Source organism: Corticimicrobacter populi (assembly GCF_003123725.1).
Classification (GTDB): Bacteria; Pseudomonadota; Gammaproteobacteria; order Burkholderiales; family Burkholderiaceae_B; genus Corticimicrobacter; species Corticimicrobacter populi.
This window is the reverse complement of sequence record NZ_QETA01000001.1, coordinates 570,422-801,107: the sequence shown is the minus strand read 5'-3', so window position 1 is coordinate 801,107 and position 230,686 is coordinate 570,422. Positions and strand designations below refer to the sequence as shown.

201 protein-coding genes, 1 tRNA gene, 6 pseudogenes and 1 riboswitch (2 of these 209 cut by a window edge) are annotated in these 230,686 nt (G+C 61.1%); of the genes and pseudogenes, 89 read left to right on the top strand and 119 right to left on the bottom strand.

Annotated features, from left to right (window positions below; all coding sequences use genetic code 11):
- On the top strand, window positions 1-1,015 hold the 3' portion of the coding sequence (locus tag DD235_RS03810) for an ATP-binding cassette domain-containing protein (RefSeq protein WP_109060682.1). Its footprint begins 932 nt before the window's first position; 1,015 of the gene's 1,947 nt are visible here — the last part of the coding sequence; its start codon lies off the left edge, out of view; its stop codon occupies window positions 1,013-1,015.
- Between the two features lie 510 nt (window positions 1,016-1,525).
- Here DD235_RS03810 and DD235_RS03805 read toward each other — a convergent pair.
- On the bottom strand, window positions 1,526-3,829 hold the full coding sequence (locus DD235_RS03805) for a UvrD-helicase domain-containing protein (protein WP_109060681.1): 2,304 nt from the start codon (window positions 3,827-3,829) through the stop codon (window positions 1,526-1,528).
- Window positions 3,826-5,028: a DesA family fatty acid desaturase gene (locus DD235_RS03800; protein WP_109060680.1), complete on the bottom strand. Its 1,203-nt coding sequence runs from the start codon at window positions 5,026-5,028 to the stop codon at window positions 3,826-3,828. The genes DD235_RS03805 and DD235_RS03800 overlap by 4 nt, the downstream gene beginning before the upstream one ends.
- A gap of 194 nt (window positions 5,029-5,222) precedes the next feature.
- Here DD235_RS03800 and serA point away from each other — a divergent pair, with 194 nt between their 5' ends.
- The gene (gene serA, locus DD235_RS03795) at window positions 5,223-6,452 is read left to right on the top strand and encodes a phosphoglycerate dehydrogenase (RefSeq protein WP_109060679.1); all 1,230 of its coding nucleotides are present in this window, start codon (window positions 5,223-5,225) and stop codon (window positions 6,450-6,452) included.
- 125 nt (window positions 6,453-6,577) lie between these two features.
- Here the strand turns inward: serA and DD235_RS03790 are convergent, their stop codons facing one another.
- Window positions 6,578-7,747 carry an MFS transporter gene (locus DD235_RS03790; RefSeq protein WP_109060678.1) on the bottom strand — a complete coding sequence of 390 codons (1,170 nt, stop codon included), beginning with the start codon at window positions 7,745-7,747 and terminating at the stop codon, window positions 6,578-6,580.
- Window positions 7,744-8,937, bottom strand: coding sequence for a serine hydrolase domain-containing protein (locus DD235_RS03785; protein ID WP_193519540.1), 1,194 nt, complete (start codon window positions 8,935-8,937; stop codon window positions 7,744-7,746). The genes DD235_RS03790 and DD235_RS03785 overlap by 4 nt, the downstream gene beginning before the upstream one ends.
- A 128-nt stretch (window positions 8,938-9,065) precedes the next feature.
- On the opposite strand from DD235_RS03785, the gene DD235_RS03780 reads away from it, so the two are divergent.
- Window positions 9,066-10,031, top strand: a complete 966-nt coding sequence (locus DD235_RS03780) for a LysR family transcriptional regulator (RefSeq protein ID WP_109060677.1) — start codon at window positions 9,066-9,068, stop codon at window positions 10,029-10,031.
- Here DD235_RS03780 and DD235_RS03775 read toward each other — a convergent pair.
- The gene (locus DD235_RS03775; RefSeq protein WP_193519555.1) at window positions 9,958-11,190 is read right to left on the bottom strand and encodes an RsmB/NOP family class I SAM-dependent RNA methyltransferase; all 1,233 of its coding nucleotides are present in this window, start codon (window positions 11,188-11,190) and stop codon (window positions 9,958-9,960) included. The two genes, DD235_RS03780 and DD235_RS03775, sit on opposite strands and share 74 nt — an antisense overlap.
- Before the next feature lie 509 nt (window positions 11,191-11,699).
- Window positions 11,700-12,428, bottom strand: a complete 729-nt coding sequence (purN, locus tag DD235_RS03770; protein WP_109061010.1) for a phosphoribosylglycinamide formyltransferase — start codon at window positions 12,426-12,428, stop codon at window positions 11,700-11,702.
- A gap of 85 nt (window positions 12,429-12,513) precedes the next feature.
- Here purN and DD235_RS03765 point away from each other — a divergent pair, with 85 nt between their 5' ends.
- From DD235_RS03765 to coaBC, 4 genes are read left to right on the top strand one after another with little or no spacing between them, the layout of a single operon-like run.
- Window positions 12,514-13,491, top strand: coding sequence for a bifunctional riboflavin kinase/FAD synthetase (locus tag DD235_RS03765; protein WP_109060675.1), 978 nt, complete (start codon window positions 12,514-12,516; stop codon window positions 13,489-13,491).
- Complete coding sequence (gene ileS / locus DD235_RS03760) at window positions 13,481-16,348, top strand: isoleucine--tRNA ligase (protein ID WP_109060674.1); 2,868 nt, start codon at window positions 13,481-13,483, stop codon at window positions 16,346-16,348. Before DD235_RS03765 ends, ileS begins: the two co-directional genes overlap by 11 nt.
- Before the next feature lie 18 nt (window positions 16,349-16,366).
- Window positions 16,367-16,942 carry a signal peptidase II gene (gene lspA / locus DD235_RS03755; RefSeq protein WP_109060673.1) on the top strand — a complete coding sequence of 192 codons (576 nt, stop codon included), beginning with the start codon at window positions 16,367-16,369 and terminating at the stop codon, window positions 16,940-16,942.
- 12 nt (window positions 16,943-16,954) lie between these two features.
- Window positions 16,955-18,187 (top strand): bifunctional phosphopantothenoylcysteine decarboxylase/phosphopantothenate--cysteine ligase CoaBC, encoded by a 1,233-nt coding sequence (gene coaBC / locus DD235_RS03750; protein ID WP_109060672.1) that lies wholly within the window; start codon window positions 16,955-16,957, stop codon window positions 18,185-18,187.
- A 49-nt stretch (window positions 18,188-18,236) separates the two neighbouring features.
- On the opposite strand, the gene DD235_RS03745 is transcribed toward coaBC, so the two are convergent.
- A complete protein-coding gene (locus DD235_RS03745) occupies window positions 18,237-19,301 on the bottom strand; it encodes a metal-dependent hydrolase (RefSeq protein WP_109060671.1) in 1,065 nt (354 codons plus the stop codon).
- A 189-nt stretch (window positions 19,302-19,490) separates the two neighbouring features.
- Between DD235_RS03745 and DD235_RS03740 the strand changes: the two genes are divergently transcribed.
- The 4 genes from DD235_RS03740 (at window position 19,491) to DD235_RS03725 (ending at window position 23,412) form a co-directional block, all read left to right on the top strand.
- Window positions 19,491-20,126, top strand: a complete 636-nt coding sequence (locus tag DD235_RS03740; protein WP_109061009.1) for a DedA family protein — start codon at window positions 19,491-19,493, stop codon at window positions 20,124-20,126.
- Window positions 20,127-20,194: 68 nt separating this feature from the next.
- A complete protein-coding gene (gene gmk, locus DD235_RS03735; RefSeq protein WP_109060670.1) occupies window positions 20,195-20,827 on the top strand; it encodes a guanylate kinase in 633 nt (210 codons plus the stop codon).
- Between the two features lie 52 nt (window positions 20,828-20,879).
- Window positions 20,880-21,083 (top strand): DNA-directed RNA polymerase subunit omega, encoded by a 204-nt coding sequence (rpoZ, locus tag DD235_RS03730; RefSeq protein ID WP_109060669.1) that lies wholly within the window; start codon window positions 20,880-20,882, stop codon window positions 21,081-21,083.
- Window positions 21,084-21,102: 19 nt separating this feature from the next.
- Window positions 21,103-23,412 carry a RelA/SpoT family protein gene (locus DD235_RS03725; protein ID WP_109060668.1) on the top strand — a complete coding sequence of 770 codons (2,310 nt, stop codon included), beginning with the start codon at window positions 21,103-21,105 and terminating at the stop codon, window positions 23,410-23,412.
- Window positions 23,413-23,543: 131 nt separating this feature from the next.
- Here DD235_RS03725 and DD235_RS03720 read toward each other — a convergent pair whose 3' ends face one another.
- From DD235_RS03720 to surE, 4 genes are read right to left on the bottom strand one after another with little or no spacing between them, the layout of a single operon-like run.
- Window positions 23,544-24,326: a 3'-5' exonuclease gene (locus DD235_RS03720; RefSeq protein ID WP_109060667.1), complete on the bottom strand. Its 783-nt coding sequence runs from the start codon at window positions 24,324-24,326 to the stop codon at window positions 23,544-23,546.
- Window positions 24,323-25,216, bottom strand: a complete 894-nt coding sequence (locus tag DD235_RS03715; RefSeq protein WP_239990016.1) for a peptidoglycan DD-metalloendopeptidase family protein — start codon at window positions 25,214-25,216, stop codon at window positions 24,323-24,325. Before DD235_RS03715 ends, DD235_RS03720 begins: the two co-directional genes overlap by 4 nt.
- A gap of 41 nt (window positions 25,217-25,257) precedes the next feature.
- On the bottom strand, window positions 25,258-26,055 hold the full coding sequence (locus DD235_RS03710; RefSeq protein WP_109061008.1) for a protein-L-isoaspartate(D-aspartate) O-methyltransferase: 798 nt from the start codon (window positions 26,053-26,055) through the stop codon (window positions 25,258-25,260).
- 17 nt (window positions 26,056-26,072) lie between these two features.
- Window positions 26,073-26,837 (bottom strand): 5'/3'-nucleotidase SurE, encoded by a 765-nt coding sequence (surE, locus tag DD235_RS03705; protein WP_109060665.1) that lies wholly within the window; start codon window positions 26,835-26,837, stop codon window positions 26,073-26,075.
- Window positions 26,838-26,958: 121 nt separating this feature from the next.
- On the opposite strand from surE, the gene plsY reads away from it, so the two are divergent.
- On the top strand, window positions 26,959-27,651 hold the full coding sequence (gene plsY, locus DD235_RS03700) for a glycerol-3-phosphate 1-O-acyltransferase PlsY (protein WP_109060664.1): 693 nt from the start codon (window positions 26,959-26,961) through the stop codon (window positions 27,649-27,651).
- A gap of 309 nt (window positions 27,652-27,960) precedes the next feature.
- Here the strand turns inward: plsY and tsaD are convergent, their stop codons facing one another.
- The 10 genes and pseudogenes from tsaD to scpB all read right to left on the bottom strand — a co-directional run.
- Entirely contained in the window at window positions 27,961-29,091 is a 1,131-nt protein-coding gene (gene tsaD / locus DD235_RS03695; RefSeq protein WP_109060663.1) for a tRNA (adenosine(37)-N6)-threonylcarbamoyltransferase complex transferase subunit TsaD, read from the bottom strand.
- On the bottom strand, window positions 29,088-29,696 hold the full coding sequence (locus DD235_RS03690; RefSeq protein WP_109060662.1) for an IMPACT family protein: 609 nt from the start codon (window positions 29,694-29,696) through the stop codon (window positions 29,088-29,090). Before DD235_RS03690 ends, tsaD begins: the two co-directional genes overlap by 4 nt.
- A gap of 55 nt (window positions 29,697-29,751) precedes the next feature.
- A complete protein-coding gene (gene typA / locus DD235_RS03685; RefSeq protein ID WP_109060661.1) occupies window positions 29,752-31,572 on the bottom strand; it encodes a translational GTPase TypA in 1,821 nt (606 codons plus the stop codon).
- 19 nt (window positions 31,573-31,591) lie between these two features.
- Window positions 31,592-32,326, bottom strand: a complete 735-nt coding sequence (gene truB, locus DD235_RS03680; RefSeq protein ID WP_109060660.1) for a tRNA pseudouridine(55) synthase TruB — start codon at window positions 32,324-32,326, stop codon at window positions 31,592-31,594.
- Window positions 32,327-32,359: 33 nt separating this feature from the next.
- On the bottom strand, window positions 32,360-32,761 hold the full coding sequence (gene rbfA, locus DD235_RS03675) for a 30S ribosome-binding factor RbfA (protein WP_109060659.1): 402 nt from the start codon (window positions 32,759-32,761) through the stop codon (window positions 32,360-32,362).
- Between the two features lie 6 nt (window positions 32,762-32,767).
- Entirely contained in the window at window positions 32,768-35,785 is a 3,018-nt protein-coding gene (gene infB / locus DD235_RS03670) for a translation initiation factor IF-2 (RefSeq protein WP_109060658.1), read from the bottom strand.
- A 91-nt stretch (window positions 35,786-35,876) separates the two neighbouring features.
- Window positions 35,877-37,358 carry a transcription termination factor NusA gene (gene nusA / locus DD235_RS03665; protein ID WP_109060657.1) on the bottom strand — a complete coding sequence of 494 codons (1,482 nt, stop codon included), beginning with the start codon at window positions 37,356-37,358 and terminating at the stop codon, window positions 35,877-35,879.
- Window positions 37,355-37,849, bottom strand: coding sequence for a ribosome maturation factor RimP (gene rimP, locus DD235_RS03660; RefSeq protein ID WP_109061007.1), 495 nt, complete (start codon window positions 37,847-37,849; stop codon window positions 37,355-37,357). The genes nusA and rimP overlap by 4 nt, the downstream gene beginning before the upstream one ends.
- A gap of 209 nt (window positions 37,850-38,058) precedes the next feature.
- On the bottom strand, window positions 38,059-39,786 hold the full coding sequence (locus DD235_RS03655; RefSeq protein WP_239990015.1) for a pseudouridine synthase: 1,728 nt from the start codon (window positions 39,784-39,786) through the stop codon (window positions 38,059-38,061).
- Window positions 39,787-39,838: 52 nt separating this feature from the next.
- Window positions 39,839-40,507 (bottom strand): annotated as a pseudogene (gene scpB / locus DD235_RS03650) (SMC-Scp complex subunit ScpB); the annotation flags it as partial.
- Between the two features lie 119 nt (window positions 40,508-40,626).
- On the opposite strand from scpB, the gene DD235_RS03645 reads away from it, so the two are divergent.
- A tRNA-Met gene (locus DD235_RS03645) sits at window positions 40,627-40,703 on the top strand.
- Window positions 40,704-40,782: 79 nt separating this feature from the next.
- Here the strand turns inward: DD235_RS03645 and DD235_RS03640 are convergent.
- The 4 genes from DD235_RS03640 to DD235_RS03625 form a co-directional block, all read right to left on the bottom strand.
- Window positions 40,783-41,085 carry a hypothetical protein gene (locus DD235_RS03640; protein WP_109060655.1) on the bottom strand — a complete coding sequence of 101 codons (303 nt, stop codon included), beginning with the start codon at window positions 41,083-41,085 and terminating at the stop codon, window positions 40,783-40,785.
- Between the two features lie 77 nt (window positions 41,086-41,162).
- Window positions 41,163-41,909, bottom strand: coding sequence for a ribonuclease PH (rph, locus tag DD235_RS03635; protein WP_109060654.1), 747 nt, complete (start codon window positions 41,907-41,909; stop codon window positions 41,163-41,165).
- A 33-nt stretch (window positions 41,910-41,942) separates the two neighbouring features.
- Entirely contained in the window at window positions 41,943-42,878 is a 936-nt protein-coding gene (locus tag DD235_RS03630) for a YicC/YloC family endoribonuclease (protein ID WP_109060653.1), read from the bottom strand.
- Between the two features lie 23 nt (window positions 42,879-42,901).
- The gene (locus DD235_RS03625) at window positions 42,902-43,213 is read right to left on the bottom strand and encodes an ArsR/SmtB family transcription factor (RefSeq protein ID WP_109060652.1); all 312 of its coding nucleotides are present in this window, start codon (window positions 43,211-43,213) and stop codon (window positions 42,902-42,904) included.
- Between the two features lie 199 nt (window positions 43,214-43,412).
- Here DD235_RS03625 and acnB point away from each other — a divergent pair, with 199 nt between their 5' ends.
- From acnB to DD235_RS03610, 3 genes are all read left to right on the top strand, one after another.
- The gene (acnB, locus tag DD235_RS03620; protein ID WP_109060651.1) at window positions 43,413-46,004 is read left to right on the top strand and encodes a bifunctional aconitate hydratase 2/2-methylisocitrate dehydratase; all 2,592 of its coding nucleotides are present in this window, start codon (window positions 43,413-43,415) and stop codon (window positions 46,002-46,004) included.
- Window positions 46,005-46,158: 154 nt separating this feature from the next.
- Window positions 46,159-46,506: a GlpM family protein gene (locus DD235_RS03615; RefSeq protein WP_109060650.1), complete on the top strand. Its 348-nt coding sequence runs from the start codon at window positions 46,159-46,161 to the stop codon at window positions 46,504-46,506.
- 56 nt (window positions 46,507-46,562) lie between these two features.
- On the top strand, window positions 46,563-47,150 hold the full coding sequence (locus DD235_RS03610; protein ID WP_109060649.1) for an NADAR family protein: 588 nt from the start codon (window positions 46,563-46,565) through the stop codon (window positions 47,148-47,150).
- 655 nt (window positions 47,151-47,805) lie between these two features.
- Here DD235_RS03610 and DD235_RS03600 read toward each other — a convergent pair.
- The gene (locus DD235_RS03600; protein WP_109060647.1) at window positions 47,806-48,348 is read right to left on the bottom strand and encodes a hypothetical protein; all 543 of its coding nucleotides are present in this window, start codon (window positions 48,346-48,348) and stop codon (window positions 47,806-47,808) included.
- A complete protein-coding gene (locus DD235_RS03595; RefSeq protein ID WP_143858071.1) occupies window positions 48,345-48,749 on the bottom strand; it encodes a DUF6678 family protein in 405 nt (134 codons plus the stop codon). Before DD235_RS03595 ends, DD235_RS03600 begins: the two co-directional genes overlap by 4 nt.
- Before the next feature lie 251 nt (window positions 48,750-49,000).
- Between DD235_RS03595 and acnA the strand changes: the two genes are divergently transcribed.
- From acnA to DD235_RS03555, 8 genes are all read left to right on the top strand, one after another.
- Window positions 49,001-51,703 carry an aconitate hydratase AcnA gene (gene acnA / locus DD235_RS03590; RefSeq protein WP_109060645.1) on the top strand — a complete coding sequence of 901 codons (2,703 nt, stop codon included), beginning with the start codon at window positions 49,001-49,003 and terminating at the stop codon, window positions 51,701-51,703.
- 112 nt (window positions 51,704-51,815) lie between these two features.
- A complete protein-coding gene (locus tag DD235_RS03585) occupies window positions 51,816-52,979 on the top strand; it encodes a YjgN family protein (RefSeq protein ID WP_109060644.1) in 1,164 nt (387 codons plus the stop codon).
- Window positions 52,963-54,024 carry a M48 family metallopeptidase gene (locus tag DD235_RS03580; protein ID WP_146193412.1) on the top strand — a complete coding sequence of 354 codons (1,062 nt, stop codon included), beginning with the start codon at window positions 52,963-52,965 and terminating at the stop codon, window positions 54,022-54,024. The genes DD235_RS03585 and DD235_RS03580 overlap by 17 nt, the downstream gene beginning before the upstream one ends.
- Window positions 54,025-54,086: 62 nt before the next feature.
- Window positions 54,087-55,301: a DUF2863 family protein gene (locus DD235_RS03575; RefSeq protein ID WP_109060642.1), complete on the top strand. Its 1,215-nt coding sequence runs from the start codon at window positions 54,087-54,089 to the stop codon at window positions 55,299-55,301.
- Window position 55,302: 1 nt separating this feature from the next.
- A complete protein-coding gene (gene pdxY, locus DD235_RS03570; RefSeq protein WP_109060641.1) occupies window positions 55,303-56,184 on the top strand; it encodes a pyridoxal kinase PdxY in 882 nt (293 codons plus the stop codon).
- Complete coding sequence (gene earP, locus DD235_RS03565) at window positions 56,181-57,344, top strand: elongation factor P maturation arginine rhamnosyltransferase EarP (RefSeq protein ID WP_109060640.1); 1,164 nt, start codon at window positions 56,181-56,183, stop codon at window positions 57,342-57,344. The genes pdxY and earP overlap by 4 nt, the downstream gene beginning before the upstream one ends.
- A gap of 89 nt (window positions 57,345-57,433) precedes the next feature.
- On the top strand, window positions 57,434-57,991 hold the full coding sequence (gene efp / locus DD235_RS03560) for an elongation factor P (RefSeq protein WP_109060639.1): 558 nt from the start codon (window positions 57,434-57,436) through the stop codon (window positions 57,989-57,991).
- Between the two features lie 155 nt (window positions 57,992-58,146).
- Window positions 58,147-58,764, top strand: a complete 618-nt coding sequence (locus DD235_RS03555) for a hypothetical protein (RefSeq protein WP_146193410.1) — start codon at window positions 58,147-58,149, stop codon at window positions 58,762-58,764.
- Window positions 58,765-58,819: 55 nt separating this feature from the next.
- On the opposite strand, the gene DD235_RS03550 is transcribed toward DD235_RS03555, so the two are convergent.
- The 7 genes from DD235_RS03550 to DD235_RS03520 all read right to left on the bottom strand — a co-directional run bounded on the left by DD235_RS03550 (window position 58,820) and on the right by DD235_RS03520 (window position 67,727).
- Window positions 58,820-59,305, bottom strand: a complete 486-nt coding sequence (locus tag DD235_RS03550; RefSeq protein ID WP_109060637.1) for a DUF1178 family protein — start codon at window positions 59,303-59,305, stop codon at window positions 58,820-58,822.
- Window positions 59,306-59,337: 32 nt separating this feature from the next.
- Window positions 59,338-61,125 carry an ABC transporter ATP-binding protein gene (locus DD235_RS03545; RefSeq protein ID WP_109060636.1) on the bottom strand — a complete coding sequence of 596 codons (1,788 nt, stop codon included), beginning with the start codon at window positions 61,123-61,125 and terminating at the stop codon, window positions 59,338-59,340.
- A gap of 11 nt (window positions 61,126-61,136) precedes the next feature.
- The gene (locus tag DD235_RS03540) at window positions 61,137-62,621 is read right to left on the bottom strand and encodes an ABC transporter permease (protein WP_109060635.1); all 1,485 of its coding nucleotides are present in this window, start codon (window positions 62,619-62,621) and stop codon (window positions 61,137-61,139) included.
- Between the two features lie 19 nt (window positions 62,622-62,640).
- The gene (locus tag DD235_RS03535) at window positions 62,641-63,618 is read right to left on the bottom strand and encodes an ABC transporter permease (protein WP_109060634.1); all 978 of its coding nucleotides are present in this window, start codon (window positions 63,616-63,618) and stop codon (window positions 62,641-62,643) included.
- Window positions 63,615-65,810: an ABC transporter substrate-binding protein gene (locus DD235_RS03530; protein ID WP_109061005.1), complete on the bottom strand. Its 2,196-nt coding sequence runs from the start codon at window positions 65,808-65,810 to the stop codon at window positions 63,615-63,617. The genes DD235_RS03535 and DD235_RS03530 overlap by 4 nt, the downstream gene beginning before the upstream one ends.
- 130 nt (window positions 65,811-65,940) lie before the next feature.
- Entirely contained in the window at window positions 65,941-66,552 is a 612-nt protein-coding gene (locus DD235_RS03525) for a thermonuclease family protein (RefSeq protein ID WP_109060633.1), read from the bottom strand.
- The gene (locus DD235_RS03520) at window positions 66,549-67,727 is read right to left on the bottom strand and encodes a benzoate/H(+) symporter BenE family transporter (RefSeq protein WP_109060632.1); all 1,179 of its coding nucleotides are present in this window, start codon (window positions 67,725-67,727) and stop codon (window positions 66,549-66,551) included. Before DD235_RS03520 ends, DD235_RS03525 begins: the two co-directional genes overlap by 4 nt.
- A gap of 177 nt (window positions 67,728-67,904) precedes the next feature.
- On the opposite strand from DD235_RS03520, the gene DD235_RS03515 reads away from it, so the two are divergent.
- Window positions 67,905-68,207 (top strand): hypothetical protein, encoded by a 303-nt coding sequence (locus DD235_RS03515; protein WP_109060631.1) that lies wholly within the window; start codon window positions 67,905-67,907, stop codon window positions 68,205-68,207.
- 20 nt (window positions 68,208-68,227) lie between these two features.
- Here DD235_RS03515 and DD235_RS16695 read toward each other — a convergent pair whose 3' ends face one another.
- A complete protein-coding gene (locus DD235_RS16695) occupies window positions 68,228-68,968 on the bottom strand; it encodes a hypothetical protein (protein WP_146193408.1) in 741 nt (246 codons plus the stop codon).
- A 354-nt stretch (window positions 68,969-69,322) separates the two neighbouring features.
- Between DD235_RS16695 and DD235_RS03510 the strand changes: the two genes are divergently transcribed.
- The 4 genes from DD235_RS03510 to DD235_RS03495 all read left to right on the top strand — a co-directional run bounded on the left by DD235_RS03510 (window position 69,323) and on the right by DD235_RS03495 (window position 73,157).
- Entirely contained in the window at window positions 69,323-69,964 is a 642-nt protein-coding gene (locus tag DD235_RS03510; protein WP_109060630.1) for a Maf family nucleotide pyrophosphatase, read from the top strand.
- The gene (locus DD235_RS03505; RefSeq protein ID WP_109060629.1) at window positions 69,961-70,710 is read left to right on the top strand and encodes an SAM-dependent methyltransferase; all 750 of its coding nucleotides are present in this window, start codon (window positions 69,961-69,963) and stop codon (window positions 70,708-70,710) included. The genes DD235_RS03510 and DD235_RS03505 overlap by 4 nt, the downstream gene beginning before the upstream one ends.
- Window positions 70,711-70,732: 22 nt before the next feature.
- Window positions 70,733-71,335, top strand: coding sequence for a hypothetical protein (locus DD235_RS03500; RefSeq protein WP_109060628.1), 603 nt, complete (start codon window positions 70,733-70,735; stop codon window positions 71,333-71,335).
- A gap of 205 nt (window positions 71,336-71,540) precedes the next feature.
- Window positions 71,541-73,157, top strand: a complete 1,617-nt coding sequence (locus tag DD235_RS03495; RefSeq protein WP_109060627.1) for a methyl-accepting chemotaxis protein — start codon at window positions 71,541-71,543, stop codon at window positions 73,155-73,157.
- Window positions 73,158-73,159: 2 nt separating this feature from the next.
- On the opposite strand, the gene DD235_RS03490 is transcribed toward DD235_RS03495, so the two are convergent.
- Genes DD235_RS03490 through DD235_RS03475 form a run of 4 tightly spaced genes read right to left on the bottom strand, consistent with a single transcriptional unit; the run spans window position 73,160 to window position 75,322 of the window.
- Window positions 73,160-73,417 carry a cytoplasmic protein gene (locus DD235_RS03490; RefSeq protein ID WP_109060626.1) on the bottom strand — a complete coding sequence of 86 codons (258 nt, stop codon included), beginning with the start codon at window positions 73,415-73,417 and terminating at the stop codon, window positions 73,160-73,162.
- Between the two features lie 18 nt (window positions 73,418-73,435).
- The gene (locus DD235_RS03485; RefSeq protein WP_162300399.1) at window positions 73,436-73,729 is read right to left on the bottom strand and encodes a barstar family protein; all 294 of its coding nucleotides are present in this window, start codon (window positions 73,727-73,729) and stop codon (window positions 73,436-73,438) included.
- Window positions 73,710-74,405 carry an HAD-IA family hydrolase gene (locus DD235_RS03480; protein ID WP_109060624.1) on the bottom strand — a complete coding sequence of 232 codons (696 nt, stop codon included), beginning with the start codon at window positions 74,403-74,405 and terminating at the stop codon, window positions 73,710-73,712. Before DD235_RS03480 ends, DD235_RS03485 begins: the two co-directional genes overlap by 20 nt.
- A complete protein-coding gene (locus DD235_RS03475; RefSeq protein WP_109060623.1) occupies window positions 74,402-75,322 on the bottom strand; it encodes an RluA family pseudouridine synthase in 921 nt (306 codons plus the stop codon). Before DD235_RS03475 ends, DD235_RS03480 begins: the two co-directional genes overlap by 4 nt.
- 566 nt (window positions 75,323-75,888) lie before the next feature.
- Between DD235_RS03475 and DD235_RS03470 the strand changes: the two genes are divergently transcribed.
- Together DD235_RS03470 and DD235_RS03465 are read left to right on the top strand one after the other, a co-directional pair.
- Window positions 75,889-78,945 carry an Rne/Rng family ribonuclease gene (locus DD235_RS03470; protein WP_109060622.1) on the top strand — a complete coding sequence of 1,019 codons (3,057 nt, stop codon included), beginning with the start codon at window positions 75,889-75,891 and terminating at the stop codon, window positions 78,943-78,945.
- A gap of 149 nt (window positions 78,946-79,094) precedes the next feature.
- The gene (locus tag DD235_RS03465) at window positions 79,095-79,931 is read left to right on the top strand and encodes a methylenetetrahydrofolate reductase (RefSeq protein WP_109061004.1); all 837 of its coding nucleotides are present in this window, start codon (window positions 79,095-79,097) and stop codon (window positions 79,929-79,931) included.
- Window positions 79,932-80,003: 72 nt separating this feature from the next.
- Here DD235_RS03465 and accD read toward each other — a convergent pair whose 3' ends face one another.
- The 5 genes from accD to pncB all read right to left on the bottom strand — a co-directional run bounded on the left by accD (window position 80,004) and on the right by pncB (window position 86,647).
- On the bottom strand, window positions 80,004-80,876 hold the full coding sequence (gene accD, locus DD235_RS03460) for an acetyl-CoA carboxylase, carboxyltransferase subunit beta (protein ID WP_109060621.1): 873 nt from the start codon (window positions 80,874-80,876) through the stop codon (window positions 80,004-80,006).
- A 25-nt stretch (window positions 80,877-80,901) separates the two neighbouring features.
- Window positions 80,902-81,738, bottom strand: a complete 837-nt coding sequence (gene trpA, locus DD235_RS03455; RefSeq protein WP_109060620.1) for a tryptophan synthase subunit alpha — start codon at window positions 81,736-81,738, stop codon at window positions 80,902-80,904.
- Window positions 81,739-81,783: 45 nt separating this feature from the next.
- The gene (gene trpB / locus DD235_RS03450) at window positions 81,784-82,983 is read right to left on the bottom strand and encodes a tryptophan synthase subunit beta (protein ID WP_109060619.1); all 1,200 of its coding nucleotides are present in this window, start codon (window positions 82,981-82,983) and stop codon (window positions 81,784-81,786) included.
- A 138-nt stretch (window positions 82,984-83,121) separates the two neighbouring features.
- The gene (locus DD235_RS03445) at window positions 83,122-85,392 is read right to left on the bottom strand and encodes a RelA/SpoT family protein (RefSeq protein ID WP_109060618.1); all 2,271 of its coding nucleotides are present in this window, start codon (window positions 85,390-85,392) and stop codon (window positions 83,122-83,124) included.
- A gap of 73 nt (window positions 85,393-85,465) precedes the next feature.
- A complete protein-coding gene (gene pncB, locus DD235_RS03440; RefSeq protein ID WP_109060617.1) occupies window positions 85,466-86,647 on the bottom strand; it encodes a nicotinate phosphoribosyltransferase in 1,182 nt (393 codons plus the stop codon).
- A gap of 153 nt (window positions 86,648-86,800) precedes the next feature.
- Between pncB and fdxA the strand changes: the two genes are divergently transcribed.
- The 7 genes from fdxA (at window position 86,801) to DD235_RS03405 (ending at window position 92,931) form a co-directional block, all read left to right on the top strand.
- On the top strand, window positions 86,801-87,124 hold the full coding sequence (fdxA, locus tag DD235_RS03435) for a ferredoxin FdxA (protein ID WP_109060616.1): 324 nt from the start codon (window positions 86,801-86,803) through the stop codon (window positions 87,122-87,124).
- 42 nt (window positions 87,125-87,166) lie between these two features.
- A complete protein-coding gene (locus DD235_RS03430; protein WP_109060615.1) occupies window positions 87,167-87,973 on the top strand; it encodes a ferredoxin--NADP reductase in 807 nt (268 codons plus the stop codon).
- Window positions 87,974-88,012: 39 nt separating this feature from the next.
- Entirely contained in the window at window positions 88,013-88,621 is a 609-nt protein-coding gene (gene rsxB / locus DD235_RS03425; protein ID WP_109060614.1) for an electron transport complex subunit RsxB, read from the top strand.
- Window positions 88,618-89,253, top strand: a complete 636-nt coding sequence (nth, locus tag DD235_RS03420; protein ID WP_109060613.1) for an endonuclease III — start codon at window positions 88,618-88,620, stop codon at window positions 89,251-89,253. The genes rsxB and nth overlap by 4 nt, the downstream gene beginning before the upstream one ends.
- Window positions 89,254-89,438: 185 nt before the next feature.
- Window positions 89,439-90,653, top strand: a complete 1,215-nt coding sequence (gene zigA, locus DD235_RS03415; RefSeq protein WP_109060612.1) for a zinc metallochaperone GTPase ZigA — start codon at window positions 89,439-89,441, stop codon at window positions 90,651-90,653.
- A 78-nt stretch (window positions 90,654-90,731) separates the two neighbouring features.
- On the top strand, window positions 90,732-91,745 hold the full coding sequence (locus DD235_RS03410; RefSeq protein ID WP_146193406.1) for a CobW family GTP-binding protein: 1,014 nt from the start codon (window positions 90,732-90,734) through the stop codon (window positions 91,743-91,745).
- A gap of 118 nt (window positions 91,746-91,863) precedes the next feature.
- Complete coding sequence (locus DD235_RS03405) at window positions 91,864-92,931, top strand: linear amide C-N hydrolase (protein WP_109060610.1); 1,068 nt, start codon at window positions 91,864-91,866, stop codon at window positions 92,929-92,931.
- A 2-nt stretch (window positions 92,932-92,933) separates the two neighbouring features.
- On the opposite strand, the gene DD235_RS03400 is transcribed toward DD235_RS03405, so the two are convergent.
- The 7 genes from DD235_RS03400 to DD235_RS03370 form a co-directional block, all read right to left on the bottom strand.
- On the bottom strand, window positions 92,934-93,716 hold the full coding sequence (locus DD235_RS03400; protein ID WP_109060609.1) for an ABC transporter ATP-binding protein: 783 nt from the start codon (window positions 93,714-93,716) through the stop codon (window positions 92,934-92,936).
- Window positions 93,713-95,536, bottom strand: a complete 1,824-nt coding sequence (locus tag DD235_RS03395; RefSeq protein WP_109060608.1) for a branched-chain amino acid ABC transporter ATP-binding protein/permease — start codon at window positions 95,534-95,536, stop codon at window positions 93,713-93,715. The genes DD235_RS03400 and DD235_RS03395 overlap by 4 nt, the downstream gene beginning before the upstream one ends.
- 6 nt (window positions 95,537-95,542) lie before the next feature.
- Window positions 95,543-96,583 carry a branched-chain amino acid ABC transporter permease gene (locus DD235_RS03390; protein ID WP_109060607.1) on the bottom strand — a complete coding sequence of 347 codons (1,041 nt, stop codon included), beginning with the start codon at window positions 96,581-96,583 and terminating at the stop codon, window positions 95,543-95,545.
- Window positions 96,584-96,715: 132 nt separating this feature from the next.
- Window positions 96,716-97,855 carry an ABC transporter substrate-binding protein gene (locus DD235_RS03385; RefSeq protein WP_239990013.1) on the bottom strand — a complete coding sequence of 380 codons (1,140 nt, stop codon included), beginning with the start codon at window positions 97,853-97,855 and terminating at the stop codon, window positions 96,716-96,718.
- Between the two features lie 88 nt (window positions 97,856-97,943).
- Entirely contained in the window at window positions 97,944-98,507 is a 564-nt protein-coding gene (locus DD235_RS03380; protein WP_109060605.1) for a biotin transporter BioY, read from the bottom strand.
- Window positions 98,508-98,579: 72 nt separating this feature from the next.
- On the bottom strand, window positions 98,580-99,170 hold the full coding sequence (locus tag DD235_RS03375) for an energy-coupling factor transporter transmembrane component T family protein (RefSeq protein ID WP_109060604.1): 591 nt from the start codon (window positions 99,168-99,170) through the stop codon (window positions 98,580-98,582).
- Window positions 99,164-99,862 carry an energy-coupling factor ABC transporter ATP-binding protein gene (locus DD235_RS03370; protein ID WP_109060603.1) on the bottom strand — a complete coding sequence of 233 codons (699 nt, stop codon included), beginning with the start codon at window positions 99,860-99,862 and terminating at the stop codon, window positions 99,164-99,166. Before DD235_RS03370 ends, DD235_RS03375 begins: the two co-directional genes overlap by 7 nt.
- 60 nt (window positions 99,863-99,922) lie before the next feature.
- Here DD235_RS03370 and msrB point away from each other — a divergent pair, with 60 nt between their 5' ends.
- From msrB to DD235_RS03335, 7 genes are all read left to right on the top strand, one after another.
- Entirely contained in the window at window positions 99,923-100,318 is a 396-nt protein-coding gene (gene msrB / locus DD235_RS03365; protein WP_109061003.1) for a peptide-methionine (R)-S-oxide reductase MsrB, read from the top strand.
- Window positions 100,315-100,914, top strand: a complete 600-nt coding sequence (locus tag DD235_RS03360) for a septation protein A (protein WP_109060602.1) — start codon at window positions 100,315-100,317, stop codon at window positions 100,912-100,914. Before msrB ends, DD235_RS03360 begins: the two co-directional genes overlap by 4 nt.
- Before the next feature lies 1 nt (window position 100,915).
- Entirely contained in the window at window positions 100,916-101,206 is a 291-nt protein-coding gene (locus DD235_RS03355) for a BolA family protein (protein WP_109060601.1), read from the top strand.
- A 19-nt stretch (window positions 101,207-101,225) separates the two neighbouring features.
- Complete coding sequence (locus tag DD235_RS03350) at window positions 101,226-102,002, top strand: peptidylprolyl isomerase (protein WP_109060600.1); 777 nt, start codon at window positions 101,226-101,228, stop codon at window positions 102,000-102,002.
- A gap of 212 nt (window positions 102,003-102,214) precedes the next feature.
- Entirely contained in the window at window positions 102,215-102,925 is a 711-nt protein-coding gene (locus DD235_RS03345) for an ABC transporter ATP-binding protein (protein ID WP_109060599.1), read from the top strand.
- A 198-nt stretch (window positions 102,926-103,123) separates the two neighbouring features.
- Window positions 103,124-103,441, top strand: coding sequence for a helix-turn-helix domain-containing protein (locus DD235_RS03340; protein WP_109060598.1), 318 nt, complete (start codon window positions 103,124-103,126; stop codon window positions 103,439-103,441).
- A 2-nt stretch (window positions 103,442-103,443) separates the two neighbouring features.
- Window positions 103,444-104,673 (top strand): type II toxin-antitoxin system HipA family toxin, encoded by a 1,230-nt coding sequence (locus DD235_RS03335; RefSeq protein WP_109060597.1) that lies wholly within the window; start codon window positions 103,444-103,446, stop codon window positions 104,671-104,673.
- Between the two features lie 16 nt (window positions 104,674-104,689).
- On the opposite strand, the gene ligA is transcribed toward DD235_RS03335, so the two are convergent.
- From ligA to smc, 3 genes are all read right to left on the bottom strand, one after another.
- Window positions 104,690-106,783 carry an NAD-dependent DNA ligase LigA gene (ligA, locus tag DD235_RS03330; protein ID WP_109061002.1) on the bottom strand — a complete coding sequence of 698 codons (2,094 nt, stop codon included), beginning with the start codon at window positions 106,781-106,783 and terminating at the stop codon, window positions 104,690-104,692.
- A gap of 60 nt (window positions 106,784-106,843) precedes the next feature.
- Window positions 106,844-107,902, bottom strand: coding sequence for a cell division protein ZipA C-terminal FtsZ-binding domain-containing protein (locus DD235_RS03325; RefSeq protein WP_162300398.1), 1,059 nt, complete (start codon window positions 107,900-107,902; stop codon window positions 106,844-106,846).
- Between the two features lie 101 nt (window positions 107,903-108,003).
- Window positions 108,004-111,528, bottom strand: coding sequence for a chromosome segregation protein SMC (gene smc / locus DD235_RS03320; protein ID WP_109060595.1), 3,525 nt, complete (start codon window positions 111,526-111,528; stop codon window positions 108,004-108,006).
- Between the two features lie 190 nt (window positions 111,529-111,718).
- Between smc and lplT the strand changes: the two genes are divergently transcribed.
- On the top strand, window positions 111,719-113,023 hold the full coding sequence (lplT, locus tag DD235_RS03315; RefSeq protein ID WP_109060594.1) for a lysophospholipid transporter LplT: 1,305 nt from the start codon (window positions 111,719-111,721) through the stop codon (window positions 113,021-113,023).
- Window positions 113,024-113,053: 30 nt separating this feature from the next.
- Here lplT and DD235_RS03310 read toward each other — a convergent pair whose 3' ends face one another.
- Window positions 113,054-113,848 (bottom strand): AraC family transcriptional regulator, encoded by a 795-nt coding sequence (locus DD235_RS03310; protein WP_109060593.1) that lies wholly within the window; start codon window positions 113,846-113,848, stop codon window positions 113,054-113,056.
- Between the two features lie 96 nt (window positions 113,849-113,944).
- On the opposite strand from DD235_RS03310, the gene DD235_RS03305 reads away from it, so the two are divergent.
- Entirely contained in the window at window positions 113,945-115,126 is a 1,182-nt protein-coding gene (locus DD235_RS03305; RefSeq protein WP_109060592.1) for an MFS transporter, read from the top strand.
- Between the two features lie 11 nt (window positions 115,127-115,137).
- On the opposite strand, the gene DD235_RS03300 is transcribed toward DD235_RS03305, so the two are convergent.
- Complete coding sequence (locus tag DD235_RS03300) at window positions 115,138-116,124, bottom strand: uracil-DNA glycosylase (RefSeq protein WP_420810438.1); 987 nt, start codon at window positions 116,122-116,124, stop codon at window positions 115,138-115,140.
- Window positions 116,121-117,404: pseudogene (gene tsaB / locus DD235_RS03295) on the bottom strand (tRNA (adenosine(37)-N6)-threonylcarbamoyltransferase complex dimerization subunit type 1 TsaB). Before tsaB ends, DD235_RS03300 begins: the two are co-directional and overlap by 4 nt.
- Before the next feature lie 101 nt (window positions 117,405-117,505).
- Between tsaB and ompR the strand changes: the two are divergent.
- A complete protein-coding gene (gene ompR / locus DD235_RS03290) occupies window positions 117,506-118,240 on the top strand; it encodes an osmolarity response regulator transcription factor OmpR (protein ID WP_109060590.1) in 735 nt (244 codons plus the stop codon).
- 58 nt (window positions 118,241-118,298) lie between these two features.
- Window positions 118,299-119,648, top strand: a complete 1,350-nt coding sequence (locus tag DD235_RS03285; RefSeq protein ID WP_109060589.1) for an ATP-binding protein — start codon at window positions 118,299-118,301, stop codon at window positions 119,646-119,648.
- A 98-nt stretch (window positions 119,649-119,746) separates the two neighbouring features.
- On the opposite strand, the gene DD235_RS03280 is transcribed toward DD235_RS03285, so the two are convergent.
- The 5 genes from DD235_RS03280 to DD235_RS03260 form a co-directional block, all read right to left on the bottom strand.
- Window positions 119,747-121,171 carry a cytochrome c gene (locus tag DD235_RS03280; protein WP_109060588.1) on the bottom strand — a complete coding sequence of 475 codons (1,425 nt, stop codon included), beginning with the start codon at window positions 121,169-121,171 and terminating at the stop codon, window positions 119,747-119,749.
- A gap of 11 nt (window positions 121,172-121,182) precedes the next feature.
- The gene (locus DD235_RS03275) at window positions 121,183-122,808 is read right to left on the bottom strand and encodes a GMC family oxidoreductase (RefSeq protein WP_109060587.1); all 1,626 of its coding nucleotides are present in this window, start codon (window positions 122,806-122,808) and stop codon (window positions 121,183-121,185) included.
- Between the two features lie 21 nt (window positions 122,809-122,829).
- Window positions 122,830-123,345, bottom strand: coding sequence for a sugar dehydrogenase complex small subunit (locus tag DD235_RS03270; RefSeq protein WP_109060586.1), 516 nt, complete (start codon window positions 123,343-123,345; stop codon window positions 122,830-122,832).
- A 135-nt stretch (window positions 123,346-123,480) separates the two neighbouring features.
- Entirely contained in the window at window positions 123,481-123,969 is a 489-nt protein-coding gene (gene ispF / locus DD235_RS03265; RefSeq protein WP_109061001.1) for a 2-C-methyl-D-erythritol 2,4-cyclodiphosphate synthase, read from the bottom strand.
- Window positions 123,966-124,691 (bottom strand): IspD/TarI family cytidylyltransferase, encoded by a 726-nt coding sequence (locus tag DD235_RS03260; protein WP_109060585.1) that lies wholly within the window; start codon window positions 124,689-124,691, stop codon window positions 123,966-123,968. Before DD235_RS03260 ends, ispF begins: the two co-directional genes overlap by 4 nt.
- 57 nt (window positions 124,692-124,748) lie before the next feature.
- Here DD235_RS03260 and mfd point away from each other — a divergent pair, with 57 nt between their 5' ends.
- The 3 genes from mfd to mntP all read left to right on the top strand — a co-directional run bounded on the left by mfd (window position 124,749) and on the right by mntP (window position 130,042).
- Entirely contained in the window at window positions 124,749-128,228 is a 3,480-nt protein-coding gene (gene mfd / locus DD235_RS03255) for a transcription-repair coupling factor (protein WP_109060584.1), read from the top strand.
- A gap of 15 nt (window positions 128,229-128,243) precedes the next feature.
- Window positions 128,244-129,107, top strand: a complete 864-nt coding sequence (gene serB / locus DD235_RS03250) for a phosphoserine phosphatase SerB (RefSeq protein WP_109060583.1) — start codon at window positions 128,244-128,246, stop codon at window positions 129,105-129,107.
- A gap of 182 nt (window positions 129,108-129,289) precedes the next feature.
- A riboswitch (yybP-ykoY riboswitch) is annotated at window positions 129,290-129,462 on the top strand.
- 10 nt (window positions 129,463-129,472) lie between these two features.
- Window positions 129,473-130,042 (top strand): manganese efflux pump MntP, encoded by a 570-nt coding sequence (gene mntP, locus DD235_RS03245; RefSeq protein WP_204524181.1) that lies wholly within the window; start codon window positions 129,473-129,475, stop codon window positions 130,040-130,042.
- A 65-nt stretch (window positions 130,043-130,107) separates the two neighbouring features.
- Here the strand turns inward: mntP and DD235_RS03240 are convergent, their stop codons facing one another.
- Entirely contained in the window at window positions 130,108-130,656 is a 549-nt protein-coding gene (locus DD235_RS03240; RefSeq protein WP_109060582.1) for a hypothetical protein, read from the bottom strand.
- A 53-nt stretch (window positions 130,657-130,709) separates the two neighbouring features.
- Between DD235_RS03240 and DD235_RS03235 the strand changes: the two genes are divergently transcribed.
- Together DD235_RS03235 and DD235_RS03230 are read left to right on the top strand one after the other, a co-directional pair.
- The gene (locus DD235_RS03235; RefSeq protein ID WP_109060581.1) at window positions 130,710-131,378 is read left to right on the top strand and encodes a DedA family protein; all 669 of its coding nucleotides are present in this window, start codon (window positions 130,710-130,712) and stop codon (window positions 131,376-131,378) included.
- A gap of 57 nt (window positions 131,379-131,435) precedes the next feature.
- Window positions 131,436-132,542: a branched-chain amino acid aminotransferase gene (locus DD235_RS03230; protein WP_109060580.1), complete on the top strand. Its 1,107-nt coding sequence runs from the start codon at window positions 131,436-131,438 to the stop codon at window positions 132,540-132,542.
- A 123-nt stretch (window positions 132,543-132,665) separates the two neighbouring features.
- Here DD235_RS03230 and DD235_RS03225 read toward each other — a convergent pair whose 3' ends face one another.
- Window positions 132,666-133,955 carry a TIGR03862 family flavoprotein gene (locus tag DD235_RS03225; protein WP_275667540.1) on the bottom strand — a complete coding sequence of 430 codons (1,290 nt, stop codon included), beginning with the start codon at window positions 133,953-133,955 and terminating at the stop codon, window positions 132,666-132,668.
- An 84-nt stretch (window positions 133,956-134,039) separates the two neighbouring features.
- Between DD235_RS03225 and DD235_RS03220 the strand changes: the two genes are divergently transcribed.
- Window positions 134,040-134,249 (top strand): hypothetical protein, encoded by a 210-nt coding sequence (locus tag DD235_RS03220; RefSeq protein ID WP_146193404.1) that lies wholly within the window; start codon window positions 134,040-134,042, stop codon window positions 134,247-134,249.
- Window positions 134,250-134,329: 80 nt separating this feature from the next.
- The gene (locus tag DD235_RS03215; protein ID WP_109060577.1) at window positions 134,330-136,747 is read left to right on the top strand and encodes a DUF3772 domain-containing protein; all 2,418 of its coding nucleotides are present in this window, start codon (window positions 134,330-134,332) and stop codon (window positions 136,745-136,747) included.
- Here the strand turns inward: DD235_RS03215 and DD235_RS03210 are convergent.
- Window positions 136,733-137,494, bottom strand: a complete 762-nt coding sequence (locus DD235_RS03210) for a sulfite exporter TauE/SafE family protein (RefSeq protein ID WP_275667539.1) — start codon at window positions 137,492-137,494, stop codon at window positions 136,733-136,735. The genes DD235_RS03215 and DD235_RS03210 overlap by 15 nt on opposite strands.
- Before the next feature lie 73 nt (window positions 137,495-137,567).
- Between DD235_RS03210 and DD235_RS03205 the strand changes: the two genes are divergently transcribed.
- Complete coding sequence (locus tag DD235_RS03205; protein ID WP_338028404.1) at window positions 137,568-138,110, top strand: hypothetical protein; 543 nt, start codon at window positions 137,568-137,570, stop codon at window positions 138,108-138,110.
- A 39-nt stretch (window positions 138,111-138,149) separates the two neighbouring features.
- Here DD235_RS03205 and pssA read toward each other — a convergent pair whose 3' ends face one another.
- From pssA to DD235_RS03180, 5 genes are read right to left on the bottom strand one after another with little or no spacing between them, the layout of a single operon-like run.
- Complete coding sequence (pssA, locus tag DD235_RS03200; RefSeq protein ID WP_109060576.1) at window positions 138,150-138,932, bottom strand: CDP-diacylglycerol--serine O-phosphatidyltransferase; 783 nt, start codon at window positions 138,930-138,932, stop codon at window positions 138,150-138,152.
- A 21-nt stretch (window positions 138,933-138,953) separates the two neighbouring features.
- Window positions 138,954-140,294, bottom strand: coding sequence for a serine--tRNA ligase (gene serS / locus DD235_RS03195; RefSeq protein ID WP_109060575.1), 1,341 nt, complete (start codon window positions 140,292-140,294; stop codon window positions 138,954-138,956).
- A 36-nt stretch (window positions 140,295-140,330) separates the two neighbouring features.
- On the bottom strand, window positions 140,331-141,671 hold the full coding sequence (locus DD235_RS03190) for a replication-associated recombination protein A (RefSeq protein WP_109060574.1): 1,341 nt from the start codon (window positions 141,669-141,671) through the stop codon (window positions 140,331-140,333).
- A gap of 6 nt (window positions 141,672-141,677) precedes the next feature.
- Complete coding sequence (lolA, locus tag DD235_RS03185) at window positions 141,678-142,433, bottom strand: outer membrane lipoprotein periplasmic chaperone LolA (RefSeq protein ID WP_239990012.1); 756 nt, start codon at window positions 142,431-142,433, stop codon at window positions 141,678-141,680.
- The gene (locus DD235_RS03180; protein ID WP_109060573.1) at window positions 142,430-144,811 is read right to left on the bottom strand and encodes a DNA translocase FtsK; all 2,382 of its coding nucleotides are present in this window, start codon (window positions 144,809-144,811) and stop codon (window positions 142,430-142,432) included. The genes lolA and DD235_RS03180 overlap by 4 nt, the downstream gene beginning before the upstream one ends.
- A gap of 121 nt (window positions 144,812-144,932) precedes the next feature.
- Between DD235_RS03180 and trxB the strand changes: the two genes are divergently transcribed.
- Window positions 144,933-145,889: a thioredoxin-disulfide reductase gene (gene trxB, locus DD235_RS03175; RefSeq protein ID WP_109060572.1), complete on the top strand. Its 957-nt coding sequence runs from the start codon at window positions 144,933-144,935 to the stop codon at window positions 145,887-145,889.
- Entirely contained in the window at window positions 145,876-146,658 is a 783-nt protein-coding gene (locus DD235_RS03170; protein ID WP_109060571.1) for a Smr/MutS family protein, read from the top strand. Before trxB ends, DD235_RS03170 begins: the two co-directional genes overlap by 14 nt.
- Window positions 146,659-146,828: 170 nt before the next feature.
- Here DD235_RS03170 and DD235_RS03160 read toward each other — a convergent pair whose 3' ends face one another.
- The 6 genes from DD235_RS03160 to ytfE form a co-directional block, all read right to left on the bottom strand.
- Entirely contained in the window at window positions 146,829-147,212 is a 384-nt protein-coding gene (locus DD235_RS03160) for a hypothetical protein (protein WP_146193401.1), read from the bottom strand.
- A 359-nt stretch (window positions 147,213-147,571) separates the two neighbouring features.
- Complete coding sequence (locus DD235_RS03155; protein ID WP_239990011.1) at window positions 147,572-148,750, bottom strand: M20 aminoacylase family protein; 1,179 nt, start codon at window positions 148,748-148,750, stop codon at window positions 147,572-147,574.
- 21 nt (window positions 148,751-148,771) lie between these two features.
- Window positions 148,772-149,395 (bottom strand): TetR/AcrR family transcriptional regulator, encoded by a 624-nt coding sequence (locus DD235_RS03150; RefSeq protein ID WP_204524180.1) that lies wholly within the window; start codon window positions 149,393-149,395, stop codon window positions 148,772-148,774.
- Between the two features lie 133 nt (window positions 149,396-149,528).
- Window positions 149,529-149,942 (bottom strand): hemerythrin domain-containing protein, encoded by a 414-nt coding sequence (locus tag DD235_RS03145; RefSeq protein WP_109060569.1) that lies wholly within the window; start codon window positions 149,940-149,942, stop codon window positions 149,529-149,531.
- A gap of 131 nt (window positions 149,943-150,073) precedes the next feature.
- Entirely contained in the window at window positions 150,074-152,404 is a 2,331-nt protein-coding gene (locus DD235_RS03140) for a nitric-oxide reductase large subunit (protein ID WP_109060568.1), read from the bottom strand.
- On the bottom strand, window positions 152,397-153,083 hold the full coding sequence (gene ytfE / locus DD235_RS03135; protein ID WP_109060567.1) for an iron-sulfur cluster repair protein YtfE: 687 nt from the start codon (window positions 153,081-153,083) through the stop codon (window positions 152,397-152,399). Before ytfE ends, DD235_RS03140 begins: the two co-directional genes overlap by 8 nt.
- A gap of 244 nt (window positions 153,084-153,327) precedes the next feature.
- On the opposite strand from ytfE, the gene norR reads away from it, so the two are divergent.
- Both norR and DD235_RS03125 read left to right on the top strand, forming a co-directional pair.
- A complete protein-coding gene (gene norR / locus DD235_RS03130; protein WP_109060566.1) occupies window positions 153,328-154,911 on the top strand; it encodes a nitric oxide reductase transcriptional regulator NorR in 1,584 nt (527 codons plus the stop codon).
- Between the two features lie 22 nt (window positions 154,912-154,933).
- On the top strand, window positions 154,934-155,233 hold the full coding sequence (locus DD235_RS03125; protein WP_204524179.1) for a MafI2 family immunity protein: 300 nt from the start codon (window positions 154,934-154,936) through the stop codon (window positions 155,231-155,233).
- Between the two features lie 52 nt (window positions 155,234-155,285).
- On the opposite strand, the gene aldA is transcribed toward DD235_RS03125, so the two are convergent.
- The 4 genes from aldA to DD235_RS03105 form a co-directional block, all read right to left on the bottom strand.
- Window positions 155,286-156,719 (bottom strand): aldehyde dehydrogenase, encoded by a 1,434-nt coding sequence (gene aldA, locus DD235_RS03120; protein ID WP_109060565.1) that lies wholly within the window; start codon window positions 156,717-156,719, stop codon window positions 155,286-155,288.
- 43 nt (window positions 156,720-156,762) lie between these two features.
- Entirely contained in the window at window positions 156,763-157,566 is an 804-nt protein-coding gene (locus DD235_RS03115; protein ID WP_109060564.1) for an aldolase/citrate lyase family protein, read from the bottom strand.
- A 19-nt stretch (window positions 157,567-157,585) separates the two neighbouring features.
- Window positions 157,586-158,773, bottom strand: coding sequence for an L-rhamnonate dehydratase (gene rhmD / locus DD235_RS03110; RefSeq protein ID WP_109060563.1), 1,188 nt, complete (start codon window positions 158,771-158,773; stop codon window positions 157,586-157,588).
- A 62-nt stretch (window positions 158,774-158,835) separates the two neighbouring features.
- The gene (locus tag DD235_RS03105) at window positions 158,836-160,119 is read right to left on the bottom strand and encodes an MFS transporter (protein ID WP_109060562.1); all 1,284 of its coding nucleotides are present in this window, start codon (window positions 160,117-160,119) and stop codon (window positions 158,836-158,838) included.
- 282 nt (window positions 160,120-160,401) lie between these two features.
- Here DD235_RS03105 and DD235_RS03100 point away from each other — a divergent pair, with 282 nt between their 5' ends.
- Window positions 160,402-161,361, top strand: a complete 960-nt coding sequence (locus DD235_RS03100) for a LysR substrate-binding domain-containing protein (protein WP_193519538.1) — start codon at window positions 160,402-160,404, stop codon at window positions 161,359-161,361.
- A gap of 82 nt (window positions 161,362-161,443) precedes the next feature.
- On the opposite strand, the gene ilvD is transcribed toward DD235_RS03100, so the two are convergent.
- A complete protein-coding gene (ilvD, locus tag DD235_RS03095; protein ID WP_109060993.1) occupies window positions 161,444-163,282 on the bottom strand; it encodes a dihydroxy-acid dehydratase in 1,839 nt (612 codons plus the stop codon).
- Between the two features lie 63 nt (window positions 163,283-163,345).
- Window positions 163,346-164,269, bottom strand: a complete 924-nt coding sequence (locus tag DD235_RS03090; RefSeq protein ID WP_109060560.1) for a LysR family transcriptional regulator — start codon at window positions 164,267-164,269, stop codon at window positions 163,346-163,348.
- A gap of 141 nt (window positions 164,270-164,410) precedes the next feature.
- Here DD235_RS03090 and DD235_RS03085 point away from each other — a divergent pair, with 141 nt between their 5' ends.
- Entirely contained in the window at window positions 164,411-164,818 is a 408-nt protein-coding gene (locus tag DD235_RS03085; protein WP_109060559.1) for a RidA family protein, read from the top strand.
- A 57-nt stretch (window positions 164,819-164,875) separates the two neighbouring features.
- On the opposite strand, the gene DD235_RS03080 is transcribed toward DD235_RS03085, so the two are convergent.
- The 6 genes from DD235_RS03080 to DD235_RS03055 form a co-directional block, all read right to left on the bottom strand.
- A complete protein-coding gene (locus tag DD235_RS03080; RefSeq protein ID WP_109060558.1) occupies window positions 164,876-166,255 on the bottom strand; it encodes an alpha/beta hydrolase-fold protein in 1,380 nt (459 codons plus the stop codon).
- Window positions 166,255-168,702 carry a TonB-dependent siderophore receptor gene (locus DD235_RS03075; RefSeq protein ID WP_239990010.1) on the bottom strand — a complete coding sequence of 816 codons (2,448 nt, stop codon included), beginning with the start codon at window positions 168,700-168,702 and terminating at the stop codon, window positions 166,255-166,257. Before DD235_RS03075 ends, DD235_RS03080 begins: the two co-directional genes overlap by 1 nt.
- Window positions 168,703-168,795: 93 nt before the next feature.
- Window positions 168,796-169,773, bottom strand: coding sequence for a FecR domain-containing protein (locus tag DD235_RS03070; protein ID WP_109060556.1), 978 nt, complete (start codon window positions 169,771-169,773; stop codon window positions 168,796-168,798).
- A gap of 2 nt (window positions 169,774-169,775) precedes the next feature.
- On the bottom strand, window positions 169,776-170,300 hold the full coding sequence (locus DD235_RS03065) for a sigma-70 family RNA polymerase sigma factor (RefSeq protein ID WP_109060555.1): 525 nt from the start codon (window positions 170,298-170,300) through the stop codon (window positions 169,776-169,778).
- Between the two features lie 87 nt (window positions 170,301-170,387).
- Window positions 170,388-171,026 carry an isochorismatase family protein gene (locus tag DD235_RS03060; protein WP_109060554.1) on the bottom strand — a complete coding sequence of 213 codons (639 nt, stop codon included), beginning with the start codon at window positions 171,024-171,026 and terminating at the stop codon, window positions 170,388-170,390.
- Window positions 171,023-172,201 carry an isochorismate synthase gene (locus DD235_RS03055; protein ID WP_109060553.1) on the bottom strand — a complete coding sequence of 393 codons (1,179 nt, stop codon included), beginning with the start codon at window positions 172,199-172,201 and terminating at the stop codon, window positions 171,023-171,025. The genes DD235_RS03060 and DD235_RS03055 overlap by 4 nt, the downstream gene beginning before the upstream one ends.
- Before the next feature lie 170 nt (window positions 172,202-172,371).
- Here DD235_RS03055 and DD235_RS03050 point away from each other — a divergent pair, with 170 nt between their 5' ends.
- From DD235_RS03050 to DD235_RS03040, 3 genes are all read left to right on the top strand, one after another.
- The gene (locus DD235_RS03050) at window positions 172,372-173,742 is read left to right on the top strand and encodes an amino acid permease (protein ID WP_109060552.1); all 1,371 of its coding nucleotides are present in this window, start codon (window positions 172,372-172,374) and stop codon (window positions 173,740-173,742) included.
- Window positions 173,743-173,756: 14 nt separating this feature from the next.
- Complete coding sequence (locus DD235_RS03045) at window positions 173,757-174,260, top strand: DUF411 domain-containing protein (protein WP_109060551.1); 504 nt, start codon at window positions 173,757-173,759, stop codon at window positions 174,258-174,260.
- A gap of 94 nt (window positions 174,261-174,354) precedes the next feature.
- A complete protein-coding gene (locus DD235_RS03040) occupies window positions 174,355-174,645 on the top strand; it encodes a hypothetical protein (RefSeq protein ID WP_109060550.1) in 291 nt (96 codons plus the stop codon).
- 119 nt (window positions 174,646-174,764) lie between these two features.
- Here DD235_RS03040 and DD235_RS03035 read toward each other — a convergent pair whose 3' ends face one another.
- Window positions 174,765-177,431: a molybdopterin-dependent oxidoreductase gene (locus tag DD235_RS03035; protein ID WP_109060549.1), complete on the bottom strand. Its 2,667-nt coding sequence runs from the start codon at window positions 177,429-177,431 to the stop codon at window positions 174,765-174,767.
- A 241-nt stretch (window positions 177,432-177,672) separates the two neighbouring features.
- On the opposite strand from DD235_RS03035, the gene DD235_RS03030 reads away from it, so the two are divergent.
- Together DD235_RS03030 and DD235_RS03025 are read left to right on the top strand one after the other, a co-directional pair.
- Window positions 177,673-178,023 carry a type II toxin-antitoxin system RelE/ParE family toxin gene (locus DD235_RS03030; RefSeq protein ID WP_109060548.1) on the top strand — a complete coding sequence of 117 codons (351 nt, stop codon included), beginning with the start codon at window positions 177,673-177,675 and terminating at the stop codon, window positions 178,021-178,023.
- Window positions 178,004-178,306 carry a helix-turn-helix domain-containing transcriptional regulator gene (locus DD235_RS03025; RefSeq protein WP_109060547.1) on the top strand — a complete coding sequence of 101 codons (303 nt, stop codon included), beginning with the start codon at window positions 178,004-178,006 and terminating at the stop codon, window positions 178,304-178,306. The genes DD235_RS03030 and DD235_RS03025 overlap by 20 nt, the downstream gene beginning before the upstream one ends.
- A 9-nt stretch (window positions 178,307-178,315) precedes the next feature.
- On the opposite strand, the gene DD235_RS03020 is transcribed toward DD235_RS03025, so the two are convergent.
- Both DD235_RS03020 and torT read right to left on the bottom strand, forming a co-directional pair.
- A complete protein-coding gene (locus DD235_RS03020; protein ID WP_204524178.1) occupies window positions 178,316-179,476 on the bottom strand; it encodes a hypothetical protein in 1,161 nt (386 codons plus the stop codon).
- A gap of 14 nt (window positions 179,477-179,490) precedes the next feature.
- Window positions 179,491-180,669, bottom strand: a complete 1,179-nt coding sequence (gene torT / locus DD235_RS03015) for a TMAO reductase system periplasmic protein TorT (RefSeq protein ID WP_109060546.1) — start codon at window positions 180,667-180,669, stop codon at window positions 179,491-179,493.
- Window positions 180,670-180,720: 51 nt separating this feature from the next.
- Here torT and DD235_RS03010 point away from each other — a divergent pair, with 51 nt between their 5' ends.
- Window positions 180,721-183,738: an ATP-binding protein gene (locus DD235_RS03010; protein WP_109060545.1), complete on the top strand. Its 3,018-nt coding sequence runs from the start codon at window positions 180,721-180,723 to the stop codon at window positions 183,736-183,738.
- Here DD235_RS03010 and DD235_RS17250 read toward each other — a convergent pair.
- On the bottom strand, window positions 183,705-183,989 hold the full coding sequence (locus DD235_RS17250; protein WP_420810441.1) for a winged helix-turn-helix domain-containing protein: 285 nt from the start codon (window positions 183,987-183,989) through the stop codon (window positions 183,705-183,707). The two genes, DD235_RS03010 and DD235_RS17250, sit on opposite strands and share 34 nt — an antisense overlap.
- 144 nt (window positions 183,990-184,133) lie before the next feature.
- Window positions 184,134-184,421, bottom strand: a pseudogene (locus tag DD235_RS17240) (response regulator); the annotation flags it as partial.
- A gap of 225 nt (window positions 184,422-184,646) precedes the next feature.
- Here DD235_RS17240 and DD235_RS03000 point away from each other — a divergent pair.
- Entirely contained in the window at window positions 184,647-185,873 is a 1,227-nt protein-coding gene (locus DD235_RS03000) for an MFS transporter (protein WP_109060543.1), read from the top strand.
- On the opposite strand, the gene DD235_RS02995 is transcribed toward DD235_RS03000, so the two are convergent.
- Window positions 185,856-186,821, bottom strand: coding sequence for an arsenic resistance protein (locus tag DD235_RS02995; RefSeq protein ID WP_109060542.1), 966 nt, complete (start codon window positions 186,819-186,821; stop codon window positions 185,856-185,858). The genes DD235_RS03000 and DD235_RS02995 overlap by 18 nt on opposite strands.
- Before the next feature lie 101 nt (window positions 186,822-186,922).
- On the opposite strand from DD235_RS02995, the gene DD235_RS02990 reads away from it, so the two are divergent.
- Complete coding sequence (locus tag DD235_RS02990) at window positions 186,923-187,261, top strand: TfoX/Sxy family protein (RefSeq protein WP_109060541.1); 339 nt, start codon at window positions 186,923-186,925, stop codon at window positions 187,259-187,261.
- Between the two features lie 144 nt (window positions 187,262-187,405).
- On the opposite strand, the gene icd is transcribed toward DD235_RS02990, so the two are convergent.
- Entirely contained in the window at window positions 187,406-188,662 is a 1,257-nt protein-coding gene (gene icd, locus DD235_RS02985) for an NADP-dependent isocitrate dehydrogenase (protein WP_109060540.1), read from the bottom strand.
- A gap of 306 nt (window positions 188,663-188,968) precedes the next feature.
- Here icd and DD235_RS02980 point away from each other — a divergent pair, with 306 nt between their 5' ends.
- A complete protein-coding gene (locus DD235_RS02980) occupies window positions 188,969-189,598 on the top strand; it encodes a YitT family protein (protein ID WP_239990008.1) in 630 nt (209 codons plus the stop codon).
- Window positions 189,599-189,726: 128 nt separating this feature from the next.
- Here the strand turns inward: DD235_RS02980 and DD235_RS02975 are convergent, their stop codons facing one another.
- The 6 genes from DD235_RS02975 to pmbA form a co-directional block, all read right to left on the bottom strand.
- Window positions 189,727-190,128 (bottom strand): DUF4168 domain-containing protein, encoded by a 402-nt coding sequence (locus DD235_RS02975; RefSeq protein ID WP_109060538.1) that lies wholly within the window; start codon window positions 190,126-190,128, stop codon window positions 189,727-189,729.
- A 141-nt stretch (window positions 190,129-190,269) separates the two neighbouring features.
- Window positions 190,270-191,118 carry a M23 family metallopeptidase gene (locus DD235_RS02970; RefSeq protein ID WP_109060537.1) on the bottom strand — a complete coding sequence of 283 codons (849 nt, stop codon included), beginning with the start codon at window positions 191,116-191,118 and terminating at the stop codon, window positions 190,270-190,272.
- A 99-nt stretch (window positions 191,119-191,217) separates the two neighbouring features.
- Entirely contained in the window at window positions 191,218-191,610 is a 393-nt protein-coding gene (gene rpsI / locus DD235_RS02965; RefSeq protein WP_109060536.1) for a 30S ribosomal protein S9, read from the bottom strand.
- A 12-nt stretch (window positions 191,611-191,622) separates the two neighbouring features.
- Window positions 191,623-192,051 (bottom strand): 50S ribosomal protein L13, encoded by a 429-nt coding sequence (rplM, locus tag DD235_RS02960; protein WP_109060535.1) that lies wholly within the window; start codon window positions 192,049-192,051, stop codon window positions 191,623-191,625.
- A gap of 193 nt (window positions 192,052-192,244) precedes the next feature.
- Window positions 192,245-193,348 (bottom strand): TRAP transporter substrate-binding protein, encoded by a 1,104-nt coding sequence (locus DD235_RS02955; protein ID WP_109060534.1) that lies wholly within the window; start codon window positions 193,346-193,348, stop codon window positions 192,245-192,247.
- Between the two features lie 80 nt (window positions 193,349-193,428).
- A complete protein-coding gene (pmbA, locus tag DD235_RS02950; protein WP_109060991.1) occupies window positions 193,429-194,838 on the bottom strand; it encodes a metalloprotease PmbA in 1,410 nt (469 codons plus the stop codon).
- A gap of 79 nt (window positions 194,839-194,917) precedes the next feature.
- Here pmbA and yjgA point away from each other — a divergent pair, with 79 nt between their 5' ends.
- Together yjgA and DD235_RS02940 are read left to right on the top strand one after the other, a co-directional pair.
- Window positions 194,918-195,514: a ribosome biogenesis factor YjgA gene (gene yjgA / locus DD235_RS02945; RefSeq protein ID WP_109060533.1), complete on the top strand. Its 597-nt coding sequence runs from the start codon at window positions 194,918-194,920 to the stop codon at window positions 195,512-195,514.
- Window positions 195,511-196,182 carry an alpha/beta hydrolase gene (locus DD235_RS02940; RefSeq protein ID WP_109060532.1) on the top strand — a complete coding sequence of 224 codons (672 nt, stop codon included), beginning with the start codon at window positions 195,511-195,513 and terminating at the stop codon, window positions 196,180-196,182. Before yjgA ends, DD235_RS02940 begins: the two co-directional genes overlap by 4 nt.
- A 6-nt stretch (window positions 196,183-196,188) precedes the next feature.
- On the opposite strand, the gene DD235_RS02935 is transcribed toward DD235_RS02940, so the two are convergent.
- Window positions 196,189-198,699 carry a bifunctional acetate--CoA ligase family protein/GNAT family N-acetyltransferase gene (locus DD235_RS02935; RefSeq protein WP_109060531.1) on the bottom strand — a complete coding sequence of 837 codons (2,511 nt, stop codon included), beginning with the start codon at window positions 198,697-198,699 and terminating at the stop codon, window positions 196,189-196,191.
- A gap of 65 nt (window positions 198,700-198,764) precedes the next feature.
- On the opposite strand from DD235_RS02935, the gene gltX reads away from it, so the two are divergent.
- Together gltX and DD235_RS16790 are read left to right on the top strand one after the other, a co-directional pair.
- Complete coding sequence (gltX, locus tag DD235_RS02930; RefSeq protein WP_109060530.1) at window positions 198,765-200,171, top strand: glutamate--tRNA ligase; 1,407 nt, start codon at window positions 198,765-198,767, stop codon at window positions 200,169-200,171.
- 235 nt (window positions 200,172-200,406) lie between these two features.
- Entirely contained in the window at window positions 200,407-201,357 is a 951-nt protein-coding gene (locus tag DD235_RS16790; RefSeq protein WP_155574604.1) for a hypothetical protein, read from the top strand.
- Between the two features lie 55 nt (window positions 201,358-201,412).
- Here the strand turns inward: DD235_RS16790 and map are convergent, their stop codons facing one another.
- A complete protein-coding gene (gene map / locus DD235_RS02920) occupies window positions 201,413-202,207 on the bottom strand; it encodes a type I methionyl aminopeptidase (RefSeq protein WP_109060529.1) in 795 nt (264 codons plus the stop codon).
- A 144-nt stretch (window positions 202,208-202,351) separates the two neighbouring features.
- Here map and DD235_RS02915 point away from each other — a divergent pair, with 144 nt between their 5' ends.
- The gene (locus DD235_RS02915; RefSeq protein WP_109060528.1) at window positions 202,352-202,900 is read left to right on the top strand and encodes a YggT family protein; all 549 of its coding nucleotides are present in this window, start codon (window positions 202,352-202,354) and stop codon (window positions 202,898-202,900) included.
- Window positions 202,901-203,017: 117 nt separating this feature from the next.
- Here DD235_RS02915 and DD235_RS02910 read toward each other — a convergent pair whose 3' ends face one another.
- Window positions 203,018-203,458, bottom strand: a complete 441-nt coding sequence (locus DD235_RS02910) for an outer membrane lipoprotein (RefSeq protein WP_109060990.1) — start codon at window positions 203,456-203,458, stop codon at window positions 203,018-203,020.
- A gap of 271 nt (window positions 203,459-203,729) precedes the next feature.
- On the opposite strand from DD235_RS02910, the gene DD235_RS02905 reads away from it, so the two are divergent.
- Genes DD235_RS02905 through DD235_RS02885 form a run of 5 tightly spaced genes read left to right on the top strand, consistent with a single transcriptional unit; the run spans window position 203,730 to window position 208,815 of the window.
- The gene (locus DD235_RS02905; RefSeq protein WP_109060527.1) at window positions 203,730-205,673 is read left to right on the top strand and encodes an alpha/beta hydrolase family protein; all 1,944 of its coding nucleotides are present in this window, start codon (window positions 203,730-203,732) and stop codon (window positions 205,671-205,673) included.
- A 27-nt stretch (window positions 205,674-205,700) separates the two neighbouring features.
- On the top strand, window positions 205,701-206,276 hold the full coding sequence (locus tag DD235_RS02900) for an NUDIX hydrolase (protein WP_109060526.1): 576 nt from the start codon (window positions 205,701-205,703) through the stop codon (window positions 206,274-206,276).
- Window positions 206,277-206,289: 13 nt separating this feature from the next.
- Window positions 206,290-207,030 (top strand): leucyl/phenylalanyl-tRNA--protein transferase, encoded by a 741-nt coding sequence (aat, locus tag DD235_RS02895; RefSeq protein WP_109060525.1) that lies wholly within the window; start codon window positions 206,290-206,292, stop codon window positions 207,028-207,030.
- Entirely contained in the window at window positions 207,027-207,746 is a 720-nt protein-coding gene (locus DD235_RS02890; protein ID WP_109060524.1) for an arginyltransferase, read from the top strand. The genes aat and DD235_RS02890 overlap by 4 nt, the downstream gene beginning before the upstream one ends.
- A 25-nt stretch (window positions 207,747-207,771) precedes the next feature.
- Window positions 207,772-208,815, top strand: a complete 1,044-nt coding sequence (locus DD235_RS02885) for a quinone-dependent dihydroorotate dehydrogenase (RefSeq protein ID WP_109060523.1) — start codon at window positions 207,772-207,774, stop codon at window positions 208,813-208,815.
- A 38-nt stretch (window positions 208,816-208,853) separates the two neighbouring features.
- Here the strand turns inward: DD235_RS02885 and DD235_RS02880 are convergent, their stop codons facing one another.
- Together DD235_RS02880 and DD235_RS02875 are read right to left on the bottom strand one after the other, a co-directional pair.
- Window positions 208,854-209,567, bottom strand: a complete 714-nt coding sequence (locus DD235_RS02880; RefSeq protein ID WP_109060522.1) for a glutamine amidotransferase — start codon at window positions 209,565-209,567, stop codon at window positions 208,854-208,856.
- Window positions 209,568-209,641: 74 nt separating this feature from the next.
- Entirely contained in the window at window positions 209,642-210,862 is a 1,221-nt protein-coding gene (locus DD235_RS02875) for a benzoate/H(+) symporter BenE family transporter (RefSeq protein ID WP_109060521.1), read from the bottom strand.
- Window positions 210,863-210,972: 110 nt separating this feature from the next.
- Between DD235_RS02875 and pdxR the strand changes: the two genes are divergently transcribed.
- The gene (gene pdxR / locus DD235_RS02870) at window positions 210,973-212,478 is read left to right on the top strand and encodes a MocR-like pyridoxine biosynthesis transcription factor PdxR (RefSeq protein WP_109060520.1); all 1,506 of its coding nucleotides are present in this window, start codon (window positions 210,973-210,975) and stop codon (window positions 212,476-212,478) included.
- 40 nt (window positions 212,479-212,518) lie between these two features.
- Here pdxR and DD235_RS02865 read toward each other — a convergent pair whose 3' ends face one another.
- A complete protein-coding gene (locus DD235_RS02865; RefSeq protein WP_109060519.1) occupies window positions 212,519-213,424 on the bottom strand; it encodes a LysR substrate-binding domain-containing protein in 906 nt (301 codons plus the stop codon).
- 127 nt (window positions 213,425-213,551) lie between these two features.
- Here DD235_RS02865 and DD235_RS02860 point away from each other — a divergent pair.
- Both DD235_RS02860 and DD235_RS02855 read left to right on the top strand, forming a co-directional pair.
- Window positions 213,552-214,174, top strand: a pseudogene (locus DD235_RS02860) (glutathione S-transferase family protein).
- A 14-nt stretch (window positions 214,175-214,188) separates the two neighbouring features.
- Entirely contained in the window at window positions 214,189-215,220 is a 1,032-nt protein-coding gene (locus DD235_RS02855; RefSeq protein ID WP_420810437.1) for an LLM class oxidoreductase, read from the top strand.
- Between the two features lie 103 nt (window positions 215,221-215,323).
- Here DD235_RS02855 and DD235_RS02850 read toward each other — a convergent pair whose 3' ends face one another.
- The 4 genes from DD235_RS02850 to DD235_RS02835 all read right to left on the bottom strand — a co-directional run bounded on the left by DD235_RS02850 (window position 215,324) and on the right by DD235_RS02835 (window position 218,683).
- Window positions 215,324-215,917: a phasin family protein gene (locus DD235_RS02850; protein ID WP_109060518.1), complete on the bottom strand. Its 594-nt coding sequence runs from the start codon at window positions 215,915-215,917 to the stop codon at window positions 215,324-215,326.
- Window positions 215,918-216,114: 197 nt separating this feature from the next.
- Window positions 216,115-216,948, bottom strand: a complete 834-nt coding sequence (locus tag DD235_RS02845; RefSeq protein ID WP_109060517.1) for an IclR family transcriptional regulator — start codon at window positions 216,946-216,948, stop codon at window positions 216,115-216,117.
- 141 nt (window positions 216,949-217,089) lie between these two features.
- Window positions 217,090-217,920, bottom strand: coding sequence for a competence/damage-inducible protein A (locus DD235_RS02840; protein WP_109060988.1), 831 nt, complete (start codon window positions 217,918-217,920; stop codon window positions 217,090-217,092).
- Window positions 217,921-217,936: 16 nt separating this feature from the next.
- On the bottom strand, window positions 217,937-218,683 hold the full coding sequence (locus DD235_RS02835) for an EI24 domain-containing protein (protein ID WP_239990040.1): 747 nt from the start codon (window positions 218,681-218,683) through the stop codon (window positions 217,937-217,939).
- Window positions 218,684-218,817: 134 nt separating this feature from the next.
- On the opposite strand from DD235_RS02835, the gene DD235_RS02830 reads away from it, so the two are divergent.
- Window positions 218,818-219,285: a thioredoxin family protein gene (locus DD235_RS02830; RefSeq protein ID WP_109060515.1), complete on the top strand. Its 468-nt coding sequence runs from the start codon at window positions 218,818-218,820 to the stop codon at window positions 219,283-219,285.
- Between the two features lie 17 nt (window positions 219,286-219,302).
- Here the strand turns inward: DD235_RS02830 and DD235_RS02825 are convergent, their stop codons facing one another.
- The 3 genes from DD235_RS02825 to DD235_RS02815 form a co-directional block, all read right to left on the bottom strand.
- Window positions 219,303-220,730 (bottom strand): DEAD/DEAH box helicase, encoded by a 1,428-nt coding sequence (locus DD235_RS02825; protein WP_109060514.1) that lies wholly within the window; start codon window positions 220,728-220,730, stop codon window positions 219,303-219,305.
- Window positions 220,731-220,847: 117 nt separating this feature from the next.
- A complete protein-coding gene (locus DD235_RS02820; RefSeq protein WP_109060513.1) occupies window positions 220,848-221,192 on the bottom strand; it encodes an AzlD domain-containing protein in 345 nt (114 codons plus the stop codon).
- Window positions 221,189-221,857, bottom strand: coding sequence for an AzlC family ABC transporter permease (locus DD235_RS02815; protein ID WP_109060512.1), 669 nt, complete (start codon window positions 221,855-221,857; stop codon window positions 221,189-221,191). The genes DD235_RS02820 and DD235_RS02815 overlap by 4 nt, the downstream gene beginning before the upstream one ends.
- Before the next feature lie 221 nt (window positions 221,858-222,078).
- Here DD235_RS02815 and DD235_RS02810 point away from each other — a divergent pair, with 221 nt between their 5' ends.
- Window positions 222,079-222,294: a zinc-finger domain-containing protein gene (locus DD235_RS02810; RefSeq protein ID WP_109060511.1), complete on the top strand. Its 216-nt coding sequence runs from the start codon at window positions 222,079-222,081 to the stop codon at window positions 222,292-222,294.
- A gap of 10 nt (window positions 222,295-222,304) precedes the next feature.
- Window positions 222,305-223,405, top strand: coding sequence for a YheT family hydrolase (locus tag DD235_RS02805; protein WP_109060510.1), 1,101 nt, complete (start codon window positions 222,305-222,307; stop codon window positions 223,403-223,405).
- 65 nt (window positions 223,406-223,470) lie between these two features.
- Here the strand turns inward: DD235_RS02805 and DD235_RS02800 are convergent, their stop codons facing one another.
- Complete coding sequence (locus DD235_RS02800; protein WP_109060509.1) at window positions 223,471-224,991, bottom strand: M48 family metalloprotease; 1,521 nt, start codon at window positions 224,989-224,991, stop codon at window positions 223,471-223,473.
- A 72-nt stretch (window positions 224,992-225,063) separates the two neighbouring features.
- On the opposite strand from DD235_RS02800, the gene DD235_RS02795 reads away from it, so the two are divergent.
- The gene (locus tag DD235_RS02795) at window positions 225,064-226,455 is read left to right on the top strand and encodes a phosphomannomutase/phosphoglucomutase (protein WP_109060508.1); all 1,392 of its coding nucleotides are present in this window, start codon (window positions 225,064-225,066) and stop codon (window positions 226,453-226,455) included.
- 87 nt (window positions 226,456-226,542) lie between these two features.
- Here the strand turns inward: DD235_RS02795 and DD235_RS17205 are convergent, their stop codons facing one another.
- The 4 genes and pseudogenes from DD235_RS17205 to DD235_RS02780 all read right to left on the bottom strand — a co-directional run.
- Window positions 226,543-227,676 (bottom strand): glycosyltransferase family 4 protein, encoded by a 1,134-nt coding sequence (locus DD235_RS17205; protein WP_338028405.1) that lies wholly within the window; start codon window positions 227,674-227,676, stop codon window positions 226,543-226,545.
- 75 nt (window positions 227,677-227,751) lie between these two features.
- Window positions 227,752-228,777, bottom strand: a pseudogene (locus DD235_RS17200) (glycosyltransferase); the annotation flags it as partial.
- Between the two features lie 147 nt (window positions 228,778-228,924).
- Window positions 228,925-230,016, bottom strand: a pseudogene (locus DD235_RS02785) (glycosyltransferase family 4 protein); the annotation flags it as partial.
- Window positions 230,016-230,686 carry the 3' portion of a glycosyltransferase family 4 protein gene (locus tag DD235_RS02780; RefSeq protein WP_109060507.1) on the bottom strand. The gene runs 493 nt beyond the window's last position, so 671 of the gene's 1,164 nt are visible here — the last part of the coding sequence; the start codon falls outside the window, past its right edge — the gene reads right to left on this strand; it ends in the stop codon at window positions 230,016-230,018. The pseudogene DD235_RS02785 and the gene DD235_RS02780, both read right to left, overlap by 1 nt.

Sequence of the window (230,686 nt, the reverse complement as noted above, 5' to 3'; positions counted from 1 at the left end):
GCTGATCCTTGAGCAACTGGAACTCGGTTATGAGGGCTTGCCCAGCCAGTTGAACGGCATCGACCTGATGGTGCGCGGCGGCGACCGCATCGGCATCCTGGGGGTCAACGGTGCCGGGAAAAGTACGCTGATCAAATCGCTGGCCGGCAGCCTGACGCCCCGTTCCGGGCTGCGCAAGGCATCGCCCGGTCTGGCCATCGGTTATTTTGCCCAGCACCAGCTCGACATGCTCGACCTGGGCAGCACACCACTGCAGCATCTGGCCCGCATTGCCCCCGACGTACGGGAGCAGGAACTGCGCAACTACCTGGGTGGATTCGGCTTCGGAGGCGACAATGTGCTCTCTCCGGTCGCACCCATGTCCGGTGGCGAAAAGGCCCGCCTGGCCCTGTCACTGATCGTCTGGCAGCGCCCCAACCTGCTGCTGCTCGATGAGCCCAGCAACCACCTCGACGTGGAAACCCGCGAGGCGCTGGCCACGGCCCTGGCCGAATTCTCCGGCAGCATGCTGCTGGTCTCCCACGACCGGCATCTGCTGCGCACCACCGTGGATCAGTTCTGGATCGTGGTCGACGGCACCGTCCAGCCCTTCGATGGTGATCTGGAAGATTACCGCGACTGGCTACAAGCTCGCGCCGCCGGCATCCGCAGCGAAGAACGCGCCGCCGCCCGCCAGTCGGCCGACGACGGCCAAGCGAGCAACCAGAACCGCAAGGAAGTCCGCCGCCAGGAAGCCGAAGCCCGCCAGGCACTGGCCCGCTTGCGCAAACCGCTGGAACAGAAGTTGCAGAAGATCGAAAAGGAAATGGATCACCTGCAGACCGACCAGGCCGAACTCGACCGTCTGATCGCCGACCCCGAGTTCTACACCTCGGCCGACCGCGACCTGCGCACCAGCAGCCTCACACGCCACGGCGAAAACGCCAAAAAGCTGGCGCAACTGGAAGAAAGCTGGCTGGCACTGCAGGAAGAAATGGAATCGCTGGAAACCGCTGCAACGTCTGCGGGCGGTTAATGCTGCGGTAGGCAGTGAAGTAAGGCTATATCACTGAAGTAATGCTTTACCCACCAACTGGGCAGCAACTGCGCAAGTTGGCGAGGTAAAGCATCACCGATGCAAAACAGCACCGCCCACTGCCAGACTCAATTTATCTAAAGATCCAGGCTACTTCCGGACAGACAGATATATAGACAGAGAAGACAGACAAGGTTTTGTATCTGGCAGACATCACAGCGCACCCATAACCCTGCACGACTGTTTTTTTCTCCACTCCCACTCTTTGAGAAAATGCAGCCAGGGTGGCGCTGCTGTAAGAGCAGCGCTGTTTTGTTGAACGCCACGACAGCATCCAACAGGCGGGGGCTTTCAGCGGGACCTGTCTGAGCAGCGCGAAGCGCTGCGAGTTTGTCCCGCTGCCCGTCTGTTGGATGCTGTCGTGGGCAGTCCTGCACCGCCCAGGTGCCAGGACCGGAAACAGACAGCGCTGCTCTTACAGCAGCGCCACCCTGGCGTGTATTCCCAAGATCAAGCCACCACATCCAACTTGGCAATCCCCAACGCCAGCGTCTTGGCCCCCACATCCTGGAACTGAATCTGGGCCTGCGCATCCTGCCCCTGCCCGCTCAGCCCAATGATCGTCCCTTCACCAAAGCGGGCATGGCGCACACCCTGGCCGATACGGAACTGCTGATCGCCCACAGTCACGCTGGCACCACCCACACGGCCGCCTCGCGGACTGGTCGTACCGGAATCCGGCCGACCAAAGGCATCACGGGGCGCATTCCAACCCGACGACGCCGCACCGCCATCCCAGGAACGGCTCTCGCGCACTCGGGGCGTCAGCCACTTGACATGTTCTTCCGGAACTTCCTCCAGGAAGCGCGAACGCATTGCGTAGCGTGTCTGCCCATGCAGCATACGGCTTTGCGCCAAGCTCAGGTAGAGACGTTCCCGCGCACGCGTCATGGCCACATACATCAGGCGCCGCTCCTCTTCGAGGCCGGACTGCTCGAGCAGGCTGTTCTCGTGCGGAAACAGCCCTTCTTCCAGACCGGTCACGAACACCGCCTTGAACTCCAGCCCCTTGGCGGCATGAACCGTCATCATCTGCACGGCATCTTGGCCCGCCTGGGCCTGGTTATCACCCGCCTCAAGCGAGGCATGCGACAGAAAGGCCGAGAGCGGTGTCATCACATTCACATCAGCAGCGCCTGCCACTTCGTCCGTTGCCAATGCCGGCGCATCCAAGGGCGCAAACGGAGCGGATGGCGGCAGCTCGCCGGCAGGCAACCCCTCGTAACCGGACTCCCCGGCAAAAGCGGCGGCTGCGTTGATCAACTCGGACAGGTTTTCCAGCCGTTCGGCCCCCTCGCGCTCGCCTTGATAAAAGGCGCGCAATCCACTGGCTGCAATGACGTGATCCACCAGTTCTGGCAGGGAAAGCCGGCGCGTGTCCTCGCGCATCTGGGCGATCAGCGTGGCAAACTGGGCCAGGCTGCTGCCGCCGCGCCCAGCCACGAAAGGCACGGCATCCGCCAGGCTGACACCATGCGTGCGTGCAGCGTCAGCCTGCGACTCCAGCGTACGGGCACCGATACCGCGCGCCGGGAAGTTGACCACGCGCAGCCAGGCCGTATCGTCACCCGGATTGGCCAGCAGGCGCATGTAGGCCAGCGCATGCTTGATTTCCTGGCGCTCGAAAAAGCGCAGCCCGCCATATACGCGGTAAGGGATACCCGCAGTGAACAGTTGGTGCTCGATGACCCGGGACTGCGCATTGCTGCGATAGAGAATGGCGATCTCATGCCGTGGACAGCCGTCAGCAACCAGGCTGCGGATCTCGTCCAGCACCCATTGCGCCTCGAGCAGGTCGGAAGGCTGCTCCATGATGCGCACCGGCTCGCCTGCGCCCTGGTCGGTCCAGAGATTCTTGCCCATGCGGCCATCGTTATGCTCGATCAGCGCATTGGCTGCATCCAGGATGTGTCCATAGGAGCGATAGTTCTGCTCCAGGCGGATCACATTGCCTTGCGCATAGTCGCGCTCGAAATCGGCCATGTTGCCGACATTGGCACCGCGAAAGGCATAGATCGACTGGTCGTCGTCGCCCACCGCAAACAGCGCCGCGCCACCGCCTGCCAGCAGCGTCAGCCACTTGTATTGCAAGGCATTGGTATCCTGGAACTCATCGACCAGGATATGCCGAAAGCGGCGCTGGTAATGTTCGCGGATCGGTGCATTGCGGCTCAGCAACTCATAGGCGCGCAGCAAAAGCTCGGCAAAATCGACTACGCCTTCGCGCTGGCACTGGGCCTCGTACAGTTCGTAGATTTCGACCTGCTTGCGACTGAAATTGTCCCAGACCTCGACCTGGGCCGGTCGCAGTCCCGACTCCTTGGCATTGTTGATGAACCGCTGCACATCGCGCGGCGGATATTTGTCATCATCGATGCCTGCGCCCTTGAGCAGCCGCTTGATGGCAGACAGTTGATCGGCACTGTCCAGAATCTGGAAAGTCTGCGGCAGACCGGCATCTCGATGATGCGCGCGCAGCATGCGATTGCACAGGCCGTGGAAGGTACCGACCCAGAGACCACGCGTATCGATGGGCAAAATGGCTGCGACCCGCGTCAACATCTCGCGGGCCGCCTTGTTGGTGAACGTCACCGCCATCAGTCCGTAGGGGGTGACCTGGCCTGTCTGTATCAGCCAGGCCATGCGTGTGGTCAGCACCCGGGTCTTGCCGCTGCCTGCTCCCGCCAGCACCAGGGCATGACGGGGTTCCAGCGTGACGGCGGCACGCTGCTGTGGATTGAGCGACTCGATCATGCTGCGTAACGGCGCAGGCGCTGGGCAAATTCGTCGAGTTGGGCAATGCCGCTCTGCTGGGCGCGCTGGCACCACGCCTGAAGATCAGCCAGCAACTGCTCGCTGCTGGCACTCGAGCTTTCCCAGAGGCGAGACAGTTCGCGGCGCATCTGCACCATGGTGGACAACTTCTGGTTGCTGCTCAGCACTTCATCAAGCTGGGCGCGATGCTCGGGCTTGAGCGAAGCATCATCCTCACTCTTGTGCAACGCACGGCGCGCCTTGCGGAACAGCGCCAGGTTGGCCCCCGAGGCCTTGGCCTGCAGACGGGTCAGCTCCTGACTGCCGGCCTTCTTGAGCATGTCGGCATAGCGCGCCATGATCTCGTAACGGTGCGTGATCACGCCTTGCAACGTATCCAGGCTGATCGAACCCTGGTCCTCGCCCAGCTTCAGCTTGGGTGCGACCTTCTTGACCGTGGCCAGCCCCAGCATCCGCATGATGCTGATATAGACCCAGCCCACGTCGAACTCGTACCACTTGCTGGAGAACTTGGCCGATGAGGCATGGGCGTGGTGGTTGTTGTGCAATTCCTCGCCGCCGATGATGATGCCCCAGGGACTGATGTTGGTGCTGGTGTCCGGGCTGGCAAAATTGCGATAGCCCCAGAAATGGCCCAGGCCATTGACCACACCGGCTGCCCAGAAGGGAATCCAGGCCATCTGCACGGCCCAGACAGTCAGCCCGACCGCGCCGAACAGCAACACGTCAATCAGCATCATCAGCATGATGCCGCGTGCGCTGTAACGCGAATAAACGTTACGCTCCATCCAGTCATCAGGCGTGCCCTTGCCGAACTTGTCGAGAGTTTCGCGATTATTGGATTCGTCACGGTAGAGCTCGGCCCCCCGAAACAGCACGCGCCAGATCCCGTAGACCATGGGCGAATGCGGATCGCCATCACGTTCGCAACGGGCATGGTGCTTGCGGTGGATGGCCACCCATTGCTTGGTGACCATGCCGGTGGTCAACCACAGCCAGAAACGGAAAAAATGTGCCACGGCCGGATGCAGGTCAAGGCCGCGGTGTGCCTGGCAGCGGTGCAGGTAGATCGTGACGGCGGCGATGGTGATGTGGGTCACCACCAGAGTGAAGACGACGATCTGCCACCACGAGGCATCAGTCAGGCCGTTGGAGAGAAACGCAAGGATGTAATCCATATGGCGTGTCGGACCTCATTGAAAATAAAAACCAGATAGCTGGAGTTTAATCCAGCCGCTTGAGATATGACAGCCGTATGGCAGAAAAGTTTTGTGCTATTCAAATTTATGTGCTAGTAAAAGCAACACCCCCAAGGCAGGCATATAATGGTTCGGTTACTTTTCAACCACTCTTTCCCGGGCACACGCCAGACATGAGCAAAACATCTTTGGACAAGAGCAAGATCAAGTTCCTGTTTCTTGAAGGAATCCACCCCTCGGCCAGTGAAATCCTGCGCCAGGCAGGCTACACCCAGATCGAAAACCTGACCACCGCCCTGCAGGGAGATGCCCTCAAGGAAAAGATCGCCGACGTGCACTTCATCGGCATCCGCTCCCAGAGCCAGTTGACTGCCGACATCTTCGAACACGCCAAGAAACTGGTCGCCGTGGGCTGCTTTTGCATCGGCACCAACCAGGTTGACCTGGAAGCGGCTCGTGAACGTGGCGTGGCCGTCTTCAATGCCCCCTATTCCAACACCCGTTCTGTCGCCGAACTGGTCCTCGCAGAAGCCATCCTGCTGCTGCGCGGCGTGCCCGAAAAGAGCAAGCTGGCGCATGACGGCGTCTGGCGCAAGTCTGCTGCCAACTCTTTCGAAATTCGCGGCAAGACCCTGGGCATCGTCGGCTACGGCGCAATCGGCACCCAACTGTCGGTACTGGCCGAATCGCTGGGCATGCGCGTGATCTACTACGATGTCATCAACAAGCTCTCGCTGGGCAATGCCCATCAGGTCGCCGACCTGTACGACCTGCTGGGCCAGAGCGATATCGTCAGCCTGCACGTGCCCCAGACCCCCTCTACCAAATGGATGATCGGGGCCAAGGAAATCGCAGCCATCAAGCCGGGCGGCATCCTGATCAATGCATCGCGTGGTACCGTGGTCGAAATCGATCCCCTGGTCGAAGCGCTCAAGGCCAAGAAGCTGTCGGGTGCCGCCATCGATGTGTTCCCCAAGGAGCCGGGCAACAACAACGAAGAGTTCGTCTCGCCGCTGCGCGGTCTGGACAACGTGATCCTGACCCCGCACGTCGGTGGTTCGACCATGGAAGCCCAGGAGAATATTGGTAAGGAAGTAGCCGAAAAGCTGGTTCGCTACAGCGACAACGGCACCACCACCTCCGCCGTCAACTTCCCCGAAGTGGCCCTGCCCGAGCATCCCGACAAGCATCGCCTGCTTCACGTCCACCAGAACGTGCCGGGCGTCATGTCTGAAATCAACCGCATCCTGTCCGAGAACAACATCAATATCTCGTCGCAGTACCTGCAGACCAGCGGCAACGTCGGCTACGTGGTTATCGACCTCGATGCCGCCTCGTCCGAACTGGCACAGGAAAAACTGGCACAGGTTAACGGCACGATCCGCTGCCGCGTGCTGTTCTGAAGTGCTGATATCTCCGGCAGCATGCATCGTGCTGCCAGGTGTTGCTGCGTGTCACCTGTCACGCTGAAAAAACGCTGCTACTTTCGGCGGAAATAGCAGCGTTTTTTATCGCCTGGGCTCTGGCATCACGGCAGGCTTGAAAAGCCCTGTCGCCCTGAGGCCCACACCACGATCAGGGCAGCGCTCAGCAACACCATCAGCACCGGCGCAAACACAACAACACCCAGGCGATCCAACAGCACGCCGCCAACCATTCCTCCGCCGGCAATCGCCATGTTCCAGGCCGTGACCAGCATGGACTGCGCCACATCGGCAGCCTCTGCCGCAGTCCTTGCAATAGCCGTCTGAAACAGCGTCGCAGCGCCGCCAAACGCCAGGCCCCAGATAGCCACAGCCGCATATACAACCGCAGCGGCATTGGCCGCGATGCCGAGCAGCAATGCCGACAGACCGAACAGCATCGTGCTGGCCAATGTCAGCATGCGCAGATGTCGGTCGATCAGCACGCCAACGATCCCGATGCCCAGCAGAGATGCCATGCCAAACACCAGCAGCACCAGATCCGTGCGTTCACCCATGCCTGCCGTCGCAAGAAAGGGCGCAATATAGGTATAAAGAATATTGTGTGCCAGTACAAAGGTCAGTACCACAAAGAGCACGGATCGAATCCCCGGCATGGTGAATACACGTCCGAGCGGCAAGCGCTTGCCCGCAGCCTGTCCGCCAAAATCAGGCACCTGAATGCGTACCCACGCCATCAGCGCCAGAGCCAGCATGCTCATCATGCCAAAGCACATCCGCCAACCCACCAGATTGCCCAGGAACGTTCCAGCAGGCACGCCCAGCGATAGCGCCAAAGGGGTACCGACCATCGCAATCGCAATCGCTCTGCCCTTCAAATGATCAGGTACCATGCGTGCGGCATAACCCGCCAGCAGCGCCCACAGCAACCCCGCCGACACGCCGGCGAGAAAGCGCGCCACCATCGTCACGACATAGCTGCCGGAAACCGTTGTCACGGTATTGGCAATCACAAAGCCTGCAATGGCTGCCAGCAGCAACGGACGACGACGCACGCCCTGCGTGGCTGCGGTCAGCGGGATGGCCGCGACCAGAGAACCAAGAGCATAAAGCGTGACGGCCTGACCGACCCATGCTTCGGATACGGCCAGATCCTGCGCCATCTGCGGCAACAGCCCTGCCGGCAGCGCCTCGGTCAGGATGGTGATGAATGCAGCCGTGGCCAACGCCAGCAGCGATGCAAGCGGCAAACGGTCTCGTGCCTGTGTTTTCATCGAGCCGCCTCCTGCACACCATAGACAGCATCGCGCAGATCCGTGACAAAACGACCAGACATACCCTCGTACAGTGTGTTGGTAAAAGCCACCACACTCAGGCCCTGGGTCCGATCCACGAACCAGGCATGGCCATAGGCTCCCCCCCATCGCCAGGTGCCCGGCGACTCCGGAGATGCGGCACGCTGCGGATCGCGCAGCACCGACCAGCCCAGTCCAAAGCCGAAACCCGGTGCATTGGGCAGTTCAAGATCCGGGATCTGATCACGCCCCATCTCCTCGATCAGTTCATCCGGTAGCCACATCCCAGCCGCCTGGCGCAGGCTTTCCAGCAAGCGCAGAAAATCAGCGGCCGTGCCTGCCATACCCGCACCGCCCGAAGGAAAGGCAGCCGCATTGAAGATACGCGCAGGGCTGTAGGGGATGCCGACAGCCCCCTCGAAAGCAGAGACCGTTTCATGCTCTGCCAGTCGGTGTGGCTCCGGAACATCATTCACATAGGCTGTCGCTACGCGCCGAGGGTCATGCGCGATGAAGCCGGTATCCGTCATGCCAAGCGGGCCAGTCACCAGTTGGCGTATCGCTTCGTCCAGCGGCGTGCCGTGGACGCGCGCAATCAGGGCACCCAGCACATCGGTCGCCAGCGAATAGCCCCAGCCTGCACCTGGCGGGTACAGCAGCGGCACGCTGGCGATACGACGCAGGTTTTCATCCAGCGTGATGCCTGACGCGTCCATGCCATCCGACACGCCTGCCTGTGCATAGGGCCCTTGCGCATCTGCCTCGAAAAAGCGATAGCCCAGACCTGCGGTGTGGCTGAGCAAGTGGCGCACGGTAATCCGTGCCGGCGAACCATCGCCCTGCCGGGGTTGAAATTCGGGCAGCCAGCGCGCAATGTCGTCATCCAGCGCAAGTCGTTTCTGCGCCACCAATGCCAGTGCCGCAACCGACACGATGGGCTTGCTGACCGAGGCCAGCCGAAAGATCGTGTCAAGCGCCATCGGATGCGCATGCTCACGATCTGCCCATCCGGCAGCCTGCTGGTGGATCAACTCGCCATCGCGCGCCACGAGCACGACGGCACCGACCAGGTGCCGCTCATCCAGTGCCTGCTGGATCACTGCCCGGATGCGGACAGACAGATACGCTGGCGGCACATCTGGGTTCAGGAAAGAAAGGGGAGTCATCATGGCAACGTCCTCGACTTGATCAGTTATTTGATTGGCGATGTCGTTACGATAGAAAACCCATCATTAAAGAAAAAGCGGGCTACAGTTCCTATTTATACGGAACAAAACTTCCGCAATTGGAGGGGGATATGGACAGTTTGAATGGCTTCACAGTGTTCGTGCAGGTCGCCGAAACGCGCAGCTTCGTCGCGGCCGGCCGGCTGCTGGGCGTGTCGGCCTCGGCCATCGGCAAGAGTGTGGCGCGACTTGAGGAGAAACTCGGGGTACGTCTGTTCCATCGCAGCACGCGCAGCATTACGCTGACAGCTGAGGGCACATTGTTCCTGGAGCGCAGTCGACGCATCCTGGCCGAAATCGAAGCCGCAGAGCAAGAGCTGTCGCAGGTCAGCAACGCTCCGCGCGGACGCCTGCGAGTCAGCCTGCCACTGGTCAGCGCACTGGTTCTGCCGGTGCTGGGCGAATTCATGCGTACCCATCCCGACATCGAACTGGATCTGGACTTTACAGACCAGATGGTCGATGTCATCCAGGATGGCTTCGATGCCGTCGTACGCACAGGAGAACCCGCCGACTCCCGCCTGACGGCGCGCAGGCTGGGCACATTCCGCTCTTTACTGGTCGCCTCCCCGGATTACCTTGCGCGACATGGCAGGCCGCAAGTGCCCGCCGATCTGCTGCAGCACCGCTGCCTGCACTATCGCTCAAGCTACAGTGGAAAACTGGAACATTGGGCGCTGCGCCTTGTGCCGGGCGAACCGTCACTGCAGCTCCCCACGTCAATGATCTGCAACAACATCGAGACGCGTGTGTGCTTCGCGCTGCAAGGGCTGGGGATTGCCTACCTGCCGGACTTTTCCATCCGCGAAACATTGGCCGATGGCCGCCTGGAGTCTGTTCTGACCGACTACGTGGAGCGCACGGGTGTTTTCCATGTGCTGTGGCCGGCCAGCAGGCACCCATCACCGAAAGTGCGGGCCCTGGTGGATTTCCTGTGCGAGCACGTATTTCCTGAGAAACCCGTCAGCCTGCTGCCTTCCGCTGCAACGCCGCCGCAAAGAAGCCATCCGTTCCATGCACATCCGGCCTCAGGCTGAGATAGGGGCCGTCCAGCACCAGCGCAGGCACGCGGTCTCCCAGCATTTCCCGTGCGTCAAGCAATTCAAAATCCGGATGCTGTGCCAGGAATGCTTCGATCTGGGCTTCGTTCTCGTCCGGCAGAATGCTGCAGGTAGCGTATACGAGCCTGCCGCCCGGTGCCACGCAACGCGCTGCCGAATTGAGGATGCGTGCCTGGATCTCCACCAGTGCAGCCAGGCTTTCCGGCGTCTGGCGCCACTTCAGATCCGGATTGCGGCGCAGCGTGCCCGTACCGCTGCAGGGTGCATCGACCAGCACCCGATGCGCCTTGCCTGATAGTCGCTTCACGCGGGTATCGTTTTCACTGCTCAGGGCGATCGGAATCACATTCGACAGTCCGCTGCGGGCCAGTCTCGGCTTGGCATTGGCCAGCCGCGCCGCCGACACGTCCATGGCATACAGCCGCCCCGTGGAACGCATCAGCGCACCCAGCAGCAGTGTCTTGCCACCCGCTCCGGCACAAAAATCGACGACGGTTTCCTGCCGCTTGGGACCGACCATCAGGGCCAGCAATTGGCTGCCTTCGTCCTGTACCTCGATCTGCCCGTCCGTGAACTGGCTCCAGCGGTTGAGCGGCAAATGCATATCCAGCCGCATGCCCCAGGGGGAGTACGGTGTCGCCGTCAGCTTGTCCGACAATTCGCCCAACTGGGCCTGCAGCACGGTCATCATGGCGTCGCGCTCGGCCTTGAGCGGATTGACACGCAGGTCGAGCGGCGCAGGCTGGTTGAGCGCCTGGGCCAGTGCCTCGGGTTCGACCAGCGCACCGATTTTCTCATCCAGCCAGTCGGGCAGGCTGTGCCGCACCGCCCTCGACTGACTTTGGGGATCAATGCGACCGACATGCTCAAGCCAGGCGCGTTCATCCATGTCCAGGGCCTCTTCGAGCGCCTCGGAGCCCAGCGTAGCCGACAGGCCCAGGATCGCCAGGCGGCGTGTCGCCGTGCCATGGCCACTTGTCGCCATCTGGCGGTAACGTCGCAGATGACGCAAGGTGTCGTACAGGCCCTCGGCCAGTTCCCCTCGGTCACGGCTGCCCAGGCGGGCATTTTCCTTGAACCAGCGAGACAGTGCCACATCGGCAGGCTGCTGCCAGTTCAGTACCAGATCGAGCACCTGGCGCAGTTGCTCAAGGCGAATGCCGACACGGCCGCCACGCGGTGCCGCCTCGGCGACTTCGAAACGCCGGCGGCTGTCAGGACGGCTACCCGACTCGCGACGCGCACCGAAATCCTGACGATCAGGACGCGCCACACGACCGACACGTTCAGGTCGTTCGGAGCGTACAGGCCGCTCTCTACGATCTGCGCGTTCAGTACGTTCTGCACGATCCGTGCGCTCAGTGCGATCTGCACGTACGCCACGCTCTGCCCGGTCGAAGCGCCGGTTGGCACCCTCACCCTCGCTGCGACCACGTCCGGTGCTGCCCGACTCGCGGCGAGCACCAGGATCCTGGCGTGACGTTTCCTTGCGTACCCCATCACGTTGCCCACCGGTAGCCCCGCGTGTGCCGGTTTCCGGCCGTGTACCTGGCCGCCCCTTGCGTTCCGTCGGCCGGCCCTGCCCCTGTTCGGGACGTGTGCCCGTCTTGACCCAGCGCGGCTGCCGCGACTGTCGTTTCTCGTTCATTGCTGACCTCCGGTTATCTGTACATCGCCGCCATAGAAAAAGCGGCTTTCCACGCCCTGCACGTCCACGCGCCCTGCCTCGCCCATTTCGACCCGCCCCTCGGCCAGCCAGTATGCCACCTGCGGATAGATGCGATGTTCCACCTTCAATACACGCTGCGCCAGCGACTCCGGCGTATCGCCCGCCAGGACCGGTACGGCCCCCTGCGCAATGATGGGACCGCTATCGAGCAGCGGCGTCACGAAATGCACTGTGCAGCCATGCGCCTGTACCCCCTTGGCCAGGGCCTGGGCATGCGTATGCAGACCAGGAAACGCCGGCAACAGCGAGGGATGGATATTGACCAGCCGGTGCTCGAAATGACGCACGAACCCCGGTGTCAGAACACGCATGAAACCAGCCAGCAGTACATAATCGGGCGAATATCGATCAATGACATCGGCCAGCGCCTGGTCGAAAGCCTCGCGACTCGAGTAGTCGCGGTGCGGCACACAGGCCGTCTCTATACCCTGCGCCCGGGCCCATGCGAGTCCGGCAGCTTCTTCGCGATTGGCGATGACGGCTACGATGTCGGCAGGCCAGCCCTGCTCGCGGCAGGCCTGCACAATGGCCTGCATGTTGCTGCCCTGGCCCGAAACCAGGATGACGAATCTGCACGGCACGGCAGACGAGTGGCCCCGATCGGGCAAGGAAGAAGAAAAATCCGGCAAAATAGCGCTTTCCATGAAAATGGCGACCCAGACGGCGAACCCGACATTGTAAACTTTCGCCGGCAGGTGCATCATTCATATAAATTAATTTCCATCAGGCATGTCTTTTCCCGCATCCAACGGTCCCTGTGCGTTGACCATCGGTAACTTCGACGGCGTCCACCTGGGACACCAGGCCATCCTGGCCCGCGTCCGTGACGCGGCTGCCGCACGCGAACTGTCGCCTGCCGTGATGACCTTCGAACCGCATCCCAAGGAGTATTTCGCGCACCTGCGTGGCCAGCCCGAACTGGCCCCGGCCCGCATCTATACGCTGCGTGACCGGCTGGCTGCGATCCGTGCCTGCGGCATCCGCCAGATCAGCCTGCAGCGCTTCAATGCGCACCTGGCAGCCATGCCGGCCGAGGCATTCGTCACCGACTTGCTGGCGGATTCGTTACAGGCACGCTGGCTGCTGGTCGGCCGCGACTTCCGCTTCGGACACCAGCGTCGCGGCAATATCGAGCTGCTGCGCGAACTCGGGCCGCAGCACGGCATCGAAGTCGAGGTCATGGAAGATGTAACCGACCCCGCAGGGCTGCGCATTTCAAGCTCCGACATTCGCCAAGCCCTGGCCGAAGGCAACCTTGACAATGCCAAGGCTCACCTGGGCCGCGCCTGGACCATCAGCGGCCATGTGCTGCATGGCCGCAAACTGGGACGCACGCTGGGCTTCCCGACCATGAACATTCGCCCACCCGCCCGCTGTGCAGCCCGGGCGGGCGTGTATATCGTACGGATACATGGTCTCGATGACGCGCCCTTTGCTGGCGTTGCCAACCTGGGCATGCGCCCGACCGTGGACCAGAGCCGCCGCATGGTGCTCGAAGTCCATGCCCTGACAGAACCCGACCCCCTGCTGGCCCGCGACCCGGCTTTTTCGAAAGCACGGTTGCAGGCATACGGTAAACTCGTGCGGATCGAATTCCTGCAGTTGCTGCGGGATGAACTACGCTTTTCCGATCTGGATTCACTGACCGCCGCCATCCAGAACGATGTCCGGCTCGCTTACGATTACTTTTCCCGTCATGGACTATAAAGATACGCTGAACTTCCCCGATACACCCTTCCCCATGCGTGGCAATCTGCCCAAGCGCGAGCCGGGCTGGATTGAAGAATGGGAAAGGAACCGTATCTACGATGCGATCCGTGCCGCCAGCAAGGGTCGACCGCGTTTCGTGCTGCATGACGGCCCCCCCTACGCCAATGGTGACATCCATCTTGGCCACGCGCTCAATCGCATTCTCAAGGACATCATCGTCAAAAGCCGCAACATGGCCGGCTACGATGCCCACTATGTGCCAGGCTGGGACTGTCATGGCATGCCCATCGAAATCCAGATCGAGAAGAAATATGGCAAGCACCTGCCGACCGCAGAAGTGCTCGCCAAGGCACGCGCCTACGCCACCGAGCAGATCGAGCGCCAGAAGCGCGACTTCAAGCGCCTGGGCGTGCTGGCGGAATGGGAGCGTCCGTACCTGACCATGAACTTCCAGAACGAGGCCAACGAGCTCCGCGTACTGGGTCGCATCATGGAAAAAGGCTATGTATTCCGCGGCCTGAAACCGGTCAACTGGTGTTTCGACTGCGGCTCCGCGCTGGCCGAGGCAGAAGTCGAATACGCTGACCGTACTGATCCCGCCGTCGATGTCGCCTTCCCGTTTGCCGATACCGACGCACTGGCGCGCGCCTTCGGCCTGCCGCAGGTCGATGCCGGTGCCATCGTCATCTGGACCACCACGCCCTGGACGATTCCGTCCAACCAGGCGCTCAATGTCCATCCCGAGGTGGAGTACGCACTGGTCCGCGTCACGCCGACACCGGCCTTCGGCCCGCTGCTGCTGCTGGCCAGCGAGCGCGTACAGCCCTGCCTCGAACAATGGGGTCTGCAGGGCGAAGTCATTGCCACCTGCGCCGGACAGGCACTGGATCACATCCATTTTCACCATCCACTGGCGCAGGCTGATGGCGGCTACGCGCGCACGTCGCCCATTTTCCTGGGCGACTATGTCACGACCGATACAGGTACCGGCATTGTCCATTCGGCACCTGCCTATGGGGTGGATGACTTCCTCTCCTGCAAAGCCAACGGCATTGTCGATGCGGACTTCATCAATCCCGTGATGGGCAACGGCCACTATGCCGATTCGCTGCCCCTGTTCGGCGGCCTCAAGATCTGGGATGCCAACCCGAAGATCGTCGACGCGCTGCGCGATGTCGGCACGCTGCTGCAGGTTGCCAAGCTGCCGCACAGCTACATGCACTGCTGGCGCCATAAGACTCCCATCATCTATCGCGCCACCAGCCAGTGGTTTGCCGGTATGGACGTGCAACCCGCCGATGGCAGCGCCACCCTGCGCGAAAAAGCACTTGCGGGCATTGAGGCAACCGCCTTCTATCCCGCCTGGGGCAAGGCGCGCCTGCACAACATGATTGCCAACCGTCCCGACTGGACCCTGTCGCGCCAGCGCCAATGGGGTGTGCCGATGGCTTTCTTCGTGCACAAGGAAACGGGCGAGCTGCACCCACGCACCCCTGAACTGCTCGAAGCCATTGCGCAGCGGGTCGAACAGCACGGCATCGAAGCCTGGCAAACACTCGATCCTCGTGAACTGCTGGGTGACGAGGCCGATCAGTACGAAAAGAACAAGGACACGCTCGATGTCTGGTTCGATTCCGGCAGTACCCACGCCACCGTACTGGGCGGCGATCCCCTGCAGGAAACTGCCGAAGCCGCGCACAGTGCGCTCAAGATCAAGGGTTCGCACGGCGACGAGCTGGGCTGGCCGGCCGACCTGTACCTGGAAGGCTCCGACCAGCACCGTGGCTGGTTCCATTCCTCCCTGCTGACGGCCTGCATGCTGTATGGTCGCCCGCCCTACAAGGCGCTGCTCACGCACGGTTTCACCGTCGATGGCCAAGGCCGCAAGATGAGCAAGTCATTGGGCAATACCATCGTCCCGCAAACCATCAACCAGGATCTGGGTGCCGAGATCCTGCGCCTGTGGGTGGCCTCGACCGATTATTCCGGCGAATTGTCGATTTCCGACGAAATCCTCAAGCGCGTGGTTGAAAGTTATCGCCGCATCCGCAATACGCTGCGCTTTCTGCTCGCCAACACCAGCGATTTCAACCCGGACACGGATCGCGTGGCTTTCGAGGATCTGGTCGAGATCGACCGCTATGCACTGTCGCTGACCGCCCAGATGCAGGACGAGATCCTGGCGCAATACGAGCGCTACGAATTCCATCCGGCCGTCACCCGGCTGCAGACCTTCTGCTCCGAGGATCTGGGCGCGTTCTATCTCGACATTCTCAAGGACCGCCTGTACACCACGGCGCCCAAGAGCCACGCCCGTCGCTCGGCCCAGACCGCGCTGTACGACATCACCCGGACCCTGCTCAAGCTGATGGCCCCTATCCTGTCGTTCACGGCAGAAGAGGCCTGGACCATTTTTGCCCCCGGCCAGACGCCAACGATTTTCACCGAGACATTCCAGTCCCTGCCTGCCATCGATGGCAACCTGCTGGAAAAGTGGCAACGCGTGCGTACCATACGCGCCGACGTCATGCGCAGGCTGGAGGAAGTCCGCGCCGAAGGCCGTATCGGCGCTTCGCTGCAAGCCGAGATCGACATTCACGCCGACGGTGCCGACTACGATGTACTGGCCAGCCTCGGTGCAGACCTCAAGTACGTGATGATCACCTCGCGTGCGGATGTACATCCTGGTGGCGGTGCCGGCCTGAAGATCGATATCGAGCCGTCACAGCATCCCAAGTGCGCGCGTAGCTGGCATTATTCTCCCGATGTCGGCTCGGATCCCGAATATCCGGAACTGTCCCTGCGCTCGGCCGCCGCCATCCGTGGCGAGGAAGAAGTCCGTACCGCCGCCTAAACCCTACAGCATGACGCCATGAAAGACGCCACGCCAGCCCAGCCGGGTGCAGCCGACAGGCCAGCCCCGGCCTCCTCACCCAAGACGGATGCAGCCACTGCCGCATCCCTGACCGGACGCCGGCGACCTTTCTGGCGCTGGCTGTTGCTGGCAGCCGTAGTCATCCTGATCGACCAGGCCACCAAACTCTGGTTCGAGGCGGAATTCACCTACGGGCAGCGCCTCAATGTCTTGCCGTTCTTCGACTTCACACTGGTCTACAACCCGGGAGCAGCCTTCAGCTTCCTTGCGGATGCTGGCGGCTGGCAGCGCTGGTTCTTCACACTGCTGGGGCTGGGTGCGTCGGGCTTCATCCTGTGGTTGCTGCGCCGCCATGGCGATGAGCCGCGCTTCGCACTGGCCATGAGCCTGATCCTGGGGGGGGCCATCGGCAACGTGATAGACCGCATGTCCTACGGCCATGTCATCGATTTCCTGCTGTTCTACTGGAACAACGCCTACTTTCCGGCCTTCAACCTGGCCGACAGCGCCCTGACCCTGGGTGCCATACTCATGATCCTTGACGAGCTGCTCAAACTGCGCCGCCGTCCCTGATCGGGAAGCACCATGCACAACCTGACCGATAGACACATCATCCTCGGCCTGACCGGTGGCATTGCCTGCTACAAGAGCGCAGAACTGGTTCGACAGCTCGTCAAGGCCGGTGCCACGGTAGACGTCGTCATGACCGAGGCAGCCACACACTTCATCACAGCAACCACCATGCAGGCCCTGTCGGGCCGCCCGGTCTATCTCGATGCCTGGGATGCGCGCATCCCCAACAACATGGCGCATATCGAGCTGAGCCGTGCTGCCGACCTGATCCTGATCGCGCCAGCCAGTACCGACTTCATGGCCAAGCTCGCCACCGGGCAAGCCAATGACCTGCTGTCCACGCTCTGCGTGGCCCGCAATTGTCCGTTGCTGGTCGCACCAGCCATGAATCGTGAAATGTGGGCCAATCCGGCCACACAGCGCAATGCTGCCATCCTGGTACAGGACGGCATCCGCCTGCTGGGCCCGGCCAGCGGCAGCCAGGCCTGTGGCGAGACCGGCGAAGGCCGCATGCTGGAGCCTGCCGACCTGATGGCCGAGCTATCAGCGCATTTCCAGCCCAAGATCCTGCAGGGCAAGCATGTACTGCTGACGGCCGGCCCCACAGCAGAACCGATTGACCCGGTACGTGTCCTCAGCAATCGGTCATCAGGCAAAACGGGCTACGCGCTGGCACGAGCCGCCTGGGAGGCCGGAGCCACCGTGACCATGGTATCCGGTCCCACCGCCCTGCCGACCCCTTACGGCGTGACCCGCATCACTGTCGATACGGCTCGGCAGATGCATGAGGCGGTCATGGCCCGCACTCGCGATGCCGACCTGTTCATCGCCGTGGCGGCGGTCGCCGACTGGCATATCGCCAATCCCAGCGAACACAAGCTCAAGAAAGGCAAGGATGGCACGCCGGTACTCGAATTCGTGCCCAATCCCGATATCCTGGCTGAAGTCGCGGCACTTGAGCAAGGTCCATGGTGCGTCGGCTTCGCTGCCGAGACCCAGGCATTGCGCGATCATGCAGAAGCCAAGCGCCGTCGCAAACAGGTTCCGGTTCTGATTGGCAACGATGCACAAAGCACCATGGATGCCGATGCAGCGTCGTACACCATTTTTGATGACGCAGGCCATACCGCTTTGCCCGTGCTGCCCAAGCAAGAAGCTGCCCGCCGCCTGATTGCCGAGATTGTGCGTCGCTGGCAATCAGGCGACAGCGCGTCAGCCACGTCCCATCCGTCTTCTGCAGCGTGAGCAGACATCCCTGCCAGCGCAAGTTCTGCGCTGGCAGGATATCCACAGATTATTGCTGCAGTACTCCACTGGGCTCCATGCCATCAAGCCAGTCCTGAACCGGCATCTCCTGTGAAGGCGTCCAGATCCGTGTCAGCAGATGACGCACTCGCCCCGCATCGAGGTTCAATCCTGACCACCGTTGCGGCACGATGACATTCCATTGCGCCTCGACTGGATCATATTCAGCCATCTTGAAGCGAAAACTGTAGTTGCCAGGCGTACCCATGCGCAGATCGGTCACAACCAGCGCATCGCCGATGCGGTCATAACGCAGCCAGCCGCCACTGAACCACGCCAGTCGGTCATGCCAGAACGATCCCGCCAGGATGGCTTGTCCCGCCTCGGCCCCCAATGCCGCGTTGCCGCGCTCGGACACCTTGCCATCGAACAGGCCGGTCAATAACTCCACGTACCGGTCATCCGGCGTTTTCACGACAACGCGCCACAGCAGACTGTTCAACGGCGTCGGCGAGGAAAACATCGCCGTGCTGGCAATGCCTTCCTGGCGCAGCGCTGCCTCCACACGTGAGTCGACGATCATCTTGGCCGCCAGCGTGAACAACAGGTAGGCACCGCTCAGCACCAGCGCCCATGCACTCAGCCACGAGGTCCATGTCCTTGCACCGAACAGCAGGCCACACAGGGTCGCCACCAGCAAAGACAGCGTGAAGATAGGATCAATGATGAAAATGCTGGACCAACTGGCTGGCACAGGCGTCCAGGGCCACCATAGCTGGGTGCCATAACTGGTGAAAGCATCCAGCAGCGGATGCGTAATGAGGGCCAGCCATATCGCCAGCCACAATCGCCAGCCGGAATACTGGGGTGACGGTCGCCAGCGCCGCAAGAGCCAGGCCAACACCATGGAAAACAGGGTCAGCGTCAGCAGTGAATGCGAAAAGCCCCGGTGATATGTCATGCTGGATACTGGATCGGCATAGCGTACCAGCACATCCAGATCCGGCAGCGTCGCCAGAATTGCCCCGTACAGATAGGCCTTGCGACCCTGCTGGCGGCCCAGCAATGCGCCCTGGATGCCTGCCCCCAGAACGGCCTGTGTCAACGAATCCATAATTCTCCATGCTTTTGGTCACACGTCCCCTGGTTCAGGGGGCTATCATGATAAGCGCAGTGATTGCAATTTTTGAAGTACATCACCCTAAAAATACCTCCACGCTGCACCTGCGGCTTGCTGCCCCCAAGGATGCGCTTTTGCCTTGGAAGCGGTCCGGCGGCAAAAAATTCCACCGAGGAGACCGGCATCGACGCCTATATCGACCTGATCAGCCAATTCATCGAACAGAACAGCGCCTGGGCCGGCCCCATACTCGGCCTCATCGCCCTGGGCGAATCGCTCATCGTCGTCGGCCTGTTCATTCCAGCCACAGCCTTGCTGCTGCTTGCCGGCGGCCTGGTCGGCAGCGGCGAGCTGCAGGCCGGCCCCATTCTGGCCTGGGGCATAGCCGGAGCCGTGGCAGGCGATGCCATTTCATATTTCCTGGGACGCTGGATCGGCCCCGGCATCCAGCGTCGATGGCCGCTCAACAAGCAGCGTACGGGCGTGGCGCGGGCGCGGCTGTTTTTCTCCCGCTATGGTTTCCTGGCGATTCTGCTGGGCCGCTTCCTGGGCCCGATCCGCTCCACCATCCCGCTGGTCGCGGGAGTCATGGGCATGCGCCACCTGCCTTTCCAGTTGGCCAATGTCCTGTCGGCAATCGCCTGGGTGCCGCTGATGCTGCTGCCCGGCTGGCTGGCCGCGCGCGGCGTGGCCGCCGCAGGAGGCAGCCAGAACGTCCTGATGGTCGCCGGCACGGTCATGTCCATCCTGTTCGGGCTGTGGCTGTTTCGCGCCATGATCCGGCCACGCCAGAGTGTCTCCGTCCCGGGCAAAAAATAAGCGGTGCGTCCGCCGGGCGCTGACATTTCTTGTTATCCTTATATTTTTGCGCAGGAACGCAGTACCTCATGTCAGCCGGAAACATCTTCATGGTCGTGGCACCGAGCGGTGCCGGCAAATCCAGCCTGGTCAACGCACTGCTGGAATCCGACCGCGACATTCTGCTCTCGGTATCCTGTACCACACGCGCACCGCGCCCCGGCGAAACAGACGGCCGTCACTACCGCTTTCTGAGCGTAGATACCTTCAAGCAGATGCGCGACAACGGCCAGTTGCTCGAATGGGCCGAAGTGCATGGCAACTTCTATGGCACCCCCCGCGACATCATGGACCGAGCCCTGGCCCAGGGCCAGGATGTGCTGCTTGAGATCGACTGGCAGGGAGCCCGTCAGGTCAAGAAACACTTCCCGGGGGCGCAGGGCATCTTTATCCTGCCGCCCTCGATCGATGCGCTCGAGGAACGCCTGCGCCAGCGCGGCCAGGACAGCGAGCAGGTCATTGCCCGCCGCATGCTGGCCGCAGGCGGTGAAATCGCACACGCGCCAGAATTCGAATATGTTATTATTAATCAAGAATTTAGCGTTGCCCTTTCAGAACTGAAAAGAATCATCTCTGCCGCACGTCTGCGCTTTGCTGCGCAAGCCCTGCGGCATGCTGCGCTTTTCGCTGCACTTGGCATCAGCCAGGACAGCGGCAACTGATCCGGCACACGCAAAATCTGCTTCACGAACCCATTTCACACAGGACAATGCCATGGCCCGAATCACCGTCGAAGACTGCCTGAACCAGATCCCCAACCGCTTCAAGCTGACGCTGGCTGCGACCTATCGCGCACGCCAGCTGGCCCAGGGCCATGCTCCGCGCATCGAAACCCGCGACAAGCCCACCGTAGCTGCCCTGCGCGAAATCGCCGAGGGAGTGACCGGCGTCGAAATGCTGCGCAAGGTTCCGACCTGATCCCGGCGCAGGTGGCATCATGGCATTCAGTGGACTCAGGCACGCTTCTTCCGGATTGATCGCAGCGATCAAGGCCGGCTCCCGGCTGGGTCGCAGAACGCCGAATGTCAGTGGCAAAAAGGGGGCAGCGGGCACGGCCGCCCTGCCTCAGCCTGCCAGCCAGGCCGCAACGCCACCGAATGTCGCCACCATTGTTTCGTTTGCACCACTGGCCGAGTTGCTGGCGACCTATCTCGACAAAAAAGAGGTCGAGCAGGTCCGCGAAGCCTACCGCTTCGCAGACCAGGCCCATCTGGGCCAGTTCCGCACCAGCGGCGAGCCCTACATTACCCATCCCATCGCCGTCACGGCCATCTGCGCCGGCTGGAAACTCGATGCACAAGCCCTGATGGCCGCACTGCTGCACGATGTGATGGAGGACCAGGGCGTCTCCAAGCAGGAACTCACCGAACGCTTCGGGGCTGACGTTGCCGAACTGGTCGACGGACTGTCCAAGCTTGATCGGCTGGACTTCGCCAGCAAGGCGCAGCAACAGGCAGAAAGCTTCCGCAAGATGCTGCTGGCGATGGCGCGCGATGTCCGTGTCATTCTGGTCAAGCTGGCCGATCGCCTGCACAATATGCGCACGCTCGATGCCGTGCCGCCCGACAAACGCAAGCGCGTTGCCCGCGAAACCCTCGACATCTACTCGCCCATCGCCGATCGGCTGGGGCTGAATGCCCTCTTTCGCGAACTGCAGGATCGCTGTTTCGCAGCGATCCATCCAAACCGTCAGCGGGTCATCCAGAAAGCCGTCCTGGCCGCGCGCGGCAATCGCCGCGATGTCATCAACAAGATTACCGATACGGTGCGTGCCGCACTGCCTGCTGCCGGCATCGAAGCCGAAGTCAGTGGCCGTGAAAAAACCCTCTACGGCATCTACAGCAAAATGGAAGAGCAGAAAAAAAGCTTTTCCGAAGTGCTGGATGTCTACGGTTTTCGCATCATCGTACACACCCTGCCAGAATGCTATCTGGCGCTGGGTACGCTGCATCAGCTCTATCGCCCGGTACCCGGCAAATTCAAGGATTACATCGCCATTCCCAAGCTGAATGGCTACCAGTCCCTGCACACCACGCTGGTCGGCCCCTACGGGACACCCATCGAGTTCCAGTTCCGTACGCGCGACATGCATCAGATCGCCGAAGAAGGCGTCGCCGCGCACTGGCTCTACAAGGAAGAAGGTGTCACGCTCAGCCAATTGCAGAAGCGTACCCACCAGTGGCTGCAATCGCTGCTCGACATCCAGAGCCAGACCGGCGACTCGGGCGAATTCCTTGAACACGTCAAGGTCGATCTGTTCCCTGACTCGGTCTACGTCTTCACGCCCAAGGGCAAAATCATCTCGCTGCCACGTGGTGCCACGCCGGTCGACTTCGCCTATACCATCCATACCGACATCGGCAACCAGACCGTTGCCGCCAAGGTCAACGACGAATTCGTACCACTGCGCACCGAGCTGCACAGCGGCGATCGCATCGAGATCATCACGGCCTCGACTTCGCGGCCCAATGCGCAGTGGCTCAATTATGTACGGACCGGGCGTGCCCGCTCGGAGATCCGTCACTACCTGCGCACGGTCAAGTATGCCGAATCGGTCGCCTTTGGCGAGCGCATGCTGCAGCAGGCACTGCAGGCACTGCACATCGAAATCCCCGCAGGCGACGATCCCGCCTGGGACAAGCTGGTGCGCAGCAGCGGCGCAGCCGACCGCGACGAGATCATGGCCGACATCGGCCTGGGCAAGCGTCTGGCCGCCGTGGTAGCGCGACGCTTTGCCCCCGAGCATCCACTGCTGGCCACCACCGCCGCCGCTGACGACGATCTCACCTCAGCACGCAACGCACCCGTACTCATACAGGGCAATGAAGGCCAGGCCGTACAACTGGCTCCCTGTTGCGGCCCTCTGCCAGGCGACCAGATCATCGCCGGCATCCGCGTCGGTCACGGACTGGTCGTGCATACTGCCGACTGCCCCAATGCCTTGCGCCAGCAGGCTCGCGAACCCGAGCGCTGGATTAATGTGGCCTGGGATGAGCACACCGCTCGCCACCTCTCCACTCGCCTCGAGATTGTCATCATCAATGAGCGCGGCGTACTGGGCCGTATCGCTGCCGAAGTCACGGCAGCCGACTCCAATATCGTGCATGTCGCCATGCAGGATGATGTTAGCGCCACGGTATCGGTCAATCTGACCGTACAGGTGGACAGCCGGCAACATCTGGCTCGCGTCATCCGCTCCATCCGGCACGTGCCGCAGGTGCAGAAGATCATCCGCGTCAAGGGTTGAGCAGTGCAGAGCTTCAGGCAGGCGCGGATTTTTTTCCTAGTCCAGCGCTCTGTGACTCTACAGGCCAGGCCACAGTCATCCTTCCAGAGCGATCGAACAAGCTACCGGCTTAATGCAGATGCAAAATCGACTTAGCGCACCGACTCCGCCCAGGCCGCCAAATATTCCTGCCAATGCGAACCAGGCAAGGCCGCCAGCGCTTCTTTGACCACGGCCAGTTCCTGCTCATAACCAGTTTGGTCGATCTCGCCTCGCAACAGGCGAAAGCGTGTATAGACCAGCCAGGTATTGGCGACATCGGTTTCGCAATAGGCGCGGATATCATCGATGGCACCTTGCTGCCACATAGGCCAGACCTGACTGCCATCGACACCCAGCTTGCCGGGAAAACCGCACAACTTGGCTAGCTCATCCAGCGGCGCGTTGGCCCGGCCGTTGTACTTGGCCAGCACGTCCATCAGATCGACGTGGCGGGTATGGTAGCGACTGATGTAGTTGTTGTAGCGAAAGTCGCGATCATCCTCACCCATATCCCAGTAACGCGGTGCGGCGATACCGTGAATCAGGCTTCGATAATGCAGCACCGGCAGATCGAAGCCCGATCCGTTCCAGCTGATCAGGCGCGGGGTATAGCGCTCGATTGTCTTGAAGAAGGCCGAGATCAGTGCGGCTTCACTGTCGCCGGGTTCTCCCAGGCAACGCACCTGGAAGCCCCGGTCATCGCGAAATACACAGCCAATGGCCACGATGCGATGCAAGTGCAGTGGCATGAAGTCATGGCCGACCGCTTCGCGCCGCGCAGCCAGTGCCTGCTCAACCACTGCGGCATCATCCAGCCCCTGGGCGTCGTGCAGACGACGCAAGCCGTCTGCATCCGGAATCGTCTCGAGATCGAAGACCAGGTGTGGGATCATTTTGCCGGCAGGTAGCCCAGTGGGTTAACCGGCGTGCCCTGGCGACGGATCTCGAAATAGAGGCGTGGCGACGTGGTGTCGGTCTGCCCCATTTCTGCAATCTTGTCGCCCTTCTTCACGTCCTGGCCGGCCTTGACCAACATCGAACGGTTATGGGCATAGACCGTGATGAAGGCATTGCGCTGGTGATTGATGATGATCAGGTTGCCGCGACCACGAACACCACTGCCCGTGAACATGACTTTGCCATCGGCTGCCGCATAGATCGGATCGCCGGCCGTACCGGAAATATCGATCCCGCGACTGGAACCACCGAAACTCTGGATCAGTTCACCGCTGGCGGGCCAGCCCCAGGCGATCACATTGGCATCGGCGGCACGCGGCACATTACCTGTTCCAGCCGTGGCCGAAGGTGACGGCGTGGTGGTCGTGGCAGCCGGCGTATCGCTGCCGGTGCTGACGGACGACTGCGAACCGGCGTTGAGATCGACCGGACGCACTTCTGCGGAAGAAGGATCGGTAATCGGCGTGACCTGGGCCGTCGATGACGTGCCAGATTGTGCCGCTGCGGTCGAACTGCCCGGCGCACTGACGATCAGCTCCTGGCCGGGACGCAGGCGACTCGGGTCGCTCAGTTGATTCCAGGCAATCACCGATCCTGCATCAACCTGATAACGCCGTGCGATCTGATAGAGCGTATCGCCCGGCTTGACGACATGGCGCAAGGCTGGTTGCGCTGCCTGCTGGGCGGTCTCGCCGCCACGCTGTTGCGACATGTCGCGAATCGGGGCCCGCTGATCGGTCGTCGTGCAGGCAGCCAATGCCAGCACCAGCAGGGAGGCAGCAAGCAGCCGACCGCCCTGGGAACGCAAGGGTTGATTGATATCCATCGTGGGTGACACCCGCACTGGCATGTAATTCTCCTGTCTATTCATGTCTGCGTACCCGCCTTGAGCGGGACAAAACGCACCGGTTCGAGTTCAATTCGGGTCCAGTCCTGCGCTCCGGTGCGCTCTATCAGGACCAGACGTTGTTCTTCTCCACCCTCGGGGGCTATCAGACGGCCTCCAACGGCAAGCTGCAACCGCAATCCGGCAGGAATCTCCAGTCCGGCGGCTGCAATGACGATGGCATCGAAGGGCGCAGCATCAGGCAACCCACGCATGCCGTCACCATAATGCAATTTGATCGATGCTATTTTCAATTTTTGAAAATTGTTGCGTGCCAGATCATATAGCCCCTGTATCCGCTCTATCGAGTGGACTTCTGGCGCGCAATGCGCCAGCACAGCCGCCTGGTAACCACAGCCGGCACCGATTTCCAGTATTTTACGCGGCATCCGGTCACGCAGCACGGTCTGGATCATGTGGGCCACGACCCAGGGTTGGGAAATCGTCTGTGCAAAGCCGATCGGCAGTGCAGCATCATCATAGGCGCGACTGGCCAGCGCCTCATCCACGAAGCTGTGCCGCAACACGGCCTGCATGGCGCGCAGTACACGCTCGTCGGCAATGCCCTGCCGACGCAGGCGCTCAACCATGGCTGCGCGCTGACGCTCCGAGTTGAGACCAAGATTGCCCGGTGCGCGCAAGGAAGGGGCAGCGGCATCCGCCCGTAACGGCAGGCGGCTGGCAGAAATACGGGTATTGCTGTTTGCGGGGCTGAATCCGGATAGCGCACTCGCGCTCCAGGGCTGTCCGCTTTTTCGCGAACGACTGTCAGCCGCCATCATGGCGGAGGTTTCCGTCAGGCGCGGGCGCATGGTTCCAGTTGCTCCGTCCAGCCATGTATTGCCTCAATCTGCTCATGGTGGGTCAGATCAACACGCAGCGGCGTGATCGAGACATGGCCTTCGGCCAGAGCATGAAAATCGGTTCCAGGGGCGGCATCCGCTGCCGTGCCGGATGGGCCGATCCAATAGACCGTCTCGCCATAGGGCGTGGCCGTGCGTACCACAGGTTCGGAAGGATGGCGCCGACCCAGGCGGGTGACACGCGCTGGCTTGATATCGTAAAGGGACCGGTTGGGAATATTGACGTTGAGCAGTACCGGTGCATGCAGCGGTGCCTCGATCTGGCGTTCGACGATGCTGCGTGCAATGGCCGCAGCCGCATCCAGATGCTCCCAGCCCTTTTGAACCAGAGAAAATGCGATCGAGGGAATCCCAAACAGGTAACCCTCAGTCGCAGCAGCGACCGTGCCCGAGTACAACGTGTCGTCCCCCATGTTGGCACCGTTGTTGATGCCGGACACGACCAGGTCAGGGCGCTCGCCCAACAGGCCTGTCAGGGCAACGTGCACGCAATCCGAGGGCGTTCCGCTGACGCAGTGAAAACCATTGGATGCCGTCCGTACCCACAGGGGCCGATTGAGGGTCAGGGAATTGGAAGCGCCGCTGCAATTGGTTTCGGGTGCGACCACCGTGATGCGGCCCAGGCCGTCGAGGGCCTTGACCAGCGCTTCGAGTCCCGGCGCGGAATAGCCGTCGTCGTTGGAAACCAGGATATGCATGCAGACTCCCAAGTAAAATCAGTGCGTTCGGCGCTACACTTGCGAATCCGTCGATTGTACTCTGTCCATACCGGCCGGATGGCTGCAAGCCCCCTTTTTTATCGTCGAACAGCAGGCATTTATGAGCGATTTTCCTTCTTTTGCCACCGGCATCGGTTTTCTCCTGGCATCCTACCTGATCGGCTCCATCCCGTTTGCCGTCGTGGTCAGCAAACTCATGCGGCTCGATGACCCCCGCAATTACGGCTCGGGCAATCCCGGGGCCACCAACGTCCTGCGCACGGGCAACAAACTCGCTGCCGCGCTTACCCTGCTGGGAGACCTGTTCAAAGGCTGGCTGATGGTCATCCTTGCCCTGCGCTTCGGGCCGGGTCTCGGCCTGGATGCAGGATGGATTGCCGGCTGCGCCGTCGCCGTGTTCCTGGGGCACCTGTACCCGCTGTTTCTCGGTTTCAAGGGCGGCAAGGGTGTGGCCACAGCCATGGGCGTACTGCTGGCACTACATCCCCTGCTGGCCCTCGCAGCCTTGGTGACATGGCTGCTGGTCGCCTATTTCACGCGCTACTCATCGCTGGCCGCTCTGTTGGCGGCAGCCTGTGCCCCCATCTACTACCTGCTGGGGGCCGGCATCGCCTGGCCTGCAGACGGACGTATCGGCACGGCTATCGGCATCATCAGCCTGATGCTGATCTATCGCCACAAGGCCAATATATCGCGCCTGCTGCAAGGCACTGAAGGCAAGATCGGTAGCAAGAAAAAAAACGCTGAACAACAGGCTGGCACAGCAGGCAAACAACAGACCCGGCACCGATAAAACCATCTGGCTGCTGATGATGAAAATGCAATACGCTGTATATGCTGACTTATCCCGCAAGCTCACGCTTGCAGAGCGAATTGCCCTTTTCAATGTGCTCGATGCGACCATTCCCGATAGCGGGTGCGTCGGAAGTCAGACAGATCAATGTGACGAAATTTACTTCACACTGGAGTCTCATTCGGAAGAAGCGGCACGAGCACAAGCCGTGCATTGCATGGATGCCTTGCTCCTGGCGTCTCGCATCACGACCCGATATACCGTCACATTAAGCCCTCTACCTCATAGAGGCCCGCCCGCCTCAGCGATCTAAAAAGGCTCTGCCGAGGTCTCGATCTGATCCAGCGGCCAGCGCGGCCGCACGGTAAAAGCATGATCCGTATTGAACTGCGCCTTGCCGGCATTGATCCTCAATGCCGCCGCAAAGGCGATCATCGCACCATTGTCGGTGCAGAACTCCAGCGGTGGGAAAAACACCTCGGCATTGCGCACCGAGGCCAGGGCTTCCTGCAGCTTGTGACGCAGCCGTTTGTTGGCTCCCACGCCGCCTGCCACCACCAACCGGGTCAGGCCTTCATCCTTGAGCGCCCTGACCGCTTTTGCCACCAGGACATCGACAATGGCCGCCTGGGTCGCTGCCGCCAGATCGGCACGTGCCTGAAGCGGCACAGCCAATGCGGCAGCCGCCGTATCTGCCGGAGTCGGTGGCAACGAGGCCACCGCCTCACGACGGCTCCCCTCACCTTCCTGGGCTGCCGCCGCGGTCAACTGCCGCATGCGGGTTAGTACCGCGGTCTTCAGACCGCTGAAGCTGAAATCATAATCATGAGAATGCAGCATGGGGCGTGGCAGTTGCACCGCATGTTCATTCCCCTGTTCCGCCAGCGCCGCCAGCGCCGGACCACCCGGATAAGGCAGCCCCATCAGCTTGGCAGTCTTGTCGAAGGCTTCGCCGGCCGCATCGTCCAGCGTTTCTCCCAGCAATTCGTATTCCCCTACTCCGCTGACCTTCATGATCTGGGTATGCCCACCGGACACCAACAGAGCCAGGAAAGGAAAGGTCGGCTGCGGCTCGGCCAAAAGGGGTGACAGCAGGTGCCCTTCAAGGTGATGAATACCCAGTGTCGGCAAACCATGCGCCCAGGCAACGGCTTGCGCCACGCTGGCCCCGACCAGCAATGCGCCACCCAGACCCGGGCCCGCCGTATAGGCGACGGCCCCGATATCCCGCCACGACAGCCCGGCCTCGGCCAGCACCTGGCGGGTCAGCGGCACAACACGGCGAATATGATCGCGTGAAGCCAGTTCCGGTACTACGCCGCCGTATTCGCCATGCATGGCGATCTGGCTGTGCAACGCATGCGCCAACAACCCACGCTCGGTACACGCCAGCGCGACACCTGTCTCGTCACAGGAGCTTTCGAAACCTAGAATGATCATTTGCGAGCTTGTTCTGTAAGCGGTTGCCAGAGCGCCTGCCCCCGGCTGATATCGGCCACGGCTACGGCCAGTTCGCTGGCGACGGCCAGCGGTACATCCAGGCGCAATTGCACACCTTCGGCATCGAACTGTTCATCGAGCGTGCGCACACCAGCCTGGGCCAGCCGCGCCTGCACGCGTGCCAGATCGGTATAAAGACAGCGGCAGCGCACCTGCATGGCAGGAATCACTTCCTGCCGCTTGCCCTGGCGCAAGGTGTTGGCAGCACAGGCGCTATAGGCCCGCACCAGTCCGCCGGCACCCAGCTTGACGCCACCAAACCAGCGCACTACCAGCACGGCCACATTGTCGAAGCCCTGCCCCTCAATGGCCTGCAGAATTGGTCGGCCAGCCGTACCGCCGGGTTCGCCGTCGTCATTGAAACGATACAGCGGTCCGATTCGGTAGGCCCAGCAATTGTGTGTAGCATCGACCACCGAGTGAGCGGCAAAGAAAGCCATTGCTTCATCGATGCTGGCTACCGGTGCCGCCCAGCCCAGAAAGCGGCTTTTGCGGACATCTTCCTGGTAGGTGCAGGCTTCGAGCAGAGTATAGGTTACCGTCATGGTCACATTTTAAACACTCTTGCCTGCCCTGCCAGTCGTACTGCGCACAAACGTATCAGCTGCCTTCGCGCGACATCCGGCGACGTTCGTGCTCTTTCAGGTAGCGCTTGCGCAGGCGGATGGACTTGGGTGTAATCTCGACCAGTTCGTCGTCGTCGATGAATTCCACGGCGTATTCGAGCGTGATCTTGATCGGCGGCACCAGACGCACAGCCTCATCCGTACCCGAGGCCCGCACGTTAGTCAGTTGCTTGCCCTTGATCGGGTTCACGACCAGATCATTGTCGCGGCTGTGAATACCGATAATCATGCCTTCATACAGCGCTTCGCCCGGATTGACGAACATGCGACCACGATCCTGCAGCTTCCACAGAGCGTAGGCCACAGCGTCACCATCGTCCTGGCTGATGAGCACGCCGTTGCGACGCTCGCCCAGGCTGCCATCGCGAACCGGTTGGTAATCGTCGAACACATGGCTCATCAGACCCGTGCCACGTGTCATCGACAGAAACTCGCCCTGGAAACCGATCAGGCCACGGGCCGGAATACGATATTCCAAACGGGTACGACCACGGCCATCCGGCTGCATGTCCTGCAGGTCGCCCTTGCGGCGGCCCAGTTCTTCCATCACCGCACCCTGGTGACCATCTTCCAGATCGACAGACAGCAGCTCATAGGGCTCGCAACGTACCCCGTCGATATCTTTGAACACCACACGCGGGCGCGAAACGGCCAGTTCGTAGCCTTCACGGCGCATGTTTTCCAGCAAAATGGTCAGGTGCAATTCGCCCCGGCCAGCCACTTCGAACACCGTATCGTCGTCGGTATCGCGCACACGCAGTGCCACGTTGGACTTGAGTTCGCGCTCCAGACGGTCGCGCAGTTGGCGACTGGTCACGAACTTGCCTTCGCGGCCGGCCAATGGCGAGGTGTTCACCATGAAATTCATGGTCAGCGTCGGCTCGTCAATGCGCAGCATAGGCAGCGCTTCCTGCACCGACACATCCGTCACCGTGCAGCCAATGCCCAGTTCTTCTATCCCGTTGATGAGCGCGATATCGCCTGCTTCGGCCTCATCGACCAGAACACGTTCCAGGCCCTTGAACTTGAGCACCTGATTGATGCGCCCCTTGATCGGTGCGCCATCGGGGCCAAACTTGACGATCACATCCTGGCCTGCGCGAGCGCGACCGCGGTTGATACGCCCCACGCCGATCTTGCCCACGTAGCTGCTGTAGTCAAGCGAAACGATCTGCATTTGCAGTGGGCCATCGGCATCATCATCACGCTGCGGCACGTACTTGAGGATCGCCTCAAATAGCGGACGCATGTCGCCACTGCGCACATCTTCGGTCAGGCCTGCGTAGCCCGACAGCCCCGAAGCATAAATGATGGGAAAATCGAGCTGTTCTTCGGTTGCGCCGAGCTTATCGAACAGATCGAAGGTTGCATTGATCGCAAAATCCGGACGCGCGCCCGGACGATCGATCTTATTGACGACCACGATGGGACGCAGGCCCAGTGCCAGCGCTTTGCGGGTCACGAAACGGGTCTGGGGCATCGGGCCTTCGACCGCATCGACCAGCAACAGCACGCCGTCGGCCATCGACAGCACACGCTCAACTTCGCCACCAAAATCCGCGTGTCCCGGGGTGTCGATAATGTTGATGTGCGTGCCTTCGTATTCGCAGGCACAGTTTTTGGCCAGAATCGTGATGCCGCGTTCTTTTTCGATGTCGCCCGAGTCCATGACCCGTTCAGACATGTGCTGGTTGTCGCGGAAGGTGCCCGACTGCTTGAGCAGTTGGTCCACCAGAGTGGTCTTGCCATGATCGACGTGTGCGATGATGGCTACGTTACGCAAAGCGCGTGTCATAAAAGTCGTCCTCAGTCAGTCAGGCCGCCGGCCACAGGCCAGCGGGCAGTTTGTCCAGCGGCAACAGGACCTGCGCCGGGGTCGGCATGGCCTGCAACTGCTCCAGCGTGATGGCGTCGTCCAGCGAGAACGGGCCGATCCGGGTGCGCCGCAACGCCACCAGATGCGCCCCGCAGCCGAGCGCGCGCCCTATATCCTGGGCCAGGGTCCGGATATAGGTGCCTTTGCTGCATTCAACATCAATCACGGCCTGCCTGCCGTCACAAGACAGCAGGTCGAGCCGGTGAATCGTTACCGTGCGCGGCGGACGTTCGAGCTCGATGCCCTCGCGCGCATATTTGTACAGGGGTACGCCATCGCGCTTGAGCGCGGAGTACATGGGGGGAATCTGCTGGATTTCGCCACGAAAACCAACAATCGCCTGCTCCAGCGCCGCTCGTTCGACACCTGTGAAGTCTTCGCCAGCCTGCGATACGACCGTGCCGGTCAGATCGCCACTATCCGTTTCGGCACCGAAAGACACCGTAGCCAGATAGCGTTTGTCGGCATCCAGCATCTTGCCGGAAATCTTGGTCGCCTTGCCCATGCACAGCACCAGCAGCCCGGTCGCAAAAGGATCGAGCGTGCCGGTATGGCCCGCTTTGCGGGCATCCACCGTGCGCTTGGCGCGTTGTAGAGCGTGATTGCTTGACAGCCCTTCTGGTTTGTCAAGCAACAGAACGCCGTCGAGCAATTGCCCGCGTCGTGTAGCCATCGTCATCAACCAGAAATAGAACGATAGCCCGCGTCAGCGGGCGTCGTCGGGTTCGTCGGGAACGCCGGATTGAGCGCCAGACCGGTTGGCCTGATCGATCAATTGGGACATTTCGATCGCATGCGCCAGTTGGGCATCATGCACGAAGCGCAGGGTCGGGACCGTATGGATATGCAACCGCTTGTACAACAGCGAATGCAGCCAGCCGGCCTTTTCGTTGAGCAGAGCCACGACGGCGTCGGGCTCCGCACCCAACACGGAAAAATAGACCTTGGCATGCGCGTAGTCGGCAGACAGCTCGACCGAGGTCAGCGTGACCAGTCCAACGCGCGACATCTCAATCTCGCGCTGGATGATCTCGGCCAGATCCTTCTGGATCTGATCGGCCAACCGCACATTGCGGTTGGGGATGCTTTTTTGTTTATGACGGCTCATTCAAACTCACAGCGAACGGGCGATTTCCTTGATTTCGAAGACTTCGAGCTGGTCGCCGACTTCGATATCGTTGTTGCCACGCAGGGTGATACCGCAATCGAAACCGCTGCGGACTTCCTTGACGTCGTCCTTGAAACGACGCAGCGACTCCAGCAGGCCGGTCCACTGGACCACATTGCCACGCAGCAGACGGATCTGCGAATCGCGACGCACCACACCATCGGTGACCATACAACCAGCGACCTTGCCGATACGCGAAATGCTGTAGACCTCGCGGATCTCGACCATGCCGATGACTTCTTCCTTGCGCTCGGGAGCCAGCATGCCGGACAGAGCAGCCTTCACGTCATCCACCGCATCATAGATGATGTTGTAGTAACGCAGGTCGATGTCGTTGTTCTCGGCCAGCTTCTTGGCGCTGTGATCAGCGCGCACGTTGAAGCCGATGATCACGGCATGCGAGGCGATGGCCAGGTTGACGTCGCTTTCGGAAATGCCGCCTACGGCTGCATGCACCACCTGTACCTTGACCTCGTCGGTCGAGAGTTTGAGCAGCGAATTGGCCAGCGCTTCCTGCGAACCTTGCACATCAGTCTTGATAATGAGCGACAGAATCTGGGCACCCTCACCCATGTTGTCGAACATGGACTCGAGCTTGGCCGCCTGCTGCTTGGCCAGCTTGACATCACGGAACTTGCCTTGACGGAACAGCGCGATTTCGCGTGCCTTGCGCTCGTCGGCCATGGCGATCAGTTCGTCGCCTGCGGCAGGCACTTCGGTCAGACCCTGGATTTCGACTGGAATGGACGGACCAGCCTTGTGGATAGCCTTGCCGGTTTCATCCAGCATGGCACGTACACGGCCATAGCTTGCCCCCACCAGCACCGAGTCACCCCGGTTCAGCGTACCGGACTGCACCAGTACGGTCGCAACCGGACCACGTCCCTTGTCGAGACGTGCCTCGACGACCAAGCCCTTGGCAGGTGCCTCGATCGGAGCCTTGAGCTCGAGAATCTCGGCTTGCAGCAGCACGTTTTCGAGCAGATCGTCGATACCGGCACCCGTCTTGGCCGAAACCGGCACGAACGGGATATCGCCACCGTATTCTTCGGGCACGACCTCTTCGACCAGCAGTTCCTGCTTGACACGATCCGGATTGGCTTCGGGCTTGTCGACCTTGGTGATGGCCACCACGATAGGCACACCTGCGGCACGCGCATGGTGAATGGCCTCGCGAGTCTGCGGCATCACGCCATCATCGGCGGCCACCACCAGGATCACCACGTCGGTTGCCTTGGCACCGCGAGCACGCATGGCCGTAAAGGCCTCGTGACCCGGAGTATCCAGGAAGGTCACTACGCCACGCGGCGTCTTGACGTGATAGGCACCGATATGCTGCGTAATGCCACCGGCCTCACCATGTGCCACCTTGGCACGACGGATGTAGTCCAGCAGCGAAGTCTTGCCGTGATCGACGTGACCCATGACGGTTACCACCGGTGCACGCGGCAGCGATTCGATTTCACCCAGATCGGTTTCGTCGAGGAAGGCTTCCGGATCATCCAGTTTGGCTGCAATCGCCTTGTGGCCCAGTTCCTCGACCACGATCATGGCGGTTTCCTGATCCAGCACCTGGTTGATGGTCACCATCTGGCCCAGCTTCATCAACAACTTGATGACCTCGGCAGCCTTGACGGACATCTTGTGTGCCAAATCAGCGACCGTGACCGTTTCGGGAACATGCACTTCGCGGACAATGAATTCGGGCGCGGCGCTGGCGGCCTGTTGCTCATCGCGACGATCACCGCGACGGCCCTTGCCCCCCCCCTTGCCACTGCGCCAGCCATCGCGGCCGGCAGGTGCATCGCTGCGTTGCGGGCGATCAGAAGGCTTCTTGCGATTGCCATCGGACCACGACGAAGAGCCGGCGTCGGCCGTCTTGACGGTCTTTTTACCTGGTGCATTGTCTGTCGCAGGCTTGGCATCCTTCTTGACACCTTCCTTCTTGGACGGTTTGTGCAGCGTGCCGGCCACGTTCTGGGGCTCAGGCTCCGGCGCACGCAGCACCTTGCGGGGACGGTTGAGCATGGCACGCAACGCTGCTGCCTCTGCCTCGGCTGCCTTGCGGGCTGCTTCACGATTCGCCGGAGGAGTGGCACCCGCTGCCGCTTCCACTGGTACTGCCTGGCCGGACATATTTTTCTTTCCTGTTGCCGCTTTGGGCGCGGACGAAGCAACTGCCTGCTTGGCAGGGGCCGGTTCCGCGTGTGCTGCTGCGCTGACGGAGGACGGCGCTGCCGTCTGCTCCTGCTGCGCCACGGAAGCGGTTGCTTCCGGCGCAGGGGTGGGTTGTTCTGCCGCCTGCACAGCCGCACCAGCATCGGCGGACTCTACTTGCGGAACGGATGAAATGGATGGCGCTTCGACTGCCGCCGGCGCTGCGTCTTCGACGGCAGGTGCGACGACTTCGGGTGCAGGCTGTTCGGCAGCAACCGTTTCGGCAGGTGCGGAAGCACTTTCTGCAGACTCGGTCACGCTCGGCTCGACTGCGGAAACATCCGCTGCCGGCACATCCTGCACGGCAACTGTCTGCACGACAGCTACCGGCTCGGCAGAAATCGACTCTTCATGCGCGACAGGTGCAACCGAAGTCGCGTCATGGTGATCGAGGTCGGCGGTAACACCCTGGTCGGAGAGAGCAGCTTCGGCAGCCAGCGGATCTTGCAGATCCCGCTTGACGAAGACGCGCTTCTTGCGCACCTCGACCTGCACGGTGCGAGAACGCCCGGTGGCATCAGCATGGCGGATTTCCGAAGTCTGGCGACGTGTCACCGTGATCTTCTTGCCCTCACCGCCTTGCGCCTTACCCTTGCGCAACGACTCGAGCAGCTTCGCCTTGTCGCTTTCGGTGACGACATCGTCGGCCGACTTGAGGTCGATGCCGGCAACGCGCAACTGCTCAAGCAGCGCAACGGCGGGCATTTTCAGCTCATTTGCGAACTGGGCGACGGTATTACTCGACATTCGTTTCTCTCTTCCCTTTCTACTGCATTTTTCAATATTGATGCTGCTGCCTGGCAGGAGGCTGACCGGTACTCACCGGTCACTCCGGCACTTATGCCTCACCATCAAACCAGTGCTCGCGGGCGCGCATGATCAGGTCGCTGGCAGCCTGTTCGTCGATACCCGCCATCTCGGCCAATTCGTCGGTCGCCAGATCGGCCAGGTCATCACGCGTCTCGATGCCATGCTGGGCCAGTTTCTCGATAAGCTCGGGCGTCATGCCTTCGAGACCATTGAGATTCTGGGCAGCCTCTGCTTCTTCTTCCTTGGCGATGGCCTCGGTCAGCAGGGCATTGCGGGCCCGAGTGCGCAACTCGGTGATGGTTTCCTCGTCGAAAGCCTCGATATCGAGCAGCTCCTGCATCGGTACATAGGCAATTTCTTCCAGGCCGGTAAAGCCTTCATCGATCAGGATGTCGGCAACTTCCTCATCCACATCCAGTTTCTGCATGAAAGCGGCGCGCAGCGTTTCGCGCTCCTCTTCCTGGCGGCTGTGGCTTTCTTCCTGGGTCATGATATTGATCTGCCAGCCGGTCAGGTCGGATGCCAGACGGACATTCTGACCGCGTGCACCGATCGCCTTTGGCAGGTTTTCTTCATCGACGACCACATCCATGGCGTGCTTGTCTTCATCGACCACGATCGACTCGACGTTGGCCGGAGCCAGCGCACCAATGACGAACTGTGCGGGATCATCAGCCCACAGGACGATATCGACCTGTTCCCCACCCAGCTCATTGCGCACAGCAGTGACGCGCGAACCACGCATGCCGACGCAGGTGCCGATGGGGTCGATACGCTTGTCGTAAGCCACGACAGCAATCTTGGCGCGCACGCCGGGATCACGCGCAGCCGCCTTGATCTCGAGCAGACCCTGCTCGATCTCGGGCACTTCGTTTTCAAACAATTGCTGGATGAACTCAGGTGCCGTGCGTGACAGCAGAACCTGCTGGCCACGTGCCGTACGGTCGATGGTCTGAACCCAGGCGCGCACACGATCACCGATACGCAGGTTTTCCTTGGGGATCATCTGGTTGCGTGGCAGGCGGGCTTCGATCTTGCCGCTTTCGATGATGGCATCGCCCTTGTCCATGCGCTTGACCGTGCCGGACACAATGCTTTCGCCACGATCCAGGAAGTCATTGAGCACTTGCTCGCGCTCGGCATCACGGATCTTCTGCAGAATGGCCTGTTTGGCAGCCTGCGCACCGATACGACCGAACTCGATGGCCTCGAGCGGTTCCTCGATGTAGTCACCGACTTCGACATCGGGAGCCAGTTCACGGGCATCCGACAGCAGCTCCTGCTGATCGGGCTCCTGCAGGCCTTCCTCGTCGGGCACGACCAGCCAGCGCCGGAAACCTTCATAATTGCCGGTATCGCGGTCGATGGCCACGCGGATATTGACCTCTTCCTCGAAGCGCTTTTTCATGGCCGACGCCAGCGCACCCTCAAGTGCGCCGAAGACCACTTCACGCGGAACGGCTTTTTCGCTCGCCAGCGCATCCACCAGTAAAAGAATTTCGCGACTCATCGCTTCTTACCCTTGAAATTCAGGACGGGATCCAGCTTGGCACGCTCGACATCATCCAGCGTAAAGCTCAACACCTGCATCTCGCCCTTCTGTGCCTCGAACTCCAACCCGAACGTTGTGCCGCCCTGCTGATCGGCGGCTTCGCCTTCCGTTTCCGGAAGCGTCAGAATCCCTGAAAAAACCTTGCGACTATCAATCGCCTCGCGCAGCTTGATTTCGACACGTTCACCCGCAAAGCGCCGAAAATCAGCCTCTTTGCGCAGCGGACGATCGGTACCGGGAGAACTGACCTCAAGCCGGCCATAATCCACATTTTCGACTTCGTAGACGCGCGACAGATGCCGCGAGACCTGCTCGCAATGTTCGATCCGCACACCCTCGGGCGTATCGATGGTCACACGCAACAGCCCCTGACCAGCACGCTCGACATCGACCAGTTCGATATCCATGCCCGCCAGCGCCTGCTCCGTCAACGAAAAAATGTCTGCCATATGCTCAAAAAAAAAGGGCTGAACAACCAGCCCACTGTGTTGCCCCGGCACACGCCAGCGCAAGAGTCGCTATGTATGTGCCAGCCGCCACAACAAGCTGACCATCCGGGCCGGGATCTATCCGCAAGAAAGCGGACATACTGCGCCCACAAAGCGCAGGCACAAGAACCCTAGCCCATCAAAACCGTTTATTTTAACAGAAACAATCGTCAGCGGCTACGGCCAATCACGCCCAGGCGGGACTCGTGTGCAGCCGCGCCACGCGGCTGCCAGTCATCTCCCTGACCGCCCTTCTTGCGTCGCGCAGGACGCTGCTGACCCGAGGTCTTGGGCGCATCGCCCTGACCTTGACGCCCCTGCTTGCCGCCGCCACTCCTGGCAGCCTTGCCGCCAGTCTTGGCTGCAGGACGTGCATTATTGCCTGTCGCTGTTGCCGCACCGGATTGCGGCTTGCTGCGCCCTTTGCGCGCACCACCCGCAGGCTTGCTGCCCTTGGACTCACGCTCCAGGGGATGACCATTGGCATAGCCCCCGGTCAGGAACGAACCCGTGCCGAACGGATCGGACGGGCAACTGAATGCCGCACCGCCACCGCCCTGCAACTTGCCCTTGCGGCTCACGCGCGCACCATTCAGCCCATTGCGCTCCATCGTGCCAAACCCCGGCGGCAAGGCGCTGTCGTGCGACCTGGGCTGTTTGCGCACACGTTCGCCATCGTCATCATCGCCCAACAAACCAAGCTGCACCATCAGCGCTGCCGCCAGATCTTCATTCAACTCATCCCAGCGACCACGACGCAGATTGCGGGGCAGGACAACCTCACCAAAACGGGTGCGAATAAGTCGACTGACCGTGACGCCTGCCGCTTCGAACATGCGGCGAACTTCGCGATTGCGGCCCTCATTAAGGGTAACGCGATACCAGCGGTTGCTGCCTTCCCCCCCCAGGTATTCGAGAGAGCCAAATGCAGCCATGCCATCCTCGAGCTGAACCCCCTCGACCAGTGCCTTGCGCTGCTCATCCCCCAGTTCGCCCAGCACCCGTACCGCATATTCGCGTTCGGCACCATAGCGCGGATGCATCAGACGATTGGCCAAATCACCAGACGTCGTCAGGATCAGCAGGCCTTCCGTATTGAGATCAAGCCGACCGACAGACAGCCATTTGCCGGTGCGCAGCTTGGGCAGGCGCGCAAACACACTGGCGCGGCCAGCAGGATCATCGTGGCTGACGATCTCGCCTGCCGGCTTGTGATAGAGGATCACGCGATGCTTGCGCTTGGATACCTGGCGCGCCACCGGTCGACCATTGACGCGCACCTGATCCTTGGGACCCACGCGCTGACCAATATGAGCAGGCTCGCCATTGACAGACACCCGGCCCGCCACGATCAGCTCTTCCATCTCACGCCGAGAACCGATGCCGGCCTCGGCCAGCACCTTGTGAAGCTTGGGCATGATTGAATCATGCTCAAGGTATTTACCCAGACGTTTGGGCAGTGAGTCAGCCTGATCCAGATAAGCCAGCGCCGCCTCAGCCTCGCGCTCCGCTTCGGGATCGATGACTACCGCCACTTGCTGCGCCTCAGTCGCCGCAGGCTTGTCAGCACGCTTGCGAGAACCTGCCGCCTGACGCTTGCCGCGCCCGGTGGACGGTGCCGATCCCTGGCTGTCTTGCGCCTTTTGCGTCCTGGGTGCCCCCTGGCGCTTGCGGCCACCAGCCGCCTTGCGAGGATTTCCACCCTCTTCCGTCACGCCACCCTCGGCGCGCGGCGGAACATCGCCGACAGGCTGCTGTTCGGCAGCATCGGCACGACGACGCCGAAATGGCGTTCTCAACTTGCGTCCCTTGCCCTTGCCGCCCGCGGTTTCGCCCGCAGGCGTGGAGGCGGATACATCCGCCCGAGTCTGCAACAGTGCTTCTTCTGTAGTCGCCACTGACACTCCAACTTCGTGATTTCAAGAATTATTATTTCGACTCGCCTTCCTTGCGAGTCACAGTATCCGCTGCGTCGGCCAGCGCACCCTCGACAGGCACGATCTGCGGATCTGCCGCAACAGCAAGCCGATCAGGTTCGATCGCATCCCGCTCGGCATCATCCACGGCCTGCCGGGCCATCATCTCACCAAGCAGCCCCGCCGTATCCTGCTGTTCCAGCATGGGCAACTCATCCAGCGCACGCAAGCCGAGATCGTCGAGAAACTGCCGCGTGGTTGCCAGCAGGGCTGGCCGTCCTGGCGCATCACGATGCCCAATGGTATCGATCCACCCCCGCTCCTCGAGCGTCTTGATGATCTGGGAAGATACGGTAACCCCCCGGATATCCTCGATATCCCCGCGCGTCACCGGCTGTCGCCATGCAATGATTGCCAGAGTCTCAAGAACCGCCCTCGAATAGCGAGGCGCTTTCTCGGTACTCAATCGTTCAAGGTAGGGCCGCATCGTTGCGCGGCTCTGAAAGCGCCACCCACCGGCCAACTCGACCAGTTCGAGCCCGCGCTCGCTCCATTCGTGGGCCAATTGCCCCAGCAGAAGGCGAAGCCTGCTGCCATCAAGCTGCCCATCTTCGAATAACTTGCGCAGCTCGGCGTTTGGCATAGGTTGCGCCGCACACAGCAACGCTGCCTCAAGCACTATTATGACATCCTTATCGTCCATATGGTTCAGTGTGCCCGCTTGATGGAAAGCTTATTGTTGCAAATATCGCATGGTAACGCAGCCATCACCCGGATCAACTTGCGAATACGCAACAGGCCTGCTAGAATCTTGGATTCAGACGCGGGGTGGAGCAGTCTGGCAGCTCGTCGGGCTCATAACCCGAAGGTCGTAGGTTCAAATCCTGCCCCCGCAACCAGATATTCAAAAAAAAGGGCTTGCCGACATGGCAAGCCCTTTTTTGTTGCTCGATCTCCCCCATGGGGAAAACGGACCTTTCAGGCTTCCTGGCGCTCCACGCCCTCAGCCAGCCTCAGCAACACTTCCTTGGCCTCGGGCATTTCGTCGTAAAGCGTATCTGCATAGAGCCGCAGGCGGGTTGCCAGTTTCCGGGTCACATCTTCGGGCTCGACATCACTGCCGCTGCGGCTAATCTGCCGCCGGAATCCATCCAGCAGTGCCGCCACTTCGGCATCCAGCGCAGCCCCCGACAGGGCTTCCTTGTGTGCCCGCTTAGACAGCAGTGCAGCCTGTTCTGCGCAGGCGTCGACGATACCGCCATCGCTTTTCACGATTGTCATAGTCTCCTCCTTGGTGGTGATCTGGCCACAGGAACACTGCAGCCGACAGGGACATTATGCCCGCTTGCCCCCGAAGATCAACCGCCAAAAGGTCGTAGATGCGCCCGTTGCTGCGTCACCAGTTGCGCAATGCCGCCCTGGGCCAGATCCAGCAGTCCATCCAGTTCCTGGCGAGAAAAGGCTCGGCCTTCAGCCGTGCCCTGCACCTCGACCAGATTGCCCTGGCCCGTCATCACCACATTGACATCGGCCTCGCAACCCGAATCCTCTATATAGTCAAGATCCAGCAGCGGTGCACCGCGATACAGCCCCACCGATACGGCCGCTACCTGGTCAATGATCGGAGATTCGGCCAGATCACCGCGCCGCAACAGCAGATCCACGGCATCCGCGGCCGCCAGCCAGGCACCGGTAATCGAGGCACAGCGGGTGCCGCCATCGGCCTGCAGCACATCACAATCGAGATGCAGTGTGCGCTCGCCAAGCTTCTGCAAGTCGAACACCGCACGCAAGCTGCGACCAATCAGGCGTTGGATTTCCTGGGTTCGGCCACTTTGCTTGCCCTTGGCTGCCTCACGGTCTCCCCGCGTATGGGTCGCCCGCGGCAGCATGCCGTACTCAGCCGTCACCCAGCCCTGCCCCTTGCCCTTGAGAAAAGGCGGCACCTTGTCGAGCACGCTGGCCGTGCACAGTACATGCGTCTGGCCCATACGGATCAACACCGCCCCTTCGGCGTGGCAGGTAAAGCCGCGCTCCAGCGACAGATCGCGCAACGCATCAGGGCGACGCCCGTGGGCACGGACATGGGAAGTCGAGTCATTCATGGCAATATCCTGGTTGCATGGGTATCCATGCGGTCATTCAAAATTTGCAGCCTGCTCGCGCATCTGCTCGATCTGCAGCTTGAGATCCATCGCAGCACGGGTCATGATCAGCGCACCCGATTTGGAACCCAGCGTATTGGCTTCCCGATTCATTTCCTGAAACAGGAAATCCAGTCGCTTGCCTGCACTGGTACGCTTGCCACGCGCATCCTCGGATGCACCATGCTGCAACAGGTGACGCAGTTCAGCCAGATGTGAACGCAAGCGGGCGATTTCTTCCGCAACATCGATGCGCAAGGCAAACAGATTGGCCTCGCTCGCCAGACGCTCCGACAGCTCCTGGCCGCCGATATGGGCAAAGCCCCCCGGAAATGCCTGCGCCACCGATTCCTGCAGGCGCGCCTGGAGTTTCTGGCGGTAATCATCCTGAATACCCGGCAATTGCGGCTCCAGCCCATCGAGAATCGTGGCAATCGTATCTGCGCACCCCATGACCACCTCTGCCAGGCGTGCGCCCTCACGTTCGCGGGCCTGCACGAATTGGGACAGCGCGGTTTCGGCAGCCTCCAGGGTCAATGCCAGTTGTGCCTGCTCACGCTCGCCAGGATCGGCTTGCTCGGCCTGTCCACCCAGCCACTGTAGTACCTCCTGCAGGCGAGGCGCGGGCGTATCCGGAAGAATGCTGCGCACCTGCGCCAACTGGCGGGCCAAGGCCTCCAGCGCAGCCATATCGGGAATACGGGCAGCATCACTGCGAGCACCCTGGCTGGCCAGTCGTATCTCGACCTTGCCGCGCAGCAAACGCGCCGACAGCAACTCGCGCAGGCGGCTTTCCGTATGACGGTATTCGTCCGGCAACTTGAAATGGAGATCGAGAAAACGGCTGTTGACGCCCCGCAGCTCAATGGTGAGCTGCGTATCGTCGTGCCGTGCGGTGCCGCTGCCGAAGGCAGTCATGCTGAGAATCATGGGCAATATCCGGTTGGGCCCCATCAGGGGCAGAAAATATCTTTGAGTGTGGCGATCAGGCGCTCGATGCGCGGATCGGCAATGCGGTAATAGAGCGTTTGTGCTTCGCGACGATAGGCCACCATGCCTTCCTCGCGCATTCGCGCCAGATGCTGCGACAGCGCCGACTGACTGAGGTCGACATGCTCAAGCAGCGCACCGACGCTCATTTCCTCGCGTTCGATGAGCAGGCACAGGACAAGCAGGCGATGGGGATTGCCCACGGCCTTGAGCAGCGCGGCAGCCTCGGCGGCACCGGCGAGCAGGAATTCCTTGTCTGCGACGTGCGTATTCATGGTGCGATTTTATCGCAAAGCCCTGTTTATCCGCCCAGCAGACAAAAACCATGCTGCAAAGCCGCAACGCATCTTATGTCTTATATAAGAGTATTGCCAGTCTGCAGGCTTCGTTCTACAATGCCGCCAGGGGTCATGCATTGGCGTGCCGATGCCCGGACCCGGATTTTCCCCACTCACTTTTCATATACAGGCCGCCATGCTAGAAGCCTATCGTCAACATGCCGCCGAACGCGCCGCGCTTGGTATTCCTCCCCTGCCCCTTTCTGCCCAGCAGACGGCTGATCTGATCGAACTGATCAAGTCGCCTCCGGCAGGCGAAGCCGACTTCCTGCTCGACCTGCTGACGCACCGCGTGCCGGCCGGTGTGGATGACGCCGCCAAGGTCAAGGCCTCCTATCTGGCAGCCATCGCACTCGGCAAGGAGCCGTGTGCACTGATCAGCCGCAAGCACGCGGTCGAACTGCTCGGCACCATGCTGGGCGGCTACAACGTTGCCCCGCTGATCGAACTGCTGGATGACGCCGAAGTCGGTACCGCTGCGGCCGAGGGCCTCAAGAAGACCCTGCTGGTGTTCGATGCCTTCCACGACGTCAAGGAAAAGGCCGACAAGGGCAATGCCAACGCCCGTGCCGTACTGCAGAGCTGGGCCGATGCAGAGTGGTTCACCAGCCGTCCCGAAGTGCCGGAAAGCCTGACCATCACCGTTTTCAAGGTCCCTGGCGAAACCAATACCGACGATCTGTCGCCCGCACCCGATGCCACCACGCGCCCGGACATCCCGATGCACGCGCTGGCCATGCTCAAGAACAAGCGCGATGGCGCAGCCTTCCAGCCTGAAGAAGACGGCAAGCGCGGCCCGGTCAAGTTCATCGAATCGCTCAAGGAAAAAGGCCATCTGGTCGCCTACGTGGGCGATGTGGTCGGTACCGGCTCCTCGCGCAAGTCAGCCACCAACTCGGTGCTGTGGTTCACCGGCGACGACATCCCCTTCGTGCCGAACAAGCGTTTTGGCGGCGTGTGCCTGGGCAGCAAGATTGCCCCGATCTTCTACAACACCATGGAAGATGCCGGTGCCCTGCCGATCGAACTCGATGTGTCGCAGATGGAAATGGGCGACGTGGTCGAACTGCGCCCCTATGAAGGCAAGGCCATCAAAAACGGCGAAATCATCGCCGAATTCAAGGTCAAGTCCGATGTGCTGTTCGACGAAGTGCGCGCCGGCGGTCGCATTCCGCTGATCATCGGCCGCGGCCTGACCGCCAAGGCACGTGAAGTGCTGGGCCTGGCACCTTCCGAACTGTTCCGCCTGCCGCAAAACCCTGCCGACACCGGCAAGGGCTACACGCTGGCACAAAAGATGGTGGGCCGTGCCTGTGGCCTGCCCGAAGGCAAGGGCATCCGTCCGGGCACCTACTGCGAACCCAAGATGACCTCGGTTGGCAGTCAGGACACCACCGGCCCGATGACCCGTGACGAACTCAAGGATCTGGCCTGCCTGGGCTTTTCGGCCGACCTGGTGATGCAGTCGTTCTGCCACACCGCCGCCTATCCCAAGCCTGTCGACGTCAAGACCCACCACACGCTGCCGGCCTTCATCAGCACGCGCGGCGGCATTTCGCTGCGTCCGGGCGATGGCGTGATCCACTCGTGGCTCAACCGCATGCTGCTGCCGGATACCGTCGGTACCGGCGGTGACTCGCACACCCGGTTCCCGATCGGCATCAGCTTCCCGGCCGGTTCCGGCCTGGTGGCCTTTGCCGCTGCCACCGGCGTAATGCCGCTGGACATGCCCGAATCCGTGCTGGTCCGCTTCAAAGGCAAGTTGCAGCCGGGCGTCACACTGCGCGATCTGGTCAACGCCATTCCGCTGTACGCCATCAAGCAAGACCTGCTGACCGTTGCCAAGCAAGGCAAGAAGAACATCTTCTCCGGTCGCATCCTGGAAATCGAAGGTCTGCCCGACCTCAAGGTGGAACAGGCATTCGAACTGTCCGACGCCTCCGCCGAGCGTTCGGCTGCCGGTTGCACGGTGCGCCTGAACAAGGATCCGATCATCGAATACCTCAACAGCAACATCGTGATGCTGAAGTGGATGATCGCCAACGGCTATCAGGACGAGCGCAGCCTGCGCCGCCGCATCGCCGCCATGGAAGCCTGGCTGGCTGATCCCAAGCTGCTGGAGCCGGATGCAGACGCCGAGTACGCCGCCGTGATCGACATCGACCTGGCCGACGTACACGAGCCCATCGTCGCCTGCCCCAATGACCCCGACGACGTCAAAACGCTGTCTGACGTGGCAGGTGCCAAGATCGACGAAGTGTTCATCGGCAGTTGCATGACCAACATCGGTCACTTCCGTGCCGCCTCCAAGCTGCTCGAAGGCAAGCGTGACATCCCGGTCAAGCTGTGGGTCGCCCCGCCGACCAAGATGGATGCCCAGCAACTGACCGAGGAAGGCCACTACGGCGTGTTCGGCACGGCAGGTGCGCGTACCGAAATGCCGGGCTGCTCACTCTGCATGGGTAACCAGGCACAGGTGCGCGAAGGTGCCACGGTGATGTCGACCAGCACCCGCAACTTCCCCAACCGTCTCGGCAAGAACACCAACGTATATCTGGGTTCGGCCGAACTGGCTGCCATCTGCTCGCGCCTGGGCCGCATTCCGACCAAGGAAGAGTACATGGCCGATATCGGTGTGATCAACGAGAACGGCGACAAGATCTACCAGTACCTGAACTTCGACAAAATCGAAGACTACAAGGACGTGGCAGACACCGTCAGCGCCTGATCCCCGGCACCCGGGTTGCGTGACTTCACAGTCGCGCAACACCGGTTTCGCCACGCGCAACGCTCCTGGTTTCTCACGATCCAGGAGCGTTGCTGTTTTCACCCTGCCAGAATACGGTTTTCTTGCGTTTCCTGACCGTCACCCTCCCTTTGCCATGGTTTCCCTGTTTCTCAAAATGCTGCTCGGTGCCTTGACGGTGTTCGTCATTGCCCTGCTGTCCAAATCTCGCAGCTTCTTCATCGCCGGCCTGGTGCCGCTGTTTCCGACCTTTGCCCTGATCGCCCACTTCATCGTGGGCACCTCGCGTGCTGCAGCAGACCTGCAGGCCACGGCGCTTTTCGGGCTGTGGTCACTGGCCCCCTATGCTGCCTATCTGCTGGCGGTGTATTACGGCAGCGTACGCTACAGCCTGCCCGCCACGCTGATCGGTGCCACAGTGGTCTGGGCGATCGTGGCCGGCATCCTGCTGATCGGCTGGAGTCGTTTACATGCGGCGACCTGATTGGCCCAGTGCATGCAAATCATGCATACTGCCGCTTTTATCCATTCAGGCAAACCATGACGCACCGACCTGAAACCGTTGCCGGTATCGACGACACCCAATTTCTGCAGGCATTGCGCAAGCGCTTCAATGCAGGCGAAAAACTCAAATATGTGTTCTTCTGGGGGCACCAGCAGGCCAAGTCAGGCATCACAGCCAGTTGCTTCAGCCAATGGTACGGTGCACCGTTCGTCGTGGACGGACATCGCTACGCCAGCGCCGAACATTTCATGATGGCCGAGAAAGCCCGCCTCTTTGGCGACCACGAAAACCACGCCAAGATCCTCCAGGCCTCCAACCCCGGTGCCGCCAAGGCCCTGGGGCGGCAGGTACGCGGCTTTGACGATGCGACCTGGCTGGCCCAGCGATTCAATATCGTGGTCCGGGCCAATCAGGCCAAGTTCAGCCAGAACAAGGACCTGGGCGACTACCTGAGGCAGACAGGTTCCCGCATCCTGGTCGAAGCCAGCCCGGTGGACCGCATCTGGGGCATCGGCATGGCCCAGGACGATACGCATGCCGGCAATCCCATGCTTTGGCGCGGCCTCAACCTGCTGGGCTTTGCCCTGATGCAGGTGCGGGAAGAATTGGGCAACCGTATCTAAAGCTCACGACATCAGTTTCAAGAGGCTTTCCCGCACAGGTTACCCAGGCACACACCGATAGACCATGACACTCCAGTATCCGCGTCCGCTCCGGGCGTGGCACGCCCACCCGTCTGCTTCCAGGTGCCTGGCGATCAGGCGATTCATGACACCGTGCCCGGCCAGGAAAACACGACCTGCACCGGATAAATCCTGAAGCCGTTGTGCCGCCGTATGTGCTCGCCGTTTTGCGCAACGGACACTTTCGGCCGCACCAGAAAAACCACATAGCCAGAGCATCCGAAAAATAAATGCCCACGTAAATGGGGACAGGCGTGGATGATGCCAGTGCGTATGAGGCAATTGCGCTTCGCAGAAAACATCATCCACGATATCGGGCTCAACCCCCAACACCTGCAGGGAAGAACGCGCCCTGGGCGCGCTGCTCGACACAATGACACGGGCTGAGGCAGCCAGCGTCATGCAGGCATCAGGAGCCTGCTCGTCAACAATCTCGGCACAGTCATATTGTGCCATCCAGTCTTGCATCTCACGAGCCGGGATTTTTTGTGATGAGGACAGATCAGGGCGGCCATGCCTCATCAAAATTATTTCTCTATGCGCCATAATATCCACACGCTGATTTCGAATTTATCTTCCCAGGCATGGCAGCCATTCAGGTAGTCGAGGCCCCGTCACCTGAATCGAGCGCCGCAATGAAATCATTCACAGACGCCCGATATTGCGCCAGATCGAAATACAGGTCAGATATGACATGGGAGATCCGGTCGTCATCGTCGTCCGTGTCTTCAGCCTCTTCAGGGTCTGTTTCATAACGGATGTCACGCCAGCACACGCGGTCACCTTCGACGTTCAGTTCGCAGGAAATCACACCGCAGTAGTCACTGCCGCAATGGCAGCGATACAGTACAAAGCGCCCGGAACCAAACTGGTTGAACGGCACGCAAAGGCCAAGAAAACCCTGTAGCTGGTTTTCCCTGGCAGTCTTTACGGAATCCAGAAAAGTCATGCCGAACCAGGGCCGGCTGCCGGCAAAACCGAGCACGGTGGACAGAGGCTGCCCATCCACGATGAATTCGGACTGCTCGCATGTATTTGACTTCCCATTGATGACATAGGGAATCGACCTGCGTTCGATCTGCAACCGGCTGCTCGCAGGCTGGGACACATTCGACTCAGAAATATTTTGCTTGTTCATTTGGAGCGTGACACATATACAGGAGGCTGCCGGCTATCAACATACCCCCACACCCGGAAATCCTGCCCAACTCGACTGTATGGAACACCCACGGCCTGCAGGCAGGCTTCGATCGCTTTTTCATGATCAATCAGGGCAGGCGGCACCAGGCGGCCACGATGGATTTCTTCGATGGCATGCACATCCAGCCACTCGTACCACTCGGGCCCCTGCCTGATGAACTCCGGCCAGTCAATATGACATTTGCCGCTGCGCACATCCGGGTCAAGATAGCGAACGGACGCCAGTGGGCCATTCTGGCCGATCCTGTCCAGCCCTTCGGCCAATTCGGTCCATTTGGTCCGGTTCATGACGGACACCAATCCCCGTGCGTCGAGGAATGCCCTGATCCTAGGGTGCATGGTACTGCTCCAGCGCAGGCGCATCATCGGCACGGAACGCGCGTATGTATACGGGAAAAGTCATCGTGATCGGAAGTGTAACCTGCCTATTTCCCTGCCTGACACCGATCTCGTGCCTGCATGGCCGCCACAGGGCTGCCCCTTTCTAGGCAATCAGGCCGGACTCTGGCACACTGTTGTGCATGCTTGCGGCAACCCGGACCCGGCATCCGGATGTCTGCCACGACAGCCACCCACACATGGAGTCCGAGATGAACAACGACAGCTTCAAAACGCTCAAGACCTTCAAGCTGGGAGACACCTCCTGTCGCTACCATTCATTGCCGGCGCTGGGCAAGACACTCGGTATAGACGTGCAGCGCCTGCCTGTCTCGATTCGGCTGGTGCTGGAATCCGTACTGCGCAATTGCGACGGCCAGAAAATCACCGAAGCACATGTGCGCGAGCTGGCCGGCTGGCAGCCCTGTGCGCACCGTGAAGCGGAAATCCCTTTCGTGGTGGCGCGCGTGGTACTGCAGGACTTCACCGGCGTGCCGCTGCTGGCCGATATCGCCGCCATGCGCTCGGTTGCCAAATCCATGGGTCGCGATCCTCAGTTGATTGAACCTCTGGTACCCGTCGACTTGGTGGTGGACCACTCGGTCATGATCGACTATTACCGCCAGAAAAACGCCCTCGACCTCAACATGAAGCTGGAATTCAAGCGCAATGAAGAGCGCTACCGCTTCATGAAATGGGGCATGCAGGCCTTCGACACGTTCAAGGTCGTGCCGCCCGGCTTCGGCATCGTGCACCAGGTCAACCTCGAATACCTGGCGCGCGGTGTGCATCGCAGCCCTGACGGCATCTACTATCCCGACACCCTGGTCGGTACCGACAGCCACACCACCATGATCAACGGCATTGGCGTGGTCGGCTGGGGCGTCGGCGGCATCGAGGCCGAGGCCGGCATGCTGGGGCAACCCGTCTACTTCCTGACGCCCGATGTGGTCGGTGTCGAACTCAAGGGCAAGCTGCGCGAAGGCGTCACCGCCACCGATCTGGTGCTGACCATCACCGAAATGCTGCGCAAGCACAAGGTCGTCGGCAAATTCGTGGAATTCTGCGGGCCGGGCACCTCCAGCCTGTCGGTGACCGATCGGGCCACCATTGCCAACATGGCCCCCGAGTACGGTGCCACGATGGGCTTTTTCCCGGTCGATGACCGTACCATCGAGTACTTCGAAGGCACAGGCCGGACTGCCGAGGAAATCGCCGCCTTCCAGGCCTACTTCAAAGCGCAGAAGATGTATGGCGTGCCGCGTGCCCGCGACATCGACTACACCACGCTGCTGACCCTCGATCTGGGCAGCATCGCACCCTCCCTGGCCGGCCCCAAGCGCCCACAGGACCGGATCGAGATCGGCAACGCCAAGCAGACCTTCACCGATCTGTTCTCCCGACCGGTCGCCGAAAACGGCTTTGCGCAGCAGGCAGACCGGCTGGATCATACCTACAGCACCACGCATGGTGTACCGATCCGCAATGGGGATGTTCTCATCGCCGCCATTACTTCCTGTACCAACACGTCGAACCCGAGCGTGATGCTGGCCGCCGGACTGCTGGCCAAGAAAGCCGTTGAAGCCGGGCTCAAGGTGCCAAAACACATCAAGACCTCGCTGGCCCCTGGTTCGCGCATCGTGACCGAATACCTCGAAAAAACCGGTCTGCTGCCCTATCTGGACAAACTCGGCTTCAACGTGGCGGCCTACGGCTGCACCACCTGCATCGGCAATGCCGGCGACCTGGACCCCGAGATCAACCAGGCCATCCTCGAAAACGATCTGGTCTGCGCCGCCGTTCTCTCGGGCAACCGTAATTTCGAAGCGCGTATCCATCCCAACCTCAAGGCCAATTTCCTGGCTTCGCCACCCCTGGTCGTGGCCTATGCCCTGGCCGGCAGCGTAACGCGCGACCTGATGACCGAGCCGGTCGGGCGCGGCAAGCACGGCGATGTCTGGCTGGGCGATATCTGGCCGACCTCCCATGAGATCCAGGCACTGGTGCAGTATGCGCTCAACCCGTCCGCCTTCCGGGAAAACTATGCCCAGGTGCGCAGCAAGCCGGGGCCGCTCTGGGAAAAGATCAAGGGCGTGACCGGACAGACCTACACCTGGCCTGCGTCGACCTATATCGCCGAACCGCCCTTCTTCCAGGCATTTTCCATGACGCCGGCCGCCATGCCGGCCGTCACCGGGGCACGGGCGCTCGGCATCTTCGGCGACTCGGTCACGACCGACCATATCTCGCCGGCCGGCAGCATCAAGGAAACTTCGCCGGCAGGCAAGTGGCTGATGGAAAACGGCGTCATGCGCGCTGATTTCAACAGCTACGGTTCGCGTCGCGGCAATCATGAGGTCATGATGCGCGGCACGTTTGCCAATGTCCGCATCAAGAACCTGATGATCCCGGCACGCCCCGACGGCACCCGCTTCGAGGGTGGCGACACGCTGTACCAGCCAGATGGCGAGCAGATGTCTATCTATGACGCTGCCATGCGCTACCAGGCCAAGGGCATTTCCACCGTCGTCTTCGGTGGCGAGGAATACGGCACCGGCTCTTCGCGTGACTGGGCGGCCAAGGGCACCCAGTTGCTGGGCGTCAAGGCCGTGATTGCACGCAGCTTCGAGCGCATCCACCGCAGCAACCTGGTCGGCATGGGGGTACTGCCGCTGCAGTTCAAGGATCAGGACAGCGTGCAGTCGTTGCAGATCGACGGCAGCGAGACCTTCGACATTACCGGACTTGAAAACGGCATCCGGCCACAGCAGGATGCCACCCTGGTTATCCGTCGCGCCAACGGCAAGGTACGCAAGGTCGCGGTCTTGCTGCGCATCGACACCCCCATCGAGGTCGAGTATTACAAGCACGGCGGCATCCTGCCCTACGTGCTGCGACAACTGCTGGCGGCATAGCGCCAGGGCGGCTCACGCCGCCGAAACAGTTGTTATTTGCTATTATTCGCCCTGATTCATTATGCGCGGCGGCCGCTGACGGTCGCCGCTGCCATTTCAGGAGCCTGACCGAATGACCGCCGATCCCTCTGCCGCCGACGACTTCCTCGCTACGGTGGAGTCATTTCCCGTCCCCTCTCCCTCCCAGCGCAGGGAAATTCCTGTCGCGTTCAACGGCACTGCCGGCGATTATTTCGGTGTCTGGATCGTCAACCTGCTGCTCACTATCCTGACGCTGGGTATCTGGTCTGCCTGGGCCAAGGTGCGGACCAAGCGCTGGTTCTACGGTCACACCAGCATCGACGGACACGCATTTGAATATCACGCCACCGGCATGCAGATTTTCAAGGGTCGCCTGCTGGCCATCGTCCTGATCATCCTGCTGGCACTGCCAGGCGCATTCTTCCCGCCCGCCCAGTTGCTGACGCTACTGGTGCTGCTGCTCCTCATGCCCTGGGCGCTCAACGCCGGCCTGCGTTTCAATGCCCGGGTCAGCAGCTGGCGCAATGTGCGCTTCAATTTCCAGGGCAGCTATGGTCGCGCGCTCTGGCTGTTCGTCGGTCTGCCCTTCATCACGCTATTCACGCTGGGACTGCTGGCCCCCGTGGTCTCCCGCATGATTGCACGCTACGTCATCGGCAATACTCAGTTCGGCAATGCCCGCATGGACACGCAACCACGCGTGGGCCATCTCTACGGTATCTTCGGACTGTCTTTCCTGCTGTTCCTGGCGCTGTTCATCGGTATTCCCCTGATCCTGAGCATCCTGTCACTGCTGCCACCGCTGAGCAGTATCCTCTTCATTCTACAGTCGCCACACATGGCCAGCAGTTCAATGCCGCCGGAGATGATGGTAAGCCTGATCCTGGCAGTGGTACTGCCGATCATTCTGTCGTTCTACCTGGCCATTTTCGTCGCGGCACTCTACTACGGAACCCGTGAACGCAACGAAGTCCTGAACCAGCTCAGCATCGACGGCGTGCATGGCATGCGCAGCACGCTGTCGCCCTGGCGCCTGATGTGGATTTTTGTCTCGGGCGGGCTGGCAACAATCTGCAGCCTTGGGCTGGCCTACCCTTGGGCACGCGTGCGTCATTACCGCTACCTGGCCACGCAGGTCACACTGCTGGCACAGGGCGATCTCGACTACTTCGTCACGGCGCAGGGCAATACGCCCAGCAGCTTCGGGGGCGAATTCGGCGAACTCGAAGGTTTTGCAAGTGCCGTCAGCCTCTGAGGCATCTGTCGTACTCTCCGGCCGTCTCTTCGCGGCCGGCTCTGCGGCCTGCGCCGATGCCATGCTGTCCATCGACGAGCATGGTCTGCTGCGGCTCGACTGCGGTCTGCAGCAGGAACACCTCGATGCCACCACGCTGGCCTGGGGGGACCGCATCGGCCGGGCACCCCAGCGTATCGAACTGCCCGATGGCCGTATTTTCGAAACCAGTCTGCATGACACTGCCAGCAGGCTGAGGCAGCAACTGTATGGCCGGGCACCGCACAATGTGCTGTTCTACCTCGAACGGGTACATCCTCGCCTGCTGCTGCTTTTCGTGTTGGCCATCGCGCTGATGTTCGCTGGTGTACGCTGGGGGGTTCCATGGACAGCCGACCTCGCTGCCCGCCTGGTTCCGGTTTCGGTCGAGCAGCGAATCGGCACAGGCGTCATGCAGACGCTGGATTATGCTGTCTTCAAGCCCAGTACGCTGCCTCCCAAGCAACAACAGCAGGTCCAGGCTGTGTTTGATGACCTGGCGCGCAACCAGGTAAATCTCGAGCACACACTGCAACTCCACTTTCGCAAGGGCGACACCATCGGTGCCAATGCACTAGCCCTGCCCGGCGGTGATATTGTCATTACCGACGAACTCATCGAAATGGCATCCAGCCAGGATGAAATCGCCGGTGTTCTCGCGCATGAAATCGGCCATGTCCACCACCGCCATGGTCTGCGCCGCATGGCACGTGCCGTTGGCCTGTCTGCCGTACTGATGATGATGACCGGCGATATCAGCAGCATGGTCAGCGACACGGCCGCCATGGGGGCGGGCCTGCTCGATCTGGCCTATTCCCGGGACTTCGAGCGCGATGCCGACACCCATGCCGCCGAACTGATGCAAGCCAGCGGACGCGATCCCGCTGCGCTGGCGCAGATGCTGGAGCGACTGGAAAAATCACACCCGGACAAGCTGTCACTGCCCGACTGGACGGCCTCGCATCCCGCCACCGAAGAACGCATACGCAGGCTCAGGGAAACCCTGCAGACACACCCGGCAGATTGATACGGGTTAAACTGGGCAGTCATATTCCGTTTATCTTTTTTGCAGGCAGCCCTGCTCCCTACATGCTCCGTACCCGCCGTACCGTTTCCTCTTCCCTGCAACGCGATGCCAAGCGCCTGGGTGCCTTGGCACTGGCACTGGGTGCTTCAGGCAGTCGTGTCGAAGACATTTACTGGGAAAACCAGTTGGCCGACCAGATTCGCAAACTGCTCCGGCAGCAGCAGGACGAGGCGCTTGAACACGCCCTGGACGAACTGGCCCAATCCGACACCAATGCCTACGAAGTGCTGATCGAACTGATCGAGACACACTCCGAGTCCGGCACCGTGACCGGCCCTGACGGACAGCCCTGGGATGCCTTGCTGATCGTCGCACCGCTTGCTGCCTGGACACGTTACAGCATTTTTTCCGGCCCACTGACTGCACCGGCCCATGCCAGGCTGCAACAGGCTCTGCATACCGATATTCTGGCACCGGATGCCCGGCTGGCACTGTTGCCTGCACTGTTCAGCATGGATCAGATGCCGCGCTCGTTTTCCGAAACCTGGCGCTGGATGCAAAACCTCGCACAACAGGCTGTCCAGGGCAGCGAGGTCCATCTACAGGACTACCTGCTGTCGGAACAGGTCGAAACGGCACCCATGCTGGCAGACACGCGCTATCTGGTTGGCGTGGTCGCCGCCCCTGCAGGTGCACCGCTGTTCCGTTGGCAGGAAGACGGCGGCCGTCCCGAAGCCAGTCGCGGCAACAGCCTCGAACAATGGATCGCCCATACCCACGAAGCCTTTTCTGAACTGCTGCCCGGCTGCGCATTCGAATGTATCCTGCCCGATGCCTACTATGTCAGCAACCGCGAGGCAGACAAGACCATCCGTCCGCTGACGCTGCAGGCCGCTCTTTCCTGGCTGCAGGAAAGCATGGACATGCCGGCCGAGACCCTGCGTGCCGTCATCGCCGGCTGCGGCGAATCACGTATCGAGGAATACCGCATCGGCCTGACAGCCAAGCAGAGCAACGACGTCATCTACGGCTGCATGTGGCCGCTGTTCGGCCCGGAAGTAGCCATCCAGGCCATCGACGACGGTGCCGAAACCGTCGCGCAGATCAGCGAACTGTTGCGCCGCAGCGGTGTGCGTGAGATCCGTCGCATTCCCGGCCTGCTGGCTCCCGAGCACTGCGAAGACTGCGGTGCCCCCTATTTCCCCAACCCGCAGGGGGAACTGGTGCATCCCGAGATGCCCGAGGAAGTTCCCTCCGCACCTGCGTTGTTCCACTGACATGAATACGCATCCGCCCCTGGTCCTGACCATCCAGTCCCACGTTGCATGGGGCCATGTCGGCAATGCCGCCGCCATGCTGCCGCTGCAGTTGTCCGGCGTCGAGGCCGTGGCCGTGCATACGGTCCAGTTCTCGAACCACACAGGGTTCGGCGAGGTCAAGGGGCAGGTATTCAGCGCAGAACATATCCGCGACGTGATCGAAGGCCTTCAGGCCCGCGACGTACTCTCCCACTGCGCGGCCGTGCTGTCCGGCTATCTGGGCGATGCCGCGATTGGTCAGACCATTCTCGACGCAGTGCGTAAAATTCGCCAGGCAAACCCGGCCGTGCGTTATCTGTGCGATCCGGTCATGGGCGACGTGCACCGGGGCATCTTCGTCAGGCCCGGCATTCCGCCCTTCCTGCGCCAATACGCCATGCCACAGGCGGACATTCTCACCCCCAACCAATACGAGTTCGAACTGCTCAGCGACACTTCGCTGCGTGACCTGCCTCACGCCATCGCCGAGACACGGCGTCTGCTGCGCAGCGGCCCGGGCCAGCCCGGCCCTGACACGATCATCATCACCAGCCTGCTGACCCCCGACATGGAAGGTCAACTGGGCACGCTGGCCGTGCGCCGCGATGATGCCTGGCTGGTCACAACCCCAATCATCTCGCTCGATCCGATGCCCAGCGGCATGGGTGATGTATTTTCATCGACCCTGCTGGCCCGCTTGCTGGTCGGCGATGCCCTGCCACAGGCGCTGGGCCATGCCGTCAGCACCCTGTATGGACTGATCGCAGAGCTGCCCAGCGGCAGCCGCAACCTGCCGCTGGTGCAGGCCCGCCAGCAAATCGTTCAACCAACACGGCTGTTCGACGCCACCAAGGTGGCATGATGGCCGCACGACAGTCTGATCCCCGCGTCATGCCACCGGCAGCGCCCGGTGTGGATCTGTTCTGTCGTGTGATCGACAATTATGGCGATATCGGTGTGTGCTGGCGCCTGGCGCGCTGTCTGCATCAAGACCATGGCTGCCCGGTACGCCTGTGGGTGGATGATCTGCGTGCATTCCAGCACCTGTGTCGGGCTATCGACCCCGGCCTGTCCGCTCAGGCCCATGCCGGGATAGAGATCATTCACTGGTCCGGCTCGATACCCGACCTCGAGCCGCATGACATTGTCATCGAAGCCTTTGCCTGCGATCCGCCCACCAGCCACATCGCCCGCATGCCCGGCCGCAGCAAACTGTGGCTCAATCTTGAATATCTTGCGACCGAGGCGTGGGCAGCAGGCTGCCACGGTATGGAATCCCCCCAGCCCGACGGACAGCGAAAATTTTTCTTCTTCCCAGGCTTTCTGCCCGGCACCGGCGGCATACTGCGCGAAAAGACGCTGACCCGGCAACGTCAGGAGTGGCAGGCTGACACTGCCCAGGTTCGACGCTGGCTGACCGACTTGCTGCCGCATGACGAAACCGCGCGGGTACTGCTCGAACAACCCGATCTGCAGATCGTCACCCTGTTCTGCTATCCGGATGCCCCCGTCGCCGAGCTGCTGCTGGCTCTGGGTCGACTGCCGGGCCAGATACTGCTGCTGGTTCCCGAACGGGTCATGCTGCCCGCGCTGCCGGCTACGCTGGCCCCCAATCTGCACATCGCTCGGATTCCGTTCCTGCCACAACCCGAATACGACCGTCTGCTGTGGAGTGCCGATCTCAACCTGGTGCGAGGCGAGGACTCTTTCGTGCGTGCGCTGCTGGCTGGCCAGCCGATGCTGTGGCAGGCCTATCGCCAGGACGAAGAGGCGCATCTTGCCAAGGTTGAAGGCTGGCTGCACCAGGCCCAGGCACCCGAAACGATCCGGCAGGCCTGGCTCGCCTGGAACCGTCCTGCCGACGCCGGCACCGCCGAAGCCCTGGAACAGGGTCTGCGTTGTGCCAATCGGGCCCGCTGGCACACGTTTTTCCAGGATTTCTCTGCCTATCTTGATGGCCAGCATGATCTGGCCAGCGCATTATTGGCGTTCTACTACAAGCAGACCGCCCTCTCAGGCTAAAATAGCTGGCTTTACCATTTTTTCACGATGCTGACCCGGCACCGGCAGCGACCGGTCCGGGCGTATCTGGTTCCCTGGAGTACTTATTAATGAAAACCGCACAGGAATTGCGCGTCGGCAACGTCGTCATGGTCAATGGCGCGCCGCTGGTCGTCCAAAAGGCTGAATACAACAAGTCCGGCCGCAACGCCGCAGTCGTCAAGCTCAAGTTCAAGAACCTGCTGAGCGCCTCTGGCAGCGAATCGGTCTACAAGGCCGACGAAAAGTTCGAAGTCGTGATGCTCGAGCGCAAGGAATGCACCTACTCGTATTTCGGCGATCCCATGTATGTCTTCATGGACGAAGAATACAACCAGTATGAAATCGAAGCCGACAGCATGGGCGACGCGCTGAACTACCTGGAAGAGAACATGCCTGCCGAAGTCGTGTTCTACGAAGGCCGCGCCATCTCGGTCGAGCTGCCCACCACCGTGGTCCGCGAAATCATCTACACCGAGCCGGCCGTGCGCGGCGACACCTCGGGCAAGGTGCTCAAGCCGGCCAAGCTGGCCACCGGTTTCGACATTCCCGTGCCGCTCTTCTGCGAAATCGGTGACAAGATCGAAATCGATACTCGCACCGGCGAATACCGCAGCCGTGCCAACTGATCCCGACCCTGACCCGGACGGAGGGCCGCCAGACGGCACCACCCCACGGGACTCTGTCTTTCACTGCCTATTGTGCCGACAGGCATATGCTGGTCAGCAGGACGTAGAGGATCTGAACCCGGATCGGCTTGTGCCGCATCCGGGTTTTTTATTTCATGAATATGAATCGGCCAGAAAAAATCATCGATGCTCTCAGAGTCATCTCTGCAAGGATCAAGTCCTTCAACCCCGAACATGAGAACCCAGAGGAGATATCATCATCAATAGATGAGCTTGAAAAGATATCCCGAAAGGAGTACTCAAAACACTATGAAAACTTTCTTTCCGACCCATCTCTGGCCAAAAAAATTGTTTCTTTATGCAGGGCAGAAAGGTTCGATATAAAAACAATCATAAACACGATTTCCACGACAGGAAACATGATCAAGAGATATGGACTTCCTCCATCTGACTATTTGTTTGATTTTTTTGACGAAACAAAATATCTAAAAAAAGCAAACTACTACGTCTCTTTGTTCATCATGCGCTTCCCGCAGTTTCGTATGCGGCAGGACAGACTCGACTACCTTGCATCGATGCCAAGAATTTCACCAAGAAAAAATTCCGAGAGAAATTTTTACGTCGAGCTGAAAAAAATCATTGATTGCAGAGAACGGCTTCCGGATCCCGAAAAAAGAAAGCTCATGCTTTCTCTTCAGAGCATGATCGACAAGGAAGAAAATACCCTCTACAAAAATGAATACAAAGAATTACTACAAAAAATAATTCAATAAAAGCATATTGCACGGCAGGCATGAACAGATCCGGGGGCACGCTGCAAAACCGGGATCATAGAAGACGATCATCATCCAGAATATCCGGTATCGGCATGATGCCGATACCGTCATCGGCCAGAGACTGGCGCTCCTCGGGCGTGGCGGTGCCACGTATCGGCCGCTCGGGCAACTCGCCCTCGTGAATGCGGCGCGCCTCTTCGGCAAAGCGCGGCCCTACATTGTCCATGCTGCGCACGAACTCGCGCATCCGCCGCAGCGCCTCGGCCTGTAGTGCCTGACCCTCAGGTGTTGCCAATGCTGCCTGTGTCGAGCCACTGGTTGCCACGTCGGTAGCTCCGCTATCTCTGGTGGTAGCGGCGGTCGCGCCCGAGACATTCAACCGGGGAGCCGACAGCCTGCGCTCGATCTGCGTACTGCCACACAATGGGCACTGAAGCAGGCCACGCGCCTGCTGATCCGCATAGTCTTCCTGCGAACCGAACCAGCCTTCGAAGAGATGCCCCTGACCACAGGCCAGATCGTAGACTTTCAATGCCATACCTTGGAAGAATGAACGCTCATGCCTGCATTTTAGGGCAGTCTTGCATCAAGGCGCGGCACGGCGGCCAGCAATTGACGGGTTTCTTCGTGACGTGGCTCCAGCAGGACCTGCTCCGCAGGGCCGATTTCCACAATACGACCCTGCGCCATGACGGCAATATCGTCGGCCAGATATTCGACCACGCCGAAATTGTGCGACACGAACAGGTAGGCCATGCCCAGTTCCCGCTGCAACTCCTGCAGCAGATCGATAATCTGTGCCTGCACCGATACGTCCAGCGCCGAGGTCGGTTCGTCGCAGACCAGCACGTCCGGCTCGGTCGCCAGAGCCCGGGCAATGGCGATGCGCTGGCGTTGACCGCCGGAAAACTCGTGCGGATAGCGCGTCTGCGTATCCGCAGGCAGGCCGACCCGCTCCAGCAACCCGGCAATCCGCTGGCGGCGCAGCTCGACCGGCAAGTCGCGACGCAACGAGGCCAGGCCTTCGTCCAGGATTTCGCCAACGCGCATGCGCGGATCGAGCGAGGCAAACGGATCCTGGAACACGATCTGGATACGGCGACGCAGGGTTTTCATGCTCGCACGTCCGGCATCCAGCACCGATTGACCATCCAGCAGCACCTTGCCTGATATCCGGGCCTGCCCGTCGAGCAGGCGCAGCATGGCCTTGGCCGTGGTGGTCTTGCCGCAACCCGACCCCCCCAGCAGGGCCAGCGTGCGTCCCTGGCGTAGTTCGAAACTGACGCCATCGACAGCGCGAATCGTGGCCACTTCGCGCCGCAGCAGCCCCTTGCGTACCGGGTAGTGCACCTTGAGATCCTGTACCTGCAACAGCGCAGGCAACTGTGCGCTCGCCTCTGTCTGCACCGCTTTCATATCCATCGCCACTTTCGGGACCACGCCGGAGTCGAGCACCTCCGCAAACACGGGCGTTGCCTCCCGCTTGCGCCCGGCAGCCGACAGCGGCCTGCCGCGCTTTTCATACCCCGGAATCGCATCGAACAATTCCTGTGCGTAAGGATGCTGCGTCTGCTCGAAGAAATCACCGACCGGTGCCACATCGACGATTCTGCCATGGCGCATCAAAGCCACCTGATGGGCCACCTGGCGCACCACGGCCAGGTCATGCGTAATCAGCAAAATGGCCATGCCCAGTTCGCGCTGGATATCGGCCAGCAATGACAGTATCTGGGCCTGGATGGTCACATCCAGCGCCGTAGTGGGTTCATCTGCAATCAGCAAGGCAGGTTCGCCCGCCAGTGCCATGGCAATCATGATGCGTTGCTTCTGTCCACCCGAAAACTGGAACGGATAATCGTCCAGCCGCCGGGCCGCATCGGGAATCCCGACCCGATCCAGCCAGCGTATGGCCTGATTGCGGGCCTGTTCACCCCGCAATGGCGTGTGACGCATCACGACCTCCACGACCTGCCGCCCTACGGTCATGACAGGATTCAGACTGGTGGACGGCTCCTGGAAAATCATGCCGATCTGACCGCCCCGAACATTGCGCATGTCCCGCTCGGCCAATACCGTCAACTCCTCGCCGGCGAGCCGGATACTGCCCTGCGCCAGCTCGACCGTTTCGGGCAGCAAGCGCAGCAATGCCAGCGCCGTCAGGCTCTTGCCGCAGCCGGATTCGCCCACCAGCGCAAAGGTCTCGCCGCGTCGGATGCACAAGGCCAGTGCCTCGACGGCCGCCCGGCTACTGTCTTCCGACGCGATACGGATCGCAAGGTCACTGACCTCAAGCACGACACCTGCTGCCTGGGCCTGACCCACTGGCGTCTCGATTGGTGCGTCCGCAGGAGCCGTCATGTGTGATGCACTCATGTGTTTCTCTCCCCGCCGGCCGTGCCAGACAAGGCTGGCTGATTGCCTGCGACATGTCGCGACAGTCGACGCCGTACCCGATATCGGCGTCCATGCGGATCAAAAGCCTCGCGCACGGCATCAGCGAACAAGTTGGCGGCCAGCACCAGTACCAGCATGAAGAAAAATGCTGTCGTCAGGTTCCACCAAACCATGGGATCGCGTGACATTTCCAATCGTGCCATGTCGATCATCGAACCAAAGGAATTCATGCCGGGATCCACACCGATACCCAGGTAAGAAAGCACGGCCTCGTACAGCACCAGACCGGAGAATTCCAGCACCATGGTAATCAGCACGATATGCATCACGTTCGGCAGCAAATGACGCAACATGATCCGCAAATGCGATACGCCGAACGCCCGTGCCGCCTGGATATACTCCAGCTCACGCAGCTTGAGCACCTCGGCCCGCAACAGGCGGCACAGCCCTGCCCAGCCCGTCAACCCAAGGATCAGGCACAGCAGAAACAGACGCAGATCGGCACGGGCAGCCGAAGTCGGGAACATCTCGGGATGCGTATCGATATAGACCTGCATCATCAGCACGCAGGCCGCGATCAGCAAGACCCCGGGAATCGAGGTCAGCGTCGTGTAGATATACTGGATCAGGTCGTCGACCCACCCTTTGAAATAACCCGCCGAAATACCGAATATCAATGCAGGCGGCAACATGGCCAGCGTCGTCAGCGTCCCGATCACCAAGGCCGTGCGGATGCTCTTGAGCGCCTGCCAGAGCACATCGTTGCCCGTGCGATCAGTCCCGAATACGTGATAACCGCCCGCCAGACTGGCCAGCACGCCCACCACCAGGCAGACCACCAGAAAAGTCAGCCACATCGCACGCCAGGGTACGGCGCTACGCCCGCTCAGCAGCGACTGCCAGCCCTGTCGGCGAGCCAACAGACTGCCCACGGCGGCACCTGCCAGCAAGGCCGCGACCACGCCTGCCAATGCCCCTTTCAGCAACCGCCCGGTCACGTCGCCATGCCAGTCGGCCTCGGGATCATCCAGATGGACGCCGGCATAAATCAGCCGGGGAAAGTCGCGATAGGCCGCACCGTCGACAGCCAGCATGGTTTCCTTGGTGAACAGGTGCGTGGCCAGCGGCACCGAATAGCTTTTCTCGGATTTGGCCAGCAGTGTCGTATCGAGCAGCGCATCCAGCACCGAACGGACCTGCGGCGCATAGGCTGGCGCAGCCGTGGCCGGTTGTCCCGGTGCCGGCGGCAGGCGCGGCCGGTAGTGCATGGAATCGAGCAGCGCCACCAGCACGAACAGCGCCAGCACAACGGCGGCGCACATGGCGGTGCGATCCTGCAGCACCTTGCGCCAGTTCTGGCGGCTGCCGCTGTGGCGGGATGCCCGCCAGGCATAGAACAGCGCCATCAGTACCAGCAGGAAAAAGGCTGCATCCGTCCAGAGGATCACGATCTTGGGCATGGCTCGGTATCCCTCCGTATCAACTGAAACGCACGCGGGGATCGACCAGCGTGTACGAAATATCGGACAGGATCAGGCCGACGATATAGAGCATCGAACCGAGGAACACCATGGCCCGCACGATAGAAAAATCCTGCGCATTGATGGCGTCGATGGTATAGCTGCCCAGCCCTGGAATTCCGAAGAAAGACTCGGAAATCAGGCTGCCCATGAACAGCAACGGAATGGCGGCCACCGTGCCCGTCAGGATCGGCAAGGCAGCGTTGCGCAGTACGTGACGCCACAGCACCCAGCTCTCGCTCAGGCCCTTGGCGCGTGCCGTGCGCACATAATCCTTGCCCATTTCCTCGAGAAACAGCGTGCGGTAGAACCGCGCCTCAGGCCCCAGCCTCGAGATGATCGCCACCAGTACCGGCAGGACCAGAAAGCGCAGCATGCCCACGCCATCGGCAAAGCCCGAATACGGCACCAGTCGCAGCACCTTGGCAAACAACCATTGCCCGGCAATGATATAGAACAGGCTGGAGATCGACAGCAGGATCACGCACAGCACCACCCCCCAGAAATCCAGCGCCGTGGACTTGAAATATACCAGCAGCATCGCAAACGCCACGCTGGCCAGCAGGCCCAGGAAAAAGCTGGGCAAGGCCAGCGCCAGGCTCGGACCGATCCGCTCGCGAATCTCCAGCCCGATATCCCTGCCACTGTCGGACATGCCGAAATCGAGCGTCAGCAATGGCAGCGAGTGTTCGTAGAAAATCGTCTGGCGCAGGCTGTCCATGCCCGGAGCCTCGCTGTTGTAGAACAGCGGCTTGTCATAGCCATGCTCGACTTTCCACTGCTCGATGGCCTCCTGGCTGACGCGCTGCCCGCCAATGGAAAGACGGGCCATATCATCAGGCGTGTTGACCGCGAAGAACAGGATGAAAGTGAACAGGTTGACGCCCACCAGGATCAGGACGCCGTACAACAGACGGCGAAGAATGTAGGTACTCATCGGCGTTCTCCGTCAGCTGCCACATGTGCCGTGGCCCGCTCACGCCTGCGGATGATGCGCCAGGCAGGCCAGACCAGCAACAGGACACCGGCCAGCAGCAGCCACAGCGGCCAGAATACGGGCGGGTTCCAGGCGGCAATGCGCTCGGTGCGCAAGCTCGGATCGACACGATAGTACTGCAGGGTATTGCGTACCATCTGCGTCGGCTTGGCATTGCTGACCCATTGCTGATAGGCACCCGCCGATTTGGGGAAATAGCCGAACATCCAGGGGGCATCGCGCTGTACCAGCGCACTCATGCGATGGATCAGCGCTTCCTTTTCAGGGCCATCATCCAGGAAGCGCAGTTGCTCGAACATGGCGTCATATTCGGGATTGCTGTAGTTGGCCGCGTTCTCGCCACCGCTGCCGACCTTGGCATTGGGTCCGTAGAGCAGAAACAGGAAATTTTCGGCATCGGGATAGTCGGCATTCCAGCCCCACAGAAACATCTGTGCCGCGCCACGCCGCATCTTGTCCTGAAAGCGACTGTAATCCGTGGCACGGATATCGAACTGGATACCGAGCAAGGCCATCCTGCGGCGCATCCAGTCGAACACCGGACTGGCACCGGTCATGCCGCCCATCGCATCGTAATGCAGCACCAGCGGTGCCCCGGTCTCGGCATCACGCCCGCCCGGATAGCCGGCCTCTACCATCAACTGGCGAGCCGCCTCGATACTGCGCCGCTGCACACGGCCATCGACCCGGTCATAGACCACGGGGTCGCAGCCATCCTCGAACGGCTCGAACCCCAGCACACCGGGTGGCACCGGACTGCATGCAACCATGCCTTGGCCATTCTCGAAAATCGCGATGTATTCTTCCCAGTCAAAGGCAATGCTGATGGCCTGCCGCAACTTGCGATTGCGCAACTGGCGTTCGGGCGTATCGCCCTGCCCCACCACCGGATCCAGCCAGTTGAATCCCATATACCAGATCGACGTCTCGACCGTGGTCGGCAACTGGATGGCGTGCTCGCGATAGCGCCGTGCCTTGTCGGCATCATCCTCGGCCGCCACCAGCATGGCAATGCCATACTCGCCACGCTCGGCCTGCGGGACATCGTAATAGCCCTGCATGAACTTGCCCATCAACGGAATGCCTTCCTTCTCGATGCTGAAGACCAGCCGGTCGATGAAAGGAGTGGGCTGTCCACAATCACGCAGCAAACCCGCCTCGGCATCCCCCGGCTCACCTTCGCAGGGGTAAGGCTCGCCGCGATAGTTGGGATTGCGCACCATGACATGGCGCTGGTTCTGGCGCGACTCGGCCATCATGTAGGGGCCCGTGCCGACCGGCCAGGTATTGAGCGACAGATTGTGCTCGGCCATGCCCGGCTGCTGGTAGAAACGGTCGGCCTCCCACGCCATCGGTGCGAAGAAGCTCATGGCCAGCCAATACTTGAACTGCGGATATTTGCCCTTGATGCGGATTCGCAGGGTATGCGCATCCAGCGCCTGAACGCCCTCGAACGCATACTGGCGCAAATCCAGCCAGGGCAGGTCACGCGTGCCGGGCGGCACATCCTTGCGCAGTGCCTGATCGGCCGCCTTGAGCTGCTCGCCATACTCGCGCATGCCGACAATGTAATCCGCCATGGTCGTAAACACCGGCGACACCGTGCGCGGGCTGGCCAGGCGGCGGATGGCATAGACATAGTCCTCTGCCGTCAGTTCACGCGTACCGGTCTCGGGAAAATCCGGAATCTGATACCGCCCAACCAGCCCGTCGGGCGGCAAGGGCCAGTAGGCGTACCCCCCATCTGCCGTGCGGGCAAAGGCCGGATGCGGCTGGAACAGGATACCCGGCTTGATGCGGATATCGTAGACGCTTTCAACCACCGATTCGCCCGGCGCATCGGCCGGCAACGGCTGCCCTTCGGCATCCAGGTATTGCGGCTCGACCAGCGCCTGTGCCGTACGCGGTATCAGTTCATAGGGCCGCTTGAGATAATGGTAGGCGAACGGTGCTTCGTAGATATTGTAGGTATATGGTGTTTCATCACCCGAATAGGAGCTGGCCGGATCCAGGTACTTGGGCGAGCGCGAGGCAAATGCCGTGTAGAAGGTATTTTCCGCCTCTGCGCCTTCCGCATAGGGGCTGTTGATGGCCTGTCGAGGCTGGCAGGCCGACAGCGCCAGCACTGCCATCAGTCCGACACAGCAGCGCAGCAAGCCAAAACGACCTGAGCGCCTTGCGACCGATCGCACCGTTCCGGTCTGAAGATAGGGTTGCTGGCACATAGGCCGACTCTCTCCTGAGCACATGCTGTGTCCTGTTTCAACGCGAACCGCAACGCTGCTGTTGCCAGCAGTCATAGCGCCACTGCCAGGGCGGCACGGGGTCAGCATCGGCCCACAGGCCGCGTCGCGCCTGTCGTGCCTGGCGCTCGACCGTGCGCAGGCTGTCATCGCGCAGGTGACGTCCCCGGCCCTGCATGTTAGCCCAGGCCCAGCCCGCTTCGACCATGCGGGCGTTGTAGGTCTGCCGACCCGCATTTTCCTCCAGCAGATCGCATACGTCGCGACCATATTGGTCAGTCTCGTAACACCTCAGGTCCAGCGTGCGCCCCTGCACCAGACTGCGCAGCGCATCCGCCGCCGCCCGGCCATACGGCTGGCCCGGACGACCATCGCTGCCGGTCTCGGGCGCATCGATACTGGCCAGACGGACACGGTGTCGCGCCGTACCCGCACGCAATGTTACGGTATCGCCATCCGCGACATTCACGATTTCGCCATGCAGCATATAGGTATCCGCTGCCGGAATATGGCCTTCGCGCCGCGTAGTCTGGTTTTCTACGGCAGGCACATTTTGAGACTGCAGCGACCACCATGCCAGCACGGCCAGCGCGGCACTGACCAGTAGCCGCCAGGTACGGGGCGACCTCATTTCGCCTCCTGTCTGCGGCCGGCATCCAGCACCAGCAGCGTTATCACACCTGCCGTAATGCCCCAGAAGGCCGAACCGATACCGAACAGCGAAATCCCCGAAGCCGTCAGGATGAACGTCACCAGCGCCGCCTCTCGCTGGCGGGCATCCGTCATCGCAGTCGCCAGACCGCTGCCGATGGTATTGAGCAACGCCAGACCGGCCAGCGCCAGTACCAGTTCCTCAGGAAAGGCAGCCAGCAGACTGCCCACCGTGCCACCATACAGCCCCATCACCAGATAGAATCCCCCTGCCGCAACCGCCGCCACATAGCGACGCGCCGGCGACGCATGCGCGTCCGGCCCCATGCACAGCGCCGCCGTGATGGCAGCCAGCACAATGGCAAAGCCCCCGAACGGTGCCAGTACCAGTGTGGTCAATGCCGTCCAGGTCACCAGTTGCGACACCGGCGCAGGGTAGCCCGACGCCCGGATGGTGACGATGCCCGGTACATATTGCGACGCCATGTTGACGATGAACAGCGGCACGGCCAGGCCGATCAGGTTGCCCAGGCTGAATTCCGGTACCGTCAGCACGGGTGTGGTCAGCGCGAATGTCACGCCTTCGAAATGCAACAATCCCTGTGCCCCCGCCATGCCCATGCCCAGAGCCAACACACCCGGCACGGCATAGCGTGGCCACCAGCGCCGTCCTGCCAGATAGATCGCGAACATCGACAGCACCAGCACGAACTGGCTTTCCAGTGCCAGGAAACCCTTGATGCTGAACCGCAGCAGAATGCCCGCCAGCATGGCCGCCGCCAGCGCCGACGAAATACGCGCCAGCAAGCGTTCGAACCAGCCCGTGATACCGACCAGCAATGTCAACACAGCCGTCATGATGAAAACGCCGGTGGCCTCCGGCATCGTCAGGCCAGCCGCGCTGGTCGCCAGCAAAGCTGCCCCGGGCGTGGACCAGGCCGTGACCACCGGCTGGCGATAGCGCAACGACAGGCCAATGCAGGTCAGCGCCGAACCGATGCCCAGCGCCCACATCCACGATGCCACTTCGGCCGGCCCCGCACCGCTGGCACGGGCCGCCTGGAATACCACCACCACGGAGCTGGTATAGCCCACCAGCACCGTCACAAAACCTGCCACCAGGGCCGATCCCGAAAAATCCTTGAGCAGTCGCATTTGTTTTTATGTATCCGGCTGGGCGGATGCCGTCATCCGCCGACCGGATGATTGTACGGGCAAGGCAGGTTGATTTTCCATGCTGGCACAGGCGCGTTTACCCTGAAAACCGTGCTGGGCAAATCGCCAACCGGCAGGCCCCCTCTTAGCCCTGGATCACATGGATAGAATGGCTGTATGCAGGAAGGCGTAGGGGGCGATCATGCCCATCTCGCCCATCTCTTACGAACGCACAGAAACATCAAGAAGCAATGGCTGCGCAATGAGACACATGACACCCTTGAAACCATATACGAACTCACATCCGACAATGACATCATCCTGAGCGGCTTTGGCCGGGATACCGGCATGTGGCTGACATTTATGGTTCCGAAGCCTATCACTGTGACTGCAACCCTGGAGGGATTGGCCCTTCAGCGAGACGACAGCAGCAGGCCAAACGACTCCTTGGACGTCAGAAAAGCATCAGAACAGGGGTGACTACGGCCACACTTGTCGCCTTAAATACCATCACCACTCCCCCACTCATAATTCGAAACAACAATTTCCGAAAAATTATTTCTCAACATCCCATCATATTCAATGATATTTTCCAGAGAAATTTTGTGCGTAAAAAATCTATATAAAATATTCACGGTTGAATATAACTTGTATGAAACACTACAATAAATCCCTCTTCTTGAAGCGCTAGGAATACAGTTAACAATGAAATCCTGACCGAATGGAGTTGAATATATACTTGGATCAACTCTATACAAACCAATTTCATCGAGACCAGAGGAAGCCTCTGCATTTCTGTCTGAAAAACACCCGATCAATCCATTTTTCAGATAACGTCTCCCACTAAAATCCTGGCAAAATTTTTTATATAAATCTTCATATGTAGACCCAAAATAATCCACAGCTGAATTTATCAAACTATATTGTTCAATTTCAAAATCATCAATTTTTTTATTAAAACCAAACAACATTTGACTTGCTCTTGGGTTTTTATAACAACCTGCAGGCTGAGACGGATCTGGCGCATCAGGCAAAACTAATGCTCTACTTGGCCAATTTGAGTGAGAGTTAACATTTTCTCGAGGAATTCTGAAAACCGTAGTCCCCAGAGATACAAAAGCTATGCCATCCGGGTTTGGCACGCTGCAATTCAGAGCGCCATCAGGTTCCTCCCCCACTTCTTCAGCGAAGCTATTCGAACCGACAATCATGCACAATGAAAATAGAAAAATATATTTCACTTCCAAATCCTTTCACTCATGAAATCAATCTATACCACAATTAACAACACAAATGATTCGCATTGTTAACAATTTTTACTTAAAAACGAAAGATTGTCAATGGCCTTCTTTTTAAAATCACTTAATAAAAACTATATGATTTGATTTTTAAATACGCTGTGAGTCCGCAATAAAGAACAACACCGACACCAGGCGTCGACTTCCTCATCTGCATCGTCCTGCAGCAAAAAACAGTACGCTGATAAAGCCACTTGCAATAGATCCGATGACTGTTCTTGAAATTGATCAGCCATCCCTCTCGCCTATACACTATGCCTTTTGCTCCAGGCGGTTCTCCGCCTCTGCCATAACGCTATGACCACCCTCATCCTGGCCTCCAGTTCTCCCTACCGTCGTGAACTGCTTGAGCGCCTGCGCCTGCCCTTTACCGTCGTGTCCCCGGATGTCGATGAAACCCCCGCGTCTGGCGAAGCGCCTGCCGAGCTGGCACTGCGTCTGGCCGTCGCCAAGGCGCAGGCCGTCGCGGCCCGCCACCCTGGCGCGCTGGTCATCGGTTCGGACCAGGTTGCCACGCTGGGCACAGCCCCCATCGGCAAGCCCGGCGGCCATGCGCAGGCCGTTGCCCAGTTGCGCCGCCTGTCCGGCCAGACTGTCGTATTTCACAGCGCCCTGGCGCTCACCGATGGCAGCCGCACCGAATCGGCTGACATTCTGACAACCTGCCGCTTCCGCACGCTCGACGATGCGAGCATCGAGCACTATCTGAGCATCGACCGCCCCTATGACACGGCTGGCAGCGCCAAGGCCGAAAGCCTGGGCATCAGCCTGATGGAAGCGATGGACAGCAGCGATCCGACTGCGATCATCGGCCTGCCGCTGATCGAACTGTCACGCATGCTGCGCAGCTTCGGTCTGGATCCGCTCAAGCCTGGCCAGCCTGCTCCCCGGTCTGGATCATCGATCGCCTCCTCCGAACAAGAGAGCGTCCCCGCATGAGTACGGTCAGCAACAGCACGGCAAACACCGCCCGCCAGCAGGGACATCTGCACCTCATCCCCGTTTCCCTGGGCGAGGGCGTCCCGTCATCACTATGGTTGCCAGAAGATGTGCGTACCCTGGCCGCGCGGCTCGACTGCTACATCGCGGAAAACGCCAAGACGGCACGCGCCTTCCTCAAAGCCATCGGCACCGATACGCCCCTGCAGGAAATCACCATCCATGTGCTGGACCGCAAGGCCAGCGAAGCAGACATGCACCGCTGGCTGCAGCGCGCGCGTGACGGCGGTGAGATTGGCCTGGTGTCCGAGGCCGGTTGCCCGGCCGTGGCCGATCCCGGGGCGCAAGTAGTGCGCATCGCCCACACGCTCGGCATACGCGTCTGCCCCTGGACCGGGCCGTCGTCCATTCTGCTGGCGCTGATGGCCAGTGGCCTGGATGGACAGCGGTTCGCTTTCCACGGCTATGCGCCGGTGGCACCCACCGAACGCGCAGCCCAGCTCAGGCAATGGGAACAGGCATCAGCCCGCCAGCAACAGACGCAGATCATGATCGAAACGCCTTACCGCAATACGGCCTTCTTCAAGACGCTGCTCGACACACTCAAAGGCAGCACCCGACTGTGTGTGGCACGCTCGGTCACCACGCCCGACGAATCCATCCAGACGCGCACCATCAGTGACTGGAAGCAGTCACCTGCACCCGATCTGGACAAGCAGCCCACACTGTTCCTCTTTCTGGCCTGATATCGAACCTGCCGGCAACAGCATGAGCTACATCGATTCCTTTGATCATGAATACATTGGTCAACTGGGCTACCTGCCCATCTATCGGCCACTGGAAGTCATTCATGGAGAGGGCTGGGGCGGTTATGACTTCAGCGCCACGCCTGGCAATCTTGTGCTGGGCGGTGGCAGCGGCGAACACCCTGCCCTTGTTCTGCATCGGCTCGAAGCACTGGCCGTACGCTTCCTGTACGATCAGATCACCGAGGATGAAGCCCAGACACTTGAACAGGCAGACAAGGCATATCTGGACAATCTTTATTTTTCAGACCGTACTCTGGAGTTTTGCCAGTGGAATATCCGCCACTACGCTGACCTGCAGAAAATGGCAGAAAGCAGCAGTTTCCTCACCCCGCTTTCCCAGGATCAGTCTGTCGAGCAATGGATCGCACAGTCCATGGGCGAACTGATCCATTACGCCTTGCCCGACCTGAATCCAGACCACCAGAAGCAAGCCAGTATCCTGGCACGCTTCGACATCCGGCCGAGCATGCGCAATGTGGCGATTGTGCCGCCAGGCTATCCCAGCTGCGGCGGACGCACTGTCGAAAACGGCCGGATGAAATGGGGCAGGCACCGCTGGTAGTGGCACCAGGCGTCATCGCATCCCGTCGCCACGCATTCGCCGTGGCAGCAGAGTCCCTTTATCTCTATTTTTCACACGTTGTTGTCAAAATGTGACCATGACGCGGCAGGTCTGCGCATACACTCCGATCCGCAACGCCTTGCCCAGGCGATGTGCACTGAATACGCATAGAAAGCACACCACACTCATCAGGAATTACGCCGTCATGCCCTCGCAGCCAACGTGGACCCTCAAGAACAAACTCAGTGCGCTGATCATATTTTTCATTGCCACGCTGGTGCTCATCGGCATTCTGGCCATGCAGCAACTATGGCATGTCAGCGCCCAGCAGCGCGTCATGTACACCGACACCGTCACCCCCGTGCGCGTCCTGATGGATGCTGCCCGCCAGGGCGCAACCCATTTCCGACGCATGTATGTCTACATCTGGCAAACGGATCCCCAGGCGCGTGCCTCCGAACTCAAGCTCAACGCCGAGTCAGAAAAAACCATCTTTGAAGCCCGGGACATCCTGCTGGCCAATAAAGACGATACCCAACTGCACGATATGGGCACCAAACTGGCCGACACCTGGACACAGTACCAGCAAGCCGTCTCTGTGGTGCAGAAAATGGCTGACCAGGCGGATCCGACCGCGATGGAAGTCTTGCATAAAGACTCGGCCCGCCTGCATGTTGCCGTACGAACCATCCTGATGGATGCCGCCAAGCGGCAGGAAGAACTGGCTCGCCAGAATATTGAACAATCCGCGCAAGCTGTGGAACGCACCTTCTGGCTGCTGACCTCGCTCATCATTCTGTGTGCAGGCGTCAGTTGCGCCCTGGGCTTCTGGCTGGTGCGCACCATTACGCGCCAGTTGGGTGGTGAGCCGACCTATGCTGCCGAGATTGCCCAGGAAGTAGCCAAGGGCAACCTGGCCGTCCGGGTACAGTTGCAGTCCACGGACACCAGCAGTGTTCTGGCCAACATGGAAGCCATGCGTGCCAGGCTGGCCGAACTGGTTCGTCAAGTACGCCATGCCAGCGAATCGATTGCCACCGGCTCGTCGCAAATCGCCAGTGGCAATGCCGATCTGAGCCAGCGTACCGAAGAACAGGCATCCAGCCTGGAGCAGACGGCTGCCTCGATGGAAGAAATGAATGCCACCGTGCGACAGAATCTGGATTCAGTACAGTCAGCCTCGACGCTGGCACGCTCTGTCCACGAAACGGCAGCGCAAGGCGGCACAGCCATGGAAAATGTCGTCAGCACCATGGAGTCGATCAAGACCAGTTCCCGCAAAGTGGAAGACATCGTGGGCGTCATTGACTCCATCGCCTTCCAGACCAACATCCTGGCATTGAATGCAGCGGTAGAAGCGGCACGCGCCGGTGAACAGGGACGCGGCTTTGCCGTGGTCGCCAGCGAAGTGCGGGGCCTGGCCCAGCGCAGCGCACAGGCAGCCAAGGAAATCAAGCACCTGATCGGCACCAGCGTCGACGAAGTCAGCAAAGGATCAGCGCTTGTCAGCGCAGCCGGCACCACGATGGCCGAGATGGTGGATGGTGTACGCAAGGTGGCAGAACTGATCGGCGAAATCGGCACGGCGGCCCAGGAACAGGTACAAGGGATCTCCCAGGTCGGCGATGCCGTCAACCAACTGGATCAGGTCACTCAGCAAAACGCCGCACTGGTGGAGGAATCCGCTGCCGCAGCGGCGAGTCTGAACGATCAGGCTGGCACACTGGTGCAATTGGTCAGTGTGTTCAACCTTGGCGATACGGCCGGACACGCACAGCCGTCTTTGTCATACAGGCCGGCCATACGTCAGCTCTCGCACTGATTTCAGGAAAACCAATAGTCATGCATCCGCCGCAGAAATGCGGCGTCTATCGGATAGCCCGAGGCAGATCCGATCACGGAATCGATCCCGCATTCCGGACAAAAGGCACAGGTATCGCCATCGGTCCATTCCACGATCGCCGATGGCGGAAATACCTTGCAGCAATGAAAACAGCCACAGGACTCGCTATTGAGCAGTTCTTCCCTATGCCGTGAAGAGTGCTTGTGCGCAGCGCGGATCGCCGGATCGACTTCTTTCATTCGGTTTTCCTTTTGCATTCAGCTTTCCGCATTCCAGGTGAAGCAATCATCATCACACTTGTAATAGCGCCGGACATGGTCGAATACCTGCTGCAACTGAGCAAAGACTTCGCCAAACCGCTGCCGGAACATACCGCTGTTGCGCCAGATCAGCCGTACCGGCATTTCTTCAGGTGCCAGCGGCACCAGGAAATCGTACAGCGCATCGGGATTGCGGCCAAAATAGGGACCGAAATCGAACACCTTGGCCAGATGGTCGTACACATCTGCCGGCGTCCTGTGGATCACACCATCAAGAATGACGGTTTTCATGCAGCCTCGGGCGCAGCCAGCCGCGCAATTCAGCCACGTCATTGACCAGGCCGACATGTGCCGCACGTTTCAACTCATCTGGTGGATGTGCGCCATAGGTCACGCCCAGCCCGTGCACGCCGGCATTGGCGGCCATGTTCAGATCGTGGGTCGTGTCCCCGATCATCAGAACCTGTTCGGGCGGCACCATCAACTCGTCCATCAACTCGAACAGCATGGCCGGGTTCGGCTTGCTGTGCGTCTCATCGGCACAGCGGGTTGCGGCAAAGTGACCCTCCAGCCCGGTAGCCGCCAGGGCGCGGCTCAGGCCAAGACGGCTCTTGCCGGTCGCCACTGCAGTCTGCACGCCGGCACCGCTCAGGGTACCCAGCAAGCCATGCACGCCCTCGAACAGCTTAAGCTCATGGTCACGCAATAGATAATGCACCCGATAGCGCTCGATGAAGCGCGGCAGCATATCCTGCGACAGCTCCGGCACCACGCGCTGCAAGGCCTGGTCCAGCGACAGGCCGATCACCCAGCTGGCGATGGCGTCGGACGGAATCGGCAGATCCAGATCGGCGCAGGCCTTCTGGATTGAAGAGACGATGCTGTGGGTGGAATCCATCAGCGTGCCGTCCCAGTCGAAAATGATCAGCGAGTAACGGCGGCCATCATCCGCCAGCGTATGGGTCATGCAATCTCTCCCTGTTGCTGCGCCAGCCGTGCCAGCAGTTCGGTGCAGGCCGACGGCAGTGGTGCTTCCAGCGTCAGCGGCTCGCCACTGACGGGATGCGGTATCTCGAGCAGGCGCGCATGCAGGAACATCCTGCCGAAACCCTGCGCTGCAAACAGCGCACGCGTCTCGTCACGCCCATACTTGTCATCCCCCACCAGCGGAAAACCGCTGCTGGCCAGATGTACCCGTATCTGGTGAGTGCGGCCTGTGCGCAGTTCGGCATCGACCAGACTGTACTCGCCGAAGCGCTGCACTTTTGTGACGATCGTATGCGCCTGTACACCGTCTTCATCGACCTTGACCCGCCGCTCGCCGCTTCGGGTCGTCCACTTGAGCAGCGGCAGGCGGATATGCTGCCGGTCATTGCGCCAGTCGCCCTCGACCAGGGCATAGTAATGCTTGCGGCCCCGCCCTTCGCGCATCATGGCATGCAGCGCCAGCAGCGCGGCACGGCGCTTGCCGAGGATCAGCAGACCTGAGGTATCGCGATCAAGCCGATGCGCCAGTTCCAGGAATTTTTGCTGGGGCCGCGCCGCGCGCAATTGTTCGATCACGCCGAACGACACACCACTGCCGCCATGCACCGCCACGCCGGCAGGCTTGTCGATCACCAGCATGTGCTCGTCCTCGTAGACCACCGGGAACTCGGCCCCCGGCACCCACTCTTCCGGCGCGCGGTCGGCCATGCGCATCGGGGGGATCCGCACAGTCTGCCCTTCGGCCAAGCGGCTCTCGGCCTGGCAGCGACGCCCATCGATACGCACCTGACCACTGCGGATCGCCTTGTATATATGGCTTTTGGGAACGCCCTTGCACAGCCGCACCAGGAAATTATCGAGGCGCTGGCCCTCGTGGCCGGCATCGATTTCCACCATTCGGACCGTGCTCGCGTGATTATCTTTGCACATGAAGAAAAGAAGCTATAATCGGGACAGCCTTAAAGGGCTGAGTGAACCCGTTCGACGTAGAGACAGAGCACCTCCGCTCGCGGCAATATGACGCCGCCTCCGCAGACTGCACTATTTCCGTCAAACGTGCTGGCCGCTATTGTACCCTCAAGGGTTCCGCCTGCTCCTCAACCCCTGGGCCATCCGGTACTCAGTGCAATCCTGGACTGCCGAAGCGTGTCACCCCGTTTGGCGACCGCATCGCCCGTTTTGTATCACTGTGATCGGCTTGGAATTTCGAGGAAACATTACTTGACCTGCAACAGACGCACCTCGCTACCCTTTGCGTCTGTCGGCCACAGAAAACATTCTTGTTGAGACATAGACAATGAACCACCTGCTGACCGCCCCACGCCCTCCGGGGAAGGACGTGCCTGCTCGCTGAGTCGCAGGCCCATCCGGCCTGGTTTCCACGTTCTTTCAGCCGTACCGAATGGTCCGAGGCATGCATGGCGCCAAATCCAGGCGCATGTTGACCACGGAGAAACCCATTCATGAAACGCATGCTGTTTAATGCAACGCACCAGGAAGAACTGCGCGTTGCCATTGTCGACGGTCAAAAGCTGGTAGACCTCGACATCGAGACTGCCGGCCGCGAACAGCGCAAAGGCAACATCTACAAAGGCTCCATCACCCGTATCGAACCGGGTCTCGAAGCCTGCTTCGTCAACTACGGCGAAGACCGCCATGGTTTCCTGCCCTTCAAGGAAGTCGCCCGCGCCTATTTCAAGGAAGGCGTGGATGTGCGCACCGCCCGTATCCAGGACGCCCTGTACGAAGGCCAGGAACTGATCGTCCAGGTCGAAAAGGAAGAGCGCGGCAACAAGGGCGCGGCCCTGACCACCTTCATTTCGCTTGCGGGACGCTATCTGGTCCTGATGCCCAACAATCCTCGTGGCGGCGGTGTTTCGCGCCGTGTCGAAGGTGAAGAGCGCCAGGAACTGCGCGAGGCCATGGACCAGCTCAAGGTGCCGCAGGGCATGAGCATCATTGCCCGCACCGCAGGCATCGGCCGCAATGCCGAAGAACTGCAATGGGATCTGTCCTACCTGCAGCAACTCTGGGAAGCGATCGACGGTGCCGCCCGCGACAACCCCGCCCCGGTCCTGATCTATCTTGAGTCGAGCCTGGTCATTCGCGCCATACGCGACTACTTCTCGCCCGAAATCGGTGAGATCCTGGTCGATACCGACGATATCGCCGACCAGGCCACCGCCTTCATGAGCGTGGTGATGCCGGACAACGTGCAGCGCGTCAAGCGCTATCGCGAAGACATCCCCCTCTTCTCGCGTTTCCAGATCGAACACCAGATCGAAACCGCCTACTCGCGCACGGTACAGTTGCCCTCAGGCGGTGCCATCGTGATCGACCACACCGAGGCACTGGTGGCCGTCGACGTCAACTCGGCCCGCTCCACGCGAGGTGCCGATATCGAGGAAACCGCGCTGCGCACCAACCTCGAAGCCGCCGATGAAGTGGCCCGCCAGTTGCGCCTGCGCGACCTCGGTGGCCTGATCGTGATCGACTTCATCGACATGGAGGACAGCAAGAACCAGCGCGCCGTCGAACAGCGCCTGCGCGAAGCGCTGCACCTCGATCGTGCCCGCGTGCAGATCGGCAAGATCTCGCGCTTTGGCCTGATGGAACTGTCACGCCAGCGACTGCGACCGGCACTCAACGAGGGCTCGCACATTTCCTGCCCACGCTGCAACGGCACCGGCGTGATCCGCGACACCGAATCCTCCGCCCTGCACATCCTGCGCCTGCTGCAGGAAGAGGCCATGAAGGAAAACACCGCCGCCGTACACGCCCAGGTGCCTGTTGACGTTGCAGCCTTCCTGCTCAACGAAAAGCGTGCTGACATCGCCAAAATCGAAGCCCGACTCAAGGTCAGCCTGCTGCTGATCCCCAATCGTCACCTCGAAACGCCGCACCACCATATCGAGCGGTTGCGTCACGACGACCCGCGTCTGGAGGATCCCAAGTCCAGCTTCCAGCTGGTACAGGCTCCGGAAGAAAACGAGCCGGGCTGGACGGCTGCCGCCAAGGAGGCACAGAACCGTCCCGAAGCGCTGGTCAAGGGGATCACCCCGGCCCAGCCGGCACCGGTATCCTCGCCTTCGCCGGCCAGAAAGCCTGCCACGAACGAGCGCCAGACAGCCGCTGCCACCCCATCCGGTGGCGGTCTGATCGGATTCATCAAGCGCCTGTTCGGTCTGGGCGTTTCCGAAGATGCAACCGCTGCCAAGAGCAACACGGCCACCGGCGAAAACGGCAATCGCGAGCGCCAGCAAGGCCGCAAGCGTGGCGACCCGTCGCGCCAGCGTGACCGTCAGGCCGGCGCAGGTGGTGAAGGCCGCAACAAGCAGCGTCGCGGCGAACGTCGCAATGGTGACGAAGCCCGTGCCGAAGAAGGTACGCGCAACACGCGTGGAGGCCGTCGCAACGAAGGCGAACGCAAGCAATCCGCACCCCAGGCGACAGACAATGCCCGTGCTGCAGAAGCCGCTTCGCTACCCGTCGCCGCCGTCGCCTCTGCAGCCGCAGAGGACACAGCGCAGCAGGAGCAGCGTGCCGGTCGTGGCCGTCGCCGCAACAGCCGCAGCCGTGGCGGCCGTGATGAGCAGAACGGTGTAGAAGCCAATGGCAACGACATCGATGTGATCGATCAGGAAGGCAATGCACCGGCAACACCGCTGGCAGAGCTGACCCCGGCCGTCGATAGCGCCGACCATCAGGCAGAAGACGACAACGCCGATCTGGCCATCCAGGCTGGCGAAGACGCCGAAGGCACCCCTGATACCGAGCGCAAGCGCCGCCGCCGTCGCGGCCGTCGCAGCCGTCGTGGTACGGATGAGAATGGCAGCGAAAGCCTGCAAGGTGAAGAGGCTGGCGATAACGACGATGCCCCGGTCGTTCAGGCAACCGTTGTTGCCGATAGCACTGTCGTCGTGGCAGACACCGTTGTCAGCGCGCAGACCGAATCTGCGACCGTCGAAGTCGAGACTCAGGCAGCACAGGCACCAACCACTGTCATCACGGCAGAACCGCAAGCCGAAGTGCAGGCGATCATCACCGAGGTGGCGACCGAGATTGCCGAACAACCTGCGGTGCAGGCAGTGGCCGAACAGGTACCTGCAGTCTCTACAGTGACGCCTGAACCGGTTGTTGCCGATACCGCCGAAGTCACGGACGTGGCTGTCGCACAGACAGAAGTATCGGTCCCCGCAACCGACAGCGCCACCCCGACTCAGGCAGAAGTCATCGTTCCAGCCGCCCCTGCAGTCCAGGTCGAGGCCGCTGTACCGGCACAGCCCGAACCTGCGGATACGATCGTCGTACCCGTATCGGTTCGACACGTTGCCAGCGAGAGCCTGACCGCTGTGGTCCAGGCTGCAGGCCTGCAATGGGTCGAGACCCAGCCAGAACGCCTGTCGGCCGTGCAGGCCCAGATTGCCAGCCAGCCCGCCAAGGCCCGCCTGGGTCGTATCATTCCGCCGTCCCCCAAGGTCGATGCGGCACCGCTGGTTCAGGTTGAAACCCAACGCTGAAACAGTCCGGGTCTGATGGCCTGAAAAAACCGCCCCGATATATTCTTGTCGGGGCGGTTTTTCATTTCATCACAACAGAATTTTGCCAATATTCGCCAGATACGGCAGATCCCTTGACTCATCCCGATACACCCAGCGCCGCCATCGATATGACTGATGCCTATTCGCTAGAGGTCAACGCGAAGGACATGCCGGCCCTGACCGCAGCAGCGCCCCGGATAGCACCGGCATCCATCGTCTCCATTCCCTACCTGCCAGGTCAGGACAATGACACACGGCTGGCCGCTGCACGGGCCGTACACAAACTCGGTTTTGACGCCATGCCACATCTTTCGGCACGCCGGGTGACCTCGTTGACAGAGCTTGATTTATTTATCAAGCGCGCAACCATCGAAGCAGGTGTCGAACATTGCCTGATCGTTGCGGGTGATCCCCCAAGCCCGATGGGGCCGTTTCCAGATAGCTTGTCACTGATCGAAACTGGCATCTTCGAGCGCTCCGGCATCAAAGTCATAGGGGTCAGCGGTCATCCTGAAGGCCATCCGGTCATGGACCCCGCCCATCGCTGGGATGCGCTCGAAAAGAAGTGCCACAGCATTGCCATGCGTGGCATGACACCGCTGATCGTCACCCAGTTTTCATTTGATGCCGACAGCGTTTTGACATGGTTGAAAGCATTGCGCGAGCGTGGCCTTGATCATCCTGTGCGGATCGGCGTACCTGGCCCGGCAGGCATCGCAGTGCTGATGCGTTATGCCGCATTGTGCGGCGTCAGTGCATGCACATCGATATGGTCCAAGTACGGATTTTCAATGGGTAAGCTGCTCGGAACGGCAGGGCCAGATCTTTTTGTGGATCGCCTGGCCGCCGGTCTGACAGAAGCGCATGGAAAGGTGAATCTGCATTTCTTTCCATTTGGGGGCATCGCCCAGTCTGCGGGATGGATAGAGCAGTATCGCTCTCGCAGGGGCAAAACGGCCCCCTGAGACGAGTCTGAATCCAGAAAGGCGGCCCCTGCATAACAGTCCGCCCGACACTGCCCCCAGGCTGGCAGCGCCTTACTGGGAAACGACGCCTTCCGGCTGTCGCATCAACAAGGCCAGCAGGTGTGCCAGTTCATCGCGCAGCTTGCGCCGATCCACGATCATGTCGATGGCCCCTTTGTCGAGCAGGAACTCGGCACGCTGGAAACCTTCGGGCAGTTTTTCACGCACGGTCTGCTCGATCACGCGCGGTCCGGCAAAACCAATCAGTGCCTTGGGTTCAGCCACGACCACATCGCCCATGAAGGCAAAGCTGGCAGACACGCCACCCATGGTCGGATCGGTCAGCACACTGATGAATGGCAGCCCTTTTTCGGCAAGGCGTGTCAGCATGGCATTGGTCTTGGCCATCTGCATCAGCGACTGCAGGCTTTCCTGCATGCGTGCACCGCCCGAAGCCGCCACACAGATGAATGGCATGCGGCCATCGATGGCTGCCTGCACGCCACGTGCAAAGCGTTCACCGACGACGGAGCCCATCGACCCCCCCATGAACTCGAACTCGAAGCAGGCCAACACGACCGGCTGCGTGACAATGGCACCCTGCACCACCACCAGCGCGTCGGTTTCACCCGTCTGCTTCATGGCTTCTTGCAAGCGCTCGGGATACTTGCGGCTGTCCTTGAACTTGAGGCTGTCGACTGCACGGGTATTCTGGCCGATCTCGGTACGCCCTTCACGATCCAGCAAGGTATCGATGCGGGCACGGGAGCCGATGCGCATGTGATGATCACATTTCGGGCAGACACGCATGTTTGCCGAAAGATCCTCGTTGTACAGCACGGCCTCGCACGACGGACACTTGACCCACAGGCCTTCGGGCACACGCTTGCCGGCCCCTTCGTTCTTGTGAATGCGCGGAGGCAAAATCTTGTCTAGCCAACTCATGTTGCGATTCCTGTTGTCAATCTGTTCAGAGCGCGTCGCGCACGGTCTTGAGCCATGCCCCTGCGGCCTCGGCAGCCTTGTCGGCCACTGCCTGGGGCGCGGCATCCGCTACGGCCTGCTCGATGGTTTCGATCAGTTTGCTGCCGATCACCACCGCATCGGCCACACCGCCGATGCGGGCAGCACTGGCTGCATCGCGGATACCAAAGCCAACCCCGACCGGGATCGTGACATGCTCGCGGATGGCAGTCAGCCGGCGCTCGACGTCGTCGATATCCAGATGGCCTGCGCCAGTGACGCCCTTGAGCGATACATAGTACACATAGCCACGTGCCAGGGCAGCCACCTGGCGGATACGCTGTTCGGAAGAAGTGGGTGCCAGCAGAAAAATCGGCGCTATGCCATGCCGGGCCAGCGCGGCAGTGTAATCAGCGCTTTCCTCTGGCGTATAGTCTACCGTCAGGACACCATCGACACCGGCTTCGGCCGCTCGGGCGGCGAACTGCCCCAGTCCCATGCGTTCGATCGGATTGGCATAGCCCATGAGTACCACGGGCGTATTCTGGTCATCGCGGCGAAACGCAGCAACCAGTTCCAGCACCCGCGACAGGTTCATGCCACGATCCAGCGCCCGCTGCGTCGCCCGCTGCACGACCGGACCATCTGCCGAAGGATCGGAGAACGGAACGCCCAGTTCGAGAATATCGGCCCCATTGGCCACCAGTGCATGCATCAGCGGCACGGTCGCTTCGTCGGACGGATCACCCGCGGCGATATACGGCACCAGTGCCGCCCGGCGTCGCTCGGCGGCGCGCAGTGCGGCAAAGGTACGATCAATACGGTTGTCAGGCTGTGCGCTCATGCCCGCACTCCTTGTTGTCGATACGGAAAATGATTCATGCTTTTCCTAGAAAACAATACCGCCACGCTCGGCCACGGTATGGATATCCTTGTCGCCGCGCCCGGACAGGTTGACCAGGATGATCTGATCGGGCGACATGGAGGCTGCCATGCGGCGGGCACACGCCAAGGCATGTGAAGACTCAAGCGCCGGAATGATGCCCTCCAGGCGGCAACAGTCATGAAATGCCGCCAGCGCCTCTGTGTCGGTCACGGTCTGGTATTCGGCGCGACCAACATCCTTGAGCCAGGCATGTTCCGGCCCTACGCCAGGGTAGTCCAGGCCCGCCGAAACCGAATGGGTTTCCTGGATCTGCCCATGAACATCCTGCAGCAGATAGGTGCGGTTGCCGTGCAGCACACCCGGCGTACCCAGCGTGAGCGACGCCGCATGACGCCCTGTTTCGAGCCCGTCACCCGCTGCCTCAACGCCGACCAGACGGACGGCATCATGCGTCAGATAAGGATAGAAAATACCCATGGCATTGGAGCCGCCGCCCACGGCAGCGACCACGACATCGGGCTGGCGACCGGCGGCCTCGGGCATCTGCACCAGTGCCTCGCAACCGATCACCATCTGGAAATCACGCACCATGGCCGGATAGGGATGCGGCCCCGCGACCGTGCCGATGATGTAGTAGGTATCCTCGACATTCGTGACCCAGTGGCGCATGGCCTCGTTCATCGCATCCTTGAGCGTGCGCGAACCTGAATCGACTTCGCAGACCTCGGCACCCAGCAGCTTCATGCGGTACACATTGGCCGCCTGCCGACGGACATCCTCGCTGCCCATGAAGACCTTGCACTCCATCCCGAAACGGGCGGCAACGGTTGCCGTGGCCACGCCATGCTGACCTGCACCGGTTTCGGCAATGACCTTGCGCTTGCCCATGCGGCGTGCCAGCAGGGCCTGGCCAATACAGTTATTGACCTTGTGTGCGCCGGTATGGTTGAGATCCTCGCGCTTGAACCAGATCTGCGCGCCGCCGATCTGCTCCGACCAGTGGCGGGCATGATAGACCGGCGAAGGCCGGCCCACGAAATGCCGCAGCTCGTATTCGAACTCGGTCACGAACTCGGGATCGTCGCGATAGCGAGCATAGGCATCGCGCAATTCATCCAGTGCATGCACCAGGGTCTCGCCGACGAATACGCCGCCGTATGGCCCAAAGTGCCCGTTGGCATCAGGTTGGTCGTAAGCTGTCATGAGGCTACCTAAAGTAATCGGACATTTTAGCAGTCTGGCCGCTGACATGCGATGCCCGGAGCCCTGCTCTCCCAAAGGTGATACCTCGGCACCGAATATCGAAGGCCAACCTGGCCTGAACGATGACAACGCATTCACTCAGGCCCGCACAGCCTCTACCACGTCGCGCACCTCGGCCAGAGCGGCCAGCACCTGCAACAGCTGACTGCCGTCGCGCACCTCGACCGTGAACACCATATGTGCCAGGGAACGCCTGCTCTGCGTATTGACCCCCACCACATTGAGCCGCTGCCGGGCGAACACTTCGGACAGATCCCTCAGCAAACCGGAGCGATCCTGTGCCCGCACACTGATATCGACCGGATAGAGCGCATCCTTGCCCTGCCCCCAGGCCACCTCGATGACCCGCTCCGGATGTCGTTCGGCGAGTACGGCAAAGCTGTGACAATCCGCACGGTGTATGGACACCCCACGACCACGCGTGACAAACCCGTTGATGGCATCGGGCGGTGCGGGGCGACAGCAGCGCGCCAACTGCGTCATCAACGCATCGACGCCCACCACCAGCACGCCGCCCTGGGTCGAGGCCGTCTCGCGTCCGGCCGTGCGGCCGGACTGTGCAAACAGGTCGGCATCCTCATCCTCTGCCTGCTCACCCCGCTCCTGTTGCTGGAACAGGTGATCAAGCTGGCGCAGGCTGAACTCTTCCTTGGCCGCGGCCACATACAGATCATCGGCACGGGCAAAGCCCAGTTGCTGCGCCAGTTGCTCCTGATTGACGGCGGTCTTGCCCAGCCGCTGCAATTCCTTTTCGACCAGCGCCTGGCCCTGTACGATGCGTTGCTGCAACTCAATGGCATTGAACCAGAGCCGCACCTTGGCACGCGCCCGCGGGCTGGCCAGAAAACCGGATTGAGGCTTGAGCCAGTCGCGCGAAGGCCCGCCTGACTTGGCCGCGATAATCTCGACCGTCTGGCCGGTCTGCAGCTTTGTCAGCAGGGGCACCATCTGGCCATCGACTCGCGCACCGCGACAACGATGTCCCAGGTCGGTATGCAGGTGATAGGCAAAATCGACCGGCGTGGCCCCCTGCGGCAGATCAATCACGCGGGCCTGCGGCGTGAGCACGTAAATACGCTCATCCTCGACGGCCATCTCGACCTGAGCCTCGGGTCGGCCGCCCTCCTCGTTACTGACATCGGTATTCCAGGCCAGCAACTGTCGCATCCAGGCAAGTTGGCGATCATACTGACTCGAAGCCTTGACCTGACCACCGCGAGCGCCAGCCTCTTTGTAGTGCCAGTGCGCTGCCATGCCATACTCGGCAAAATCATGCATCTCGCGAGTACGGATCTGCACCTCGAATGGCTTGCCATCCTCATCATTGACAACGGTATGAAGCGAGCGATAGCCATTGGGCTTGGGTCGCGAGATATAGTCATCGAACTGCTCGGGCAAGGGATTCCACATTTCGTGGACCAGCCCCAGTGCCGTGTAGCATTCACGCTCGTCGGCCACAATCACGCGCAACGCCCGCAGGTCGTAAAGCTGGGAAAAATCCAGCTTCTTGATGCGCATCTTGTTCCAGATGCTGTAGATATGCTTGGGACGCCCGCTGACATCGGCCTCGATGCCGACACCTGCCAGGGCCGCGCGAACCCGTTCGACGGCACGCACGATGAATGCCTCGCGCTCGACCCGCTTTTCTTCAAGGCTGGACGCAATCGACTTGTAACGCACCGGGTCGAGCTGGCGAAAGGCCAGATCCTCGAGCTCCCACTTGAGCTGCCAGATACCGAGCCGGTTGGCCAGGGGCGCATACAGACTCAGGCTTTCGCGAGCAAACTCGGGCGAACACGGCACTTTGCTGACAGCATGCCAGCGCAGTGTCTGCAGGCGCGAGGCCAGCCGCATCAGCACAATGCGCAGATCGGCCGCCATCGCCAGCAGCATCTTGCGCAGCATTTCCTGCTGATTGCCGGAACGCGCCTCGCTGTCGTTGGATTCGCGGGCAATCTGCCCCAGGCGGATCAGCGCCTGCGCACCCTGCACCAGCCGCGCCACTTCTCCGCCAAACTCGGCAGCAACAGGATTGTTGCGCAACGAACGCGGTTCCATCTGCTCGACCGGCAATGCGGCGAGCAGGCCGGCTGTACGAGTCGCGGCATCAAGCTGCAAACCTGCCAGAATCAAGGCCACACCGGCCCCATGTGCGGCCAGCCGTTCGCCGCTGGCTGCCTGCCGATCATTCAGTCGAGGCAAAATCCAGGCACGCACCTGGGCCATCAGCGCCTGTCCCTTGTCGTCCAGTTCCTCCGAAACAGCCTGCAGCCAGTCCTCGTCGAGCAGGACGGCTGGATCGGCACTCAGGTCGACGGTATCAGTACGGGTGGTCGAAGATACAGGCATGGTCGCAAGCAGAAAACGGCAAAATACCGGACAGGAATTACCAACATGTCAGGATACCGCGTATTTGTCTTGATCAGGGTGGCGGCAGATCAAAGACCTGGCGCAGGTACGCCAGGTAGGCTGGGTCATCGCACATGGTTTTTTCCGGCGCATCCGACACCTTGGCGACCGGCTGGCCATTGCAACGGATCATCTTCATGACCACCTGCAACGGCTGATGCCCCAGGTCGTTGGTCAGGTTGGTGCCAATGCCGAATGAGACTTTGCAGCGCCCCGCAAAGCGCTTGGCCAGTTCGATGGCCAACGGAAAGGTCAGTCCGTCCGAGAAAATCAGTGTCTTGGTGCGAGGATCGACGCGATTCTTGCGATAGTGCTCCAACATGCGCTCGCCCCAGGTAAACGGATCGCCGGAATCATGTCGCGCCCCATCGAAGAGCTTGCAGAAATACATATCGAAATCGCGCAGGAAGGCTTCCATGCCATAGACATCGGACAAGGCAATGCCCAGATCGCCCCGATATTCCTTGGCCCAGGTCTCGAGCGCGAAAACCTGAGAGTCGCGCAGGCGCGGCCCCAATCCCTGGCAAGCCTGAAGATATTCATGCCCCATGGTGCCAAGCGGCGTGACATTGTGCTCGCGTGCCAGCCAGACATTGCTGGTGCCGGCAAAATGCGGCCCCATCTGCTCCTTGAGCACCCGCACGACCTCCGCATGCCAGGCCTTGGAAAAGCGCCGCCGCGTACCATATTCGGCCAGGCGAAACTCATCAAGGTCAGGGTCATCGAGCACCAGGTGCATTTTGGATTGAAGGCGCTTGCGCCCCTCTTCCCATTCAGAATCCGGAAAACGGCTGGTATTTCTGAAATAAACCTCATTAACGATTGCCAATACCGGAATTTCAAAAAGAATCGTATGCAGCCACGGGCCTTGGACACTGATTGAAATGCCGCCGTTATCATCGCTCTCGATAATATCAATTGCCTTTTCCGGTAAATGGAAGAGCCGCAGGAAATCAACGAAATCACTTTTGATAAATCGCAAGCCGGAAAGGTAGTGAAGTTCGTCTTCTGCGAAGCGAAGCTGGCATAATGCGCGAACTTCTGCGCGGATTTCGTCGATATAGGGCCGCAGGTCAACACCTGTCGTGCGACACTTGTAGCGGTATTCGACCTGCGCGGCAGGGAACTGATGCAGCACGACCTGCATCATGCTGAATTTGTACAGATCGGTATCGAGAAGCGAAGTAATAATCATATCGTCAGCTGCATATCAAGCGGCCATGGTACAGCACCTGCCCCGAAAGGGGTATCCCTGCCAAAATCCGCCAATTGGGTAAAATTGCACATTGCGACCAGCGCGGTCGCAATGATTTCGTTGGAGCGCGGCACAGCCGCCGGAGTACCGAACATGACTCATGTCGTCACAGAAAACTGTATCAAATGCAAATATACCGATTGCGTGGACGTTTGTCCGGTCGATTGTTTCAAGGAAGGGCCCAACTTCCTCGTCATCGATCCTGACGAATGCATCGACTGCGCAGTCTGTATCCCGGAGTGCCCGGCCAACGCCATTTTCGCCGAAGAAGATGTGCCCAGTGATCAGGTCCAGTTCATCGCGATCAATGCCGAGCTTTCTCCGACCTTCCCCACCATCAGCCGTGCCAAGGACTCCCTGCCGGATGCCGACGACTGGAATGGCGTGGGTGACAAGCTCCAGTACCTGGAGCGCTGACGCGCGCGGCGCATCGATACCAGCAGCAAGGACCCGCCCGACATGACGACGCTTCCCGACGAAAAATTCTTCCGCACCCCCGTTACGGATGTTCGTACCTGGGTACCCGGCAAGCTGTTTTCGCTGCGGGTCGAACGCCAGCCGGGCTTTGACTTCACGGCAGGGCAGTTTGCTCGCCTCGGCCTGCAGGACCCCGCCACGCCGGAAGAAGCGCCGACACTCTGGCGTGCCTACTCAATGGTATCGGGCGCAAGCGACCCCTACCTCGAGTTCTATTCGGTCGTCGTGCCCGAAGGGCAATTCAGCCCGCGCCTGGCGGCCTTGCAACCAGGTGACATGCTGTGCATCGACCGCACGCCCTTCGGTTTCCTCACGGCCGACCGCCTGCACCAGAACGGCGATCTCTGGCTGATCGGCACAGGAACGGGCCTGGGGCCCTACCTGTCTATCCTGAAGGAACAATCGGTCTGGCAGGCTTTTGATCGTATCATCGTGGTTCATGGCGTACGCCATGCCGACGAGCTGGCCTATCGCGATACGCTCTCGAATCTGGCAGATCAGGCTCCATGGTGTGACTGGGGCGTGGCCGGCAATGATCGCTTCCTCTACCTGCCCATTGCCACCCGCGAGGCTCTGCCCGGCATGCCTCAGGAACGCCTGACCACGCTGATCGAAAATGGTGACCTGGCCCGCTTGGCAGATTCTCCGCTAGATCCCCAGCGCGCCCGCGTGATGCTGTGTGGCAATCCCGACATGATCACGCAAGCCCGCAAGATGCTGAGCGAGCGCGGCTTTGCGCCGGGTCGGCGCGGTGCCCAGGGCAATCTGGCTGTCGAAAACTACTGGTAATCGCAGGGGCGGCTTCATATCGCTGCTCCTCTTTCGCGCATGCTCGAAGAACAGATCAACGCCCTGCTGCCCCAGACGCAATGCACCAAGTGCGGCTATGACGGCTGTGCTCCCTATGCCACTGCCATCGCACGCGGCGAAGCCGCCATCAATCGCTGCCCGCCCGGCGGCGACACCGGCATTGCTGATCTCGCCAGGTTGCTGGACACGCCGATACTGCCGCTGGACGAAACTCGCGGCAAGCATACGCCCCTGCTGGTCGCCGTCATCGACGAGCAGCATTGCATTGGCTGTACGCTGTGTATTCAGGCCTGTCCTGTCGATGCCATTGTCGGTGCCAACAAACGCATGCATACCGTGCTGGCCGACTGGTGCACGGGTTGCGACCTCTGCCTGCCGCCCTGTCCAGTCGACTGCATCAGTCTCGTGCCTGCGCCTCGCCCCGCCTGGAACCGCAGCGATGCCGAACAGGCCCGATTGCGCCACCAGCACCGCCAGGCGCGCAAGCAGCGCATGGCGGACAAGGCACCGGCAGCGGTGACCGCACCTCCGGTGGCCGTACGTGACGCCGGACACAAGCAGCAGAGTGTGCTGGATGCCCTGGCCAAAGCCAGGGCACGGCGTGCCGCGGCAGGAGGCGCACCATGAATGCAGCCAAGCGTCTCGAAATGTTCCAGCGACTGAGGGCAGCCAATCCGCACCCAACCACCGAACTCGAATACGACACGCCCTTCCAACTGCTGATTGCCGTTATTCTGTCCGCACAGGCAACGGACAAGTCTGTCAATCTGGCGACGCGTCGTTTTTTCCCACAATACGGCACACCGCAAACCCTGTTCGATCTTGGCGAGGAAGGCCTGGCAGAGTACATCAAGACCATTGGTCTGTACCGCACCAAAGCCAGGAATGTGATTGCCACCTGCCGGATGCTGCTCGATCTGCATGGCGGTAACGTGCCTCGCGAGCGCGAAGCGCTGGAAGCGCTGCCCGGCGTGGGTCGCAAGACGGCCAATGTCGTGCTCAACACCGCATTCGGCCTGCCAACGATGGCCGTCGACACCCATATTTTCCGGGTGTCGAACCGGACCGGCCTGGCTCCCGGCAAGAATGTCCTCGAGGTCGAGCAGAAACTGCTGCGCAACGTACCTAGGGAGTTTCTGCTGGATGCCCATCACTGGCTGATCCTGCATGGTCGCTATATCTGCGTGGCACGCACCCCGAAATGCCCGCAGTGCGGCATCAGCGACCTTTGCGACTTCAAGCCCAAGACCGCAGCCTGAACGATACCTGAGCGGCATTGTGGCCCCGCCGTCCTGGTCTGTGATCCCTCAGGACATCAGCATTCTGTTGCGGTAAAAATTGCACTAGAATAGTTATGTTATAACATTTCTATTGACATGCCATAATGGCAGCATCGGATATGCATTGCACTACGGCATATCCATACGACACGACTTTTTGCAACATGAATCTCTACTCTCCCCTCAGCGGCCGCCCACGCCTGCCTGTCACTGTCCTGTCCGGCTTTCTCGGTGCCGGCAAAACCACCTTGCTGAACCACATCCTGAACAATCGCGAAGGCCGCCGCGTGGCGGTTATTGTCAACGATATGTCCGAAGTCAACATCGACGCCTCTCTGGTACGCGACGGCGGTGCCAGCCTGTCCCGTACGGATGAAAAATTGGTCGAAATGAGCAACGGCTGTATCTGCTGCACGCTGCGCGAAGACCTGCTGCTCGAGGTCGCCAGACTGGCCGCCGAGGATCGCTTCGACCAGTTGGTCATCGAATCGACCGGCATTGCCGAACCCCTGCCGGTGGCAGAGACCTTTACTTTCGAGGACGATCAGGGCCGCAGCCTGAGCGAGATCGCCCGGCTCGACACCATGGTCACCGTCGTTGATGCCTGTAATTTCCTGCGTGACTACGATTCCCATGACAGTCTGCAGAAACGCGGTGAATCGCTGGGGCCGGAAGACGAACGCACCGTGGTTGACCTGCTCATTGACCAGGTCGAGTTCTGCGATGTCATCGTCCTCAACAAGGCCGACCTCATCGACACCGCATCCTGCAACCGACTGCAAGCCATCCTGCAACGCCTCAATCCGCGCGCGCGCATCGAGATCGCCCGTTTTGGCCAGGTGCCGCTGGCACGCGTCCTGGATACCGGTCTCTTCGATTTCGATGCTGCAGCGCAGGCACCGGGCTGGCTCAAGGAGCTGCGCGGCGAGCATGTGCCGGAAACCGAGGAATATGGCATTACCAGCTTTGTCTACCGGGCGCGCCGCCCCTTCCATCCGGGTCGTTTCTTCGAGCTGGCGCAGGAAAAATGGCCCGGTGTAGTGCGTGCAAAAGGGTTTTTCTGGCTGGCCAGCCATCCTGCCTTGGCAGGCAACTGGTCCCAGGCCGGTGCCATTCTGCGGCATGGTGTCGCGGGACACTGGTGGGCTGCCGTATCTCCCGAGCGTTGGCCACAGGACGACGAAAGCCGCCTGCGCATTCTCGAAAAATGGGATAGCAGCGTCGGTGACGCACGCCAGGAACTGGTCCTGATCGGCATGGACATGGACCAGGCAGCCCTGCAAGCCCGGCTGGATCTTTGCCTGCTGGATGACGCAGAGATGGCACAGGGACCGATCGCCTGGCAAACGTGGCACAATCCCTTTCCTGACTGGCCCTGAGCATGAATGGGCCGCTGCACCACAAGGCCGCAGCCGCAAAGGCTTGCAACGGGCCCATTGATCGCTTACACCATCGCCATGCCCGATTCCTCTCAAGCACGCAGCGCTCTGCCTGCACCGATTCCCGTCACCCTGCTGACGGGTTTCCTGGGTAGTGGCAAGACGACACTGCTCAACCATCTGGTCCAGCAGCCGGCATTGTGTCACGCACTGGTCGTCATCAACGAATTCGGACAGACCGCGCTGGACCACCTGCTGGTTGCGCACAGCACAGAGCAGGTCGTGGCACCACTGGCAGGTGGCTGCCTTTGCTGCCACCTGCGCGGCGATCTGGTACAGACGCTGCGCGACATTACCTGGCGTTTTGCCCGCAACGGCCAGCGTCAGTTCGACCGGGTCCTGATCGAAACCAGCGGCCTGGCCGATCCGATCCCCATACTCCAGACGCTGGCCAGCCACCCGCAATTGTCAGGCCGTTATCGACTTGACGGGGTGATCTGTACCCTTGACCTGTGCCATGGCAACGAGACACTGGCGCAACACCCGGCCGCACTCAGGCAGCTGGCAAGCGCCGACTGTATCCTGCTCACCAAGCCAGATCAGGCCAGTGCGGCGCAGCATGCATCATTGCGTCTGCAGCTTGATCACATCAATCCATCTGCTGCCCGGATGGAAATCCGCCATGGAGCCATAGCAGCAGACCAGCTGCTGGAACTCGTTTCGGCAACCCACCATGCGGCACGTACCAGCAATACACCCATCACGGGCACCGCCCTGCTGTCGCCACACCCGCTGTCAATGCGCCATGCAGGCAGCACGCTACCGGCCGATCATGGCCTCGCGGCAACCACCGTCACCTTCGAAACACCGCTCGCACTGGCCGGCCTGCCGCAGTGGATTGCCGCGCAGACGGCCAACCTGCCCGGTCATGTCCTGCGAATCAAGGGGCTGCTGCATATCGAGGGAGCTGCTGTGCCCTACGCCATCCACGGCGTCGGCCACAGCATCTATCCACCTGTACCGCTGCAGAGCTGGCCAAATGTCGACCGGCGCAGCCACGTTATTTTCATTACCCACACGCCGGCGGTATAAAGCCGCCGTCGCACGGCCATGCCATGAAAGTCAATTTCATCAAGGCCGCAGCAATCCTGCTATGCGACGTTACAAAGTCCCGTATAAGATAGCGATGCCCCCACTACGGAGATGCTCCATGCCCCGCCCCAGTTCATCGCGCAGGATCGTACTTGCCGCTGCACTCGCCCTGACCGTGGCCTTCGCGCCGCCATTGGTCGAAGCATGCACCCGGCTGGTCTATCACGGCGTGGCCGACCAGATCGTGACGGCACGTTCGATGGACTGGAAAACCGACGTGGGCACCAACCTATGGGTCTTCCCACGTGGCATGCAGCGCAACGGCGAAGCCGGCCCCAACTCCATCAACTGGACCTCGCGCTATGGCAGTGTCATCGCATCGGGCTATGACATCTCAACCACCGATGGACTCAATGAGGCGGGGCTGTCGGCCAGCGTGCTCTGGCTGGTCGAATCCAGCTACCCCGAGCACGACAGTGACAAACCAGGCCTGACCATTGCCGCCTGGGCGCAATATGTACTGGACAATTTCGCCACCGTGGCCGAGGCCGTGGCTTACCTTTCGACCGAACCGTTCACACTGATCAGCGATAACGTACCGGGTGAAGACCGCCTTGCAACCCTGCACCTGGCCATGTCCGATGCCACCGGTGACAGCGCCATCATCGAATATATCGATGGCAAGCAGGTCATCCATCACGGCCGTCAGTACCAGGTCATGACCAATTCGCCGACGTTCGACAAGCAACTGGCCATGGAAGAATACTGGAAGGACATCGGTGGCACCATCGTGCTGCCGGGCACCAACCGGGCCGCAGACCGCTTTGCCCGGGCCTCGTTCTACGTCAATGCCGTCCCCAAGACCGATAACCCGCTCGAGACCATCGCCAGTGTCTTCAGCGTGATTCGCAACGTATCCGTCCCCTATGGATTGACCACGCCCGACCAGCCGAATATCTCCTCGACCCGCTGGCGTACCGTGACCGACCACAAGCGCAAGCGCTATTTCTTTGAGTCCGCGCTCACGCCCAATATCTTCTGGGTCGATCTGGACAAGCTCGATCTGTCCGAGCAGACCGGCAAGGTCATGAAACTGGACCTGGGAGCCAACCAGAAGAATATCTACTCTGGCATGGCCAACGACGCCTTCCGTGAAAGCGCGCCGTTCAGATTTCTGGGTGTCTGAGCTCAGTCGTCCCGGTGTTTGCCCAGGCCCAGATAGCTCTCGATCACGGCCGGATTGTCCCTGAGCTCGTGAGCCGGGCCTTCAAGCGATACCGCGCCTGCTTCCAGCACGTAGCCATAGTCGGCCACCTGCAATGCGGCGCGGGCGTTCTGTTCGACCAGCAGGGTCGCCACTCCCGTCGCACGCAAGCCGGCGATGATATGGAAAATCTCGCGCACGATGCGTGGTGCCAGCCCCAGGCTGGGCTCGTCGAGCATCAGCACGCTGGGCTTGGACATCAGGGCCCGACCCACCGCCAGCATCTGCCGCTCGCCACCTGAGAGCGTACCGGCCATCTGCTGGCGGCGCTCTTTCAGGCGCGGAAACAGAGTGAAGACTTCATCCATGCTATCGCGCCATTGCCGCTCACCTGCCCGGTAGCGGCGGAATCCACCCAGCAGCAGATTGTCCTCGACACTCATGCTACCGAACAGCTCGCGCTTTTCCGGCACCAGCGCCAGCCCTTGCGCCACCCGATGCTCCACGCCCCAGTGTTCGATCTGGTCGTTCTGGTAGCGCACAGAACCACTGGCCCGCCCATTGCGCGGCAACGATCCCATGATGGCGTTGAGCATGGTCGATTTGCCCGCACCATTGGCACCGATCACGGTCACGATGGCACCAGGTGCCACCTTGAGCTCAGGCACGGTCAATGCATGGACCTTGCCATAGCGGACAGTCAGGTCCGTCACCGCCAGGACCGGCGGCTGGCGCTGGTCATTGCCGGCCACAGGATGTTCGCTCATGCCTCGTCTCCTTCTTCGACACCACCCAGGTAGGCTTCCAGTACGGCAGGATGGCGCTGGATTTCCTCGGGTGATCCCTCGGCCAGCCATGAGCCGAAATCCATCACGACCAGATGATTGGTCAGTCGCATCACGAAATCCATATCATGTTCGACCAGCAGGATGCTCATGCCCTCCTCCCGCAATTGCGACAGAACCGCAGCCAGCTCCTGCTTTTCACGGTAGCGCAAACCGGCAGCCGGCTCATCGAGCAGCAGCAGTACCGGATCGGCTGCCAGGGCACGGGCGATCTCCAGCAGGCGTTGCTGGCCCAGGGCCAGGTTGCCGGCCTGTTCGTGCAGATAAGCGCCCAAGCCAACACGTTCAAGCTGGCGGGCGGCCTCCTTGAGCAGGCTCGCCTCGCGGGCACGGTCAAGGCGCAGAATCCCGGCGGGAACACTGACGTGGCTGCGCAAATGCGCACCCAGCGCCACGTTTTCCAGCACCGACATCTCCGGCAACAGTTGTACGTGCTGGAAAGTACGGCCCATGCCGGTCTGCGCGATCTCGCGTGCCGAACGCCCGCTGATGCGCTGCCCCAGAAAGCGTACCTCACCGGAAGTCAGAGGCAGGATGCCGCTGACCAGATTGAAAGTCGTGCTCTTGCCAGCACCGTTCGGGCCGATCAGGCCCACGATCTCGCCGGCACGCACGCGGAAACTGATGTCATTGACCGCCACCAGCCCGCCAAACTGCTTGCGGATATGGTCGACTTCCAGCACCAGGCTGCCTTTCTCGGGACGCACGCGACAAGGCAGCTCGGCAGCCGCCGGATCGATCACGGTCGCCGTAACAGGCAAACTCGTGCCACGCACCCGCCACAGTCGCCGCCAGAATGCCGACAGCCCCGGCCAGAGGCCCTGGGCTGCATACTGCAACATCAGCACCAGCAGCACACCAAAGACAATCATTTCGATATTGGTGCTGGTATCGAGCAACTTGGGCACGATGTTCTGGATCTGGTCTTTCAGGCCCAGGATGACGGCCGAGCCCAGGATGGCTCCCCAGACATGTGCCGCCCCGCCCACTACGGCCATGAATAAATACTCGATGCCGTAGTTCAGGCCGAACGGACTGGGACTGACGGCACGCTGCATGTGCGCATACAGCCAGCCGGACACCGATGCCAGCATGGCGGCATAAACGAAGATTACCGTCTTGTAGGCAGCGGTATTGACACCGAAGGCCTCGGCCATGCCTGCCCCACCGCGCAGCGCGCGGATGGCACGACCCGGACGTGACCCCAGCAGATTGAGCGTAGCCCACACCGACAGCAGCACACAGAACCAGATCAGGTAATAGATACTGCGACCGCTGCCCAGCGACCAGCCGAACAGGGACAATGGCTGGATACCGGAAATGCCATCATTGCGGCCCAGCCATTCGAGATTGCCGAACAGGTAATACAGCGACAGGCACCAGGCCAGCGTGCTGAGCGGCAGATAATGCCCGGACAGGCGCAGCGTGATGACGCCGATGATCCAGGCCAGCACGGCAGTGATGACCAACCCGGCCAGCAGGGTCAGCCACGGCGACCAGCCTGCCTGGGTGGTCAGCCAGGCCGTGGTGTAGGCACCGATCCCGACGAATGCGGCCTGCCCGAACGAGGTCAGCCCTCCTACCCCGGTCAGCAATACCAGTCCCACCACGACCAGGCTGGCCAGGCCGATATAGTTGAGCTGGGTAATCCAGAATTCCGGGGTCGCGCCAGACAGCGGCAACAGTGCCAGGATCAGCACGAAGGCGCACAGCGTCGCCCGACAAAGGGTACGGTTACGCATGGCTGATCACTCCTCTTCTTCTTCGACATGCGGGCTGCTGAGCGAACGCCACAGCAGCACCGGGATGATCAGGGTGAAGACGATCACTTCCTTGTAGGCGCTGGCCCAGAACGAAGCAAAGGCCTCGATAATGCCCACCAGCAAGGCACCGGCTGCGGCCACCGGATAGCTCGCCAGACCGCCGATGATGGCACCGACGAATCCCTTGAGACCAATCAGAAAACCGGTATCGTAGTAGATGGTCGTGACCGGAGCGATCAGCATGCCCGACAGCGCGCCGATGGCTGCCGCCAGGGTAAAGGTCAGCCGGCCCGACATCACGGTACTGATGCCCATCAGGCGTGCCCCGCGACGATTGACCGCCGTGGCCCGCAAGGCCTTGCCATAGATAGTGCGCCCGAAGAACAGCCACAATGCCACGATCAATGCTGCGCAGGTCAGCACCACGAACAGGCTTTGCGCCGACCAGGTGACCGCGCCGAGATCGATCTGTCCTTCGACGAAGGCGGGTGTACGCCAGCCTTCGGCACCGAAGAAAGCCAGCGCCACGCCCGTCAGGGCGAAGTGCACGGCCACCGATACGATCAGCAGTACCAGCACCGGCGCATCCACCAGGGGCTGATAGACGATGCGATACAGCATGGGTCCCAGCGGCACCACCAGTGCCAGTGTCAGCAGCGCCTTGCCCCACAGGCCGATATCGTAGGCCGACAGCCAGTGCGTGAGCACAAACAGGGCCACCGGCAAAGCCAGGTATTGCAGTGCCGCCCAGGCCAGTCCGGTCGCCCGGCGCTGGCGAAAGGCCTTGAACAGTTCCATCAGAAAGGCACAGGCACCTGCGATCAGCAACAGCCAGACCGTACCGGGCACGCTGCCATTGACCAGCATAGCCAGTGTCAATGCACCAAATGCGACAAATTCGCCCTGAGGGATGAAGATGACCCGCGTAACCGCGAAGATCAGGACCAATGCCAGGCCCAGCAAGGCATAGATAGCGCCGTTGACGATCCCGTCCTGCAGCAGGATCAGCGCGATGGTTGCATCCATTCAAATTCCTGTCGAAGCCCTGGGGCGCTACCTGCGGCAGTCTGACCTGGGCTTTTCGTTCGGTCTTCCCGGCCACCCTGCGGGCGGCGCGGGAATCCAATTTATATCTGTTGCTTGTGCGGTTTCAGCCGATCAGGGCAGGTAGACCCACTTGCCATTCTCGATCTTCGCCATGACGCGAGCGCGATTGTCGAGTCCTGAATGATCAGTCGGCGACATGCTGAAGACGCCATGCACGCCAGCGACTTCCTGCAGCCCCTCGATGGCATCGCGCAGCGCCACACGGAAGGCTTCGGTGCCCGGCTCGCCAGCCTTGAGCGCCTCGGGCAACGCCGCCTGGATCAGCACGCCGGCATCCCACAGGTGGCCGCCGAAGGCCGATACCGAACCGGCACCATACATGTTTTCATAGGCCTGGGTGTATTCCAGCGCAATCGCCTTGCCCGGGTGATCATCAGGCAGTTGTGCCGCCACCACCAACGGGCCGACCGGCAGCAGCGTGCCTTCGCCATCCGCACCGACGACGCGCAGGAAATCGTTGTTGGCCACACCGTGGGTCTGGTAGATCAGGCCGCCATAGTTGCGTGCCTTGAGTTCCTTCTGGGGCAATGCGGCAGGCGTACCGGCACCGGCCACCAGCACGGCATCGGGACGGGCAGCAATCAGCTTGAGCACCTGACCGGTGACGCTGGTATCGGGACGCGCATAGCGTTCGGTCGCCACGATGCGGATGCCCTTGGCCTCGGCGGCACGCTTCATCTCGTCAAGCCAGCCATCGCCATAGGCATCGGAAAAACCGATGAAGCCCAGCGTCTTGACATTGTTCGATGCCATCGATTCTGCCAGCGCCTCGGCCATGAGGATATCGTTCTGCGTCGTCTTGAAAGCCCAACGGCGCTTGTCGTCCATGGGTTCGATGATACGGGCATTGGCCGCCACGCTGATGAGCGGCACCTTGGCCTCGGCCACCACATCCAGCATCGCCAGCGTACCTGGCGTGGCGGTGGTGCCGATGATCACATCGACCTTGTCCTCGGAGATCAGCTTGCGGGCGTTGCGGACTGCCTGGGTCGTATCGGTAGCGTCGTCCAGCACGATGTACTCGATCTTCTGGCCGGCGATCTCGGTCGGCAGCAACGCCACGGTATTGCGCTCGGGAATGCCCAGCGACGCGGCCGGACCGGTACTCGATACCGTCACGCCCACCTTGACCTGCGCCTGCGCCCAGCCTGCACACAGTACCAGCGCAGTGGCCAGCATTGTGCGAACCATCTTGTGTCCCCTCATTCTTGCTCTCCCCATCCGGAAATGAAACAGATCTCTTGTCAAAGCCAAACAGCGTATTGTATTCAAAATGCGCTCAGATACCGTGTGCTGCATCGGCCGACCAGAAGCGTCGCACGCGCACGGCTGCCAATGCAGCCAGCACGCACTTGACGATATCGCCCGGAATAAAGACCAGCACAGCCGCTATTGCCTTGCCCAGCCCCATGCCGGTCACCAGTGCCAGCCAGGGAGCCCCCAGCGCATAGACCACCACCACGCCACCCATCAGGCTGGCAACCGCCTGACCGCCAAGCGCACGCCAGGTCGCGCCGGAAGCCGGCAGGCGTTGCGCCAGCCAGCCCGTCACGAACGCGCCAGGCAGCATGCCCAGTAAAAAGCCGCCCGTCGGCCCCATCAGGACACCCATGCCACCACGCCCACCCGGCAAAACCGGCAGTCCCACCACAGCCAGCAGCACGTAAAGCGCCACAGCCAGCAGGCCACGCCAGGGTCCGAGCATCAGTCCCGCCAGCATGATCCCCAGCGTCTGCAATGTCACCGGCACCGGAATCAGTGGCACAGGTACCGGCGGCACCAGACTGAGCACCACGCACAGCGCGGCGAACAGGGCGATCAGAACGATATCGCGCGTTTTCATGGGAGACTCCTTTGTCTATTTGTCATATCCGGATTTTCAGAAACTCTGCTCGTCACACTCGCCTGCCACATTTCAACGCCGCGCATCCACAGCCTGTGCAATCGCCTCGGCCTGCCGCAACATGCGGGCCAGCAACGGTTCGATACGCTGCAGCACATTGCCACCACCTCGGGCGGCCTGCGCTTCGCCGATTTCCTGCCAGGCACGGGCAATCTCCGGTATGAAACGCAATACCAGGGCACAGGCCAGCGCCACACGCGAGGCGTCGAGCAAACCCAGTCGCTGCAGCGGCATCAGGGCGCGCTCGAGCGTGACCAGCAAATCGCCGCTGCGCGTCGACAGCATCAGGGCCAGCCCCAGGCCGAACAGCGCCAGTATCCGCAGCGAGGCGGCCCAACCGGCCATCGGCCCCTGGGCCCAGCCGGTAAAAATCCCCAGCAGAACGATCACCGGCAACATGCGCCACAGTGGCCGCCACAGAAACCGCAGATGACCGGCTGCCCAGCAGGCCAGCCCCCAGGCCAGCAACACGGCAGCCGCCAGCCAGGGCAGTGCCGTCACGAAGAAAAGCCCGGCCCCCGCCGCGCACATCACCAGCAACTTGAGACCCGCCGGCAAGCGCTGCAGGACGGCATCACGTCCGACGTGATATTCGATCAGCATGGCGCACCACCCAGCGTCGCACAGCGGCGGCGATACCAGTCCAGTGCCGCTGCAGGCGCATCATCGGCCACCACCTTGCCTTGCTCCATCACCAGCACCCGGTCGAAATCATCCAGCAGCGGCAAGTCATGGGTCAGCACCAGCAATTGCTGCGGCAGTGTCTTCAATACCGCACGCAGCCGTTCCCTGTTGAGCAAGTCGAGTTGATTGGTCGGCTCATCAAACACAATGGCCTCGGGCGCGCAGACCAGTACGGCCGCCAGGGCAGCCATCTGCTGCTCGCCACCCGAGAGCGCATGCGCAGGTCGTTCGGCCAGTGCAGACAGCCCTAGTGCCGCAAGCTGTGCATCAATGCGCTGCGCCTGTTCGGCACGCGTCAGCCCCAGCCGCTGCAGGCCGAAAGCCATATCTTCGCGCACAATGGGAAACACGATCTGGTCGGCCGGATTCTGGAACATGAAGCCGACCCTGCGGCGTACAGTACCCGCCTGACTGCGGGTATCAAGGCCATCAACCCGCACCGAACCCGTCGTCGGCAACACCAATCCATTGACCAGGCGAGCCAGCGTACTCTTGCCGGCTCCATTGAGTCCGACCACGCCTACGCGCGACTCGACCAGCCGCAGCGAGATCTGCTGCAGGATAGGCCGTCCGGCCGCTTCGACGCCGGCCTGTTCAAACTCGATCAACATGAGGCAGAATTATGCCATCAACCCATCCCGCTCATGCCCTGCCAGCAACGGACCACCCATATGGAAAAGCTCACTCTCCCGGATGAAGAATGGCGCGCACGCCTTGACCCTGACGAATATGCCGTCACCCGCCGCAAAGCCACCGAACGGCCCTTTTCAGGCCGCTACCTGAACACGACGGCCACCGGCATCTACCGCTGTGTCTGCTGTGGCACGGCGCTATTTGCCTCCGACACCAAATTCGATGCCGGCTGTGGCTGGCCCAGCTATTTCGAGGCCATCGACCCGGCCAATGTGCGTGAGGAGCGCGACACCTCGCACGGCATGATCCGGACCGAAGTACTATGCAACGTGTGTGACGCCCACCTCGGCCATGTCTTTCCCGACGGTCCGCCACCCACCGGGCTGCGCTACTGCATCAACTCACTGGCCCTGACCTTCGAACCCATACGATGAAAAAATTCCTGTTCGACCTGTTTCCGCTGATCCTGTTCTTTGTCGCCTACCGGTTTGCCGATATCTACACCGCCACCGGCGTGGCCATGGCCGCCGCCGTGCTGCAGATTGCCTGGCTCAAGCTGCGCAGCCTGCCGATCGAGGGCACCCACTGGATCAACCTGGGCGTCATTGTCTTCTTCGGCGGTGCCACCCTGATCCTGCACGACGACGCCTTCATCCGCTGGAAGCCCACCGTGCTGTACTGGCTGTTTGGTGTCATCCTGCTGGGTGCGCAGTTGCTGTTCGGCCGCAACCTCATGCAAAAGATGCTGGGTGCCAAGGTTGAAATGCCGACAGCGGCCTGGAATCGCTTCAACCTGAGCTGGGCCATATTTTTCCTGATCGCAGGCGCGCTCAACCTGTATGTCGCCTTCTCCGGCCAATTCACCGAGTCCCAGTGGGTCAACTTCAAGGTATTCGGCCTGACCGTGTTGCTGATCGTTTTTGTCATCATCCAGTCACTCTGGCTGGCACGCCACATGACACCCGCCGGCCAGGATGGCGAGGCAGGGAACTCCGACCGCGATCCCCGGTCTGACATCAAGGATGACTGACATGACACAACCCTCACCGCTTTCTCCCGATGTCTCTGCCGAACGCACGGCCTTGCTGCGCGACCGGCTGGTCATCCTGCAACCCACCGACCTCGAGATCGAGGACCAGTCACACCTGCACGCCGGCCATGCCGGCAGCCGCGGCGGTGCCAGTCACTTTCGGCTGCGCATTACCAGCCCGCGCTTCGACGGCCTGAGCCGCGTGGCGCGCCAGCGTCTGGTGTATGATGCGCTGCAGGATCTGATTCCCTTTCCGATTCACGCGCTGGTTCTGGAAACCCAGGTACCTTAACTAGGACATTCCCATACCTATGAAACGCATCGCCCTTATGGCTGCCGCCTGCGTCATCGCAGTGCCCGCCTACGCCCAGAACGTCGCCACGGTCAACGGCAAGCCCATCACCCAGAAAAGTTTCGACCAGTTCATTTCGCTGCTGGTCAGCCAGGGCGCAGCCGACTCCCCCGAGCTGCGCAACCAGGTCAAGGACGAAATGATCAACCGCCTGGTCTTCGTCCAGGAAGCCGAAAAGGCCGGCCTCAACAAGAGTGCCGATGTCGAGACCGAACTCGAACTGGCTCGCCAGGGCATTCTGGTCCGTGCGCTGATGAGTGACTACCTCGAAAAGCACGCCATCAGCGACGAAAAGATCCAGGCCGAGTACGACAAGGTCAAGCAGGCTCAGGGCGACCGTTCCGAATACCAGGTGCGCCACATCCTGGTCGAGGACGAGAAAACCGCCCAGGACATCCTGGCACAGGTCAAGCGTGACGGCTCCAAGTTTGCCGATCTGGCCAAGGAACACTCCAAGGATCCCGGCAGTGCCGAACGCGGCGGTGAACTGGGCTGGTCCGCAGCCAGCAACTACGTCCAGCCGTTTGCTGACGCCGTGACTGCCCTCAAAAAGGGTGAACTGGCCGACAAGCCGGTCCAGACCCAGTTCGGCTGGCATGTGATCCAGGTTGAAGACACCCGCCCCATCGAATTCCCCGCCCTGGAGCAGGTCAAGCCTCAGATCGAGGAAATGCTGCGCCAGCAACAACTGAGCGCCTACCAACAGGAACTGCGCGAAAAAGCCCGCATCCAGTAATCCAGTAAGGCCACCAGCAATCTGGTTGCCTGCATCTGCGGCAACCAGAGCAGAATTCCCAACCACGCGCACCTTGATGGTGCGCGTGGTTTTTTTATCTGAACATGGGGGAAATCCATAATGATCTATCGCTGCGGCATCCCCCATAATGATGTTGCAGTGCATCGAACAATAACATCCTGCATGCCACCCCAACCACAAGGACCCTCGGCGTGAGTCCCGCCCTCGAGATCAATGCGCTCAATGCCTGGTACGGCGCTACCCACATCCTGCGCGATGTGTCGTTCAACGTACCTACCGGCTCCGTCGTGACGTTGCTGGGCCGCAACGGTGCCGGGCGATCCACCACCCTGCGTGCCATCCTGGGGATGACCAGCCGGCGCAGCGGATCGGTCCGCATCCACGGACGCGAAATCATCCAGTTGCCCACCTACAAGATCGCCCATATGGGTGTTGGCTACTGCCCGGAAGAACGCGGCATCTTCGGCAGCCTGACCTGCGAGGAAAACCTGCTGCTGCCACCCGCAGTCGACCAGGTCGCAGGCGGCAGCATGTCCCTGGCCGAAATCTATTCGCTGTTTCCCAACCTGGCGGCCCGGCGCGACACACCGGGCAACCGCCTGTCCGGCGGCGAACAGCAAATGCTGGCCATCGCCCGCATCCTGCGTACCGGTGCCCACCTGCTGCTGCTGGACGAAATTTCCGAAGGGCTGGCCCCCGTAATCGTCGAAACGCTCGGGCGCATGCTGCACGAGCTCAAGGCGCGTGGCTATACCATTTTGCTGGCAGAACAGAACTTCGACTTCGTCGAACCCGTCTCGGATTTTTTCTACCTGATGGAGCATGGCGTCATCATCGACTGCGTAGCTGCCTCTGGAGTGCAGCAGAACCGCCATGCGCTCGAGCGTGTGATGGGAGTCTGAAGCGATCGCTCCGACGGACAATCTCGTACTGACTGGCAACACAATTTTCCAGAATAACCTACGCCAATCCATTGATATATAAAAACAGATCAAATTAAAATATTGATCTATATTTACATATCAAAAATGCTATCCGGCTAAAAAATTTGATATATTAAAACATATCAAATTTAAGTTTGATCTATAGAGGTAGATCAGATGAGCTATAGCCTTGAATCGATTTCAGCATATTTACGCGCAGCGCGCAGTGCCAAAAAACTCAGCCAGCGCGACCTGAGCACACGGGCTGGCGTGCCACAATCGCACATTTCCAAGATAGAAAGCAATCAGGTCGATCTGCGCCTGTCCAGCCTGATCGCCATCGCCAATGCCCTGGAACTGGAAGTGACGCTGGTGCCACGCCAGGTCATGCCAGCCGTGCAATCCGTGGTACGGCATCAGGTTGCACAGCTGGCTTCGGCACCTGCCCCGGACATGTCTGCCCGGCCTGCCTACACGCTGGATGACGAGGAGTGACCATGGCAGGCGCCAGCACACTGATCGTTCGGCTCCATGACCAGCCAATCGGAACACTGACACAAATCGGCGGTGATCGCAGCCTGTTTGCATTCAGCGAGGCCTACGTCCAGACACAGGAACGCCCCACACTTAGCCTGAGCTTTAAGGATAGCTTCGGAGAGCTGCTGACCGACGTCAGGGCTTATCGCAGCCGCTTGATGCCTTTTTTTTCCAACCTGCTGCCCGAAGGACACCTGAGAAGATATCTTGCAGAAAAAACAGGGGTCCATCCAGACAGGGAATTCTTGTTGCTGCAGACGCTGGGACAGGATTTGCCGGGCGCGATCACCCTCGCGGCCGAAGACAGCCAGGATCAGGCCATATCGACAGACACGCCATGCGACACGGGTACCGAATCCTCGGCCATTGCGCATGCACTGCGCTTTTCACTGGCAGGCGTGCAACTGAAGTTTTCTGCCGTCCAGAATGCTCAGGGTGGCCTGACGATACCTGCACGGGGCGTGGGTGGCGACTGGATCGTCAAACTGCCCTCTCGCGAATTCCGACACGTACCGGAAAACGAATTCTCGATGATGACGCTGGCCAAGCGTATTGGTATCGATGTCCCAGCCATTGATCTGGTCGAGGTTGCTTCCGTGCATAACTTGCCTGCAGGCATTCAGCAGTTCGGCAACCAAGCTTTCGTGATCAAACGATTCGATCGCATGAACGATGGGAAACGCATCCACATCGAGGATTTTGCGCAAATCTTCGGCGTATACCCACATGAAAAGTACGACAGGGCCAGCTACCGCAGCTTGGCCAGGGTGATTGCAGCCGAGTCAGGCGACGATGATATCGCCGAGTTCATCAGAAGAGCCACCTTCAACGTACTCATCGGCAACGGTGACATGCACCTGAAAAACTGGTCGCTCATCTATCACGACCAGCGCCATGCCCGCCTGGCTCCGGCCTACGACTTCGTATCCACCATCGCCTATCTTCCCGGCGAGCAGTCTGCATTGAACTTCAGCCGCAGCAAGTCCTTCAGCAACTACACGCAGGATGAACTGGAACATTTGGCCGCTAAAGCCGCCCTGCCCAGGCATTTTGTGCTTGAAACGGCAAGAGAAACCGTCGCGCTGTTCGTGCAGCACTGGAACGAGGAAAAAGCACATCTGCCCATGAGTCGCGAAGTGCGCGAAGCCATCGAGGCCCACCTGCGCACTTTGCCCATCATGGCACTTTGAGCCGCAAAACCCCAGCTCACTGATTGTCCAGCAACGCCCTCAATCCATCCTCGTCCAGCACGGGCACACCCAGCTCGCGCGCTTTTTCCAGTTTGCTGCCGGCCTCTTCGCCCGCCACCACATAGCTGGTCTTGCGCGATACCGAGCCACTGACCTTGCCCCCTGCTGCCACGATATGGCGTGCCGCGTCTTCCCGCGACCAGGCCGGCAGCGTGCCGGTCAGCACGAATGTCTTGCCGGCCAGACCCAGGCTGGCAGGTGCCTCGTCAAGCTGTGGCTCGACACCGACCGACATCAGACCGGCAATCACCTCGCGATTGTGCGGTTCGGCAAAGAAGTGGCGAATGGAGGCTGCCACCACCGGGCCGACATCCGGCACCCGAGTGAGATCCTCTTCGCTGGCCTCCATGATGGCCTGGATGGCCGCCTCGGGCGTGCGTCCGGCCGCCGGGCCGAAAGCCTGCGCCAGATCACGGGCCGTCGTCTCGCCCACATGGCGGATACCCAACGCAAACAGCAGACGGCTCAGTACCGGCTTGCGCGCGGCCTCGATGGCCTCGACGAGATTGGTAGCCGACTTGCGACCCATGCGCTCATAGGCGGCCAGTTCTTCGGCCTTGAGCGTGAACAGATCAACCAGGCTGTGCACCCGGCCCTCATCGACCAGTTGCTCCACCAGCTTGTCACCCAGCCCATCGATATTGAGTGCCTTGCGGCTGGCCGCATGCCAGAGCATCTGCTTGCGCTGCGCACCGCAGATCAGGCCGCCGGTACAGCGCGCAATGGCCTCGCCTTCGAGCCGCTCAATGGCCGAACCACACACCGGGCAGACCGGACATGCCTCGCTCATGCGCCAGGCCACTGCTGTTTCTGGACGCAGCGCCAGAACCGGGGCCACGACCTCGGGAATGACATCGCCTGCACGACGCACGATGACGGTATCCCCAATGCGGACATCCTTGCGCAGGATTTCATCTTCATTGTGCAGTGTAGCGTTGGTGACAGTCACCCCCCCCACGAACACCGGCCTGAGGCGGGCCACAGGCGTCAGAGCACCGGTACGCCCCACCTGGACCTCGATATCCAGCAATTCGGTCGTTGCCTCTTCGGCAGGAAACTTGTGCGCCAGGGCAAAGCGCGGCGCACGCGCCACATAGCCCAGCATACGCTGCAAGGCCAGATCGTTAACCTTGTAGACCACACCGTCGATATCGTAGGGCAAGGTCGTGCGTGTTTGTCCCGTCTCAGCATAATAGGCCAGCAGTCCCGGCAGGCCCTGTACCAGACGGTTGCACAGCCGGTTGACCGGCAAGCCCAGATCATGCAGCCAGTCGAGTACGCCTGCATGCGTGACTGGCAAAGCGCTTTCGGGCAATACCTCGCCCCAGCCATAGGCAAAGAAGCGCAGACGGCGCTGCTCCGTGATCTTTGGGTCGAGTTGCCGCAGACTACCGGCAGCGGCATTGCGCGGATTGACGAACTGTTTTTCGCGCCGTGTTGCTTGATCGGCATTGAGCCGCTCAAAATCCTTGCGGAACATCAGCACCTCGCCGCGGACTTCCAGCACATCCGGCACCTTGCCGGCATCGCCCTGCAGGCGTAGCGGAATCACCTTGATGGTGCGGATATTATGGGTAATATCCTCGCCTGTCTGACCGTCTCCACGCGTGGCTGCCTGCACCAACAGCCCTCGCTCGTAGCGCAGGCTGACCGCCAGACCATCGAGCTTCTGCTCGCAGAAATAGTCCAGCAGGCCATTTTCCGGTAGTTTTCCAGCCTCGCGCACCGTATCGCTCATGCGCTTGTCGAAGGCGGCAACGTCTTCTTCGCTGAAGGCATTATTGAGCGACAGCATGGGCAACCGGTGTTCGACGCTGGCAAAACCATCCAGCGGCGCAGCTCCTACGCGCTGCGTAGGCGACTCAGGCACGATCAGCTCGGGATGCGCACGCTCGAGATCACGCAGGCGCTGCATCAGCCGATCATAATCGGCGTCGGCAATCAGCGGATCATCAAGCGTGTGGTACTGGTAATCATGCCGTCCGATCTCGGTACGCAAAGCCGTGATCTCGCTGGCCACATCAACGGGTGTGGTACTCGCGCCGGACATATCAAATGCCAGCGCGCCCTGCGCCTTCTGCTCCATGGACATCGTGGTTGCAACCGCCGATCAGGAAAAGACCCGCAGGGTGCGCGGATGGCCGGCAGGCAGGCCCAATGCCTGCATTTTCTGGTACAGCTCGCGCACCTGCTGATCGATGGCCTCCTCGCAACCGGGCTCGATGGGGCGCCCTTGGTCGTCGACCAGTTGTGCCTCGAGCTTCTGGGCCAGTCGCACGGCAGTTTCCAGCATTTTGCCGAACGGACGCTCCTGGGGTTCGCTGCGAGGCACATCCAGCAACATGTCCAGACGGCTGATCTGCACATCGGACTTTGCAGGGTTATCCAATCCCTGGATCACCAGCGTGACATGCGGCGGCTTGCGCCCACGGGTAGGCAAGTGCAATACATTACCGGTCTGCACGAAACCGCAGCTGCGAGCCACGAACATGACGTCCTGCGATTTTTTGGGCGGTTCAAGCACGATCGCCACGCCAAGCTGCATATCCAGTGCTGCGCAGGTCTCGTCCAGGCTTGCCGCTTTCTCGACAACCTTCTTCTGATCGGGGCCATCCATCGTGGCATCGAACTTCTCGGCAATTTCCTGCAGGCAAAGCCAGATCTGCGACCATTCGATATCAGTCAGCGGACCATTGCGATTGACCATGAGCACGGCCACCTGCACCAGACCATAAGACTCGTGCCCGCGCAATCCGACACGATGCGCCTGATCAAAGGTCCGCGCGAAAATCCGGTAGGACTTGTTGCTGGCCTCTTTGAGGCGTTCGAGTTCAAGCGCGAGTTCCTTGCCCACCACTGGTTCTGGAAAATGCAGTTCGATCACCACTTCACAGGTCGGATCGGGTTCGTCGGACTCTTCCTTGCGTTCTTCGCGGGCACGCGGTGCCGCCGCCTCATCCTCATGCAGGCCGGGCTCGCGTCGCCCTGCTTCCTTTGCCGTTGCAGGACGGGCTGACGCTTCCTCGGCCATCAGTGGGTCAGTGCCACCTTCAGGAAAAGGCACCTGCATGCGAGCACGGGCACGCCGGTCCTGCCACCAGTTGAAGGCCAGCACGCCCGCCACGAACAACAGGCCCAGGACGATCAGCCCAATCTGTAAATCACTCATTTCCATGTGCTCCTGGCAAACCCGGTATCCTGACCGGTTTTTTCTGCATATTTCTTGTCTGGAACGCTAAATATCCGAATCCATTGCGCATTATGACGCAATCAAGCGGTCCATTGTAAGGCTGCCTCCATATCGACCGCCACAATCCGCGAAACCCCCTGCTCCTGCATGGTGACACCGATCAGTTGCTGGGCAATCTGCATGGCAATCTTGTTATGTGAGATGAACAGGAATTGCGTCTGGCCGCTCATACCACTGACCAGCTTGGCATAGCGCTCGGTATTGGCATCGTCCAGCGGCGCATCAACCTCGTCCAGCAGGCAGAAGGGGGCCGGATTGAGCTTGAAGAGTGCAAACACCAGCGCTGTAGCGGTCAGCGCCTTTTCGCCACCAGACAGTAGATGAATGGTGCTGTTGCGCTTGCCTGGCGGCTGGGCCATGACCTGTACGCCGGCGTCCAGGATTTCGTCGCCGGTCATGGTCAGGCGTGCCTCGCCCCCCCCAAACAGCACCGGGAAAAGTTCGCCGAAGTGTTGATTGACGGTGTTGAAGGTTTCCTGCAGCAACTGCCGCGTCTCCCGGTCGATCTTGCGAATTGCATCCTCAAGCGTTTCGATGGCAAGTTGCAGGTCTGTATACTGGCTGTCGAGAAAGTCCTTGCGCTCCTGCGCAGTGCGCAATTCCTCAAGCGCCGCCAGGTTGACCGAACCCAGTGCGTCGATGCGCCGGGCAATCCGCTGCACTTCAGCCTGCAGCCATTCAGGGCGCTGCCAGTCGGCAGACAGCTCCGCGAGTTCTTCGCCCAGTTTGTCGCGATTGGCTTGGCGGGCATCGAGCTGCTCGGCAAACTGTTCCTGGGCCAGTCGCGCCGCCTGTTCCTGCAACTGCAGCTCGGTAATGCGCGCACGCAGGGGCTCCAGCACATGCTCCTGGCGTACACGCTCTTCGTCGGCCTCACGCAACCGGGCTGCGAGGGTATCGAGTTGCTGGCGCGCCTGGGCCAGTTTTTCTTCGGCTTCAGCACGGCGCTCCAGCGCCTCCTGCAAGCCTTCCCGAGCCGTATCGCCTTCCAGTGTCAGCAGCTCCTGCTGCTGCTGTGTGAGTTCGGCCTGCGTGCGGCGCAACTGTTCCTCGGCCAGTTGCAGGTTGCGCCGGATCTCGCCCAGCCGATGCTGCAACCCCTTGTCGGAAAACTCTGCCTCGTGCGCCATGCGCTCACGCTCGCGCAGGCGCTCCCGGGCCTGTTCTGCGCTGGCCGCGATACGCTCGCCTTCCATCTCCGCCTCGGCAAATGCTTCCTGCTGTACGGCCAGTTGCTCGTCCAGCTCTTCGAAGCGTATTTGGGCTTCCTCTCCCGTGGCACGCAGTTCTTCCTGCTGGGCCTGGACCTCGGCCATATCCTCTCGCAAACGGGTGGCACGTTCACCTGATTGCTGGGCTTGCTGCTGCAGGCGTGAATGCTCCAGCTGAATATCATGAACGCGCCGGGTCATTTCGCCCACCCGTTGACGAGCCGGCCCCATGGCCTGACTCAGGCGTTGCCACTCTGCCTCGGCACGCGCTGCTGCCGTACGAGTCTGATCGGCAATCAATTGCTGTGCACGGATCTCGCGTTGCAGATTTTCGATTTCCTGCTGGCGCGCCAGCATGCCGGCCTGCTCCGAATCCGGTGCGTAGAAACGCACACTGTGAGCATCGACCAGGTGCCCGTCGCGCACGACCAGGACGGTTCCTGCCGGCATCTGGTCACGCAGTTTGAGCGCCTGTCCCAGGTCTTCTGCAATATAGGCATGGCCCAGCCAGTCAGCCAGTAGAGTACGCAACGCCGGATCACCCGTGCGCAGGCGATCCAGCAACGGTGCCACGCCCGGCAAGGCTGCCGGTGCGACTGCAGCGGGTGCGGCCTGCTGGTAGAACGCCAGCCGCGCAGGCGGAGCATCAGCCGCAAAGGCGCGGGTCCAGTCCAGGTTGCTGACTTCCAGCGCAGTCATGCGTTCGCGCAGAATCGCCTCGAAGGCAGCCTCCCAGCCGGCATCGACGGTCAGCTTCTGCCACAGGCGGGCCAGTTTTCCAAGTTCATGCCTGGCGATCCAGGGTTCCAGGGCACCCTGTTTCTGGACATCTTCCTGCAGTTTGCGCAGCGCTTCCAGGCGCGCATCAAGCTGCGCCAGCCGCCCTGTTTCCTGCTGCACGGCCGCCTGCGCTTCGCGCCGCGCCTGATCGGCCTGAGGGCCCTGCTCTTCCAGGCGCACCTGTTCAAGCTGCGCCTGCTGCAATCCTTCTTCTGCCGCCTTGAGATCACCTGCCAGTTGCGCCAGGCGGTCAATATCCGGTTGCTCGAGCGTAGAGAATTCCTGCTTCAGCCGTTCCTGGCGGGTTTCCAGCACCTGCAACTGGCGGCTGGCATCACGCTGTGTCTGCGCCGCCAGCGCCAGATGTTGCTCCACCCTGGCCAATTCGCTGCGCATCTGCTCGCGCTGCTGAGCCGCCTGGCGTACCTGCTGCTCGATTTCAGGCAGATTGCCCTGAGCCAGCTCCGCCTGCAGGCGGGCCTCTTCAACCTTGGCGGCACTGATCTCGAGTTCCGCTTCCATCACCTCGATCTGTTCACCACAATGGGTCTGCTGCTGCTCCCATTCGGCCTGCTGCGCGCGCAATTGCACGCAACGGTTTTCGAGCCGGGCACGTGAGTCCACCAGATGCCGGATGTCGGACTCCAGCCTTCCGACCAGCGCGTTCGCTTCATAGAGCACACCCTGAGCAGCATGCACGGCATCGCCGGCGGCATAATGTGCCTGCCGGCGCTGTTCGAGATCGACCTCGCCGGTACGCATCCTGGCAATGGCACCTTCCAGTTCAGTCTGAGTCTGCTCGATTTCGCGTGCGAAACGCCGCTTTTCCTCGACGGCGGCACGTTCCTTGAGCAGCCACAGCATATGCTGCTTCTTTTCACCTTCGGCCTGCAGGTCGCGATACTGCCGAGCGACCTCGGCCTGGCGTTCCAGCTTGGCCAGTTGGGTGTCGAGCTCGCGCAGAATGTCTTCTACCCGCACCAGGTTTTCGCGGGTATCACCCAGCCTGTTTTCCGTCTCGCGACGACGTTCCTTGTAGCGGGAAACACCCGCAGCCTCTTCGAGATAGACCCGCAGTTCTTCTGGTCGCGCCTCGATCAGGCGAGCAATCATGCCCTGGCCGATGATGGCATAGCCGCGCGCGCCCAGACCCGTTCCAAGGAAAAGATCATGGATATCACGACGACGGACCTGCTGATTATTGATGAAATAACTGCTGGTACCGTCACGCGTCAGTACACGTCGCACGGCGATTTCGGCGTAGACACTCCATTGCCCAACGGCACGGCCCTCGGCATTGTCGAACACCAGTTCGACCGATGCACGGGCGGCCGGCTTGCGCCCACCCGACCCATTGAAGATCACATCCTGCATGGATTCGCCGCGCAGCTCGGAAGCCTTGCTTTCGCCCAGCACCCAGCGCACCGCGTCGATGATGTTGGACTTGCCGCAGCCATTGGGCCCCACCACGCCCACCAGTTGGCTGGGCACCGGGATCACCGTCGGGTCGACAAAGGACTTGAATCCTGCGAGTTTGATCTGGGTCAGGCGCACAATTCTTGAACGGATAAATAATCAGTGGCTATGATACCGCAGGCATCGTGCCGGAAAGGTTTGCACCGGCACTGCTGTCTGCCTGGCACCAGACCGGCTATACTGCCGGTCAATTTTATTGCAGACCGCACATTTTCTTACCTGTCGGCCGGGCGTATTTGCGTTCAGTCACGCCAACCGGGATCGCTGCTTGAAAAGAAATTTCTACCTCGTCATGGCCGCGCAGTTCTTTTCATCGCTGGCCGACAATGCGCTGTTCATCGTTGCGATCGCACTGATCCAGTTGTTGCAGGGTCCCGACTGGATGGCCCCCATGGTCAAGTGGGTTTTCGCCCTTTCGTATGTGCTGCTGGCAGCCTACGTGGGTGCGATTGCCGATTCCTTTCCCAAGGGCCGCGTCATGTTCGCCACCAACGCGCTCAAGGTCGTTGGCTGCCTGATGATGTTCTTCTGTGCCGGCCTCCAGTTTGACGATTCCCAGCAGCAGGTCTGGCTGGTCTGTAGCGCCTACGCACTGGTCGGCATCGGTGCCGCTGCCTATTCGCCGGCCAAGTACGGTATCGTGACCGAAATGCTGCCGCCCTCCCTGCTGGTCAAGGGCAACAGCTGGATCGAAGGGCTGACGGTCCTGTCGATCATTCTGGGCATGGTGCTGGGCGGCTTTCTGGTATCGCCCCAGGTCTCCGAATGGCTGCTGGAGCATCCCTGGCTGTCTACCTGGGTACACACTTCCAGTGAAGCAGCCATCCTGATCATCGCCTGCGTCTATCTCACTGCGGCGGGCTGCAATCTGCTGATCCCGGACACCGGGGTACGCTATCCCCGCCAGCAGAAGAATCCGGTCCGGCTGATGCGCATTTTCCTGAGCTATGTGGTCATTCTATGGCGTGACAAGCTGGGACAGATATCGCTGGCCGTGACAACACTCTTCTGGGGGGCCGGTGCCACCCTGCAGCTCATCGTCATCAAGTGGGGCGAGGTCCATCTGGGCTATGCCATCGACCACGCCGCCATGCTGATGGGCGTGACGGCCGTGGGCATCGTTGTAGGCTCCATACTGGCGGGCCGCATCCCGCTGCAACGCGCCCTGGCCGTACTGCCGGTCGGTGTACTGATGGGTCTTGCAGTACTGTTGATGCCGATCGTCAAATCAACCTGGAGCGTGTATGCGCTGCTGCTGCTGATCGGCACCCTGTCAGGCTTTTTCGTAGTACCGATGAATGCCCTGCTGCAACACCGGGGGCATTTCCTGCTCTCGGCCGGCCACTCGATCGCCGTGCAGAACTTCAATGAACAGTTGAATATCCTGCTGATGGTGGCGATGTACAGCCTGATGTTGCGCCTCGACATCCCGATCAACACCATCATCATCATCTTCGGCGTGCTGGTGGCTGTGCTGATGCTGGTCTTCATGCGCTGGAGCAAGCTCAATCTGGCTGCCGACCCGCGCTTGCATGGCGAGATAGGCAAAACCGGGCACGGCAGCGCACTATAGCCGGGTAAGCCCCTGCACGATTTCTGACCGCTATGACAAGGCGGCGAAGTACTGCGCAGGGGGCCGTCCCAGGGCTTTCTTGAACATGGTGATGAACGCCGTCACCGAGTCATAACCAAGATTGCCCGCCACCTGCTGAACCGGCCGTCCGGCCGCGAGCTGCTGCAGGGCGATGATCAGGTGGAACTGCTGCCGCCACCGCCCGAATGTCAGCCCGGTCTCCCTTTTCAACAGTCTCGCCAGCGAGCGCTCACTCATGGCCAGCCTCCCGGCCCACTGCGCAAGCGTACTGCGATCAGCCGGATCCATCGCCAAGGCATCGGCAAGCTGACGGATCCGCGGATGGTCTGACACAGGAAGATGCAACTGCTCGACGGGTGCCATCGCCAATTGCTCGAGCAGAACAGCCGCCACACGCCCGGCAGCAGCATCCCTGGGATAGTCCGGCCCTTGCGCAGCCAGATACAGGATCATTTCGCGCAGCATCGGACTGATGGCCAGAGTGCAGCATTTCTCAGGCATCCGTGCCGCACCAGGCTCGACAAACAGAAAACAGAGACGGGCATTATCGGTCACGCGATTGCTGTGCGGCATGTCACCCGGAATCCACACTGCATGGCTGGGTGGCACCATCCACATTGCCTGGGGTACTTCGCACATCACACCACCACGCAACGCCATCACCAGTTGCCCCTTGCGATGCCGATGCACTGGCTGCTCCACATCGTTGTGTCCGACCTCAAGCAACAAGGCCACAGCAGCCCGATCATCCACATCAGGATCGAAATGACACAGCACCTGTGCCAGCGAACCTCTTTTTGTCATAATTTAGATATTAAAAGTCATTATTTCCATATTAGATCAAAATCGTTATGGCTACATTGGAGCCTGACTTCCACATCTGAATACGCCAACTGCTGCATGAGCTCTTTTCTCCATCGACAATCCACACGCCAGACACTCCTGCTTATCGGCATTTTGCTGATCGCCGCCAATCTGCGCGCCCCGATCACAGTCCTGCCGACGTTGCTCGATCCGATTCGTGCCGAGCTCAGGCTGAGCATTGCGGCGGCAGGCGCACTGACCACCTTGCCATTGCTGGCATTTGCCCTGTTGTCTCCCTTCGGTGCACGATTCGCACGCATATACGGATTGGAGCGTACCCTGCTCGGTGCACTCATACTCATCGCCATTGGCATTGCGTTGCGCTCGGCTGGTCCGACTGCGTGGCTCTACATCGGTACAGGGCTCATCGGTACTGGCATCGCGCTCGGCAACGTGCTGTTGCCCAGTCTGGTCAAGCAAGAATTCCCACACAACATCCCCGCCCTGACAGGTGCCTACGCGCTGGCGATGGGTGTTGCCGCGGCACTGGGCTCGGCGGCAGTCGTTCCGCTGGCGCAGGTCATGGGATGGCGAGGTGCCCTGGCGTCCTTCCTGCTGCTGCCGCTGGTAGCAGTGGCAGTCTGGCTGCTCCAGCCTGGACAGGCCCGTGCCACACCTGACACCACAGCAGTGACAGCCGTCCAGGACAACCTGATATGGCGTTCCCCATTGGCCTGGCAAATCACCCTGTTTCTCGGTTTGAACTCAACGATCTATTATGTAGTCATCACCTGGCTGCCGACCATCCTGGTCGACGCAGGGCTGTCCGCCGAACGCGCTGGCTCGTTGCACGGCATCCTGCAGTTGTCCACCGCCATACCTGGGCTGATACTGGGCCCCCTCCTGCACCGCATGTGCGACCAGCGCCTGCCTGCTGTCGTCGTATCCAGTCTTTCAACCATCGCCCTGCTGGGATTTCTGGCATTGCCCCATGCCGCATTGATCTGGTCGATCCTGTTTGGTCTGGGCACAGGTTCAGGTATCATACTGGGACTGACATTCATCGGGCTGCGTACCACACATGCACACCAGGCGGCAGTGCTGTCGGGCATGTCCCAGTGCATCGGCTATCTACTGGCCTCGGCAGGGCCCATGGCCATCGGAGCCCTGCGTGACATGACGGGCGGCTGGCGCATGCCGCTGGGCCTGTGCATTGCACTCGCACTGGTATCCATATTCATCGGCCTGCTGGCAGGACGAGACCGAAAAATCGGCTGATCACGCGAAAATCACGTACGCGACGCAGATATCGCAGCCAATCGCTGCAGGTCTTCCCATGAACGCAGTTTTTCCTGCGGACTGCGCAACAGGTAGGCCGGGTGATAGCTGACCACGGCCGGTATGCGGGTGCCGGCCACATCGATCTGATGAACCTTGCCTCGCAACCTACTGACCGGTTCCTGCGAACGCAGCAGCGTCTGGGCCGCGAACCGCCCCAGGATCAGAATGGCAGTCGGGCGGATCAGTTCGATCTGGCGAAACAGATAACCGCTGCAGGCATCGATTTCATCAGGACGTGGATTGCGATTGCCCGGCGGGCGGCATTTGATGACATTGGCAATGAACACATCCTTGTCGCGTCCATGCCCCACCGAGGCCAGCATGGCATCCAGCAGTTGCCCGGAACGCCCCACAAATGGCAGGCCCTGGCGATCTTCCTGTTCTCCAGGCGCTTCGCCGATGACCATCCAGGTCGCCTGCTCCACCCCCATGCCAAAAACGGCGTGGCGACGACGTTGCCCCAGTTCACAGGCTCCGCAGTCAGCAACCGCCTGGCGCAGATCTGTCAGTGACAAAGTCGACAGGTCCGTGCGCGGTGCCTGCCGCACGGAGGCCTTTTCTCCAGAATCCGTGCCAGGCTGTGCGGCACGTGGCGGAACAGCACGCTTGACACCGGCCTGGGCAATTGCCTGTGCACGACTGCGCTCGGCACTGGCGGCATGCGGCTCGACAGCGGTACTGCCTGACTGCATCGTCTGAACGGCTGCAACGGCCGCCTCGCGGACAGATCTCGCGTCCTGTCCGTCTGTCGTTGTCGATACCGCAGGCAAAGCGCGTGCAGCCGGAGCAGTACGCGGCACCGATGGCAACCAGATACGGCCTACCCCCAGTTCGCGCAACCAGGCCTGCTGCAGACCTCCCACCACGAAACGACCTGATGGCGGCATGGGCACCTGCCCTGCTGTTGCTCCTGGCGTGTGATCCAAGCCTGTCATTCTCCGTTATCCGATTCCGCGTAATCCAGTTGCAATACATGCGCATCTTCGCGCATTCCCTCGCCGGCAGGATAATAGCCTTTGCGAACGCCGATCTGTCTGAAACCGCAGCGCGCATAGAAGGCTCGCGCCCGTTCATTGGAACGGCGTACCTCCAACAGCACGGGCAGTTCCCGTTGTCCAGCCAGCAGGATACACCAGTCCATCAGTATCCTGCCCAGCCCCTGCCCCTGCCATTGTGGATGAACGGCAATGCTCAGCAGATGGGCCACATCCGGCGCATACATCAGGACCGCAAAGGCAACAGGCTCCTCTTCATGGCGCAATACCCAGGCTTCGTAACCGGCCCCCAGCGAGTCGGCGAAATTGCCACGCGACCATGGGAATGCCTGCACCAGTGCCTCCAGCGTCGTCACGGCATCAAGATCGCGCTCCGTCATGACGGCAGGTTGCCACGCAACAGGTATGCTGGCCACGGTTCAGTCCCCCGTCACAGCAATCGCACGAGGGTTGCCTCCCAGGCCCTGCGCACGCTCACGAGTCGTGAAAGCAACCTTGTCCCTGACATAAAGGGGTGCAGCATCTTCGGGAGCCTCCCGCACGCCTGACTGCCAATCCAGCCAGGCCAGTCTTGCCACGCTGGCCACTTCCGGATGCAGGGCCTGCTCGACCCGGCCGGCCGCATCGGCAGGCCGCAAGGCATCGGGCAGATCCCACGCATCACCCGCCAGCCACAGGGCAGGTACCTCGTCAACGTCGTCCCCCCAACCGGTACGGCGCACGACGATCCATTCAGCCATATCCTGCGCTGCCACCAGTTCGGGCATTTGCAGGCATCGCCAGCCAGCGCCGGAAGCCTCGCGCCGATAGGCAGCCATATACGTCTCGTCCATCCTCGCATCCAGCGCCACGACCACGTCCACCCGCCCTGCCAGCATCTCACAGGCACGTGCGGCCGCCTCGACCACCGCACGATGCGATACGACCGGCAAGACAGGTATATCCAGCGACATTGCCATGCCCTGTGCCACGCCGCATGCCACGCGCAATCCCGTAAAGCCGCCCGGCCCCTGCCCAAAGGCCACAGCATCCAGGTCGGCGGGTTGCAATCCTGCCTCGGTCAGCAAACGGGTCGCCATCGGCAGCAAATGCTCGGCATGTTCGCGCATACCCTCATGGCGCAGCGCGCTGATCACAGGCGTTCCCGAGGCATCCGGGCGCAGCAGCGCGACGCCGCAACTGTTACCAGATGATTCGATAGCCAGGATATTAGGTTTCATAAAGAAAATATGTCGATAAATTGAGTCGTATGACGGCAAAAAATGTAAGATATTGCGACGCAGGCCTAGCGCACGTTTTGGACCGCTGTTACATTTGGCCCATGAGCACACAAAACACACCTCCCGCACGCAAAGTCCTCATCGTTGACGATGATCCCCGTCTGCGCGATCTGCTGCGCCGCTATCTGTCCGAACAGGGTTTTACCGTGTTCGTGGCCGAAGACGCAAAGGAAATGGGCAAGCTCTGGCAACGTGAGCATTTCGACCTGCTCGTGCTGGATCTGATGCTCCCCGGCGAAGACGGCCTGTCGATCTGCCGCCGCCTGCGCGGTGGGCATGATAATACGCCTATTATCATGCTCACGGCCAAGGCCGAGGAAATCGACCGCATCGTCGGTCTTGAAATGGGTGCCGACGACTATCTGTCCAAACCTTTCAACCCCCGCGAACTGCTGGCCCGGATCAATGCCATCCTGCGTCGTCGCGGCACCGAGGAACATCCCGGTGCCCCCAGCCAGGAAAACGAATCCATCGTTTTCGGTCCCTACACCCTCAATCTGTCCACCCGCACGCTGAGCAAGGACGGCGAGCAAATTCCCATCACCACCGGTGAATTTTCGGTGCTTAAGGTCTTCGCCCGCCATCCCAAGATCCCGCTCTCACGCGACAAGCTGATGGAGCTTGCTCGCGGCCGTGAATACGAAGCCTTCGACCGCAGCCTCGACGTGCAGATTTCGCGTCTGCGCAAGCTGATCGAACCCAACCCATCCAAGCCGGTCTTCATTCAGACCGTCTGGGGTCTGGGCTATGTCTTTGTGCCAGACGGCGGCGTCTGACACATACAACGTCTGACACTCCCGGCGCACCTGCGTCGGGATACTCATTCCTGCACAGATGCCGAATATACTGAATCGCGCCCGGGCGCACGCCAATATCGGCCTGTTCGGACGTACTTTTCTGCTGCTGGTCGCCCTGATGCTGGTCAGCCTTCTGGCCTGGCTGCAGGTATTCTTCAGCATGGAAGTCGGCCCGCGAGCCAGCCAGATGGCGCAGCGCGTGGCAACCGCCATCAACATCACCCGCACAGCCCTGGCACATATTCCAGACAGCGATCACAGCCAGTTGCTGCTCGATCTGGCCACCAACGAAGGCATCCAGGTCTATCCTCGCAACACCACCGATTTCGCCCAACCCATCCCCAATGACGAGTTCTGGCTGCGCGTCGCCTCCAATATCCGCGAACGCTACGGCCCCGACACCTATGTTTCCTGGACCGTCAACAGCATCCCCGGGTTCTGGGTCGGCTTTCAGGTCGATGACGCTGCCTATTGGCTAGTTTTCGAGCGTGAGCAGATAGAACCCAGCCGGGGTATCGAATGGGTCGGCTGGGGCGCGACCGCACTGCTGCTGTCGCTGATCGGTGCCGCTGTCAGCGTGGGATTCGTCAACCGGCCGCTGTCACGCCTGGCCAAGGCAGCGCAGATCCTCTCGCGCGGCCATGCTCCGGCCATGCTGCCGGAAACCGGCCCCAAGGAAATCCGCGATCTCAATACCAGCTTCAATCGCATGGCACGCGACATCCAGCAGACCCAGACCGACCGGGAAATCATGCTGGCCGGGATTTCGCATGATCTGCGCACGCCACTGACGCGCATGCGCCTTGAAATCGAGATGAGCGGCATCTCCGAAGAGGCACGCGCCGCCATCGATGATGATCTGGCACAGATCGACCACAGCATCGGCCAGTTGATGGAGTATGCCCGGCCGCCCAGCCTGCAGCCTAGCGAGGCCAGCAATGTCTCGACCATCCTCTCTGAAATGCTGGAACGCGAGCGTAGCCATACTGCCACGCTAGGTGGCGAGCTGAGGTCTTCCATTTCTCCGGGCCTGTTTGCCCGCGTGTCTCCCCTGGACTTGACCCGCGCCGTCAGCAATCTGATTGAAAATGCCCGTCGCTATGGTCGCAACGCCGATGGCCAGATGCAGATCAAGGTCAGCCTGCAGGGTGAAGGCAACCGCCTCATCCTGGACGTCAGCGACCAGGGGCCGGGTATTCGCCCGGACGACATCGAGCGCCTGCTGCGGCCGTTCTCTCGCGGAGAGTCTGCTCGCACCGGCGTGAGTGGCGCAGGGCTCGGCCTGGCCATCGTGGAACGCCTGCTGACGCATGCAGGGGGCAGCCTCAAGCTGTTGAGCAACCCAGGCGGTGGGCTGCTGGCGCGGATCGAATTGCCCGCTGCCTGATAGTCCAAGACCAGCCACACACAGGTCTTCATACAAAAACGGTGATGACCATACTGGCAATCACCGTCCCAATCAAAGCGCCAGCAATGCCGGGAGCCTCAACCCCAATTGGCGCGACGCCTCCTGAACAGCCATACACCAAGCCCCAGCACCACCAGCACACCGGCAGCCAATCCAATCCTGGCAATCAGGACGATATCGGACTTCGGCCCGCCGTCACGGATCACTTGCACCTCTGCAGGCGTGACCGACAACCCAGGATTGCCATAAAACGTAAAAATATAGTTGGACAACGCAGCGATCTCGTCATTGTCGAGTGGCACCATGGCATTGTCCTGGTCACCGAACGGTGGCATGAATACATGTCCGCCCTGCGGTGTTTCCCGTTCCACACCATTGAGTATCACGGCAATCAGGTTTGCGGTGCTTGTGCCCCCCGTGATGGATTTGCCAAAAAGACTTGGATAATAGGCATCCCGCGTGCCCTGTCCTTCGTAGCCGTGGCAGGAAGCGCAATTGGCGGAGTATATCTGCGCACCTCGCCCCAAGCCCGGCAACCGCATTCCATCCTCATAAGACGTTCCACGAAAATCAACCAGGAGGTCGCCCGGACCACCATGATCGAAGCGGTTTTCCGTCACGGAAGGAATGGGATCGCTGGGCGGCACGGACAGGATATAGGTCGAAATCGCTCGCAAATCATCCTCGCGCAATCGGCTGAAACTGTGCGTGACCGCCTCTGCCATCGGACCGGCTGCCTGAGCCTTTCCTTCCAACCTCCCGGTTGCCAGGTAGGTCATCAGCTCTTCGACAGACCAGCTGCCGATCCCATTGACACTGCTCGAGGTAATATCCGGGGCAAACCAGGCTCCCACATGTGCGCCCTGCAAGGCTTTGCCGGTTTTTTCCTGCATCGTGAATCCGCGTGGCGTATGGCAGGTCGCGCAATGCCCAGGCCCCACGCTTAGGTAACGGCCACGGTTCCAGAGCTCGGACTCTGCGGCATCCGGCTCGAAAGGCCTGGTATTGGCAAACAGAAAATTCCAGCCAATCATGCTGGCCCGGATATTCATCGGGAATGGCAGCTCAGTCGGCTCGGTCGGCTCATCAACCGGTTTCACGCCTTCCATGAAATATGCGTACAGCGCATGGATATCCTCATCCGTGATGTAGGAAAAGGCGGTATAGGGCATGGCCGGATACAGGCGCGCACCGTCGGCCCGCACCCCAAGGCGGACTGCATCGGCAAACTGCTGCTCGGTGTAGTTGCCGATGCCGAAAGTCCTGGACGGTGTAATGTTGGTCGCCACGATGCGGCCGACTGGAGAATCGATGGCATGCCCGCCTGCCATCGGCTTGCGCTTGTCGCTGGTATGACAGGCAATGCAATCGGATGCCGTCGCCAGATAACGGCCCTGGTTGATCATTTCCTCGGAAAACCGCTGCCCCATGACAGGCGTGGCCATCATCATGACCAACGTACAGGACAGGCCGGCAACCAGGCTGGAAAACTGTTTTTTCATGATGATAAGCCTCACGCGTTACGTACCTGTGCGATCAGTGCATCACAGGCCTTGATCGCCAGCGCCACCATCGTGATCGTCGAATTGCCACAGGCCACTGAAGGCATGGCACCACCGCCGGGAATGAACAGGTTTTCGTGATCGTGCGCCCTGCAGTCCGCATCCACCACCGATGAAGCAGGATCCAGCCCCATGATGGTGCCGCCCATGATGTGCTTGCTTTGTGCAAAACCGGCAGGAATCTTGATGTCCACCGCACCCATGGCCTCGGCAATCCTGCGGGCCAGCGGCACGGAATAGCGCTCTGCCGAGCGACGCGTATATTCCCCGACATCGTAGTGGATGGCAGGTTTGGGCAAGCCCAGCCAATCTTTCTTGTCGGACAGGGTCAGTCGGTTATCGGCATCAGGCAGAATCTCGTGTGCAATGACCAGATTCGCCGTACAGCCGGCGAGGCGGCGGATTTCCTCGTCGAGCGCTTGCCCCACCTTGCCACTCTTGAGTGCATTGAAGGTCACGAAACGATTGCGCCCGAAATTGTTGAGACGAAAATAAGCCCCTGCATGTTCCGAGCGGAATGCGCCCTGGGAGGTTTCCATGATGCCGGAATTCACTACCGGGCCGGCACCGGTCCAGTATGGCTCCGTCGTGGTCAGGGTCAGGGATATCTGCGGGTGGTCCATCATGTTGCGACCGACCTGATCAGAACTGTTGTTGGCAATGCCATTGGGATTGCGCGAATCCGCCGACATCAACAGCAGCTTGGGCGTTTCCAGGCCATTGCATGCCACCACGAAGTGCCCGCCCGTGACACGGTGGCTCTGCTTTTCCGGATCCAGGTAATGAACAGCCGTGATGCGATTACCCTCGCCGCTCTCGATGCGACAGGCAACGGCATCATAGAGAATCCTGACACCCTTGCGTTCGAGCCGGTTGAGCGCCGTCTCGCCATCGTACTTGGCACCGATCGGACAGACCGGCACGCAATTGTTGTTGGCACAACAGGCTGGTCGACCATGATACGGGCCGCCACTGTTGCGGGCCTGGGCGACATGAATATTGTGCAGGCCAAGGCGCTCACGCACCACGTCGGTAAACTTCGCCTCCCCGGGACTCAGCGGCAGTGCCGGCATCGGATAGGGCTGGGAACGCGGCACCGGCGGCCACTGCTGGGCCGGATCGTCAGAGCCACAGATACCGATGGCATATTCGGTACGCACATAATAGGGTTCGAGCACGCTGTAGTCGAATGGCCAGTCACGCCCGACGCCATACAGCGAATGCAACCGCATGTCTTCCGGCGTCAGGCGCCAGCTTGTACCCGCCCAATGCCATGTGGAACCGCCTGCATACCGAATATAGGTCTGGTCATACTTGTCCGGCCCCGACAATTGCAGGTAATCGTCGCCCGGCATCGGATGCGGTGCCCAGGGCCGCGGCGGATAGACAGAGTTGGCACTGCCCTTGTTGGACAGCGGCATATTGCGAAAATTGGCAACCACTTCGTCGCGATAAATACGCGGACCGGCTTCCAGCATCAGCACGCCAATGCCTGCATCTATCAATTGTTCGGCAATCGTGAGGCCCACGATGCCCGTGCCGACGATCACAACGTCAGCGCTATGCGTATTGGCCATATCGAGATTCCCTGTGCGGGATCAGAAATGAGGAATGGGTGCGAGAGGCACGTTGTCCAGATCCCAGCGATTGGGACCGGTAAATCCGTATGAAGGAATCGGCACGACGTCGCGTGTGACCTGAAAAGTCAGGGCATGTTCGTAGGCGAACATTTCGGCATCATTGGTGGCACCGGACATACCGCTGTACCAGGCAGCAATGATCCAGTAGGCAAGATCGCGCGTCTCGCCTTCGGGAATGCCATCAAAGAAATCCTCGACCCTGACAGCCTCGCGCGCCTGCGCCAGGGTCAGGATATCGGCAACAGATTGCACATAGCCGGGAAAGGTCTTGCGAGCATGGGCGGCCATCCTGGCCCCCACATCATCTCTCAGGTTGTGATTGACCAACAACCGGGAGAGCACCATGAACTCGGGGTCTGGCTGAACAGAAACGGGAGCAGTGAAGGCAACGGCCCTGTGCCAGGGACCAAGGGCAGCAGTCGTGACCAGAGCAGCACTGCCAAGCAGCATGCTGCGGCGGGAAAAATGTGGCATGACGGATTTGAGTGGTGGCACTGCCACGGCGCGCTACCGCGCAAGCACACGCACTACTTTTCTTCTTTGATATAGATCAAATTCAATTATATCAATTTTGATGTCATTCCACATTCCGCGCTGGACAGCGGCAGGCTATGCCTGCCTTGCCAGCAAGGCCACCGCAGTGACCGCAATCCCTTCCTTGCGGCCCAGGAACCCTAGGTGCTCGTTGGTCTTGCCCTTGATATTCACGACCGACTCGGGGATGCCGAGATCTGCCGCGATATTCGCCACCATGGCGGGCGCATGCGGACTGATCTTGGGTACCTGGGCATGAATAGTGGCATCGATGTTCACCACCTGCCAGCCTGCTTCCCTGACTTTGGCATAGGCAGCGCGCAACAGTACCCGGCTGTCGGCACCGGCATAAACCGGATCCGTATCGGGAAAATGCCGCCCGATATCTCCAAGAGCCGCACCACCCAGCACCGCATCGGTCAGAGCATGCAGCAGGACATCGGCATCGGAGTGCCCCTTGAGTCCGTGGGTATGCGGGATCGTGACGCCGCCGATGATCAGCGGACGACCTTCAACCAGCGCATGTACATCGAAACCTTGTCCGACACGGAAAGGCACATTCAGGATATCCATTTTTCCATCCATTCAAAATCAGCCGGCCAGGTCAGCTTCATGTTGGCCATGGCCCCCGGTACCAGCAGAGGCTGGACCTGCAGGGCCTCGACGGCGGAGGCCTCGTCGGTTACCAGCAGGCCTGACAGGCGTGCCTGCTGCAGCGCCTGCAGAAGTTGCGCGGCCGGAAAGAGTTGTGGCGTCTGCGCCAGCCATAGCCCTTCGCGAGGCAATGTAGCTGCCACCGAAGGCGCAGCGGGTGCGGTCAATGCCCCGCCTTCGGGCAATGCCTCGCGCTTGACCGTATCGGCTACGGGCAGCGCCAGCAGTCCGCCTCGACCTGCCGCCAGACAGGTATCGATCAGGCGGGCCAAGGCCTCCAACGGCAAGCCGGGCCTGGCCGCATCATGCACCAGGGCCCAATCACCCTCGCGCCAGTCGCCTTGCAACAGTCCCTGCTCTACCGTATCGGCCCGGGTTGCGCCACCGCACGGCAGGCATTCAGTCCGTGGCAAGCCAGCCAGCACCTCTGCCGCCAGGGCATCATCGGGTGCCACTACGACCCGCACAGCCGCAATGCGGGGTTCCGCCAGCAGTGCCAGCACGGTGCGCCGCAATACTGCCTGCCCATCGAGAAGGCGGTATTGCTTGGGTCGGGCCGGTTCGTCCGGCCTCAATGCCCGCGCCCCTACGCCGGCCGCCGGCACCAGGGCGATGATGCGCCCTTCGCTCATGCTTGTCTGTATCATGCCGCAATCATACCTGCGCGTCGCATTATAATTCCAGCCCTGATGCAGACTCACGCCCTTGCCCCTTCCCTTCCCGGCCTGGATACCCTGTGTACGCTCAAGCCAGGCACGCGTCACATACAGCCCCGGCCTCCCGGTTCCGGTGATGCGTGGCTGCTGGCCAAGCTGGGCCAGCAGCGCCGCAAGCTGATGGTCGTCCTGTGCGAAGACCCGCGCGACGCGCAACGGCTGACCGACGAAATCCGACTTTTCGAGCCTGGCCTGCGCGTGCGCCAGTTCCCTGATTGGGAAACCCTGCCCTACGATGGCTTCTCGCCACACCAGGATCTGGTTTCGGAAAGACTGCATACCTTGCACGCGCTGATGCGTCGCGAGGTCGATATCCTGACCGTACCGGTCACGACCGCCCTGTACCGGTTGCCACCGGCCGCATTCCTGGCCGCCTACACGTTTTCGTTTCGTCAGGGCGACAAACTCAACGAGCAGGCCCTGCGCGACCAGCTCACGCTGGCCAACTACGAGCACGTCACCCAGGTGACCGCGCCCGGTGAGTTCTGCATCCGCGGCAGCCTGATCGACCTGTTCCCGATGGGCTCGGCCCTGCCTTACCGACTGGATCTGTTCGACGACGAGATCGAAAGCATCCGCAGCTTCGATATCGACACCCAGCGCAGCATCTATCCGGTCAAGGAAGTCCAGTTGTTGCCGGGCCGCGAGTTTCCGCTCGACGAAGCCGCACGCACACATTTCCGCAGCCGCTTCCGGGAAGTGTTCGAAGGCGATCCGTCCAAGGCCGTGCCATATCGTGATGTCGGTCACGGCATCGCCTTTGCGGGCATCGAATACTACCTGCCGCTGTTCTTCGACCAGACGGCCACCCTGTTCGACTATCTCGATGATCAGGCCATGATGGTCTCCCTGGGACACGCCGAAGGGGCCATCCTGAGATTCGGAGCCGACACACAGAGCCGCTACCAGTTTCTCAAGAGCGACCGCGAACGCCCCATCCTGCCACCTGGCGATCTATTTCTCGACAGCGAGGCCTTCCACACCCTGCTCAAGCGCTTTGGCCGCCTAGTGCTGGCTGCCGACGAAGCTGGCGCGGCACCTGCGGCCGGTTTTTCCGCCCTGCCCGATGTCTCGGTACAGCACCGTGCCGCCGATCCGCTGCTCAGGCTGCGCGAACTCATTGATCGCGCACTGGATCACGACCAGCACATTCTGTTGTGCGCCGACTCCGCCGGACGCAGGGAAACGCTTGCCCAGATGCTGGCAGGCCATAATCTGGCACCACAGATACAGACCGATGCGCTGCATGACTTCCTGCAGGCACCCTCTACTTTCGGCCTGACGGTCGCGCCACTGACGACGGGTTTCGGGCTGGATGGCGGTTCGCTGCTGTTCCTGACCGAAAACGATCTCTATCCCAGCCAGGCCGGGGGTACACGTCGTCGCAACAGGCACAGCGAGGAAAGCACCAGTAGCGTCGATGCCATGGTGCGTGACCTCTCCGAACTGCGCCCCGGCGATGCCGTGGTCCATGTGCAGCATGGCATCGGCCGCTACCAGGGGCTGGTCAACCTGGATCTGGGCTCCGGAGAAATGGAATGCCTGCACCTGGAATATGCCCAGGGCAGCACGCTGTACGTTCCTGTCTCGCAGCTTCATGTCATTTCCCGCTACAGCGGTGCCGATCCCGAAGCGGCACCGCTGCACAATCTGGGTTCGGGCCAGTGGGAAAAGTCGCGCCGCAAGGCAGCCCGACAGGCACGCGATGCCGCCGCCGAACTGCTGGACCTGTACGCCCGACGTGCCGCCCGCGAAGGCTACGCCTTCAATCTGCCGCTGTCCGACTACCAGGCCTTTGCCGAAGGTTTCGGCTTCGAGGAAACGCCTGACCAGGCAGCCGCCATCGAAGCGGTCATCCATGACATGACATCCGGCCAACCGATGGATCGGCTGGTCTGCGGCGACGTTGGCTTCGGCAAGACCGAAGTGGCGCTGCGGGCGGCCTTCCTCGCCGTCGCCAACAGCAAGCAGGTGGCATTGCTGTGTCCGACCACGCTGCTGGCCGAGCAACATGCCCAGACCCTGGCAGACCGTTTTGCCGACTGGCCGGTCAAGATCGTCGAGCTGTCACGCTTTCGTTCCACCAAGGAAATCTCGGCCGCCATTGAAGGCATCAACGACGGCACCGTCGATATCGTGGTCGGCACGCACAAGATCCTGTCTCGAGACATTCGCTTCAAGCGGCTCGGGCTGGTCATCATCGATGAAGAACACCGTTTCGGCGTACGTCAGAAGGAAGCCCTCAAGGCATTGCGGGCCGAGGTCGATGTCCTGACCCTGACCGCTACCCCCATTCCCCGCACCCTGGGCATGTCGCTCGAAGGCGTGCGCGATTTCTCGGTCATTGCCACAGCCCCCCAAAAACGGCTGGCGATCAAGACCTTTGTACGGCGCGAAGATGGCAGCACTATCCGCGAAGCCCTGTTGCGTGAACTCAAGCGGGGCGGCCAGGCCTATTTCCTGCACAACGAAGTCGAGACCATCCACAATCGTCGCGCCCGTCTCGAAGAGCTGGTGCCCGAAGCCCGTATCGGTGTCGCCCACGGCCAGATGCCTGAACGCGAACTCGAAGCCGTGATGAAGGGTTTCTACCAGCAACGCTTCAATGTGCTGCTGTGCACCACCATCATCGAGACCGGCATTGACGTGCCCAGCGCCAATACCATCATCATCCATCGCGCCGACAAGTTCGGCCTGGCTCAATTGCACCAGTTGCGCGGACGTGTCGGCCGCTCCCACCACCAAGCCTATGCCTACATGCTGACACCCGGCGAAGATGCCATTACCGGCAATGCCAAGAAGCGGCTGGAAGCGATCCAGGCAATGGAAGAACTGGGTTCCGGCTTCTATCTGGCCATGCACGATCTGGAAATCCGGGGCGCAGGTGAAATCCTGGGCGAATCACAATCGGGCAATATCCAGGAAGTCGGGTTCTCAATGTACACCGACATGCTCAACGAAGCCGTGCGTGCCCTCAAATCGGGGCAGGAGCCGGACCTGGATGCACCCTTTGCGGCTGCCTGCGAAGTCAACCTGCACGCGCCCGCCCTGCTGCCGGCGGATTACTGTGCCGACATCCCGGCACGGCTGGGTCTGTACAAGCGACTGGCGCACGTTGCGGATCACGATGACCTGCTGCGCCTGCAGGAAGAACTGATCGACCGCTTCGGCAAACTGCCACCGCCCGCCGAGAACCTGATCGCCACGCACCGCTTGCGCATCGCCGCCCAGCCACTGGGCATCATCCGCATCGATGCCAGCGAAAGCCAGGCCCTGATCCAGTTCCGCCCGGATGCGCCCATCGATCCTGTGATCCTGATCGAACTGGTGCAGAAACGACGCCACATCCGTTTCTCCGGGCAGGAGAAGCTGCGCATCGAACTGACCGCGCCCAACATCAAGGATCGCGTACGCGCCATTCTTGATGTCATACAGGCCCTTTCCCCCCTTTAAGTCATCCGTCCCGTCATGACCACTGCTCACCATCTCGTCATCCAGGCCCCCGGGCTCGATCACAATCTGGCCGAACACGCCGCCGCACTCGCCAGCGCACAGGGTGCGCAGCGCATCAATGCCACGGCGGTACGCCTGCTCGATGTCGAACATGATGCCGACACGCGCCAGCAGATCCGCGACTGGTGTGCCACGCGCAGCCTGGACTTTGCCTTCATCCCCGCAGGCCGCAGCCTGGCCAGCTGCCGCATCCTGGCCATGGACATGGACTCCACCCTGATCAACATCGAATGCATCGATGAGATCGCTGCCCTGTCGGGACGCGGCGATCAGGTCAAGGCCATTACCGAGGCTGCCATGCGCGGCGAGATCAAGGACTTTTCCGATAGCCTCACACGGCGCGTGGCGCTGCTCGAAGGCGTGCCTGCCAGCATCCTGGAGCGTGTCTACGTAGAACGCCTGCGCCTGAACGCCGGCGCGGAAAACCTGCTGGCAGGTGCGCGTGCGGCAGGCCTGAAGACCCTGCTGGTATCGGGCGGCTTCACGTTTTTCACCGAGCGCCTGCAGGAGCGCCTGGGGCTGGACGAAACCCATGCCAACACACTGGAAATCATCGATGGAAAACTGACCGGGCGCGTGCTGGGCGACATTCTCGACGGTGCCGCCAAGGCACGCCACCTGCTGGCACTGGCCACCCGACTGGGGGCCGAACGCCATCAGGTTATCGCCATGGGGGATGGTGCCAACGATCTGCTGATGATGGAGCAGGCCGCATTTTCGGTCGCCTGGCGCGCCAAGCCCGTTGTCAGGGCGCAAGCCGCCTATGCGCTGGATCACGCCGGCCTCGATGGCGTATTGAACTGGTTTGAAGGAAACTGAGGTAACACGAAAATACGCCGATCCAGACGCCATGCGGTCTGGCGGCGAGTAGAGCAAAAGCTATACGTGCAAATGAGACTCCAGCTCATTTGCTTTTAAGATCGGTCAATTTGATTTAAATCATGCCTATTTCCGCATAATTTGCAGGCTATTGCAAAAACAGCGGAAGGGCATGCTACACTTCAGCTGTCTTATGGGGAGTAGCCTGCTTTCAGCATTGAAAGCGCCCATGTCAACATACTTGATGCACCTCGATGCATCATGGCATGGGCAGCAGTCCGGCTTGGCGAGACCATCGGCGTACCGAGCTACCGGTCAGGGGCGCGGTGTGTCGTGGTATCCGCCCCAGACCAGGAAGCACCCTCATGATTACCTTACCCGTCACCCTGCTGGCCTTCGGCATGTCGATGGATGCCTTTGCGGCCGCCATCGGCAAAGGCACCGCACTGAACCGCCCCGGTCTGCGCGAAGCCATGCGCATCGGCCTGATTTTCGGTGTCATCGAATTCATTACCCCTTTGCTGGGCTGGCTGCTGGGCCAGACTGCAGCCCAATACGTCAGCCACTGGGATCACTGGATCGCCTTCGTGCTGCTGTGTTTCCTGGGTGGTCGCATGATCCTGTCGGGCGCACGCCCGGCCTCGGGCGAACCTGTGGTACTGCAACGCCATCCTTTCTGGGTATTGGCCGTAACCGGTATCGCCACCAGCATCGATGCCTTTGCCATCGGCGTGGGACTGGCTTTCCTGGATGTGCCGATCATTCCGGCTGCCATCGCAATTGGCATGGCCACGTTCATCATGACGACCCTGGGTGTGCTGCTGGGACGTGTACTCGGCAAGCTGGCCGGGAGACAGGCAGAAATCCTGGGCGGCGTGCTGCTCATCGTGATCGGCGCTGTGATCCTCAAGGAACACATGCTGCCTGCAGCGTAAGAAAGCCGTACAAGCCACGGCAGCCTGGCTAAATCGCATAAGCTGGCTGCCGGGCAGGCATCCCGTCAGGACACGACCCACAACGTACCGTAGTCCAGATGATGCATGCACTCGCGCATAACCAGCAGCGTCGCCGCGAATTGCCCATCCTCGGGCAACCCTCGACCGGCCGTGACACTGCCTTCGATGGCCGCAGCCAGATCGCCAAACCACAGTTCGATGCGCTCGCGCGGTATTGCCGCCGTCTGCTGATCCTCTGTCGACAGGCCAATCATTGCCAGCATCTGTGCGGTACAACTGCCGTGATACAGCAAGATGCCACCACCCGCCGGCTCGGCAGGCGTGGCCATGATGCTGTCCTCAACATCGGCAATGGCCTGCTCCATCCGCCCGGCATCCGGCCAGCCGCCTCGCCAGCGCCGGGCCAGTGCGTCGGCACCGGCCCCCGCCAGCACAAAGGTTTCCAAAGCAGCGCCTTTTCCTGTCACAATAATGCTTTGCTCGACACCGACATGCAACAGCGCATCCGCCTCATGGCCCTGCCCTTCGCCCAGCAAGCGACTCGCCTGCTCCAGTGCTGTCCTGTGATCCAGCGATAATTCGGAAAACTGCATCGCGTACGCTCCATTGGTATCCGATCCCCTCATTCTCCCACCTCCGCGCTTCCATGCAAATCGTTGATTTCTTCATGCAGTTGTTCGATTTCATTCTGCATATCGACGTCCACCTTCCCGAACTCATCGCATCCTATGGCAGTTGGATCTACGCGATCCTGTTCCTGATCATTTTCTGCGAGACCGGGCTGGTCGTCACGCCGCTGCTGCCGGGCGATTCCCTGCTGTTCGTCACGGGTGCACTGTCCGCCCTGCCGGACACGCCACTCAATGTCCACCTGATTGCCGCGCTGCTGCTGGTCGCAGCCATTGCCGGCGACGCCGTGAACTACACCATCGGCAAGCACTTCGGCCATATTCTTTTCAGCAACCCCGACTCTCGCATCTTCAAGCGCAAGCATCTGACGATGGCGCAGTTGTTCTACGAAAAGCACGGCAAAGCCACCATCATCATTGCCCGCTTCATGCCCATCGTGCGCACGTTCGCGCCATTTGTGGCCGGCATGGGCTCGATGCACTACCGCACATTCCTGCTCTACAACGTGATCGGCGCGTTGCTCTGGGTATTGCTGTTTGTCTATGCTGGCTACCTGTTCGGCAATCTGCCCATCGTGCAGAACAATCTCAGCCTGCTGATCGTCGCGATCATCATCCTGTCGGTCATGCCCGGCGTGGTCCAGTTCATCCGCGTGCGCCGGGCCCAGCGCCGACAGCGCACCTGAGCCTCCAGTTTGGAATACACTAAACGTTTACTCCCTATCTCCTGACGGAACCGCATCATGAGTACCGATACCGCCCAGCCGTCCCTGGCTTTCAGCATCAAGCGCACTGCGCACCCCCGCCCCGACGGCGAACGTGCGGATATCCTCGTCAACCCCGGTTTCGGCAAGTACTTCACCGACCACATGGCCGCCATCGACTGGAGCGCCGAACAAGGCTGGCACGATGCCCGCATCCAGCCCTACGGCCCGCTGCAACTCGATCCCGCCTCGTCGGTGCTTCATTACGGCCAGGAAATCTTCGAAGGACTGAAGGCCTATCGCCACGCAGACGGCTCGGTCTGGACTTTCCGTCCCGAAGCCAATGGTGCCCGCCTGCAGCGTTCGGCCCATCGCCTAGCCTTGCCCGAACTGCCTGTTGACCTGTTCGTGGAGTCGATCCGCCAACTGGTCCAGGCCGATCAAGCCTGGGTGCCCTCCGCGCCCGAGACCAGCCTGTACCTGCGTCCCTTCACCATCGCCAACGAAAGCTTTCTCGGCGTACGCGCTGCGCAGCGCGCGGCCTACTACGTCATCGCCAGTCCGGCAGGTGCCTACTTCGCCAAGGGTGTCGCACCCGTGTCGATCTGGCTGTCGAGCGACTATACACGCGCTGGCCGTGGTGGCACGGGTGCCGCCAAGTGCGGCGGCAACTATGCTGCCTCGCTGCTGCCCCAGCAAGAAGCCTATGCCAACGGCTGCTCGCAGGTTCTGTTCCTGGATGCGGTGGAAAACAAGTACCTGGAAGAACTGGGCGGCATGAACCTGTTCCTGGTGCGCAAGGATGGCACACTGCTCACGCCAGCCCTGTCGGGCAGCATCCTCGAAGGCGTGACCCGCGCCAGCATCATCCAGCTGGCACGCGATCGCGGCCATGCCGTCGAAGAGCGTCGCATCAGCATCGACGACTGGCGTGAAGGCGTGGCATCCGGCGACATCGTTGAAGCCTTTGCCTGCGGCACCGCTGCAGTGGTCACGCCGATCGGCCAGCTCAAGGGACACGACTTCGCCGTGGGCGATCTTGATGCGCCTGCTGACAAGGTCACCCTGGCATTGCGCCAGGAACTGACCGATATCCAGCACGGGCGTGCGCCGGATCGCTACGGCTGGCTGACACGCCTGGCCTGATCAGAACCAAAGCCGACCATACACAAGGCCCTGGTTTCCGGATTGATATCCGGAAACCAGGGCCTTCGCTTAGATCATTCTGCATCTTCCAGATCCATGGCATCGATCTGGGCGAACACCGCATCAGCAGGAATCGGTTTTTCCTTCCTCGATCTCACGACGCTCATCCGCCATGAGCTGCAGCCAGGCCCGCACACCTGCTGCCGCCACCTTGCCGCTGGCCATGCAGGCGGTCAGCAGATAGCCTCCGGTCGGCGCATCCCAGTCCAGCATTTCGCCGGCACAGAACACACCCGGCAAGGCATGCAGCATGCCACCTGCATCCACCGCCGAAAAACGTACCCCGCCGGCAGAACTGATGGCTTCCGCCAGGGGACGCATCGAGACGATCTGCAGCGGCAAGGCCTTGATGCCTGCCGCCAGTCGCGCCGGATCGGCATACACCTCGGCACTGAGGCGCTCGCGCAGCAACGCCATCCTGGCTCCCTTGAGACCCAGCCGGCTCTGCAGGTGCGATGACCAAGAACGTGCGCCACGCGGCCGTGCCACCTCTGCTGCCACCCAGGCGGCATCGCGTTGCGGCAGCAGGTCCAGCCAGATCCGGGCGCGACCATTCTGCTGCAGGGCCTCACGGATACTGACTGAATGGGCATAGATCAGCCCGCCCTCCAGACCATGACGTGTCACCATGCACTCTCCCCGCCGCCAGGCAGGGGCCAGGGCAGGATCCTGCACCGACAGCGCAATACCCTTGAGCGGCTGGCCGGCATGCAATTGCCTGAAATGATCACTCCAGTCCAGATTGACGCCGGCATTGGATGCCAGCAATGGCGAAATCTCGACACCTTTTTCCTGCAACAGGGGCACCCATGCAGCATCAGAGCCCATGCGCGGCCAACTGCCGCCGCCCAGCGCCAGAACCACGGCGCGGGGCTGCACGCTGCGCGGTCCGTCTGGCGTATCGAATTGCAATGCACCGGTCTCGTCCCAGCCCAGCCAGCGATGCCGCCTGTGCAGCACGACACCGGCCTCGGCCAGCCTGGCCAGCCATTGGCGCAGCAAGGGTGCAGCCTTCATGCCGACCGGAAACACCCGGCCCGATGAGCCTACGAAAGTCTCGATCCCCAGCCCATGCGCCCAACTGCGCAAGGCTTCGGCATCGAAGACATCGAGCCAGGCCGACACTTGCGTCGAAGGTTCGTAGCGTTGTTCGAACCTGGCCCTGGGCTCGGTATGGGTCAGGTTGAGTCCACCACGCCCGGCCAGCAACAGCTTGCGGGCGGGCGAAGGCATGGCATCAAATATTTCCACGGCAAACCCGGCAGCCGCAAGATCACCTGCCGCCATCAATCCTGCCGGACCGGCCCCCACGACCACGACCGTCGGTCGGCCGCTTCCAATATCTTCTGACAACTCGGTACCCCCGCAAACCCCAAGCGTATAATCATAACCTTGCCCAGGCCACGCCGGCCCGGGCAGCACATGCAAGGAGAGGCCATGAGACACCTGATGCACTACATGCGCCAGTTGAACCAGCGCCGCATGTATACGTTCCACCTGATGCCATCGCGCCCAAGCCAGCCCCTCGATGCCTCACTGGATCTGTTACTGCATGATCGCGGCGTGTTCCGCGAGGACCGAGCCCGGTCACTGCGCGAGATGTTCGCCGAGATCGAGTACGAAGACAACGACGACGATCCACGCTAGGACGCATCAACCGTCCGACAGGAGTCTCGTGCTCAAGGCTCCCTGAATCCGATATCCGCCTCTCTGCCCTTTTTGCCACCATGCCCGTTTCTTTTTTGATTGCGGACACATCGGCACTGCGCACTGCGCACCGCGCCCTGTCTTGCCTGATCGTCACATTCCTGCTCTGTCTGTTACCCCGGTTCGCGCTGGCCCAGGATATGGATGCCGCGATAGGCTACGACAGTCTGAGGCAACAGTTCGCCGAATTACCCGCAGATATCGACGCCAGCCTGCCCGACAATGATCTGCTGGCGCTGCGTGATCGCGCCCTGGCCATCCGGACAGAGGCCGTTGCCTTGAGCGAAAGCCTGCCTGGCCGGATCGATGGCCTGCAGACCCGCCTGACCGGTCTGGGCGAAGCGGGAGCCGAAGAGCCCGCAGACCTCGCGGCTCAGAGAACCCAGTTGCAGACCCAGCGAGCAGCCCTGCAAACACAGGCCAGCCTGGTCAATGTACTCATACTGGACACAGATCAGGTATTGGAAAAAATCGCCAGCATCCGTCGTGAGCGCTTCCATGCCCAGTTGGGCCAGCGCACGCCATCGATTGTCTCCGGCACCCTGTGGCATGACCTGCTGCAGGAAAAGCGCCCCGATCTGCGCCGCACCCAGGCCATCCTTGCCGACATCGGCACCAGCATCAAGGCGACACCGATCTGGATCTGGGCGGTCATCCTGCTGTGGATCGGAGCCATCCTCGTCCTGCAAACCCGGCTGCGCAAGCGACTGGACCGTCTCTCGGCCACGCGTCTGCCCACACGTCGGCTGCGGCGCGCTGCCCACGCCTGGATGCTGACCGGCCTGGCAACGCTGGCCCCTGTGCTGGTACTGGAAGGTCTGAACCTGGGCGTCAGCTGGTACGACCCTTTCTCGCTGCCAGTGCGTGATGCCATCCAAGGTTTCATCGGCATTGTCGGCTTTGGCGGATTTGCAGCCGGCCTCGGTATTGCACTGCTGTCGGCCAGCAAACCGGCCTGGCGTCTTCCGCCCCTGCATGATGCCACCGCCATCGCACTGCGTCCCCTGCCCCTGATCGGTGCCTTGCTGATCGTGCTGAGCTGGTTGATCGAGCAATCTGCCCAGTGGCTGGGCCTGGGCCTGACACTGACCGTCTGGCTCAATTCGATCCTGTCGCTGGCCACCGCACTTTCCGCCATCTACGCATTGCTGCGGCTGCGCAAGCTGCGCCATCAGGGCATCCAGCCCTTTCAGGACGATACCGACAATACCTGGCTGGCCCGTGTCCTCTTTCGCTGGCAGCATGCCCTGGCAGCGCTGACCTGGGCGGCGCTCATCATCAGTGTGGCGCTGCTGCTGATCGGCTACGTGGCACTCGGCAGTTTCATTCTCCGGCAGATGATCTGGGTCGTGGTCATCCTGAGCGCGGCCTACCTGTTATCGGTCACGATCAACGACAGCACGGCCCTGCTCTCGGAACGAGCCGCTCACGCCGCACAGGACGATGGCGACATCCAGGCGACCAGACCTGCCGGCAGCAAGCAGTTCATCGTCCTCTGCTCGGGCATCCTGCAGCTGGGCATTTTCATCCTGACAGTCATGCTGTTGCTGGCCCCCTATGGACAGGGGCCGCTCGACCTGATGCGCTATTTCAGCCAGTTGCGTGGCAGTTTCCAGCTCGGCACCATCGATATCCGCCCCAGCCTGCTGCTGCAGGGTGCCCTGGTGCTGCTGCTGGGCATCGCCGCCGTCAAGGCCGTACAGCGCTGGCTAGCAGAACGTCTCTTGCCGGCCACCCGCATGGATCGCGGGCTACAGGTCTCCATCACTACCCTGGCAGGCTACATGGGGTATATCATCGCCCTCTCGGTAGCCCTGAGCAGTATCGGCATCAGCTTCGAGCGGGTCACCTGGATCGCCAGTGCGCTGTCGGTCGGGATCGGTTTCGGCCTGCAGGCCATCGTGCAGAATTTCGTATCCGGCCTGATCATGCTGGCCGAGCGTCCGGTCAAGGTCGGCGACTGGGTTTCCCTCAACGGCATCGAAGGCGACATCAAGCGCATCAACGTGCGAGCGACTGAGATCCAGATGGGTGATCGATCAACCGTCATCATGCCGAATTCGGAATTCATCACCAAGGCCGTGCGCAACGTCACCCACGAGCATGCCATGGGCCGGGTTCAATTCACCCTGCCGCTGCCGCTGAGTGTCTCCCCGGCCACCGTGCGTACGGTGCTGCTGGAGGCATTCTCCCAGCACCCCGCTATCCTGCCGGCCCCGGCACCTGCCGTCACACTGGAAGACATCAACAGCAGCGGCAACCTGGTCTTCAAGGCAACCGGCTACGTCAATTCGCCACGCACAGCCTCGGGAGCACGCAGCGCAATTCTGTTCGATGTATTCGAACGCCTGGCAGCAGCCGGTATTCCGCTCAGCAGCCCGGCCTCCATCGTGGTCAGCCAGGCCCAGCCACCAGAGCCGACATCACACCACGAATAACAGACCCACCGTAGCGAACAGCATGACGGCAAAGAGACGGCGCAACATGATTTCGGGTAGCCGGTAGGCCAGCTTGACCCCCTGCGGCACGAACAGCAAGCTGCCCATGGCCAGTGGCACGCCCACCGACCAGTCGGCCTGCCCTGCCCAGGCATAGGTACCAAGCGCGATGGCGGTGCCAGGGATGATCATGCTCAGGGCAAATCCCTGCGCCGCGCGCTGCGAGAGACCATAGATCGACGTCATCAGCGGCACGGCCAACACACCACCGCCAACACCGAAGAATCCACCCAGCACCCCGGCGAACACACCCAGCACCGCCGCCTGCCGCGGGCCGAGGTGGCGGCCAGGCCGATCAGGCACGGCTGCCTGTGCCAGCGCCGGGCGGCATGTCTGCCAGACGTAGAACACCCCGATGATCGCCAGGAATACCGCAAAACCGCGCCGCAGCGTCACAGGGTCAAGACCCAGCGCCAGGTGGGCACCACCCCACGAGGCCATGATGCAGGTCACGGCACCCGCCATGGCCGCACGAAAATCGATACGCGCATGCTGGTTGTACTTGCGCACGGTCAGGATGATGGCGGGCAACACCATGATGATGGCAGTGCCCTGCGCCAGTTGCTGGTCCATGCCCAGGATCAGACTCAGCGCAGGAATGGCGATCAGGCCACCACCGATTCCCAGCATGCCGCCGGTAAACCCGATCAGCGCGCCAGCCGCCAGACACGCTACAAATACCCACACCACGCTCACCTGCCACTCCCATCCATGTAAATTGGCCTAGAATGGTACGCTGGTCCCTCACAAATACCAAATCATGCCTATTCAGACCCGCCGCCTGGATGCAACCACTCTGCGTGCCGCCCGTACCGCAGGCATGATCAGCACCCTGCTGGTGCTCACAGCCTGCGCCAGCCCTGCCGACATTGCAGTCGGCACCGCCCAGGCCGACGTCTATGCGCGCTTTGGCCTGCCGACACACACCTGCCCCCTGCCCGATGGTGGCCAACGCCAGATATGGTCCCAGCAGCCCAACGGACAATATGCCTGGGCGCTTGAAACCAACGCCAGCGGCACCGTACAGAGCAACGAGCCTGTGTTGACGGATGCCTCGTTTCAACGGCTGGCAAAAGGCCGCTGGGCACCTGAACAGGTTGTCTGCGCCTTCGGCCCCCCCGCCGAAATCAGCGAAGTCGGCCTGCCCAGCGTCAGGCAGACTGTATGGTCGTACCGCTACCGTCAGGACCATGTCTGGAATTCGCTGATGTATGTGTATTTCGGCAACGGCGATACCGTCACCCGGTTCCATCCTGGCCCCGACCCACGCTATGAAGTCAAGGATGGCAGTTGGCTGCGCTGATGCCATAAAAAAAGGAGCCCATCACAGGCTCCCGGTCGATCATTCCGAATCTGTCGGCGGCGCGACTCGGCGCTCGTGCTGCAACTGGCGAGCCCGCTGCCAGCGCCATGCCAGCAGAAACCAGCCGGAAATACCGTACACCACGAACAGGCCAAACAGCACGACCGGCGGATCGCTGGAAATGAAGACGAACACTACCACCACGATCAACAAGGCCCAGAACGGCACGCTGCGCCCCAGCGCAAAGCTCTTGCCGCTGTAGAACGGTGCATTCGAGACCATGACCGTGCCGGCATAGATGGTCAGGCCAAAGGCAATCCAGACCAGCAGGTCGCTCTGCACAGGGAATTTGTTGTCTACCGACAGCCAGACAAAACCCGCCACCAGTGCCGCCGCAGCAGGACTGGGCAACCCCTGGAAGAAACGTTTGTCGACAATCGCAATGTTGGTGTTGAAACGCGCCAGCCGCAGTGCCGCGCCCGCCACATAAATGAAGGCCGCCAGCCAGCCCCAACGCCCGAGATCCTTGAGCGCCCATTCATACATCACCAGCGCCGGTGCCACACCGAACGAGATCATGTCGGACAGCGAATCGTACTGTTCGCCAAACGCCGACTGGGTGTTGGTCAGGCGCGCCACGCGGCCATCCATGCCGTCGAGCACCATGGCCACGAAAATGGCAATGGCAGCGGCCTCGAACTGATCGTTCATGGCCTGGACCACCGCATAGAATCCTGCGAACAGGGCCGCAGTCGTAAAGGCATTGGGCAGGAGATAGATACCGCGCCTGCGCAACTCTGGATCAGGCTTGAAGGGTGCCATGGTGAGCCTTGTCAAAAATAATCAGTCGGCCTGCGCACGCAGGACTTCAAGACCGCCCAGGTACGGACGCAGCGCTGCCGGGATCGCAATGCTGCCATCTTCGCGCTGACCGTTTTCCAGCACGGCGACCAGTGCCCGGCCCACGGCCAGACCGGAACCATTGAGCGTGTGCACCAGGGCCGGCTTGCCCTGCGCGGGACGATAGCGAGCCTGCAGACGGCGGGCCTGGAAAGCCTCGCAATTGGACACCGACGAAATCTCGCGCCAGGTATTCTGAGCCGGCAGCCAGACTTCCAGGTCATAGGTCCGCGCTGCGCTGAAGCCCATGTCGCCGGTGCACAGCTGGACCACGCGGTACGGCAGTTCCAGCCGCTGCAGCACGGTTTCGGCATGGCGCACCATCTCTTCGAGCGCTTCGTGGGAATGCTCCGGATGCACGATCTGTACCATCTCGACCTTGTCGAACTGGTGCTGGCGAATCATGCCGCGCGTATCGCGGCCACCGCTGCCGGCCTCGGAGCGGAAGCACGGCGTATGCGCCGTCAGGCGGATCGGCAGGTCGGTTTCGGCAACGATCTCGTCGCGCACGGTGTTGGTCAGCGAAATCTCGGATGTCGAGATCAGGTACAGATCCTCGCGCGGCACGGGCTGGCCGTTCTCGTCCAGCGACTCGCCACCCTTGGTGACCCAGAACATGTCATCCTTGAACTTGGGCAACTGGCCAGTGCCATACAGCGTGGCCGTATTGACGATGTAGGGCGTGTAGCACTCGGTATAGCCATGCTCGGTCGTCTGCAGGTCCAGCATGAACTGTGCCAGGGCACGGTGCAGCCGTGCAATCGGCCCACGCATGAAGGCAAAGCGCGACCCGGACAGCTTGACGGCGGTTTCGAACTCCAGGCCCAGCGGCTCGCCCAGCGCCACGTGATCCCGCGCACCGACGGCACCGGCCTGCAGGCTGGCTTCGGTCACGCCTTCGGGCAACCAGCGGCGCACTTCGATATTGGCGCTTTCATCCGGGCCAACCGGAACGGCGTCGTTGGGCAGGTTGGGCACCGACAGCAGCATGCCGTTCAATTCTTCCTGAAGGGTACCGAGTTTTTCCTCGAGCTGCTTGAGCTGGGCAGGAATTGCCTGCGACTCGGCCAGTACGGCACTGGCATCCTCACCCTTGGACTTGAGCTGGCCGATCTGCTTGGCCAGAGCATTGCGCCGTGCCTGCAAGTTTTCGGTCTCGACCTGCACCGATTTGCGCTCGGACTCCAGGCTGTTGAAGCGTGCTTCGTCGAAGGCGAAGTTGCGGCTCTTGAGTTTCTGGACGACAGTCGCGAGGTCTTTGCGCAGCAGTGCGGGGTCTAGCATGGTGTCTGGAGTGCCTTGAAAATGTGATTCGGGAGTTCAGCCCTTCTCCGGCTTGGGCTTCGACTGGCGCGCCTGCGCATCGAGCTGCCGGAGAAAAGCGAGCTTGTCGCTGATTTTAGCCTCTAGCCCGCGATCTGTCGGCTGGTAGAAACGGGCTTTCAGGCCATCGGGAAAATACTGTTCTGCCGCCGCATAGCCGTGCGGCTCGTCATGGGCATAGCGGTAGGCCTTGCCATGACCCAGCGCCTTCATCAACTTGGTAGGCGCATTGCGCAGGTGAATGGGAACCGGCGCGCTGCCATGCTCGGCGGCATACTTGCGCGCCGCCTTGTAGGCATTGTAGACCGCGTTGGACTTGGCCGCGCAGGCCAGGTAGACCACCGCCTGCGCCAGTGCCAGCTCGCCCTCCGGCGAACCCAGGCGCTCGTAGAGATCAGCACCATTGAGCGCCAGCTCGGTCGCACGGGGATCGGCCAGCCCGATATCCTCGACCGCCATGCGCACGATACGCCGTGACAGGTAGCGCGGATCGGCTCCGCCATCGAGCATACGCGCGAACCAGTAGAGCGCGGCATCGGGATCGGAACCGCGCACGGCCTTGTGCAATGCGCTGATCTGGTCGTAGAAGGCATCGCCGCCCTTGTCGAAGCGGCGTAGGTTCTGCGATAGCGCCACTTCAAGCCAGGCGCTGTCTACCGTGTCTCGCCCGGCCGCCTGGGCCGCCTCGGCCACCACCTCGACGGCATTGATCACACGCCGGGCATCGCCATCGGCCCAGGCCGCCAGTTGCACCCGTGCCTCGGCAGCAAAGTCGATGCCAGATAACTGCGCCACCGCTCGATCCACCAGTTCCTGCAGTTCTTCGGCGCTGAGTGGTTCGAGCACGTAGACACGGGCACGCGACAGCAATGCGGAATTGACCTCGAAAGACGGATTTTCGGTCGTGGCACCAATAAAGGTGAACAGGCCGCTTTCGACATAAGGCAGGAAGGCATCCTGCTGTGCCTTGTTGAAGCGATGCACCTCATCCACGAACAGGATGGTGCGCAACCCCTGCCCCTGCGCGATCTGTGCCGTCTGCACCGCATCGCGAATATCCTTGACGCCACCCAGCACCGCCGAGATGGCAATGAAGCGAGCCTCGAAGGCATCGGCCATCAGTCGCGCCAGCGTGGTCTTGCCCACGCCCGGTGGCCCCCAGAAAATCATGGAATGCGGGCGTCCCGATTCGAACGCCACGCGCAGTGGCTTGGCCGGCCCGACCAGATGCTTTTGCCCGACCACATCATCGAGCGTGCGCGGCCGCAGGCGCTCGGCCAGCGGCACATGGGCGGGATCGACCGATCCCTTGAAAAGGTCTTGCGAGTCGGCCGCCATGCTGCCCTACATGCGAACCACGTCCACGCCATCCGGCGCGGAGAAATGGAACTCTTCGATAGACAAGGCGGGATTGACCTGGATATTGCTCAGGCGGATGCGGGTTTTCTGTCCAAAGGCATCCAGCAGCTCCAACACCTCGGGCAACGATTCGCCAAAGCCGATATCCACATGGCTGAAACCGGCATCGGTCTGGCGCGGTGTAGCGCGCAGCCATACCAAGCCATCGCGGGCCGGTTGAGACTCCAGCGTGAAATTCTCTTCCAGCGAAGTCGAGCCGAACAGCAAGGCTGCCGGCGAAGCGCCCAGCGCCTGGCTCATCGGCCGAATGCTGACCTGCAACAGGTCGGGATCGTACTGATAGAGTTGCTGGCCATCGGCCAGAATCAACTGCTCGAAAGGCTGATCCACCGCCCAGCGAAACTTGCCGGGGCGCTCGAACGAAAAACGCCCGGTCTGCATGGCCGACAGCGACTGCCCATGGGGATCGCGGCTTTCCTGGCTGAACTGGCCGGTCGCGGTCTTGACTGTGGAAGTGAAGCGCTGCAACAGGGCGCGGGCATCACCGCCCTGCTGGCGCTGCGTCTGCGCAACCTGCCCACTCCCGGCCACGACTTCCGTGACCTGCAACTCGCCGGCCGGTGCCCCCTGGGCCTGCGCGTGCGCCATGCCAGCAGCCAGCACCACGGCACCGCAGGCCTGTACCAGCCTGACCGCAGTCGGGTTCAGAACAGCATGGGCCATCAATACGCGTATTTTCATTCCTGCTCCTCGTGCATGGGTGCCAGGATTTCCCGGTTGCCATTGGACTGCATGGGCGATACGACCCCGGATTGTTCCATTTGTTCCAGCAGGCGGGCGGCCCGGTTGTAACCGATGCGCAGATGACGCTGCACCAGCGAAATCGAGGCACGTTTCTGCTTGAGCACGATGGCCACGGCCTGATCGTAGAGCGGATCGGCCTCGGCGTCGGCAAAGCCGGAAATCCCCACGCCGTCGCCAGTCTCCCCCTCACCACCGCCGTCAAGCAAGCCGTCTACGTAATTGGGCTCGCCCTGCGCCTTGAGATGCTCGACCACGCGATGCACCTCGTCATCGGAAACGAAAGCGCCGTGTACCCGGATCGGCAGCCCCGTACCCGAGGGCATATAGAGCATGTCACCCATGCCCAGCAGGCTCTCGGCTCCCATCTGGTCGAGAATGGTGCGCGAGTCGATCTTGGACGAAACCTGGAAGGCGATCCGGGTCGGAATATTGGCCTTGATCAGACCAGTAATCACATCGACGCTGGGCCGCTGGGTCGCCAGGATCAGGTGAATACCGGCCGCGCGGGCTTTCTGTGCAAGACGGGCGATCAGCTCTTCAATCTTTTTGCCCACCACCATCATCAGGTCGGCCAGTTCGTCGATGACCACTACCACCATGGGCAGCTCGTGCAGCGGCTCGGGCGCATCGGGAGTCAGCGAGAACGGATTGGGGATGGTTTCCGACTTTTTGGCGGCGTCGCGGATCTTGGCGTTGTAGCCCGCCACGTTGCGCACCCCCAGCTTGCTCATCAATTTGTAGCGCTTCTCCATCTCGGCCACGCACCAGTTGAGTGCGTTGGCCGCATGGCGCATATCGGTCACGACCGGTGCCAGCAGGTGCGGAATCCCCTCGTACACGCTCATTTCGAGCATCTTGGGGTCGATCAGGATCAGTCGCACCTGGGTGGCATCGGCTTTGTACAGCAGCGACAGAATCATGGCATTGATCCCGACCGACTTGCCCGAGCCGGTAGTACCGGCCACCAGCAGGTGCGGCATCTTGGCAAGGTCGGCCACCACCGGATTGCCGGCGATGTCCTTGCCCAGCGCCATGGTCAACACCGAAGCGGCACCATGATAGGTCTGCGAACCGATAATCTCGGTCAGGCGCACGGTCTGGCGACGCGGATTGGGCAGTTCCAGCCCCATCAGGTTCTTGCCGGGAATGGTTTCGACCACCCGGATATTGACCAGACTGAGCGCCCGCGCCAGATCCTTGGCCAGGTTGACGATCTGGCTGCCCTTGACGCCGGTCGCCGGCTCGATCTCGTAGCGGGTAATGACCGGTCCGGCCTGGGCCGCCACCACCGTAACCTGTACACCAAAGTCCGCCAGTTTTTTCTCGATCAGGCGGGAAGTGAATTCGATGGTTTCGGCCGACACCGTTTCCTGGCTGGCCTGGGCTTCATCGAGCAGCGACAGCGCCGGCAGATCGCCACTGCTCGGTTCGTTGAACAGCGCCTGCTGCTTTTCCAGCTCGATGCGCGGGGATTTCGGCACCTCTGTAATCGCGGGCTCGATCCGTATCGGCTGCTCGTGCACCATTTTTTCCTGCTTGGCCACGACCTGCTCGGTGCGCACTGCCTTGGCGACCTTGCCGACCTGCCGGTCCTGCCGCGCCACATACCATTGACGTGCCCGGCTGATCAGCCGCTCGACCAGGGAACCGACACGCTCGGCCACCATCAACCAGGAAAAATTGAAGAACAGGCTGAGGCCAATCGCCAACAGCACCAGCAGCACCAGCGTGCCACCCGTGAAGCCGAGCCCGGTTTCAATCCAGCTGGCCCAAGCCTGGCCGATCACGCCACCCGCCCCGCTGCCGCCCTCGCGTCCACCCGGCAGATGCAGGTCAGCCAGTCGCTGGTTGAGCCGCAACGCCTCTATGCCGACCGAACCTGCCAGCACCATCACGAAACCGACCGCCTGCTCCCAGCGCACGCGCGGCAGCACCTCGGGCTGGCCGGGTTCCTTCCACCAATGGCTGGCCAGCCGACGATAGCCGGCATAGACGCGATGCAGCAGCAGCACGACCCACCACCAGGCCGAGAGGCCGAACAGGTACAACAGGATATCGGAGAGCCAGGCACCGAATGCCCCGCCCCGGTTATGGATGGAAGCACTCTGCACCGAATGCGACCAGCCGGGATCGGCGGCATTCCAGGTGAACAGTACCAGCGCCAGCCAGCAGGCCAGCGCAGCAAACACGATCCAGCGGGCTTCGCGCAGCAGATTGGAAAGCTTGCTCTGCAAGGGCGAAGGTCCGTTGCGCGTATTGCGGGAAGCCCGGCTGGCGCGGGCTGGACGGGGAGATTCTGCGGTCGTTCGGGACATGGGACAATTATAAGCAATCCGGTGGCCGGCACACCGTCATGGCCATATCCGGTCACACTACTATAATGGCCCGCACCATCGGCCAGGCCGATTCCCCTCGTTTTTCCGGAAAGCACACTCTATGTCAGACGCTAAACACTTCAAGGTCCTGATCCTCGGATCGGGCCCTGCCGGCTACACCGCCGCCGTCTATGCCGCCCGCGCCAACCTGCAGCCCGGCCTGATCACCGGCATCGCCCAGGGCGGTCAACTGATGACCACCACCGAAGTGGACAACTGGCCCGCCGATCCCGGCGGCGTACAGGGCCCGGAACTGATGCAGCGCTTTCTGGAACACGCCGAACGCTTCAACACCCAGATCACCTTCGACCACATCCACACGGTCAGGCTGACACAGCGGCCCTTCGTGCTCGAAGGCGACAGCGGCACCTACACCTGCGATGCGCTCATCATCGCCACCGGAGCATCGGCCAAATACCTGGGCCTACCGTCCGAGACCGCCTTCATGGGCAAGGGCGTGTCGGCCTGCGCCACCTGCGATGGCTTCTTCTATCGCAACAAGGAAGCCATCGTGATCGGTGGCGGCAATACCGCCGTCGAGGAAGCGCTGTACCTGTCCAACATCTGCAGCACCGTCACCCTGGTCCATCGCCGCGACAGCTTCCGCGCCGAACCCATCCTGGTCGACAAACTGATGGACAAGGTCGAAAACGGCAACATGCGCCTCAAGACCTTCCGCGAACTCGATGAAGTGCTCGGCGACGACAGCGGCGTGACCGGCGTGCGGCTGCGTGATCCGCGCACCGGCGCAACCGAGGAGATCGGCACGGCCGGCGTCTTCATCGCCATCGGCCACCACCCCAACACCGACATTTTCCAGGGCCAGTTGGACATGCAGGACGGCTACATCGTCACGCGTGGTGGCCTCCAGGGACTGGCCACCATGACCTCGGTGCCCGGCGTATTCGCAGCCGGCGACGTACAGGATCAGATCTATCGCCAGGCGATCACCAGCGCCGGCACGGGCTGCATGGCCGCCCTGGACGCACAGCGGTGGCTGGAGAATGAGCAGAACTAAACCCCGCAACGGGCTGGCGGCACTGCGCGGCCTCGTGCCGGCGGTGTCGCAAGACGCCTCCAAGCGCACAGCCCCAGCCCGTACCGTCAGCACTACGACCAGCCAATCCGGTGGCCGTGCCTTGGAGGCCACGCTTGTGCCACACGACACGACCGAGACAGACCTGTTCCGCAAAGCGATCGGAGAAGTTACACCGGTACGCGCCGTTTCCCAGCGCCATGCATACGGGCAACAGCCCCGTCGCGCCCTCGATCCCGAGGCGCTGGAACGACGTCGCCAGGCAGCCGTCACGGCAGATGCCACACAGGCTGCAGCCGAGGCAGCACAGCAGGCCGCCCGCGCAGCCCTGAACCCACGCCTGGCCAGTGCCATGGCATCGATCAGCCTGGAAGAAATATCGTCAGAGCACCATCGCCACGGCGGCTATCTGCAACCGGGGGCCGATATCAGCATCCTGGCAAAACTGCACCAGGGACAATGGGGCGTGCAGGCACACGTAGACTTGCATGGTCAGACGCTGGCCGAGGCCGAACTGGCCGTGCACGATTTTCTTTCCAACTGCAGCCGCAACCGGCTCCGCTGCGTACTGATCGTGCACGGCAAAGGGCACGGTTCAAGCGGCAGCCAACCGGTATTGCGGGAACATGTGCGCCAGTGGCTGCGCTGGCACACCGATGTGCAGGCCTTTATCGAGCCAGGGGAAACCTATGGTGGCGCGGGTGCTGCGCTGGTATTGCTGCGCAAGGGACAGAAAGCGGTAGCTGAATAAAGCACCCCATCATGCTTGCTTGTATACGGGGCAACCTGCAGGTGTGAAAAAGCCCTGATTACCGGCAAGCCTTCACCGTCTCTGGCCACACTCAGGAAATATGCAGCGGCACTGGGCAAAAGGCTGGAAGTACGATTCATCTGACCGCCTTCCCGCCCCTGCTCTATGGATCAGTTGTGGCTGGCTTTCCAGGAACCATCGGCCTGCTTGCAGAACCAGTACTTCCAGTTTTCGTCTGTATTGGCCTGGCTGACCTTGGCATCCAGCAGGCGGCAGGTCCCTGCCGAATCGGTCTGTACGGTCTGCTGCGGGGTCAGCACGATATGCACGGGCGTCCGACGGGTGCGAGTGCTCTGGCTGCTGGTCCACTCGGTCGGTTGACCATCGGCCATGTCATTGAGCACGACACCCACGGTCGCCTGCAGTGATGGCGTATCTGCCGCCGGAATACGGGAAATGATCGATTTGTTCAGAAACGACAGCGGTGCCGCCCCCGACAGTGCAGGCATGACGCCCACGGTCGCCAGCACGCAGCAGCCCAGGATTTTTTTCATATGGTTCTCCTCAAACACGCCAGGCTGGTGCGCCAGCCCATCTGACGCTGCGGATCCCTGCCGACGGGCAAAATCATACACCACCCGGGATGCCCGATTGCGGGGCCTGAAAAGCAACAGGGCCAACCGTTTTTGGCGGTTGGCCCTGTTCCATTCTTTTTTTTATGGGGTACTGCTTTTTGTTGCCGTCATTTGCGGCTGATCGCCCTGCTTCGGGGCGTGTCTCCTCACCTGCATGAAACGAATTGTGCACCACCAAGGCGCAAAACACACTAGGGGAATGCCCTAGGTTGGTGCCTCTTGCACATTTACGGATCACCTGATTCAGTGACAAGCCCGATCATGGGCGAACTGCATGCTCAGTCTTCAAGCCCCAGTTTTTCATGCACGATCTGGATGAACATCCGCATGCCAACGGGCAGTACCGCATCATTGAAATCGAATTTCGGATGGTGGCACATGTGTCCGCCCTGCCCCAGGAAGAAATAGGCACCGGGCTTGCGCTCCAGCATGTAGGCAAAATCCTCGGCGGCCATCAGCGGCGGGATATTGCGAACCAGATTCTCCTCTCCCACCACGGCCTGGGCTGCGCTGATCACCGTATCGACCGGCCCGTCCGCATTGACCGTAGGCGGCGAAGTCTGCAGGTGCTCGAAAGCGATGCGGCAACCGTACTGTTTCTCGGCCCCTTCGCAAAGTTCGCGCAGGCGACGGATGGCCGTATCCTGTGCCGTCCGGCTCAACGTGCGCACCGTCCCTTCCATCGAAGCCGTGCCGGGGATCACATTGATCGCGCTGCCTGCGTGGAACTGGCAGACGCTGATCACCGCCGTCTCGAGCGGATCGATGCTGCGACTGGCAATGGTCTGGATTGCCTGAACCAGGGCACTGCCCACCACAATCGGATCAATGGTGCGATGTGGCGATGCAGCGTGGCCCCCTACCCCATCTATCGTGATACGGAACAGGTCACAGGCGGCCAGCGTGGCACCGTAGCGCACCCCGACCTTGCCGGGCTCCAGCGGCGGATGATTGTGCAGGCCATACAATTCCTCGCAGGGAAACCGCTCGAACAGGCCATCGTCCATCATGGCGATTCCACCCAGCAACGCCTCTTCGGCAGGCTGGAAAATCAGGTTCAGCGTGCCATGAAAACGCCGATGACTGGCGAAGTAGCGTGCCGCCCCCAGCAGGATGGTCGTATGACCATCATGACCACAACCGTGAAATACATTGTCCTTGCCCGAGGCGTGCGGTGCGCCGGTCTCTTCATGCATGGGCAACGCATCCATGTCTGCCCGCAGGCCGATTGACGGCCCATCACCCAGTTCGCCGTGGATGACGCCCACCACGCCGGTACCGCCGATGCCGGTATGGGTTTCGATACCCCAGGATTGCAGTTGACTGGCCACGAAAGCCGCTGTCTCGTGCTCCTGAAAGCCCAGCTCCGGATTGCGATGGAACATGCGCCGCCAGGCCGTCATGTCCTCGATCCAGTCCTGGTCGGGTTGCGGGGCGGTGAAAGAAGGGTGCGACAAAACGATGTTCTCCTGAAAAACTCAACCGCCGTAGCGGAATATCCTGACGATCTGACGACCGATATCCTGCGGCGAAAGCCGCTCCTGTCGATACCAGATGCTGACATTGTTGAGCAGCGTCAGCAACAGCAGGCGATAGACCTGCCGATCGCATGCGGGGTCCAGCGGCAGAGCGCCGACCAGATCCCGAAAAAGCTGCTCGAACTTGTCGCGCTTGGCCACCAGCCGCTCGCGTATTTCGGGCGGTACGGCATTGAAGTCGCCCATCAGCGGCATGGTCAGCGAATCCGGATCGAGCTGGATCTCCATCATGGCAATGCAGGCCGCTTCGAGCCGCGCCCAGGGTTCATCCTGGGGGGCCACGGCCGCCTTGACACGGTCCTCGGCCACTTGCAATGCCATGTCGTGGATGCTGACGAACAGCGCTTCCTTGGACTTGATGTAGTGGTACAGCGAACCGCCCAGCAGGCCGACTTTTTCACCGATGTCACGCACCGAGGTGGCCGCATAACCGCGCTCGGCAAACAGGGCGGCAGCAGCTTCGAGTACCTCGCGATGGCGTTCGCTCAACCCCTCCATCGGCAATGCACCGCTGAACCTGCCTTTGACAAAACGCCCTGCTTCCCCGGTTTCCTTGCGCGCCATGCTTGCGTCAACCTTCTGATGATGATGGCCGGCCATGCTCCAGCGGCCGACAGGTTCATCTGTATAGCGTTTTCCCCGAAAACGGTCAAATCAGGAAAGCATTCAAAAATCTGGCCAAACGATCAGGCAAGCATCATTCCAGCGCTTCGACACGCGGATAGAACTCCTTGTCCTCGCGTTTCATACGCTCGAACACCTGGCGCAGGACCGTATTGGCGTCATGGCGGAATCCCGCTTCGTCCTGTTCGAGGCGGCGCGGCGTATTCCAGCGCAACGCGAACCCCTCGTAGGCCGCGGCAATCGACTGCATTTCATCCTGGTAATGCCGGCCCAGTTCGGCCAGCCCCTGGTCACCCTGACGTTGCAAAGCCGGATACAGCGCCCGGTCCTCGACGGCCAGATGCAGCTTGATGACCGAACTCATGGCCACGATGCGACGGGCGATCCGCTCTGCATTGCGGGCCACGCCATCGTGGGCCAGCTTGCGCAGCTCGGCGATGCTGTCGAGGATATCGAGATGCTGATGCTTGAATTTATCGAGGTTCATGAGTTTCTCCATGTATGTCTATAAAGCAAAAAGCCTGCCGTCGAGATCCGAACGGCAGGCTTTCTTGGGGAATCTGACCGGGCATGTCATGCACCCGGCCATCGATTCGCACTCAGGGCAAGCGTCTTTGCTTACTCCGAGCAACTCCCGCAGCAACCGCCGCTGGCATGTGTGCTGCTCTTGCCTTCGAGCGATGCGGCAGCCACACCATGTGCCGGCGCACGGCTGCTGAGCAAGCCGCTGATGACCTGCCAGGTGACCGACAGCGCCCCTACGATGAACACCATGTCACCGAAGGTCCGCACCCAGCGCAGCGTCTGCAGAATATCCTGTTGCAGGAAAGCTTCGCTGCGGGCAAACCACATACCCTCACCCACGCTGGCGTGGAACTGGATCAGACCGATCGGCAGCAGGCTGGTGAACATCATCAGAGCCAGACCGATATTGAGCCACCAGAAGGCACGCTTCATCAGGCTTTCATTGAAGACCATCTGCGGACGGATGTAGCGCAGTACCAGCAGGGTAAAGCCCAGTGCCAGGAAGCCATAGACGCCGAACAATGCTGCGTGTGCGTGCACTGCCGTGGTGTTCAGGCCCTGGATGTAGTACAGCGAAATGGGCGGGTTGATCATGAAACCGAAGACACCGGCACCCAGCATGTTCCAGAAGGCCACGGCCACGAAGAACATCAGGGGCCACTTGACCTTTTCCATCCAGGGAGCGCGGAACTTCAGGCGCCAGTTTTCCCATGCCTCATGACCCAGCACCACCAGCGGCACCACTTCGAGCGCGCTGAAGCTGGCACCCACGGCCATCACCGGCGTGGTCGTACCCGAGAAGTACAGGTGGTGGAACGTACCGGGCACACCACCCAGCATGAACAGCGAAGCCGAGGCCAGGCTGGCAGCCGTTGCCATGCGGTACGACACCAGCCCCAAGGTCGAGAAGATGAAGGCCAGCGCCGTCGTGGCGAACACTTCAAAGAAGCCTTCCACCCAGAGGTGCACCACCCACCAGCGCCAGTATTCCATCACCGACAGGTGAGTGCGCTCACCGTACATCAGGCCAGCACCGTAGAACAGGCCGATTGCCACCACCGAAGCGGTCAGCAGGGCCAGCAGGTTCTTGTCGCCATCCTTTTGCTTGAAGGCAGGGGCAATACCACGCGCCATCAGGACCAGCCAGAACACCACACCCAGGAACTTGCCGATCTGCCACAGGCGACCCAGTTCCACATACTCGTAGCCCTGGTGACCCAGCCAGAAGTTCAGGTTCTCGGGCATGATCTGCGCAATCGCCAGATAGTTACCCGTATAGGAACCCACCACCACCACGACCAGTGCCCAGAACAGGATGTCCACGCCCAGCTTCTGGTACTTCGGATCCTTGCCGCCATTGATCAGCGGGGCCAGGAACAGGCCGGCGGCCAGGAAGCCCGTGGCGATCCAGAACAGCGCGCTTTGGATGTGCCAGGTACGCAGCAGCGAGTACGGGAACCAGCGCGACAGCTCGATGCCATAGAAATGCTGACCTTCGACCGTGTAGTGCGCGGTTGCCCCGCCCAGGAACACCTGGAACGTGAACAGTGCCACTACCAGAAACAGGTACTTGCCCAGTGCGCGTTGCGACGGCGTCAGCGGCACCAGCGTAAGCGGATCACGCTTGGGCGCTTCCGGCTCGGCATGGTCTTCCTTGCGCAGGAAGGCCCAGCCCCACACCAGGAAGCCCACACCCGCCATCATGATCACGACGCTGAGGATGGACCACATGACGTTTTCAGGCGTCGGCTTGTTGCCGATCAGGGGTTCGTGCGGCCAGTTGTTGGTATAGGTGGCTTCCGAGCCGGGACGCTGCGTGGCAGCCGCCCATGCCGTCCAGAAGAAGAACGCAGCCATCTGCTCGCGGCGCTCGGCGCTGGGCAGGGTGTTTTCCTTCATGGCATAGTTGCTGCGCGTGCTCTGGAACTCGGGATCGTTGCCGAACAGGCGGCTGTAGTACTCGGCGGTCTGTTCGATGGCCTTGGCGCGACGCGCCGACAGCAGCACCGTACCGCTGTCTTCGTTCCAGGTGTTGCGACGATATTCGGCCTTGAGCTTGGCTTCCAGCACGGCCTTTTCGCTATCGGACAGTTGCGCGACCGGCTTGCCGTATTCCTCTACCGAAGCCAGTTCCATCCAGGCAACCAGTTCGCGGTGCAGCCAGTCAGCCGTCCAGTCGGGAGCCTGGTAGGCACCGTGCCCCCAGATCGAACCGACCTGCATGCCGCCGGCCGATTGCCAGGCAGTCTGGCCGTCGAGCACGGTGTCGTGGGTGTACAGCGTATCACCGCTGCCTTCCACGACGTATTGCTGCGGGATCGGCGGCGCGACGCGATAGACCTCGGCCCCGTAGTATCCCAGCAGGGAAAACGTGACGATCAATACGCCGATCAGCGTAAACCATAGTTTGCGGTACTCACCCATGCTGCACCTCGCCAGACATCAACGCCCGTTCGGCGTTCTCGAAAAGTATGTTGTTTTCAAGATGGATATGTTCCATCAGGTCCTCCTTAAAAGTACGCAATCCCAAATAAAGCGCACGCCAGGTATTGCAAGCACCCGCCGGCAACGTAATACCGTGCGTCAGTGCATCCAGCCGCTCAAGTTCGGCACCATGCTGGTCATGCTCCATACGCATGACCATGATCGGCCCCTCTACCGGCGCAGCAGCGTTGCGGCGCAGGATGGGGAACAGAATCATTTCTTCCTTGCGCATGTGACTGTCCAGCTCATGCTGGATGTCTTCCAGCAATGCGGCCAGGCCATGCGGGCAATCAGGACTGTCCTGATGCACTTCCTCCACACGCTGCGCCAGGCGGCGCAGTTCGGGCAACTGTTCGCGATGCACGGCGTGATAGCGCACCAGGATGTGATCGATGAGCTCGGCCGGCTCGGTCTGAGTCCAGTCATGTCCTCCCGGCTCGGACGCCTGCGTCTGGAGCTGACGAGCGACGTCCTGCGGATCGATGCTCAGCGCACTGGCTGCTTCCTGCAGGGTGCGCTTGCCGGCGCAACAGAAATCCAGTCCATACTGATGAAAGATCCTGGTCGCTCCCGGTATGGTGCGAGCCAGCGCACCCAGCGACGTGTTCAACATATCCATTTAGATACTCCTGAAAAATCATCTCCTTCAAAGCAAGATCCGTGCCAACAAATATTATTCTTTAATATCAAATGGATAAAAATAAACAGGTATTTTTCACCACTCCAGACCCAGGGTAGTAAAAACCCTTATAGGTAAAAAATACCGTACCATGTGCGCATCCTGTATCCTGTCGGCCCAATGCAATGCGCCGCCGCACGCCGCCGCCCAGCTTCCCGTTTGTCCTGACGCCTGTATCTGCTGCATGATCGAAGACCTGCTCCTGACTGACCTGACCGTTGAACTGCCCAAGGCTGTCCGCCTGCAAAGACTGGTTTCCGCCCTGCAGGCCGAATTCCATTGCGGTGCTGTCGTCCTGCTCCAGCTTGAAGAAGACGCCCTGCGGCCGGTCGCGGCCTGCGGTCTGGTACGCGAGGCCTTGGGACGGCGTTTCATCGTGGCTCAGCACCCCCGCCTGGCCGCCATCCTGGCGCGACGCGATCTGACCAGTTTTTCCCATGACAGCACCCTGCCCGACCCCTACGACGGCCTGCTGGAAAACCATGCGGGTGCGCCCATGCCGGTACATGACTGCATGGGGATCAGCCTGTATGTGGAAAGTCGGCTCTGGGGGGTGCTGACGCTCGATGCCCTGCAGGTCAATACCTTCGATCAACCAGCCCGCGATGCCGTGCGGCGCTGCACGGCCGTAGTCGAGGCGGCCATCCGCGTCACCCGGATCGAGCAACAGATCCATGCCCTGCGACTCAACCGCCAGGCCGACCCCGTGCCCGGCAAGGCCGCAGACAGTGGCGCAGATGCAGAAATCATCGGCCAGAGCGGTGCCCTGACCGCCTTGTTGCAGGAGCTGGATGTCGTGGCCGACTCCAGCCTGCCGGTTCTGTTGCTGGGAGAAACAGGTGTTGGCAAGGAACTGTTCGCACGTCGCCTGCACCGGCTGTCGCCGCGCCGCAACCATCCGCTGATCCACGTCAACTGCGCGGCACTGCCCGAATCACTGGCCGAAAGCGAGCTGTTCGGCCATGCCAAAGGTGCCTTCTCGGGCGCGACTACCGAACGCCCTGGCCGCTTCGAGGCCGCCGATGGCGGCACCTTGTTTCTGGACGAAGTCGGCGAGTTGCCGCTGTCGGTACAAGCCAAGCTATTGCGCGCCTTGCAGAACGGCGAAATCCAGCGCCTGGGTGCCGATCACCCGCGCCAGGTCGATGTGCGCATCATCGCCGCCACCAACCGGCAATTGCAGGCAGAGGTCAGCGCCGGTCACTTCCGGGCCGATCTTTATCATCGTTTATCGGTCTATCCAGTACCGATCCCGCCGCTGCGCGAGCGCGACCATGACGTGCTGCTGCTGGCAGGCCATTTTCTGGAGCTCAATCGTACCCGGCTTGGCCTGCGCAGCCTGCGGCTTTCACCCGAGGCCGAGCAGGCACTGCTGGCCTATCGCTGGCCCGGCAATATCCGCGAGCTGGAGCATGTGGTCAGTCGTGCCGCCATCAAGATCATCAGCAAGGGCGCGCAGCGCAGCGATATCGTGACGCTGGGTGCCGAACTGCTGGATCTGGATCTGAATGGACTGGCTACAGAGCCAGCAGCACAACACGCCGCAGCATCATCGGAACACCCGACCGCACCGATGGCGCTGCCCGTATTGCCGGGCCTGACCTCGGCCGTACGACCCCTGCGGGATGTGATGGATGACTGCCAGCGACGCTGCATCGAACATGCGCTGCAGGCAGCCCAGGGTAACTGGACGCAGGCAGCGCGCCAGCTCGACGTGGATGCGAGCAATCTGCACAAGCTGGCGCGGCGACTGGGGCTGAAGGCGTGAAGGTTAAAGACGTGAAGCACGCATGAGCATTCATCTATCCCGAGCCGTGCAGCTTGCCATGCTGGGTGAAGTTCCCCACACCCTGCGTTTCCTGTATGTTTCACTGATCGACCAGCAATTGAACTTCCATGCTGTTTTTACTGACGACGCCTCTGAAGATCATATTGAATCTGCACATCGCGTGCTGACAGAAATCATGACCCACTGCCCCGCGCATCTTTCAGTCAATGAGAAAATCGAGCTTGACAGCGCACAGCCATGGAAAATTGGCCTCGGTGAACACCTCATGTATCTGAGATATGGCGAGTTAAGCCCTGCATAGTGACGCCAGATTTATGGCTGGGAACCTCGCGGCCCCAGCCCAATACATACGCTTACCCCTGCAGATACACCACCTGGGTATGCGTATATTCGTAGAGTCCATGCTTGCCATCGGCACCGCCCACGCCGGACTTGCGTACGCCGGCATGGTAACCCTGCATGGCTTCGAAGTTCTCCCGGTTGATATAGGTTTCGCCAAAATCGATTTCACGCATGGCCTGCATGGCTTTTGACAGATCCTGCGTGTAGAGCGAAGAGGTCAGGCCATATTCGCAATCATTGGCCAGTGCAATGGCCTCGTCCAGGTCTTCGACGATCTGGATCGGCAGGACCGGGCCGAAGATCTCCTTGCGCATGATATCCATGTCGGCACGGCAGTTGGCCAGCACCGTCGGCTGATAATGGAATCCCTGCCCCAGATCGGCCACTGCGCCACCGGTCACGACCTGCGCGCCATCGGCCACTGCCTGGCGCACCTTGGCCGCCACACTGTCCAGGCCTTTCTGATTGATGAGCGGTCCCATATCCACATCGGGCTGGGCCAGGGGATCGCCATAGCGCGTGGCCGTCATGGCCTTGCTGATGCGCTCGATGAAGGCATCGGCAATCTTGCGCTCCACATAGACACGTTCCGCGCAGTTGCAGACCTGCCCGGTATTGATGATACGCGAGTCGCGAATGGCCTTGACCGCCAGATCCAGGTTGGCATCGGCCAGCACGATGGCAGGTGCCTTGCCACCCAGCTCCAGGTTCAGCTTGGTGATGTTGTCTGCCGAAGCGGCCTGGATGCGGGCTCCCGTAGCGACACTGCCGGTAAAGCTGATCATGTCGATACCACTGTGCGCGGACAGCACGCCCCCCGTCGCGCCCTGCCCATACACCACATTGAAGACACCGGGCGGCAGATCCACCTGCGCCAGCAACTCGGTGAAAGCATGGCAGTTGATCGGTGTTTCTTCGCTGGGCTTGATGACAATGGCATTGCCCGTCACCAAAGCCGGGGCCATCTTGCGGGCAATCAGGAAAAACGGAAAATTCCACGGCAGAATGCCGGCCACCACACCCAGCGGCTTGCGCAGCAGAAAAATGCTTTCATTCGGACGATCACTGGTCAGCACTTCCCCTTCGATACGACGTGCCCAACCGGCCATGTAATCCAGATAATCTGCCGTGAAGTTCACCTCGACCTCTGCCAGCCCCAGGATCTTGCCCTGCTCCTGGGTGATGATGCGGGCAATGTGCGACACGTTCTCGCGCAGCTTGCCGGCGATGCGATGCAGATACTGTGCCCGCTCGATGGCAGGCTTGCGTGCCCAGCCTTTCTGGGCAGCGCGCGCGGCGGCAATGGCCTGATCCACATCGGCAGGCGTGGAGAGCGGCGAGCGGGCCAGCAGCGCGCCCGTTGCAGGGTTCGTCACCTCATGGAAATCACTGCTGTCGACAAACTGACCATTGATGTAATTGCGCAGAACCGTTGGGGAAGTCATTGCTTTGTCTCCTTGTCTACTTTGGTTGTCAACCTGATGTTTTTTAATATACACGCGATACCGGCGCTGCCTCCACAGACTGTCCCTTGTGGCTGGCCAGGTTAGTCATGGCAGCCAGACGCAATAGACTAATGTCTATGCCCACTGCCACGAACTTGCAGCCCCATTCGGCATAGCGCCGGGCATCATCCACATTGGGTGCCAGAATGCCGCAGGCCTTGCCCTGCGCCCGCACGGCATCAATGGTCTTGCGGATGGTGGCCTGCACCTCGGGGTGGCTGGCATCACCGGCATGGCCCATGCCGGTCGACAGGTCGGCGGGGCCGATGAATACCGCGTCCACCCCCTCCACTGCGGCGATGGTCGCAGCATTCTCCACACCCAGGCGGGATTCGATCTGCACGATCAGGCACAGTTGCTCATGGGCTGTCTGGATATAGTTCGGCACGGCATCCCAACGCGTGGCGCGGGCCAGGCCGCCACCCACGCCCCGGATTCCGAAGGGAGGGTAGCGCGTGGCCTGTACCAGCGCCGTGGTCTGAGCAGCTGTCTCTACCATAGGCACCATCAGCGTCTGGGTGCCGATGTCCAGCAGTTGCTTGATCAGCGTGGCATCACCATTGACTGCCCGCACAATAGGCTGGACCGAATAAGGAGCCACCGCCTGCAGTTGCCCCAGCAAGGTCGGCACGGTATTGGGTGCATGCTCGCCGTCGAGCAGCATCCAGTCATAGCCGGTGGTTGCCACGATCTCGACGGCATAGGGCGTCGTCAATCCGGCCCAGATGCCATAGAGCGTGTCCGGCCCCGCCAGGGCCTGCTTGAAAATATTTCGAGGAAGTTGCATTGCAAGTGCTCCTGTCGGATCAATGGGTATAGGGTCGATGCAGTTGGCACTCGGGATTGAGATCCACGCCAAAGCCGGGCTTGTCCAGTTCGGAAATCCGCATGCGGCCATTCACCGGCACCGGTTCGCCCAGCAACTGGGGATGGAACATCGGCAATACCTCATCCGCCTTCGGAGCCATCATCAGGAACTCGGCAAACGGACTGTTGTGCCGCGTTGCCACGAAATGGTAGCTGTAGACGCTGGAACCGTGCGGAATCACCAGAGCACCATGCGCATCGGCCAGCGCCGAAATCTTCAGCAGCTCGGTCACACCACCACACCAGCCCACGTCGGGCTGGATGATGTCGCAGCAGCCCATCTCCAGCAGCATCCGAAAGCCCCAGCGGGTTGCCTCGTGCTCACCCGTGGTCACCAGCATGCCCTTGGGAACATTCTGGCGCAGCGCCGCATAGCCCCAGTAGTCATCAGGCGACAATGCCTCTTCTATCCATTTCAGACCATATTCCTGCGCTCCCTGGGCCAGACGCGTGGCGTAGTTCAGATCCAGGCTCATCCAGCAGTCGAACATCAGCCAGAAATCCGGCCCGACCCGCTCACGCATCACGCACAGTTCTTCCAGGTTCTTGCGCAGGCCCTCCTCGCCTTCGCTGGGGCCATGATGCAGCGGCAGCTTGCCGCCGATGAACCCCATTTTCTGAGCCAGGTCGGGGCGCGCACCGGTCGCATAGAACTGCAGTTCATCACGTACGGCACCGCCCAGCAACTGGTGTACCGGCTCCTGGCGTACCTTGCCCAGCAGGTCCCACAACGCCAGATCCACACCGGAAATGGTATTGATGACCAGCCCTTTGCGTCCATAGTAGAGCGTGGACAGATACATCTGCTCCCAGATCCGCTCGATATCCGTCACCCTGGCCCCTTCCAGGAAACGGGCCAGATGCTTTTCAACGATATAGGCTGCCGGCTCGCCCCCCGTGGTCACGGCAAACCCCACGCTGCCATCGGATGCCTCGATCTCCACGACCAGCGTGCCCAGAACATTGATGCCGAAGCTGCGGCGGCTCTGCCGGTAGGCCGGGTACTTGCTCATCGGTGTGGCAATGTGATCGTCGATCCAGTGCCCGTCGGACTGGTCGTGATAATCGGCTCCCCCGCCCTTGAGCGTAAAGGCGCGGACATGTTTGATGGTGGGCACATTCTTCATGATCTATTCTCCGTACAAATATATTTTTCAACGAAAGCCTGCTGCGGTCGGGCCACCACCCATCAGGCGGCAGTGCGGTGCGCACGCACCTGCAGCACCAGAAAGGCAGCGAGCACCGTCGTCCCTGCCAGCAGGTACAGACCGGCAGCCTGGGACTGAAAGACCGTTTCGGTCCAGTTCTTGACGATGGGTGCCACAAAGCCCCCCACGGCACCAAACGAATTGATCAGCGCAATGCCGCCCGCTGCCGCCGTGCCGGCCAGCATGTTCGACGGGAATGTCCAGAACACCGGCTGCACCGCGATAAAGCCTGCTGCAGCAAAACACAGCGCAATAATGGCCAGGGCCGGGCTGCTGACACTCACCGAGGCCGCCATGCCAAGGGCCGACATCACCAAGGTCAGGCTGGCGATCCTGGCATGACGCTGGGTACGGTCGGCCCAGCCCGGAATCAGCCAGGCAGCCAGCAGTGCACATACCCACGGAATGGCAGACACAATCCCTACTGTCAGGCCCACCTTGGTCCCCAGCAGACCCGCCACCTGGGACGGCAGGTAGAACACCACGCCATACACACTGGCCTGGATCAACAGGTAGATCAGCGCCAGGTACAGCACGCGGGGCTGGGTCATGGCCGCCAGCAGGTTGTGGCCATGCTGCCCCTTGCTGCTGTTTTCCGCAGCAATCATGTTGCTGACCAGGTCACGCTCGGCCTGCGTCAGCCAGGCGGCATCCCTGGGATGATTGGTCAGGTAAAAATAGGCCCAGATGCCGACTGCCGTGGCCAGCAGACCTTCGACCATGAACATCCATTGCCAGCCGTGCAAGCCTCCCGCCCCGTTGAGATCCAGCAGCAGCCCCGAAAGCGGACTGCCGAAGATAAACGCCAACGGCGCACCGAAATAAAAGAATCCCATGGCCTGCGCACGATGCGCAGCCGGGAACCAATAGGTCAGGTAGAGGATGACGCCGGGGAAAAAGCCGGCTTCGGCCACACCCAGCGCAAAACGCAGCACATAGAAGATCGTTTCGTTATGCGCGAACATCATCGCCGCAGAGATCAGGCCCCAGCTGACCATGATGCGACACATCCACATGCGCGCCCCTACCCGGTGCATGATCAGGTTGCTGGGCACTTCCAGCAGCGCATAGCCGAGGAAGAAGATGCCGGCCCCCAGGGCAAAGGCGGCATCGCTGATACCGGTGTCGGCCTGGTAGGCCACCTTGGCAAAGCCGACGTTGGCGCGATCCAGGAAAGCCATGATGTACATGAGCAGCAGGAACGGCAGCAAGCGCCAGGAAATCTTGGCCAGCAAGGGTGCAGGAAGTTTGTTTACAGTAGTCACGACAATTCCTTAGGCAAAAGAAGCCCCACACGCGCTGACCAGGGTCAGCTGCGCATAATGACAGACAGATGAGGAAAATGAATGCGGCAATACCCCCGCCAGCCCTGCCGCATGAGCAGGACCGGCGAGGCCGCATCAGCCGTGACCGAAATGGATAAGTGTGTTCATGTGATGTCTCCTTGGTATTTTTTTACTTGGTATGCATGACAGACTTTATGGGGATGAGCGATACTTGGCAAATCAGAATTTAGCCATATCCGATACCTTATAGTTATCAATAAAATGCCTCAGAACGCACCCGATCTGACCTCGCAGCGCAGCCTGCTCAACCGCTTGCGCTACAAGCACCTGCACCTGCTGGCGGTGCTTGGCTCGAGCCAGAACCTGCATCGTGCCTCGCTGACGCTCAGCATGTCGCAGCCTGCGGCAACCCGCATGCTGAGGGAAATCGAAGACATGTTCGGTTGCCACCTGTTCGAGCGCCTGCCACGCGGCATGCGCCCGACTGCTCTGGGACGTCAACTGGTCAAGTTTGCAGAGGCATCGCTCAATGGATTGGACCGTTGTGCAGAAGACCTTGCCATGCGCCAGAAAGGCGGCTACGGCTACCTCTCGATAGGCACCATCATGGGAGCCGCTCCCGATCTGGTGATGACAACGGTCGCCAGGATCAAGGCCGACAACCCGCAATTGCGCCTGCGCATCATGGGTGACACCAGTGACCAGTTGCTGAAACTGCTCGAGCAACGCCGCATCGACCTGGCCATTGCCCGCCGCAACTATTTTTCAGGTGAGGACCCATACGTTTTCGAGGAACTGGGCAATGAGCGGCTGGTGCTGGTAGTGCGCAGCGGGCATCCGCTGGCACGCCGACGCAAGATCCAGTGGCAGGAACTGGTCAACGACTGGCCCTGGATCCTGCAGCCCACCTCCAGCCCGGCACGGATCGCGCTGGACCAGCATCTGGATCATCTCAGCCTGCCCGTCCCGTCAGACATCACCGAATGCAGTTCGGTCTATTCGATGCAGCAACTGATCCAGCTGACCGACGCGATCATGCTGCTGTCGGAATCTGCCCTGAAAGACTACCTGCGCATGGGGCTGGTCAAGGCCTTGCCGATCCGGCTGGATATTCCCATGGCACCGTTCGGCATCCTGACCCGGGCCCATGAGGCCCCCACGCAGGAACAGAAGCACTTCATCGAGCTGCTGCGCCAGCAGGCCGATCGCGCGCTTTCTTAAAAAAACAAGGCCCAAACGCATCGGGCCTGTTGCATGCTGGAGAAGAGCGGCATTTCAAGCGTGAAACGCCCTCCCGTACCCGTCAGTCGCCCAGCATTGCCTTGTCACGCACACCGCCCTTATCGGCACTGGTCGCCAGCAACGCATAGGCCTTCAGGGCCGTGCTCACCTTGCGTGGGCGCGGCTCGGCGGGCTTCCAGCCCTTGGCATCCTGTGCAGCACGACGCTGCGCCAGTTCGGCATCATCCAGCAGCAGTTCGATACGACGCTGCGGGATGTCGATCAAAATACGGTCGCCTTCCTGCACCAGCCCGATCGCCCCCCCTGCCGCCGCTTCCGGCGACACGTGTCCGATGGACAGACCCGAGGTGCCACCCGAAAAGCGGCCATCGGTCAGCAAAGCGCATTGCTTGCCCAGTCCCTTGGACTTGAGGTAGCTGGTGGGATACAGCATTTCCTGCATGCCGGGGCCACCCTTGGGCCCTTCGTAGCGGATCACCACGATATCGCCAGCCTTGATCTCGTCGGCCAGGATGCCCTTGACCGCGGCGTCCTGGCTCTCGAAGATGCGGGCATTGCCTTCGAACACCAGGATGGACTCGTCCACGCCCGCCGTCTTGACCACACAACCATCAAGGGCGATATTGCCGTACAGCACGGCCAGACCGCCCTCGGCGGAGAAGGCATGCGCCACGTCACGGATACAGCCACCCGCGCGGTCCAGATCCAGCGTCGGCCAGCGCGTCGACTGGCTGAAAGCGACCTGTGAGGGAATCCCGGCCGGGCCGGCCTTGAAGAAGGTATGCACGGCCTCGTCCTGCGTCTGGGTGATATCCCAGGTGGCAATGCCGTCGGCCAGCGTGGTGCTGTGCACCGTGGGTACATCGGTGTGCAGCAGGCCGCCACGTGCCAGCTCGCCCAAGATGGCGAAAATGCCGCCGGCACGGTGCACGTCTTCCATGTGGTACTTGGGCGTGTTGGGGGCCACCTTGCAGAGCTGCGGCACCTTGCGCGAGAGCGCATCGATGGCATGCAGGTCGAAATCCAGCTCGGCTTCCTGTGCCGCAGCCAGCAGGTGCAGAATGGTATTGGTGGAGCCACCCATGGCGATATCCAGCGTCATCGCATTCTCGAACGCCTTGCGACCGGCGATGTTGCGCGGCAGAACGGATTCATCGCCCTGCTCGTAGTAGCGACGGCACAGTTCCACGGCCAGGCGACCCGCGCGCAGGAAGAGTTGTTCACGATCAGAGTGCGTTGCCAGCGTGGAGCCGTTGCCCGGCAGGGCCAGGCCCAGTGCCTCGGTCAGGCAGTTCATGGAGTTGGCGGTGAACATGCCCGAACAGCTGCCGCAGGTCGGACAGGCACTGCGCTCATACTCGGCCACGGTGTCATCGGAGGCCGAGCTTTCGGCAGCGATCACCATGGCATCGACCAAATCCAGGCGATGTTCGGACAGCCGGCTCTTGCCGGCTTCCATCGGCCCGCCCGAAACGAACACCACCGGGATATTGAGGCGCAGCGCAGCCATCAGCATGCCCGGGGTGATTTTGTCGCAATTGGAGATACAGACCAGCGCGTCGGCACAGTGCGCATTGACCATGTATTCGACCGAATCGGCGATGATTTCGCGGCTAGGCAACGAGTACAACATGCCGTCATGGCCCATGGCAATGCCGTCATCGACCGCAATGGTGTTGAATTCCTTGGCGACGCCGCCTGCCTTTTCGATCTCGCGTGCCACCAGTTGCCCCAGGTCCTTGAGGTGGACATGACCGGGCACGAACTGGGTAAAGGAGTTGGCGATGGCGATGATGGGCTTGTTGAAATCGCCATCTTTCATGCCGGTGGCACGCCACAGGGCACGCGCACCGGCCATGTTGCGGCCGTGGGTCGAAGTCTTGGAACGATAGTCAGGCATGATGATCGCGTGGCAAGTAGGGCTGAAACGGAAAGCGTACATTCTACGCCATCCATCGAGGGGTCAACCCGGTCTTGGAGAAACAGGCATCTGCAGTGCCATGATCTCGACAACCCACTCGATGAACACGCGCAGTTTGGCACTGACATGCCGGTTGGGCGGAAACGCGACATACATCGGCATCGGATCAAGATGCCAATCCTCGAACAGCGGCAACAGCTCGCCGCTGGCCAGATGTGCCCTGGCCATGTAGTCCGGCAACCACAGCACACCCAGGCCCGCCAGACCAGCAGCAAGATAGGCATTGCCATCATCGACCGCCACGCTATAACGGCCTTGTACCTGGAGGTGTTCACCTTCACGGTGCATCAGGTACGGAAAGAGCTTGCCGGTCCGTGCCCAGCGAAACCCCACGATGCGATGCTGCGTATTTTCCAGTTCCTGCGGGTGCAAGGGCAGACCGGTACGCGCCAGATAACCCGGCGCGGCATAGACCCCCAGTTGCAGATCACCCACGTGCCGCGCCATCAGCGACTGATCGGTCAATTCGCCCCCCCGCACGACACAGTCCACGTTTTCACCGATCAGGTCCACCATGCGGTCGCTGACGCCCATATCAAGCTGGATCTCGGGAAAACGAGCATGAAACGCCGGCAGTGCCGGTATCAGAATCAGGCGTGCGAACGGGCTGGGCACATCAATCCGCAACCGCCCTCGCGGCGAAGCCGAAGCGCCCGACAGGCTGGTCTCGGCATCGTCGATATCGGCCAGTACCCGTATCACCCGCTCGTAGTAGGCGGCCCCATCGGCAGTCACGTTGACCTTGCGTGTGGTCCGATTGAGCAGCCTGACACGCAAACGCGCCTCCAGTTGCTGCACTAGCTGCGTCACGCTGGTCCGGCTCATGTGCAGTGTTTGGGCGGCCTTGGTGAAACTGCCGGTCTCTACTACCCGGGCAAATGCCTGCATCGCATCGAAACGATCCATGTGCGCTCCTCGCCTTGGATTATTCGTATTTTACAAACAATGATGAGCAGGATTGCCTGTTTATCGGCACTCGGGTGCACGTTTACAGTCCTCTCATGGCCGACGACCGCCCGGTGTCGGCGCTTCAATACAGGAACTGCCATGCAAGCACGCGATGTTGTCTTTCCCTCTGGTCGTCAGGCGCTCTATGAACGCAACCGCTATTCGCCTGCGATCCGCTCCAATGGTTTCCTGTTCGTGTCGGGACAGGTCGGCAGCCGCGAAGACGGCTCTCCCGAGCCGGATCTGGAAGCCCAGGTACGTCGTGCATTCGACAATCTGAACGCCATCCTGGCGGCAGCAGGCAGCTCGTTCGATGACGTTATCGACGTCACCATCTTCATGGTCGATCCTGCGTCGAAATTCGAAACTGTCTGGAAGATCGTGCCGGAATACTGGGGACAGGCACCGTACCCGACACTGACTGGCGTCGGCGTGACCTGGCTTTATGGATTTGATTTCGAGATCAAGGTGATCGCCAGAGCCCCAGAGGGTGTTGCAGCGCGCTGAGTCGACGGGAATGCGCCCCTGTCACAGGCGCAGCAGCAGCAGCTTTGCCCCCCTCGCCTACCTCGCCGCGCAGGCGCGCTGCCACGCCTCGGCCACCTGTTCACCGGCCTGCGGCGTGCCCGCATCGGCCAGCAGATTGAGCAATCCGCAGGCGATTGAGCCCTGCCACTGCAGGTAATCATGCCCGCCGGCAAACTCGCTGTAGTGGGATCGATACCCCTTGGCCGCCAGCGCCTGCTGCATGATCCGGTTGGTGCCCAGGATATCGGCCGGTCGCCGGCTGCTTTGCTCGAACAGCCCGGCATCGTGATAGATGCGGACAGGCTGCGCCGGCATCTCCTCGACCAGCCGCATCATCCAGCCGGGTTCGGGCTGCGCCTCGCCTGCAGGTGCCTGCGGTGCCCACCAGAACGAACCGGACATGCTGAGCACGTTGCCGAACCATTCAGGGTGCTGCAACCCGGCATACAGCGATGCCAGTCCGCCATAGCTGGAACCGGAAATCACGGTCGCATCCGCTGCCGTCCAGACGCCCTGGGTATCGCGCAGCCAAGGCATCAGTTCCTGGGCCAGAAACACCTGAAACTCGGGATTGGGCGGCAGTTCACGACCCCGTGCGCGGATATCCGGATTCTCGATGAATACCGCCGCCATGGGTGGGATCAGGCCATCGGCCCGTAGGTTGTCCAGGATCGTCGGCACCATCCCGGCATAGGCATGCGCATCGAACACCAGCAGCAATGCCTGTCCAGGCTGCCCCTGACGCCAGTCGGCGGTGCGATATAGCGTGATATCGCGCGTGTTGCCCAGTACCTCGCTGGCAAACGCATGGCGCTCCGTTTCTCCACCCGGCCCCTGCGCACGCGGCTCGACCCAGGGCTGCGGCGGCGCGCCTGCCAGGATCAATGCCGAACGCGGTTGCGGTGCCTGTCGCGCCGCCACGACGGTATGACCGGCATAGTGCACCGGGTTGAGTGGATCGGTCTGGGCAGTTTGCCGGATCGCGGCCTGGCGCTGTTCCGGCTTGTCCGGGTCCAGGCCCGCCACGGCAGGCGCAAGCTGATAGGCCATCCGGCTACGATCCGGCAGGCGATAGCTGCGATACCAGATATCGCTGTCGCCCCACTGCAGCATGGGATCATGATCACCCGAAGGACTGCTGACCACGCGCACGCCACCTTCCTGCCCACGCCAGAGAAAAGTCACCCAGCGCTCGCCCGGTGCTCCGTCTACCGGCTCGATCAGCGGCGCACCACCCTGGGCATGCACCGCCTGCCAGAAAACGCCGCTGTCCTGCCCGGACGACAACGGCGGCAGGCTTTGCTGCAGAAAAGGGCTATCCAGTTCGGGCTGGCTGTCGGTTTCTGCCCACACCGCTGCGGGCGAGAGCAACGCAGGCAACAGGCCAGCCATCAGAAAAGAAAAATGCCGGGTCATCAGAATCCTATGGTTGCAGACAGCTTGAACGTACGCGGCGCATTGAGCGTCGCAAACCCCTCGTTGAACGAACCTTCCCAATAGCTGCGGTCGGCCACGTTTTCGACGGCTGCGCGCAGCGTGACATCACGCCCACCGATGCGGGTGGCATAACGCAGGCCGGCATCGACGCGGGTCCAGCTCGGCAACGAGTAGGTGTTGGCATTGTCCACGAACTGCCGGCCCGTGTACACGACGCGGCCACTGAGCGTCAGCCCCTGGATACCGGGAATATCCCACTCCAGACCGAGATTGGCATTCCACTTGGGCATGCCATAGCGGGTATTGCCATCCAGCACGCCATCGGCCGTGCGCGTCAGTTGCACACGGTTGTACGACGCACCACCCAGCACACGCCACGCAGGCGTCAGCTCGCCAAACACATTCCACTCGATGCCCCGGCTGCGCTGTTCACCATCATCCGTATAGTGATAGCTGCTCCCCTCGTCCACCTTGATCATCGAAGGGCGTTCCAGTTGATACAGCGACAGGGTCTGCGTCCAGCTGCCGATATCCCACTTCACCCCCGTCTCGATCTGGCGCGAACGGAACGGCTTGAAAACCTGGCCGTAGTTGCTGGCCCCCGTATCAGTTACCGTCCCACCCTGGCTGAGGCCCTCGATGAAATTGGCATAAAGCGCCAGATCCGGCCCCCAGGGCTTGACGACCAGCCCGATGGCGGGCGTCAGCGCGCGCTTGTCGTAATCACCGGTCAGAGCCCCGCTGTTCTGATTCCAACTGCGCGATTCCACGCGCTGCAGCCGGGCTCCCAGGGTCAGCCTGATGGCATCATCGGCAAAGGCCAGCGTATCCGCCAGCGCCAGACTGGTCAGCCGGGTATCGCCGGTCTTGCGCGGATCTGCCGGACGAGGTGCCAGCACGGGATCGACCGGATCGTAGATATTGGAGTCATAGCCCGCCCCCGTCGTGGAGCGGTTGCGCGAATTGATCGACAGCAGCGTGGCACTCATGGCCACTTCGTGGCGCACGGCACCCGTCTCGAAGCTGCCACGCAGGCCCGTCTCGCCCGAACCGACCGTGCGCCCGCCTCGCTGCTGATAGGTTTCCCCGCGATAATCCCCAGCCGTATTGATCAGGCGACCCCGGGTACCGTTGAGATAGCCGCTGTAATCGGAATGCGCGCTGCCGAAGGCCGCATAGGCCGTCCAGCGTTCACCCAGGTCATACTCACCACGCACCATGACCGCATCCGAACGCTGGCGGGCATGAATGCCGCGCAGGATATTGGTCTTGTTGTCGGGCGGCGTCACCACCGTCTGGATATTGGACAGCCCCACCATCATCGGACTGCCCCCGCGTGACTCTTCCTCGTCGTAGAACGCATCCAGCGACAGCCGCACGCCATCGCCACGCCAGTCCAGCGACAGGGCCGCCAGATCGCGCTGCTTGGACTGCCCGTCAACGCCGGTATCGCCCTCGCGCCAGGCACCATTGAAGCGCACTCCGAAACGATCCTGGTCGCCAAAGCGGCGACCGATATCGACATGCGTGCCGATGTTCGAGTCGGACACATAGTCCACGGTCAGATCGGTCACGGGCACATCGCCGGCACGCTTGGGCACGATATTGACCATGCCGGCCACGTTGCCGCCGGGTGCCATGCCGGACAGCAGTGCCGACGGGCCGCGCAGCACTTCGACACGCTCCAGGAACTCGGTCGGGATGTGTCCGTCCGGAGCCAGTCCATACAGCCCGTCGAAAGCCACGTCGCTGGCGTTGATATCCTGGCCCCGGATCGTGAAGTTCTCGTACACATGCCCAGCCGAGGTCGTGAAACGCACGCTCGGATCGCTCTGCAGCACCTGTGCCACCGTGGACGACTGCATGTTCTGGATATGCTCGGCCGTATAGGCGTTGATGGTAAAGGGGGCGTCCATGAGATCGGCATTGCCCAACATGCCCAGCCGCGCACCCGATGCCACCTGCCCGCCGGCATAACCCGGCGGCAGGTCTGACGCACGACGCCCCGCCACCGTCACGGCATCCAACGTGGACACCGCCCCGGCCGGGATCGCGCGCAGGCCATAGCTGCCGCCCTCCCGTGCCACGGCCTCGAGGCCGCTGCCTGCCAGCAAGGCAGCCAGCCCGCCGCGCACGTCATAGCTGCCGCTCAGCCCTTGCGTATGCAGCCCCCGCGTCAGAGCCGGATCGAAAGACAGCACGATGCCCGCCTGCGCGGCAAACTGCCCCAGTGCACTGCCCAGTTGTCCGGCCGCCACCCGGTATTCCCGCACGGCTGCGCCGCCCTCCTGGGATTGGGCCAGCGCCACGCGAGGCATCACCCCCACCAGCGAAACGGCCATCATGCCGGCCAGCGCCATGCCTATGGCCTGGGAAAGCCGGGCGGTTCTGAAACGCCCCATACGGGTTGCATAGTTCTGTGTCATACGAGATCCGAGTGAGTGAAAAACGGGATTGATCACTCATAAGTCGTACGAAAAATGAAAAGGGACAACGCTCGACCGCAGCCAGCCGAAAAATCATTGCCCCCGCAGCGATACGCTGACCCAGTAACGGGTCATGCGCTGCACCTCCACCGGCAAGGCCCACTGCAAGGCCGCCAGAGTACGATCGGTATCATCCAGCGAGAATGCACCGGAGATACGCAGGCTGGCTGCCTCCGGCGCACAGCGCAGCACACCGCTGCGATAGCGCGACAGCTCGTCGATGAAGTCACCCAGCCGCCAGTCATCGACCACCAGCATGCCGCGCGTCCAGCCGTCATCAAGCGCAGCGCGCTGGCGGCCAGCACTCGTATCGACGACACCATCGCGCCCCACCCAGGCATGCTCACCGGCCTCAAGAATTTGCCTCTGCCCAGCCTCACGATGCGGCAGCACCTCAACCCGATGCGACAGCACCCCGACATAATCCGCCTCGGCGTTGGTACTCACCACAAAGCGGGTTCCCAGGGGTACGATGGTGGCGTGGCGGCCAAGCACCCTGTCGCGCCCCGGACCTTCGTGTCCGGTCGTGACCATGATGCGCCCCTGATGCAAAACGATGTCGCGCCCTGTGGGCGTTTGCCGCAGATCAAGCGCCGTGCCACTGTCGAGCAGCACTACCGTCCCGCCGGGCAGGGTAAATTCACGGCGCTCACCCACGCCGGTGCGGTAATCAGCCGCCCAGCCTCTCCAGAGTGCCTGCTGCCAACCCGCCAGGCCGGCCACGCCCAGCACCATGCCCAGCGCAGCACCTTTGCGCAGCAAGCCGCGACGGCCGGCCCGCAGCCCCTCGGCCCGCCTCAGCGCCTCGACATGCAGGTGGGCATGCTGCTCTTCCGGTGCCCGGAATGCCGCGCGCATCTGCTCGACGCGCCGCCACATGCCGGCATGGGCCGGATCGGCCGACAGCCAGGTGGCATGCGCCAGGCGGTCTGCCTCCGTCACCTGCTCATCACAAAGGCGGGCGTACCACTGCGCAGCCTCCTTCAAAATCCGTTCGCGAGCGTCCTGCATGTTCAGGACACCAGCATGAGGCGCAGGCAATGCTCGGTCGCTTTGGCCATGTATTTCTTGACCGAACTAACCGTCACACCCAATCGCGTGGCAATCTCGGCATAGCCCAGCCCTTCGAGCTGTGACCATAGAAAAGCCTGCCGGACACGCGGCCCCAGGCCATCCAGCATGGCATCGATCTCGATCAGGGTTTCGAGCAGCAACAGCCGTGTTTCCGGCGAAATGGCAACCGCCTCAGGCTGCTGCGCCAGCGTTTCCAGCCAGGCCCGCTCCAGCGTGCGACGGCGCAGGTAATCGACGACGGTACGCTGCGCCAGGGTGGCCAGAAAACTGCGCGGCTGGCGCAGTTCTGCCAACCGGCCCAGATTGTCGGGCGAAGCCAGCACCTTGACGAAGGTATCCTGGGCCAGGTCGGCCGCCTCGGCGCTGCTGTCGACGCGGCGCAGTATCCAGTTGCGCAGCCAGCCATGGTGTTCGCGGTAAAGCAGCCCGAGCGCCTGCCGCGAGGTTTGCTCGAACTCAGACATGTGTGCACGATGCGTGCATGATCGCATCCATCCCGAAACAATGATCGAGAATGATTTTAATCTACAATCCCATCGGGATGGCACATCTCACCGCCTCAATGCCTGTTCCGCCTCCTGCACTGTCAGGCTCACGCCACAACGGCGCGACACATAGCGTGCCGCCATCAGATGCTCTTCCAGCGAAAAATCCGCCACCGCATCGAACAGGAAAAACGGCTGCACATCCTGCATGAAGGCTTCCAGCGCCGTCGCCATGCAGCCGATATGCGCATAGATCCCGCAAATCAATAGTTGATCCCGCCCCCGTGCGCGCAATTGTTCGCGCAGATCGGAGCGCTGAAAAGCGCTGTAGCGCCACTTGGTCAGTATGGTGTCACCGGCACGCGGTGCCAGTTCCGCAATCACCGGCTGTTCGGCATGGTGCTGCGACTGGGTCAGCCCAGGCCCCCAGAAATCATTGAGCAAGGCCCGATCCTGCGGCGGCTGCTCGACCGGCTGGGCGGTATAGAACACCGGCAAGCCAGCGGCATCGCAGGCGGCACGTATCTGCCGGATATTCGCCACCAGAGCCGGCACCGGTGCCAGAGCCGGATCAAACTTGTTGAGAAAATACGCCTGCATATCGTGGATCAGCAGCGCAGCACGGGCCGGCTCGGGCCGCCAATTGACGCGATTCTCTACTGGGCCGGCAGGCATTTCGTAGGAAGGAAGACGAGGAATGGTCATGACAGCGTCACCCCCAGGCCGTTGAGCATAGTCTGAAACTTGACGCCGGTTTCGGCCCGCTCCATGGCGGGGACGGAGCCCGGCACCACCCCGGCACCGGCATAGAGCCGCACCTGACCGGGATGACACACGCCGCAGCGCAGGGTCACGGCCCATTCGCCATCGCCCGACGCCGCGCACCAGCCCACGAAACCGGCATAAAAATCACGGCTGAACGGCTCCAGATCCTCAATCGCCGCAAATGCCTGCGCCGTCGGCCAGCCGCACACGGCCGGCGTGGGATGCAGCGCCAGCGCCAGATCGAGCGAGGTCATGTCAAGATCGTATAGTTCTCCCTCCAGCACGCTGGACAGATGCCAGAGCGTATCGGTCGCCAGCAGCTCGGGGCCATCCGGCACCGTCAGCGTGCGGCAATAAGGCTGGAGAATGCGGACGATATCCTCGATCACGATGGCATGCTCGCGCCGGTCCTTGTCGCTGCGCAGCAGTGCTTCGGCCACGCTGCGATCCTGCGCCGGCTCGTGCTGACGCGCCGCTGACCCAGCCAGCGGATTGAGCGTGATGCGCCGCCCCTGGCGGCGTACCAGCAACTCCGGACTGGCTCCCAGCAACACACCACCGCCTGAGGCCGCATCAAGCGGTACGGAAAAAACATGCCCCTGCGGATGCTGGGCCAACAGTTTCTCCAGCAGCCATGCCTGATCCAGCGGCGCATCCAGATCGAACGACAACATGCGTGCCAACACCAGTTTGCGCAAATTTTCCTGTTCCAGACGCACCAGTGCCTGCTGCACCAGTGCCTCGAACATGGCCGGTTCCGGCATCAGCCGAACAGTGCCGGCCCGCATCGTCGCAACTTCACCGCCATGGCCAGCGGCAAAGGGCAAACGCGTCGGCTCGTCCAGCACGCCGCGCTGGCAGTGCGCCGGTATCCACAGTTGCGCAGGCTGCCGCACATCGAACGGCACCGCCCCGACCACCACCGCATCCGGATCACCCGTGGCCGCCAGCGCCTGCCGCACCCGTTCACCCAGAGAGCCCCCCTGCGTCGGCACCGCCTTGCCGCCCTGGGCCAGCAGCCAGCGGCCCGCTGCCGCAAAGAACAGATCGCGGGACAAATCAGCGTCCGCTACGGACGCCGCTTCCGGGTAGAAAGCGTGGCATGCAACCGTCATGATGCATCATCCTCTCAATAACAATCGAGAATGATTTTAAGTTTCTGTTTTATAGCTTCTTGACGCCCGCTTCACGGGCCAGGCATCTGCCGCCACAACGCTTACAATGGGCTGTTACAAACAGGGTGCCGACACGGTGGCACCACACTGCCCTCCGGAAACCGCCGCCCATGTCTTCATCCCCCACCGAGCTGTCTCGTACCCTGCAGAACCGTCACATCCAGATGATCGCCCTCGGCGGTGCCATCGGCACTGGACTCTTCTACGGCTCGGCCGCCTCGATCGGGCTGGTCGGCCCCGGCATCATCCTGTCCTACGTCATCGGTGGCGTGATCATGTATCTGATCATGCGCATGCTGGGCGAGATGGTCACCCACGAACCCGTGGCCGGCGCACTCAGCTATTTTGCCTATCGCTACTGGGGGCAGTTTCCGGGCTTTCTGGCGGGCTGGAACTACTGGCTGCTCTATGTACTGGTCAGCATGGCCGAACTCTCGGTCATCGGCATCTACGTGGCCTACTGGCTACCGGATTTCCCGGCCTGGCTGGCCGCCCTGATCGTGCTGGTCACCATCACCGGCGTCAACCTCGTGAACGTGCGCTTTTTCGGTGAATTCGAGTTCTGGTTCGCGCTGGTCAAGGTACTGGCCGTGATCGGCATGATCGCACTGGGCATCGTACTGCTCGGCTTCGACCTGGCCCCCGCCACCTCCGGCATCGACAATCTGTGGGCGCATGGCGGCTTCCTGCCCATGGGCGTGCATGGCCTGCTGCTGTCGCTGGTGGTGGTGATGTTCTCTTTTGGCGGCACCGAGCTCATCGGCATCACTGCCGCCGAGGCCGAAGACCCCAAGCGCAGCATTCCCCGCGCCGTGCGACAAGTCATGTGGCGCATCCTGATTTTCTACGTGGGTGCCCTGACCGTGCTCATGATGCTGTACCCCTGGAACCAGGTCGGCATGGAAGGCAGCCCGTTCGTGATGATCTTTTCGCGCCTGGGCATGCCGGCCGCGCCCGACATCCTCAACCTCGTCGTACTGACCGCCGCCATATCGGTCTACAACAGCGGCGTCTACAGCAATGGCCGCATGCTCTACGGCCTGGCCGAACAGGGCAACGCCCCACGTATCTTCCTGAAACTGAGCCGCAACCACATCCCCTACGTCGGCGTGCTCTTTTCCTCGGCCTGCACGCTGGTGGTGGTGGTCGTGAACTACCTGATCCCGGAAGGTGCCTTCATGCAGGTGATGGCCGTCGCCACCGCCGCCGCCACCCTCACCTGGGCGCTGATCGTACTGGTACACCTGCGCTTTCGCCGTGCGCACCAACACAACGGCACGGAACTCTCGTTCAAGGCACCACTCTATCCTTATGCAAACATCCTGTGCCTGGGCTTTCTGCTGATGATCCTGGTACTGATGACGCAGTTGCCTTCCATGCGCAACGCCGTCTGGGTGCTGCCGGTCTGGCTGGTCGTCCTCTACCTGGGCTACCGGATCCGCAACCGGCTGGCCCTGCGCGCAGGCAGCACCCAATCCTGACTGGAGAATCAAACATGTACCCGACCTCTACCACCCCAGCTCCGCACGCCCGCCGCCGCACGCTGCTGACCGCCCTGGCGCTCGCGCCCCTGGCTACGCTGGTGCCGCTGGCCGTACGCGCCGAAGCCGGCCCGGCCAACGTGATCGACCTGTGGAAGACCCGCACCTGCGGCTGCTGTGGCGACTGGGTCAAGCATGTCGAGCAGAACGGTTTTACCGTGCGCGTGCATGAGGTAGACGACACCGCCCCGATCCGCCGCCGCATGGGCATCGCCCAGGAACTCGGCTCCTGCCATACGGGGCTGGTGGGTGGCTATGCGCTGGAGGGGCATGTGCCTGCCTCGTCGATCCAACGGCTGCTGGCGGAGAAGCCGGATGCGGTTGGGCTGGTGGTGCCGGGTATGCCGGTCGGCTCGCCGGGGATGGATGGGCCGGTCTATCAGGGACAGGTGCAGCCTTATGATGTGCTGCTGGTGCGTAAATGGGGGCAGCCTGTGGTGTTTGATAGTTTTAGTTGAGGGGTTGTGGGAGGGCTGTTTCGGGGGGCTCTCGTGGCAACTGACACTGAGCAACGTTAAAATGTCAGGCCTCCAGCCTCCACATGCTTCCCTTATGAACCTTGAACGACTGCGTCGCGAATTTCCCGACTTCGACATAACAACCTTGCCTACCCTGCCCGAAGGGTTTTTCGATGCATCGAGCTACATCGATGCCGCGCCTTCATTCGAGAACGAGGAGCGCGGCTTGAAAGTGTATGTCGACTACGCCAACTATGCCGACCGCGAATCCGGCAGAAGCCAGCGCTTCTGCGTTTCACGCTACGACGAGGAAGCTGGAGACTTCGAGGACGTCGCCCTGTCGACTAACGATTGGGCCGAAGTCACGCGCTTCCTGACCACCTGAACGCCCTCGCCGGGGACATCGGTTGCTGCTCCGATCGTCGGATCACCGCTCCTGGCCGTAAACTGACACTCCCCACAAAAAAGGGCGGCCCCTCAAAGCCGCCCCTTCCCCCTTCTCGCTTACCTCACCAAAGCATCCTTGGCATTCCCCTTCAAGAACTCCATCACCAGCGCCTGTTCCTCATCAGACAGCCCCGCACGCGGGAACATGCTTTCCGTGATGCCGTGCCACTGGCGCTTGGTGTAGTCGCCCGGCTCACGCGGCACGTGGCATAGCGTGCAGCGCTGGTAGAAGAGTTTCTCGCCCGGCAGCATTTCCGCCACCGCCGCCGATACCGCCGCGCTGGCCCGTTCTGCCAGTGCCAGGTCTTCCAGCCTGACCGCAGGCGTGGGATCGACCCGCTCCAGGATGTGTGGTGGCTGGTAGGCCTGGTTGGGGCCTTCGGCGTCGTCGCAGCGGCGCATGTAGGCCAGGCAGGTATTGGCGCTGGTGGCCTGGCTCAGGTCGGAAGCCGGCACGCTGGTGGTCAGCACGTTGATAGCTCCGCTGTTGCAGCGGCCCTTGCTGTCTTTCGACAGCCAGGCCCCTTCAAAGATGCTGATCACGCCCTTCATGATGCGATCCGAGACCCGCGCGCCTACGATCAACGCGCCACGGTCGTTGTAGACCTCGACCAGGTCGCCGTCCTTGATGCCGCGCTCGGCCGCATCCTCGGTGCTGAGCAGCACGAACTCGCGGCCCTGTACGTTGAGGATCTTGTTGATGTCGGCATTAGCCATCTGTGAGTGCAGCCGCATGAACGGGTGCGGGCTGACCACATGCACCTGCCCCGGCCGGGCATTGCCCAGGTATTCGACCGGTTCCATCCAGGTCGGCACAGGCGGGCACTCCTTGGTGCCGAAGCGGGCGAAGGCGTCGCAGTACAGCTCGATCTTGCCCGACTCGGTGTGCAGCGGATTCTTGTCCGGGTCATTGTAGAAATCGCCATGACGCACCCAGCTGTTGGCCTCGTCCGGCACGCTCATGTCGGCCACACCGTTTTCCCAGAATTCCTCGAACGAAATCTCGGTGTCGGTGTTGGCATAGGCATCCTGCACCACGTCCATCACCGTCTTGCCTTCGGTAAAGCCGTACTCCACGCCAAACAGCTCGGCCAAGCGACGGAAGATCTCGAAATCGTCCAGGCTCTCGCCGTAGGGTTCGATCACCTGGCGCATGGCATAGACCTTGTCCATGCTGTAGGTGCCTCCTGACGAAATATCGTTGCGTTCCAGCGGCGTGTTGGCCGGCAGGATGATGTCGGCGTAGCGCGACGAGGCGCACCACCACGGGTCCTGATTGACCACGGTATGCACCTTGCGGGCCATGGCCGCGATCAGCTCGTTGGTGTTTTGCTGGTGGTGCATGAAGTTGTTGCCGGCGTTGTAGATCATGTACACGTCCGGAAACACCATTTCCGCACCATCCCGCGTATAGGGCTTGCCCGGATTGAGCAGCATCTCCGAGATGCGCGAGGCCGGACAACGCGCCTTGACCGGGTTGCGGCCCTGCGACAGGCCGATGGGGCCACGCTTGCCCGACATCGGCATGCCGCCACCGCCGTAGTGCCAACTGAAGCCCACGCCCTGCCCCGGCTGGCCGATCTTGCCCGTCAGGGCGGCAAAGGCAATGATGGCCCAGTGCGTCATCTCGCCGTGGTGGGCGCGCTGCAAGGCCCAGGCACCGGCAAACTGCGTGCGCTTGGAAGCGAACAGGTCAGCCAGCTCGCGAATCCGCTCTGCCGGCAGGCCGGTAATCGAAGCGGCCCATTCTGGCGTCTTGGCCGGCGAGCCATCGCCGGATTCCCCCAGCAGGTACGGCAGGAACTTGTCGAAACCAACGGTATAGCGGTCGAGATAGGCCTGGTCATGCTTGCCGTTGGTGTAGACGTGATAGCACATCGACAGGAACAGCGCCGTATCGGTGTTGGGCACGATCTTGACCCATTCCGAACCCATTGCCTCGTCGGAACTGGTGAACTGCGGGTTGATGGAAATGAACTTGACACCCGCCTCGCGGATGGCCTTCCAGCGCGAATACATCTGGTGGTCGGCCACCGTGAATTCGATGCGATTGTTCTTCCAGGGATCGCAGCCCACGAACACGAACACCTCGGTGTTCTTGCGTACCATTTCCCAGGCGGTCTGCGGCGAATAGACTTCCATGTCGCCGATGATGTGCGGCAGGCTGACCTGCGAGGCACCCGCAGAGTAATCCCCGGTCGTGACCGATTGGCCACCGATCAGGTTGAACAAGCGCCCCTGCAGCACCTGCGGGCGCAGCACGCCGGCATGCGACCAGCCGCCGTAGGACGAGCTGAACACGGCCTCGTTGCCATGTTCCTCGATGGTGCGCATCACGGCGTCAGCCGTCAGGCCCAGCGCTTCTTCCCAGCTCACGCGCACAAAGGGGTCCTTGCCGCGCAGGTCGGGGCGCGTATCGCCACGTGGGTTTTCCAGATAGGAGCGGCGCACCATCGGGTACTTGACCCGGGTCGGATGATAGGTCCGGCTGATGATGCCCTCGAGCAGCATCTCGGTCGGCATGGCGTCGTAGCCGGGCAACGGCTGCACACCGATCAGCACGCCATTGCGCACCACCGCCTTGAACGGGCCGTAGTGCGAGGCATGGGGAATCGTGATGGTGTCGGCGGCGAAGACTTCGGTCGGTGAAAACAGTTGCAGGCCGCTGCCGGCGACCGCCGTGGCGATACCGGTCTTGAGAAATCCCCTGCGTGACATGGACATGGCGCACTCCTTGCTCAAAGCGAGGGTCTTCTGACCCGTTGCCTTCATTGTGCGCAGTCACCGTTAACTACAGCCCGAAAAATGTAAACCGATCCTGCGGAATGGTTAATGGGGTTAACAAACCCATGGACTTAAACAGCACACAAGGCCATGGCCCCTCTTATCTCCTGACACCATCTCGATAAGTCTTTAATGCAATACACAATCAAATCCATTGATCAAAATTCGTTTATAAACGAAAATGAAGCCGCACACGATCGAACACTATCTGACCGAGCCGGAGCAAGAGGCACCTTATCTACAGTGGCTTGAACATTTGCGTGATCGCCGAGCAAAGGTAGCCATTATCCGACGCATAAACCGGATAGAACAAGGCAACTTCGGTGACCACAAATTCTGCCGTGATGGCGTCTGGGAGTTGCGTATTGATGTCGGGCCAGGATACAGGGTGTATTACGGCCAATCCGGGCCATGCATCGTATTGCTGCTCTGCGGAGGGGGTAAACGCATGCAGCATGCCGACATTATCAAAGCCGTAAGTTATTGGCAGGACTGGAAAAGGAGAAACGAGGATGAAAAGCAGAGGACATGATGAGGCGATGGCTGAGCTTTATCGCAACGATCCAGCTCTGGCGCTAGATCTGATCAACAGTATTCTGGAAGATGGCGATCAGGCCGAATTGCTGATATTGCTGCGTCAGCTTACATTGGCTTTTGGTGGCGTCAAGGCAATCGCCGAGCAGGCCCAACTGAATCCGACGCAGCTATATCGAACCTTGTCTCCACATGGCAATCCGGCCTTAAGTAGCCTGTCTTCCATTCTCAAGGCAATGGGCCTGCGATTGGCAGTGCAACCGATCCATAAACCGGCCTAGCACCCCCCGTTAAACAAACTTCTGCTTCTTCAATGCAGACCAATGTTCAGGCGAAACCCCCGCCTTGATGGCCTTGAGCGGATCGACATAGCCTGAATTATCCGCATAGCTCACCACAAAATCCGCCGTAACGGGCAAGCCTGCCTCTGCCACCATGCGGGCCACGGCCGGCATGAGTCGTTTCAACACCCTGGTCGCCGATGCGTGGCTTTGCTTCATGCCCATCAATTGCGCATGCAGCAGGCAGGCATTTTTCAATTCCGGCGCATCGAACCAATATTCGTACGCTCGCCCCTGCTGCTCGCGTATTTCATCGGGTGCCCACAGGTAGTACGAAATATCCTCGCCCTGTGCAGCGATCTGCTGGCGGTAGGCATCCTGTCCCCACACGAGAAATGGCGGCCAGGCCGAAGCCATATCCTCGACTGTGTAGCACAGCAACAGGCAATACAAGGGCTGGTCATGCGGCACTGCGGCCAGCGCCCTGGGCAGGGCATCCAGAAAATGCGCTTCCACCCTTTTCTCTACCGTTGCCAGCGTCTCTCCCCTGGGCAGACGTAGATATTCCAGACGCGCCTGCCCAGATGGCACACCGTCAGCATCGGTGTACTGCAGCACGATACGCTCCAGCTCGCGATGCGCGTCGTGAATGAAAAGATGCTGGCAATACCATGGCTCGCCCGCCTCCGGCTCGGTCTGGCAGAAAGACTTCACCAGCAGGCCATCCTGCCAGGTGAATGTCTCGCGCAACATATGCCGTCCCGGCACATGGGTCTGTGCTGAAATCAGGTGCTGATCCCGGTATTGATACAAATCGATGGTCTTGAGACTGCTGGAATCCTCACCGAGATACCACGACACCCCCGTCTTGCTGTTTTCCCCATACAGCCAGACCGTTTCTGCTCGATTGCGTTCGCACTCCAGGACGATGCGGCCCGCAGCATCCAGGCCATGATGCACATGGTTGTCTGGATCAGCCGATTCATCACGCAGCCAGCGCGCACGCGGCCCGCCATACAGCGCCTGGCTGAATGGAATATCGACCCCCATGGATTCCGTCGCCCAGCGCCAGCTCACCACACTGGCCCTGGCTTGTGCCCTCAGCGACACATCCGTCGCAAAGCGTTCAACAAAAGCGTGATCGAGTTTCTGTACATTCAAGTCTTGCATATTTCCTGTATCCCTCATTGCGGCCCTGACATCGGCTCGACCTGGAAAACCGGGTTGAATCCCGCAGGCGGCACTGTCCACTGGGCTGGAAAACGCTGTATCTGGTCACGCTCCAGCAGCGCCACATCCGGCCCCACATAAGGTTCGGCCGGGCGTCCTTCGAGCCGCGCCAGGATCTGTTGCACGGCCAGCCGGCCCTGCAGCACCGGAAAATCCGTGGCGGCCGCCAGGATGCTGCCCCGCGCCAGGCTGCGATAGACCCCGGGCGTCATGTACGCGGAGACGATGCCGACACGATCCTGCCAGCCGCGATGATGTAACTCACTGACGGCCACTTCGGCCATGACGGCGTTGCCGACCAGATAACGCAGGTCGGGATGGGTATCAAGCACGTCCTCGACCAGTTGCCGCTGCACGGAACGGCCGGTATCGCCCCACTGCACAGTGGCCAGAGTCACATCACTGCCGGCAATGGCATCCCGAAAACCCGCGTCCAGGAACAGGACCCAGCCGGCATCGCGCGGCCCCAAAAACCAGGCGACCGTCACCGGGCCGCTGCCGGCCGGGTGACGCCGCGCCAGCCACTGGCCGGTTTCACGTCCAAGCTCGTACCACGGCACGCCGACCCGGCTCTGCACAGCCTGCCCACCGACATCGTTGACCAGCGCCACCACAGGATGCGCGGCCGCATAAGATGTCAACAGATCGCCCAACCCATCGTAGGACACAGTGCCAAGCAACATGCCATCAATCTGCGGATCTGCCGCGCAGGCCTCTACCTGGCGGCGCTGCATGGCCAGGTCGTTGTAGCCACCGGCACCAGCCACCGAAATCCCCACGCCGAGCCGGGCTGCTTCCTCCATCATGCCGTAATTGACAGCCAGCCAGTAGCCATCCTTGAGGTGTGGATAGATGGCACAGACCTGCCATGGCCGGCTGGCCGGCTGGCGTTGCGACAACACGGGTGACGTGTCGTGCTCCTGTCCCTGCCAGCGCCTGAGCGGCCACGCCTCTGCCTGCTCCGTATCCGCCGCCAGCGCTACAGTCGAGGGAGCCAACATGCCGCCGCAGCATGTCACCAGTGCTGCCAGCAGCCACTGCCGGCCTCGCCACAGCGAACGCAGGCTCGGCCATGCCAGGCACTGTCGCCGTGCACGCGGGTAGAATGTGCGCATCGTGTCTTTGTGTTTCATGGTCGCCAAGCATACCGCGTCGACCGCATCAACGGCCAGACGCTCTCATCCATGCCGCTACGTCCGATTTTCCTGCAACGCTATCGCAGCCTGCCCGGCAAGCTGGCCCTGGGCCTGGCCGCCAGCGCACTCTGCACGATACTGGTCGCGCTCATCGGCTGGAACAGTTTCCAGCGGGTCGTCCACAGTCAGCAAGCAATCGTCGAGCGTGTACTGCCGGATACCCTGGCCCTGCATGAGCTGGTGCGAAGCAGCACCCGCCTGGCCGTGATGGCACCACAACTTGCCCGTGCCGGTTCGGCCGAGGAAATCACCCGTCTCGATACAGCCATCACCACCGAACTGGCACAAATGCGCGGTAGCATCGAAACCCTGGACGAGGCTGGCATCGCCAGCACTCTGGCAGTCGATCTGCAACAGACCTATGCCGCGCTGGCACATGCCAGCCAGGAGATGCACCGGGTCGTCAGCCTGAGACTGGACCTGCGTGCCGATCGCCAGCGACAAAGCGCACGCCTGCAGGCCCGGCTACAGGAGCTGGGACTGCTGGCCGGTGCCCAGACCGACAATGCCGTCGCGATCATGGTCTCCATCCTGGCCGGCCTGCAGCAACATGCCGATGGCGGCCCCGCGCCAGCTGGCAATGTCGCCGACCTCTACGACCATATCATCGACATCGACCTGGACCGGATCGAGCGCATGCAAGAGATGCAACTCGCCATCCATCGCCTTGTCCCTCTACTGGAGCAGGTAGAAGGCCTCGACAGCGAGACAGCACTGGAGACATCCCGACTGGCCTTCACGACTAGTCTGGCCTTACTACGCAAGCGCCAGCGCGACATTGCCGATCCATCCGACCATACACAGGCAGGCCGCCTGTCCACCACTCTCCAGGACGCAACCGGCCCGACTGGCCTGTACACACTGATGGGCCGCGAACTGGGCTTGCGCCAGCAATCCGACGCCCTGCAACAGGAGATGCTTGCCCAGACCGGCAAGCTGGATCAGCTGGCCGGACGCCTGCTGCAACATGGCAGCGAAATGGCCATCGCCGCAGGCAACTCGGCGCGCCAGGCCGCTGCCACGGGTATGACCGCCTTCGCCATCACCGCCGCCTGCCTGTTGCTGCTGACTGTTGGTGGCCTTTACGCGGTGCGCCGGCAACGCACCTTCGCCCGCCTGCGCGAACTCGAAAGCGCCACGCTGGCCCTGGCACATGGCCAGCACTCGGCCCCCATCCATCACGAAGGCAACGATGCACTGGCACAACTGGCCCAGGCGCTGTCCACCCTGCGTGACAAGGTAATCGAGCGAGATCAACTGGCGACCGAGCTGCGCCACGAACGCGCCACGCTCGAACGTCAGGTCGGCGAGCGCACGGCCGAGCTGCGCGCCAGCAACCTCGCCCTGGCGCATGAAACGGCAGAGCACAGGCAGGCGCGTATCCAGGCCGAACAGGCCAGCCGTGCCAAGACGGCCTTTCTCGGCACCATCAGCCATGAACTGCGCACCCCCATGGGCGGCATACTCGGCACGCTGGAACTGCTGCAGGACACACCGCTTGCCACGACCCAGGCCCAATATGCAGGGCAGATACGCACCTCGGCCACCCTGCTGCTGGATACCCTGGAAGACATGCTGCTGTACGCCCAGCTCGACATCGGCCGCCCAGCCATGCATGCCGAAACCTTTGTGCTGCGGCGCTGCATCGACGATGTCTTTGCCGTGCAGGGCAGCCGCGCACGCAATCAGGGACTGGCCCTGACCCTGGATATCGCAGCCGATATCCGGCCCATGCTGCACGGCGACCGCCGCAAGCTGAGTCAGATACTGCTCAATCTGGTGGGCAATGCCATCAAGTTCACCCAGGAAGGCGCAGTCGAGATCAGCGTCTGTCGCCAACCCGACACCGACTGCTCACAGCGCGAGCATCTGCAATTCCAGGTCAGCGACAGCGGTATCGGCATTCCTGCCGAACAGATTGAAAGCGTATTCGAACCCTTCGTGCAGGCGCACGCCCATCTGCCCGAGCGCCAGGGCGGTACCGGCCTGGGTCTGTCGATCTGCCGCCGTCTGGTCCAAGCCATGGGCGGTCAGATCTCGATCCAGAGCCGGCCAGGCCATGGCACCTGTGTCACGTTCCTGCTGGATTTCGAGGCAGGCATGGAGATCCAGGCGGATGCAGCCGAATCTACCTTGCCCGCCGTTGATGCCGCGACGGTGTCCCTCCGTATCCTGGTCGTCGAAGACGATGCCGTCACGCGCATGGTGCTGCAACACATGTTGTCCAGACTGGGGCATCAGGTCACCGCTGCAGCCACGGGTGGCGAAGCGCTGGCGACATTTTCCACACATCCCGTGGACATGGCATTGATCGATATCCATCTGCCCGACACCCAGGGCAACACGTTGATGCATCGGCTGCGCACCCTGCCCGGCCAGAAAAACCTGCCCGTAGCGCTGATGTCCGCGCATGCCAGCCAGGACGGTGGTGCAGCGTGGCTGCAGACCGGTGCCGATGCCTATCTGGCCAAACCTTTTGAACGCCGGCAATTGATGGCATTGATCGAGGCACTGGCTAAAGTGCAGAATGCGCCTGGAACGGCCTCCCCCTCTTCCATACAGGACGCGGGCCAGGATGCAAGTAAACTGCCCCACCCGGACATCCTCACGCCCACCGGCGCTGAACAGGATGATCCCGGCGCTTTCCTTGCCGAAGAATGCAGCCTGCTCGGTCCTGCTGCCGTCCAGGCCATCGTCGCAGCCTACCAGCAGCAGGACCGTGAATTACACGCCAGCCTGGAGCAGGCTCTGGCCGCAACGGACCCTGCAGCCTGTGCACGACTGGCCCATCGCCTGCGCAGCGCAGCCGGCAACCTGGGACTGGCGCAGCTTGCCCACCATGCGCGTCAGGTAGAAAACATGCTTACCGAACAGAAACCGCCTGCCCCGCTACCGCAGGACTGGCCAACAGCAGTACATACCTTGTTGGTCGCCATGCAGCAGGCCCGACAGGCGCTGCATCAGGCCTGCCTTCAAGCCGGCCTGACCTCGGCAGACAGCCGGTAACCTTCGCCCCGCACCGTCGCGATCAACGAGGCTTCGCCCCCCGCCGTATCGAGCTTGGCACGCAGGCGGCGGATCAGCACGTCCACCGTACGATCGGCGGGATGCCAATCACTGCCGCTGATGACACGCGTCAGGCGTTCGCGATCCATGACCGCATCCGGATGCTGTGCCAGTGCGCTGAGCAGATCGAATTCACCGCGCGTCAGGGTCACTTCGCTGCCATCGTGTGCATAGAGTCGCCGCCGCACCATATCGAGCTGCCAACCGGCAAAGCAGATGCGAGGCACATCCCCAGCCGCGTCAAACGGACCACAGGCACGGCGCAACAGGCTCTTGGCACGTGCCAGCAGCACCCGGGGATTGAAAGGCTTGGTCACGTAATCGTCGGCACCGACTTCCAGCCCGACGATGGTATCGACCTCGTCGGTACGACCGGTCACCAGGATGATGCCGATGGCGGGATGCTGTGCCCGCAATTCGCGAGCCAGCGAGATACCGTCGCGACCGGGAAGATTGATATCGAGCAGCACCAGTGATACCGATTCGGCTTGCAAGATGCGCCACATGGCCTCGCCCTCGTCGGCCAGCAGCGTGCGATAGCCTTCCTGAGAAAAATAGGCCAGCAACCGCTGCTGTATCACCAGATCGTCGTCCACGATCAGGATGGTGCCAGCCCCCGTCATCTGGCTGGAGGATGGAAACGGGTAGTGAGTCATAGTCCTGCTTCCGCATGCTGTCCGACAGATTTGTATTCTAGGCCGAATTCCCCTTTCAATATTGTGGAAAATCAATATCTTTTCATTCAACCGCTACACTAGCAACGCATCAAGGTCCATCTGGCAATCGGTAGTCATGACCATATGGCATGCCCGCAGAGGCAGCCTCTCCCCCTTGCTCCGCATTCACCCATGTCCTCTCCGTCGTCCTCGCGCCCGACCAGTGCCAACACCGAACGCCCGTCCATACCTCGTACCGTCTGGGCGCTGGGCTGGGTCAGCCTGCTCATGGACATCTCCAGCGAAATGGTCCAGACCATGCTGCCCCTGTTCCTGGTGGGCAGCATGGGCGCACCGGCCATCCTGATCGGACTGCTGGAAGGCGTATCGGTGGTCATCGCCATGGTCGTCCGCCTGGGAGCCGGCATCCTGTCCGACCGCTGGCGCTCGCGCAAAGGGCTGGTCAGCTTCGGCTATGGCCTGGCCGCCCTGTCCAAACTGTTTTTTCCCCTGGCAGAAAGCATCTTCGGCATCGCCTGCGGCAAATTCCTGGATCGCATCGGCAAGGGTATCCGCAGCGCACCGCGTGATGCATTGCTGGCCGATGCCTCGCCTGCTGCCATCCGAGGAGCCTGCTTCGGCCTGCGCAAATCGATGGACAGCCTGGGGGGCGTCATTGGCCCGCTGATTGCCGTGCTGGTCCTGTTCGCCAGCCAGGACAACTTCCGCCTGCTGTTCTGGCTCGCCGTCATTCCGGCGACGCTGGCGGTATGCGTCCTGCTGCTGGGCGTACGCGAACCCGATCGCATCACGCCGGACAAACCGGGCAAGCCCCCCATCGACTGGTATGCCGCGCGCAGGCTCGGACAGGCCTTCTGGACACTGATCGCCCTGGCTGCCCTGCTGGGCGCGGCCCGCTTCAGCGAAGCCTTTCTGCTGCTGCGCGCCCACGAAAGCGGCATTGCCCTGACCTGGGCACCGCTGGTCATCCTGGGTATGCACCTGGTCTACAGCGCCGTGGCCTATCCTGTCGGCCGCCTGTCGGATCGTCTGGGGCGACACGCCATGCTGCCGCTGAGTCTGGTCTTTCTGGCTGCCGCCAATGTGCTGCTGGCGCTCTGGCCCGGCAACCTCGTGATGCTGGCGCTGGCTCTGGGCCTGTGGGGCCTGCACATGGGCTTTTCCCAGGGTGTGCTGGCGACGCTGGTGGCCGATGTGGCCCCCACCAACCTGCGCGGCACGGCTTTCGGGCTGTTCAACCTGAGCACCGGGCTGGCCGTACTGTTCGGCAACCTGCTGGCGGGCTTGCTGTGGGATAGCTGGGGTTCGGTGGCCACGTTCAGTGCAGGGGCCATTTTCGCCCTGCTGACGCTGGCCGGTTCATTTTTCCTGAAACTGCCGTCACACCGCCTTGCCTGACGCGCCCCAGCGCGGCAACACACGGATGTAAAGCAGCTCGGCCAGCAACTCGACCAGCGTCTGGAGCACGATGACCGCAGGCAACAGCGGCATCGCACCCGGCACTGACAGCGCCAGCGGCAATACCACCAATGAATTTCGCGTACCGGCGCTGAAGGCCACGGCCCGCCCGGCCATGGCTTTCAGGCCACACCATCGGGCCAGCCACCAGCCCACGACTGGCGCGACCAGGGCATACAGCAGATAAAGCGGTACGACCGACCAGGCCATGGCCGGCATGCTGCGCAGCGACGGCATCACGGCCGCCACTACCACCAGCAGTACCAGCGCCGTCGCCGGGACACACAGCAGCGCCAATCCGTCAGCCACGGCCAAGGCACCGCGATGACGCCGTGCCAATGCCTGAGTCAGACCAGCCAGTGCGGCGGGCACCAGAATCATCCAGATGAACGCATCCACGAACGGTCCGGGGTGCACCCATTGCGCGGCCTCCTCCCCCAGGAACAGGCGCAGGTACAGCGGCAGGGCCAGCATCTGCACCAGCAGCAGCACTGGTGTACTCGCCAGCAGCAGGCGGGCATCCGCCCGCCCCAGATGAGCAAAGGTCACCACATAATCGATGCAGGGGGTCAGCAGCACGAAGAGCATTCCCAGGCGCAACAACGGATCGGCCGGAGCCCAATGCAGCAGAGCAGCCACCAGAATCGGCACCAGAATGAAATTGACCGCCAGCAGTACAGCCAGAAAACGCCGCTGCCTGAATGCCGTGCCCAGTTCCGCCACCGGCACCTGCAGGAAGGTCAAGTACAGCATGCAGGCCAGGGCTGGCGTAATAGCGGCAGCCCAGTCCACGGCGAACGGCATCAGCCGCCCGAATCCCGCCCCTGCCAGCACGGCCAGGAAATAAAGCCCGATCTGATATTTTTCCAGTACCACCCTGAGTTGCATTGCGCCTGCCCTGCCTGCAAAACCGATATTTTCTCCTGGGCTGCAGGAGTACAGTACATATATGAGCACACGCGCAACATCCCATCAAGACGGGTCCTGACATGGCGACATCCCGCTCCACCATCGATTTCCTGCTCGACCAGCTCGGTTCCCTGGAGGACCTCTCCAGCCGGAGAATGTTCGGCGAGTACTGCATCTACCTGTCCGGCAAGCCCATCGGCTTCGTGTGCAACGACGAGTTCTACCTGAAAATCACCGCAGCCGGCAGGCAGCTTGCGCCGGACGCAGCAGAAGGCTTCCCCTACCCCGGTGCCCGGCCGCACCTGCTGATCCCGGCAGACAACTGGGAAGATCGTCACTGGCTGATACCGTTGCTGGAGGCGACCGAACGAGCCTTACCGCCTCCCAAGCCGCGCAAGAAGGATCACTTCAAGCAATAACACACGTCCCACGCTTGTCGTGGCGCGCCCGCACGACTCTCATGGGATGCTTTTAATGTAAGAGCCGGACGATAAAAAGCCCCTGCAGCATGACTGCAGGGGCTTGCTTCACGGCAGGTGGACGACCTGCGTCCACCGCATGAATTACATGTGAGAGATCATCACATCGCCGAAGCCCGAGCACGACACTTGGGTCGCGCCTTCGAGCAGGCGTGCAAAGTCATAGGTGACCTTCTTGGACAGGATCGACTTTTCCATGCTGGAAATGATCAGGTCGGCCGCTTCGGTCCAGCCCAGGTGACGCAGCATCATTTCGGCCGAGAGGATTTCGGAACCGGGGTTCACGTAATCCTTGCCAGCGTACTTGGGAGCCGTGCCGTGGGTGGCTTCGAACATCGCCACGGAATCCGACAGGTTGGCACCCGGAGCGATACCGATACCACCGACCTGTGCTGCCAGTGCGTCGGAGATGTAGTCACCGTTGAGGTTGAGTGTGGCAATCACGGAGTACTCGGCCGGACGCAGCAGGATCTGTTGCAGGAAGGCGTCGGCAATCGAATCCTTGATCACGATATCGCGACCGGTCTTGGGATTCTTGAACTTGAGCCACGGGCCGCCATCGATGGGCTCGGCACCGAACTCATTGGCAGCCAGGCCGTAGCCCCAGTCACGGAAGCCACCTTCGGTGAACTTCATGATGTTGCCCTTGTGGACCAGGGTCACGCTGGGCTTGTCATTGTCGATGGCGTACTGGATGGCCTTGCGCACCAGACGCTCGGTACCTTCGCGCGACACGGGCTTGACGCCGATGCCGGAGGTCTGCGGGAAGCGGATCTTGTTGACGCCGAGCTTCGTCTGCAGGAAATCGATCAGCAGCTTGGCCTTTTCGGATTCGGCTTCGAATTCGATACCGGCGTAGATGTCTTCGGAGTTTTCGCGGAAGATGACCATGTCGGTCTTCTCGGGCTCACGCACCGGCGAGGGCACACCTTTGAAGTAGCGCACCGGGCGCAGGCAGACATACAGGTCGAGCTGCTGGCGCAGGGCGACGTTGAGCGAACGGATGCCACCGCCCACGGGCGTGGTCAGGGGGCCCTTGATGGAGACGACGTAGTCGCGCAGAACTTCCATCGTCTCTTCGGGCAGCCAGACGTCAGGGCCGTACACCTTGGTGGACTTCTCGCCTGCGAAGACTTCCATCCACTGGATCTTGCGCTTGCCGGCGTAGGCCTTCTCGACTGCGGCATCGACAACCTTGATCATCACGGGGGTGATGTCGGCACCCGTGCCGTCGCCCTCGATGAAGGGAACGATAGGTTGGTCAGGCACGTTCAGCGAGAAGTCGGCATTGACCGTGATCTTCTGGCCCTGTGCGGGCACCTTGATATGCTGGTAGGACATGGATACTCCGGTAGCGTCGGTGGTTTGATTGAAAATCGGTTTTGGTATTGGAGTCAGCTTTCCATTCTACCCGATTTCTGGCGAATGTCTTGTATAAGACTGCATCGCAAAGCATGGCTGGGCTGTCGATATCATTACGGAAAAGTTGCGCTTTCGCACACCCGGAGTCGCCCTTCTGGCGCATCGACTGCGACGCGGGCATAATGCCATCGTCGCCACAAGCGATACAGCGCCCCGATGGAGCGCACCCGGCCCGCATCGCACCACCCTTGCGAACGGCTCATCATACTGCCGCATACCCCTGCCATGCCCGTCACCCCTGTCGCGCCCGTCTCCGCCCTGCATCACGGCCCCGGAGAAGATGTCCTGGCCCTGTTTACTGGCACACTTTTCGTCTCCATGACCATGGTGCTCTATGCACAGGCGGGCCTGCTCACCGGCAGCACAGCCGGCATCGCCTTTCTGCTGCATTATCTGAGCGGATGGCCATTCGGTCTGGTCTTTTTCGTCATCAACCTGCCGTTCTACTGGTTTTCATGGCAGCGCATGGGGCGCGAATTCACGCTCAAGACCTTTGCCGCCGTGGGCATGCTGTCGCTGCTAACCGACTTCGCGCCACAGGTCATGCACATCGATTACCTGCATCCGCTCTATGCGGCCCTGCTGGGTGGGTTTCTGCTGGGCACGGGCTGCCTGTTCCTGGCGCGCCACCGCGCCAGCCTGGGGGGTGCCACAATTGTCTCGCTCTATCTACAGCAGGCGCACGGCATCCGGGCAGGCAAGGTACACATGATCATCGACTGCGCCATCGTGGCCATGGCTTTTTTCGTCGTGCCGCCGGAACGGGTTGCCTATTCGATTCTGGGTGCCATCGCCATGAGCCTGTTTCTGTGGATCAACCATCGGCCGGGCCGCTACATGGGCGGTGTGCGCTGAGCGCACCTTCGGCACAATGCATGACACGGCACCCAGGTAGCCTCGGCACAAACTGACTACAGGCAAAACCGATCCTCATGCGCCAGGACCGCAAGGCCCCGACACGAGAATCGATTCACCCTGCCCGCTCAGCCTCCCTGGCTGCGCGCCAGCATGTCCACCACCCGCTGGCGCAAGGCAGGATTCTGCTGGACAGCCACACTGATGCCGTTGTATTCGTCCACGCTCAATCCGTCACGCTCGACTAGCGCGATCATCTTGCCATCAGCCTCGCGCAGCAAGGCCTGCCGCTCTGCCGGATCGGTCACGCCTGCCAGCCTGGGCTGATAATCTGCAGCAACCGCATCGATCTTGCGAGCGGCACCCACGTATTTCTCAAGCTGCTCATCGGACGGATCAATGGCTGCGGGTGCCTGTACCGGCGTTTCGGCCCGGGCGGGCTCCAGCCTGGACTCGGCCATGGCGTAGGGGGAAGAGAGCCCGAAGGATACGGCAGCAGCGAAAAGAAACGCTTTCAAGGATGATTGCATACGATTCTCCTTTACGTCGTTGGTGAGCTTCCATGATGCCGCCAAAGCATGTCCCGGTTCAAGTTTCGCTCTGTGTGGTCGTGTATCGGCATGCCACAGACAGGCCGCCACAGGCTATGCATGCCACCATCCAGGCTGGACTCACTGCGCCCGCTCCAGCACCAGTTGAGGATCGACCCGCACATCGAACCAGTTCATTCCCCAGTGCAGGTGTGGGCCAGTCGAACGCCCGGTCGAACCGACGGCACCAATGACGTCGCCTTGGCTAACGCGCTGACCGACCGAAACATCAATGCGCGAAAGATGCAGGAAGTTGGAACTGACCCCATGTCCATGGTCCAACAGGATGGTGCCACCAGTCAGGTACAGATCGGGATCGGCGAAGGTGATGATGCCGGCAGCAGGAGCCTTCACCGGCGTCCCGGTGGGTGCTGCGATATCCATGCCGGAATGCGGCGAGCCCGGCTTGCCGTTGTACACACGTGCACGGCCAAAGCGGCCACTGATGCGCCCCTGTACCGGCCAGATGAAGGTCTGGGCAAAATCGGCACGCTCATCGTCACGCTCGCGCGCCGCCACCACACGCGCCTGCTCCGCCTGGATACGACGGGCAATGGCAGGCGGCGGCTCGACTGTGGCGGGTGGTACACCATTGACATGCTGCAAGGGCCAGTCGCGCGGCTGGATGCTGATCACAGGCGACTGCCGTTCTCCATTGGGCAATACAACATCGACACGCGCCTCACCCTGCGCGTCACGGCCAATGCCCAATACCACCGAACCATATGGCGTCACTCGCAGCTCACGCCCCGCGTAGCGGACCCTGCTGCCTGCCGGCACCTTCCCGATTACCAGCGTCCCCTGCTGCACCGTACCGGGAAATACCACGCGCATATCAGCCTGAGCCTGAACCCAGGCCGGCCATGCCAGGCTGGCAACCGCAGCCCCCAGCAACAAACGGCGGCGAAACGGGAGAATGATCGCGGGCATGTCATGCATCCTTGCAAAAACGAAACTGACAGAGTGTACGAGCCGTCCGACAATAAAAAAAGCCGCCCGAAGGCGGCTTTTTTGCAGCAATGCCGAGAATTAGCGCTTGCTGAACTGCTTGCGGCGACGTGCCTTGTGGAAGCCGACCTTCTTGCGTTCGACTTCGCGGGCATCGCGGGTGACAAAGCCAGCCTTCGACAGTGCGGGCTTGAGCGTTTCGTCGTAATCGATCAGCGCACGGGTGATGCCGTGGCGCACAGCGCCGGCCTGGCCGCTTTCGCCGCCGCCCTTGACGTTGATCTTGATGTCGAACGACTCAGTGTGGCCGGTCAGTTCGAGCGGCTGACGAACGACCATGCGGCCGGTTTCGCGTGCGAAGAACTCGTCGACAGGCTTGCCGTTGACGACGATCTTGCCCGTGCCCTTCTTCAGGAAGACGCGGGCCACCGAGGTCTTGCGACGGCCGGTGCCATAATTCCAGTTACCGATCATGTCCTTGACCTCTTAGATATCCAGCGGTTGCGGCTGTTGCGCCGAGTGCGGATGCTCGGAGCCTGCGTAGACCTTGAGCTTCTTGATCATGGCGTAGCCGAGCGGACCCTTCGGCAGCATGCCCTTGACGGCTTTTTCCAGGGCGCGGCCCGGGAAACGCTGCTGCATTTCGAGGAAAGTGGTCTCGGTGACACCGCCCGGGTAGCCCGAGTGGCGATAGTAGCGCTTGCCTTCGGCCTTGTTGCCGGTGACAGCGATTTCAGCAGCGTTGATGATGACGATGTAATCGCCGGTATCAACGTGCGGCGTGAATTCAGGTTTGTGCTTGCCACGCAGACGGCGTGCGACTTCGCTGGCCACACGACCCAGGACTTTGCCCTTGGCGTCAATCACAAACCAGTCACGCTTGACTTCATGCGGCTTGGCCACAAATGTCTTCATGATGGTTCCTAACATTCAAAAATTAAGCCCATGCCCGATACAGGCATGAGCGCCTGGCCGAAATGCGCTGCATGAGGAATTCATGCCACAGACCATGTTCGGCCGCTTTTTCAGTTTGTGCCCTGCCAGAGTGTTATGAATTCACCCGTGCCAGCTCATCCAAAAAGAAAATAGCCATTGATCATAGCACAGATCAGGAACGATTGCGCGCCGACAAGCGTACGCCCAGGTACTGGTCGAAGCTGCCCTCGGCCACACGGAACCATGGCACTACTTCGTCGCGGAAAGCCATGTAGTTGTCGTACACCGTCTTGAACTGGGGATTCTTGTCGCAGAATTCCTTGTAGACGGTCTGTGCTGCATCGTAGGAAGCATCCATCACTTCACGCGGGAACGGACGCAGCTTGGTGCCGCTGGCGATCAGGCGACGCAGTGCCTGCGAATTAAGCGCATCGTAGCGCGAGGTCATGGCACCATGCGCGACGCGGCTGGCAGCCTCGACGATGGTCTGATAGGTTTTGGGCAGCGAAGCCCAGGCGGCATCATGCAAGTAGAGCGACACCTGCGGACCACCTTCCCACCAGCCCGGATAGTAGTAGTAGCCGGCCACCTTGTTGAAACCCAACTTTTCATCGTCATACGGCCCGACGAACTCGACGGCATCCAGTGTGCCGCGCTCCAGGGCGGGATAGACATCACCGCCTGCCAGTTGCTGCGGCACCACGCCCAGGCGCGACAGCACTTCACCGGCGAAACCGGCCGTACGCATCTTGAGGCCTTTCAGGTCATCGAGAGTCTTGATCTCGTTGCGATACCAGCCACCCATCTGCGTACCGGTATTGCCCATCGGAAAGTTGATGATGTTGTAGGCCTTGAACATGTCGCGGGTCAGGCGCATGCCATCGCCATCGAACATCCAGGCATTGGTCTGGCGGGTATTAAGGCCAAACGGTACGCAGGCATCGAAGCACAGGGCCGGATCCTTGCCATAGTAGTAATAGCTGACCGTATGGCCGCACTCGACCGTATTGTTCTGCACTGCATCAAGCACCTGCAATGCAGGCACGATCTCTCCGCCCGGAAAGTGGCGAATGGTGAACTTGCCACCCGTGGCTTCATTGACATACTTGCAGAAAATCTCGCCGGTGCCATACAGGGCATCCAGGCTGCGCGGAAAACTGGAGGCCATGCGCCAGTTGAGCGTGGGGGCATCCTGGGCAAAAACCGGAGCGGCCACGGCCGCACTGCCGGCCACCGCCCCCAGGCCCGCTTTTTTCAGAAACGAACGACGTTGCATGGAATCTCCTTCACAAGCTTATATGCAGGTGTATATGTAAGAAATCTATGAATATATTTGTATATTCTACAGGCGGATCACTATATGCCTGCAATCGACATTTCCGCAATCAGGATCGAACCCGAGGTCTTGGCCCCCCGCGTGATGCGATCCGCCCCGACCGCCACGATATTACGGAACATATTCTGGAGATTGCCAGCGATGGTGATTTCCTGCACAGCATGCTGGATGCGGCCATTTTCCACCCAGTAGCCGAATGCACCGCGAGAATAATCACCCGTTACATAATTGACGCCCTGCCCGATCAGTTCGGTCACCAGCAGGCCCGTGCCCATCTTGCGCAGCATGGCCTCGAAATCATCTTCGGGGCGGGTCAGGCGCGAGCGCAGCATCAGGTTGTGCGAGCCACCTGCATTGCCCGTACCCGGCAATCCCAGTTTGCGCGCCGTGTAGCTGGACAGGAAATAGCCATTGAGCACCCCGCCCGACACGACCTGGCGCACGCGTGTCGCCACGCCCTCGTCATCGAACATGGCACTGCCCATGGCCTGGGGGATAAAGGGATTTTCATCGAGGTCGAGATGCCCGGGCAATATCTGGCGACCTGCCGCATCCAGCAGGAAACTGGCCTTGCGATACAGGGCACCACCACTGACCGCCTGCGTCAGCGCACCGATCAGGCCCAGCGCCAGGGGGGCCTCGAACAGGACGGGAAAACGCCCTGTGGGAATGCGGCGCGCCGACAGCCGCGCCAGGGTGCGCTCGGCCGCATAGCGACCAATGGCCTCGGGTTGCCCCAGCCCCTGCGCCGCACGATGTGCGCTGTACCAGTAATCGCGCTGCATGCGATTGCCGCGGCCGGCAATCGGTGCAACCGACAGGCTGTGACGCGAATAGGGATAGCCGGCCATGAAGCCATGTGTATTCCCCATGACGAAATGCCCTTCGTAGGTATTGACGCTGGCACCCTCGGTGTTGGTAATGCGGGCATCGGTATCCAGCGCAGCCTGCTCTACCCGACAAGCCAGTGCGCAAGCCTGATCCGTATCGATACGCCAGGGATGGTGCAGATCCAGATCAAGGAATTGGGTTGCCAGTTGGTCTGCCTCTGGCAGGCCGGCGGCAGGATCATCCGCTGTATGGCGGGCAATATGCCAGGCGGCCTCGACAGTCTGGCGCAATGCGGCTGGCGACAGGTCGGAGGTCGAGGCCGAGCCCCGGCTGCGCCCCGCATAGACGGTTACGCCCAATGAGCGGTCCAGAGCCTGCTCGACGGTTTCGATGCTGCCCTTGCGTACCGACACCGACAGGCCGCAGCTCTCGGATACTTCGGCAGCTGCATCACTGGCACCCAGTTCACGCGCGTGTCCAAGTACCGACTCGACCGCCTCCCGAAAGCGGGCCTGGCCAGCCTCGATGTCCAGCCCCTGGAGGCCCGTTGGCACCCGGTTTTTGCCTGCGCGGGTACGCGGCTTCTCTTGATCAGTCATGCTCATGGATTTCAGGAAAATTCGGACAGGCGAGTATGATAGCCAACTTTACCCCTATAAGATTCTTACTGCTGCCCCTATGGACGAATTTCCGCCCTCGCCCAACGACGACCAGGATACTGGCCCGGTCTACGACCGCCCCAGCAAATCACAGGTCAAACGCGACATGCTGGCCTTGCTGGATCTTGGCAAGGATCTGATCGACCTGTCGCCAGAACGGCTGCGTCAGTTGCCACTCGAAGAAAAGCTGTACGAAGCCATCCGGCTGGCACAACGCACCACCAGCCGCGAAGGCCGACGTCGCCAGACGCACTATGTAGGCAAACTGATGCGCAAGGCTCCTGCCGAGGAAATCCGGACCCAGCTTGACGTCTGGGCCAATGGCTCGCGCGAGGCAACCGCCTCGCTGCATCGTACCGAGCGCCTGCGCGATCGCCTGTTGACCGATGACGATGCTCTGACGACTCTGCTGGAACAGTATCCCGGTGCCGATGTGCAGCACCTGCGCTCACTGATCCGCGCTGCCCGCAAGGAAGCAGCCACCAATGCCGCGTTGACCGAAGGTTCTCAGCCCCAGCGCAAGCACTACCGCGCGCTGTTTCAGGCGTTGCGAGCGCTGGAGCCCGATAACACGTCATCATCCGACACAGTTGAAGACGAGAAGGAAGAAGCATGACCCAGAGTTTGCTTGATACCGTGACCATCGACACGGGCACCACGCCGCAACGCACCGTGATCTGGCTGCATGGCCTCGGAGCCGATGGCCACGACTTTGCCCCCGTCGTGCCCGAACTGGGCCTGGAAGACATGCCTGCCATCAGGTTCATTTTTCCACATGCCGGCGTAATACCTGTCACCATCAACAATGGCATGGCCATGCGGGCCTGGTATGACATCCTGGGCTTCAATGGCACGGCCCGCGAAGATGACACCGGCATCCACCGCTCCCAGGCTGCAATTGAAGCGCTGATTGCACAGGAAAAGGCACGTGGCGTGCCTGCGCGGCATATCGTGCTGGCTGGCTTTTCGCAAGGCTGCGCCATGACGCTGCAAATCGGTCTGCGCCATGCCGAGCGCCTGGGGGGCCTGATCGCCCTGTCCGGCTACCTGCCCCTGCGCCAGACGCTGGCAGAGGAACGCAGCCCGGCCAATGCGGACATTCCAATCCTGATGGCCCACGGCACCCAGGATCCTGTCGTCGCCATCCAGCGGGCCGAGACATCACGCACGCTGCTGGAAGAACTGGGCTACCACATCGAGTGGCATACCTACCCGATGCCGCACTCGGTCTGCGCCCAGGAAATCGCCGACATCGGCACCTTCCTCAAGCGCGTTCTGGCCTGAACGCGATCAGGCCTTGCCCTCTTGGACTGGAGCCACCGGCTCCAGATCCAGCCAGACCCGCCGCATCGAAGGATCATCGGGATCCGGATCATTGACGAATCCAAGACGGGTCATCAACGTCAGCATGGGCCGGTTTGCAGACAGCACCATGCCATCGATATATTCCAGCCCTTGCTGTCGCGCAGCCTCGATCAATCCTTGCATCAGTGAATAGCCCAGCTTGCGACGCTGCCAGTCATCACCAATCACCAGCGCATACTCTGCCCCCCGCCCATCGGCATTGCGCAGATAATGCGCAAAACCGATGATGACATCGTGAGGATGCCCGCGGTGGGCCGGATTGGGTTGCTGAATGGTCGCCACCAACGCCAGTTCACGGTGATAATCGACCTGGGTATAGCGCGCCAGCATACGTTCCGTCAGCTCCTTCATGGCCGAAATGAAGCGCATATAGCGTGACTGCTCGGAGAGATCTCGGACAAAGCCCTGCAAGGCCTCCGCATCCTCCGGCCTGATGGGACGGATGGTATAGGCCACACCATCCTCGAAAGCCTGATTGCGCACCAGATGAGCAGGATAGGGATGAATCGCCATGTGGGCATACCCTCCCAACAATGGCGTATAACCAGCCGGCTGCGCACACAGCCGCATTTCCATGCCATCGACACGCAGATGATCATCTGCGATCCGAATCGGATCGAGTACCAGCGATTCGATATCCGGCAGCTCGGAAATTACTTCGGACACCTGAACCAGCAACTGCTCCAGACGGACCAGTGCCTGCGGGCTGGACTCACTGGCCAGCAACGGTTTCCAGATCCGGCTGCGCACCATCATCTGGTGCGCCAGATAACTGTTGAGCGGCGGCAGATCAAGGCTGCCGCCGGCGCTGCCGCCGACCATGCCCAGCCGCGCCAGAAGTCCGCCAGCACCAAAACCGATCACCGGCCCGAAACGGGCATCACGCACGACCCGTATCGCCAGGGTGATGCCGTCATCCTCGGCCGGGCAATCGCCCTCCTCATGTTCATCACGCCATTCGACGGGTGCAAAGAAGGCCTGCAGAATGTCCTGTACCTCACTGGCCGACAGGCACGTTCTCCCCTGCTCGCGGGCACGGTCGATCAAAGCCTGTGCCTGCTCGCGATCTGGCGGATAGAGCGGTGGCAGCGGCGGTTGCATCTGCAGCAACAACTGCTGGTTGTAATGGTGGGTTGCCAACACGCCCAGCGCATCGGCCGCTGTTTCCGGGGTGCGGAAGGCCGGCGTACCGGCATCGTCGAGCATGCGCCGCAAGGGCCGCATGCCGGCATCGCCCATGAAACAGGTCACCACGGGCTTGCGTGCCGCCGGCGTCACGGCAGCCAGACGTTTGGCAACCTCAGTCATGTTGGTATGCGCATCCGGTGTCAGAAGGACCAGCACACCATCGACATTGGCATCGGCCAACAACTGGTTCAATGCCTCCTGGATGATATCCGGCGTCAGCGGTGCCCGCGTGATGACCGGATTGCGGATATCGGCATCCGGCTCCAGCAGAGCCTGCAGGGCACGGCAGGTCGCTACGCCCAGCTCGGCACGCACGATGGGGGCCTGCGATCCGGCCAGGTCCAGTGCCAGTTGCGGCGGACCGTTGCCATTGGCCAGCATGGCCACGCGCTGGCCGCGCGGGCGATGTGCGTACCCCAGTACCTTGAGCGCCGAGAACATCTGCACGAAATAGCGAATGCGCACTGCACCGGCTCGTCGCAATGCGGCATCGAAGGCGGCATCGGCACCACTGCCATCCTGCGCACGACCGGCCTTGAGCACGACCACCGGCTTGACCCGTGCAGCCGAACGCAATGCGCTCATGAACTCACGGGCATTACCTGTTTCTTCCATGTACAGCGCAATGCTGTCGGTACGGTAGTCGCTGGTCAGGTAATCAAGTACCTGGGGAATACCTAGGTCCACTTCATCCCCCAGGGAAATCGCCGTGGACAGGCCGATATGGGCATCATCGGCCCAGTCCATCACCGCCGCCATGATTGAACGCGACTGGGCCACCAGCGCCACCTTGCCGCTGCGCGCCAAATGCGGGTGCTGACTGAAGTTGAAACCGGCATGCGGACGCTGCACCCCGAAGGCATTGGGGCCCAGCAGCAAGCAGGGATGGGTCTGCGCCCACAGGCGGGAAAAATCACGGGTTGCAGCCGGATCCGGATCACGGCTGTTGTGTGGCTGCAGGATCACGGCACCGGGCAGCGTATCGGGATTGGACGCCAGCGCATTGAGCACGAGCGGCAATTGAGTCGGCTCCACGCAGACCAGTGCCAGATCGGGGCGTCCACGCCCTGCAGCGACTTCCTGCAGCGCCTTGCGAATATCGTCGGGATCACCCTGCGCCGACCACGGCACACGCACGGTGGCGGCATGCAGGGGAATCGGTGGTGACTGGTCGTACGGCAGAACCTGGTCGCTGATCACCACCAGCGAGCGCGGTTCGAACAAAGGGGCCAGCGCGTGACGCAACATGGAAGGCTGTACTCCTCTAAAATGTTGTTTTCCGTTATATACCCACCTCTGCGTTGCCATTATCCATGACCCAAGCATCCTCTGCCACTGTCCGCACCCGGTTTGCCCCTTCACCGACGGGCTATCTCCACCTGGGCGGCGCGCGTACCGCGCTGTATTCGTGGGCCTACGCCCGCCATCACAAAGGCACCTTCGTGTTGCGAATCGAAGACACTGACGTCGAGCGTTCCACGCCCGAGGCGGTCCAGGCGATCCTCGATGGCATGGCATGGTTGGGGCTGGACGCGGACGAAGGCCCGTTCTACCAGATGCAACGCATGGACCGCTACCGCGAGGTGGTCGGGCAACTGCTCGCTTCCGGGCATGCCTACCATTGCTACAGCAGCCCCGAAGAAGTCGAAGCCATGCGCGAAAAAGCCCGCGCCGCCGGCCTCAAACCGCGCTATGACGGTACTTGGCGCCCGGAGCCGGGCAAAGTGCTGCCGCCTGTGCCGGCCGACCGCAAGCCAGTGGTACGCTTTCGCAATCCGACCGAAGGCAGCACCGGCTGGAACGACCTGATCAAGGGCCCCATCGTGTTCTCCAATACGGAGCTTGACGACCTTATCATCGCCCGTCCGGATGGCACGCCGACCTACAATTTCTGCGTGGTCGTCGATGACTGGGACATGCGCATCACCCACGTGCTGCGCGGTGACGACCACGTCAACAACACGCCTCGCCAGATCAATATCCTGCGCGCCCTGGGTGCTCCGCTGCCGCAATACGGCCACCTGCCCATGATCCTTGGTCCGGATGGACAGAAACTGTCCAAGCGCCACGGCGCGGTCAGCGTCATGGATTACGACCGCCAGGGCTACCTGCCCGATGCCATGATCAACTATCTGGCCCGACTGGGCTGGAGCCACGGCGACGACGAACTGTTCGGACGCGCCGAATTCGTGGAATGGTTCGACGCGCAGAACCTGTCGCGGTCGGCCGCGCAATGGGATCCGCAAAAACTCAACTGGGTCAACGCCCACTACATGCGTCAACTGGGCGACGATGCGCTTGGCCAACGTGTCGCCCCCCGGATTGCCGCGCGCGGCGGCGACCTGACCCAGGCCTCGCTGCCGGCAGTCGTGGCACTGGTCAAGGATCGCGCGGAAACCCTCGAGCAACTGGCCGATGCGGCCATGCTGTTCTTCGGCGCGCCCGAGCAACCTGGCGAAGAACTGCTGCAACAGCACCTGACCGAGGCCGCACGGCAGGCACTGGCCGATTTCACCCGTCAGGCAGAGGCGCTCGAATGGTCCAGGGAAAACATTTCAGCTCTGATCAAGCAGGTCCTGAAAGCCCACGGGCTGAAAATGCCACAACTGGCCATTCCACTGCGTCTGGCCGTAACCGGCAGGACACAGACACCCTCGATCGACGCCGTACTCGAAATTATCGGCAAGGAAACTGTCCTGAAGCGTCTGAAGCAGTTCTGATCCGCTCGCTGCGGCGGCCATGACAATAACGACAAAATGCCGCCGCACTCTCTGTACATTGCAACGCTATCTGGCTGTTGGCAGCATAAAAGCCGCATTTTCCATGCCAATCCACACGGATCGGCATGACCGAGCTGTGTAAATCTTGCGTAATGCGCATGACAGATGTACTGTTGATCCTTGCATTCTTCCCCCTAATGCATTATTTAAGAATCAGGTTCCAAGGAGCATGACGATGGCAACAGCCAAAAAAGCGACCAAAAAGGCAACCGTCAAGGCTGCCGACGACAAGGCCAACAAGAAAGCGGCCAAGGCCAGCAAGAAAACTGACGCCACCAGCGCTCCCAAACCTGCCAAGCCGGCAACCAACAAAAAAGCAGTTGCCGTTGCCGCACCTGTCAAGTCCGCTCCTGCCAAGAAAACCGCTGCAGCCAAGCCAGTAGCAGTCAAGGCCACCCCGGCCAAGGCGGCTCCCGCCAAAGCGGCAGCCACAGCCAAGAAACCGGCAGCCTCCGCTGCCAAGAAGCCTGCTGCCAGCGCTGCAAAGCCGGCAGCCAGTGCAGCCAAGGCCCCCGCCAAAAAAACCGTAGCCGCCACCAAGCCCGCGGCAGCAAAACCGGCCGCAGCGACCAAGGCTGCAACTGCCAAGGCAACCACCGCAGCCAAGAAACCCGTCGTTGCTGCAGCCAAACCGGCAGCCAGCACCGCCAAGACACCCGCCAGAAAAACCGCAGCCGCCAAACCGGCTGTTGCCAAGCCCGCAACTGCCAAGACCACCCCGGCCAAGACGACTCCCGCAAAGGCCGCTGCCGCAGCCAAGAAGCCCGTCGCCACCGCAGCCAAACCCGCCGCAAGCACTGCCAGGAAAACCGCAGCCACAGCCAAGCCCGTTGCCGTAAAACCTGCTGCAGCCAAGGCGACGCCCGCCAAGCCAGCTGCGGCAGCCAAGAAACCGGCCGCCACAGCAACAAAGCCGGCCGCCAGTACTGCCAAGGCACCAGCCAAGAAAACCGCGGCCGCTGCCAAGGCAACCGCAACCAAGCCGACGGCCAAGAAGGCCACTCCGGCCACCAAGCCCGCTGCCAAGAAACCGGCTGCCAAGCCCGCCACCAAGGATGCAGTACCGGCCCAACCTGCAAGCGGTGCCAAGCCCTGGCCGTTCCCGACCAGCAGCAATCGCCCGTAACCGGGTACGGTACGAAATCAGCCCACCTTTCGGTGGGCTTTTTTCTACCGTTCGATCAAGAAATACTGGCGTAACTGCCCAGTCCATCCGGCCATGGCGTCAGCACCTCAAAACCCTCGTCAGTCACAGCCACCATGTGTTCCCATTGCGCAGACAGTGACTTGTCTCGCGTGACAACCGTCCATTCATCCTGCAGCACCTTGGTATCCGCCTTGCCTGCATTGATCATCGGTTCGATAGTGAAAATCATGCCACTGCGCAACGCAAGGCCTTGCCCGCGCTGTCCATAATGAAGTACCTGAGGAGCCATATGGTATTTCTGCCCGATACCATGGCCGCAATACTCTCGCACGACGGAAAAACTCTGCCCATGGGCAACCTGCTGGATGGCATGCCCGATGTCACCCAGCGTCGCGCCTGGACGCACCTGCCTGATCCCGGCAAACATGGCCTCGTAGGTCGTCTCGACCAGTTTGCGTGCCTGCGCCGAAGGGGTGCCCACGTAGTACATGCGACTGGTGTCGCCATACCAGCCGTCCTTGATGATTGCGACATCGATATTAAGGATATCGCCATCCTTGAGTACCTGCCCGGCATCCGGAATCCCGTGACACACAACATGATTGAGAGAGGCGCAGATGGTTTTCGGGAAACCGTGGTAGCCAATATTGGCCGGCACGGCCTTGAGCACGTCGACAATATAGCGATGGCATATGGCATCCAGCGCTTCGGTGCTGACACCGGGCCTGACATGCTCGCCGATCATCGCCAGCACCTCCGCCGCCATATGGCCGGCGGCGCGCGACTGGGCGATTTCGGAAGCAGAATAGGTACGTATCGATTCTTTCATGGTGAATAATGCATCTGCAAAAATATGGAATGAAGTGGCGTGCCTTGTCTCCGCAAGGCCTGTATTTCAAAGGATAGCAAGACAGGCGCAGGCCATGCGACAATATGCCCCCATCGTTGCATATCGTAGAGAGCATCTGACCGCATGATTGACGTTTTCCGATTCCTGCTGAGTATCGCTTTCACCCTGTTCGGGGCCGCCCTGCTGATGCGCGCCTGGATGCATGGCATCCGCATGCACCCCTTCAATCCGGTCGCCCGTGTGCTCATCCAGTACACAGAGTGGCTGGTGCGCCCCTTGCGCAAGGTGTTTCCCGTGCATGCAAGATTTGACTGGGCCAGCCTGTTCGGCACCTGGCTGACGGCACTCATCTATCTGGTGCTGCTGATCCTGGTCGTACGCCAGGCCCTGCCAACCCTGGACATGCTGCCCATGATCGCCGGCATGGCCCTGGCAACCATGTGCAAATGGGCACTCAACCTGATCATCTGGCTGACACTGGCCCAGGCCATCCTGTCCTGGATCAATCCCCTGGCACCGATCATGCCGGTCCTGACCACGGTCACTGCCCCATTGCTGGATCCGATCCGCCGCATCATGCCCAAAACCGGCGGCATGGACTTCTCTCCACTGGTGCTGCTGGTCATCGCCCAGGTCGGCATGATGCTGCTGGTTCCCTATACCGGACAATAAATCCTCAGCTCATGGCCGGATGCAAAGGCAATCGCTCATGACCACTGATTACAAAAAAGCCGGGATATCCCGGCTTTTTTGCAGATTGGCTCATACAGCCATGATGACTGTCTCGCGTTACTGTACCGGTGCCACCCGGGTCGGGCCTGCACCACTCACCACACGCACACGCTGACCGACGTTGATGGGCACATCCGCTTCCTGCGCAATCACGCGAGTCTCGCCATTGTCGAGTTGCACGGTGATTTCGTAGCCGGCACTGCGCCCAGCCTGATTCTCGATGGCATTGCCGGCCAGCGCGCCCAGGATGACCCCACCTACGGTTGCCAAGGTCCGGCCCGTGCCGCCACCAACCGCGCTGCCCGCCACGCCACCCAGCGCGCCACCACCGATCACACCGGCACCGCTGGACTTGTCGTTTTGAAGCGTGATGTTGCGTACCGCCATGACCGTGCCATAGCGCACGATCTGCTCGCGCTGCGCCTGGTCATAGGTATAAACGGCGCTTGATGCGCTCCGGTTGGCGCAGCCAGCTGCCAGCGTGACAGCCAGCAGCATGCTGCCCAGCACCACCCAGCGTACGGGCCGGGTATGGCCCGTACGCTGGCCTTCAACCTGGATTTGTGTATTCATAGTCAACTCCTCGGACAATATCCGTTCATGATCGCCGCATGATTAGACAGCGGATGGCAGCAGATGTTCAGTTTCCGTATTTAACAAGGCGTGACTGTCATTCATTACTGAAACAAGGACCGCACTTGTGCAATATCATGCCATGCCCGACTGCGGCATAATATCCCGGTTTGCAATTATTTTGACTGGGGGTTCCATGATTTCACGCAGCAACGGCATTCTCGCCGCCGCCATGGTCGGTATCGCCTTTGGCGTCGCTGGATGCGCTGGCGCACCGCAGAGTGCAGCTACCGCAGAAAGCGCGGCACAGTATCCACTGCGCGACTTCTTCCGCAATCCCGAAAAAAGTCATTTTCGCCTGTCTGATGGAGGTCGCATGCTCAGCTTCATGCAACCCGTGTCCATCGATGGGCAGCCGCCGCGCATGAATATCTATGTCCAGGCACTGGAAGGCAGCCGTCCGGTCGGTGAGCCACGCCTGCTGACGGCAGAAAGCGCGCGTGACATCAGCAGCTATGCCTGGAAAGGCGATGACACCATCCTGTTCCAGAAGGATTTCGGCGGTGACGAAAACTTCCACGTCGTGGCTGTCGATGTGCCCACTGGCAAGATCACCGACCTCACCCCCTTCGAAGGTGTGCGCGCCGGCATCGAAGACGATCTCGAGGATGATCCCGACCACATTCTGATCAGCCACAACCAGCGCGAGCCGATGGTCTTCGACGTCTATCGCTACAACCTGCGCAACGGCACCTCGGTACGCGTTGCCGAAAATCCGGGCAACATCCTGGGCTGGCAGACCGACCACCAGGGCCGCATCCGTGCCGCCATCGCCACTGACGGGCTCAATTCCACCCTGTTGTATCGCGACAGCGAGGAAGAGGATTTCCGCACGCTGGCCACGGTGGATTTCAAGACCACGGTCAGTCCGCTGTTCTTTACATTCGATGACCGCAAGCTCTATGCACTCAGCAATCGCGGCCGCGACAAGATCGCCCTGGTGATCATCGATCCGGCCCACCCCGACCAGGAAGAACTGGTCTTCGAAACCACCGAGGTCGATCTGGACGGCGCGGCCTATTCGCGCCTGCGCAAGGTCTTGACCTCGGCCTATTATCAGACCAGCACACCGCAGCAGCACTTCTTCGACGACAGCACCGAAAAACTGTTCGCCCGCCTGCACAGCCACCTGCCCGGCTACGAAATCACCCCTCAGAGCGCCACCCGCGACGAACGCAAGCTGGTCGTCGCCGCCTGGAACGACCGTACGCCAGGTGCCCGCTACATCTACGACGTCGATGCCGACAGCCTGGACAAGCTGGGAGACATCAATCCCTGGATTCCCGAGCATGCCATGGCACAGGTACAGCCCGTCCAGTACACCAGCCGTGATGGCCTGACGCTGCACGGCTACCTGACACTGCCGCCGGGCAAGCCCGCCCGCGATCTGGCCTGCGTGGTCAACCCTCACGGCGGCCCCTGGGCCCGCGACAGTTGGGGCTACAACCCCGAGGCGCAGTTCCTGGCCAACCGGGGCTTCTGCGTGCTGCAGATCAATTTCCGGGGTTCGACCGGCTACGGCCGAGCCTTCTGGGAAGCCGGCTTCGGCCAGTGGGGCCTGCGCATGCAGGACGATATCACCGACGGTGTGAACTGGCTGGTCGAGCAAGGGATTGCCGATCCCTCGCGCATCGGCATCTATGGCGGCAGTTATGGTGGCTACGCAACGCTGGCCGGCATTACCTATACACCCGAGCTGTATGCTGCCGCCGTCGATTATGTCGGCGTCTCCAACCTGCTGACCTTCATGAATACGGTTCCGCCCTACTGGAAGCCGATCATGCCCAAGCTGTACGAAATGGTCGGCCATCCCGAGCATGACCGCGAACGCCTGACCGCCACCTCGCCCGCACTGAACGCCGAACGCATCCGCACGCCCTTGTTCATCGCGCAGGGTGCCCAGGATCCTCGCGTCAACAAGGCCGAAAGCGACCAGATGGTCGAGGCGCTGCGCCAGCGCGGCATCGAAGTCGAATACATGGTCAAGGACAACGAAGGCCACGGTTTCCACAATGACGAGAACAAGTTCGAGTTCTACGAAGCCATGGAACGCTTCCTGACCGAACACCTCAAACCCTGATCACCGCAATACGCCCGGAACGCCAGCATGGAACCTTCCACCGCTTTCTACCACCCGGCATCGGCCGAGCTGCGTTTCTGCAGCCACTGCGGCCATGGCCTGTCCAGGGACATCCCGCCCGATGACAACCGGGCGCGCTACCTGTGCCACCACTGCGGTTCTGTCCATTACCAGAACCCCTTGATGGTCGTCGGCACCATTCCGGTCTGGCAAAACCGTATCCTGCTGTGCCGACGCGCCATCGAACCGCGCTACAACACCTGGACCCTGCCCGCTGGCTTCATGGAGCTGGACGAAAGTACGGCCCAGGGTGCACTGCGCGAGACCCGCGAAGAGTCTGGTGCCCGTATCGAACTGGGCGCGCTCTTCACGGTGATCGACGTCCCCGAAGTCAATCAGGTGCATTTCTATTTTCTGGCAGAAGCGCTCGGTCCGGACCTCGACCCAGGTCCGGAAAGCCTCGAAGCCCGCTTCTACGACGAGAGCGAGATTCCCTGGGACAACATGTCGTTCCAGACCGTCAGCACGACACTGCGCCATTTCCTGGAAGATCGTCGCAAGGGGCATTTCGACGTGCATCATTACGCCCTGCCAAGACACTGACCATGGGGATGGCATGTCATTGACATGGCTGGAAAGCGGCACCCCGTTTCCACCCGTCGAACAGGCGCTGCGCGAGCCTGACGGCCTGCTGGCAGCCGGCCTGGAACTGACGCCGGAACGGCTGCATGCGGCCTACCGGCAAGGTATTTTCCCCTGGTTCAACGACGGCGAGCCCGTGCTGTGGTGGAGCCCTGACCCGCGCATGGTGCTGGCCTCGGACGACTTCAAGTGCTCGCGCTCGCTTTCCAAGAAACTGCGCCAGATCGAGCGGCAAGCCCAATCCGGGCATATCAGGGTCTGCGTAGACCGGGCATTCGAGCAGGTCATGGCCGAATGCGCTGCCCCGCGTGCCGGCCAGCCCGGCACATGGATCACCGCCCCTGTTCGGCAGGCTTATGCGCAGTTGCATCGCCAGGGGCTGGCACACAGCGTCGAACTCTGGATCGACGACACCCTGAGCGCCGGCCTGTATGGCGTCTCGCTGGGCAGGATGTTCTATGGCGAATCCATGTTCACCCGCCTGCCCGACGGGTCGAAGATCGCCCTGGCGCACCTGGTCTCCTTCCTGCGCCGCCACGGCGCACCGGCCATCGACTGCCAGCAGCAGACGCGCCATCTCGGCAGCCTGGGCGCGCGTGCCATGCCCCGGCAGGATTTCAAGGCTCTGCTGGCACGATTGATCCCCCAACCGTCGCTGCCCTGGCAGGCCGGACAGTTGAGACTGGACGGATCCATCATTCCCTTTCCGGCATGACCCAGCAGACAATACGGCTCTATACGACCGCGCCCTATCCCTGCAGTTACCTGCCCGGCAAGCAGGCCCGCTCCCAGGTCGCCGCGCCGGCGGAACTGATCCACGCCCCGGCCTATGACGAACTGATCGAGCATGGCTTTCGGCGCAGCGGCAGCTTTGTCTACCGGCCGCGCTGCGATCATTGCCAGGCATGCAAACCAGTACGAGTCGATGCCACGCAGTTTCACCCTGACCGCAGCCAGCGCCGTTGCTGGACACGACACCATCAGGTCCTGTCGGCCACACTCTCGTCGCCATACTGGTCACCTGAACACTACGCACTCTACCTGCGTTATCAGCAGGCGCGCCATCCAGGTGGCGGCATGGACGAAGACGATCGCGCCCAATATGCCGGCTTCCTCCTCGAGTCCAGCGTCCAGACACAATTGGCAGAATTCCGAGATGCCGACGGGCGGGTCGTCATGGTGTCACTGATCGACATGCTGGACCAGGGACTGTCAGCCGTCTATACCTTCTACGACCCTGACGCGCCCGGCAGCCTGGGCACCTATGCCATCCTGTGGCAGATCGACCTGTGTCGTCGCCTGGGCCTGTCGTGGCTCTATCTGGGATACTGGATCGAGAACAGTCGTAAAATGGCATACAAGATCCGATTCCAACCGCTGCAGGTCCGCCGCAATGGGACCTGGCAGGATATCCTGCCGACGCAGCCCTGACTGGCACAGCGCCTCTTCTCCGACCATGTCCCTGCTGCATTCCATCTATCCCCTGCTCCGCCCGAGCCTGTTCGCCCTGGATCCTGAAGTCGCGCACGAGAAAACCCTCGCCAACCTGCAACGTGCCTATGATTGCCGACTGACTCGCGCCATATTGCATGCGGAACCTTCCGCCCCCTGCACGCTGATGGGCCTCAAGCTGCGCAACCCGGTCGGTCTGGCTGCCGGTCTGGACAAGAACGGATCGCACATTGACGCCCTTGCCAACCTGGGTTTCGGGTTCGTGGAAGTCGGCACGGTCACGCCACGCCCGCAGCCAGGCAACCCCAAGCCGCGCATGTTCAGGCTGCCGGCCGCACAGGCGCTGATCAACCGGCTGGGATTCAACAACCAGGGACTGGCCGCGTTCCTGGACAACATCTCGCGCAGCACCTGGCGCAGCCAGGGCGGTATCGTCGGACTGAACATCGGCAAGAACGCAGATACCCCCATTGAGCGGGCCGTGGATGATTACCTGCTGGGACTGGAGGGAGTCTATCCCCACGCCGATTACGTCACGGTCAACATTTCCTCCCCCAACACCAAAAATCTGCGAGCCCTGCAGGGCGGCGACGAACTTGAACAATTGCTGGCGGCCTTGCAGGCACGCCGCCATGAACTGGCCCAACAACATGCACGCCAGGTGCCGCTGGTCGTCAAGATCGCCCCGGACCTGACAGACGAGCAGGTAGACCAGATTGCCGACACCGTCTTGCGCCACGGCATTGATGGCATCATTGCCACCAACACCACCCTATCGCGCGAACCTGTAAAGGGGCTGAAGCACGCCGAAGAAGCCGGCGGGCTTTCCGGTGCCCCCGTCCATGAACTGTCGCTGCGCGTGATTTCGCGCTTGCGTGAGCGGGCCGGACCGGCACTTGCCATCATCGGCGTGGGTGGCATCCTGTCCGGCCCGCAGGCCAGGGAAAAAATCGAAGCCGGGGCCGATGCCGTACAGCTCTATACCGGCCTGATCTATCGCGGCCCGGCATTGATTGGCGAATGTGCAGCCGCCATCGGGACCCGCTGACTGTCGTTTCGACAACCACAGCCACCAGGCCCCCATGCTCAGGTTTGGATGGCCAAGCTTTCAGCCAAATCAAGCCAGCACTGCAACACTGCCGATGCAGCCTGAGGCAGGTCGGAGAGCCTGGCATGGGCGTCGCTTCGCAATGAACGAGGATCAATGCCTGCCTGTGCCAGCTCGCAGGCGTGCCCCAGCAGCCAGCGTTCGATCTGTGCCGGGTTGGCCTCCAGATGACACTGCAACGCCAATACCTGTGTACCCAGCATGAACGCCTGATTGGCACAAATCTGTGTGCCCGCCAGCCGTGCAGCATTGACAGGTATCTCGAAACGGTCACCATGCCAGTGCAATACCGGCACACTGCCCAACTGCGCCAGTGGCGATGCCTCACCTTCCGGCGTCAGCATCAACGGCGCAAAGCCGATTTCCTTCACCCCGATGCTGGCCACACCGGCCCCCAGCGCACGGGCGATCAACTGAGCCCCCAGGCAGATGCCCAGCAGTGGCCGCCCCGTGTCCAGTCGCTGCTGGATCAGTGCCAATTCGTCCTTGATGAAGGGATAAAGCGCCTCATCAAAGGCACCAATCGGCCCACCCAGCACCACCAGAAGATCTGCGGCTGCAATGCCCGAGTCAGACAAGTCGTCGAGCGCCGCATCCAGGTAGTGGATCACATAACCGCGCTCCAGCAGAACAGACTCAAAGGTGCCGAGATCCTCAAAAGCCAGGTGTCGAATGGCAATCACTGTTTTCATGAACGCACTTTCTCCGTAGGTGGTTAATCTGATCACTCGTGGCCAGCAGGCCATCGATCTCGCGTATCACACGCTTAGACCTTGGATACCTGTGCTGTCGATTTCCGGTATGCCCACTGGCCATTGAGTACCGCATAAGCGAGCAGGCCAATCACCAGTCCCCAGAAGGCCCCACCGATTCCCAGCAATGTAATGTTGGCCGCTGCGGCCAGAAAAGTGATCAACGCGGCTTCGCGCGTTCTGGCATCAGCCATGGCGCTGGCCAGGCTGCCCCCAATAGTACCCAGCAGCGCAAGGCCTGCCAGCGTTGTGATAAAGGTTGCCGGAAAGGCCATGAAAATTGCCGCCAGGGTGACCCCGAATATCCCGACAAAAATATAGAACAGCCCTGCGGCAATACCGGCTATCCAGCGCTTTGAAGGGTCTTCGTGTGCTTCGCGGCCCGTGCAGATGGCTGCCGTGATGGCCGCGATGTTGAAAGCATGCGAACCGAATGGTGCCATCAGCAGCGACCCGAATCCAGTCAGGCTGACGATAGGATCGGCACGGGTTCGGAAACCATCATTGCGCAACACCAGCATGCCCGGCATGTACTGTCCTGTCAGAGTAATCAGAAACAAAGGCAACGCCACGCTCAGCAGGGCATTGAGGGAAAAGGCCGGCAACGTGAAAATCGGTGCCGCCAGTGCCAGGCGCATCCCCGACAGATCGACACGGTTCTGAGCCAGTAGAAAGGCCAGTCCCAGCACCAGGATTCCCACCACGGCATAGCGTGCACTGAACCTTTTCAACACGACGTAGGACATGATCAACATGCCAGCCAGCCAGGGATCGATGCTCATGCCACCAAAGGCCTTGATACCAAATTGCAACAGAATGCCTGCCAGCAGCCCTGCCGCCACACCAGGCGGAATCAAGCGAATAACACGCTCGAACCAACCCGACAGCCCCAGCATCACGAACGCAACCGCCGAGATCATGTAGGCACCGATCGCCTCGGCATAAGGCGTATTCGCCAGGGCCGTGACCAGGAATGCCGCTGCCGGTGTCGACCATGCCGTGATGATAGGTTCGCGAGAGATCCAGCTCAGCACGATCCCTGTCACTCCGACGCCAATGGAAATCGACCAGACCCACGAAGCGGTCATCTCCGGGCTGAGACCCGCCACCTTGGCCGCCTGAAAAACCAGGATGAAAGTGCCACCATAATTGACGATGACGGAAACCAGACCGGCCACCACCGGATGTGCCAGATCACGCCAGCGAACGGATGGAAAAGAGGATACGGATGACATGACCTGAAAACGGCTCCTGCGACATAAGTGACATGATGTGCGAAACCTATTTATATCTCTAAAATGGACTGCTGCGCCCATCCATTTTTTTAACTATATACAGACCAATTTTGTTCAAACACGCTCAGCTTGAATCCGTCAAGGCCTGGATCGGTGATCCTGCACACCAGGCCTTGCCCTTGCACTTGCGTGTGCAACGCGCCATCCGTCAGTTGATTGTGGATGGCACCCTGCAGGCAGGCAACCCCCTGCCTGCCTCGCGCCTGCTGGCAAAATCACTGGGCGTATCCCGCGATACCGTCGAAACAGCCTACGGCCAATTGCATACCGAAGGTTTTATCGAACGCAGAACAGGCAGCGGCAGTTTTGTTTCGTCACAGGCACGGCACCTGGCCGGGCATGGTCGGCCCCTAAAAACAACAGACCGCATCGTGCCCCCGTCCAGGCTCAGCCAGCGAGGGACATTGATGTTCCAGGGGGGTGGCGTGCGTGACTTCCTATTCTCACGCCCCTTCGCGCCCGGCGTGCCGGAAACACGCAGCTTCCCACTACAAACATGGGAAAGGCTGCAACGACAGGTATTGAAGCAATACGGCACCCGGGCCCTGCTGCACAGCCATCCTCAAGGCATGGAGCCTCTGCGGCGAGCAATTGCCGACTATGTCAATCTCGAGCGCGGTGCGCATGCCTCTCCCGAACGCATCCTGATTCTGACCAGCTCACAGCAGGCCCTGAGTCTGTGCGCCACAGTGCTGCTCGATGCTGGCGACCCTATCTTTGTCGAAGATCCGGTGTATCACGGCGCACGCAAAGCATTTGACGCCGCCGGGCTGGAGTGCGTACCCGTCCCTCTGGATGCCGAGGGGCTGCAGGTGGACTACCTGCTCGATACAAGCAAGAAGGCCGACCGCCCCCCAAAGGCTGTCTTCCTGACCCCCTCGCACCAGTTTCCGACCGGTGCGACGCTGGTGCTGCAACGCCGTCTGGCCATTATCGACTGGGCCCGACAACAACAGGGCTGGATCATCGAAGATGACTACGACAGCGAATTCCACTATGCAGGCAAGCCCACGGCCTGTGTGCAGGGTCTTGATCCCTACGAGCGCACCATCTACATCGGCACTTTTACAAAATCGCTGTTCCCAGGCCTGCGCATCGGCTACATGATCCTGCCGCCTGCCCTGGTCGCCCCCATGACCGTGGCACGCACTCTGCTCGATGGACACAGTGCCCCCCTCCCGCAACTCACCCTGGCACGCTTCATCGAGGGGGGCCACTTCGGTGCGCATGTGCGTACCATGCGGCTGGTCTACGCTGAACGCCGTGATGCACTGGCACGGTTGGTGCGCCTGCACCTGGCCGACTTCGTAGAGCCCAGGGTACCTGCCGGCGGCATGCAGATGCCTTGCATCTTTATCTGCGACATGCCGGAGCGCACAGTCGTGGAGGCTGCACAACGTGCTGGCCTAGACCTGCTGGGGTTGACTGCCCTGTACCACACGCCGATGCATCACAGTGCCGGATTCCTGATGGGGTTTGCCGCCTATGCCCCGCATGAACTGGAAATCGCGGTCAAGAAACTGGCAGACGTCTTGAAGGCCATCAGACAAGCGTGACTACCTGCATGTGGAAATGCCTTGCGACTGTCGAGCAATATCAAGTTGCCGAAAGAGTCGCTGGGATCTGCATTTCTTCCCTGATCCACTGCGCGAACGCCTTGACCTCCGGGCGTTGCATGGCACCCGGCAGCGTCACCAGATAATAGGCAAAGCGCGCCGGCCAGGGTTTGTCCAGAACTTGTACCAGGCGGCCCATGGCTATTTCCTCACGTGCGTACTCCTGCGGCACCAGAGCCAGCCCCTGGCACGCTGCAGCCGCCCGGATCAACAGATAGTCGTCCTCGAATGCCGTACCGCGCTCTGCCCGAGGGTCATGGACCACGCCATGCGCGGCAAACCAGAGCGACCAGTCCGCCCGATCGGCATCATGCAGAAGTGGATAGTTCAGGCAATCTTGCGGCTCCCGAATCGCATGACAGTCTGCCACCAAATCGGGACAGGCCACCGGCACCAGCACCGGAGCCATCAGGCGATTCGCTTCCAAACCCGGGTAGTTCCCCAACCCATGTCGCAAAGCCACGTCTACCCGATCACGACGCATATCCACCAGGGCTGATGTGGCTTCGACACGAATCTCGATCTGCGGATATCGCTGCTTGAAACGTCCCAGGCGTGGCACCAGCCAGGACGCGGCAAAGGTCGCAACAGTACTGACCGTAAGCGTTTGACGTCCCTTGAGTACGGTCAGCGTATCTACGGCCCGGTCGATCTGCGCAAAGGCTTCGAGCAGCGAAGGATGTACGCATGCCCCCGCTTCGGTCAGGCGCAGGCCATATCGCTCCCGCGTGAACAGCACGATCCCCAGCCGGTCTTCCAGTAACCGGATCTGCTGGCTGACCGCCCCGGATGTAACGTGCAGCGCTTGAGCAGCAGCCTTGATGCTGCCACGCTGGCCGACTTCGACAAAGGTTCTCAGCGCTTGCAAAGGGAGTGCAGTCGTCATTTTCTTTAGCTTTTCTAAAGGTAGGGACCAGAAATGATCGCTTCCGGTATTGCTTGAATACCGCCATCATGCAGAAAGTTTAGTTTTACATTCCATCTTTAGCAAAACTTAATTTTTGAATATTGCGATGATCAATCTCTACACAGACAGCTCCCCAACGGCTTCAAGGCAACCATTGCCCTGGAAGAACTGGCATTGCCTTATCGCCTGCACCATGTCCGCATCGACGCAGGCGAGCACCGACAACCCGCCTTCCTGGCACTGAACCCGCATGGCCGCATCCCGGTCCTCACCGACGACGAAACCGGCGTCACGCTGTTTGAGTCGGCTGCCATCCTGCTCTACCTCGCCGAGAAGACCGGTAGACTGCTGCCTCGGGAACCAGCAGCGCGCTGGGAGGCAATCAAATGGCTGCAATTTCACGCCGCCAGCGTCGGTCCCATCATCGGGCAGCGGGTTCATTTCGAACTGTTCGCCAAAGAAAAAATACCGGCTGCCATCGAGCGTTTCCGAAACCTGACGAACAGTGTCTTTGCCGTGCTGGACAGCCGCCTGGCCCAGCACCCTTACCTGGCCGGTGCCGATTACTCGATTGCCGACATTGCACAGTTTGGCTGGATGCACATCGCACGCATCATCAACTTCGATTTCAGCCAGCACCCGCACCTGAGTGCCTGGCATGCCCGTGTAGCGCAGCGGCCTGCCGTGCGCAAGGGCATCACGCTGCCGGAACCTGCCACCGGCGCATAAAAAAGAGCAATCTCATGAACATCACGCTCCCGATCATAAAAGGCATGTCAGCGCCCGCGTTTTCTGCGCACCCCGCTTATCGACGCATGTTCTCGCCCGATCATCTGACCATCGGAATCTTCTTGCCGCTACGCTTCTACGAAGGAGACATGAAGGTACTGGGCGGCCAGGCAAAACTGGTAGAAACCATCGATCGATACAACTTCGCTGCAGTATGGGTACGCGACGTCCCTTTGTTTGATCCCATGTTTGGCGATGCCGGGCAGGTCTTTGATCCTTTTGCCTATCTGGCCTACCTGGCCGCTCGTACCCAGAATGTCGCATTGGTGACGGGCAGCGCCATTTTTTCGCTGCGCCACCCCATCGACCTGGCCAAGGCATCAACCACCATCGACCAGCTATCAGGTGGACGTCTGGTCCTGGGCATTGCCTCAGGCGACCGACCGATCGAGTTCCCGGCTTATGGCGTAGAGCATGCCAAGCGTGGCGAGCGGTTCGCACAGGCCGTCTCTTACCTCCGCCAGCTTATGCCGGCCGGCAGGCTGATGATCGACTCTCCCCTGGGAAATTTCGAAAATGCGGAACTGCTGCCCAAACCCGTCACAGGTTCAATTCCGCTGATCGTCACCGGAGCCTCGGGACAGTCATTGCCCTGGATCGCAGAGCATGCCGATGGCTGGTTGACTTACCCGGATGCCACGCACACACCTCAGGGACCACAGCGCCTGGCTGAGAAAATCCGGGCCTGGCGCAACCTGATCCCCGATGGTGGCTTTCGTCCGCACATGACCAACGAGTGGCTGGATCTGGTGGATGACCCAGACCATCCTAGGGTGCCGCTGCAAGGAGGCTACATTTTACGCACCGGGCGCAAGGGCCTGATCTCCTTGCTGGAGGAATGGCGAATGGCAGGTGTCAACCATGCCGCGCTGGGAATCCAATTTTCACAACGACCTGCGACCGACGTCATTCAGGAACTCGCCGAAGAGGTGCTGCCCCATTTTCCAACGCACCAAGGGCCACAGACGAACATTGCAGACTGGTAATGGCAGTGTATGTCAGGCATGAAAAAACCCGCCACTCGCTCGAGTCGGCGGGTCTGCCAGCACACAGAACAGGGCATGCCTGCTCTGCAATGCTTGAACGGGATTACTTGCGTGCGGCAGCAGCGCTGCGAGCCGTACTCTTGGCCACATTGACGGCAGCTTCGGTCGCCTCGGCAGCGGCACGCGCCGTGGCACTGGCTGCGGCATTGAGGTTGCTTTCGGTGACTTCGGCCGCTTGCTTGGCTGCCTTGGTGAGCGAATCATAGGCATTGTTGGCCGTTGCCAGCGACGATTTGATCAACGCCACGGCACTTTCGGAACCGGCAGGTGCATTCTTCGAAATCTGATCGATGGCATCGGCCACCAGCTTCTGGTTATCAGCGATGCGGGCTTCGACCAGCTTGGTCAACTCGCCCTGCACACCCGAAATGATGTCATAGACCTGCTTGCCATAGGCCAGGGCCTGTTCGGGCGAAGCCTGTACCAGGGAGGCGGTCACTGCGGAGACTTCCTGGGGATCCTTGACGGCAGCCAGCTTCTTGGACTTGGCGGCAGCATCGTCGAGTGCGGCACGGGTGGCCTTGAGATTGAGGTCGACCAGCTTTTCGAAGCCGGCAAACACGCTGTTTTGAACAGCCAGCAGGGTTTCCAGGGCATCTTTCTGGCGATCAGCGATCTGTTGGGGAATGGCGCTCATGTATTTCTCCGGGTCGTGGCCAGTTGCCTGGCTCGAGGTATGAATGAAAGAGTGGTTACAACGACTCATGACGTGGGCCGTATTTCATCTGCTACCTGAATCGACCCTTGTTGCAATGCACAAACCGATTTTAAATATTCCCTGTGAAATGTCAAATATTTTTTGTGCAGCGCAGTATCACAGACGCATCATCCGAATCAGGCCATGCGCCCTGGCTCATACCCGAGGGCGGCCGAAATCTGGCTTGCCGTTTCCACGAGATCACGCAGCCATTCATCCTGCAAGCGCTCTGCTGGCGCAGAAATCGATAATCCGGCCACCAACCGGCCGGCATCATCGCGAATCCCTGCCGCCATGCAACGCACGCCCAGCTCAAGCTCTTCGTTGTCACGGGCATAGCCGTGCCGGCGTACCAGGTTGATTTCACGTTCAAGCCTGTCCAGATCGGTCAGACTGTTGCGGGTATTGCCTGCCAGTCCGGTACGCAAGGCATAAGCCCGAACCTGACGACCATCGAACAGCGACAGAAACAGCTTGCCGGTGGAAGTCAGATGCAGCGGCGCTCGGCCCCCTATCGCACGCACCACCTGCATACCGGAGCGCTCGCTCCAGGCCCGTTCGACATAGACGATTTCGTCCCCCTGCTGGATCGACAGGTTGACCGTCTGCCCGGTGCGCTTGTGCAGCGCTCGCATGGCATCAATGGCAGCCTCGCGCACATTGAGTCGCCCCTTGACCAGGGAGCCAAGCTCAAGCAGGCGCATGCCCAGCCGATACAGTCCGTTATCTACACGTTCGACATAACGGCCGATCACCAGGTCGTTGAGAATCCGGTGCGCAGTCGAGGCATGCAGGCCCGTACCCTGTGCCAGATCCTTGAGCGCCACGGGCTCGCTCTGGGCAGCCAGCGCATCAAGCAGGCTCATGGCCCGCTCAAGCACCTGGATGGCAATGGCAGGCCCGGTATGAGCACGCTCGGCAACAGGTTCGGCAAGTGTGGGAACAGGATCGACAGAACGATTTACAGACATGAGAGGCCCGTATGCGGCAACGCAACAATGCCCATTCTATCCCATATCATGAAACAGGGAAGAAACCGAACGCCAGATCCGACTGCCCCACTCCACCGCACCGGTCTATCCTGAGCACTGCCATATGCCGGTCGATCATCTCTAGTTACCCAGCCTCCCGCCCAGCCTCGTCACTTCGTTCTGCAGCCATTGCAGCGCCTCAGCAGCAGCCTGTGGCTCGCCCTTGACGCCCAGGTCGATATGCGGCGCACTGCCTTCGCCCACGCTGGGCAAGCTGAATGCACGGACATCGGGCCAGCGGCGCTCAATTTCGACCATCGCCGGCGTAATGCGGGATTCGGGCATGTCGAACACCAGAAACGAATGTTCAGCCCAGGCTTCCCGATGGTGCAGATCGGCATAGCGGGTATCGAGCATCGCTTCCATCATCGGCCAGGCCATCACGGGAAACCCCGGCATGAAGGTATGGTTGCGCACATAGAACCCAGGAATCCTGTTGTAGGGGTTGGCCACAATCTCGGCCGAGGCCGGAAACATACCCATCTGCAGGCGCTGACGGTTCTCGGGGGTTTCCATATCGGCACTGCCCTGCCCCTTGTCCGCCATCTCGGCACTGCGCTCGGCAATCAATTGGCGAGCCTCGGGGTGCAGGACCAGCGGCTCGCCCAACGCTTCGGCGGCAGCCTGCCGGGTATGGTCATCCGGCGTCGCCCCGATGCCGCCACATGAAAATACGATATCGCCCGAGGCAAAGCTGCGGCGCAATGCGGCGACCAGTTCTGCACGATCGTCTCCCAGGAACTGGGCCCAGGCCAGCTTCAGGCCACGCGCGCCAAGCAACTCGACCATTTTTGAAAAGTGCTTGTCCTGACGACGGCCCGACAGAATTTCATCGCCGATGATATACAGGCCGATGCGCGGCACAGTCCTCTCGGGACGAGGCGACGTAGCGGATTGTTCCGTGATGCTCATTTTTTCATCCATTGGTTCAGACATCGATGATGGATTCTGCGCGCAGACGCCGCAGCCTGTCCAGGCCATAGTGGACAAACAACAGCGCAGAAAACACCGGCAGGAACAGCCATGCAGGCGGCAGCAGCTGCAGCAGCGCGCAGATCAGTCCCAGGCTCCAGAAGCCGCCATAGCAACGCTGCTGAAGCAGTTTGCGTTCCTGCGGGCTGGCATGCTCGATCAGAGCATCCACCCGCATGATGCGGGTAAAGGCAAAGGCCCACCAGAACACCGACAGCAACACGCCCAGCGGCGGAATCAGCCAGAGTGGCAAGGTCAGCATCCAGCCAATAATGAAGATACACATCACCCACAACGTATTCCATATGCTGCCGACCCAGGCGTGCCGGCCCTGACGGGACAGTTCGGGATACTCCCTCGACGCCACATGGGACAGCACCAGTGGCATGACCCAGATCGCCGCCACGACCAGCCCCAGGATGCCGGCCATCGGCAACAGGATCACGACCGCCAGCAAGGGGATCAGCCAGACTTTGAGCGAAAACAGTCCGGCCATGACCATCCATTGATCAACACGATTGACGACACCCACACCATCCAGGCCGTTCTGCAACGCCTGGGTCAGCGGCGTCCAGGCCAGCCAGAGCAGCAGGCTGCCGCCCACGAACATGATGAGAAATGGCAACAGCAGCGCAAACAGCATGCGAGGGTGGCATTGCGAGACCAGGGCACGCACGCAGGCACGGCCCACGCCATCGAGCATGGCCGAAGATGGATCAAGGGACTGCGACGGCAGCGTCACGGGATTCTGGTTCATGAAGTCGGCTTCCTTTCTATGCAATGGCATGTCGGTCGGCATTGAGCGTTATCATAGCGAAAACCCTGATCCGTGTACCCATGCCTTCCTACGCCCTGCCTGCACCGCTGCCGCCCGGCCTGTCCGCCGCGCACGAGACCCTGCAAGATCCGGACGCCCTGCTGGTCGCCTGTTTCTGTGCGGCCTGGTGTGGCACATGCAGGGAATACCAGCCGCGCTTCGAGGCACTGGCTACCCTGCATCAGGGCCGGCATGTGTTCGTCTGGATAGATATCGAAGACTATCCGGAATTATGCGGCGACGAAGATATCGAGAACTTCCCCACCCTGCTGGTCTGCGACAGCCGACGCACACTGTTCTACGGCACCATGTTGCCGCACATCGAACATCTTGACCGGTTACTGGTATCGCTGGCGGAAGATAGCGCAATGGCAAAGACCAACGCCGCACGGGATGAAGGCCCCATCGGCACGCGCACGACGCTGCCCGACATACGGGCACTTTTTGCAGGACAGGCAGAAAAGGTGGCCACCCAGCATGCAGACTGAGTGACCCTGCGGCAGGATCAGGCCCGCTTGCCGCCCAGCAGCAATGCGACTGGACGTCGAGTCGCCGCTGCACGCTGCTTGCCATCTCCGGCCGCTGTCGCAGCAGCACCCTCTGCAGGAACTACGGAAGGCTCGTAAGGCTTGGTGAAAAACTCATCGACCGGTTGCTGTACCGGACGATAGCCATCATAGCGACGGCCTTCGCCTCGGTTCGATGCACTGCCACGCTCGCTGCGATGACTGCTGCTGCGTTCGCGCGAAACAGAGGGCAGATCCAGCGTGCCGCGCGGCACGGTGCGTCCAAGCAATTTTTCGATATCTTTGAGCTGTCGCTCTTCCTCACCGGCGAAGAAAGAAATCGCTTCGCCCGATGCACCGGCCCGGCCCGTGCGACCGATGCGGTGCACGTAATCTTCGGCATGGTAAGGCAAGTCGTAGTTGATGACACAAGGCACGCCAGCCACATCCAGACCGCGCGCGGCCACATCAGTAGCCACCAGCACTTCCAGTTCACCTGCCTTGAAGGCATCCAGGGCCTTGATGCGGTCTGCCTGCGACTTGTCGCCGTGGATGGATTCAGCCCGGACACCATCACGTTCCAGGGCGCGGGCAAGCCGGGCCGTACCGATCTTGGTGTTGGAAAAGACAATGACCTGCTTGAGGCCCTTGGACTTGACCAAATGCACAACCGCTGCCCGCTTGGCATCACCGCCAATCGGATAGGCAATCTGCGTCACCGTGTCGGCAGCCGCGTTGCGCGCCGCCACCTCGATCTCGACCGGATGGTTGAGATAGGAATGTGCCAGCTTGCGGATATCCTTGCTGAAGGTTGCCGAAAACAGCAGCGTCTGGCGGGTTGACGGCAGCATGCGGATGATGCGCTCGAGATCCGGCAGGAAGCCCATGTCCAGCATGCGGTCAGCCTCGTCCAGCACGAGGATGCCCACCTGCGAGAGGTTGACCGTTTTCTGTTCGATATGATCCAGCAGTCGTCCGGGCGTGGCGATCAGCACTTCGCAACCCTGGCGCAATTGTGCCTTCTGGGGAGCGATGTCGACCCCGCCGAACACCACGGCCGAGCGCAACGGCGTGCGGCTGGCATACAGCCGGACATTGTCGGCCACCTGATCGGCCAGTTCGCGAGTCGGCGTCAGCATCAAGGCCCGCACGGGATGCCGTGCCGGCGAGGTACTGGTACTGGCCAGCGGCATGAGTCGGTGCAGGATCGGCAGCGTGAAGGCCGCCGTCTTGCCCGTACCGGTCTGGGCCGCGCCCATCACGTCACGGCCATCCAGAATGACTGGCATGGCCTGTGCCTGGATGGGCGTCGGGGAAACGTAGCCGGTCTCGGCAATTGCCTGGAGAATCAGGGGATGCAGGCCGGAATCTGCAAACAGCGGCACCTGCTCGGATGATGCGGCGGGGGATATATTGGATTGAGTCATTCAGGACTGTGAGAGCACCTCATGGTGCCGTGGCGGCAGGACAGCCTGCCAGAAAAATGCTTTCTACCCATCCGATTTTACCCCAGATGCCGCACCTGCGCCTGATTCAGGGATGCATCAATGCAACAGCCAGCGCAATAGCCACAACACCAGCATGCCTGACACAATCACAGTGAGCGCATTGCGACGCAGCCGATAGGCGGCCAGCGCTACCAGCACGGCCGGCACGCGCTCGTCGAGTTGCGGCCAATCTCCAGCCGACCAGGGCAATATTTCAGGCACCAGAATACCCGCCAGCGCAGCAACCGGCGCATAGCGCAATGCCCTGCGCACCGAAGTCGACAGGGACAGCCGGTCCCCGGCCAGAAGCACACCCGCACGCGTGATCAGGCTGCACAGCGCCAGCAGCAAAATGGCGGCATACACATAGCCGTCCTGCGACCAGAGTTCGACTGCATTCATTTCGCACGCTCCAGCCGGCGTTCCGCCAGGATGCCGGCCAGCACGCCTCCCACGACGGCCAGCACCAGTCCCAGACGCAACGGCAGCCACTGCCCCGCCCATCCCAGCAGGCCTGCCGCCAATGCCGCAGCCGCTACCGGACGACTATTGACCAGCGGCATGGCCAGGGCCAACAGCGCCAGCACGGCAGCGAACTCGAGCGACCATGAGGAAGGCACCATGCTGCCCAGCACGATACCGCTCAGCGAACAGAGCTGCCAGATGATCCATCCCGGAATGATGGCCCCTACGTAGAACCAGACATGCTCACGCGTGCCCGGCACGGGCGCTTCGCCGAACCGGGGCATGAATACGATGAATGTGATGTCAGTCGTGAAATAGCCCAGCCCCAAGCGTCGCGGCCAGGAAAGATGCCGGAAGAATGGCTGCAGCGCCGCCGCGAAAATGACGAATCGCAGGTTGACGACCAGTCCGGCTGCAAAGATCAGCCACAGGGGAGCCCCGGTCGCAATCAATGGCAGGGAGGTCAACTGGGCCGAACCCGCGAAAACAAGCAGGGTCATCGCCAGCGCCATGGTTTCGGTCAGGCCGGACTTGACCATCGCCACCCCGGTAACAAGCCCCCAGATCGCGGTCGGCAGCATGGCCGGCATGACCTGGCGCATGCCATCTATCAGCGCAGCGCGGCGCTCTGCCGACGCTACGTGGGCATCGGTGGACGAATGTGGATCGGAAGAACGGCTCACGCGAGATGCCCTGTCGATAGTGTATGCATATCAGTAAACAATAACCGATGGAGGCGTATTGTAGACCGCACCGTCTTGATACAATAGCCGGATTGGCGCAACAGCCATCCGCATCCCGACGGTTTCTCCCAGGATCAGACATGAGCACAGCACAGGCAGACCCGCACGTCCCTCAGCACGCCGCCATCGAAGTCGATGGACACGACCTTCCCGTATTCTGTCCGGGGCCCAAATCACCGCTGTGGAGCATGCACCCCCGCGTCTATCTCGATGTCACGCATGGCGAACCTGCGCATTGCCCCTACTGCGGTGCCTCCTACCGCCTGAAGCCCGGCGTCGTCCTGCACGGTCATTGATCGCTGCCGCATGCCCACCCCTGCCGTTGCCCGTCTCGACATCGCTCCCTGCCCGGTACCACGCTGGTTGCCGGGCGGACATGCGCAGACACTGGCGACCCTGTTTTCCAGCTACCACAAGATTCATTTCGTCCGCGACCGTGTCGAAACACCCGATGGCGACTTCCTTGATTTCGACTGGAGCGGCCCCGGCCTGATCGCCCGGCGCAGCCTGCAGGACATGCAACCCGGCCAGAGCGAAGGCCTGCAACACGGCGCTGCAGCGCGCTGGATGGAAATCGATGACTGGACTGCGCTGGGCACCCACAGCGGCATCCCGGCGCTGATCCTGTTTCACGGCCTTGAAGGCAGCAGCGCCAGTCCATACGCTCAGAGCATTGCGCAGTATTTTCGGGCCCGCGGCTGGATTGTCGTGATCCCACATTTCCGAGGCTGCTCGGGCACGCCGAACCGGCTGGCACGTGCCTATCACTCCGGCGACAGCGAAGAAATCGACTTCATGCTGGCTTCCGTGCGAACCCGCCTGCCGCAGGTCATGTGGCATGCTGCCGGCGTATCCCTGGGGGGCAATGCCCTGCTCAAATACCTCGGCGAGCAACGTCAGGACGCCGGCTGGCTGACCGCCTGCGCGGCCATTTCGGCCCCCGTGGATCTGGTGGCATCGGGTCGCAGCCTGGGTCGCCCCCTCTTGCCCCGTCATCTGTACAGCCGGGTGTTCCTCAAGACCATGAAAGCCAAGGTGCTCGAAAAGGCACGACGCTTTCCAGGCGTCATCGACATCCTGCGTCTCGAGCACGCCCACACACTGCAGGAGTTCGACGACGCCTACACCGCACCCATGCATGGTTTCAGGGATGTCCTCGACTACTGGACACAATGCTCGGCCAAGCCATTGCTGGGTCAGGTGACGGTACCGACGCTGGTCATCAACGCCCGCAATGACCCATTCCTGCCTGCCCAGGCATTGCCCGTTGCCGCCGAATGTGCAGGCAGCATACTGCTGCATCAGCCCGATGACGGGGGCCATGCCGTCTTTCCAACCGGCAATTTCCCGTCGCACCAAGGCTGGCTGCCACAGCGACTGGGTACCTTCTTCGAAACCGGACTCTAGGATAGCGGCGAGTCATCTGGCTCGTGCTCAGCCGCCCTTTTTTGCCTGACTGGCCAAAAAGGGCATCAGCCAAACTGCTCTCGCAAGCGCTTTTCGCTGTCCATCAACTCCTGAACCTGACGAATACGTGCATCGATCTGCGACTGGACATAGAAGTCGTCCGTCACGGCACGCGCCTGATGCAGCTGCGACACTGCGGCAGGATAGGCTCCGGTCATGATGTAGAACTCGGCCATCGTGCGACGCGACGCACTCAGATTGCCCTGGGCATCCTGAGCCAACGCCTGCAACTGACGGAATCGAGGTTCCTGCTCAAGCAACCCGGGATCCTGGGCCGCCACCAGGCGCTCCAGCTCCTGAAAATGCTGCGTGGCGTACAGGGCTTCTGCCAGGGCCAGTTGCAATGCCTGGCGCTGTGGCCAGCGCTGCACGGCAGCCCTGGCCAGTGCCACGGCCTGCTCATTCTGTCCCCGCAATTGCGCCAGCTCGATCCGCAAGCCGGCCGCATAAGACGTATCCTGCCTGGCTTCTGCCAACTTGCTCAGCCAGCCCTCGGCTTCATCGGCCTGCTTGCGCCGCAGGGCCTCAACAGCCAGTCCGAACCAGGCCGCATGCTGGCGCGTACCCGAGAGGGACTGTCCCTCTTGCTGAAGCTGCTGCATGACCAGCCGACGCGACTGTGCATCCAGCGCCTGCAACACACGCAACTTGGCGCGCAAATACCAGAAGTCATCACTGCTGACATGCGAACTCGGTGTCATCTGGGACATGCGATTCTGGATATCGGACATCCGCTGGATCGACAAGGGGTGAGTGGAAGCGTATGCCCCCCCGCCCATACCCTCGTTCAGGCGCGAACTGTTCATCAGGCGCTGAAACATCTGCGCCATGCCGGCAGGATCGTAGCCCGCCTTGCGCAGCATATCGAAACCGGCCCGGTCGGCCTCGCGCTCGGCATCACGCGAGAACCCGAGCTGGCGATCGATGGCCGCCGCCTGGCCGAATACAGCCACGCCCTGCGCCAGATCGACACTGCCCGCCAGTGCTGCCAGCAGTGCCGCAGCCATCGATGCCATCATGATGCTGCTGTTCTGGGCCTGCTGGGTCAGCCCGCGAGCGATATGGCGCTGCGCAACGTGGCCGATTTCGTGCGCCGTAACGCCGGCCAGCTCCGACTCGGATTCAACACTGGTAAACAGGCCACTATGGATACCGATGTAGCCGCCCGGCATGGCGAAAGCATTGATCGATGGATCACGCACGCCGAACAGCGAAATGTCGGGAGCCTGACCGGAGGCATGCCGCACCAGCTTCTGCCCCATTTCGTTGAGATATTGAGTCAGGTCCAGATCATGGATGTAGGTCGGATCGCGTCGCCCCTGCATCATGATGGCGTCACCCAGTTGGCGTTCGAGGCGCGGCGACAGCTCTGCCGCCGAGGCCGCCCCCATGTTGGGCAGCCCGACAGGCTGCGACAAGGACACGGACGGCCATGCCAATGTCGCAACGGAAAGCACCGCACAGCAGGCGGTACGCCAGGTGGCCGTGGCAGGAACACCCTGCCGGAATCTGATGATCGGATTCATCCGGCTATTCTACAATGGGCCGAATCAGGACACATTCATATTTGTACAGCCACGGTGCAGCCAGGACAGAACATGACCACCCATTCACTTCCCGACGCAGTTTTCAAGGCCTACGACATCCGCGGCACCGTACCCGACCAGCTCAACCCTGACTTCGCACGTCGGTTGGGAAACGCCCTGGCGGCACGCGCGCGCGCTGCAGGCGTCACGGCACTGGTCGTGGGCTGTGATGGCAGGGACAGCGGCCCTGAGCTGTCTGCAGCGCTTCAGCAAGGTTTGCTCGAATCGGGCATTGACGTGGTGGACCTCGGTCGTGTCCCGACGCCATTGGTCTATTTTGCAGCACACATTTTGCAGACAGGATCCGGCGTGGCCATTACCGGCAGCCACAATCCACCGCGCTACAACGGTTTCAAGATGATGATGGGGGGCAGCACGCTGCACGGCCAGGACATTCTCGAACTGCGTGACGCCATGCAGGCAATATCCGAATCCCTGCCTGCCATGCAGCATGGGCAGCGCCATACATTGGACATCATGCCCGAATACATCGCACGCATCGCCGGTGACATCCGTCTTGAACGTCCGATGAAAATCGCCATCGACTGTGGCAACGGCATCGGTGGCGACATTGCGCCATTGCTGTTCAGGGCGCTGGGCTGTGAAGTCGACACCCTGTTCTGCGAAGTCGATGGCAGCTTTCCCAACCACCATCCTGATCCCGCCGACCCTGGCAACCTGCAGGACCTGATCCGCCATGTCCAGTCCACGGATTGCGAACTGGGCCTGGCCTTTGATGGCGATGCAGACCGCCTGGGCGTCGTCACGCGCAATGGCCAGATCATCTGGCCCGACCGACAACTGATTCTGTTCGCCCGCGATGTGCTGTCACGCTGCCCTGGCTCTGAAATCATCTACGACGTGAAGTGCAGCCGGCATGTCGGCCTGGCCGTCGCGCAGGCCGGTGGTCAGCCACTGATGTGGCGTACCGGACATTCCCTGATCAAGTCAAAACTGGCCGAAACGGGGGCTCCGCTGGCTGGCGAGATGAGTGGCCATGTTTTTTTCAAGGAACGCTGGTACGGTTTCGACGATGGTCTCTATGCTGGCACACGACTGCTCGAAATCCTTGCCCGCAGCGAAGATGCCAGCACCACGCTGGAAGCATTGCCGCAATCGCCTTCCACCCCTGAACTCAAGCTTGAACTGCGCGAAGGCGAGCCCTTCGAACTGATCGCGGCCCTGCAACGCAATGCCCGCTTCGACACGGCCGAGCGACTGATCGATATCGACGGCATTCGCGCCGAATATGCAGACGGCTTCGGCCTGGCGCGGGCGTCCAATACTACTCCGGTGATCGTACTGCGCTTCGAGGCCGATACACCGGAAGCACTCGCCCGTATCCAAGGGGAGTTCAGGGCGCAGATCCTGCAGCAGAAGCCTGATGCGATACTGCCGTTCTGATTCAAAAAATCACGGCCGAGACAAGATCAGTGTCGTACCAGACAACGTCCGGCACGACACGCAGACTTTACCAGTCCCTCTTAATTGCTACTCGGCGTAGATATCCAGGTGTGCCTGCACGACGCAGTCGATATCGAACTCCCGTTCTGCCAGTTCCCGGCCGGCCCGCCCCAGGCGATGGCGCAACGCACTGTCTTCAGTAAGTTGCAGGATAGCCTGGGCCAGCGCACCGGCATCACGCGCCGGCACCAGCAGTCCGGTTTCCCCCGGCTCGATGGCATCGCGGCAACCCGGTACATCCGTCGTCACCACGGCACGGCCACATGCCGCAGCCTCGACCAGACTGCGCGGCAAGCCTTCCCGCCAGGAAGGCAAGACCACGATATGTGACTGGGCATAGAGTGCCGCCACATCATTGCACTCGCCCATGTAATCGACATGCCCGGCGGCATTCCAGGCCGCCAGCATCGCAGCATCCACCGAGGCCGGATTGCCCGGATCGGGAGACCCGGCCAGCACGAAACGTATTCCATCTATCCGGCTGCGCACCTGAGCAGCGGCCTCGATATATTCCTGCACGCCCTTGTCTCGCAGCAGTCGGGCCGCCATGACCACGGTCAACGGCGGCGTCTCAGGCTCGTCCACGGCGACGTAGGCAGCCAGATCGACCCCCGAACCCCGGATCAGGCGTGCCTGCTCCGGCAGAACGACATCCTGCTCCAGCAACACATCACGATCCGCAGCGTTCTGGAAGATGACACGGGCACGGGGCTGTCGCAATGCCAGCCGATAAAGCATCGTCACCAGCCGCCGCAAACGGCGTGTCGCCTGACCATCATCCACGAACACAAAGCCCAATCCCGAAACGGCTGCCACTACGCGCGGCACTTTCAGCCAGCGGGCCACCAGCCCGCCATAAAGCACCGGCTTGATAGTCACAAGGTGAGCCACATCCGGTCGCAGGCGGCGCATCAGGCGATAGAGTGCCCACACGGTACGGACTTCCTCCCAGGGACGCCGGCCACTGCGGCTCATGGGAATGGCATGATGGACAAAGCCCAGTTGCCGGATTTGCTCGACTGCCGGCCCGGCCATGGTCGCCACATGCACTTCATAGCCCGCCGCCTGCGCACCTTGTGCCAGCGGCAAACGGTGCGACAGGAAAAAGGCTGGATTGTTGACCACCATCAGCAAACGCCCGGTCCGAGTTTGACGTCGCATCGGCAAGCCGCGCCAAAGGCGGTCATAGGCTTCCTGCATGACATGCAGGCCGAAGCGGCTCTGGACCCGGGTGCGAGCAGCGGCGGCCCGCGCCCGCAACTCCAGGGGGTCGCGTGCCACAGCCAAGGCATGACGTACGGCATCGGCCAGCGCCTCGGCACTTTCCGGAGCGGCCACCCAACCGGTGTCACCAACAATCAAGGCGGCATCACCGACATCCGTCACCACACATGGGGTGCCGCAGGCCATGGCCTCGGCGACTACGTTCGGAAAGCCTTCGGCACGGCTCGACAACACATGAATATCGGCCGCATTCATGACGGCGGCGACATCATCGGTCGGCCCCAGGGGCAGTACCCAGTCCTCCATACCCTCGGCACGTATCAGCGCCATCAACTCGGCATTTTCAGGCGTCATGCCGCGCCCGACGAGCGCACACCGGAAAGGCCGCTGGGCAGTGCCGCGCACCCTGGCCAGGGCACGGATGAGATTGGCATGGTCCTTGAGCGGGTCCCAGCGTGCCACGCAAGCCAGCAAAGTCATGCTGCTGTCTACGTTCCAGCGCCGACGCTGGGCCAGCCCCGCATCGGGATCAGGAGAGAAACGACTCAGATCATAGCCATTTGCGATGACCTGCATCCGGTCACGCCGATAACCCAGCGCGATATGCCGCTGGGCCGCATCCTCGGCACAACTGACCGTGACAGCAGGCAACAGCCCGGACAGCCAGGCACCCAGGCGCAAAGTCAGGCGGGCCGAACGACTGATCAGGGACAGATTGGTGCCGGCATTGCGGATCCCCCAGGCCACGGCCCGGATGCCACACAGGCGTGCGGCCAGCCCGCCCGCCAGGTTGGCGTGATACATCCAGGTCTGGACGACATCAGGCGCGATGAATTCGATACGTCGTCGCAATGCCTGGAAATCACGCCATCCCATCTTTCCAGACTGCATGCCGAGAGTGTGAACACGGATACCTGCCGCACGCATGCGTTCACCGTACACGCCCTCATCCGTCATCGACAGCACCTCCTGCTGCACTGCAGGGTCCATGCCAGGTGAAGTTGTCAGGCGAAACAGCACAGCCTCGGCCCCACCCTGCCCCAATCCGGAAATGATGTGCAAAACTTTGATCGGTACTACCGGACGTGCTGCCCGCTGCACTGCCGATGTCACGCTCGCCATCTGCGCCGGCGCAACCAGCCCTGCATCAACGGGCTGCACGCCGGCGGACACACCTGCCAGCCCGAAAAGTCGATCCCATTGTGTCAACACAGCCGGCAACGCATAACGAGTCCGCACGGATCGCATCCCCTGGACCCCCAGCCGGGCACGCAACGCATCATCTCCCATCAAGCGGTGCAATGCGGCATAGAGGGCGTCTTCGTCCTGCGGCGGTACCAGCAGGCCGTCCTGCCCATGGTCCGTCAAATCTGCCGGACCACTCGGGCAATCGAAACTGACCACTGGCAGCCCTGCCGCCATCGCCTCCAGCAGTGCGTTCGGGAATCCCTCCACGGCAGATGTCAACACGAACGCATCTGCCGCTGCCAGTTCATGCCAGGGCTGGCGCGTCCGTCCTGGCAGCAAGACACGGCCGATCAGATCATCGCGTGCGATCTGGTCTTCGAGCGCCCTGCGCTGGGGTCCTTCGCCCCACAGATACAGATCCCAGTCGGGATGCTCTGGTGCCAGTCGCGCAAACACGCGGATGAGCAGGTCAAACTGTTTGACGGGCGCAAAGCGCCCCATGGCCACCAGCCGGCGACGCCCTGGCATGTCAGCGTCGTCCACACCAGATCGCTTGACGGGAATGCCATCCGGCAGGGGATTGGGAATGGCATGCAACTGCTGCATGCCAGGCACCATCTTGTGAAACGTCGGAATACTGTCCTGGGTCTGCACCGTCACGACATCCGCGCGCGGATACAGCCAGCGTCGCAACCAGCGCAGACGCCTTTCCAGGTTGGTGGCGAATGCCGGATTGGTACGCTCACAGACGATCACCGGTACCTTCAGGCCCCAGGTCGCCATCAACGCCACGACATTGACATTGGTCAGAAAGGAAACGATCACATCGGGTTGACGATCCTGCACGAACTGACGCAGGCACCGCCCCCGATTCCAGAGACTGGCCCGCTTTCCGGACTGCTCGACCAGATCTGCCAGCCAGACCGTTTCGACCTGTGGCGACAGGGTATAGGCGCATTCGCCACGCGCAGAATAGGTCGGCATCAGCGTCACGCGATCTCCGCGCGTCGCCCATGCGCCTGCCAGCGTCGCGGCAACCCGTTCCGCCCCGCCGCCATGCATGGAACTCACCAGCAGCAGTATCTTCATCAAGCCTTTCCTCCCGATGTCCGGCGCTTCAGGACCTGATCGAACAGTGCCTGCCATTGCGCCAATATCCTGGGCATGGCAAAGCGTTCCCGAACGTCGATAGCCTGTTCAGAGAATTGTGCCCGCATCTCGGGACTTGCCATCAGCGTGTCGAGCGCGTCTGCCAGCGCAGCGGCATCACCCACCGGCAGCACCATCCGGCCATCCAGGTCTGGCCGGATGATTTCCCGCGGCCCGGTCTCACAATCAAAGGCCACAACCGGGCAACCGCTGGCCATGGCCTCAAGCAGCGTATTCGACAGGCCTTCCGTATGTGAACTCAGCACATACAACTGTGCCCTGGCATACCAGTCGCCGACATGGTCGGTGCGCCCCGGCAGGCTGATGCGATCCTGCAGGCCGTGGTGGTCAATCTGCTGCTCGAGCGTGCGACGCTGTGGCCCTTCACCCAGGATAGTGAGGCACCAATCGGGATGGCGATCCGCAACGCGCGCAAATGCTTCGACCAGAACATCGAATCCCTTGATGGGGTGCAGACGCCCGACACCCAACAGCAGATTCGGTCGGCTGGCATGTACTTCAGCACGCCCTGCATCCGTCATGGGCAGGGGCCAGTGCACGGCGTTCGGGATGACCGCCAGCTGTGCGCCCGGGATCTGTTCGCGCAGCC

What these genes read in the sequence shown, in the direction of transcription:
- DD235_RS02865 (WP_109060519.1), bottom strand. Translation starts at nt 213,424, where the DNA reads ATGACGACTGCACTCCCTTTGCAAGCGCTGAGAACCTTTGTCGAAGTC.
- DD235_RS03710 (WP_109061008.1), bottom strand. Translation starts at nt 26,055, where the DNA reads ATGGCGGCTGACAGTCGTTCGCGAAAAAGCGGACAGCCCTGGAGCGCG.
- DD235_RS03805 (WP_109060681.1), bottom strand. Translation starts at nt 3,829, where the DNA reads ATGATCGAGTCGCTCAATCCACAGCAGCGTGCCGCCGTCACGCTGGAA.
- gltX (WP_109060530.1), top strand. Translation starts at nt 198,765, where the DNA reads ATGACCCAAGCATCCTCTGCCACTGTCCGCACCCGGTTTGCCCCTTCA.
- DD235_RS03090 (WP_109060560.1), bottom strand. Translation starts at nt 164,269, where the DNA reads ATGGATCGTTTCGATGCGATGCAGGCATTTGCCCGGGTAGTAGAGACC.
- DD235_RS03180 (WP_109060573.1), bottom strand. Translation starts at nt 144,811, where the DNA reads ATGTCCCGAACGACCGCAGAATCTCCCCGTCCAGCCCGCGCCAGCCGG.
- DD235_RS03310 (WP_109060593.1), bottom strand. Translation starts at nt 113,848, where the DNA reads ATGACAAAAAGAGGTTCGCTGGCACAGGTGCTGTGTCATTTCGATCCT.
- DD235_RS03240 (WP_109060582.1), bottom strand. Translation starts at nt 130,656, where the DNA reads ATGCAGTTTTCCGAATTATCGCTGGATCACAGGACAGCACTGGAGCAG.
- DD235_RS02955 (WP_109060534.1), bottom strand. Translation starts at nt 193,348, where the DNA reads ATGCAACGTCGTTCGTTTCTGAAAAAAGCGGGCCTGGGGGCGGTGGCC.
- DD235_RS03390 (WP_109060607.1), bottom strand. Translation starts at nt 96,583, where the DNA reads ATGGATGCAACCATCGCGCTGATCCTGCTGCAGGACGGGATCGTCAAC.
- earP (WP_109060640.1), top strand. Translation starts at nt 56,181, where the DNA reads ATGATGGCCGCACGACAGTCTGATCCCCGCGTCATGCCACCGGCAGCG.
- DD235_RS03360 (WP_109060602.1), top strand. Translation starts at nt 100,315, where the DNA reads ATGAAAAAATTCCTGTTCGACCTGTTTCCGCTGATCCTGTTCTTTGTC.
- rimP (WP_109061007.1), bottom strand. Translation starts at nt 37,849, where the DNA reads ATGGCAGACATTTTTTCGTTGACGGAGCAGGCGCTGGCGGGCATGGAT.
- lolA (WP_239990012.1), bottom strand. Translation starts at nt 142,433, where the DNA reads ATGAAAATACGCGTATTGATGGCCCATGCTGTTCTGAACCCGACTGCG.
- DD235_RS03630 (WP_109060653.1), bottom strand. Translation starts at nt 42,878, where the DNA reads ATGATTCTCAGCATGACTGCCTTCGGCAGCGGCACCGCACGGCACGAC.
- DD235_RS03445 (WP_109060618.1), bottom strand. Translation starts at nt 85,392, where the DNA reads ATGCCTGTATCTTCGACCACCCGTACTGATACCGTCGACCTGAGTGCC.
- DD235_RS03190 (WP_109060574.1), bottom strand. Translation starts at nt 141,671, where the DNA reads ATGGCGGCCGACTCGCAAGACCTTTTCAAGGGATCGGTCGATCCCGCC.
- zigA (WP_109060612.1), top strand. Translation starts at nt 89,439, where the DNA reads ATGAATCTCTACTCTCCCCTCAGCGGCCGCCCACGCCTGCCTGTCACT.
- DD235_RS03280 (WP_109060588.1), bottom strand. Translation starts at nt 121,171, where the DNA reads ATGAAAAAACAGTTTTCCAGCCTGGTTGCCGGCCTGTCCTGTACGTTG.
- DD235_RS03040 (WP_109060550.1), top strand. Translation starts at nt 174,355, where the DNA reads ATGAACCTTGAACGACTGCGTCGCGAATTTCCCGACTTCGACATAACA.
- DD235_RS03115 (WP_109060564.1), bottom strand. Translation starts at nt 157,566, where the DNA reads ATGCAACTTCCTCGAAATATTTTCAAGCAGGCCCTGGCGGGGCCGGAC.
- DD235_RS03790 (WP_109060678.1), bottom strand. Translation starts at nt 7,747, where the DNA reads ATGAAAACACAGGCACGAGACCGTTTGCCGCTTGCATCGCTGCTGGCG.
- DD235_RS03075 (WP_239990010.1), bottom strand. Translation starts at nt 168,702, where the DNA reads ATGACACAGAACTATGCAACCCGTATGGGGCGTTTCAGAACCGCCCGG.
- mfd (WP_109060584.1), top strand. Translation starts at nt 124,749, where the DNA reads ATGCAGACTCACGCCCTTGCCCCTTCCCTTCCCGGCCTGGATACCCTG.
- DD235_RS03215 (WP_109060577.1), top strand. Translation starts at nt 134,330, where the DNA reads ATGCCCGTTTCTTTTTTGATTGCGGACACATCGGCACTGCGCACTGCG.
- DD235_RS02850 (WP_109060518.1), bottom strand. Translation starts at nt 215,917, where the DNA reads ATGAGCGCCATTCCCCAACAGATCGCTGATCGCCAGAAAGATGCCCTG.
- DD235_RS03530 (WP_109061005.1), bottom strand. Translation starts at nt 65,810, where the DNA reads ATGGCAGTGCTGGCGCTGTCGGCCTGCCAGCCTCGACAGGCCATCAAC.
- DD235_RS03720 (WP_109060667.1), bottom strand. Translation starts at nt 24,326, where the DNA reads ATGATCCCACACCTGGTCTTCGATCTCGAGACGATTCCGGATGCAGAC.
- DD235_RS02840 (WP_109060988.1), bottom strand. Translation starts at nt 217,920, where the DNA reads ATGAGCATCACGGAACAATCCGCTACGTCGCCTCGTCCCGAGAGGACT.
- DD235_RS03525 (WP_109060633.1), bottom strand. Translation starts at nt 66,552, where the DNA reads ATGAGGTCGCCCCGTACCTGGCGGCTACTGGTCAGTGCCGCGCTGGCC.
- serB (WP_109060583.1), top strand. Translation starts at nt 128,244, where the DNA reads ATGACCACTGCTCACCATCTCGTCATCCAGGCCCCCGGGCTCGATCAC.
- plsY (WP_109060664.1), top strand. Translation starts at nt 26,959, where the DNA reads ATGAGCGATTTTCCTTCTTTTGCCACCGGCATCGGTTTTCTCCTGGCA.
- aldA (WP_109060565.1), bottom strand. Translation starts at nt 156,719, where the DNA reads ATGACTTCCCCAACGGTTCTGCGCAATTACATCAATGGTCAGTTTGTC.
- DD235_RS03540 (WP_109060635.1), bottom strand. Translation starts at nt 62,621, where the DNA reads ATGCCCAAGATCGTGATCCTCTGGACGGATGCAGCCTTTTTCCTGCTG.
- DD235_RS16790 (WP_155574604.1), top strand. Translation starts at nt 200,407, where the DNA reads ATGGCAACAGCCAAAAAAGCGACCAAAAAGGCAACCGTCAAGGCTGCC.
- truB (WP_109060660.1), bottom strand. Translation starts at nt 32,326, where the DNA reads ATGGCTACACGACGCGGGCAATTGCTCGACGGCGTTCTGTTGCTTGAC.
- DD235_RS03025 (WP_109060547.1), top strand. Translation starts at nt 178,004, where the DNA reads ATGAAAAGCAGAGGACATGATGAGGCGATGGCTGAGCTTTATCGCAAC.
- ompR (WP_109060590.1), top strand. Translation starts at nt 117,506, where the DNA reads ATGAGCACACAAAACACACCTCCCGCACGCAAAGTCCTCATCGTTGAC.
- DD235_RS02875 (WP_109060521.1), bottom strand. Translation starts at nt 210,862, where the DNA reads ATGTCATCCGTATCCTCTTTTCCATCCGTTCGCTGGCGTGATCTGGCA.
- acnB (WP_109060651.1), top strand. Translation starts at nt 43,413, where the DNA reads ATGCTAGAAGCCTATCGTCAACATGCCGCCGAACGCGCCGCGCTTGGT.
- DD235_RS03125 (WP_204524179.1), top strand. Translation starts at nt 154,934, where the DNA reads ATGAGCATTCATCTATCCCGAGCCGTGCAGCTTGCCATGCTGGGTGAA.
- DD235_RS03400 (WP_109060609.1), bottom strand. Translation starts at nt 93,716, where the DNA reads ATGAGCGAACATCCTGTGGCCGGCAATGACCAGCGCCAGCCGCCGGTC.
- DD235_RS03430 (WP_109060615.1), top strand. Translation starts at nt 87,167, where the DNA reads ATGACGACGCTTCCCGACGAAAAATTCTTCCGCACCCCCGTTACGGAT.
- fdxA (WP_109060616.1), top strand. Translation starts at nt 86,801, where the DNA reads ATGACTCATGTCGTCACAGAAAACTGTATCAAATGCAAATATACCGAT.
- aat (WP_109060525.1), top strand. Translation starts at nt 206,290, where the DNA reads ATGTCATTGACATGGCTGGAAAGCGGCACCCCGTTTCCACCCGTCGAA.
- DD235_RS03545 (WP_109060636.1), bottom strand. Translation starts at nt 61,125, where the DNA reads ATGACGGCTCCTGCGGACGCACCAATCGAGACGCCAGTGGGTCAGGCC.
- yjgA (WP_109060533.1), top strand. Translation starts at nt 194,918, where the DNA reads ATGGACGAATTTCCGCCCTCGCCCAACGACGACCAGGATACTGGCCCG.
- DD235_RS03745 (WP_109060671.1), bottom strand. Translation starts at nt 19,301, where the DNA reads ATGGATTCGTTGACACAGGCCGTTCTGGGGGCAGGCATCCAGGGCGCA.
- DD235_RS03160 (WP_146193401.1), bottom strand. Translation starts at nt 147,212, where the DNA reads ATGAAAAAAATCCTGGGCTGCTGCGTGCTGGCGACCGTGGGCGTCATG.
- DD235_RS03085 (WP_109060559.1), top strand. Translation starts at nt 164,411, where the DNA reads ATGCAAGCACGCGATGTTGTCTTTCCCTCTGGTCGTCAGGCGCTCTAT.
- DD235_RS03305 (WP_109060592.1), top strand. Translation starts at nt 113,945, where the DNA reads ATGAGCTCTTTTCTCCATCGACAATCCACACGCCAGACACTCCTGCTT.
- DD235_RS03070 (WP_109060556.1), bottom strand. Translation starts at nt 169,773, where the DNA reads ATGCAGGACGCTCGCGAACGGATTTTGAAGGAGGCTGCGCAGTGGTAC.
- DD235_RS03585 (WP_109060644.1), top strand. Translation starts at nt 51,816, where the DNA reads ATGACCGCCGATCCCTCTGCCGCCGACGACTTCCTCGCTACGGTGGAG.
- DD235_RS03410 (WP_146193406.1), top strand. Translation starts at nt 90,732, where the DNA reads ATGCCCGATTCCTCTCAAGCACGCAGCGCTCTGCCTGCACCGATTCCC.
- DD235_RS03010 (WP_109060545.1), top strand. Translation starts at nt 180,721, where the DNA reads ATGCCGCTACGTCCGATTTTCCTGCAACGCTATCGCAGCCTGCCCGGC.
- DD235_RS03340 (WP_109060598.1), top strand. Translation starts at nt 103,124, where the DNA reads ATGAGCTATAGCCTTGAATCGATTTCAGCATATTTACGCGCAGCGCGC.
- pncB (WP_109060617.1), bottom strand. Translation starts at nt 86,647, where the DNA reads ATGATTATTACTTCGCTTCTCGATACCGATCTGTACAAATTCAGCATG.
- DD235_RS03055 (WP_109060553.1), bottom strand. Translation starts at nt 172,201, where the DNA reads ATGACGGTTGCATGCCACGCTTTCTACCCGGAAGCGGCGTCCGTAGCG.
- DD235_RS03595 (WP_143858071.1), bottom strand. Translation starts at nt 48,749, where the DNA reads ATGCACCCTAGGATCAGGGCATTCCTCGACGCACGGGGATTGGTGTCC.
- acnA (WP_109060645.1), top strand. Translation starts at nt 49,001, where the DNA reads ATGAACAACGACAGCTTCAAAACGCTCAAGACCTTCAAGCTGGGAGAC.
- serS (WP_109060575.1), bottom strand. Translation starts at nt 140,294, where the DNA reads ATGCTAGACCCCGCACTGCTGCGCAAAGACCTCGCGACTGTCGTCCAG.
- ytfE (WP_109060567.1), bottom strand. Translation starts at nt 153,083, where the DNA reads ATGGATATGTTGAACACGTCGCTGGGTGCGCTGGCTCGCACCATACCG.
- DD235_RS03715 (WP_239990016.1), bottom strand. Translation starts at nt 25,216, where the DNA reads ATGGATATCAATCAACCCTTGCGTTCCCAGGGCGGTCGGCTGCTTGCT.
- mntP (WP_204524181.1), top strand. Translation starts at nt 129,473, where the DNA reads ATGATTACCTTACCCGTCACCCTGCTGGCCTTCGGCATGTCGATGGAT.
- surE (WP_109060665.1), bottom strand. Translation starts at nt 26,837, where the DNA reads ATGCATATCCTGGTTTCCAACGACGACGGCTATTCCGCGCCGGGACTC.
- trpA (WP_109060620.1), bottom strand. Translation starts at nt 81,738, where the DNA reads ATGAGCGCACAGCCTGACAACCGTATTGATCGTACCTTTGCCGCACTG.
- DD235_RS02795 (WP_109060508.1), top strand. Translation starts at nt 225,064, where the DNA reads ATGACCACCCATTCACTTCCCGACGCAGTTTTCAAGGCCTACGACATC.
- trxB (WP_109060572.1), top strand. Translation starts at nt 144,933, where the DNA reads ATGTCAGACGCTAAACACTTCAAGGTCCTGATCCTCGGATCGGGCCCT.
- DD235_RS03535 (WP_109060634.1), bottom strand. Translation starts at nt 63,618, where the DNA reads ATGAGTACCTACATTCTTCGCCGTCTGTTGTACGGCGTCCTGATCCTG.
- DD235_RS03780 (WP_109060677.1), top strand. Translation starts at nt 9,066, where the DNA reads ATGGACAGTTTGAATGGCTTCACAGTGTTCGTGCAGGTCGCCGAAACG.
- rsxB (WP_109060614.1), top strand. Translation starts at nt 88,013, where the DNA reads ATGCTCGAAGAACAGATCAACGCCCTGCTGCCCCAGACGCAATGCACC.
- DD235_RS03045 (WP_109060551.1), top strand. Translation starts at nt 173,757, where the DNA reads ATGTACCCGACCTCTACCACCCCAGCTCCGCACGCCCGCCGCCGCACG.
- DD235_RS03485 (WP_162300399.1), bottom strand. Translation starts at nt 73,729, where the DNA reads ATGAAAACCGTCATTCTTGATGGTGTGATCCACAGGACGCCGGCAGAT.
- DD235_RS03640 (WP_109060655.1), bottom strand. Translation starts at nt 41,085, where the DNA reads ATGACAATCGTGAAAAGCGATGGCGGTATCGTCGACGCCTGCGCAGAA.
- infB (WP_109060658.1), bottom strand. Translation starts at nt 35,785, where the DNA reads ATGTCGAGTAATACCGTCGCCCAGTTCGCAAATGAGCTGAAAATGCCC.
- DD235_RS03785 (WP_193519540.1), bottom strand. Translation starts at nt 8,937, where the DNA reads ATGATGACTCCCCTTTCTTTCCTGAACCCAGATGTGCCGCCAGCGTAT.
- DD235_RS02990 (WP_109060541.1), top strand. Translation starts at nt 186,923, where the DNA reads ATGGCGACATCCCGCTCCACCATCGATTTCCTGCTCGACCAGCTCGGT.
- DD235_RS03475 (WP_109060623.1), bottom strand. Translation starts at nt 75,322, where the DNA reads ATGGTGGAAATCGATGCCGGCCACGAGGGCCAGCGCCTCGATAATTTC.
- DD235_RS03600 (WP_109060647.1), bottom strand. Translation starts at nt 48,348, where the DNA reads ATGAACAAGCAAAATATTTCTGAGTCGAATGTGTCCCAGCCTGCGAGC.
- accD (WP_109060621.1), bottom strand. Translation starts at nt 80,876, where the DNA reads ATGAGTTGGCTAGACAAGATTTTGCCTCCGCGCATTCACAAGAACGAA.
- rbfA (WP_109060659.1), bottom strand. Translation starts at nt 32,761, where the DNA reads ATGAGCCGTCATAAACAAAAAAGCATCCCCAACCGCAATGTGCGGTTG.
- DD235_RS03495 (WP_109060627.1), top strand. Translation starts at nt 71,541, where the DNA reads ATGCCCTCGCAGCCAACGTGGACCCTCAAGAACAAACTCAGTGCGCTG.
- DD235_RS03000 (WP_109060543.1), top strand. Translation starts at nt 184,647, where the DNA reads ATGTCCTCTCCGTCGTCCTCGCGCCCGACCAGTGCCAACACCGAACGC.
- ileS (WP_109060674.1), top strand. Translation starts at nt 13,481, where the DNA reads ATGGACTATAAAGATACGCTGAACTTCCCCGATACACCCTTCCCCATG.
- DD235_RS03575 (WP_109060642.1), top strand. Translation starts at nt 54,087, where the DNA reads ATGCTCCGTACCCGCCGTACCGTTTCCTCTTCCCTGCAACGCGATGCC.
- map (WP_109060529.1), bottom strand. Translation starts at nt 202,207, where the DNA reads ATGAAAGAATCGATACGTACCTATTCTGCTTCCGAAATCGCCCAGTCG.
- DD235_RS02970 (WP_109060537.1), bottom strand. Translation starts at nt 191,118, where the DNA reads ATGCCCGCGATCATTCTCCCGTTTCGCCGCCGTTTGTTGCTGGGGGCT.
- DD235_RS17250 (WP_420810441.1), bottom strand. Translation starts at nt 183,989, where the DNA reads ATGGTGCGGCGGCGACTCTATGCACACGATGGCAGCGAAGTGACCCTG.
- DD235_RS03020 (WP_204524178.1), bottom strand. Translation starts at nt 179,476, where the DNA reads ATGCAAGACTTGAATGTACAGAAACTCGATCACGCTTTTGTTGAACGC.
- icd (WP_109060540.1), bottom strand. Translation starts at nt 188,662, where the DNA reads ATGTCCTACCAGCATATCAAGGTGCCCGCACAGGGCCAGAAGATCACG.
- rhmD (WP_109060563.1), bottom strand. Translation starts at nt 158,773, where the DNA reads ATGAAGAATGTGCCCACCATCAAACATGTCCGCGCCTTTACGCTCAAG.
- coaBC (WP_109060672.1), top strand. Translation starts at nt 16,955, where the DNA reads ATGCACAACCTGACCGATAGACACATCATCCTCGGCCTGACCGGTGGC.
- torT (WP_109060546.1), bottom strand. Translation starts at nt 180,669, where the DNA reads ATGAAACACAAAGACACGATGCGCACATTCTACCCGCGTGCACGGCGA.
- DD235_RS03625 (WP_109060652.1), bottom strand. Translation starts at nt 43,213, where the DNA reads ATGAATACGCACGTCGCAGACAAGGAATTCCTGCTCGCCGGTGCCGCC.
- pssA (WP_109060576.1), bottom strand. Translation starts at nt 138,932, where the DNA reads ATGGCACCCTTCAAGCCTGATCCAGAGTTGCGCAGGCGCGGTATCTAT.
- msrB (WP_109061003.1), top strand. Translation starts at nt 99,923, where the DNA reads ATGGAAAAGCTCACTCTCCCGGATGAAGAATGGCGCGCACGCCTTGAC.
- DD235_RS03285 (WP_109060589.1), top strand. Translation starts at nt 118,299, where the DNA reads ATGCCGAATATACTGAATCGCGCCCGGGCGCACGCCAATATCGGCCTG.
- gmk (WP_109060670.1), top strand. Translation starts at nt 20,195, where the DNA reads ATGTCAGCCGGAAACATCTTCATGGTCGTGGCACCGAGCGGTGCCGGC.
- DD235_RS03335 (WP_109060597.1), top strand. Translation starts at nt 103,444, where the DNA reads ATGGCAGGCGCCAGCACACTGATCGTTCGGCTCCATGACCAGCCAATC.
- DD235_RS03260 (WP_109060585.1), bottom strand. Translation starts at nt 124,691, where the DNA reads ATGAGCGAAGGGCGCATCATCGCCCTGGTGCCGGCGGCCGGCGTAGGG.
- DD235_RS02835 (WP_239990040.1), bottom strand. Translation starts at nt 218,683, where the DNA reads ATGCTCGATGGCGTGGGCCGTGCCTGCGTGCGTGCCCTGGTCTCGCAA.
- DD235_RS03470 (WP_109060622.1), top strand. Translation starts at nt 75,889, where the DNA reads ATGAAACGCATGCTGTTTAATGCAACGCACCAGGAAGAACTGCGCGTT.
- DD235_RS03035 (WP_109060549.1), bottom strand. Translation starts at nt 177,431, where the DNA reads ATGTCCATGTCACGCAGGGGATTTCTCAAGACCGGTATCGCCACGGCG.
- DD235_RS03520 (WP_109060632.1), bottom strand. Translation starts at nt 67,727, where the DNA reads ATGCGACTGCTCAAGGATTTTTCGGGATCGGCCCTGGTGGCAGGTTTT.
- DD235_RS02845 (WP_109060517.1), bottom strand. Translation starts at nt 216,948, where the DNA reads ATGTCTGTAAATCGTTCTGTCGATCCTGTTCCCACACTTGCCGAACCT.
- DD235_RS02910 (WP_109060990.1), bottom strand. Translation starts at nt 203,458, where the DNA reads ATGCTGCTGGCTGTCACGCTGGCAGCTGGCTGCGCCAACCGGAGCGCA.
- DD235_RS03380 (WP_109060605.1), bottom strand. Translation starts at nt 98,507, where the DNA reads ATGAAAACGCGCGATATCGTTCTGATCGCCCTGTTCGCCGCGCTGTGC.
- DD235_RS03355 (WP_109060601.1), top strand. Translation starts at nt 100,916, where the DNA reads ATGACACAACCCTCACCGCTTTCTCCCGATGTCTCTGCCGAACGCACG.
- DD235_RS03505 (WP_109060629.1), top strand. Translation starts at nt 69,961, where the DNA reads ATGAGTACGGTCAGCAACAGCACGGCAAACACCGCCCGCCAGCAGGGA.
- serA (WP_109060679.1), top strand. Translation starts at nt 5,223, where the DNA reads ATGAGCAAAACATCTTTGGACAAGAGCAAGATCAAGTTCCTGTTTCTT.
- DD235_RS02995 (WP_109060542.1), bottom strand. Translation starts at nt 186,821, where the DNA reads ATGCAACTCAGGGTGGTACTGGAAAAATATCAGATCGGGCTTTATTTC.
- pmbA (WP_109060991.1), bottom strand. Translation starts at nt 194,838, where the DNA reads ATGACTGATCAAGAGAAGCCGCGTACCCGCGCAGGCAAAAACCGGGTG.
- DD235_RS03350 (WP_109060600.1), top strand. Translation starts at nt 101,226, where the DNA reads ATGAAACGCATCGCCCTTATGGCTGCCGCCTGCGTCATCGCAGTGCCC.
- DD235_RS03490 (WP_109060626.1), bottom strand. Translation starts at nt 73,417, where the DNA reads ATGAAAGAAGTCGATCCGGCGATCCGCGCTGCGCACAAGCACTCTTCA.
- DD235_RS03510 (WP_109060630.1), top strand. Translation starts at nt 69,323, where the DNA reads ATGACCACCCTCATCCTGGCCTCCAGTTCTCCCTACCGTCGTGAACTG.
- DD235_RS03465 (WP_109061004.1), top strand. Translation starts at nt 79,095, where the DNA reads ATGACTGATGCCTATTCGCTAGAGGTCAACGCGAAGGACATGCCGGCC.
- DD235_RS03030 (WP_109060548.1), top strand. Translation starts at nt 177,673, where the DNA reads ATGAAGCCGCACACGATCGAACACTATCTGACCGAGCCGGAGCAAGAG.
- pdxY (WP_109060641.1), top strand. Translation starts at nt 55,303, where the DNA reads ATGAATACGCATCCGCCCCTGGTCCTGACCATCCAGTCCCACGTTGCA.
- DD235_RS02825 (WP_109060514.1), bottom strand. Translation starts at nt 220,730, where the DNA reads ATGACTCAATCCAATATATCCCCCGCCGCATCATCCGAGCAGGTGCCG.
- DD235_RS02980 (WP_239990008.1), top strand. Translation starts at nt 188,969, where the DNA reads ATGCCCGTCACCCCTGTCGCGCCCGTCTCCGCCCTGCATCACGGCCCC.
- lspA (WP_109060673.1), top strand. Translation starts at nt 16,367, where the DNA reads ATGAAAGACGCCACGCCAGCCCAGCCGGGTGCAGCCGACAGGCCAGCC.
- DD235_RS03145 (WP_109060569.1), bottom strand. Translation starts at nt 149,942, where the DNA reads ATGAACCTCGATAAATTCAAGCATCAGCATCTCGATATCCTCGACAGC.
- tsaD (WP_109060663.1), bottom strand. Translation starts at nt 29,091, where the DNA reads ATGATCATTCTAGGTTTCGAAAGCTCCTGTGACGAGACAGGTGTCGCG.
- DD235_RS03690 (WP_109060662.1), bottom strand. Translation starts at nt 29,696, where the DNA reads ATGACGGTAACCTATACTCTGCTCGAAGCCTGCACCTACCAGGAAGAT.
- DD235_RS02830 (WP_109060515.1), top strand. Translation starts at nt 218,818, where the DNA reads ATGCCTTCCTACGCCCTGCCTGCACCGCTGCCGCCCGGCCTGTCCGCC.
- DD235_RS03080 (WP_109060558.1), bottom strand. Translation starts at nt 166,255, where the DNA reads ATGACCCGGCATTTTTCTTTTCTGATGGCTGGCCTGTTGCCTGCGTTG.
- DD235_RS02940 (WP_109060532.1), top strand. Translation starts at nt 195,511, where the DNA reads ATGACCCAGAGTTTGCTTGATACCGTGACCATCGACACGGGCACCACG.
- DD235_RS02975 (WP_109060538.1), bottom strand. Translation starts at nt 190,128, where the DNA reads ATGCAATCATCCTTGAAAGCGTTTCTTTTCGCTGCTGCCGTATCCTTC.
- rpoZ (WP_109060669.1), top strand. Translation starts at nt 20,880, where the DNA reads ATGGCCCGAATCACCGTCGAAGACTGCCTGAACCAGATCCCCAACCGC.
- DD235_RS02820 (WP_109060513.1), bottom strand. Translation starts at nt 221,192, where the DNA reads ATGAATGCAGTCGAACTCTGGTCGCAGGACGGCTATGTGTATGCCGCC.
- DD235_RS03275 (WP_109060587.1), bottom strand. Translation starts at nt 122,808, where the DNA reads ATGGCCAATACGCATAGCGCTGACGTTGTGATCGTCGGCACGGGCATC.
- DD235_RS03800 (WP_109060680.1), bottom strand. Translation starts at nt 5,028, where the DNA reads ATGGATTACATCCTTGCGTTTCTCTCCAACGGCCTGACTGATGCCTCG.
- purN (WP_109061010.1), bottom strand. Translation starts at nt 12,428, where the DNA reads ATGGAAAGCGCTATTTTGCCGGATTTTTCTTCTTCCTTGCCCGATCGG.
- DD235_RS03375 (WP_109060604.1), bottom strand. Translation starts at nt 99,170, where the DNA reads ATGCTGATCGAATATCACGTCGGACGTGATGCCGTCCTGCAGCGCTTG.
- rplM (WP_109060535.1), bottom strand. Translation starts at nt 192,051, where the DNA reads ATGAAGACATTTGTGGCCAAGCCGCATGAAGTCAAGCGTGACTGGTTT.
- nusA (WP_109060657.1), bottom strand. Translation starts at nt 37,358, where the DNA reads ATGAGTCGCGAAATTCTTTTACTGGTGGATGCGCTGGCGAGCGAAAAA.
- norR (WP_109060566.1), top strand. Translation starts at nt 153,328, where the DNA reads ATGATCGAAGACCTGCTCCTGACTGACCTGACCGTTGAACTGCCCAAG.
- DD235_RS02855 (WP_420810437.1), top strand. Translation starts at nt 214,189, where the DNA reads ATGAACATCACGCTCCCGATCATAAAAGGCATGTCAGCGCCCGCGTTT.
- DD235_RS02890 (WP_109060524.1), top strand. Translation starts at nt 207,027, where the DNA reads ATGACCCAGCAGACAATACGGCTCTATACGACCGCGCCCTATCCCTGC.
- rpsI (WP_109060536.1), bottom strand. Translation starts at nt 191,610, where the DNA reads ATGATCGGTAACTGGAATTATGGCACCGGCCGTCGCAAGACCTCGGTG.
- DD235_RS03395 (WP_109060608.1), bottom strand. Translation starts at nt 95,536, where the DNA reads ATGCGTAACCGTACCCTTTGTCGGGCGACGCTGTGCGCCTTCGTGCTG.
- DD235_RS03610 (WP_109060649.1), top strand. Translation starts at nt 46,563, where the DNA reads ATGACGCACCGACCTGAAACCGTTGCCGGTATCGACGACACCCAATTT.
- DD235_RS03555 (WP_146193410.1), top strand. Translation starts at nt 58,147, where the DNA reads ATGAATATGAATCGGCCAGAAAAAATCATCGATGCTCTCAGAGTCATC.
- DD235_RS02885 (WP_109060523.1), top strand. Translation starts at nt 207,772, where the DNA reads ATGTCCCTGCTGCATTCCATCTATCCCCTGCTCCGCCCGAGCCTGTTC.
- DD235_RS03205 (WP_338028404.1), top strand. Translation starts at nt 137,568, where the DNA reads ATGCCTATTCAGACCCGCCGCCTGGATGCAACCACTCTGCGTGCCGCC.
- efp (WP_109060639.1), top strand. Translation starts at nt 57,434, where the DNA reads ATGAAAACCGCACAGGAATTGCGCGTCGGCAACGTCGTCATGGTCAAT.
- DD235_RS03500 (WP_109060628.1), top strand. Translation starts at nt 70,733, where the DNA reads ATGAGCTACATCGATTCCTTTGATCATGAATACATTGGTCAACTGGGC.
- trpB (WP_109060619.1), bottom strand. Translation starts at nt 82,983, where the DNA reads ATGACAGCTTACGACCAACCTGATGCCAACGGGCACTTTGGGCCATAC.
- DD235_RS03060 (WP_109060554.1), bottom strand. Translation starts at nt 171,026, where the DNA reads ATGACCATTCCTCGTCTTCCTTCCTACGAAATGCCTGCCGGCCCAGTA.
- DD235_RS03270 (WP_109060586.1), bottom strand. Translation starts at nt 123,345, where the DNA reads ATGCCACATTTTTCCCGCCGCAGCATGCTGCTTGGCAGTGCTGCTCTG.
- DD235_RS03300 (WP_420810438.1), bottom strand. Translation starts at nt 116,124, where the DNA reads ATGACAGGCTTGGATCACACGCCAGGAGCAACAGCAGGGCAGGTGCCC.
- DD235_RS03170 (WP_109060571.1), top strand. Translation starts at nt 145,876, where the DNA reads ATGAGCAGAACTAAACCCCGCAACGGGCTGGCGGCACTGCGCGGCCTC.
- DD235_RS02815 (WP_109060512.1), bottom strand. Translation starts at nt 221,857, where the DNA reads ATGCGCCAGGTCATGCCGGCCATGCTGCCGACCGCGATCTGGGGGCTT.
- DD235_RS03385 (WP_239990013.1), bottom strand. Translation starts at nt 97,855, where the DNA reads ATGGTTCGCACAATGCTGGCCACTGCGCTGGTACTGTGTGCAGGCTGG.
- DD235_RS03050 (WP_109060552.1), top strand. Translation starts at nt 172,372, where the DNA reads ATGTCTTCATCCCCCACCGAGCTGTCTCGTACCCTGCAGAACCGTCAC.
- DD235_RS03100 (WP_193519538.1), top strand. Translation starts at nt 160,402, where the DNA reads ATGCCTCAGAACGCACCCGATCTGACCTCGCAGCGCAGCCTGCTCAAC.
- DD235_RS02900 (WP_109060526.1), top strand. Translation starts at nt 205,701, where the DNA reads ATGGAACCTTCCACCGCTTTCTACCACCCGGCATCGGCCGAGCTGCGT.
- DD235_RS02805 (WP_109060510.1), top strand. Translation starts at nt 222,305, where the DNA reads ATGCCCACCCCTGCCGTTGCCCGTCTCGACATCGCTCCCTGCCCGGTA.
- DD235_RS03140 (WP_109060568.1), bottom strand. Translation starts at nt 152,404, where the DNA reads ATGGGTGAGTACCGCAAACTATGGTTTACGCTGATCGGCGTATTGATC.
- DD235_RS02800 (WP_109060509.1), bottom strand. Translation starts at nt 224,991, where the DNA reads ATGAATCCGATCATCAGATTCCGGCAGGGTGTTCCTGCCACGGCCACC.
- DD235_RS03615 (WP_109060650.1), top strand. Translation starts at nt 46,159, where the DNA reads ATGGTTTCCCTGTTTCTCAAAATGCTGCTCGGTGCCTTGACGGTGTTC.
- DD235_RS03480 (WP_109060624.1), bottom strand. Translation starts at nt 74,405, where the DNA reads ATGACCCATACGCTGGCGGATGATGGCCGCCGTTACTCGCTGATCATT.
- DD235_RS03405 (WP_109060610.1), top strand. Translation starts at nt 91,864, where the DNA reads ATGCCCCGCCCCAGTTCATCGCGCAGGATCGTACTTGCCGCTGCACTC.
- DD235_RS03550 (WP_109060637.1), bottom strand. Translation starts at nt 59,305, where the DNA reads ATGGCATTGAAAGTCTACGATCTGGCCTGTGGTCAGGGGCATCTCTTC.
- DD235_RS02880 (WP_109060522.1), bottom strand. Translation starts at nt 209,567, where the DNA reads ATGAAAACAGTGATTGCCATTCGACACCTGGCTTTTGAGGATCTCGGC.
- ligA (WP_109061002.1), bottom strand. Translation starts at nt 106,783, where the DNA reads ATGTCCGGCGCGAGTACCACACCCGTTGATGTGGCCAGCGAGATCACG.
- rph (WP_109060654.1), bottom strand. Translation starts at nt 41,909, where the DNA reads ATGAATGACTCGACTTCCCATGTCCGTGCCCACGGGCGTCGCCCTGAT.
- typA (WP_109060661.1), bottom strand. Translation starts at nt 31,572, where the DNA reads ATGACACGCGCTTTGCGTAACGTAGCCATCATCGCACACGTCGATCAT.
- DD235_RS03765 (WP_109060675.1), top strand. Translation starts at nt 12,514, where the DNA reads ATGTCTTTTCCCGCATCCAACGGTCCCTGTGCGTTGACCATCGGTAAC.
- DD235_RS03515 (WP_109060631.1), top strand. Translation starts at nt 67,905, where the DNA reads ATGCAGGAAGGCGTAGGGGGCGATCATGCCCATCTCGCCCATCTCTTA.
- DD235_RS03370 (WP_109060603.1), bottom strand. Translation starts at nt 99,862, where the DNA reads ATGTTGATCGAGTTTGAACAGGCCGGCGTCGAAGCGGCCGGACGGCCT.
- DD235_RS03235 (WP_109060581.1), top strand. Translation starts at nt 130,710, where the DNA reads ATGCAAATCGTTGATTTCTTCATGCAGTTGTTCGATTTCATTCTGCAT.
- DD235_RS03725 (WP_109060668.1), top strand. Translation starts at nt 21,103, where the DNA reads ATGGCATTCAGTGGACTCAGGCACGCTTCTTCCGGATTGATCGCAGCG.
- DD235_RS03150 (WP_204524180.1), bottom strand. Translation starts at nt 149,395, where the DNA reads ATGGCGCGCAAGGAAACCGGGGAAGCAGGGCGTTTTGTCAAAGGCAGG.
- ilvD (WP_109060993.1), bottom strand. Translation starts at nt 163,282, where the DNA reads ATGCCTGACTATCGTTCCAAGACTTCGACCCACGGCCGCAACATGGCC.
- DD235_RS03325 (WP_162300398.1), bottom strand. Translation starts at nt 107,902, where the DNA reads ATGAGTGATTTACAGATTGGGCTGATCGTCCTGGGCCTGTTGTTCGTG.
- DD235_RS17205 (WP_338028405.1), bottom strand. Translation starts at nt 227,676, where the DNA reads ATGCGACGTCAAACTCGGACCGGGCGTTTGCTGATGGTGGTCAACAAT.
- DD235_RS02810 (WP_109060511.1), top strand. Translation starts at nt 222,079, where the DNA reads ATGAGCACAGCACAGGCAGACCCGCACGTCCCTCAGCACGCCGCCATC.
- DD235_RS02905 (WP_109060527.1), top strand. Translation starts at nt 203,730, where the DNA reads ATGATTTCACGCAGCAACGGCATTCTCGCCGCCGCCATGGTCGGTATC.
- DD235_RS02935 (WP_109060531.1), bottom strand. Translation starts at nt 198,699, where the DNA reads ATGTTGCGTCACGCGCTGGCCCCTTTGTTCGAACCGCGCTCGCTGGTG.
- DD235_RS03220 (WP_146193404.1), top strand. Translation starts at nt 134,040, where the DNA reads ATGAGACACCTGATGCACTACATGCGCCAGTTGAACCAGCGCCGCATG.
- DD235_RS03230 (WP_109060580.1), top strand. Translation starts at nt 131,436, where the DNA reads ATGAGTACCGATACCGCCCAGCCGTCCCTGGCTTTCAGCATCAAGCGC.
- DD235_RS02915 (WP_109060528.1), top strand. Translation starts at nt 202,352, where the DNA reads ATGATTGACGTTTTCCGATTCCTGCTGAGTATCGCTTTCACCCTGTTC.
- nth (WP_109060613.1), top strand. Translation starts at nt 88,618, where the DNA reads ATGAATGCAGCCAAGCGTCTCGAAATGTTCCAGCGACTGAGGGCAGCC.
- DD235_RS03065 (WP_109060555.1), bottom strand. Translation starts at nt 170,300, where the DNA reads ATGTCTGAGTTCGAGCAAACCTCGCGGCAGGCGCTCGGGCTGCTTTAC.